Here is a 230,686-nt window from a genome sequence, read left to right as displayed (position 1 = left end):
CTGTCTGTTTCATGGTGACCGCATCCGGGATCTCTTTCTGAGTGCGGTTCACAATCACGCCCGCCACCATGCCGGCTCGCAGACCCTGGCTGGCGCACATGGTTAACAGTGTAGCGGATTCCATCTCATAGTTGAGAACGCCCATCTCCTGCCACTCTTTCATCGATCCCCTGAAGCGACTGACTACGCGGCCTGAGACGGTGTCGTAGCGCTCCTGACCCGGATAGAAGGTGTCAGAAGAGGCCGTGATGCCAATATGCGTTTTCGCGCCACAAGCTTCTGCGGCGGCAACCAGCGCGGTGGTGCAGGCGAAATCAGCCACTGCCGGAAACTCCATCGGCGCAAAATGCAGGCTGGCCCCGTCAAGGCGAACGGATGCGGTGGTCACCAGCACATCGCCGACATTGATATGCGGCTGGATAGCGCCCGTGGTACCGACACGCAGGAAGGTACGTACGCCAAGCTGTGCCAGCTCTTCGACCGCAATCGAGGTCGAAGGACCGCCAATGCCGGTTGAGCAGACCACGACCGGCTTACCATCAATTTTTGCCAGCCAGGAGGTAAATTCACGGTGTGAGGCGAGATGCGTGGCATCTTCCATCAGTCCGGCAATTTTCTTCACGCGCTCCGGATCGCCCGGCACAATCGCCAGGGTGGCGCCCTGCAGATCGGCTTTGGTCAGGCCAAGATGGAAAACGTCAGACTGTGTCATTTTCAGACTCCTGTTAAGGGAAGGTAGCGCGCCACTCTACGCCAGCACGCCCAATAAATATGTGACAACATTCACTTAAGAAAATGAAAGTTACATTTCCCGAAAGATAAATTGTGACAACAATCACACAATAGCATCTTCCTGGTGCGGATAGCTCTCGGTGGGGCTGTGTCAGGGTCTGCGCAATGTTAAAGAGAAGGATGATTTTATTCGCTGCTGATTCTGTGACCCGACACCTGGCGCATACGCTTTCCGGCCAGGCTATAGTTACGTGATTGCGCAAATGCTTGCACGGAGAGAATAATGAAACCCAGTGATAATATGGCACAAAAACCGGCGCCGGGCGGCTTTGCCCCTGCCGTGCAGCCCACCGCCTCCACCACCATCATTACCGACAGCCCGGCGATTCACGCGGGTGAAACCTCAGTGCCCAGCCAGGGCGAAAATATGCCGGCATTCTTTGCAAAACCCCAGTCAGCGGAAGGCCCGTGGCCAGTCGTACTGGTCGTGCAGGAGATCTTTGGTGTGCATGAACACATCCGGGATATCTGCCGCCGCCTGGCGCTGGAAGGCTATCTGGCGATTGCGCCTGAGCTCTATTTCCGCGAGGGCGATCCCGCTGAGTATAATGATATCCCGACGCTGTTCAGCGAGCTGGTCAGCAAAGTGCCTGACAGCCAGGTGCTGGCCGATCTCGATCATGCCGCCAACTGGGCCGCACGCAACGGCGGCGATATTCGTCGCATGGGCATCACCGGTTTTTGCTGGGGTGGCCGAATCAGCTGGCTCTACGCCGCGCATAACCCGCAACTGCGCGCCGCCGTGGCGTGGTATGGACGACTGACCGGTGAGCGTACGCTGAAGCAGCAGAAGCATCCTATTGATATTGCGGTCGACCTGAATGCGCCAGTATTAGGTTTGTATGGTGGCCAGGATGAGGGTATCCCGCTGGAGAGCGTCGAGCAGATGCGTCAGGCACTGCATGCCGCCAATGCAACCGCAGAGATCATCGTCTATCCCGAAGCGGGCCATGCCTTTAATGCTGACTATCGTGCAAGCTACCATGCTGAATCTGCCAATGATGGCTGGCAGCGGATGCTGGCCTGGTTCAGGCAGTATGGTGTTGCATCGTAGTAAATGAAAAAGGGGCGCGTCTGCGCCCCTGATTTTTTCGTCCACCAGACCCGATTCCCTACGCCGTTTCTCCACGCAATTTCTTCGCCGCCGTCACCATGTTCGCCAGCGCCTGACGCGTTTCCGTCCAGCCCCGTGTTTTCAAACCGCAGTCCGGGTTCACCCACAGACGCGCTTCCGGAATACGTTTCGCCGCCTTCAGCAACAGTTCTTCTATCCACTCCACGCTGGGGACGTTAGGCGAATGGATGTCGTAGACGCCGGGACCGATTTCATTCGGGTAGTCGAAGTTCTCAAACGCCTCCAGCAGGTCCATGTCAGATCGCGAGGTTTCGATGGTGATCACATCGGCATCCAGCGCCGCGATAGCATCCATAATGTCGTTAAATTCGCAGTAACACATATGGGTATGAATCTGGGTTTCATCCCGCGCCACCGCCGCATTCAGTCGGAAGGCCTCCACCGCCCAGTTCAGGTAGGCAGCCCATTCAGACTGGTGCAGTGGCAGACCTTCACGCAGCGCAGGCTCATCAATCTGGATAATCCCGATGCCCGCCTTCTCCAGGTCTTCGACTTCATCACGCAGCGCCAGCGCGATCTGTTTCGCGATGGTTTCGCGTGACACATCTTCACGCGGGAATGACCAGCAGAGGATGGTTACCGGACCGGTCAGCATCCCTTTTACCGGCTTGTTGGTCAGCGACTGGGCATATCTGGCCCACTCAACGGTGATCGCCTCCGGACGACTGACATCGCCAATAATGACAGGCGGTTTCACACAGCGTGAACCGTAGCTCTGAACCCAGCCATTCTGTGTGAAGACAAACCCCTCCAGATGTTCGCCGAAGTACTCAACCATGTCGTTACGTTCCGCTTCACCGTGCACCAGCACATCCAGCCCCAGCCGCTCCTGTTCGAGAATCGCCTGCTTAATGTGCTCCGCGATGCCGGTGCGGTAATGGTTACTGTCGAGCCGGCCCTGTTTAAAGTCGAGGCGCAGGCCGCGAATTTCAGTGGTCTGCGGAAAAGAGCCGATGGTGGTGGTAGGCCAGGCTGGCAGATTAAAACGCTGACGCTGCAGGACCGCCCGCACCGGATAAGCGCTCTGGCGTTCACTGTGCTGTGGGGTAATGGCCTTAATACGCTGGCCCACCGCCGCATTATGCACGCGGCGGGAGTGAGCACGGGCGTGTACCGGTGCGCTCCAGGCTTCCAGCGCCGTCGCATCGTTGTTGTTGAGTGCCTGACTCAGCAGCGAGAGCTCGGCACATTTCTGCAGCGCAAAGGCGAACCAGCTTTTGACTTCATCATCCAGACGGGTCTCGACGCTCAGGTCGATAGGGCTATGCAGCAGCGAGCAGGAGGAGCCGATCCACACCTGTTCACGCGCTCTGGTCAGCGGTTGCAAGCGGCTGAACCAGCGGCTCAGATCGGCGCGCCAGACGTTGCGTCCGTTGATCACGCCGAGCGACAGCAGCCAGCTGGCGGGCAGTTGCTGATTCAGTTGCTGAATATCATCACGACCATGGACCAGATCGACATGCAGCCCCTGCACCGGCAGCGCACGAATCACATCAATGTTCTGGCCGATGCTGTCAAAATAGGTGGTCAGCAGCAGTTTGCTGTGACCCTGCAGTGCGTCATACGCCGGCTGGAAGGCTTCGCGCCACGTCTGCGGCAACTCCAGTGCCAGAGCGGGTTCATCAATCTGTACCCATTCGATGCCGCGCTTAGCCAGTTCCGCCAGCACCTGCTGATAGACCGGCAGAATTCCCTCCAGCAGCGACAGACGTTCAAACGGCTCACCCTTCACTTTACCCAGCCACAGATACGTCACCGGCCCCAGCAGCACTGGCTTGATGTTGTGTCCCAGCGCCAGTGCCTCATCCACCTCATCCAGCAGCTGGGTCCAGGTCAGTTTAAACGTCTGCCCTTGGGTAAACTCCGGCACCATGTAGTGATAGTTGGTGTTAAACCATTTGGTCATTTCTGCCGCCGCCGCAGGCTCGCCGGTCGGCGCACGACCGCGTCCCAGGCGGAACAGGGTGTCGAGGTCCACAGTGCCTGCTTTGTTCTGATGACGCGCGGGCACGTTGCCCAGCATCAGGCTGGTGGTCAGCACATGGTCATACCAGGCGAAATCGCCGACCGGCAGCAGATCGACGCCCGCTTCTTTCTGTTGTTGCCAGTGTCGCGCACGCAGCTCACGGCCCGTCGCCAGTAACGCCTGCTGCGTGCTGTCGCCAGCCCAGTAACTCTCCAGCGCTTTTTTCAGTTCACGGCGCAGGCCAATACGGGGAAAGCCGAGGGTATGGTTCAGGATAGTCATATGCTGTTCTCCAGATAATCTTTCACTTTGGCTGAAATGGGCAGCCAAAGATGTTTAGCCGTCCAGATGTTTACACTGCTATACTCTGCGGGTACTGTATATTGCTCAAGCGCAATATGTTCATTTTCGATGTGAAGGACTCTCATGATCGAACTCAAGCACCTGCGGACGCTTCAGGCTCTGCGCAATACGGGCTCGCTGGCGGCGGCGGCGGCCCAGCTTCATCAGACGCAATCGGCGTTGTCTCATCAGTTCAGCGATCTGGAGCAGCGGCTGGGATTCCGCCTGTTCGTGCGTAAAAGTCAGCCGCTGCGCTTTACGCCGCAGGGCGATATTCTGCTGCAGCTGGCAGAGCAGGTGCTGCCGCAGATTCAGCAGGCATTGCAGGCCTGCCATGAGCCACATCAGACCACGCTGCGGGTGGCAATAGAGTGCCATAGCTGCATTCAGTGGCTGACCCCCGCGCTGGATAAATTCCGTCAGAGCTGGCCGCAGGTGGTGATGGATTTCAAATCGGGCGTGACCTTTGATCCTCAACCCGCCCTGCAACAGGGTGAGCTGGATGTGGTGCTGACCTCCGATATCCTGGCGCGCTCGGGTCTGTTCTACTCCCCGATGTTTGATTATGAAGTGCGGCTGGTGCTGGCAACGGATCACCCGCTGGCGCAGGTTGAGCAGATTTCGCCGGAAGATCTAGCCGATGAGGTGTTGATGATCTATCCGGTGCAGCGTCAGCGTCTGGATATCTGGCGTCACTTCCTGCAGCCCGCAGGCGTCAGTCCGGCACTGAAAAGTGTGGATAACACCCTGCTGATGATTCAGATGGTCTCGGCACGTATGGGGATTGCCGCGCTGCCGCACTGGGTGGTGGAGAGTTTTGAGAAGCAGGGTCTGGTGGTCACCCGCACGCTGGGCGATGGCCTGTGGAGCCGTCTTTATGCGGCCGTGCGCGAAGGGGAGCAACGTCAGCCGGTGCTGGAAGCGTTTATCCGCTTTGCCCGTCAGCACGCCTGTGAGCATCTGCCTTTTGTGCGCGACGCCGCGCTGCCCGGTGCGGTGTTGCAGCGATAATCTGGCGGGCACAAACCTGCGCGAAGGCGGGCAAAATCCCCTATAATGCGCAGCCTGTCGACTGACCACGAGAAGATTTCACCATGACTAACAATGATATTCTGCGCAGCGTGCGCTATATGCTCAACCTGAGCGATGCCAAAATGGTGGAGATTTTTGCGCTGGCGCAATGTGACGTGCCGCTGGCGGATATTCAGGCGTGGCTGAAAAAAGATGACGATGCTGCGTTCCGTCCCTGCCCCGATGTGCTGATGGGTTATTTCCTGAATGGCCTGATCTTCTACCGTCGCGGCAAAAGTGAAGATGCGCCCGCGCCGTCGATTGAGCGCAAGATGACCAATAACATCTTCATGAGAAAGCTGCGTATCGCTTTTGATCTGAAAACCACCGACATTCCTGATGTACTGAAACGCGTGAATTTTACCGTTTCACAGGCTGAGATTGGTGCGATTTTCCGCAAACCTGATCATAAGAACTATCGCGAATGCGGCGATCAGATTCTGCGTAACTTCCTGAAAGGGCTGGCGATGATTCAGCGTCCTAAGAGTGAAAAGCCTGCTTAACGTCTGTGGCTGATCGCTTCGGGTACCTGCGTGGTCAGAAGTGGCGCATCTGATCGCAAAGAAAGCCTGCATCCATGCAGCACGGCCTCGCCATCCCTGGCTCGGACGCTTTGCTCCTCAGTTGCGCCACCTCTTCCCTTAAGCTTCTTCATGGCTTTTTAATTAGCAACACCAGGCCAGCCCTGGGGAGTGAAAGCGGGTCATCGGTAGAGCCTTCGTCGCAGGGGAAAAAAGCGCCGGGAGCATTTCTGAACCATCCTGGAAGATTCCTTCGCGATCGCACACGCCAGCTCCATCGCGAATGCTCTACGTTTCAGCGCTCCATCCCCTCCTTCATATTCGCTCTGAGCCCTTGGTTCAACTGCGATGATGCTGTTAAGTCTCCAGGGCTGGCGCGTCTGAAGAGCGAAGCGTCCGGGCCAGGGATGGCCCGGCCGATCCACAGGGATGTGAGATTCCTTCGCGATCGGACGCGCCAGCCCGGGAGGCCGCACCCCTGTTGCAGCCCTGTTTATGATCGGTCACCGCGTCCCACCACCCAGCGCTTATGCACCCACAGCGAGGCGAGGATCACCAGCGCGCCCGCAATAAAGCTTGGCCAGTGCGGTTTCTCCTGCCAGATAGCCAGATTCACCAGCAGCCCGGCAGGAACGTGCATGTTATTCATAATGCCCAGCGTGCCGGCATCGACCTGGGTCGCACCATAATTCCACATAAAATAGCCGAGACCGGAAGCCGCAATGCCCAGCCAGACCAGAATGCCCCACTGCAATGAGGTGGTCGGCAACTTCTGCGGATTGCCCCAGGCACACCAGGCGATCACCGCAATCAACACCGCACCCAGATAGAACCAGGAGAAGGCCGTGTGCTGCGGCATCGGGCGGGTCTCCTGCAGACGCTTATAGCCCACCATTCCCGCCGCAAAGCAGATATTTGCCAGTTGCACTAACAGCAGACCAAACCAGAAATGATCGCTGACTTTGTCATAGCGAATAATGGCCGCACCTGCCACAGCCAGCAGTGCACTGAAGATATAGCCGATGCGCAGTGGACGACGGCTGATCAGATCGTAAATCAGCGTCACATAAAGCGGCGTCATCACCGTAAACAGCAGGAATTCCGACACGCTAAGGTAGAGATAGGCTTCGAAACTCAGCAGATACATCACGCCCAACTGCAGCATCCCGACCAGCATGTAAAGCAACAGCGTTGAAGGGCGATGACCACGCCAGCGCAGGAAAGGTAAAAATACCAGCGCAGCCAGCGCCAGTCGCATCAGTACAGAGAACCAACTGTCCACCTGCCCGGCAAGGTATTCGCCAATCAGACTGAACGAAAAGGCCCACAGAATGGTGGTAATAATCAATAAAAACACGGTGACGACCCCGAAATTAACAGGCCGTCAGTGTAAACAATGTGCTGCCATCAGGCTGTGAAATCTGGTTGACATCTGATTACAAACCAGGCGATCAGAATAGCCATCGGAAAGGGCTTTCGCTTACTGACATAACTGTCTGCATAAAGATCTTTCAGCCAGATAAAATGCGCGAAATGATCCATCGCATGATCACTTCCGCTCCAGAATGTAATAAAAGTGTAACAAATGTGTCATTCATCACAGTAACGTTGCGCAACTAACACTATTCTTTGCGCGAAATGGAACATTCTGCGTCCATTTTCTTCTGCTCTTTTCCTGCCCCAACCTGCTGGGAATTAAAAACCATAATGTGCCCTGGAGGGCCTCACTGATGCTGAGCATTTTTAAACCTGCACCACGTCAGCCGCAGGTGGCGGAGGATCACGTTGATCCGCTCTACCGTCGTCTGCGCTGGCAAATTTTCATCGGGATCTTCTTTGGTTACGCCGCCTACTATCTGGTCAGAAAAAACTTCGCACTCGCCATGCCCTACCTGGTAGAGCAGGGTTTTTCACGTGGCGATCTCGGTTTTGCCTTATCCGGCATATCCATCGCCTACGGCTTTTCAAAATTCATCATGGGATCGGTCTCTGACCGCTCAAACCCGCGCGTCTTCTTACCGGCAGGCCTGATTCTGGCTGCGACAGTGATGCTGATCATGGGATTCGTTCCCTGGGCCACCTCCAGCATTATGGTGATGTTCGTGCTGCTGTTTATCTGCGGCTGGTTCCAGGGCATGGGCTGGCCACCTTGTGGACGTACCATGGTTCACTGGTGGTCGCAGAAAGAGCGCGGCAGGATCGTTTCGGTCTGGAACTGCGCCCATAATGTCGGCGGCGGTATTCCGCCTCTGCTGTTCCTGCTCGGTATGGCGTGGTTCAACGACTGGAAAGCGGCACTCTATATGCCGGCGTTTGGCGCCATCGCCATTGCGATTCTGGCCTTTGCGCTGATGCGTGATACGCCGCAATCCTGTGGTCTGCCACCGATTGAAGAGTACAAAAACGACTATCCGCCCGACTATGATGCCAGCCACGAAGAGGAGCTGACGGCTAAACAGATCTTCATGAAATATGTGCTGCCGAACAAGCTGCTGTGGTACATCGCGCTGGCCAACGTGTTTGTTTATCTGCTGCGCTACGGCATTCTCGACTGGTCGCCGACCTATCTCAGAGAAGTAAAACACTTCACGCTGGATAAATCGTCGTGGGCTTACTTCCTGTATGAGTATGCGGGGATCCCCGGAACGCTGCTGTGCGGCTGGATGTCGGACAAAGTGTTCCGCGGTAATCGCGGTGCGACCGGGGTGTTCTTTATGACGCTGGTAACCATCGCGACCGTGATCTACTGGCTTAACCCGGCGGGCAATCCTGGCGTCGATATGGCCTGTATGATTGTGATTGGCTTCCTGATCTACGGTCCGGTGATGCTGATTGGTCTGCACGCGCTGGAGCTGGCCCCGAAAAAAGCGGCGGGGACAGCGGCGGGCTTCACCGGCCTGTTCGGCTATCTGGGTGGATCGGTGGCGGCCAGCGCCATTGTCGGTTACACCGTCGATTACTTCGGCTGGGACGGCGGCTTCATGGTGATGATTGCTGGCTGTGTGCTGGCGGTTATCCTGCTGTTACTGACCATGGTCAGCGAACACAAACACAAAAAGACCCCTGCCTGACGGCAATAAAAAAAGGGCCGGATATCCGGCCCTTTTTTTGCGCTGACGGCTTAAGCAAGATAGAGCGTGCGCAGCGTCTGCGGCACGGCATCATCGGCATTTGAACCGATCACATCCAGCTCCGGCAGCGTATCTTTCAACCGCTGATGGGCGTTCTGCATGATAAAGCCCTTACCCGCCATGCTCAGCATCTCCACATCGTTCATGCCGTCGCCAAAGGCGATACAGCTTTCCAGTGAATGGCCCAGCGTTTTCGCTACCGCTTCCAGCGCATGCCCTTTCGACACGCCGCCCGCCATCACTTCCAGACAGGTAGGCAGTGAGAAACTGACGTTAACCCGATCGCCCCAGCGCGCTTCAATCGCCTGTTCCATCGGGATCAGATGCTCGGGATTTTCGCAGGTGAAAAAGACCTTGCTGATATTATCGGTTGGCAGCAGACCCGGCTCATAGACCTGATAGTTGAACACCGACTCGCGGAAATAGTCCTGCTCAGCCGGGCTTGAGCGGCTGACAAACCACTCATCGTCGCGGTAAACGTGGGTCAGAATATCGCTGTGATGATATTGCAGGCCAAACAGATCGCTGGCGATATCCTCATCCAGATTATGACTGAACACCAGTTCGCCCTCTGCGTTGTGCACGCGCGCGCCGTTTGAGGTGATCATATAGGCCGGAATCGCCAGGCTGTCGCGCATCTGTCCGACATCGATATGATGACGGCCGGTGGCGAATATAAAGTGAATATCTTTCGCGACCAGCTGCTGCAGCGTTTCACGCGCAAAAGGGGTCAGACGATGTTCGGGAGAAAGCAGCGTGCCATCCAGATCGGATGCAACGATGTGATACATGAAAACCTCGGGTATCTGGTTCTGCCGGCCTTAACCGGTCGGATAAATAACGTCAGTGGTGCGAGGAAAAGAAGTCGACCACTGCATTGAGTGCTTCGGCGCGCATCTCATCCTTTTCAAACAGGATCTCATGACGCGCACCGTCGATCACCCGTGGCTTATTGCCCTCACACGGATGACCCGCCGCCGCCATCGCGGCACAAAAAAGGTCCTGCGAACGATTGTCGACCACCCGATCATCGCTGGCCTGTAACAGCAGCAGTGGCGTGGTGATCTTATCGACCTGACTGATGATGTTGCGACCTGCATGGATGCCTTCACGTACCCAATGGTAGGTTGGCCCGCCAACGCGAATCGCCGGATCGTCCGCATAAAAGCGCAGGTTTCGCCGGTAACGCTCGGTGCTGTGCGTCAGCCGGTTAATGCCAAACGGATGCGCACGCCAGCGGCCGGTGCCGAGCGCATAGCCATCGCGCATCGCCGGACGCTTCTCCGCCCAGTCCAGGATCCGATGGGCCAGAAAAGAGGGCAACGGTAAAGCAATGCCAAACATCGGCGCCACCAGCGCGACCGCATGAAACGCCTGCGGCTGACGCGCCAGAAACAGCGTTAAGATTGCGCCGCCCATGGAGTGAGCCAGCGCATAGCGCTGCTGGTAGTGACCGCTGATAATCTCTTTCAGATAGAGCGTTTCAAGGTCGTCGACATAATGGGTAAATTCCGCCACGTGACCGCGGTGTGAATCTTCCAGCAGGCGATCGGAACGCCCCTGACCGCGATGGTCAAGGATCACCACATCAAATCCGCAGTGAAACAGATCGTACGCCAGCTCAGGATATTTTATGTAACTCTCGATGCGTCCCGGCACAATCAGGATCACACGCTTGTGTTGCGGTGATGTGAAGCGGACGTAGCGCAGCGTCAGATTACCCACGCCGGTAAACTCAAGCTCTTCGCGGCTGTGCCAGAAATCGAGCAGTGGCCCGGTAGCGAAGGCAGCAAAGGCTTTTTCTCGTCGCAGCCAGCTGGCTTTGTGTTGATTCATTCGCCCTCCTGATGACCGGATAAAGAGTCCTGAATGCCATGCGCAGGCCGTAGCGCCGCGCTTATTTCTGGCGTATTGTGTCACAATTCCGCTACTAAAGAGAGCCTGACCCATGACCATCGAATGGTGGCTGACCTATCTGCTTACCACTACAATTCTCAGCCTGTCGCCCGGTTCCGGCGCAATCAACACCATGAGTACCGGTATCAGCCACGGCTATCGCGGCACGGTGGCCTCTATCTCCGGTTTGCAGGTCGGCCTGGCGCTGCATATCGTGCTGGTCGGCATCGGTCTGGGCGCGCTGTTTTCTCAGTCGCTGCTGGCGTTTGAGATTCTGAAATGGGCCGGTGCGGCCTATCTGGTCTGGCTGGGTATTCAGCAGTGGCGCTCAGCGGGTGGCATTGATCTGGATGCAGTCGCCAGAGCGATGCCGCGTCGTCGCCTGTTCAAACGCGCCGTGCTGGTTAACCTGACCAACCCGAAAAGTATCGTCTTTCTCGCCGCCCTGTTCCCGCAATTTATTCAGCCGCATCAGCCGCTATTTATGCAGTATCTGGTGCTGGGCGTCACCACCGTTGTGGTCGATATCATCGTGATGATTGGCTACGCCACGCTGGCAACGCGGATTGCGGGCTGGATTAAGGGACCAAAACAGATGAAGTTAATGAACCGCATTTTTGGCGGGCTGTTTATGGCGGTAGGCGCGCTGCTGGCCAGCGCCAGAAAAATCGCTTAACGTCTGACGCGCCGAATTCGGCGCGAAAGATTATCCCTTCTTCCCTGGCCCCGCTACGGCGCTGTCAGTGGAACCGCACGCAACACAATGATGCCCGGCTTCGAACGCATATATTCCCTGAACGGCGCATCGACAACTTTTCGATTAACGGCCAGCGAAGAGGCGTTCCTGAACCACAAGCGGCCATCATGCCGGACAGCAATCCCCACATGCGTAACATCCAGGCTCTGAGTGGTCGCGTAAACCCCCACGTAATCGCCGGTCTGAATCTGCTTCAGCACCTGCGGTGTGATCGCCCGGGCCGGAATGTAAGTGATACGACGTGCAATCACACCCAGACCGGGCACCTGTTCTGCTCCGCTGGCCTGACGATTCAGGTGCTTCACCGCCGTCACCGTATCCGGGCTAAGGGTGCGGGTTACGTCATCGGCATTGCGCGGGCTATCGGCAAACCAGTCGGAGAAAAAGTGGCGACGATTCCGGTAGCTGACCTCACCGCCAGCGTAGCGGGTCCGAATCAGGTTAGCCTCAAAGCTGGCGCGATCGTGGCTGCGGCTCAGCGCCTGCACGTAATCAAGCAGCGTGTAACAATCCACACCGTTGAAATTGATCACCAGCGCTTCCGGACGCGTGGGAGAACCGATCAGCGTATCCGCTTCATAGGGTGTTCCGAGAAACGTCGCAGAGATCCGGCTAATCCTTTCGCCCTGCGTCTGATCGACATCGGGCAGCGTCTGCATCAGGATCGAGGTAACCTCATCGGTCTGGCCCGGCTCTGGCGCAGGGTTGCGGGCGACATCAGGCGAGGCGCAGGCGCTGATACAGGCCGTCATCAACACCAGTAATATGAACTTCACTCTCATCATCCTCTCCATAAACGTTGCGCCTGCTTCCCGACTTTAATGGAGATATGGATATGAATGATTAATAAAGAGTGACGATTTATCTGCGGTTGCAACAGCAAAACTCCCTGAGCCCTGGAATGTGACATCCGTCACACAAGCGAACTCTCTGGAGGAAGCGACAGCAAGGGAGGTTTCTGCCGGAGGCGCAACGCGCACTCCGGCATAAGGGCTGAAACGGTGTTTAACGCGAAAGAATCAGGTGGATACCAAAACCGGCAAACAGTACGCCGGCCATGCCATCGACCCATTTCGCCAGTCGCTGATACTTAGCGCGGATCCACGGCAGCGCAAAAATCGCCGCCACCAGGGTAAACCAGGCAAAGGTTTCACCGACAATCAGCAGGAACAGACCCCAGCGCTCCGCCGAACCGACATCGTCGCCAACAAATAGCGAGAAGACGCTGCCGAAGTAGATAATGGCTTTAGGATTCGACAGATTCGTCAGCAGGCCTTTGAGAAAGCTCATGCCGCGTTTCGGCAACGCAACCACCGGCTCATCCTGCTGCGGCTGTTTGTGACGCTGACGTGCCGAGCACATCAGCTGCCAGCCCATCCACAACAGATAAAGTCCACCGCCGACCATGATGATCTGATGCAGCCAGGCCATTTTTTCCAGAATCAGATGCAGCCCCATCAGCGCCACACCCGCCCAGACCACAATGCCCAGCGTAATGCCCAGTACACCCATCATCGCCTCTTTGCGCGAGCGACTGGCGGCAGTCTGTGACACGAAAAAGAAATCGGGGCCGGGGCTCATCAGCGCCACCAGATGCACCAGCGCCACAGTGGCGAATAACATCAGCATAATCAGTGTCCTTTACTCTTCATCATCAAGATGCTCTTTGATCATCACCAGGAAAGGTTTGCCAAAGCGCTCCAGTTTGCGGTGACCCACGCCGTTGACGCTGAGCATCTCGGACGCGCTGACCGGCATCTGTTCTGCCATCTCTATCAGTGTGGCGTCATTGAACACCACGTAAGGCGGAATATTCTCTTCATCGGCGATCGCTTTTCGCAGCTTACGCAGCTTGGCGAACAGTTTGCGATCGTAGTTGCCACCGTGAAACTTCGCCGGACTGCTGCTTTTTGTTTTTGCGGTGATCAAACGCGGCACCGCCAGCATCAGTGGCACTTCACCGCGCAGCACCGGGCGCGCCGCTTCGGTGAGCTGCAGAGCCGAATGCATAGCGATGTTCTGCGTCACCAGCCCCAGATGGATTAGCTGACGTAACACGCTCACCCAGTGTTCGTGGCTCTGATCTTTGCCCAGTCCATAGACCGGCAGCTTGTCATGACCCTGCTCACGGATACGCTGATTGTTGGACCCGCGCAGCACCTCAACGATATAGCCCATACCAAAACGCTGACCCACGCGGTAGATACTGGAGAGGGCTTTTTGCGCTTCAACCAGGCCGTCATAACGTTTGGGTGGGTCGAGACAGATATCGCAGTTATCGCACGGCTGCTGGCGGCCCTCGCCAAAATAGTTCAGCAGCACCAGACGGCGGCAGGTCTGCGCTTCAGCAAACGCGCCCATGGCGTTGAGTTTGTGACGCTCAATATCCTGCAGCGGTCCGGGCACTTTCTCTTCCAGACATTTACGCAGCCAGGCCATATCGGCCGGGTCGTAAAGCATCATCGCTTCGGCAGGCAGACCATCACGTCCGGCCCGCCCGGTTTCCTGATAATAGGACTCGATGTTGCGCGGGATATCGAAGTGGACCACAAAACGGACGTTGGGCTTGTTGATGCCCATGCCAAAGGCCACCGTCGCCACCACGATTTGCAGATCGTCACGCTGAAACGCTTCCTGCACCCGGCCACGCTGTTCGCTGTCGATACCGGCGTGGTAGGCTCCAACGCTGAACCCCCGGCTTTGCAGTCGCGCGGCGGTGTCTTCCACCTTCGCCCGGCTGTTGCAGTAGATAATGCCGCACTTGCCGCGCTGATCCTGAACGTAACGCAGCAGCTGATCGGTGGGTTTAAATTTCTCCACCAGCGTGTAGCGAATATTGGGGCGGTCAAAGCTGCTGATCTGGATCAGCGGATCCTGCATATGCAGCAGGTTAACGATGTCGTTGCGGGTGGTTTCATCCGCGGTCGCGGTCAGCGCCATTACCGGTAATTCCGGGAAGCGCTGACGCATCTTGCCGAGTGCGCCATATTCCGGACGGAAATCGTGGCCCCACTGGGAAATACAGTGCGCTTCATCCACCGCCAGCATCGCCGGTTGCCAGTGCGCCAGACTGTCCAGGAAGTTATCCATCATCAGGCGTTCCGGGGCGATGTAGAGCAGCTTAACCCGACCGGTTCGGCAGTCGGCCATCACCGTCTGCTGCTGATCGCGCGTCATGGTGGAGTTGAGATACGCCGCCGCCACGCCGTTCGCCAGCAGCTGATCGACCTGATCTTTCATCAGCGAGATCAGCGGCGACACCACCAGCGTCAGCCCCTCGCGCACCAGCGCAGGGATCTGATAACAGAGCGATTTACCACCGCCGGTGGGCATCACCACCAGACAATCGCGCCCGCTCAGCGCCTCATTGATGATCGTCTGCTGACCGGGACGAAAATGCTGGTAGCCGAAGGTATCCTGCAATACCTGCTGCGCCAGCGCTTCCTGATTAAGAACTGCCGAGGTTGCCACGCGATTCCTGTCTTACGTTATGGATTAGAACAAGTCGTTAAGTGTTACACCCACACCCAGACGCGTCTGGCGATGGTTGTAATCGATCAGTGATTCACCGTAACCGCTAAACACCTGAGTATAGAAGCGAACGTGCTCAGTGATAGGGTAGCTCCAGCCCAGGGTCGCGCCGCCATAACCGCTGTTCCAGTTATAGTTGCCCTCTACGCTGAAGATATTGTCGCCGAGCTTATAGCCCAGACGGGTGCGGTAGTAACCCATATATTTGGTGATATCAGGATTATCATCGCTGTTCGCCCCTTCAGGGATGCGATACCAGGGTTTGATTTCCGCCAGGAAGTTACCATTCTCTGCCATCAGACGCGCATAGACGCGGTTCCAGCTGCGCGAGGTGGGATCGCTTCGTCCGTTGGATTGGTGATTCAGACCCACTTCGACATCACGCAGTGTCCAGCCCGCCAGCGAATAGTCGGTCGCCCAGCCCAGGAAAATCTGCGGCTCATAGTTGGTCTCACGGAATGGCGATGACTCAGCGCTATTCGACAGCTGCCACCAGGAACGCTGGGTGTAAGAGGCTGCCAGCACCGAGTTGTCGCCCAGAATACCGCGCCACAGCGGAAACGCCAGGCTGAGCTGGAATTTCACTTCATCTTTGCGGGCATTCTCTCCCCAGTTATAGGAGGAGATCGCCTCTTTATTGAGGTCGCTGGTATAGGTATAAAGCAGATAGTTGTTCTCGTAAGGATAGAGAACAAACGGGTTATCATGCTTCTCCAGCAGGTTAGCAATAATGCTGCCCTGAACCTGTGGCGCGTCATGAACCTCTTTAATATGGGCTTCATCCGCCTGCGCCAGCGCAGGAAATATCAACATTGCCGCCAGCAAGGCGCGATGCTTACGCATAAAATTCTCCGGTGAGCAGCTGCGTATCAAAGTAACTGAAAGGGTGTCGTAAAAAGCAGGCCATTCTACACGCAAATGGCAGTGAGCATGAGTGCTGATTTCTTAAACTGGAAACACCCTCGCAGGCGGCATAGAATACACAACTCATTCATATTCCGCGCCCCTCTGGCCCGATTTTTTCAGGACACATCATCATGTCATCACCCGTGCTGACACAGCAGGACGCTCGCCAGCTGGTCGGCGAAATTTTCGTTTATCACATGCCGTTTAATCAGGCGCTGGGCCTGGAACTGATGCGCCTTGACGCAGACTACGCAGAGATCAGCTTCAATAACAAAACCATGCTGGTGGGCAACCAGGCGCAGCAGATTCTGCACGGCGGCGTTATCGCGTCGGTACTGGATGTGGCGGCGGGCATGGTCTGCGTCAGTAATGCGTTAACCCGTCAGGAAAGCATCAGCGAAGCGGATCTGCGCCAGCGTCTGTCACGCATGGGCACCATTGATATGCGCGTCGACTATCTGCGTCCCGGACGCGGCGAACGCTTCACCGCCACCAGCAGCCTGCTGCGCGCCGGTAACAAAGTCGCCGTGGCGCGTGTGGAACTGCACAATCAACAGGGCGATTATATCGCCACGGCTACCGCCACCTATCTTATCGGCTAACCACGCCATTGAATGGAACGCATATGGATACGCAACAAACCCGCCAGGGCGTTGGCTTTGCACTGGGCGCTTACTTTATCTGGGGCATTGCGCCCGCTTATTTCAAACTGGTAAAGCAGGTTCCCGCCACGGAAATCATGACGCACCGGGTGATCTGGTCTGCACTGTTTATGCTGTTACTGATTACCCTGAGCCGCAGCTGGCCCGGCGTTCGCAGCGTGTTGCGCCAGCCTAAAAAAGTGCTGCTGCTGGCGCTGACGGCCGTGACTATCGGCGGCAACTGGCTGCTGTTTATCTGGGCAGTCAACAATCAGCATATGCTGGAAGCCAGCCTGGGCTACTTTATTAACCCGCTGATCAACGTGGTGTTCGGCATGCTGTTTTTGCGCGAACGGTTTCGCCGCTTGCAGTGGCTCGCCGTGCTGCTGGCCACCGTCGGCGTACTGGTGCAGCTGTGGCAGTTTGGCTCGTTACCGATTATCGCGCTGGGCCTGGCGCTGAGCTTCGCCCTGTATGGCCTGGTGCGCAAAAAGATTCAGGTCGATGCGCAGAGCGGCATGCTGATTGAAACTCTGTGGCTGTTTCCGCTGGCGGCGATTTACCTGTTTGGCTTTGCCGACAGCGCCACCAGCCACTTATCCGCCAACCCACTGAGTCTCAACCTGAAGCTGATAGCGGCGGGCATTGTGACCACCATTCCGCTGATGCTGTTTGCGGCAGCCTGCAGTCGTCTGCGACTTTCCACCGTAGGCTTCTTTCAGTATCTCGGCCCGACGCTGATGTTTGTGCTGGCGGTCGCGTTTTACGGTGAGACCATCACGCCAGACAAGATGGTGACCTTTGGCTTCATCTGGCTGGCGCTGCTGGTATTTGTCTGCGATGCGGTGGCGTTTTCATTCCGTTCCCGTTCGCGCATAGCGTGAAATAAAGCGCGCTAAAGCCGGGCCGGTCAGCAGGATGGTAAACAGACGCAACGTCTGCAACGCCATCACAAACGCCATGTTGACCTGGGTTCCTGCCGCAATGATCGCCACCGTGTCCAGCCCGCCTGGACTGGTGGCGAGATAGGCCGTCATCAGATCGATATCCAGCATTCGCGTCAGCATCCACGCCAGCCCGCCACACAACAGCATCAGCCCGAAGATCGAGGCCAGCATCTGCGGCAGCGTGCGCAGTGCCAGCAGAAAAATCGGGCGGGTGAAACGTAATCCCACGCTCCAGCCAATCAGTGCATAGGCCACGGCCAGCAGCCATTCCGGCACCTGTAACACCGCGATGTCGCTACTGTGCAGTGCCGCACCCGCCAGCGCAGGCAGCAGCAGCGCGCCAGAAGGAATGCGCAGTCGTGTGCCCAGCCACGCGCCTGTCAGCATCACCACCAGGGTGACAACAAAGCCATGATTCAGCGGTGGAAACCAGAGCAGCGAGACGCTGTGCGCCTCATCACCCAGCCCGATGCGCGCCACCAGTGCGGCCGCCGAGGCGACAAACAGCACCCGCAGATATTGCATAAATGCGACCAGCCGCACGTCAGCGCCAAAGTCACCCGCCATCGCCACCATGGCCGATGCACCGCCCGGCGACGATCCCCATGCGCCGGTCGGGCCAGGCAGATGACTGAAGCGCACCAGCAGAAAACCTGACAGGCCGCTGGCCGCCAGCGTCAGCAGCAGCACCGTCAGCACGATCGGCCAGTCCTGAATCAGCGGTGCCAGAATCGAAGGCGACAGACTCTGCGCAATCATGCAGCCCAGTACGGCCTGAGCGAGCAGGAACAGCCGTTTATCAATTCGCAGCGTGGCACCCGACAGCCCCATCACTACACCCACAATCATCGGTCCCAGTAACAGCGCAGCGGGCACATGAAAATAGTGCAGCACCGCGCCCAGCAATACCGAGATCAGCAGCAGCAGCGTCCACTGCGCGCGCAACGAAAAAGCGTCCATAAGAAGTTAATAATTTGTAAAAACAGGAGGGTAAGATTACGCAGAAATGGGGACAGGAGCCAGCAGAACGGGCCATCTCAGATGGCCCGTTCTTATTTTAAAGCCAGTTTTTACGCTTGAAATAGAGATAAGGCGCCAGTCCGGCCAGAATCATCAGGCCGATCGCGGCCGGATAACCGAAGCTCCACTTCAGTTCCGGCATAAACTCAAAGTTCATCCCATAGCTGGAGGCCACCAGCGTCGGCGGCAGAAACACCACGGAGACCACCGAGAAGATCTTGATGATGCGGTTCTGCTCGATGTTGATGAAACCCATCGCCGCCTGCATCAGGAAGTTGACCTTCTGGAACAGTGATTCGTTATGCGGCAGCAGCGATTCGATATCGCGCAGAATTTCACGCGCCTGCTCCAGCTGATTGCCCGGCAAACGTGCTTTGCGTACCAGGAAGTTCAGGGCGCGCTGGGTATCCATCAGACAGAGACGCACCTTCCAGCCGATATCTTCCAGTTCCGCTAATCGCGACAGCGCCTGATCGTACTCTTCGCCCTGCTGACCTTCCATGATCACCCGGCTGAGTTTCTCCAGTGCGCTGTAGATGTTCTCGATTTCGTCCGCCAGCTGTTCGATTTTGGTTTCAAACAGGTCGAGCAGCAGCTCAAAGGCATTGCCGTCGATCAGGGTCTGATTACGGGCGCGCATGCGATAGAGACGGAACGCAGGCAGCTCACGTTCGCGCAGCGTGTAGAGACGGCCTTCACGGATGGTGAACGCCACGGTGGAGTTACCGGCGTGATCGTCAGCGTCTTCATAGAAGAAGAAGGAGTGGATATGCAGACCATCTTCATCTTCGAAGAAGCGTGCCGAGGCCTCGATATCTTCCAGCTCAGGCCGTGTTGCCAGACTCTGGCCCAGCTCAGATTGCACGCGATCACGTTCGCCCTCTTCCGGCTCGATCAGATCGACCCAGACAGAGGTCGTCAGTTTGTCGTTTTCGTCTTCCAGCTCCAGTCGCGTCAGGCGGCTGTGATCCAGTTTAAATGCGCTCAGCATAGCAATACTCCCCATTGCAGACTAAATGGGACAAGGCAGTCCGCCGTTCCTCAACATGGAACGGGCAGCCTGAACACGGAAACAGAGTTTCAGAGATAAATCAGTGCTGACTCGCGACGGAATCAAAAAGGGAGGTCGCTGATAACCGCTAAGGCTACCCGCGTAAAGAGGTAGCCTTAGATGTTATTCCTGGAATCCAGGTCATTGAGCCAGCATCGACTGGGCGTGTCCAAGGCATTGTCCTCTCATGATAATAGTGGGCGCATGTTACGCTGAGACGAAAAAGCCGTCAACCGCACGCTAAAGCGTTTCAAGCTTCGCGTAAGCCGCCACCAGCCACTTGATTCCCTGTCCCTGAAACGCCACCTGAAGACGGCTATGCTCGCCGCTGCCTTCCAGATTAATGATGGTGCCTTCGCCAAATTTTGCGTGATGAACACGCTGCCCCAGCGCGAATCCACTGTCATTTTTGGTCACCGGGGCACCCATCCGCTGATGGTTTACCGGACGGCTGACGCTGGCGCGCAGACGCACTTCTTCTATGCACGCTTCGGGCAGTTCGCCGATAAAACGGGACGGCCGGTGATACACTTCCTTACCATAGAGTCGGCGGGTTTCGGCGTAGGTCAGCGTCAGCTTGAGCATCGCACGGGTCACGCCGACATAAGCCAGACGACGTTCCTCCTCCAGCCGGCCACCTTCATCCAGTGACATCTGGCTCGGGAACATGCCCTCTTCCATGCCGACGATAAACACCTGGCTGAACTCCAGCCCTTTTGCCGAGTGGAGCGTCATCAGCTGAACCGCATCCTGCCATTTGTCTGCCTGGCCTTCGCCCGCTTCCAGCGCGGCGTGGGATAAAAAGGCCTGCAGTGGCATCAGATCTTCATCTTCATCCTGATAGCTGAACTGCCGCGTAGCGGTCACCAGCTCCTCAAGGTTTTCGATACGCGCCTGGCCCTTCTCACCTTTTTCCTGCTCATACATCAGCCACAGGCCAGAGTCTTTGATAACCCGGTCGGTCTGAACATGCAGCGGTAACTCGGCGGTTTCGGTTGCCAGTGAATCAACCAGTTCACAGAAGCGTTGCAGCGCAGACGCGGCCCGGCCAGCCAGCGCACGGCTTTGCAGCAGTTCACGCGTTGCCTGCCACAGCGTCATCTGACGTTCACGGGCCGTCTGACGCACCACGTCGAGCGTGCGATCGCCCACGCCGCGCGTCGGGGTATTCACCACGCGTTCAAATGCCGCGTCGTCATTGCGGTTCGCCATCAGACGCAGATAGGAGAGCGCATCTTTGATCTCCTGACGTTCGAAGAAGCGCATGCCGCCATAAATACGGTACGGCATGCTGCTTTGCAGCAGCGCCTCTTCCAGCACACGCGACTGGGCGTTGCTGCGATAGAGAATGGCGCAGTCGTTGAGCGCGCCGCCGTTCTCCATCCAGACTTTGATGCGGTTGACCACGAAGCGTGCTTCATCCAGCTCGTTAAAGGCGCAGTAGATCGAGATCGGTTCGCCATCGCTGCCTTCGGTCCAGAGCTCTTTCCCCAGGCGACCATTGTTGTTAGCGATCAGGGCGTTGGCGGCTTTCAGGATGTTATTGGTTGAGCGATAGTTCTGCTCCAGACGGATCGTTTCCGCGCCGGGGAAATCCTGCAGAAAGCGCTGAATATTCTCGACCTGTGCGCCGCGCCAGCCGTAGATCGACTGGTCATCATCGCCCACGATGATCACCCGGCCGCTGTCGCCCGCCAGCATCCGAATCCAGGCATACTGAATGTTGTTGGTATCCTGGAACTCATCCACCAGCACGTTGGTAAAGCGTTCGCGGTAGTGATTAAGAATGTGTGGCTTGTTGAGCCATAATTCATGGGCGCGCAGCAACAGCTCGGCAAAGTCGACTAAACCGGCGCGATCACAGGCTTCCTGATAGGCCTGATAGATGCGCAGCCAGGTCTGCTCAATCGGATTACCGTAGCTTTCGATATGCTTTGGTCGCAGGCCTTCATCTTTTTTGCCATTGATGTACCACATGCCCTGACGCGCAGGCCACTGTTTGTCATCAAGGTTCATTGATTTGATCAGGCGCTTGAGCAGACGTAGCTGATCTTCGCTGTCGAGGATCTGAAAATCCTGTGGCAGACCGGCGTCAAGATGGTGGGCGCGCAGTAAGCGGTGCGCCAGACCGTGGAAGGTTCCGATCCACATTCCGCCCTGACTGGTGCCGATCAGATGCTCGATACGGTGACGCATCTCCGCTGCCGCTTTGTTGGTAAAGGTCACCGCCATAATCGAATAGGGCGAGCAGTTCTCCACCGACATCAGCCAGGCAATGCGATGCACCAGCACCCGCGTTTTACCACTGCCCGCGCCTGCCAGCACCAGCAGGTTACTGCGCGGTGCCGCAACGGCAGCGCGCTGATTGTCATTCAAACCATCGAGCAGTTCAGAAACGTCCATAAGCACCGATTACCAAAGAAAAAAACGCCGTCGTCACACTGATTATTCCGCCTGCCGTAAGGCATTATCGCTGCCAGTCAGGCGGCGCCACAGACGCCGGATAAGGGACGGCGGCAAAACAGAAAAGAGGAGACGACTGGATAAATTTACAGCCATTATAGCAGTGAGGTGAGTGATGCCAACCGCGAAATTTCGACATGCGGCAACAGGCGCGCATCCGGGATATGCATCAGGTTGCCCTGCCGGAGGTTAATCCAGCAGGCCTGCAGCCCGCAGCGCAGTGAGCCCGCCACGTCGGTGGTCAGGTCATCACCCACGTGCAGAATATGGTGTGGCGCGATATCAAGGCGTTGCGCGGCAAGCTGATACATATCCTGCCACGGCTTGGCGCGCCCGTCTGGCCCGGCCCGCAGCGTGAAGCGGAAGTATTCTGCAATGCCCATTTTTTCCGGGCAGGCGTTGCCGTTGGTGACCGCCACCAGCGGGATTTTCTCCGCCAGGGCTTTCAGCGTCTGGTGCGTCTCATCCGGCATCTCGACCTGACTCCGCCACTGATGGAAGACCGCCATCACTTCTGCCGCACCCGCGGAGGCTTCAGCGGCAGAGAGGCCGATATTCAGCATCGCCAGCTCAACCGAACGGCGTCGCCACTCCGAAACATCATGATAGATATCAGGTTCGCGCTGCAGCAGCTCATCGCGCAACTGCTGATAATCCTGCGGCGTGAAGTCACGCAGCGCCGGATGAAAAGCCTGCAATGCGGCATGGGACTCCAGGGTGGTACGACGGATGACCGGGTAGTTATCGTAGAGTGTGTCATCAAGGTCGAAGGTCATGGCTTTTATGGCCGACAGCGGACGATAAAACTTCATTCGTTCTTTCCTCGTTTGGCGCGGGGATGCGCAGCGTCATACACCGAAGCCAGATGCTGGAAATCGAGATGGGTATAGATCTGGGTCGTCGACAGGTTTGCATGGCCCAGCAACTCCTGCACGGCGCGCAGGTCACCACTGGATTCCAGCAGATGCGTGGCAAATGAGTGTCGTAGCTTATGCGGATGGATATGGCTGGCCACGCCCTGTCGGATGCCCCATTCGGCAAAGCGTTTCTGCACGTTGCGTGGCGAGATGCGGTTGCCGCGCGTCGAAAGAAACAGCGCATCATCCTGGCCGCCAAAGGTTTCACGCAGCGGCAGCCAGTGCTGGATCCAGGCGACCGCCGTGCGACCAATCGGTATCCGGCGCTCTTTGCTGCCCTTACCGACTACCCACACTTCGCCTGAATCGAGATCGACGTGGCGACAATCCATATTCACCAGTTCAGAGAGACGCAAACCGCCGCCATACATCACTTCCAGCATCGCCCGGTCGCGCACCGCCAGCGGATCGCTAAGGTCGATCTCCAGCAGCTGGTTTACTTCATCAACATCAATGTTTTTAGGCAGATGGCGCGCTTTACGCGGCGTCATCACCCCTTTGGCCGGGTTGGCAGAAAGCAAACCCTGGCTCACCTGCCAGTCGAGAAAACTGCGCAGGGCGGAGAGCCGCAGCGCGAGGCTGCTGGCGGCCAGTCCGGCGCGACGGCTGCGCGCCGCCATGCTGCGCACCTGTGCCGGTTCCAGCTGTGCCCAGCTGCTGAGCTTCATCTCATCAGCAATCGCCACCAGCGCGGCAAGCTGGCGCGCATAGCTGCTCTGGGTTAACGGACTGAGCTGGCGCTCCACTTTCAGGTAGCGCAGAAATCCGTCGACGGCCTCCTGCAGCGCGCTGCTCATGCGCGTTCAACCCAGCGGGAGAGCAGATCAGGCATCATCTGCGACAGATGCTGCAACAGCAGTGTCCCCATGCCCGATTGATAGTGCTGACTGTCACGACTGCTGAACACCAGCACGCCGAGATCGCCCTCCTCACCCATTAGCGACATGGCAACCGACCCAATCGCTTTGGCCTGCGGCAACAGCAGCAGCAGTTCCGGCCCATTAATGTTGCCAAGATAGTGATGCTGGTTACCGAAGCGCTGAATACGCAGCGGTTCAAACGCCTGACGCGAGAGGCTCAGCTGAAAGAAATCGGAGGGCGCGCCCAGCAGCCATTTATCACTGAACAGCCGCACATTGGCACCCGCCAGGCCCAGCTCACGCGCCCAGCGATGCAGACGGTTGAGCATATCCTGCAGCGAGTCAGCCGCGGCCAGATGGCTCTCCAGCGACAGCAGACGGTCAAACAGTTCGTGGTTAGCGCTGGCCTGCTCCATCAGCAGTGTGATCTCTTCTTCCAGCCGCTGAATATGGTTGCGTTGCCGCGCCATATGCCATTCGACCAGAGAGACGCTGCCACGCACCGGATGCGGCACGGCCATCTGTTCAACTGCACGGGCATTGCGGATAAAGAAATCGGGATTCTGCCGCAGATAATCACTGACGGCCTGATCGTCCAGCAGAACCGAACTGTCAGCCTGCTCTTCGATATTTTTCATAGATGAATAAACCCATCGTAGACGTGTGTCGCAGGCCCGGTCATATAGAGCGGCTGACCGGCGCCTTTCCAGGTGATGTGCAGCGTTCCGCCAGGCAGGTCGACACGCACTTTGGGTGCCAGAATGCCCTGCTGAATGCCACATGCAACGGCAGCACAGGCGCCGCTGCCGCACGCCTGCGTTTCACCCGCTCCGCGTTCGTAGACGCGCAGGCGGATATGTTCGGGATTGATGATCTCCATAAAACCGACATTGACGCGATCCGGGAAGCGTTCATGACTCTCCAGAATCGGACCCAGCAGTTCAACCTGCGCGGTTTTGACACTTTCGACCTGGATAACGCAGTGCGGGTTGCCCATCGACACCGCACCCAGCATCACCGTCTGTTCGGCCACGCGCAGCAGATAGAGATTTTCGGCTTTGTTGGCGCGGAACGGCACCTGCTGAGGCTCAAAGTTTGGCTCGCCCATGTTCACGCGCACCTGGTCGTCAGGCGTGACGGTCAACACCATGCGGCCATTCTGCGTACTGACCCGGATGTCACTTTTGTTGGTCAGCCCTTTCAGCTGAACAAAGCGGGCAAAGCAGCGCGCACCGTTGCCGCACTGTGCGACTTCACTGCCGTCGGCGTTGAAAATGCGATAGTGGAAATCAAGATCGGGATCGTAAGGCGGTTCAACAATCAGCAGTTGATCAAAACCGATCCCCAGATGACGATCGGCCAGCCGGCGGATCAATTCCGGCGAAAAGAAGACGTTTTGTGTCACCGCATCCACAACCATAAAATCGTTGCCGAGACCGTGCATTTTGGAGAACTGCATTTTTTGCTCCGCCGGATAAGCCATCAGATTAGTTCGCTTTTACGCCTGAATTGCCGGTAACCAGCCCGCCGACATCGGCTTTAGAGGCATCCGCTTTCTGGCGGTCGGTTGGGGCTTGTTGTTTCTTCGGCTGATCCTTCGGCGGGAAGTAGAGCGGTCCTTTCAGACCACAACCTGCAAGGCTGATTACTGCCAGTGTCATGGCCAACAGGCTTATTACTTTCTTCATTCTTTATGCTCTTCATGTCCTTTACCTGGATGCTTATCATCGCAGTTGAAGGTGGAAAAGCAACAGGAAATGCCCGCAAATAGCGTGAAGCGGGTGACAAGCCGGGAAGATAGCGGCCACCTGCAGAGCGCAGGCAGCCCGTCAGCATCAGTGCACCTGATAGCGTGGCTGATAGTCGCTGTTGTCGTTGTCAGGCTGCGAGGTACACAGCTGCGTCAGCGTCTGGCTACGGAACGGAATCACCTGGAATCGCTCACCGGTGTTCACAATCTGGTAGAACTGCGGCAGGTTGAAGTTGATAAAGCTCGAACCATAGGTAAAGCGATCGTGCGATGAGGAGTAGAACCGGCTGACATCGCGCACCAGCTCCTCTTTACTGCCTTCACAGTGATGATAGACCTCAACCCGATTGGTCTCATCGAGGATGTAGATATTGAAGCCGCGCTCATCAGTGGTGTTTTCAAAGAAGAACTGAATAATGCCTTCGCTGGCATACCCATTGACCACCGGTGGCAGCGGCGTCTGATTCGTTTCGACTTTGATCGACAGTCCGTGCAGCTTGTTGTTGGAGATCGCGCCATAAAACTCAACCGCGTTTTCCAGCTTCTGCACCGAAACGCTCATGCGTTCAAAGAACAGGCCCCACGTCTCGCCCGCCATACGCAGCGCTTTAAAGCGACCCGGCTCCTGACGTGTGCTGGAGAGGCGAAGCTCAATGCATTCTGAGACCAGCTGCTGTACCCGCGTCCGAATCAGACCGCGCAGATGCTGGCTGTAGCAGAACACTTCCACCGTATCGGGCGGTGCAGCATCCTGATGCATCTTGCCGAGAATGGTTTTCAGCCCTTCGATCATCGCCTGTTCGCCACTGAAGTGCAGCGTACGCACCTCATTCCAGGAGTTGCGATAGAGCAGATCGATGCTGCCAATCAGGCACTGCTGCTGCTGACCAAAACTAAAGACATCCAGCTTACGGAAGTCGAAGTGCACCACCTGATTGCGGAAGGCCGCCGTCGGATCGTGTTCAAGGTTAACAATAATCGCAAGGTGCCGGATTTCGCATGGACTATAGAGCGCTTTTGGCGTCGGCGAGGGCAGACGCAGCGGGAAGTGGCTGGAAACATCGTTAACCAGCTCCTGCAGACGCGCCAGATCGCAAACCTCATTGCCTTTAATATGCAGCCGGGTTTTACGGGTCAGCAGTCCATTGAACCACGCCCACGCCACCAGCTTGTTCAGGTAACGGTTATATTCCAGCGGCTGATGGCTGATAATCGAATCCATGTCCGGCGCCTGGTTATAGAGATACCAGCCGGAACGGTTGGCGCGGCCAGGCGGCACATGAATAAAGGTCAGATTGGGTTCGGAGAGATCGGGCGAAATCTGCGGATTCACCAGCGTCACTTTGCCCGGCAGCGCTTCAAACGCAGCATACAGTTTACGGGTCAACACACCGATATCCTGCGGGCTGGCGCTGACGCTTAAGTTATTGCGGCGGGCAAAGCGGATCAGGTTGCGATAACTCTGCATCATCGCATCCAGCAATTCATTGTGGGCTTCGCGCACCCGCTCGATTTTCCACTCAGCGCGATTATCCAGAATGGCAATCTTCTCTTCGTTCCAGCCCCACTCTTTGACCAGCTGCGATAAAATTTCGCGACGCCAGCCGGTGCGGTGCTGATGATCTTCGGTGCTGAGCTTTTCACACACTTTGAGGTAGAAACAGCGACGCACCAGGTCGAGACGCGGCTGATCGTCAACGCTGGTCAGATAGTGCGTGACGCGCTCCAGCATCATGCAGTAAGGATCAAGCCCGAAGCAGATGATTTCACCGTCATGCAGGCGCTGTTTAATATCCATCGCCAGCAGTTGCGTGTTCGGGTATTCCCAGCTGTAGGCTTCCAGCAGCAGCGTTTTCAGTACGGCTTTATACGGGGAGTCGATGCTTTTATAGAGCTGCCACAGGCTGGCGCCGAAATACTCTTCCGCCGACAGCGTGCCGAGGCCGCCAAGATCGAGCCACTCATTAGGGGTCAGCACGCCTTTGGCGTAGAGCGACATTACGTAGTCGTCGTAATTGTGCTCTTCTTCGCCCGGCACCATATTCCACAGGATGCGTTTACCCGCCATACGAACTGCCGTGCGGTAGAACTCATCCAGCAATAAAATGTGTTGTGTTGAACCGCAATCTTCACCACCCAGACTGCCGCTTTCGTTGTGGCGGAAGCGGTTCTCATCAATCAGAAAGAAACTCACCTCTACGCCCATCGAAACGCACCACTTCTGCAGCAGCGTACATTTGCGCTGCAGATTCAGACGCTCTTCATTATCAAGCCAGGATTGATGGCAGACCCAGATATCGAGATCCGAGACGCTGTTCTGGCCGACAGATGAGGTGCTGCCCATAGAATAGATCGCCGTAATCGGCATTTCGCCTTTCGGCGCATCGGCATGACGCAGATCGCTGTCGCCGGTGAGATCGGCCAGCAGCTGACGCTGATTTTCATCAGGCGTGAAGAAGCTGATGCCATGTGGAACGCTACCTTCAAGGTAACCCGGCATCTGCGGATGTTGATAATGTAATAAGGTTGGCAGCAGACTGTAGACGCGCTGAAAAGCGGGTCCCATAGCAGCCAGCGCACGATCAACGCGCAGCTGGTTGATTGCATCCAGTCTCTGTTTCAGTGTCTCAATGTAGAGGTACAAGACGTTTCGCCTGATTGTCCCAGTGTTTAAGCACCCTGTTTCCACACTCTGCCGCTTATAAAGTAAAAAAGTGGGCAGATAATTGCTGGAAACGTGATCAATCTAACACCCTGCAGATTGACCGTAAAGAAAGTTGCGCTACCTGACAGTTTAGCACGTTCTTACCAGCTTCCCGCCTTTTCAGCTCTGGTTCCCACGTTATGGCTTAATAAACCGGCCTGAAACCGCACGCAGGCCGTTTTCAATCCGTTGAAACTGACAGTCTTCACCCAGAGATGATAGGATATTCAGTGAACGATAAAAATGGTTAACAGCATGTTAGACAAAATTTTCAGAATTGCTACAAGACAAAGCCCGCTCGCATTATGGCAGGCACATTATGTACAGCAACGACTCATGAGTGCCCATCCGGGACTGCGCGTTGAGCTGGTGCCTATGGTCACGAAAGGTGACATCATCCTTGATACGCCGCTGGCAAAAGTGGGTGGCAAAGGGCTGTTTGTCAAAGAGCTTGAGCTGGCGATGCAGGATGGCCGTGCCGATATGGCGGTGCACTCGATGAAGGATGTGCCGGTCAATTTCCCGGAAGGTCTGGGCCTGGTAACCATCTGCGAGCGCGACGATCCGCGCGATGCGTTCGTTTCTCATCATTATGACTCCATCGACGCGCTGCCACAGGGTGCCATTGTCGGCACGTCCAGCCTGCGCCGTCAGTGCCAGATTAGTGCGCGCCGTCCGGACCTGGTGATCCGCTCGCTGCGGGGCAATGTCGGCACCCGCCTCGGCAAGCTTGATGCCGGAGAGTATGACGCGATTATTCTTGCTGTCGCCGGGCTGAAACGCCTGGGACTGGAAGATCGCATTCGTCAGGCGATGCCTGCCGAAGTTTCCCTGCCCGCCGTGGGTCAGGGTGCGGTCGGCATTGAATGCCGTCTGGACGACACCACCTTAATCAGCCTGTTGCAGGCGCTGAATCACGATGATACCGAAGTCTGTGTCCGAGCGGAGCGCGCCATGAATACCCGTTTAGAGGGTGGCTGCCAGGTGCCAATCGGCAGTTTCGCGGTGCTGGAAGGCGATGACCTCTGGCTGCGCGGCATGGTTGGCGCACCGGATGGCCGGGTCATGGTCAGCGGCGAACGTCGTGGTCCCCGCGCTCAGGCTGAACAGATGGGTATTTCACTGGCCGATGAACTGCTGAATGGCGGCGCGCGTGAAATCCTGAAAGAAGTTTACCAGGGGCAGCCGCCGGCATGACCATTCTGGTGACGCGCCCGGAACCCGCAGCGGCAGAGCTGGTGTCACGCCTGCATGCCCTTGGCAAACAGGCGTGGAGCCTGCCGCTGATTGAATTTGCGCCGGGCGCTGATCTCACCTCTCTGCCACAAAAGCTCGCCGCACTTCGCCCTGGCGACCTGGTTTTTATCCTTTCTCAGCAGGTTATACATTACGCACAACACACCGTCACAGCATGGCCCGCTGAGCTGGACTATTATGCAATTGGTCGCAGCACCGCCCTGGCGTTTCATACCGCCAGCGGACAGCAGGTAACCTGGCCTCATGCACATGAAACCAGTGAAGAATTGATCCAGCTGAATACCCTTCAGAAGGTTGCAGGTAAACGTGCGCTGATCCTGCGTGGCGATCCCGGACGCGAGTTGCTGGCTCAGACGTTAACCCGGCGAGGTGCTGAGGTGTCGTTTGCAGCCTGTTATCAGCGCTGCCAGAAGTATTATGATGGACCCGTTGAAGGACGCCGCTGGCGCGATCGCGGTGTCTCCGTGCTGGTGGTGACCAGCGGTGAAATGTTACAACAGCTTTTTTCGCTGTTCCCCGCAGTTGATCGCGAGGAATGGCTGCTCAACTGCCGACTGGTTGTCGTCAGTGAACGTTTGGCTACCTTGGCCGCAGGATTGGGTTGGCAGGATATTCAGGTAGCCGATGGTGCCGATAACGATGCGCTGCTGCGCGCGTTACGCTGAACTTTAACAATGGGATGTGCCACATATGACGGAACAAAAAGACTCCTCCGCCATGGTTGAAGAAACCACCCCAGCGGTCGACCGCTCTCCTTCCAGCAACAGCACACCACCGCGTAATGCGAAAAATGGTGGCATGGTGCTGGGTGCAGTTGCGATTGTGATTGCGCTGGCGATTGGTGCGGGTTTATACCTTAACGGGAAACATCAGGCTGATTTACAGGCACAAACCAATCAGAAGCTGAGCGAACAATTAAGCGCGTTGCAACAGCAGGCCAGCAGCGACAAACAGCAGCTGACTCAGCAACTGAGCGGCGCCGAAACCGCGTTGCAGACAGCCCAGACACAGCAGAACGCGTCAGCAAAAGAGCTGGAAACCCTGCGTGAAAAAGTGGCCGTGATTTCTGGCAACGACGTGCGCAGCTGGTTGCTGGCACAGGCGGACTATCTGGTGAAACTGGCTGGCCGCAAACTCTGGAGCGACCAGGATGTCACCACCGCCGCTGCTCTGCTGAAAAGCGCCGATGCCAGCCTGGCCGACATGAACGATCCCAGCGTCATGAATGTGCGTCGTGCGCTGACCCAGGATATCAGTAACCTCTCTTCGGTTACGCAGGTCGATTATGACGGCGTGATCCTCAAACTGAACCAGCTGTCGAACAACGTTGATAATCTGCGTCTGGCCGATAATGACAGCGATGATGCGCCGATGGACAGCGATGGCGGTGAACTGTCAGGTTCCGTGCGCGAATGGCGTCAGAATCTGGTGAAAAGCTGGCATAACTTTATGGATGATTTTATTACCATCCGCCGCCGCGATAACACCGCCCAGCCGCTGCTGGCACCTAATCAGGATGTTTACCTGCGTGAGAATATCCGCTCGCGTCTGCTGATTGCTGCTCAGGCGGTACCGCGTCATCAGGATGAGATTTATAAACAATCTATCGACACCGTGTCCGCGTGGGTTCGCGCCTGGTACGACACCAATGATGCCGCTACTAAAGCCCTCCTTGCCCAGCTGGATGAGCTGAGCCAGCAGAACATCAATATGGATCTGCCGGATAACCTGGAAAGTCAGCCATTGCTGGAACAGCTGATGCAGACCCGCGTCCGGAACCTGTTAGCGCAACCTTCTGCCGCTGCTAATCAGCAGGGAGGCTAAGCATGCTTAAGGTATTTATCCTCTTTATCCTGCTGATTGCTGGCGTAGTGCTGGGACCGATGATTGCCGGTCATCAGGGTTACGTGCTGATTCAGACCGATAACTGGAATATCGAAACCAGCGTCACCGGCCTGGTCATTATCCTCATCCTCAGCCTGCTGGTGATTCTGGCCGTGGAATGGCTGTTGCGCCGCGTGCTGCACACCGGCGCGCGTACCCGTGGCTGGTTTACCGGACGTAAACGCCGTCGCGCCCAGCGTCATACTCAGTCGGCGCTGATGAAGCTGGCAGAAGGCGATCACCGTCAGGTGGAAAAACTGCTTTCTAAAGATGCCGATCACGCTGATGTGCCGGTGGCGAACTACCTGCTGGCAGCAGAAGCTGCACAACAGCGTGGTGATGAAATCCGTGCCAATCAGCATCTTGAACGTGCTGCAGAGCTGTCGGAGAGCAACACCATTCCAGTAGAAATTGCCCGCGCACGTATTCAGCTGGCACGTAACGAAGATCATGCTGCGCGTCATAGCATTGACCGTCTGCTGGAAGTGGCACCGCGTCATCCTGAAGTGCTGCGCCTGGCCGAACAGGCGTATGTCCGTACTGGTGCCTGGAGTGCATTGCTGGATATTCTGCCCGCCATGCAGAAGGCGCAGGTTGGCGATGAGCTGCATCGCGATGCGTTACAGCAACAGGCCTGGCTGGGTCTGATGAATCAGGCGATGGCCGACCAGGGTAGCGATGGGCTGAAGCGCTGGTGGAACGATCTGAGCCGCAAAACCCGTCAGGAAACGACGCTGCAGGTGGCCATGGCGGATCATCTGATTGAATGCAACGATCACGACACCGCGCAATCGATCGTGCTGGAGGGCCTCAAGCGTCATTATGACGATCGTCTGGTGCTGCTGATGCCTCGCATCAAAAGTGGTAATCCGGAAGCGCTGGAGAAAGTATTGCGCCAGCAAATCAAACAACACGGCGCAACACCGCTGCTGCACAGTACGCTGGGGCAGTTGCTGATGCGTCATGGTGAATGGCAGCAGGCTGCTGAGGCACTGCAGCAGGCGCTGGCACAGCGTCCTGACGCGTTTGATTATGCATGGCTGGCGGATGTTTATGATCGTCTGCGTCGCCCGGAAGAAGCGGCGAAGATGCGTCGTGAAGGGTTGTTGCTCACACTGAAGAACAATCCCAACGCCTGATCCTCTTTTCATACCTGATAAAGCCGGGCTTGCCCGGCTTTTTTGTGCCCGCAATCTGCCAGCACGCTTTCGCAGGCAAAAAAAAACACCTGCCAGTGGCAGGTGCAAGATCAGGTCGGTAAGACAACCGGGAGGTACCTGACTCAACGTGGTGTCTGTTAACCCTGTAAGGCTTTCGCGATACAGGCAGGCAGACAACAGGTACCTAAAATTGGCTCTGCATCATTCCCAGGTTTATGTAGCATCAGCAGACATAAGAGGTGGAATGAGCATCTACAGCAGAAGTATTGCACAAGCCGTGCCAGGTTTATGATTATTTTTAAAATCACAATAAATCAGCAGGTTAAAGAATTAGCTCAAAGCTTCATTCAAGAGGCCTGTCGGGAAATGTCGGTATCCAGCGACAGCTGGCATTTTCTCTGTCTCTGAATGGAGACAGCAAGGTCAATCTCTCTGTGAACTCAACAATAACAATGACTTATTTGTCGGCAATTCACGACGCTGTTGCTCCTGCTTATATTGCGAAAGGAATCAAAGCCTAGTAACTCTGGTTGCAACGGATAAGCTCACACGCTGGCCGCTCTCACCGCTGTGCGGGCTAGGGTTTACAGCAATGAAGATGCTTAACGCGCAGGGAATACGGTCAGAGGAGGAAAGCGTCCCGCGCCAGGGACGGCGCGGGCCGAGCGGCCATGGATGGCATTAGCGCCTTTCCGATCTGACCGTATTCCCTTCGCAGGCTCGAACTCACCGCTACGTTGTTCCACAGCATGCGCCCCGGCTCAAACCTCCTTCGGAGGTCCTCATCCTCTTTTCTGCAGACGAAAAAAAACCTGTCTTTTCAGACAGGTTTCTAAAATGGTCGGCGAGAGAGGATTCGAACCTCCGACCCACTGGTCCCAAACCAGTTGCGCTACCAAGCTGCGCTACTCGCCGATTTTTTTAACTGTTTTGCCTGGTGCGAAGAGAGGGACTTGAACCCTCACGTCCGTTAAGACACTAACACCTGAAGCTAGCGCGTCTACCAATTCCGCCACCTTCGCGTTTCCCAGCAAAATCTGGGGTGGCTAATGGGACTCGAACCCACGACAACTGGAATCACAATCCAGGGCTCTACCAACTGAGCTATAGCCACCACAATACTTAATGTCACAAGTTAAAAACCTGCAGCATTTAAATCTCTACTGCCAACCGCGGTAAATCAACCACCGAAGCTCATGCGCACAAACGATATGGCGCGCCCGACAGGATTCGAACCTGAGACCTCTGCCTCCGGAGGGCAGCGCTCTATCCAGCTGAGCTACGGGCGCGTAGCGCCGTTGCGGATATGCATACTAGAGATAAGCGCCCATCGTGTCTAGTGCTTTTTAAATAAAAAGACGCGTTTGATTACGCTTTGTGCATTTTGTCGACAAATAGTGCATTTCCACTCTCACAACGCGTAAAAATGCGGCATTTATCAGCAATATCAGAGATCGCCACGCCAGTGATAGCGCAAATATTTAAGCAGTTTTAATTGCCGGCGCAGGCGGCCAGGCTGCCGAATCAGACGATAGAGCCACTCCAGCCCCAACCGCTGCCAGATCTCAGGCGCTCGCTTCACATGGCCGGTGAAAACATCGTACGTTCCACCCACGCCCATATAAAGCGCATCAGGCCAGTGCGCACGGCACGCCAGCATCAACAGCTCCTGACGGGGCGACCCCAGCGCTACAGTCACCAGCTTCGCGCCGCTGGCCGCAATCCGGGCAAAAAGCGCATCCTGATCGGCTGGCGCAAAATAGCCGTCCTGCGCCCCGACAATATTCACATTCCACTGACGACGTAGCTTATCGCAGGTTTCATCCAGCACCTGCTGACGACCGCCGATAAGAAACACAGGCGTCCCTTCCCGCCCGGCGCGTTCCATCAGCGCTTCCCATAAATCAGCACCCGCAATGCGCTGCACCGACGCGTGTGGATACTTTTTACGAATCGAGCGCACAATGCTGATACCATCGGCGTATGCATATTCCGCCTGCGCTAACAGCGTACGTAATCCCTCATCCCGCTCAGCGGTCAGGATCTTCTCCGCATTAATCGCCACTAAAATACCGCTGCGTACGCTCTGCGGCGGCATCAGAAAATTCACCGCCGACGGCATGTTTTCGAAGCCATACAACTCAACGCCACGGATCCGGTACTGCGGCGTCTCAGTTAACTTTGTCATATCTTCCGTCAATCCCAGAGGCTACTCAGAGCGGGCTGTGCAACACCCGCCTGCTGCGGTCGCGAATCAAACCTGCGCGATCCAGTAACCAGAAAAGTAATTTAGCCATGCCCAGACAGGCAGCAAAAATGATGCAGAAAAACACCACGCGTGAACCGAACGCATCAAGGCCTTCGCGTGCCAGCACGATCATGTTAAAGACCGCGCCAAAACAGAAGCTTTGCAGGATGGCGCCGGTGTAACGGTTGGTCTCAAGACAGCCACGCTGATAGATTGCATCAAAGGCTTTTATAATCATCCCTACCGCGACCGCACCGATCGGAATCGCCCAGACGCCGCCCATCACCACCAGCGACCCTATCAGCGTGGGTGAAATCGCCAGGCCAGAATGGTTGTTCAGCACTTCCCAGGTGAAGTAGTTAGCACTGTTTAACACTGCCAGCGGCCGATCCGGCCAGAGCCAGGTCGGAATGAAAACGTAGAAATCACGCCACAGCGGTGCCAGCCCCTGAAACTCAATTCTGGCGTAGTTATCCAGCAGCAAGGCGAGATTCTCCCACGGCGAGAAGGTATCACGCGTCAGATACAGAAAGGTATAGAACGCTTCATCGCCCATAACGTCGAGGTTATAGCGGCGCAGTGCCAGCCAGAACATTCCTGCAATCGCCAGCACGCCCGCCGTCGCCAGCATCCACAAAGTGATCCAGCCACGGGTAATCCCGATAAACAGGAACAGGGCAAACGCAATAATGATATTGGCTCGGGTACCGCCCACCAGCGCGTAGGTCAGTAAACCAAAGGCAACGGTCACCACCAGGAACAGCAGCCAGTTGCGGCGCGTCGGGCTCAAAAAGTAGGGGATCAGCATCGCCGGAATAAAGAAATAGAAGAAGCGCTTAAGCGCTACACCCGACACTTCACTGGAGAAAATCTGGTTATAGGCGGTCAGGCGGAACAGCAGAAAACCGTTATGAATGAAGAACACCGTCACCGTACCCAGCGCCACCAGCGCCAGGATCACGCAGGTCAGATGGGTTTCGACGCGATTCATCTGCAGCCAGGGCTTCACCGGAGACGCGCTGGCGGGTTTCAGCCGCACTTTATAGCTGACGTAATAAATGGCGTAAAAAGCCGTGGCCGACAGCAGCGCCTCCAGCAGGTTCTCAACCGGCACCACTTCAACATTAAAGCGAAACACCAGCACGGAGGTCAGCGGGAAGCCGAAGTAAAAGGTCAGTAAGAACAGCAGCGTGAAGAACAGATGAAAGTTAAAACGGACGCGCTTAAACTCCCGCCAGGTCAGGGTCAGGATAAAAACCAGCGACAGCAAATAGACCACCAGCAGGCCGCCAAACTGCATAAGACTCATGACAACTCCCCTTCGCTGAGCTGTAACGCGGCCCGCCAGCCCGCCAGATAACCCGGCGCAAAAAAGGCGATAGCCTGTTTATCACAGCTCATCAGCTGACGACGTGCCTCGGCGATCACCGCAGGCGACAGCGTATCTTCACTGAACAATACCGGAAGCTGCTGCTCTGCCACATCACGCCAGAATGGATTTTTGCGGGTCAGGACAAACGGCACGTTGGCCTGAATCAGCAGGCACAGTGTTCCCACCCCTTGCTGACGTTCAAACATAAAATAGCCGACATGGCAGCGCGCCAGCAGGGCTAAGTAATCATCAAACGCCAGGTTTTCACGCATCAGATTCACCTGCCCGTTCGGGAACAGCGCATCGGCAGCGGCCTGAATCTGGCTGATATAAGCCTCATTACCTGGCGGATAGCCCAAAGGGACCTCGATACGCACCTGCTCGCCAAACTGCGCGTGAATCGCTTTTAAGCCTTCGATATGCCGGTTACTCGGATCGCCCGAGTTGCCCAGCAACAGCGTAAAAGGCTCCGACGGGACAGATTCAACGGCTGCGGCGGGCATTCTGGTGGGAAAATAGAGCAGTGAACCGGGTACGCGCCGATGGCGCTGCTGATAGTGATGCAGGTCGCCCCGGGTCGCAAAAACCTGTGCAACCCGCCCCTGCGCTATCCGGCGGACCAGATAGAACAGACGGAACTTCAGGCTGCGCGAATCTTCATAAAGATCGGCACCCCAGACGTGCCAGAAGAGCTGTGAACGACGCAGCTTACCGCTGAGTAACGCCAGCCAGATCCACGGGTTAAACTGTCCGTGGCAGAAAAAACGCTGCTGACGATTTCTGGCCCGCTGCAGTACCGCCTGCGCCAGCGCTTTCTTGCTGGTAAAGCACTCGATCTGCAACGCACTGAACGGCGCCAGGCTCTCGGGCTGCTGCGTCACCACCATAAAATGGCGTGGCGCAGCCGCAGGCTGCTCAACGCTGAGTACGTCGTTGAAAAAGCGCAGCACCGTAAGATTGTGGTGGGGAATGTCCGATCCCAAAACGTGAATTAAAGTCATTTTTTCCGGCAGTAAACAATAAAAGCGCCACAACACAGGGCAAAGTAAGCCATATAGGTAAACATATAGGCCTGCGCCGCACCCGTCGCGCCATGTAACGGGATCAACCAGCGTGAAAACAGCGTCAGCAACAGGAACTGGCTGATCTCAGTCAGAACATAAAAGCGCAGCGAGGCTTTGGCGATAACCAGATATCCGAAAACATAGGCGCCGACCTTAAAAACATCGCCGCACAGCTGCCAGACAAAGAGATCGCGCATCCCGCGAAACGCTTCAGAGAACAGCAGGCTGATGGCGAAATCGCGCAGTACCCAGACACCCAGGCTGGCAACCGCTACGGCGGGCAGGACAAAGCGCAGTGCACGGCCAATCTCGCGCGCGATGTCACGTTTGTTATCCAGCCGCGCCAGCGTCGGCAGCAGCCAGACGCTAAACGTCGCGGTAATAAATTGCAGATAGGCATCGGAAATGCTGGTGACGCCCTGCCACAATCCGACCTGTGCCCAGCCCTGCTGCTCCGCCAGCAGATTACGCATCAGCACCCAGGCGACCGGCAGGGTCACGGCGGTGATCAGCGCCATCAGCGTATATTTTGCCAGATTACGGGCCAGCTCAGGATGCCATTGCGGTCGCAGCCAGCTAAGCGGCAGCGGCGCACGGCGTTTCAGCATCAGGAGTGCAGGCAGCAGCAGCAAAGCCGGTACCAGCGCCAGCCCGGTCAGCGCACCCTGATAGCCACCCAGCCACCAGCAGAGCAGATAGCCTGCCACGCCAATCAGGCTGCCGAGAATCAGCGCCAGCGCATTACCGCGCGCGTCGCGATAGCCCTTCAGCAGTGCAAGGGTAAAGTTGGCCCAGGCGATGCCGAGTTGAAGAAAGGCCACCACGCGGATGACGCCCTGATAGCGGTCGTGACCAAACAGCGCGATGCTGATGGGTGCCGCCGCCAGCAGAAACAGCAGCGCCAGCACACCGGAAAAGCCCAGCACCATGGTTGATGCCGTGCCCACCATCGCCCGCAACTGTTCGGGCTGCTGCTGATACTGCGCCACATAGGTGGTAACGCCATTAAAGATGCCTGCGCCCGCCAGCACGCCCAGCACGGTGATCAACTGACGGAAGTTCCCCGCCTGCCCGACACCCTCGGGTCCGAAGCTGACCGCCAGCAGTTTGACGACCAGCAGGCCGGCCACAATTTTTACCAGCGTGGACGATGCGGTCCACACTGAGGCTCTGGCTAATGACATCAGGAAAAGAAGCTCAGCAGTGAGCTGATAACCGTGCTCTGATTGTTATCCGACAGGTTATAAAACAGCGGCAGACGCAGCAGGCGTTCACTTTCCCGCGTGGTAAAGCGATCGTCGCCGACAAACTGCGAGAACCGCTCACCGGCGGGCGAACTGTGCAGCGGAATATAGTGAAACACCGTCAGTATCTCGGCTTCTTTCATCCAGTTTATCAGCGCCTGACGATCGTCCTGATCGCGCAGTTTGATGTAGAACATGTGCGCATTGTGTTCACAGCTGGCGGGGATCACCGGCAGACTGATGCGTCCCTGAGCCGCCAGCGGCTGCAGCGCATCGTAATAACGCTGCCAGATGCGTAACCGCTGCTGGTTGATACCTTCAGCGGCTTCCAGCTGCGCCCAGAGATAGGCTGCCTGCAGATCGGCCATCAGATAGCTCGATCCCATATCGCGCCACGTGTATTTATCGACCTGACCCCGGAAGAACTGGCTGCGATTGGTGCCTTTTTCCCGCACGATCTCGGCGCGCTCGACCAGGCTGGCGTCGTTAATGAGCGTCGCGCCACCTTCGCCGCCGGCGGTGTAGTTCTTGGTTTCGTGGAAACTGAAGCAGCCAATATGACCGATGGTGCCGAGCGCACGACCTTTGTAGCGTGACATCACGCCCTGCGCCGCATCTTCAATCACAAACAGCTTATGCTTTGCCGCCAGCGCCATAATGGTGTCCATTTCACAGGCCACGCCTGCGTAATGCACCGGCACAATGGCGCGGGTTTTTTCAGTGATGGCCGCTTCGATCAGCGTTTCATCAATGTTCATGGTGTCCGGGCGCACATCGACAAACACAATGCGGGCGCCGCGCAGCACAAAGGCGTTGGCGGTAGAGACAAAGGTGTAGCTCGGCATAATCACTTCATCGCCGGGCTGCAGATCGATTAACAGCGCCGCCATCTCCAGCGAAGCGGTACAGGAGGGGGTCAGCAGCACTTTTTTGCTGCCAAACCGCTGCTCCATCCACTGCTGACAGCGACGGGTAAATCCACCATCGCCGCACAGCTTGCCGCTGTTCATCGCCGACTGCATATACTCAATTTCTGTGCCCACAATCGGGGGCGCATTAAATGGAATCATGACCTTTCCTGTAAAACCAGTACGCGGTGCTGTCGAGCCGGGCACCGCTGCGTAAATAGAGGCGCATTGCCGTGAGATTGCTGAGCTGGGTAGCAACCCGAAGCTGAGCCAGCTGTCGTACCCGCGCCCAGTCTGCCGCCGCCAGCATCAGTCGCTGACCCAGCCCCTGGCCCTGCGCGTCGGGCAGTACGCCCAGCAGGCCAATGCGGGCATCGCCATCCACCGCGCGCAGCGAAACAAATCCCTGCAGCTGACCCGCGGCATCGCTTGCCACCAGACACTGATCGTCAAACGCCCCGCGTACCGCATTTTCAATCCACTGCGCATAAAAGCGTCCGCTGGCGTCCGGCGCATACCAGGGCGCGCGAAAACGACTCTGGCTGAAGAGCTGTGAGGCAGCATCGCGCAGTAGCGGGATCTGGGCTTCGCGCGCGATGCGAATTCCCGCCTGCCGTTCAGTCTGTTTCACCGCCAGCGTCAGATCTGCTTCGCCTTCTGCCAGCCGGAACTGATGCTGCTGCAGCGTATCAATCAGTGCCGTCTCGCTGGCAGCGACTTTTATCTGCATCAGCGCACAGGGATGACGCAGCGCCTGTTCCAGCGGGATGTCACCTTGCAGCTCCAGCCGCACGGTATCAACACCGAAGAATACACTCTCCCAGCTAAGGGGATTAATATTGACGTGGACGGGCATGTAATAAATCCAGCAGGTATTGGCCGTAGCCGGTTTTTGTCAGCGCTTCACCCGCGGCCCGCAGCTGGTCATCACTCAGCCAGCTGTTGCGCCAGGCAATCTCTTCCAGGCAGGCAATTTTAAAGCCCTGACGTTTTTCCACCGTCTGCACAAACATGCTGGCTTCCACCAGGCTGTCGTGCGTGCCGGTATCCAGCCAGGCAAAACCTCGTCCCAGCAGTTCGACCGTCAGCTCACCACGCTCCAGATACATCTGGTTAATGGCCGTGATTTCCAGCTCGCCCCGCGCTGAGGGTTTCACCTGTTTCGCGAATTCAATAACCTGATTGTCATAAAAATAGAGCCCGGTTACTGCCCAGCGCGATTTCGGCTGCTGTGGTTTCTCTTCAATCGAGATCGCCTTGAAGTTATCGTCAAACTCCACCACGCCGAAACGTTCCGGGTCCATGACCTGATAGCCGAACACCGTTGCGCCACGATTCTGTTCAACAACTTTGCGGAGCTTGGGGCTGAAGCCCTGGCCAAAATAGAGGTTATCACCCAGAACCAGGCAGCAATTATCCTCGCCGATAAAGGATTCGCCGATGATAAAGGCCTGCGCCAGCCCATCGGGACTTGGCTGCACCGCATAGCTGAGGCGTATCCCAAATTCACTGCCATCGCCCAGCAGCCGTTCAAACTGCGCCCGATCTTCCGGCGTGGTAATTAACAGGATGTCGCGAATACCCGCCAGCATCAGCACGGAGAGCGGATAGTAGATCATCGGTTTGTCGTAAACCGGCAGAAGTTGCTTTGATACTGCACGGGTTATCGGGTGTAACCGCGTGCCCGACCCTCCCGCTAAAATGATGCCTTTCATCGCTGCTCCTTACGCGGGTTTATTGCGATAAGCCAAGGCGTTCGCCCTGATAGCGGCCATCCAGAATAGCCTGCCACCAGGTGGGATTGGCCAGATACCATGCCACGGTTTTACGCATGCCGCTTTCAAAGGTTTCCTGAGGTACCCAGCCAAGTTCATGCGCGATTTTACTGGCATCAATGGCATAGCGCTGATCGTGACCGGGGCGGTCAGTGACATAGGTAATCAGGTCGCGGTAATGCGCCAGCCCGGCAGGTTTCTGCTCTGCGGCCAGCTCTTCAAGCAGGCTGCAGATAGTTTCAACCACCTCAATATTGCGTCGCTCGTTATGGCCGCCAATATTATAAGTTTCGCCTGGCTTGCCATGGCTGACCACCTGATAGAGTGCGCGGGCGTGATCTTCGACGTAGAGCCAGTCACGAATCTGCTGTCCGTTGCCGTAAACCGGTAAGGCTTTTCCGGCCAGCGCATTGATGATGGTCAGCGGGATCAGCTTCTCCGGGAAATGGCAGAGGCCGTAGTTATTTGAACAGTTGGTGACCAGCGTGGGCAGACCGTAAGTGCGCAGCCAGGCTCGCACTAAATGGTCGCTGCTGGCCTTGCTGGCGGCGTAAGGACTGCTTGGCGCATAGGGTGTGGTTTCGGTGAAGTAAGCCTGGCTGTCGTGCAGATCGCCAAAGACTTCATCTGTCGAGATATGGTGGAACAGAAAGGCGGTTTTGCGCGCGTTATCCAGGTTTTGCCAGTAAAAACGCGCGGCTTCCAGCAACTGATAAGTCCCGACAATATTGGTCTCGATAAAGGCTACCGGCCCGTCAATCGAACGATCCACATGGCTTTCAGCCGCAAGATGCATCACACAGTCTGGCTGATGACGGGTAAACACCTGATCAAGTGCCGGGCGATCGCAGATATCGACCTGCTCAAAATGAAAGCGGGGCGAGTCGGCAACGCTGGCGAGTGACGCCAGATTTCCGGCGTAGCTGAGTTTATCGACCACCACCACCTGATGTTCGGTTTCTGCGATCAGAAAGCGCACCAGTGCAGAACCGATAAACCCGGCACCGCCCGTGATCAGAAAACGCCTCATCGCCACACACCTTTGGTGTCGACAATCCAGTTCTGCTGAACGCTGGCGCCATCAATGGCGCGGAAGGCGCGGTGATCGACCAGCATCACCAGAATATCGGCCTGTTCCAGCGCCTGCCCGGCAGAGACCAGCACGGCTTTGTCGGCCAGTGCGTCAGCAAGCTGCTCAATATGGGGTTCAACCACCCAGGTGGTGCCGCTGTGCCACTCTGCAATTTTCTGTGCCACGCCCACCGCCGGGCTTTCGCGCAGGTCGTCAATATTGGGTTTAAAGGCCAGGCCAAAGCAGGCGATGGTGATATCGCTGGCGCGCTTGCCGGTCTGTGTCAGGCAGTCCGCCAGCGCGGTTTTCACCTGGTCCAGCACCCACTGAGGCTTGGCGTCATTGACCTCGCGCGCGGTGCGGATCAGGCGGGCTAATTCAGGATTCTGCGCCACGATGAACCAGGGATCGACGGCGATACAGTGACCGCCGACGCCTGGGCCCGGCTGCAGAATGTTGACGCGCGGATGGCGATTCGCCAGCGCAATCAGCTCCCAGACGTTAATCCCCTGATCGGCACAAATCAGCGACAGCTCATTGGCAAAGGCGATATTCACGTCACGGAAGCTGTTTTCTGTCAGCTTACACATCTCGGCGGTTCGGGCGTTGGTTTCAACGCATTCGCCTTTTAAAAACAGCCGATAAAGCTCGCTGGCGCGGGCGGAACAGGCTGGCGTCATGCCGCCAATCACCCGGTCGTTGTTAATCAGCTCAACCATCACCTGACCAGGCAGCACGCGCTCCGGACAGTAGGCCACAAAAATATCGGGCGTATCACCGTGCTGAGGAAAGCGCAGGTCGGGACGCGCCGCCGCCAGCCAGTCGGCCATCTGTTCGGTGCTGCCCACCGGTGAGGTCGACTCCAGAATCACCAGGTCGCCCTTTTTCAGTACCGGCGCAATCGACTCCGCCGCGGCTTTCACAAAGCGCAGATCGGGCTGATGCTCATCTTTAAAAGGGGTCGGTACGGCGATAAGAAAAGCGTCGGCGGCTTCCGGCTGCGTGGTGGCGCGCAGATCGCCACGCGTAACGGCCGCATGCACCACCTGATCTAAATCGGGTTCCACGATATGGATCGCGCCACGATTGATGGTTTCAACGGCGCGCGCGTTGATATCCACGCCCACCACTTTTTTTCCCTTTGAGGCAAAAACGGCTGCCGTCGGCAGCCCAATGTATCCCAGTCCAATCACGGAGATGGTTTCAAAACTCATAATTCGGCTCGGTTATCTTTTAAGGCTTGTAAAATACGACCACAGGCTTTGCCATCGCCATACGGATTATGGGCGTGGCTCATCGCCTGCCAGGCAGCGTCGTCAGTCAGCAAGCTGCTGACCTCCGCCACGATTCGGGCGATATCGGTCCCCACCAGTTTGACGGTGCCGGCGTCGACCGCTTCAGGCCGCTCGGTGGTGTCACGCATCACCAGCACCGGTTTACCCAGCGAAGGCGCTTCCTCCTGAATGCCACCGGAGTCAGTGAGGATGAGCCAGGCGCGGTTCATCAGCCAGACAAAAGGCAGATACTCCTGCGGTTCAATCAGAATGATATTCTCAATGCCGCTGAGAATCCGGTTTACCGGCTCGCTGACATTGGGATTAAGGTGCACCGGATAGACAATCTGCGCCTCGGGATGCTGGCGGGCAATCTGCGCCAGCGCGCTGCAGATACGTTCAAAGCCGCCACCAAAGCTTTCGCGACGATGTCCGGTGACCAGCACCAGTTTCTTATCCGGGTCGAGAAACGGATAGCGCGCCGCCAGTTGTGCATTCAGATTGCTGTCATCCAGCACCCTGTCGCGAACCCACAGCAGCGCATCAATGACCGTATTGCCGGTCACGATAATGCGCGCATCGGGCAGATTTTCCTGCAACAGATTCTGACGCGATCGGGAGGTGGGGGTAAAATGCAGATGGGCAAGATGACCGGTAAGTTTACGGTTACCCTCTTCCGGCCATGGCGAGGCGAGATCGCCGGTACGCAGACCGGCCTCCACATGCCCGACCGGAATCTGATGATAAAATGCCGCCAGGCTCGCCGCCAGTGTGGTGGTGGTGTCACCATGCACCAGCACGATGTCCGGTTTGAAGTCGAGCAGGACGGTTTTCATGCCCTCTAAAATGCGGCAGGTGATCTCGGTCAGCCCCTGCTCGGGACGCATAATATTGAGATCATAGTCCGGCTGCAGCTTGAACAGGCGCAGCACCTGATCGAGCATTTCGCGATGCTGTGCGGTGACGCACAGTCGCGATTCGAAAGCGGGATCCTGCGCCAGCGCCTGAACCAGCGGTGCCATTTTGATCGCTTCGGGACGAGTACCAAATACCGTCAGAACTTTCACACTGTTTCTCTCACTCATGCGTGTCTGACATCAGACGCGGACGACGTGCCAGCGCCACTCCCGCGCCTGTTAATGCCCCAATGGCACCCCACATAATCATCATGAACAGACGTCGCGGACTGTCACGTGATACCGGCTCTTCCGGCGTACGCAGATAACGGTAGGTCTGGAACTGGCTGTTCAGTTTTGGCCCGGTCTGCAGCGTGGTCAGCATTGCTCTGTTCTGATCATAGCTGATATCAAACTCCGGACCGGTAGCGCGCAGCGTATCCAGCTGTCCCTGTAAAACGGGCTGGCCCAGCAGGAACAGGTCGCTGTCTGCCAGATTTTCACCCGCTTCACGCGTCTGTTTCTCATTGATGCCCTGCTGGCTGGCGATCTTCAGCGCCTGCTCCAGCCGATGCTGCTGGCGCTGAAACACCGCATTAGCCACATCTTCCTGACGTTTCACCTGCGCCTGCAACTGGTCGGTACGCGCCCGCCAGGCACCTTTTAGCTCATCATTCAGATGACGCGCGGCGCGCTCACTGGCATAGGCGATGTACTGACGCAGCAGATTATTGGCGTCGCCAGCGGTTTCCGCTTTCAGTTTGACGTTATCGGGCAGGTTATGTGCCGCGTCAGCGGGCGTGAACAGGATATTGCCGATCATATCGTCGAGCAGCGCGGCATCATTATGCGCATTGCCGGTTTTACGACTCTTGTAATAATCCGTTTGCTGCCAGAACTCACGACGCGTGTCCCAGGAGGCAAGCTGCATGGTGAACTCCTGATAAACCTGATCCATCACCGTAGGTGAAGGTGCGGCCAGGGTTAAGGCGTTGTTGCGCACATCCAGATTGGTCAGGAATTGCTGCTGCGCATAGTAAGAACCCAGCATGTTCACCGTCGGACGATCGGTGATCGCCGTGGTGCTCCAGACCTGTTTCAGCAGCAGCGTGGCCAGCCAGGCGACCAGAGCAAACAGCAGCGCCAGCCCGATAATCCAGCGCTTGCCACGCCATAAACGGCAGCAAAAGCTGCGAATATCCAGTTCGTTGTCCACAACGTCAGAAGGCATGGCAGAGGTATCCTTTATCAGCTCTTTTCAGGGTAATTTGTTTTTTGCTTCGCGATGATGGCTCAGACGGCGCTTAATGCGGCGGACACGTCGCGCCACGCGCCACGCATGTTTGAGGCAGTAGCCGTAAACCATAAACGCGCCCAGGAATAGCAGCAGCATCACCCACTCCGGGATAAATGCCAGATATTCGCCCAGCACACCGATACCGGCGAGAATGGCCGCCGCAACGGTAATCAGCACAAAGGCCTGACGGGAGGTAAAGCCGGCACGCATAATCAGATGATGGATGTGCTGACGGTCAGCCGAGAACGGACTCATGCCTTTACGCAGGCGACGATACATAATCGCCACCATATCCATCAGAGGAATGGCAATAAGCCACAGTGCGGTAACGGGCGTGATGGGATGGCTCAGACCCTGCGTCGTTTCCAGCAGAATCCAGATAATGGTGAACCCGATCATGGTGCTGCCGGCATCGCCCATAAAGACTTTGAAGCGACGGCCAAGGAAGCCGAGGTTAAGCAGGATATAGGGCAGCGTGGCGGCAATCATCGCAAAACACCACATCGCGAGGCTGGTCTGGCCGTCGAAGTAGAGGATAATCCCCATGGCGGCAAAAGTGACCGAGGAGAGTCCGCCCAGCAGACCGTCGATCCCATCCACCATATTAAAGGCGTTTATCGCGGCCCAGACGGCAAACAGCGTCAGCACATAGCCGAAGGGCCCCACGATAAGCTCGAACGGGCCGACGATAAAGCCCAGGCTAAGCAGATAGAGTTTTGCGCCAAACATCATCACCAGTGCGACAATCGCCTGCACCACCGCGCGGATCTTGACGCTGATATCGAAACGGTCATCCAGTGCGCCAACCAGCACCAGAACACCGGCGCAGCCCAGATAGAGCAGCGCGTGAGGCAGATAGTAGTTGGTAATGGCAAACGTGAAGCAGATACCTGCGAACACAGAAATGCCGCCCACCAACGGAATCGCGCCATGATGGCGTTTACGTGAGTTAGGCTTATCAACTAAACCAATTTTTTTAGCTGCTTTTCGAGCAAAAAAGAGGAAAGCCAGGGAAAAGAGAAAAATTAAACCAAGCTCAGTACTCATAGTGAGTAAATTCACGTTAAACGCTCTCAGCTAACATCCCGCACAACAATACGCGAAAAAACGCGCCTATCGCTGTGTCGGATTCCGAATTCTGCATAAAGAGACAGACGAACGGTCAAAAGTTCGCCATCGCTACCACAGTCATTATAAATGCTCCTGCCAGTGTTCAATCCTATAGCTCACAAATGAAAAACGCCACGTTGAGACGTGGCGTGAGGTCGATTTTCTGCGCATCTGGACTAAAAAAGCCGAATCTGTGGTTCGGCCAGGCAGTATCGGATTAAGAACGCTTCATCATATCGAAGAATTCATCATTAGTTTTGGTCATCGCCAGCTTGTTGATGAGGAATTCCATTGCGTCGATTTCGCCCATTGGGTGAATAATCTTACGCAGGATCCACATCTTCTGCAGCTCTTCCTGAGAGGTGAGCAGCTCTTCTTTACGCGTACCAGAGCGGTTGTAATCAATCGCCGGGAAGACGCGTTTTTCAGCGATTTTACGGGCGAGATGCAGTTCCATGTTACCGGTACCTTTAAACTCTTCGTAAATCACTTCATCCATCTTCGAACCGGTATCAACCAGCGCGGTCGCGATGATGGTCAGGCTACCGCCCTCTTCCACGTTACGTGCAGCACCAAAGAAACGCTTTGGACGATGCAGGGCGTTGGCATCCACACCACCGGTCAGGACTTTACCTGAAGCAGGAACCACAGTGTTGTAAGCACGTGCCAGACGTGTAATGGAGTCGAGCAGGATGATGACATCTTTTTTGTGCTCAACCAGACGCTTGGCCTTCTCGATCACCATTTCAGCAACCTGAACGTGGCGTGAAGCTGGCTCATCGAAGGTTGAGGCGATAACTTCGCCTTTCACCAGACGCTGCATCTCGGTGACTTCTTCCGGGCGCTCATCGATCAGCAGTACCATCAGGGTACAGTCCGGATAGTTGTGCGCCAGGCTCTGCGCGATGTTCTGCAGCAGCATGGTTTTACCGGCTTTCGGTGGTGCAACAATCAGACCACGCTGGCCACGACCAATTGGCGATGCCAGATCCAGTACGCGAGCGGTTAAATCTTCCGTTGAGCCATTACCCCGCTCCATACGCAGACGTTTATTTGCGTGCAGCGGCGTGAGGTTTTCGAACAGAATCTTATTACGCGCATTTTCCGGCTTGTCGTAGTTAACTTCGTTAACTTTCAGCAGCGCAAAATAACGTTCACCCTCTTTCGGTGGACGGATTTTGCCAGAGATGGTGTCACCAGTGCGGAGGTTGAAGCGGCGGATTTGACTAGGGGAAACGTAGATATCATCAGGGCCGGCGAGGTAGGAGCTGTCTCCGGAACGGAGGAATCCAAATCCATCCTGAAGGATCTCCAGCACGCCATCACCGAAGATGTCTTCGCCGCTTTTCGCGTGCTGCTTCAGGATTGAAAAGATAATGTCCTGCTTGCGCATACGAGCCTGGTTTTCCAGTCCCATATTTTCGCCGAGAGTAACCAGCTCAGCAACCGGCGTATTCTTTAATTCGGTAAGATTCATAGTGATGGGTTCTTAAACTCGGGGTAATACTCGGAATGTTTGTCGTGAATGGTATGGCAACTAATCCATGCCGTTAATGGCTCTTTTCGGCTCTTCCTGACGATCATCGTATGGAATGGCGATCGGTATGCAGGGAGATGTCCGAATGTGATGCCAGAGTTGGAGCTAACCGTAAGATTGCTGAACCGTTCTATCTTTATAAGGTACAGGGCGACAGGGTTCAACAAGGGAAAACTTTTAGATGCTAACTACAAGGTAAGTTCGTAATGCAGTGCTGGTAAATTAGCACGCCTGAAAGCGAACGTCCAGCAGCAGGAGATAAATTCACCACTGCCGGACATTCAGCCCTGAATTACGCCAGATTGGCGTTCAGGAACTCTTTCAGCTGGCCTTTAGACAGCGCGCCCACTTTGGTCGCGGCGACTTCACCATTTTTAAACAGCAGCAGCGTCGGGATACCACGAATGCCATACTTCGGTGCCGTGCCTGGGTTATCATCAATATTCAGCTTAGCGATGGTCAGCTTGCCATCATACTCTTCTGCAACTTCATCAAGGATTGGCGCGATCATTTTGCAAGGACCGCACCATTCAGCCCAGAAATCTACCAGTGTAACGCCGTCGGCTTTCAGCACGTCGGTGTCGAAACTGTCATCAGTCAGATGAACGATTTTATCGCTGCTCATGTTTTACTCCACAAGATTATGCCTGGCGAATTGGCGTAAAATATACCAATGTTGGTTGACTTTATTTCATCGGATACGCTTTCGTAAAGCGATAGTAAGCTGATATTCTACCACACTATGAGCAAAACACACTTAACTGAACAGAAGTTTTCCGACTTCGCCCTGCACCCAAAAGTGGTGGAAGCCCTTGATACTAAAGGCTTTCAATACTGCACGCCGATTCAGGCGTTAGCTCTGCCTTTTACGCTTTCAGGGCGTGATGTTGCAGGCCAGGCGCAAACCGGTACCGGCAAAACGATGGCGTTTCTGACGTCAACGTTTCATCATCTTCTCTCTCATCCTGCGGCGGAAGGTCGTCAGGTTAACCAGCCACGGGCATTAATTCTTGCGCCGACGCGTGAACTTGCTGTGCAGATTCATGCAGATGCAGAACCCCTTACCGCCTCAACCGGCCTGAAACTGGGTCTCGCCTATGGCGGAGACGGTTATGACAAACAGCTGAAAGTGCTGGAGCAGGGCGTTGATATTCTGGTGGCTACCACCGGTCGCCTGATCGACTACGCGAAACAGAATCACGTCAACCTCGGTGCTATTCAGGTCATGGTGCTGGACGAAGCCGATCGCATGTTTGATCTCGGCTTTATTAAAGATATTCGCTGGCTGTTCCGTCGCATGCCGCCGGCGACTCAGCGTCTGAGCATGCTGTTCTCGGCGACCCTCTCCTACCGCGTCCGTGAACTGGCGTTTGAGCACATGAACAGTGCTGAATATGTGGAAGTGGAACCGGAACAGAAAACCGGCCATCGCATTCAGGAAGAGCTTTTCTATCCGTCTAACGAAGAGAAAATGCGCCTGTTGCAGACCCTGCTGGAAGAAGAGTGGCCCGATCGCGCCATTATTTTCGCCAACACCAAGCACCGCTGTGAAGATATCTGGGGCCACCTGGCTGCCGATGGACATCGTGTCGGCCTGCTGACCGGCGACGTTGCTCAGAAGAAGCGCCTGCGCATTCTGGATGACTTCACCAAAGGTGATGTGGATATTCTGGTCGCCACTGACGTGGCTGCTCGCGGTCTGCACATCCCGGCTGTTACCCACGTCTTTAACTACGATCTGCCAGACGACTGTGAAGATTACGTTCACCGTATTGGCCGTACCGGTCGTGCAGGCGCCAGCGGTCATTCAATCAGCCTGGCCTGTGAAGAATACGCGCTGAATCTGCCTTCGATTGAAGAGTACATCGGCCACAGCATCCCGGTCAGCAAGTACAGCAGCGAAGCGTTGTTAACGGATTTACCGCCGCCTAAGCGTCTGCAACGCAGCCGTTCCGGCAATGGCCCACGTCGCGGAGGGAATAACGCCAATCGTCGCGGTGCTCCACGCAACAACAACCGTAAACGTTCAGGTTAAGGCCACCATGCTAAGCGCATCGTCACTTTATGCAGCGATTGATTTAGGGTCTAACAGCTTTCATATGTTGGTGGTGCGCGAGGTCTCTGGCAGTATCCAGACCGTTGCAAAAATTAAGCGCAAGGTTCGCCTTGCTGCCGGTCTGGATAAAAATAACCTGTTGTCAGCCGACGCGATGTCGCGAGGCTGGCAATGCCTCAGACTGTTCTCTGAACAACTGCAGGATATTCCCCCCGATCAAATTCGCGTGGTGGCGACCGCCACGCTGCGTCTGGCTGCCAATGCGCAGACCTTCCTCGACACCGCCCAACAGATCCTTGGCTGTACCATCAACGTCATCAGCGGTGAAGAAGAGGCGCGCCTGATTTATCAGGGCGTGGCCCACACCACCGGCGGTTCCGACCAGCGTTTAGTGGTCGATATCGGCGGCGGCAGCACCGAGCTGGCCACTGGCGACGGATCGCATGCGTCGGTGTTGTTCAGTCTGTCGATGGGCTGTGTGACGTGGCTGGAGCGCTTCTTCAGCGATCGTCATCTGGCAAAAGAGAACTTTGACCAGGCCGAGCTGGCGGCGCGAGAAATGATCCAGCCTATTGCAGCGCAACTGCGTGAGCAGGGCTGGCAGGCCTGTGTTGGTGCCTCTGGCACGGTTCAGGCGCTGCAGGAGATCATGGTGGCGCAGGGGATGGATGAGCGCATCACGCTGAATAAGCTACAGCAGCTGAAGCAGCGCGCCATTCAGTGCGGCAAACTGGAAGAGCTGGAAATCGAAGGGCTGACGCTGGAGCGGGCGCTGGTGTTCCCCAGCGGCCTGTCGATTCTGATCGCCATCTTCCAGGAGCTCAGTATCGATAGCATGACGCTGGCGGGCGGCGCACTGCGCGAAGGACTGGTCTACGGCATGCTGCATCTGCCCATCGACCGGGATATCCGAACCCGCACGCTACACAACGTCCAGCGCCGTTTCAGCATTGATGTCGAGCAGGCGGATCGCGTGCGTCAGCTGGCGGAGAGCTTTTTCCGTCAGGTTTCCACGTTGTGGAAGCTGGATCAGCGCTGTCGTGAGTTGCTGCTCAGCGCCTGCGCGATCCACGAAATCGGCCTGAGCGTTGACTTCCGTCATGCGCCGCAGCATGCGGCGTATCTGGTGCGTCACCTCGATCTTCCTGGTTTCACACCGGCGCAGAAGAAGCTGCTGGCCTGTTTACTGCAAAACCAGAGCGGCAGCATCGATCTGGCTTTGCTGACGCAGCAGAACGCCCTGCCGCCGCGGCTGGCAGAACGGATGTGCCGTCTGCTGCGGCTGGCGATTATTTTCTCCACCCGCCGTCGCGATGACACCCTGCCTGCGGTGCGGCTACAGGCAGACGATGATGCCCTGCATCTGACCCTGCCCGCGGGCTGGCTGGAGGCCCATCCGTTGCGCAGTGAGCTGCTGGAGCAGGAAAGCCATTATCAGTCTTACGTCCACTGGTTATTAACCCTGTCGTAATTGCCGTCGCGTGAGGCGAATCTCCTTCGCCTCCTGCACTGGTTTAACTCTTTTTCGCCTTATCCAGCATCGCTCTCAGACCGGCCACCCGGCTCTGACCAGTTTTCATCCGCTCCTCCGCACTGACCACTTTGCGCTCAGTTTCCCATTGCAGATCGTCCTGCGGCAGTTCCAGCAGAAAACGGCTCGGCTCCGGCCGGATTAATTCGCCATATTGCCGGCGTTCGCGACACAGGGTAAAGGTCAGCTCTTTCTGCGCCCGTGTGATCCCCACGTAGGCCAGGCGACGCTCCTCTTCGATATTATTTTCATCGATACTGCTCTGATGCGGTAACAGCCCCTCCTCCATGCCCACCAGGAACACATAGGGGAACTCCAGCCCTTTGGAGGCGTGCAGCGTCATCAGCTGCACCTGATCCAGCTCTTCATCGCTTTCACCGCGCTCCATCATGTCGCGCAGGGTAAAGCGCGTCACCACCTGCGCCAGCGTCATCGGCTCATCGATATCGCTGCCCTCAAGCATTTCGGTCATCCACTGAAACAGCGTGTTGACGTTCTTCATCCGCATCTCTGCGGCTTTCGGGCTGCCGGAGGTTTCGAACAGCCAGCTTTCGTAGTCGATGCCGCGAATCAAATCACGCACTGCGTTTACCGGCTCACGTTCGGTCAGCTGGATAATCTCATTCAGCCAGTGGGTGAACCGCTGCAGGTGCTCCAGACCGCGGCCACTCAGCGTCTGCCCCAGACCGACATCAAAACTGGCGTTAAACAGGCTCTTGCTGCGCAGGTTGGCCCACTCACCGAGCTTCTGCAGCGTAGCCGGGCCAATCTCACGGCGCGGTGTATTGACGATGCGCAGAAACGCGCTGTCATCCTCAGGATTGGTCAGCACGCGCAGATAGGCGAGCAGATCTTTGATCTCGGGCCGTGAGAAGAACGAAGTACCGCCAGAGATGCGATAAGGGATGCGGTTCTGCATCAGAAACTTTTCAAAGGTTCGGGACTGATGGTTGCCACGATAAAGAATCGCGTAATCTTTGTACTGCGTCCGGTTGATAAAGTGATGCGCGATGAGCTCGCCAGTGACCCGCTCCGCTTCATGCTCTTCGCTGTTGGCAGTAAGCACCTTCAGCTCGCTGCCCTGCCCCAGCTCCGAAAAGAGCCGCTTCTCAAAGACGTGCGGGTTATTGGCAATCAGGATATTTGCCGCTTTCAGTATGCGCTGCGAAGAGCGGTAGTTCTGCTCCAGCTTCACCACCTCCAGCGCCGGGAAATCCTGATTCAGCAGCACCAGATTCTGCGGGCGTGCGCCGCGCCAGGAGTAGATAGACTGATCATCATCGCCCACCACCGTGAAGCGCGCCCGAGCGCCCACCAGCAGCTTAACCAGTTCATACTGGCTGGTGTTGGTATCCTGATACTCATCCACCAGCAGATAGCGGATACGCTGCTGCCAGCGTTCACGCACCTCCTGATTACGCTGCAGCAGCAGCGTCGGCAGCAGAATCAAATCGTCGAAATCGAGCACGTTGCACGACTTAAGATGCTGGCTGTAGAGGGCGTAGCAGTGAGCAAAAATATTATCCTGCTGTGATCGCGCCAGCGCGGCGGCGCCCTGCGGATCGATCAGATCATTTTTCCAGTTCGAGATGGTGGAGATGAGCTGCTGTAGCAGCGTCTTATCCTCTTCCAGCCACTCTTTTGTCAGCTCTTTCAGCAGGGCGAGCTGATCCTGATCGTCGAACAGCGAGAAGTTTGACTTCATGCCCAGCGCCGCGGTTTCGCGTTTGATGATCTCCAGCCCCAGCGTATGGAAGGTGGAGATGAGCAGACCGCGCGCCTCTTTGCGGCCCAGCGTCTGCGCCACACGCTCTTTCATTTCGCGCGAGGCTTTATTGGTAAAGGTCACCGCGGCGATGTGGCGCGCCTGATAGCCGCATTCACGGATCAGATGGGCGATTTTATTGGTAATCACGCGGGTTTTGCCCGATCCCGCGCCCGCCAGCACCAGACAGGGACCGGTAACAAATTCGACGGCACGTTGTTGGCTGGGGTTTAAACGCATAGGAGAAATCGCCTGATTGAATCAAAAGAAAGGGGTTTATACTGGGCGGCAATTATACACAACCGAGATACCAACATGGCGAAAACCGCGGCGGCTTTACACATCCTGGTCAAAGAGGAAGCGCAGGCAAAAGAGATTCTGGCGAAACTGGCGAAGGGTGGCAATTTCCAGCAGCTGGCAAAGAAGCACTCAACCTGTCCTTCCGGCCGGAATGGCGGCGATCTGGGCGAGTTCCGGCAGGGACAGATGGTGCCGGCCTTTGATAAAGCGGTCTTTACCTGCCCGCTGCTGACGCCTTACGGGCCGGTAAAGACCGGCTTTGGTTATCACATTATTAAAGTGCTCTATCGCAACTAGTTACTTCTTCTGCTTCATCTGCTGCAGGACGGTGCTGCACTGGTTGTCTTCGTTATCACTTGGAGAGATCAGTGCCAGCAGCGCCGCCGCCGGGCCCACTACTGCGCCCAATGCCACTGCAGCGGCACCACGTGCCAGCAGTGGCCCCGTTTTCACGCCCGCATCAGGATTTTTAAAGGTACCACGCACATAGAGCGGGGAGCGCAGCGTTACGATGCGGACGCCCTTACTCTCCGGATTCACCGACAGATCCAGCCGCTCACTGGCGAAGTTCGCGTTGCCTGACACATTGATAATCGCGTTCTCGGTATCAAACACAAACAGGTTAGGCGTCGCCACACCGTTCTGCAGTTTGAGATCGGTGGCGGCGCAGTTGATACGCACCTGGTCATCGCCAAACAGTTTGCCCACCACGTAGTTACCGACGTTGAGTCCGGCAATCTCCATCAGGCTGCGGCTGATCAGACCATCATTCATCAGCAGCTTAAGTTGCCCGTTGCTGGTCGCCAGCAGATCGGCTACGGAGTTACCGGTGCCAGTAAAGCTGGCATCGCCATTGAGCTGGCCACGGCTGTTCTTCATCGCCTCCACATTCGGGAAGAGCTGACGCAGCTGCAGCGTACGGACATGAAGATCAACCCGACCACGCATCGGCGAGTGATCGCCCTCCAGCCGGATAGTGCTGTTGAGATTGCCGCCCGCCACACCAAAGCGCAGCGGATCCAGCAGCAGATCACCGTTTTTCAGCTGTAAATGGGTATAGAGATCGCTTAACGGCAGTGAATTGCTGTGTTCGATCCGTTTGCCGCTGAACTTCACGTCGGCATCCATCACGTCCCAGTTTTTGGTTTCGAATTTATCGTGTGGTAGCACGCGGTCTGCGGGCTGATTCGATTTCTCCCCGCGCCGGGCTTTGGCCTGCGCCGTTTTTTCACTGCCTTTGCCAGAGTCGACCCCAATCAGCGGCCCCAGATCGGCCATGCGCAGTTGCTCAGAGGTCAGCTCGCCGCTGAGTGTCGGGCGGGGTTTGACCTGACTGTAGATCAGCGACCCATGAATATCGCTGTCGCCAATATGTCCGTTAAATTTCTCATAGCGGTAGACCGCGCCCTTTTCGCCGCTGAATTTAGCAATCAGATGGCCGTCGGTTTCATAAGGTGGCGTGTCAGGCAGCAGGACGCCGGTCAGGCCATAGAGATTGGCCAGCGTATCGCCCGAGAAGCGCAGTCGCACGTTAAGCCCGCCGAGGTTCATCGGATCCTGCAGACCGCCGGTCACCTGAACGCGGGTGGTGCCGTTGCGCAGATCGGCCTGAATCGGGAACGGGGTGTTCTGACTGCGCAGTGACAGCATGCCGCCAATCTTACCGTCGCCGCTGAGTGACTCATTGTTATAAGTGCCCTTCGCCTGCCAGCCAAAGACGAAGTCGCCTGCGCCCTTCTGCTGGTCATTGCCTCCGGCAATCTGCGTATACGGCACCGGTTTACCCAGCGGATTAACCTGCACCGTGACATCTGCGCGGTTAATGGCATCGCGATAACGAATCTGGCCCTGATCGAACAGAATATTATCCAGACGGAATGACCAGTCCGATGGCGCAGCACTCTTCTCATCCTTGCCGCTATTGGCAAGGGTAAAGGTCCAGTTGTTCTTTTTATCCGCGGTCTGGATCAGACGCGCATCCGGTCGCTGCAATTTAATCCACGGGATGAAAAGTTCTTTGTGCAGCAGCGACAGCGGTGACAATGTGGCATCGACCCGCTGCAGATGTACCATGGTGACGTCGGCAATGTCAGGCGGATTCCCCAGCATGATATCTTCCGCATGGATCTGCGGCCACGGCACCCAGCGCCGCCAGCCTGCTTCGTCGCGATTTCGTGCCCAGTCGATACCCAGATCCCCGCGTATCGCAAAGGGGCGGTTTAACTCGGTTGAAACTTTTTGATTGATGGTGGGCTTCAGGCGATTCCAGTCAAAGGTCGCGATGACGACGATAATCACCACGATCAACAACACCAGAATTCCTGCTACCCAGCTGACTATTTTCCCGGTACGCGACATTACGCTTTCTCCTTGCACATTCACGGTCTGCGTTAAAGATAGTCGAGACCGCGGGCAACAGCATCAGGGAAGCGGGAGAGTAAGATGATTCAATTCAGAAAAAGGGGTTTCTCAGCCATTTCGTTAGCATAAGCGGTAAAAAAAGCCGACATTCCCGGCATTTATCCCCGAGACCAGGGCTAATGGCCGCCTTTAAAGGTAAATTAAAACACTGTTTTAAAACTATTGACGTCTGCCATACCAGACGCGAGACTAAGGCGATATTTCACTACAGGTCTGAAACCATGACGCAGAAAAAAATCGCCATCATCGGCGAATGCATGATTGAGCTGTCCGAAAAGGGTGAGAACATTAAACGTGGCTTTGGCGGCGATACGCTCAATACGGCCGTTTATCTCGCCCGCCAGGTTGATGAGCAGCAGTTACGGGTCGATTATGTCACTGCGCTGGGTACGGATTCGTTCAGCGATCAAATGATCGCGGCCTGGCAGCAGGAGAGGGTCAATACTGACCTGATTCAGCGGCTCGATAATAAAATGCCGGGCCTGTATTTCATTGAAACCGATGCCGACGGTGAGCGCACCTTCTGGTACTGGCGCAGTGATGCCGCCGCGCGTTACTGGCTCGACAGTCCGCAATCAGCAGAGATAGCTGAGCAGCTGTCGCACTACGATTATCTCTACCTTAGCGGCATCAGCCTGGCGATTCTGCCGCCTGCCAGTCGTGAAAAGCTGATGGTGCTGCTGGCGCGCTGCCGGGCTAATGGCGGCAAGGTAATTTTCGATAACAACTACCGCCCGCGTTTATGGGCCGATCGGGCCAGCACGCAGGCCGCTTATCGCGCCATGCTCAACTGCACCGATATCGCCTTCCTGACACTGGATGATGAACATCTGCTCTGGGGCGAAGAGCCGCTGGATGATGTTATCGCGCGTACCCGTCGGGCGGGTGCCAGCGAAATCGTGATTAAGCGCGGTGCAGACTCCTGCCTGGTGGTCACCGGCGATGCGCCGCTGATTGATGTGCCTGCGGTACGTCTGGCGAAAGAGAAAGTGATCGATACCACCGCAGCCGGTGATTCGTTCAGTGCCGGTTATCTGGCTCGCCGTCTGACCGGCGCTTCTGCAGAGCTCGCCGCGCAGCGCGGACATCTGACTGCCAGCACCGTGATTCAGCATCGCGGCGCGATTATTCCGGCAGAGGCGATGCCTGACTGACAGAGCGCTAGCCAGTGTCGTTGATACAGGCACTGATCGTGCCGATGCCAGAAAATGCGCCCGAGGGCGCATTTTTTTAGGCTGCTGGTAACGTCTGGCTGCGTGACTGTAACCGATGCTATCCGTTCCCAGATGAGACTGGCACGTTAGCCCCTGCAGCGTGGCGGTGTGATCCTGACGCTAAAATCATTATGTCGCCTTAAGAACGCACAGCGTGATATCCGGTAAATTGCGGCTAATAAAGCGGGCCGTGCCAGCTATTTACCTTAAGCGGAAAAATTGTGGTTAATAACAGATCCCCTGCGGTCTCCCCCTTCAATCTCTCTTATAATTTATTGATTAAAATTAATAAGTTAAACAAACAGATCCACCACCAGGCATAGTCCGAATCTGGTCAGATCCCCCCTTTTCGGATGGACGACCGCCTGAAAAAAGACCATCTTTTAATCAAAAGACAGCAGGACGCTGTTCTCTCCGGCCGCGAACAAAACAATTAAAATATTCCCCGCATCAGGATCTATTTATGCACACAGAAATTATTAATATCTGGCCACACGGTGATGCGCCAGGCGCCAGCGATTCGCGCGCACAGCCGCAGATTGTCGACATGGCAAAAGAGTATGAGCCTTACGATCGGGCCGCTACCGGCGTGCGTTGCCCGGAGATGGCGATCTGGCATCCGGTCGAATCAAACGGGATTACCCTGCTGGTCGCACCGGGCGGAGGCTATCAGCGCGTGATGATCGATCGTGAAGGCAGCGCCCTGGCGACATTCTTTACCTCAATGGGTTACACCCTGGCGGTGATGACTTATCGCCTGCCCTATGATGGACATCACGAAGGGCCCGACGCGCCGCTGGCCGATGCTCAGCGCGCGGTACGCGTCCTGCGTGAACGGGCGCAGCGCGGCCTGAATGGTAAATATATCGTCATGATGGGCTTTTCGGCGGGTGGTCACGTGGCTGCCAGTCTGGGTACGCGTTTCGCAGAGAAACTCTATCCGGTGCAGGATGGCGCAGAAAACTTCTCGCCGCGTCCGGATGCGATGGTACTGGTCTATCCGGTAATCAGCATGCGGGACGGCATCGCCCATGAAGGAGCCAGAACCCGCCTGCTGGGTGCCTGGCCCGATCAGAAAACCATTGACGCTTATTCAATGGAAACCCGGGTTCATCCGCTGGTGCCGCCAACGCTGTTGATCCACGCAGCCGACGATGATGATGTATCAGTGAATCACAGCATGGCGTTTTTTGGCGCGCTGCGTGAGCATAAGGTCCCGGCAGAGGTGCATTTCTATCAGAAAGGCGGGCACGGATTTGGTATCCGCGGCGTGGCAGATTTGCCCCTCGCCAGCTGGCCGATGTTAGTGACCGAGTGGCTCAGGGCAAAAACCTGACTTTATGCGGCTGGCGGAACGTCTTTGACGTTGCTATCCGGCGGACTGGCTTCATTGCTGGTCGCCGGTGCCGCTGGTGGTGCCATCACTTTGTCCCAGTTGTTTTGCAGGCTCTTCACGTTGGTTTCCGCTTCGCCTTCCGGCTGAATCAGTACCATCATCAGTTCCTGCGTCAGCTGCTGACGCAGCTCCTGGTTTAACTGTTCGCGGGTCAGGCCGGCCAGGAAAGTCTGACGCAGCTTCTGATACTGCTCAGGTGCGATATCGACTACGGCGTTCTGCTGGGAGCGCAGGCGCTGGCTCATCAGCACATCCGTATCGGTGCGGGCATAGGTGGTAAACAGCTTGTTCAGCTCCAGCAGCTTCTGCGCCATCAGCGCATCAAACTCCTCCTGCGGCAAGCCTTTGTCACGCACGTTTGCCAGCTCACGCGCCACCAGATTCATATTCTGCGCCAGATTTTCGTTGCGTCCATCCAGGTTGATGGAGCACTGCGCACGCTGATAAAGCACACGGCAATCAAATCCCACCTGTATGCCCTGTGCCTTGCTGTCACTGAGCGCACGCTGGACATGCCAGAACAGCGCTTCACGTGCCAGATCGCCCTGCCAGTAACGCTGCAGATTCTGGGAGTCACGAATCGGTTGCCACGGCGTATCCCACACCAGCGAGAGGCGATCCTGCGTCATGTTGCTGCTGACCAGATTTACCGGCTCGTGCGGCAGCGGCGACAGGGTGGGCAGTGGCGCAGGCGTTTCACGTTTACCGGTTAACGCCGAGAAGGTTTTATTGATCTGCTCAGAGAGGTTGCGGCTGTCAACATTCCCCACCACGTAGAGCGTCATCGCATCCGGGGTGTACCACTGATGATAAAAATCATTGAGCTGGGTTAAATCAACCGGCGCGCGTGGTTGCGCTGCGGGGTCATGCGCCAGCAGCGCGGAGCCTTTCAGGCGGTAGCGCCACCAGACATCCTGGGTATCTTTCGGCCAGGTCGCCACCGGATCCGATGCCGCCAGCGCGGTATTGACCACCTGTTCGGTGATGGCCATATTGCCCGCCGTGGCCGCCAGCCAGTTCAGCGCTTCTTTCAGCAACTCGGGGCGGTTATTCGGCAGGCTCAGATTATATTGGGTGGAATCATAGGAGGTGATCACAGGTGGCAGCGGATGCTGAGGATCCATCGCCTGTTGCCATAGCGCGCGCTGCTGATGGTTATCAAGCGCGGTGTTGTGCACCATCGCCAGACGCGGCAGCAGATGGCTGAAGCCGGCCTGTTGCGCACTCTCTACCAGCGAGCCGGTATTCACCACCAGCCGCAGTTCAATACGGTCACTGGGGCGTTGCGGTGTGGCCAGTAACTGCCAGTTAAATCCATTATCCAGCTTGCCTTCCTGCCAGGCCGGATCCGGTTGCAGCGTTTCTGCCTGGAGACCAAAGCTGCTTGCCAGCACTAATCCACCAACCAAAAGCCGAATTCTGGTGCCCTGCATGTGAACCCCTACTCAAATAATTCAAATATCGTTATCACTGGCGCATATTGCCGCTGTTATTAACGAATCGGCTGGCGCCGAATCGCGCTGTTATCCAACAACAAAGTGTTTGACCACAGGAAGCTCAGGATGTCGCGTAACGAAGTGAAAAACGTCAAAAAAAACAAGTGGGGTTTATTATGCAAATGCCCGCTGTCAGGGCAAGCGACAGCGGGCATTTGTGGGGATTTAAGTGAAATTCAATGATTAAATTGAAGATTCAGACGCTTTATTCTCCTTATTCCGGCCTGCCAGCGTGTCGGTCAGCTGTTTATGATCCAGCTGATCGACCCACTTCGCCACCACCACAGTCGCCACACCGTTACCGATCAGGTTGGTCAGCGCACGGGCTTCGGACATAAAGCGGTCGATACCGAGAATGAGCGCCAGACCCGCCACCGGCAGATGTCCCACCGCAGAGAGCGTCGCCGCCAGCACGATAAATCCGCTCCCGGTTACCCCCGCCGCGCCTTTGGAGGAGAGCAGCAGCACCACCAGCAGCGTAATCTGATGGAAAATGTCCATGTGCGCATTGGTCGCCTGAGCGATAAATACTGCCGCCATGGTCAGGTAAATCGAGGTGCCGTCCAGGTTAAAGGAGTAACCGGTGGGGATCACCAGCCCTACTACCGATTTCTTGCAGCCCAGCTTCTCCATCTTATCCAGCATGCGCGGCAGCGCAGACTCGGAAGAGGAAGTGCCCAGCACAATCAGCAGCTCTTCTTTGATATAGGCGATAAACTTAAAGATGCTGAATCCGGCGAACAGGCGTGCAATCAGCCCCAGCACGATCACCACAAACAGAATACAGGTGATGTAGAAGCAGATAATCAGCTGGCCGAGCTGCACCAGTGAGCCCACGCCATACTTGCCGATAGTGAACGCCATCGCGCCAAATGCCCCTATCGGTGCCAGACGCATGATCATGTTGATGATGCCGAAAATCACTTTTGAGAAGCTTTCAATCACGTTGAAAATCAGCGTGCCGGTATTACCCAGACGATGCAGGGCAAAACCAAACAGAATGGCAAACAGCAGCACCTGCAGAATGTTGCCGCTGGCAAAGGCGCCAATTACGCTGTTGGGGATAATATCCAGCAGGAAAGCGACCACACCCTGCTGTTCTGCCTGCTGGGCGTACATCGCCACGGCTTTGGCATCCAGCGTGGCAGGATCAACGTTCATCCCGGCACCTGGCTGCACCACGTTCACCACGATCAGGCCGATAATCAGCGCGATGGTGCTGACAATTTCAAAATAGAGCAGCGCAACCGCGCCGGTCCGTCCTACCGCTTTCATGCTTTCCATGCCAGCGATGCCGGTCACCACGGTACAGAAAATCACCGGGGCGATAATCATCTTGATTAACTTAACAAAGGCATCTCCCAGCGGCTTCATCTGGGTCCCTAACTCCGGGTAAAAATGGCCTAACAAAACGCCGATGCCAATCGCCATCAGCACCTGGAAATAAAGGCTTTTAAAAAGTGAGGTTTTCATAAACAGGTGTCCACTAACGCCGTGAGGTGATGTTGTCGGATTCGTTATTGTGACTGGCGGGCAACAGAGGTGGCGCCTGACAGTAACCCGAAAATAACACTCTGTTTACGTGATTAATACAGGGTGACAAACGCCCAGGAAACCCGGGGATCGTAATTCTGAACTGAAACGCTTCAGCAGGGGGTTTTGTAACTAAAATTCTCGCAAAATCAATGAATCAGGCAATTATTGCAGTAGTGAGGAGTTTTCGATCCATGCCTGATTGAATCGGGTCAGAGGCAGCGCTTCAGCATACAGATAGCCCTGTCCGATAGAGATGCCGCGCGCCAGCAGCCAGTCACGTTGTTCCGCTGTCTCCACGCCTTCGGCAATCACCTCCAGATGGATAATCTCGGCGATGGCCGCCACGATGCAGACCATGGTGTCGTCATGCGGCAGCGCCGCCACGAAGCTGCGATCCATCTTCAGCTTGTTAACCGGCAACGCTTTCAGCTGATGGAGGTAGTTAAGGTTGGAGTAGCCCATGCCGAAATCGTCCAGAGCCACGGCCACGCCAGTCTGCTGCAACATCCGCAGCATCGATATCGCCTGTTCAGCATCATCAAGCTGAGCCGTCTCTGTCACTTCCAGCACGAAGGTGCCAGGTGCGATGCGGTGGCGCGTCAGCAGGGATTGCAGATGAGAGACCACGCCCGTGTCACGCAGTTGCACAGCGGAAATATTCACACTCAGCGGCAGCATAATGCCCTGTCGCTGCCAGCCTGCCAGAATGCGGCACGCCTCTTCAAACACCCAGCGGCCAATCGCGCTAATCACGCCAATCTCTTCGGCACTGGCAATAAACTCTTCGGTCAGACCGTAGCTGCCGTCGGGCTGGCGCATACGCAGCAGCGCTTCCGCGCCGACTAACGTGCCGGTGCGCATATCGACCTGCGGTTGCAGATAGAGGGCGAACTGCTCATTGTGCAACCCCTGCAGAATATCATGCTCCTGGGTCAGACGTTTTTGCGCGCGCTCGGTTAACGCGGCGTCAAAGAACAGGATCTGATTTTTGCCCTGATGACGGGCCGACATCATCGCTGAGGTCGCGCGGCCAAGCAGATCACTGGCGCTCAGCGGCTGATCATCGCGCAGCGCCAGACCAATGCTGACGTTAGGACGCAGCTGCAGCTGATAAAGGTTAACCGGCTGATTAAGGCGAATCATCAGGTTACGGGCCAGACGCAGGGCGCGGAACGGATTACTGGCGCGCTTCATTAACAGGACAAAGTCGCTGGTCCCGGTCTGCGCCAGCAGAGTATGGTCATCCAGCGTATTACGGATCTTCTCCACCAGCGTCAGCATCAGCGTATCGCGCTGCTCATCGCTTAATACGCCGTTGGCTTCCTGCAGGGTTTCAATGCGGATCACCATCAGCCCCAGCGGCTGTTCCGGACTGCTCATGAACTGCTCGACCAGCGCCAGAAACAGGGTACGGTTGGGCAGATCGGTCACGGGAAAATGGGTGGTCAGCCGGCTCATCTCATCATGTATCGACTCCAGCACCTGCTGATTGCGGTTGTAGCTGCGGATCAGCATGCCGATTTCATCATCGCGGTGGCTCTGCGGCAGTGACAGCTTATGCGTCAGAATCGACTGCGGCGGCAGCTCCTGCAGCTCCCGCGAGAGATTGCGCAGCGGATGCACCACCAGCCGGTTGATACACCAGCTGATCGCCACTGACAGGATCAGTGCCAGCAGCAGATAGGTGATAATCATGGTCGAGAGCGTGCTGAGAATAAACTGGTAGACGCGCGTCGAGTTAGCCTGCAGCACCAGATAGGCCAGCGGTTTCGGCATCCCGGTATTTTCCACTGAATAGAGCGGCAGGGTAATCTGCACCGGCAGCTCAAACAGTCGCGCCACCAGACGCGGCACCGGTTTCTCCGTTTCGAAGTCGGCATGCAGAGCCTGAAACGCATTCGGCAGCACCACATCGGCGCGCGATAAAATACCGGCAGGTTTCAGTGAATGGAGAATGCGTTCGGCCTGAGAAATATCGGCGCGCAGTACCGCTTCCGACAGCGGCTGGCGGACGGTGTGTGCGATATTCTCCATCTGCTGGGCGTAGTCAATCCTGCGCTGCTGCACAAAATGAAACAGTTGGATGACGATAAAGATGCTGATGGTGATAACCGCAACCAGCGAAACTGTCGCCATCTGCTTTATCGTAAGTGACCGGCTTACGCGCAAAAATATTCTCCTGACGATGAAAAAAGCCCAGATAGCAGACAGTACAATGCCGGCCAGTATATCCCATAAACTGACTTTTTTACCGTCTGAAAAGTCCGGCTTTTTCCCGGTCGGGATTATTTAAAATCCGCGTAAGGGGTCAGCGGCTGTGGCGGCATATCCAGATCCCCTTCCCAGCCTGCGGCAGAGTAACGCACGTAGATAAGCCCGTGGCTTGGGGTATAGTCTTTTGCCTGTTGAATATCGACGCCCACCCCGATAAACCAGTCGGGCGTGATACGACGTTCAACCACGCCCTGCAGCGTATACCCCGTGCCGCTGCCGGTGCTGCTGGCGGAAACGGGATTGCTGGCAAGGGTAAAGCCGGGATTGACCGGATAGCGCTGCTGCGCATCGGTTTTCGAATGTGACCAGGAAACCGAGCCGCCCAGGTCGAACGACCAGTTTTCTGTCCGCTGTCGCCAGGTGACCGGCACGGAAAAGGAGAGATACTGCTGCGGACTGTAGTAGCCGCCCTGACCGAAGGTGTAATCGCTGAGATCCTTCTGATAATGCCAGAGCATACTGTTAAGCCCGACGGTGGCCCGGCGATTATCGCTATTAATGAGCTTGTAGTAGTAGCCGGCCATTAAGCGCTCGCGACTGTTATCCGCAACGTTTTTACCGGTGATCTGATGCGCGCTGATGTCGCCCCAGACACCGTGTGCGCCGCCCTGATCGTAACTCAGCCCGATGCTGCCACCCGTTGCCACTACGCCGCCCCAGCTTTTTCCACCGTTGGCTGATGGATCGCGCGCGCCCGCGTAGGAAAGCAGCGAACTGGCGATCGGCCGTCGCGAGGCGGTCAGCGTCACGCCAAGATCCCTGACGTCAGTTTTCCAGCTCAGGCCGCCGGTCCAGTTGGTCACCTCAAAGCCCAGCGGCGTGGTACCCAGATCCGCTGACCAGCGATCATTATGCCAGCCGACGCCCAGCGCAGTGCCCTCGGCGCGCTGACTGGCATCGCGGCTGCATCCGCCGGAACTGGCGTCGTCGCAGCTACCAAACTGCTCGTCGAAGCTGCCGTTGCGGGTGGTAAAACTCCCTGCTGAGACGTCCACCCGGTCGAGCCGGAAAAAGCCGCGTCCGTCGGCAAACGGACTTTCCGCCTGCAGCATGGTGGTATGGGCAGTAAAGTCGGAGACCCCAGCCGTACCCTTATTACGCGAATAATCCTGCTGCACCGTCAGCGTGCTCTCACGCTGACGATAGAGATCTGCGGTGTCGCTGCGAATACTGCGCTTCAGCCAGTCATCCTGTTCCTGAGAGCGTGTCGCGCGGCTGATACTTTCGCCGCTGCCGATACCGCTGGCCGTCATCGCCTGACGATAATCCGCCAGCGCGATCTCTGGCTGCTGCTGCGCGCGCTCCAGCCGTGCCGCATCACGAAACACCAGTGCCTTATCCTGTGATGGCGGCAGTGACGCAGCGCGCTGCTTCAGGCTGGCAAAGCGCACGGCAGCCTGCGTGGTTTCGCCCACCGCCTGCCATGCCAGCGCGGCGCGGCGATCGGCATTAAGAGTGTTGGGCTGGGCTGGCTGCTGCTCAAGTGCCTGTCGTGCTTCGCTGTTGCGCTGGAGCGCGACCAGCGCTTCGATTCGTCCCAGCGCTGCGTCGCTGTTGTCAGCTTCACCTGACAGCACCTGCTGATAGATCTCCAGAGCCTGCTGTGCGTCCCCGCGAGCCAGCGCCCAGTCGGCCAGCGTCAGGTCGCGTCGGCTGGAAACCGGCTGCTGGTAAAGCAGCGTCACCGCTGCCCGCTCCTGCCCTGCCGCACGAAGCGCTTCGGCGCTGGCAAAAATTTTATCCTGCCCGAGCCGGTCAGCCAGCTCATGCATATTGCTGTTCCACTGCGTTTCAGGCAGGCGATGCAGCGTTGCCAGTGCGGCGTCATCATTATCCCGGCTGGAAAGGTAGAGCGCGGCGGCGTAGAGCGCGGTCGCATCGCCGGGATGCTGCTGTTGCAGCTTCGCGATCTGCGCATCCGCCTGTTGGATGGCCCCACCGTCGCGTAGCGCGCTCGCCAGCCGATAACTGAGCCAGACGTCATCCGGCTGCAGCGCCAGCGCCGCCCGATACTTCTCTGCCGCCTGCGGCCATTTATTCTGCCGGGCGAGCGCATCGGCCTCGGCGCGCAGGCTGTCACTGCGCAGCGCGCGCAACGTTCCCGCCATCTCGCGCTGCTGCCCGGCGGGTAGCGTACTGATAAACTGCATGACGCGGGCAGGCGACTCGGCCTGATAAAGCCCGGCCAGGCGACGCACGGTGGTGGTGTTGGTCGCGTCAAGCCGCAGCGCATGCTGCCAGAACAGTTCGGCACCTGCCGCATCTTTACGCGCCATCGCCACATCGCCCAGGCCAATCAGGGCATAGCTGTCGGTGCTATCAATTTTCTGTGCGGCGCGGTAAGCGCGTTCGGCCCCCTCAACGTCATGCTGCGCCAGCGCCTTGTCGCCCTGTTCGACCGCCAGCCAGTAACGGTTAGTCTGCAGCAGCGACTGCCATTTGCCGATCAACGTGCTCTGCTTGCCCGCTTCAACGGCGCGTTCCAGCCAGAGCACCGCCACGTCACGATGGCCGGCGCGTGCCTGAGTCTGCCCCATTGCACCCATCAATTCGGCGTCGTTGGGGTTATCCTTCAGTGCCCGGCTAAGCGCTGCCATCGCATTATTCACATCGCCCGCCTCGACCAGCGCCAGGCCACGCATCCGTTCGCGATAGGCGGGATCGGCGAGCTGCGCCTGCTGCTTCGCCAGCACATCCGCGCCCTGCTGGTGCGCGTCGCCGTCGGTAAAAACAGCCAGATAAGCCTTCAACTGCGCCACGCTGCTGTCGCTGACCGGCTGATCGTTGATCTGCTGCAGCCAGAGATCGGCGGCGGCGGCGCGTCCGCCGTTGCTATTTGCCAGCTTTTTCAACTGCGCTATCGCCTGCTCCGGCTGCTGTTGATCAAATGCCATGCGTGCAATTTGCAGCTCAACCCCGATATTGCCCGGGTAGCGCTGCTCCAGCGCCTGCAGCTGCTGGTAAGCGACGCTCTCCTGACCGGGAGTGCGTGCCAGCAGCCGCCAGTATTCCAGCGCCGTGTTCGCATCCGGAAAAACCCCTCCGAACAACGCGTCGTAAGCACTTTTCGCCTCCGACAGGCGCCCCGAGGTGGCGAGCAGGCGCGCCTGCTGCAGCTGCTGCCGCCCATCCGACGACATCAGCGTCAGGCCGACGGCTGATTCACGCGTCGCGGCGGAGTCGGGCGCAACCTTTTTCAGCTGCTCCAGCAGCATCTGCGCTTTAGGGATATCGCCCTGACGCAGCGCCAGCCGCAGGCGAGCCGCCAGCACCTGCGGATTATCGGGATCGATCTTCTCAAGCCGGTAGAGCGATTGCTGCACCAGATCGTATTTGTTGGTCGACTCGCCGGTGCGTACCTGTGACAGCAACCATTCGACCGGCGACACCTCCGGTCCGTCGACCGGTGCAGCCAGCCCCGGCAGCGCACTCAGTGCGCCGAGCAGCATGCCTGCCCGCAGCACCTGTGCGTTATTCATCTTCATCCAGTAAACGACGACGGGTAATAATTCGCATCAGACGCCAGGTCATCAGCGCAAACAGCACCACTACAAAGAGTGCGCAGAGTGCCAGCCAGAAGGGATGGACGGAGAGTAGCGACCAGAGACGCTCCCACCACGGCAGATGACCAACGTAGTAGCTCTCTCCCACGCGCAGACTGTTAACCCCTGACTCGCGGATCACCACGGTGGAGCCAGACATCGTTCCACGCTTGCCGCTGTCACCCATCGCCTCGTTGAGCAACTGCCAGCTGCGCGGCGCGCCATCGGCGAGCAACGCGACAACGCTGCGCTGATCGTAAAAAGGTGACTGGAAGCCAATCACCGTTGCCAGCGGGCCGCGGGAGCTGATAGTCGTCGTGCTTTCTGCCGCCTGCTCGCGCTGACTTTGCGGGTTCACCTCCGGAGTGATTTGTCGCACAGGCTCTTTCAGCCAGCTGGCGGTGGCGTCAACCAGCGCGGGGATCCGCTGGTCATCCTGAAGATCTTGGGGGATGACACCGATCATCAGCAGATCCACATCCTGCTTCTTCGCCGTGGCCCAGTCATCGGTCAACTGAACGCGCAGCGCCGGATAGCCGGTTTGCGCACCCATATTGCCCAACGTATTCAGCAGCGTGCTAACCTGCTCTGCATCGGGTTTTGGCGGCATCAGTACCAGGGTTTGCGCCAGATCGGCGTAGCGGCTGAACGGAAAGCCCGCATTCGCCCAGGCGCGCAGCGACGGCATTTCGATGTAGTGGCGATAGCCGGAAAAATCGATGCTGGAATTGTCGTCCACCACCACATGATGCGTAATCGGCGTTACAGTTTCGCAGCGTCCATCCGCGTTGCCGCTGATGGTGATGTTGGCGTAATCAAAATCGAAGCGCAGCTGATTCACCACCCCGAGGCGCAGCGCCGGAATCAGCAGCTCATGACTCTTGTCCAGCATTCCCTGAATCAGTGGAATATGCAGCAGCTGCTGACCCGTCGTATTTTTCGGCGGCAGCGGATAATCCTGAATGAACTGATTATTCAGGTTGACCGCCAGCCGTGAGCCATCCGACTGGAAAGGCGCGGTATAGCGATAGCTCAGATCCATGTCGATACCGCGCGCGCGAACCAGGAAGAGATCGGGCGGCAGATTGAGGGTCAGGCTGACGGGATTAGGCTGCACCCCATCAGACTGCAACTGATTCTCATATTGCGTCAGTTCGGCGAAAGTGGTGCGGCGATCGGTCCGCACCCAGTTAGGGGCGTCATAAGCCTGGCGCGGGGAGAGCAGCTTAACGCTGTCGATGGTTGAGGTATCGCCGCGCAGCAGCAGCTCACCCTGGGCGATACCCTGAACCGCCGTCAGCAGGTCCTCATCGTTGCGTCCCAGAATCAGCAGCATTTTTTCATACGGATTATCGGGCTGGCTGACAATCTCTACTGTGGGTTTTGTCACCGGCGGCAGATCTTTCAGGAAATCCGGGCGCGCATCGTTGGTGGCAAACACCACCGCATGCTGCTGTTGCGGCAGCTGGTTATACAGCACCGGGAAACGCTGCCCGCGCCAGCCCGTTTTGCTGCCAAACCAGGAAGCAAGAATGGCGGCAGCCCGCTGCTGCGTGACATCCGGCTGGGCGCTGAACACCATCGGCAGAGTCAGCGGTCGCGTATCCCGCGAATCAAAAAAGGGTTCCGGGAAGTGGGAGAGGTCATTTTTCAGCGGCAGTTTTTGCAGCGTCAGATCGATGCCGCTCTGTTTGCCGATATCCAGCCAGATTGCGCTATTGGCAGGATTTTCACAGACGTTGGCGTAGTGGCCCACCAGCTCGAAACGCACGCGGTTAAAGTCGGCAATGTAGCGCGGATCGATCGACAGCTGCGTCTGGATCTCTTTACCCAGCTGTTCCGGCGTCAGGGTAATCAGACCGACCAGCTCATCATTGAGATAAACCTTCAGCTGCGACAGCGTCGGCAGCAGTGCGGGCGAAGGCCGAAAGCTGAGGTTCAGCAACGCGCGCGTCACCACCTCATCGCTGCGCACACCGAACTCAATCTGTCCGGTAGTGCGGGTGCCACGCAGCGTCATGCTGCCAGGCGGCGGTGCCAGCTGGGCAAAGCTCAGCTGGCTGTTCCGCAGCGGTGCGCCGTTATCCTGCGGTAAAGATTGCACAGGCGTTACACCATTGATGTTTGCGGGCGTGTCCTCCTGCGCGGCGGCACAGCTTAACGTTGCACTGCCCAGCAGCAGAGCGGCAAACCACCTGTTTACTCTCGGTATCGTCATATCATCAACTCAATGCGTTTTTTGAAGCTGGCACACGTCCGATGCCTTGCGGCAACAGCGAAGCCAGCCAGCTCACCCCAACGGTAAGCAGGTTAAACAGCCGACGTAACTGCGGCGGGCCATATTCCGCCAGGCGCAGGTAACCTTTGAAACCGAGGATCATGATATCGGCGAGGCTCTGGACCGGTTTATCTTCCGGAAAACCGTCCTGCCACAGCGCCCAGGTATCGGCGCGGGCGAAGGTACACTGGATAAATTCAATATGCTGCTGAGTGGTCAGTTGATGGAGACGCACGCCAGCCCGGTGGCCAAAGACCCGCTGCACCTGGCACGGGAAGCTGAACTCCTGCTGTCCACGACGCAGCAGCAGCCACACTTTTTCATTCTCCCGCAGCGCATCCGGCTCGCGCATCTCCAGCCCGACGCCGCCGTCAGAGTAGTCACGCAGCGTACAGGGCAGCATATGACCATCTTCGCGTGCAATGGCGGCCGGCATGGCGATCTCCACCCTGTGCGCCTCACGGATCTGCCGTGCTTCAACCGAAACCGCTACCGCACCGCCAAGGATAATCATGTTGTAGAGCACCCAAATCAGGCTCACCCATACCGTCAGTACCTCATTGGCCGGACCGTGCTGCATGCGCCAGAACGCCATCAAAACCCCTGCGAGGTTGAGCAGCACCAGCAGCATATAGGGCTTGGTTATCACCCAGTCCAGATGCTCCTCCTCTACCAGCCCGCCTTTTGCGGTGACGTTAAACTTCCCTTTATGAGGATTGAACAGCGCCACGGTGGTAGGCCGGGCGATATACCAGGCCAGCACCGTCTCGTAGACCTCGCTCCAGAAAGAGTGTCGCCAGCGTCCCTGAATACGCGAGTTGGTGAGGCTGGTATGCAGCATATGGGGCAAAACATAAATGGCGATCGCCAGCGCAGGTGCGTAGATGATGTAGGCATGACAGAGCAGAAACGCCAGCGGTGCCAGCAGGAAGACCAGCCGCGGAATGCCAGAGAGAAAGTGCAGCATGGCGTTGGCATAACAGAGCCGCTGTACCCACTTCAGCCCCTTACCAAATAGCGGGTTATCAAGGCGGAAGATCTGCACCATACCGCGTGCCCAGCGGATACGCTGTCCGATATGCGCTGACAGACTTTCGGTCGCCAGTCCGGCCGCCTGAGGAATGCGGATGTAGGCCGAAGTGTAGCCGCGCCGGTGCAGCCGCAGCGAGGTATGGGCATCTTCGGTAACGGTTTCCACCGCAATACCGCCAATTTCATCCAGTGCGCTGCGGCGCAGCACGGCGCAGGAGCCGCAGAAAAAGGTGGCGTCCCAGGTATCATTACCGTCCTGCACCAGCCCATAAAAGAGCGAACCCTCATTGGGCGTACGACGAAACCGCCCGAGATTGCGCTCAAACGGATCGGGCGAGAAGAAGTGATGTGGCGTCTGCATCATCGCCAGCCGGGGATCTTTAATAAACCAGCCCATGGTCATCTGCAAAAAGGCGCGCGTCGGCACATGGTCACAGTCGAAAATCACCACAAATTCGCTGCGGCAGTACTTTTTCAGCGCGTGATTGATATTGCCGGCCTTGGCGTGCTCATGGGTGGGACGGACGACATAGTTGATACCCACGCTGGCGGCAAAGTCGCGGAATTCCGGCCGGTCGCCGTCGTCGAGCAGATAGATATTCAGGCGGTCTTTCGGCCAGTCGATGCCCATGGCAGCGTAGATGGTGGGTCTGACCACGCTGAGCGGTTCGTTGTAGGTTGGCACCAGCAGATCGATACCTGGCCACTGATCCCGATCGACAGGCATCGACACCGGCTGACGATTAAGCGGCCAGAGCGTCTGAAAATAGCCCAGCACCAGCACCACCCAGGCGTAGGTCTCTGCCGCAATAAGCAGCAGACCAAACACCAGACTCAGCGGATCGTCCCAGTTCAGCGTCGAGGTATAGCGCCACCAGAGGTAGCGGCACGATACGGTCAGCGACAGCACAATCAGCATCATGGTCGGGAAACGCCCCGGGACGCGTCGTACCAGCATCGCCAGACTCCAGAGCAGTACCACAAAGATAAACTGCGTCATCAGGCCAAACGGCTGGCTGATACAGAGCAGCGCCAGCAACGTGGCAAACAGGGCAGTGACGGCGAAGAGGCTGCGTCGCACCAGCGGCGACAGCCGCTTCAGCCACTGTTCGATGCGCACATCGATTCCCTGGGTCTGTGAGTGGGCAACGGCCTTGTCCAGCCAGCGGTAGCCATGGTGGCGCCAGCCAGACAGCGCACCGAGGCCACGGAAACCGCCGCGATCGCGATCGCTCTGCGGCAGGATCACCAAAAGCCACAGCGTCTGGATCAGATAACGCAGGATATCCAGCGGTCGTGGCCGCTCCGGCGAAATGTGCGGATAGAGCCGGCGGCGCTGCTGAATAATCCGCTGCCAGCCCGGCGTTTCGAAGCGAAGCAGCATCAGGCCCAGCACCGACCAGAACAGATGGAGCGCACTGGCGAAGCGGGACGCGCCATTGCCTCGCGCTGTGGTGTAGCCCCTGTGCAGCGATTGCCAGGCGGGCGCCGTTAACAGCCAGCACAACGGATTCAAGAGCTCACTCCATTCAGATTGAGCAGCAGCCAGCTTGCCAGCGTGATGATCTCTTCACTGACCAACGCATGTGGCCGGTATTCACCGACCGGCTGCTTCATCATCAGCGCTTCTGCCAGCGCCTCATCCCGGTGGATCAGCAGCGGTATCAGCGGATTCAGCGAGGCCATCCAGAGCTGATGCAGATCCTGCTGCAGACGACTGTTGGCATTAAACTGATTGATAATAAACCGGGTGCGCGCCGGAAACTGGCGCTGGCTAAGCCGTAAATGGCAATTCGCGTCTGGCTGAGTGACACACAACAGGCTGTCCAGCGTCGGATAGAGCGTTTCATGCCAGGGCAGGGTATCGGCAGGCAGATCGAAAATAATCCACTGATAGCGCGCCCGCAGGTCCGGTAATGCCTGGAGCAGCGGCGCGGCGATCGCCTCATTCTGTCTGGCAATAGTCAAAGCATGCTGATGGGACAGCACCCCGTGAGGCAGCAAATCAGGACCATCGGGATAGCGAAGCCCGCTGTGCTGCCAGTCACCGCCCTCACACAGTGCTTTCATCCAGCCATTATCCTGCTGAGCGGGCAGATTAAAATGCACGCCGAGCTGGCTGACCGGGGAGCCATCGATCAACAATACTCGTTCGCCGAGTGCCGCCAGCGCCCAGCCTAATCCGGCACAAAGAGAAGTCGTGCCGACGCCGCCCCGTACGCCCTGAAGCGCGATCTGTGGCATCAGCGATCGGTCTCAGACTGGCTGGCAAGGGTTTCCGCTAATAGCGGCCAGCGCGACACGATCGCTTTCAGGCGCTCTTCACGCGCAATGTCGACATAGCGGAAAGAGTGCAAAGAAAACGCATCGCGCAACGCGCTAATATCATCCTGACGATCGCCATCAGCGGCAACAGGGTTATAGAGATTGTGGTTTTTCATTACTGTTCGCCAAAAATAAAACAACGTCACACTCAGGATGACCGACTGCGCGTAAAGGAAAGTTGAAAAATATTTCCAGAAACGCGGCAATTGCAGAACAATGTGAGCCGGCCTGTGATTAGCAATGTTTAAATTTCTCAGGTTACATCCCGGCCTGTCTATAATAAGCTAGCCTGGACTGGAAAAATAACGAATTCAATATGAAAAATTCTTTTTCGCTGGGGCTGTTGCATGTTCAGCCTGAATTAACGGCATTGCAAACGCCTGGCTGTTATTGGGTGACCTGTCCGCGGCAGGATGACGCCCGCACTTTTATTCGACAGGTAATTTCACATCAGCAGGCCGTAACGCTGATCAGCGCTGACCAGCCGCCGCGTGATTTGCTGACGCCCGACCCACCTGGCGGACCCGATCGTATTCCGCTGTTTTCTCTTTCCAAAAGCAAAGGCAGTTTGTTGCAGCTGGAAAGTGATTTTCTGCGCACGCTCGGCAGTAAAAATGGGTTAGTGATATTTAATAGCAACGCAGCGCAATGGGATAAGCTTGATGACGCAGAATTATCCCGCTGGATAAAGGGCATGCGTCAGACGCTGCATAAAAGAAAGCTCACCCTTTTAATCGTGACCTCCGGCACCACAATAATAAATCTGAGTAATCATCTTCAGCGTTATTTTCGTCAGCTGGATGGCGTTGCGCATTTGAGCTTTCAGCAGGATAGCTGGCAGTATCGAATTAACTGGTGGTATGCCGCGGAACGCCTGCTTGCCGATCGGGCAATACGTCTGGGCTGTGAAAATGAACGCTTTTTTACCTTAAATGAAAAGCAGGAACCACTGAGCCTCAACGACGAGCAGCATTATCTTGCGGACAACATCGTGCTCGAGGGCGCGCCGCCGCTTTCACGCCAGTGGCAACTGTTCGAGGATAATGAGCAGGTCTGGTTGCGGGCGCAGCAGGCCAATGCCGCAACGGTGATTTTCAGCCTGACCCGCAGCGAATATATCAACGAACTGGCGAAGATGGTGCACAGCCTGCGTCGTACACGCGGCAACGGACTGAAAATTGTGGTGCGCGAGATGGGTGCAAGCCTGCGTTATAGCGACGAACGTCTGCTGCTGGCCTGCGGTGTAAACGCCATCGTCCCGACCAACGCCACAATGTCGCGCTTTCTGACCACGCTGGAGGGCCTTCAGGGACAGGTGTTTAACCGTCGCGTTCCCGCCAGTCTTGAGGCGTTAACCGCTTCGTTGCAGCCTCTGCATGAGAAAGGCTACCTGCGTCTCGATGCCTTCTGTCAGTCAGTCGGCCAGTTGATCAGCAATACCCTGCTGCCGGAAAATGATAAGGGCCTGCTGGTCGCGTTGCGGCCTGTGCCACAGCTTAAGCCTCAGCAAATCCTGACGCTCTGTAAACCGCGCCGCTTTGGCGACCTGGTCACGGTGCTGGAAGATCGTGTCATCCTTTTCCTCTCTTCCTGCCGCTATAACGACCTGGATAAGGCATTGAAATATATCTTTTCTCTGCCTCACGACGAGCTGTTTGCTAACCGGATGGTCTGGTTTGAGGATAATCAGATCCTCGCGGAAGTCAGCAATATTAAGAAACTGACGCCGATGGCAATTCAGGATCTGACCCCGATATCAGAGACGGCCCGCGCCGCCGTTGAGAGCCGGTCTGAAACACATGAACGCTCTGCACCGCAGCCCATCACTTTACTGCCGGAGAACAAAGCCTGATGAATCTGATGGACTGGGTACAAATTGCGCTACTTATTCTGGTTATCCTGCTGTTTTTAAAGCCGTTATATCAAAAATGGCTACCCCGTCGCTGGAACGGCATCATGAATCGTTTGTTGCCAGCGCGCGCGCTTAAATCGGAAGGTCACTGGCAGCGTCAATCCTCTGAAACGGATAGAAAAAATTAATGAATACTGATCAACCCGCGGCGGCCTCCTCTTCCCGCTTCTGGTCCTCCTGGCGCGGACTGGGCGGCTGGAATTTCTACTTTTTACTGAAATTCGGCCTGCTGTGGTATGGCTATCTCAATTTTCACGCCCTGAGCAATCTGGTGTTTCTCGCCTGGCTGCTTTTTCCGTTACCCTCGGCGCGCCTGCATCGCATCCGCCAGTTGATCTCGATTCCGGTTGGCATCGCGCTGTTCTGGCACGACACCTGGCTGCCAGGACTCAGCAGCATACTCAGCCAGGGCGATCAGCTGGCGGGCTTCTCTGCGGCCTATCTGCTCGACCTGGCCGATCGCTTTATTAACTGGCAAATGGTGGGAGCCGCCTTTGTGCTGCTGGTTCTCTATCTGTTTGTTTCACAATGGGTTCGCATCACTGTGCTGGTTTCGCTGATGCTGATCTGGCTTAACGTGCTGACGATTGCTGGCCCGGCGATGTCGCTGCTGCCGACCCGGACGGCTACGCCACAGGTCGTATTGAATCAGACACCCAGCGGCGGCCAGCCAGCCGCCACGCCGGATGGACTGGAGCAGTCTGCGCCGCCGACCAGCGCAAATCTCACCGCCTGGCTGAACCGCTTTCATGAAAGTGAACGCCAGCGCGTGACGCATTTTCCCGACAATCTGCCTGCCGATTCGCAGCCTTTCGACATCCTGGTGATCAATATCTGTTCGCTCGCCTGGTCTGATATGGATGCTTCTCAGCTGCGTAACCATCCGCTGTGGCAGCATTTCGACATCATGCTGAGCAATTACAACGCCGCAACCAGCTACAGCGGACCGGCGGGTATCCGACTGCTGCGTGCCAGTTGTGGCCAGACCTCGCATAGCGATCTCTATAAACCTGCCGATCCGCGTTGCTATCTGTTCGACAATCTGGCGAAGCTGGGCTTTAAAGAGCAGTTGATGATGGATCACACCGGCATATTCGGTAACTATCTGAAGGAGGTGCGCGAGGGCGGCGATATTCAGGCACCGCTGATGTCACAGGCGGGTATCGCACCAGAACTGACATCATTCGACGGCTCGCCGGTATTCAACGATGCGCAACTGATGCAGCGCTGGCTGGACGACCGCAGCAAAAGCAGCGATGCACGCAGCGCCACCTTCTACAATCTGATCCCGCTGCACGACGGCACCCGTGAACTCGGCAGCACCAAAACGGCACCGTGGAAACCGCGCGCGCAACTACTATTCGATCAGCTTGATGCCTTTATGACGCAGCTGGAGAAGTCGGGCCGCCGCGTCATGGTACTGGTAGTGCCCGAGCACGGTGCCGCGCTGCAGGGAGACAAAATGCAGATGTCCGGCTTGCGCGATATTCCCAGCCCGGATATTACTCACGTACCGGTAGGCATTAAGTTCGTCGGAATGAAGGCGCCGCATCAGGCTCAGCCATTGAACATTGATGCGCCGACCAGCCTGCTGGCCTTGTCAGAGATTGTGTCGCGCGTCGTAGATGGGCAGGTATTTAATGCCCCGAATGTGAATATGTCGGTACTGACTGACAAGCTACCACAGACGCCGGTGGTGTCGGAAAATGACGGTGCGGTGGTGATGATGTATCAGGGCAAACCCTGGATCAGGCTGAACGGCGGCGACTGGGTCGCCTATCCGCAGTAACGCGTGACCGCCGGGTTGCAGAGCCGTGACCCGGCAGTTAATGGCGGGTCAGGCGCGGCGCCTGCTCTCTGTTGAGCGCGTGGCTGTCGATGGCAGAATAGCGGCCAGTGCCGCCATTCTGCCAGTTATCAGCGCTTCTCCTGAAACGCCTGCCAGGTCAGCAACTGCAGACTGGCAGAAAAGTAGTTCTGATCCGCAGCCAGCTTATCGCTCAGATAGCCGGTTTCATTCAGCGTCAGGTCACGTACCGCCAGCAGCCCGCCCTCAAGATGGTAAGGTGCTGGGGCATTCGCCAGCACGTCGAACCAGGCGGGTGTCAGCATGCGGCTGTAACCCTGCCAGACGCGCTGAAACGGCACCAGTGCCAGACTGTGCGGGTCATACCACCAGATGTTCAGCGGCACGCGAATCGCGTCGTAACTGAAGCGGTTCGAGTAGCCGACGGCCGGGGCAACCGAACCGTCGGCATTCAGTGCGACCCAGTCCATTGGCAGCCCGGTTTTGCCAAAGCTCAGCTTACCCAGCAGATCAAAGCCATCGTTAATCAGCTTATCCCAGACCTGAAGATGGCTGTGTTCACCAAACTCGCGCCATGCCTGAAACAGGAAGTAAGAGGGATTGAGCACCACATAACTGACTTTGTTAAAGCCCTGCGCACCCGGCAACATCACGGTGTGGCCGCCAAAGCTCGTGACATCCAGCCTGATAATGGCGCGCTGAATACGGTCAGATTCCTGCTGGTAGCTCTCCACCTGCCATTTCTGTGCAGCACGCTGTAGTGCCCAGGCCAGCAACACATCGCCATCCGCGGCGTTATTCTTGTCGGCGACCGGGTTGTCACTGCCCGGCACGTAGCGCCAGTAAAAAAGCCCGGTCTGCGGATTACGCAGCTGGCTGCGCGTCCACTGCCACAACCGATCAAAGGTGGCGCGATCGTCGTTGGCCACCGCCAGCAACATGCCATAACCCTGGCCTTCGGTATGACTGACGTTGTTATTGGCGGTGTCAGTGATCCGCCCTTCTGAGGTCACAAAGCGACTTTTAAAAGTCTCCCAGCCGCTGGCACTCGCCTGCGCGCTGCAGGCCAGCAGTAAAACAGAGCAGAGCCAGACCCGCCAGAGTGGATTACGTTTCATTTCCGATCCTATTGATATCGATAGTGCAGCGTGCTGCCATCGTTGAGTTCAAGCGTAACCGGCACAATGCTGCTGCCGCCCTGGCCCTGCAACCAGCCCGAAAAAAGTCCGGCCATCACCGCACCAAACGCCGCCTGCCAGTCAGCCGGAGAGTGGATGTTGTCGCCTGCCGGTAAGGCGTGATACGCAATCAGCAGCGCCTTCTCTTCCGGCTGAAGCTGCACAAAGCCCCAGTTAAAACGCGCCAGTTGCAGATTGCACTCGCGCTCCAGATCCTGCACGGTACGCGACTCTGGCAAAGGATAGCGGGTCGCCAGTGATTCCCCCATCTTATAGAGAAAGGCTTCCGCCTCCTGATGACCGGCGTTGGCGATCATCCCGTCAATCAGCACGCTGACCAGGTCAAACCAGCCCGGCTGATACGGATGCGATACCCCCGAATGCTCACTCATTACTTCTCTCCGAACAGGTAACGGACATAGAGCTGCGCGCTGCTTTCGTTGTAGTCACCAAAGGTGTCATAACCCAGCTGGCCGCCAATCGTCACATCTTTATTGAGTTTGTAGTCCGCCCCGGCGTGCAGGTTGTAGCCGATGCCGTTTTTACTGCCGCCGGAGTAGTAAGCGTCTTTCACGCTGCCGCTGGCGGCAAGGGATTCCAGCTCTGACTGCAGGCTGGCATCCGCCGGGAAGTACGCGCTCTTATCCTGACTGTAGGTCTGATAACCGGCTGCACCGCCAATATTCACTTTCAGATCGTCAAACTTGCGTGAGAACTCTATCGGGAACGAGACCGACGCATAGTTCTGCGGGCTGAAGTAGCCGCCCTGACCGTAGCTGAAGTAGCTGAGGTTCTTTGAGAAGTCCATCCACGACAGGCTCATGCCCACTTTCAGCTCGCGATCCTCAGTGTGGAACGGACGGACGTAGGCGCCGGCTGTTGCCTGCAGGTTGTTGTTGCTGGCGACATTCTCGCCGAGATAGCTGTACGCGCCCGCACCAGCATAGAAGCCGGCATCGCCATTGTCGTAGCTTAACAGGGCGTTAGCGCCGTTTTTGGTGACGCGTCCCCAGCGTTTGCCGCTGGCTTTATCTTCTGCGCCGACGTAAGAGAGCAGGCTGTCGGTAATCGCGCGGCGTTCACCGGTCAGGATCAGCGTCAGGAAGTCGGTGAGTTTCGGTGACCACTGTACGCCCCCGACCAGAGTACTGAGATCCTGGCCCAGCGGCGTACTGCCGATATCCACTTTATAGCTGTCGCCCTTCAGCGCCAGATTTAGCTCCACGCCCGAGGCGGTTTGCGAATCGGTGGTGGCGTTCGGCAGGTCATTCACCGTCGCACCGCCTGCGGCGACCACTCTGCCCTGACTCAGCGCATTAGTGCCAAAACGGCGCCAGGCATCGGCTGCGCCACTACCCGCCGTAAGTGAGACCGGCGTGGCGGTAAAGTCGAGGCGCGCCGTTTCAAACGGCACGGTAGAGAAGGTCAGCGGCGCTTTGGCTTCCGTCAGCTTGCTCAGGCCCGACTCGCCATCACGCCCGCGCACCTGCACCATGCCCTGACTCCAGCTGCCGGTTTTTTCCTGCAGCGAATCCATCATGGTGTCGACGTCGTGCAGAATCTGTGACTGCCGGGAAACAGTTTCGCTGCCCGCGGCCGGTTCACCCTGCGTCTTCACGCCAGCGGCAACGCCCGCCGGTGCCGCCTGCCACGGCAGCACGGTGCCGTAGCTGGATGGTGAACGTCCCACCGGCGAAGTATCACGGTTGATAAACGGATTATCCGCCAGCGCCAGTCCGCCCACGGTCGGCACGCTGCCAGGCTGCGCGCCCTGCAGGCCAATCAGCTGACCGCGCGCTGAACGCAGATAAGCCATCGCCTGAGAATGCTCGCCATTGGCTTCCGCCACCCGCGCCAGCAGCAGCAGACGATCTGGTGTCTGAGTCGTACTGTTAAGGCCGCGACTCAGCTCATTAGCGCGCTGCACATTGTTCTGCGCCAGCGCGACGTTGATGGCCCCGACGCGCGCATCCTGCGTCGGCGTATCCTGGGTCATCAGGTAGTCATAGACCACGCCCGCATCCCGGTTCATCTTGCCGTCCTGGTAGAGACGGGCCATCGCGAACATCAGATCGCGGTTCTGCGGATCCTGCTGCAGTGCACCAATCAGCTTGTCATACGCCACCGCGTACTGACGCTGCTGCCGCAGACGATCCACTTCGTTAATCAGATAGCCATTGCGAATACCAGCCAGCTGCGTCGGCGTACTGCGCGCCTGCAGTTCCGGGTTGCTGAGGAAGCGCTGCGCCTCACTACCGAGGCCCGCCTGATTCAGTACCGTCATCTGCGCGGCATAATCGCCCGCATTGCCCTGCACGCCACGCTGCAGGTTAGTCCGCACCACCGAAACGGCGCTGGTGAGATCGCCCGCCTGCGCCAGCTTCTGCGCCAGGTTTCCGGCATCAACCGGGTTGGTGGGTGGATTAACCGTGAGCGCCTTCAGGGTATTGGCGGCGGCAGCCGTCGCGCCCTGCGCCAGATACTGGTCTGCCGTGCTCATCTGCAGATTGAAATTAACCCGCTGCGCCAGTTCACGCATCGCCGCCGTCTTCGCGTTAGCGGGAATACGCGACAGCAACGTGCTGGCCTGCTGCCAGCCGCCGCTTTCGCTGGCGTTAAGCGCACCGGCATACAGTTCGCTGGTGCTGGCCCCGTTGCGCATCACCGGCTGCATCACGTTAGCCGCCAGCAGCGTGTCGCCCTGCTGACGATAGAGCCGGGCTAAATCAAGCCGCAGCCAGCCATCCGTAGGATAGCGCTGAATACCCTGCTGCAGCGTCGCGATGGCAGCGGCATTGTTACCGGCCGCCAGTTGACGCTTCGCCTGCTGACGCAGCGCATCGGCTTCATTGGCCCGTGGCGTGACGCTCTGGCGAACGCTGTCCGGCAATGCACCCAGCAGCGTACTGGCTTCGGCACCCCGATTCTGCTGACGCAGAACGTAGAACAGCCCCTCTTTGGCGCTGCGGTTATCCGCATCGCTTTGCAGAATAGTGCGATAGAGTTGCTCCGCCTGCTGTGGCTGATTGGTGCGGCGCAGCACGTCGGCGCGGAACAGTCTGGCGGCCAGCCCTTTTTCGCCGTCAGCCTGCACCAGCGGTTCGCTTAATGTCAGCGCCTGCGCCGTGTCTCCGCTTTTCAGTGCCTGCTGGGCGCTGGCCAGCTGTGCATAAAAACGCGCATCGTCAGCCTGCTGCTGACGCGATGAACCCTGATCGCCGCCGAGCTGAGCAGACCGCTGCAGATAATCCGCCGCTTCCTGATAACGTCCGGCTCGCTGGGCCACATAGCCCATGCCCGCTAACGCATCGGCATCCTGCGGATTGGCGCCCAGTACTTTTTCAAAGCTGGACTGCGCACCGCCGACGTCACCGCTGTTGAGCGCGCTGAATCCGGCCCCTTTTTCTGCGCCGCCGACGTTTTTACGGTAGTAGTCGATGACGGCGGAGTCCTGCGGATGACGTTGCTGCCAGGTCTGATAGAGCGCCGCATCTGACGGCTGCGGACCGAGCCACAGCAGCGCCTGACGCAGCGATCGATCGGCATCCTGATTACCGCTCGCCAGCGAACTCAGCACCTCAATGCCTTCGCGACGGGTTGTTTCCTGATAGGTCAGCGCTTTACCCAGCGCCAGCCGTGCGCCGGTGTCCTGCGGATGCTGAGCCGCAAACTGGCGCAGTGCCTCAACCGCCTGCGGCAGCAGCGTACGGTCGCCCGCCATAGTGAGATAATATTCTGCCGCGACGCTGGGTGGTGGCGCATTGCCGCTGAAGGTGTTGCGCCAGGTCTGTAACGCCGCCGGAATATTGCCGCTGCGCGCCTGCTGACGCGCCAGCGCAAGCTGCGCCTGCGGAATGGTCTGCATCTGGCGCGCGTTATCCAGCTCGCCAAGATGCGGATCGTTGGGGGAGACCTGACTCAGACGGGCGCGATACTGCGCCGCCGCCGCAGTGTCGCCACCCTGCTGTGAATAGAGCGCCAGCAGGTAGAGCGCCTGAGTGTTGTTGGGTTCAACCATTAGCACCTTTTGCAGTGAGGCTGTCGCCAGGTCGTCATGCGCTTTCTGATGCCAGTAAGAGGCCTGATCGAACAGCGCCTGCAACGCCGGATTGGCGCTTTCCGCCGCCAGCAGCGGCTGTGACAGGGCCAGCGCACTGCCCAGCAGCAACGCCTTACGGATACCGGCACTTAACAGATTTTTTTTCATTATTATTATCCTTACTTCCTGCCGGAATCACGGTCCTGCTTTGGGTTCAGACGTCGCCAGGCGTGACGCTTCAGCATCACCCAGGCCGCACTGCCCACCAGCGCGGAGAGCAGCATCGCCGCCACCGCCAGCAGCACCGAGTGCTGGTTGGCATACCACACCACCATCATGTACCAGGGCAACTCACCGCTGGGAAACTGCGCGCCGACGCGGAAACTGCGAATGCCGTTTTCATCGGTAATAATCGCGGTATCGCCACGAATGCCGGCGTTAATCTGCGCTGAACTCAAATCGTTATGCAGTCGCAACAGCTGATCGTCGCTGGTTGCCACCGTCATCACCACCAGCCGATCGCGGTTCCATGGCGATCGGTAGCTGAGGAAGCCTCGCCACGCTTCGTTGGAGGAGAAGTAACGATCGGCATCCAGCTGCTGACGGCTCCAGTCACCGGTCAGCCAGCCGCGTAATTTTTCCAGCGTGTCAGGCTCTTTCACCCCAAAAGTGCTGCTGGTGGCGTCATAAGGGGAAGCCGCCAGCATCGCCTGATTAAAGGCGCTGTTGCCGGTGGTGCTCACCGCCAGCAGATCGCTCTGCTGTATGCGCGCCAGATGGGTTCCGCCAGTCGGCAGGCCAAACAGTACCTGATTCTGTGTCAGCGCCAGACCGGTGGCTTTACCAGCCCGCGCCGCCAGATCCAGCAGCGTTGACAGTTCAGCATCGCTGGGCGTTTCCGGCAGCAGCAGCGTGGTCTGGCTGAAATCGGCCAGACGTGAGAACGGGAAAGAGGCACCCACAAAGTAAGAGAGGTTCGGCAGCATGCTGAAGTGACGGGTATGGCTCAGATCGATCCATGAATCCTCTTCAATCCGGCTCTTGATGTTGTTGTTCAGTAACACACCGCAGGGCGCATCAGCCCGCGGTTTGATATTGAAGTAAAGCGCCAGCTGGTTATCGCCATAGATCAGGTAGGGTTCGAGATTAAGCTGATACTGCTCCTGACGCGCATCACCGCCCAGACGGTGCCAGGCGTTCTCCAGCAGGCCGACTTTGTTCACCGTCAGATTGCGCAGGAAAGTGCCGTTGAGCATGACGTTAAGGAAGGAATTATCCTCATCGATCCAGCTTTCGGACGGGAAGCGATAGTGCAGATTGACCGGCACTGTGTCGCCATCCCACAGGAACAAATCAGGCGCGGCGCGGAAGTTAACACGCAGCGCATCATGCCAGATGCCGCTACTGGTCAGACTCTGATCTTTACGCAGCAGTTCGCTCAGTCGTACCGGACGGTCAGTGTTAATCCAGCGCGGGGCATCGTAAGGTTTGCGGTTTGCAATAGTCTGTGCGGGGACCTGCAGATGACTCTCATCCGTCGTCAGTGGCTGCGTCGTCAGACGGTTCGCCGCCTGACGCAACTGGTCCTCATTGTTGCCACTGACCAGCAGCAATTTGTAAACCGGATTATTGGGATTATCCACCACCTGCAACATCGGACCGTTACTGGCCGGGAAAGTCAGGGTGCCGATCCGGTCACCAGGATGACCAAACAGGATGCCGTTGTGTTCCGGCAGTTCGCCGCGCACCACCGGGAAACGGATGCCGCGATAATCACTCTGAATGCCGAGCCAGGATGTCACCAGTGCCGCCGCGCTGACAGCATCGGCTGAAACATGACTGGCAAAGCCCACCGTCACGGTGGACGCCGTCATCCGCTGAGGATCCAGGAAGGGGCGCGGGAAATTACGCAGGCTGGTGCCGATATTGAGCTTCTGACCCTCAAGGTGCAGCGATGTGTTCGGCAGAATGGTGACCTGATACTGCTGTGCGCTCTCTCTTTCACACAGCAACTTGTCCGCATCATTGATTTTAAAACTCAGATTGTTCGCCGACACCACCATCGCCGCCGGAATATCCAGCTCATAGTCGCTGACATCGCTGTCCGTCGCACCCAGCGGCAGCGTGCCGAGCGGCTGACCATTCAGCATCAGTTGCAGCGACGTATTGCGTGCCGCCAGCGCAGCTGAGACGCGCAGCGTCAGATTAAGTCGCGCATTGGTGATGACTTCATCGCCGGGCAGGGTAAAGGTGATGCCCGACTGAAGCTGACCGCCGGTCAGCGTGATGCCGCGCGACTGGCCCATCTGGGCCACTGAAATAACACTACTGATCGGCTGATTGATGGCAGCCGCGATCGGCGGCTGCGCTTCTGCAACCGGTGCAGCTACCTGACCTGGCGCGTAGGGCAGCGCACTGGCGGCTGCTTCCAGCGCGGGATCGGCACTGCTCAGGCCCTGCGGCAGGGGCACCGCGGACAGCGCGCTGCTGTCCTGGGTTACCGCGCCGGTGGCGGCCATCGGCGCGGTGGTCTGGGCAGAAGCCGCCGCCTCACCGGTCGATGACGCTGTCTGAGGCGTTGAGGTCGCGTCACCGGTCACTGAAGATGGCTGAGTTTGTGATGTCGCCTCGCTACCTGGGGCGTAAGAGGCGTTCACCGGGGGTGCCATGGCATTGGGTGATGCACTCTGTGGCGCCGATGCCGGTGCAGATTCTGCGGACGGTGTCGCAGATGGCGCATTTGCCGCTGGTGACACTGACGGCATTGCAGACTCTCCACCGCTGATCGGGGCGGCTACCTGGTCTGAACCTGCCGTCTGGGTGGAACCATTATTCATGGGTGCCACAGATGCCGCATCGCTGACCGGATCCAGATTTGTCGCGGGTGCAATGACGGTGGCATCGGCAGGCTGCGTGGCGGAAGCAGCATCAGGCGGCGTCGGAGCCGGACTGTTTACCGGCGCACTGGCAGGCTGCGCGGTGGAAGCAGCATCAGACGGCGTCGGAGCTGAACTGTTTACCGGCGCAGCACTGCTGTTATCAGTAACAACCGGCGTTTCCGCGCCAGCGGGCGTCAGCCATAACGCTGCGGTCAGTGAACTGACCAGCAAAGTTTGCGTCAGGATCTTCATGCCGCCCCATCCTCTTTCGCCGCCGCGGCAACCGGGTCGACATTTTTACGTTTATCGTGGCGGCCTTTCCAGGTCAGCCAGAACAGCTCAAAGACGGTACGGATAATAGTGCCCAGCGAAATCAGCGGGTTGTCCTGCTTATACTCCGGCTGAATCCAGGCATCAGCACGAGCCAGCACCACACGGACCAGTTCGCGACGACGCGCCAGCGGCATCGCCTCAAAGCGCAGACGGATGCTCTCATCATCGCCGGAAATCTGACTGACCGGGATAGTGATCGCGCCGGATTTCAGCAGCAGATCAATCTCTTCAATCTCATCAGTTTCATGACGTCCATCGGGTGCATCAAGCTGCGCGCCGCCCATCGAAAGGTTGCTGGTCTGGGTGCGCGATGAAATGCCGCTGGCGTAATGAATAATCGCCGGGATTTGCACTTCAACACGGATGGTTTTACGCACCTGCTTGGTTTCGCGCGCCACGGCAATTGCCGCCATCAGAATGATCAGGCTGAAGATCGCCCAGCCGACGTTGAGCGCGATAACGTAAGGATCGACGCCAAAATAGTCATGCATCACGGCGCGCACCACGCCGGCTACAATGCCAATGCCCAGCAGCAGCGCCACAATCACATGCGGACGCACGATGTGGAAATCGAAGAAGCCCTGATCCAGCACGCCGCCTTTATCGGTCACGTTAAACTTGCCATGTTTTGGCGACAACAGGGTCAGAATGGTCGGGATCACCAGATGGAAGCACATCACCGTCTCATAAATTTCACCCCAGAAGGTGTAACGGAAACGGCCATTCATTCGTGAGTTAACGTAGAGCGACATCACCAGATGGGGCAGCACATAGGCAAAGATCAGCGAGGCCGATGAGTGAATAATATTCAGGTTAAACAGCAGGTAAGCCAGCGGTGCGGTCAGGAAGGCAACGCGTGGCAGGCCAAACTGGAAATGCAGCATGGCGTTGAGATAGCAAAGACGCTGCTGCCACTTCAGGCCACGGCCAAACAGCGGGTTATCGACGCGGAAAATCTGTGTCATGCCACGCGCCCAACGGGTACGCTGAATGATATGCAGGCCCAGACGTTCTGTTGCCAGACCGGCAGCCAGCGGGATCGACAAAAAGGCTGAGCCCCAGCCCAGTCGCTGCATTTTCAGGGCGGTGTGTGCATCTTCGGTCACGGTTTCAACGGCAAAACCGCCAATCTCTTCCAGCGCTGAACGACGGATCACCGCACAGGAGCCACAGAAGAAAGTGGCATTCCAGTTATCATTACCCTGCTGCACCGGGCCATAAAACAGCGAGCCTTCGTTTGGAATGCTGCGTGCGGCGCGCAGGTTACGCTCAAAGGGATCGGGAGAATAGAAGTAGTGCGGCGTCTGTAGCAGCGCCAGCTTCGGATCTTTCAGGAACGGTCCGACCGTCGCCTGCAGGAAGGTGCGCGTCGCCACGTGGTCGCAGTCGAAGATGCAAATCAGCTCACCTTTGGTGATTTTCATCGCATGGTTGAGGTTCCCGGCTTTGGCATGTTTATTGTCGTCACGGGTGATATAACCCACGCCGACATCCGCCGCAAAGCGGGCAAACTCGCTGCGCTTGCCATCATCCAGCAGATAGACCCTGATTTTGTCACGCGGGTAGTCGATACACTGCGCCGCGAGTACGGTGTCGCGCACCACATCAAGACTTTCATTGTAGGAAGGCACATAAATATCGACCGTCGGCCACAGGCTGGTGTCGTCCGGTAAGGGTTCAATCGTGCGTTTTAATGGCCAGGTGGTTTGCAGGAAGCCAAGAATTAAGATCAGCCAGACGTACAGCTCCGCCAGATATAAGCCAATGCCTAAGATAGCTTCAACTTCGGAATTAAAGTGCAGCGTCTCGGTGGTCCGCCACCAGATATAGCGGCTGGACATCAGCGCAGAGAGAACCACCATCACCACCGTTATTTTGCGGCTCTTGCTGAAACCCAATAAAAACATCATGCCGATGCTGATCAGACCAAAAATATACTGTTTCTGGCTGTCCATTGGCGTAATGATGATCACCGCCGCAACGGGTGCAAGCACCAGCAGCAGCAGGTAAAACCCGATTTTACTCATGATTCACCCTGAGAAGAGCTATGTAAGTCAGTCGCCTGGCGGAAGCCGACTAAAAGTGGTTTGTGCGGATGGGAGCCTGAACTTCGCCATTACCCACGGTGATATTCAGAATGCTGCTGACCCTTTTCGCGATCAGTTCAATATCAAATGCCGCTGCGGAGGCGGGACTGAAATCGTAAACAGACTGCTGCGAAGCATTGGCTTCACCCACACTTTCATCGCGGTGAACCACGCCCAGTAAATTATCGCCCAGGCGCTGCTGCATAAACGCGGTGACATCGCGATTGATATTCCGGCGGTTGTCACACTGGTTAAGGATAAAATAGTGACCCTGCTTATTATTGAGCGGCTTACCGATCATCCGGTTCTCTTCAATCTGCGGTAATAACGATACTGATGCGGTATCGGCTAACATCACCACTAAATGCATATCGGCCAGCGTCGTCATTGCTTTAAGGGCGGGGCCCGGGCCCGGCGGGAAATCAGCCACGATCACCAGACCGGGATAATTGAGCACCGTATCCAGACCGCGCTTAATAAAGTGGGGATCTTTCATCAGGTTCTCTTCGAACCGTTCGCGCTGCGGCTCCGTGACATCGCCATAGGGCAGCACAAAGATATTGCCGCCGGTGGTGAGGATCGACTGGCTCCAGTCCGCCTGCTCTTCTGAGCGCGCCACAAATCCGCGGCCATCATGAAGCGGCACGCCAAAGTGAAGACGCAGTGCATTCTGCACATCAAAATCAATCGCCAGAACTTTGCTACCGGAACGCGCCAGACTCCAGGCCAGATTCGCCGCCAGCGTGGTTTTCCCCACGCCCCCCTTCGGCGAGCACACACAAACTAATGGCATAGCGCAATCTTCTCCAGTAACGGTTTGAGTAAGGTTTCTTTCGGCAGATTAATCTCGCGCGAGCGGAACAGCGCACCAAATCGTCCTGGCTCAGAATGGGTGGCGGTAGGTGCGACGACGGGCTGAAGCTCAGCCACGGTGGCAGGCCGGACCGGCTCAGCACGCAGCGGGGTCGCAGGCTCAGCCACGGCCACTTTTTGCAGTGGCGGCGGTGGCGGAAAGAGTGATGAAGGGCCGCGTTCAGTCGTGCTGGTTGCTGGCAGGTTACTGCCTGACAGGCTATCGAGAATCGAGGTGCGAGCTGCCATTGCCGGTTGCGCAGTGAGTGCGGCATGTCGTGCCGGTGCCCCAGGCGGTGGAGCCGTAAACTCATCACCACGCAGCGGCTGAGGTTGCGGCAGGTCAATACGCTCGCCGCCGCCAAACGGTGTCTGATGTTCTTCTTTCGCCAGCTGGCGAATCAATGCCCATTTACTGTGTTCCGCCGCTTCCTGCGTCTGGCCAGACATATCTTTAAAGTCGATGTCGAGCGTTTGCGTTTTCTCTTTAAAACGCTGCAAATCATCGTAATTATTCTTCATTGGCCATGGCCTGCAACAAGGTGGGAATTTTCCTGGAATATAACACATCCCTTTAATATCAGTCAGAAAAACCTGATTACAAAAAAAGCAATTTCAATCAAATTGTTTAATCATAAAGATTCAATAGTGGCGGAAAAAAGCCTTTGCTGAGTCATTACCGCTGATAATTAATAAGTAATACTTAAGTTAAATTCATTAGCCCTGTTTTAATAATTTTTCAGAAAATACCGCTCTTACAACCTCTGGCACTGCCAGGCTGACTCCTGTAAACAGCGTTTCAAAGAGCGTTCAGGCTGCCGCAGGCGCAAAACAATCGCATTTCTGCCATAAGTGATTGAGGCTATTTATCTTTTTTCACTGCAAATATCGCCAGAAGGAAAACAGGTTAAGACTGATAACGGAAAAAGAGGAGGAATAACCAGAAAGTGCTCGCTGACCTGCCAGCAGTGCGGCTTGCAGCTGAGTTGAGATAAAAAAAGGCTCCAGAAAAGAGCCTTCGGCTGGGGAGTTAAGATCGCGAACAGGCTCAGAGGGCATACGCCTTACGCAAAGACGCAAAAGACGCCATCCCTGGCAGGCTCAGCGCGGGCGATTACGCACCTCATCCCTGAGGGGCGCCCGTAGCCGGGCCAACGCGTTGCGTTGTTCAAAAACGCTCCCGGCGTTTTTGTCCGGGGGGCGCAAAGTTTTGCTACAGGCCTGTGCTCCCATCGCTTTCAATTTTGTGCGGTCTGTAAACACCAGAATGCGCTGCCAATCCTCAGCTGACCTTTTCTGCCACGCCGACCGGTTGATTCTCATCCTGATCAACCGCGAAGCAGGCAATCTCCTGTCCGCCATAGTTTTTCAGCTTCGGCTGCAACTGCACGCAGGTGCCAAAACGTCGGTGGCAGCGCGCATTAAAGGCGCAGCCCGGCGGTGGATTGAGCGGGCTCGGCAGCTCGCCGGTCAGTTTAATGCGCTCACGACGGTCGTCTGGATTAAGCCGCGGCGTCGCTGACAGCAAAGCCTGAGTATAAGGATGGCGCGGGTTGGCAAAAATTGCCTCTTTGCTGCCCTTCTCAACGCACCGGCCGAGATACATCACCATCACCTCATCGGCAATGTGTTCCACCACCGACAGATCGTGCGAGATAAAGACATAAGAAAGCCCCATATCCTGCTGCAGATCCATCATCAGGTTAAGCACCTGGGCACGCACCGACACGTCGAGCGCCGAAACCGGCTCATCGGCAATCAGGACGTCCGGATCGAGCATCAGCCCACGCGCGATGGCGATACGCTGACGCTGCCCGCCTGAGAACATGTGCGGGTAGCGGTCGTAGTGCTCGGTTTTCAGGCCGACTTTTGCCATCATCTCCAGCGTCTTCTCGCGGCGTTCCGCGCGGGTCAGCTGGGTATTAATCACCAGCGGCTCTTCCAGAATCTGGCTTACTTTTTTGCGCGGATTGAGTGAGCCGTACGGGTTCTGGAACACGATCTGGATTTTCTGGCGACGCAGCTTCTGCGCCTGGGGATCATGTTTCAGCAGATCCTGACCGTGCCAGTAAAGCTGCCCTTCGGTCGGGGTTTCAATCATCGTCAGCAGGCGGCCCAGCGTGGATTTACCACAGCCTGACTCGCCTACCACCGCCAGCGTTTTGCCGCGTTCCAGATTAAAAGAGACGCCATCCAGCGCTTTGACCAGACGCTCCTGACCAAACAGCCCCTTCTTCACCGGGTAGTGCTTCTTCAGATCAATCGCCTGCAGCAGGAACTGATCTTTAGTGGTTTCATGACTCATAAGTTGGTCTCCCGGCATCGTCCAGCGGATAGTGACACTTGGACTGGCGTCCTGGAATGGTGCGCAGTTCAGGTTCTTCCTGACGACAAAGGTCAGTCGCATAGGGACAGCGTGGATTAAGCAGACAGCCAATCGGGCGGTCATACTTGCCCGGTACCACGCCAGGCAGCGAGGCCAGGCGTGCTTTATCGGCCGCGAACTCCGGTAGCGCACGCAGCAGCGCCTGCGTATAAGGATGGCGCGGCGCCTTAAAGATATCGGTCGCTTTACCGCTTTCCACCACCTGACCGGCATACATCACGATAATGTGGTGCGCCGCTTCTGCCACTAACGCCAGATCGTGAGTAATCAGGATCAGCGCCATGTTCTCCTGCCGCTGCAACTCCAGCAGCAGTTCGATGATCTGCGCCTGAATGGTCACGTCAAGCGCCGTGGTCGGCTCATCGGCGATTAACAGCTTAGGCCGACAGGCGATCGCCATGGCAATCATCACACGCTGGCTCATGCCGCCCGACAGCTGGTGCGGATAGACATCGAGCCGTGACGCAGGATCGGGAATACCGACCTGATTCAGCAGGTCGATCGCCCGCTGACGCCGGGTGCGTTTATTGCCACCCTGATGCACCTTGATCGCTTCCATGATCTGGAAACCTACGGTGTAGCAGGGATTCAGGCTGGTCATCGGGTCCTGAAAAATCATCGCCACTTCGGCACCCACCAGCTGGCGGCGCTCACGTTCGGAGATGTTCTGCAGGTCGCGCTGGTTGAACTCCAGCTTCTCAGCCATCACTTTGCCGGGGAAATCGATCAGCCCCATGATCGCCAGGGAACTCACCGATTTACCGGAGCCGGACTCGCCCACGATACCCACGACCTGGCCCTGCTCAACCTGATAACTGATGCGGTCAACCGCGCGGAACGGTGCTTTATCGTCGCCGAAATGCACCGATAGTTTGTCTACATTTAATAACGCCATCTCGGTGCCTCTTTACTGCTTGAGTTTCGGGTCGAGTGCATCACGCAAACCATCGCCCATCAGGTTAAATGCCAGCACGGTAAGCAGAATGACCAATCCAGGGAAGGTCACTACCCACCAGGCACTTTGCGCATACTGCAGGACGTCGGAGAGCATCGTGCCCCACTCCGGCGTTGGCGGTTGCGCACCCATACCGAGAAAGCCCAGCGCCGCCATATCGAGAATGGCGTTGGAGAAACCTAATGAAGCCTGCACGATCAGTGGTGCAAGGCAGTTAGGCAGAATATTCACAAACATCTGGCGCAGCATACCGGCGCCGGCCACGCCGGAGGCGGTCACATAGTCGCGGTTCACTTCCACCAGCACCGCCGCGCGGGTCAGACGGATATAGTGCGGCAGCGCCACAAAGGTCAGCGCGATGGAGGCGTTAACGATCGAAGGGCCAAAGATGGCGACCAGCACCAGCGCCAGCAGCAGACTGGGCAGCGCCAGCATGATATCGACCACACGCATGATGATGGCATCGACCACGCCGCCGAGATAACCGGCCAGCAGGCCAAATATCACGCCAAAAATCAGTGACAGCACCACCACCAGACAGCCCACCAGCAGCGACAGGCGCGCACCGTACATCAGACGCGACAGCACATCGCGGCCTACATCGTCGGTGCCCAGAATGTAGCTCCAGCTGCCGCCTTCCTGCCAGACCGGCGGATGCAGCAGCGCATCGCGGAACTGCTCAGCAGGGGCATGCGGGGCCAGCACATCGGCAAAAATGGCGCACAGCAATACAATGATGATGTAAACCAGGCCCACGACGGCGCCCTTGTTACGTTTAAAGTAGTGCCAGAATTCCTGAAACGGGGTCATCGGCTTGGGTGCAACGGTAACGCTGCCGGGATCAACAACAGACATGATGCCCCCTTATTTCTTATGACGTATGCGCGGGTTAACCACGCCATACAGCAGATCAACCAGCAGGTTGACCACAATAATCAGTACTGCTGTGAGCAGCACCCCGCCCTGCACTACCGGATAGTCACGGCGCTGCAACGCTTCAATCAGCCAGCGACCCAGGCCCGGCCACGAGAAGATGGTTTCGGTCAGAATCGCCCCGGCCAGCAAAGTGCCGACCTGCAGGCCGATCACCGTAACCACCGGCAGCATGGCGTTTCGCAGCGCATGCACTACGATCACGCGCATGCGCGTCAGGCCTTTGGCGCGCGCCGTACGGATGTAATCTTCACCCAGCACTTCGAGCATCGCCGATCGCGTCATTCGCACAATCACCGCCAGCGGAATGGTGCCGAGCACGATGGCAGGCAGAATCATGTGCATCACCGCATCGTGGAAGTCGCCCGGCTCACCCCAGAAGAAGGTATCGATCAGCATAAAGCCGGTCAGCGGCATGGTGTCATCCAGGAAGACGGTGTCGCCGACCCGCCCGGAAACCGGCGTCAGGTTGAGCTGTACCGAGACCAGCATGATCAGCATGATGCCCCACCAGAAGATCGGCATGGAGTAGCCGGTCAGTGAGATCCCCACGGCGGTGTGATCGAAAATCGACCCCCGCTTCACGGCGGCCATGACCCCAACCGGGATACCAATGGCCACGGCAAATATCATGGCGCAGATGCCGAGTTCCAGCGTCGCTTTGAAGCGCGGAACAAACTCATCCCAGACCGGGATGCGGCTCTTAAGTGAAATGCCCAGGTCACCATGTAATACGCCGTTAATGTAGTTCAGGTACTGTTTCCACAGCGGCTGATCCAGACCTAACAGCGCCATTAACTGTGCATGGCGTTCAGGAGAAATACCGCGTTCGCCCGCCATGATGAGTACCGGATCGCCGGGGATCATGTGAACAAATGCGAAGGTGAGTAATGTAATACCGATAAACGTTGGGATGACAAGGCCCAGACGTCGGAGTATGAACTGCAGCATAATCCGGGTTCTCTCTTGTCCGCGCGACCGTCGCCGCGAGGGTAGTTATTGCTTACATCTGACGATCGGGTAGGCCCGACCGCGACGCAGACAGGCTGCGCCTCTACCGTTTCCAGTAAAACAGGGAGATAAAGCCGGGGCGACGCGCAGCCGCCCCGGAAAAGGCGACAATTATTCTTTAATGTCTACCTGAGCAAAGTAGTGTCCGCCCAGCGGATCGACTTTGTACCCGGAGACTTTCTTGCTGACCGGTTCGTATACCGTTGAGTGCGCGATCATCAGCGCCGGTACCTGGTCATGCATCACAACCTGTGCCTGCTTGTAGTACTCGATGCGCTTCGCCTGATCGGCGGTGGCGCGAGCTGGCTGAATCTGATCCTCAAAGGATTTATCACACCAGCGCGAGTAGTTAGAGCCATCTTTTGCCGCTGAACAGCTGAACAGGGTGGCCAGGAAGTTATCCGGATCCCCATTGTCGCCGGTCCAGCCCATCATGACGGTCTGGTGCTCGCCTGCTTTGGCGCGCTTCAGATATTCGCCCCACTCGTAGGTGACGATTTTGGCTTTGACGCCAATCTTCGCCCAGTCGCTCTGGATCATCTCAGCCATGCGGCGCGCATTCGGGTTGTAAGGACGCTGAACCGGCATTGCCCACAGGTCGATTGAGAAGCCGTCTGCCATGCCCGCTTCTTTCAGCAGCGCTTTGGCTTTCTCAGGATCATAGGCGTAGTCTTTTACGTCGTCGTTATAGCCCCACATCGTTGGTGGGATCAGGTTTTTAGCAGGCTGACCTGCACCCTGATAAACGGCTTCGATAATCGCCTTTTTGTTGACCGCCATGGTCAGTGCCTGACGCACTTTCAGGTTATCCAGCGGTTTTTTCTCAACGTTGTACGACAGATAGCCGACGTTCAGGCCAGCCTGCTCATACAGGTTGATGTTTTTGTCCTGCTTCATACGCGCGATGTCAGCCGGGTTTGGATAGGGCATGACCTGACATTCGCCCTTCTGCAGCTTGGCGTAACGCACTGAAGCATCCGGGGTAATGGAGAAGACTAAGCGATCGATTTTCGGCTTGGTGCCCCAGTAATCCGGGTTAGCTTTGTAAAGGATGCGCGAATCTTTCTGGTACTGCAGCAGCTGGAACGGACCGGTACCGACCGGATTCAGGTCGACATTTTGCGGGGTGCCCGCTTTCAGCATGTTGTCAGCGTACTCTTTCGACAGAATCGAGGCGAAGTCCATGCCAAGGTCAGCAAGGAACGGCGATTCAGGACGCGTCAGCACAAAGCGCACGGTGTTCTCGTCCACTTTTTCAATTTTGCTGATCAGCTTCGGCATGTCCATGCCTTCGAAATATTCGTAGCTGCCGCCGGATACGCCGTGATAGGCGTTGTTTTTATCCAGCTGGCGTTCAAAGGTGAACACCACATCATCCGCATTGAAGTCGCGCGTCGGTTTGAAATCTTTGGTGGTCTGCCACTTCACGCCTTTGCGCAGGTGGAAGGTGTAAGTTTTACCGTCTTCACTGACATCCCACTTCTCTGCCAGCGCAGCGTGCAGTTCGGTGGTGCCAATAGTGAACTCAACCAGTCGGTTGTAGATCTGACGTGAGCTGGCATCGTAGGTGGTGCCCGAGGTGAACAACTGCGGGTTAAAGCCTTCCGGAGAACCTTCAGAACAGTAAACCAGGGTTTTTGCCTGAACACCGGCGGCGACAGTCATAGCAATCAGGCTCAGACCGACCTTCAGCATCCCGGATTTAGCCAGGGAGTTGATCATGCTTTTGCTCCATTGTGATGTGATGTTGTGTGTATTGCCCGACCTCTGATTTTTTTATGCGGTTCAGGCGTACCACCGAACAGGTGGTTAAAGCACGCTACGTTTTTTTTGTTTTTTCTTATGCAGATGGTGCATTCAGAAAATTCCGTAACTGCGCGTTTATTGACGCATCAATTTGTCAACAGTTGCAAAGAACGTCAATACAACGGTTACTTATTTACACAGAGTGTGAGGGATAGCATGCAACGGTAATAAAAACCCTTTCGGCCTAAAAGCCATACAATGCACAGCGCTGCTGGTCTGATTTCCGTGCATTGTGCTGGATGGTTGTTCTATCGCTAGTGATTCTCACCGCTAAAAAACTTAAAACTTTTACCGGCAAATGTTGAATAACTGAACGATTCACCGTGCGTTATGACGTTCATCCAGCGGAATATGCTGGTAAAGAAGCATAAGAAATCAGCATGTTGCCGCTTTCGGTCATAAGAAGAATGTGTCGCGAATTATGATCGCATCTCTTATATGGCAAGGCCTGCCAGCGGGTAAGTGATGATAACAACGGCTGGTAAACAGAATGCGCGGTGGATGGGGTTTACTGGAACTTTCTGGAAGATAGCGAAGATGGCAAGCGGGAGTGGCGTTAAGATCGAGATTGCTTTGGGAACACGGGCAGATCGGAAAGGCGCTTAAACCATCCCTGGACGCTCAGCGGTATTAATGTGAATGCTTAGCGGTCAGATCGAGACTGCTTCGGGAACACGGTCAGATCGGAAAGGCGCTTAAACCATCCATGGACGCTCGGCCCACGCCGTCCATGGCGTGGGACGCTTTCCTCCTCTGCCCGTGTTCCCTTCGCCTTGAGATTGTTCATTGCTGTCAGCGTCACTCGGGTTTGGATCTGTCAGTTGTCTGAGATGCTTCTGTAAGTACCTGATGCGTCTGCCAGACGTATGCTCCCTGAAGCCCGCTCAACGGTAAATCCGTACCTTTCATCCTCTTTCCTTCAGACGAAAAAAACCTGTCTTTTCAGACAGGTTTCTTAAATACGGTCGGCGAGAGAGGATGACTCTGCTCTGCGAGCAGCGCCCTTCGGGCCGTTGCTGAAGCAACGTTGTCTCGCTACGCTCGGCTCAAACCTCCTTCGGAGGTTCTCATCCTCTTTTCTTCAGACGAAAAAAAACCTGTCTTTTCAGACAGGTTTCTTAAATATGGTCGGCGAGAGAGGATTCGAACCTCCGACCCACTGGTCCCAAACCAGTTGCGCTACCAAGCTGCGCTACTCGCCGATGGGGGCGCATGTTACTGCTACCCCCGATCAGCGTCAACCGCTTTTTATGCTTTTGCCGCCAATCGCCTGGAAAGCACGCGGTTACCGGGAATCAGCCGCCTGCTTTACCCTTTTCGACCACTATTACAGCGGTTTAGCCTGACCATTACCCGGTGCCTGACACCAGTTGTTGGCCGGGTTAATACCGCCATCTGGCGAGGTGTAACCCAGACAACCCAGGATGGTATCGAACAGCTCAACGTGGCGATGGGTCCGGCCCACACGCTGCTGCGCCTGCAGACGCTCAAAGTTGCTGCGGTTCTGACTGTCTTCCAGATACTTATCTGACGCCCAGACCATCATCGGCACCCGGAACTGCTCAGGCGGAGCCATCTCACGCGGCGTGCCGTGCAGATGCATATTCTCGCTAATCGACTCACCATGGTCGGCGGCATAGAAGACAATCGCCTTCTTATCACGCAGCTGATCCAGCACGCTATCCAGCATGCTATCGACATACAGCACCGAGTTGTCATAAGCGTTGATCAACTGCGCTTTGCTGCAGGTCTCATCCACGCCCATACACTCCGGCTGATATTTCGCGAAGCTGCGCGGATAACGCTGTGAATAGAGGTAGTGCGAACCTTTGGTATGCAACACAATCAGATGCTTACCTTTCGGGAAACGATCCAGTGACGCTTTCATCTCCGGCACCAGCAGCATGTCATCCACCGCTTTGCCCTGATTACGCTTCTCTGAACCAATCTGCTCACGGAAGGCAAAATTGTTGGCATTGATGTTGTCGTAGAACCAGACTTCGCTCTGCATCGCAAACAGCTCAGAGGTGAAGCCCAGCTCTTTCATCACCGCAAACACATTCTGCTCTTTCAGCGTGCGGCCCGGATTATCCATAGTGCCGCCTTCGCGCACGAACATGCAGCGCAGTGACAGCTTGGTCGCGGTATCACAGGACTCGCCCCGGAATGCCACCAGGTTCTTCTCTTTCGACAGCTTCGGCGTAGTGTCACGCTCATAGCCCAGCATCCCCATGTGATCCCAGCGCGTGGTTTCGCCAATCACAAACACCACATAGGTATCATCAAGCCCGGCAGGCGCGACGTAGGTAAACTTCTTCGCCGGATCCAGCAGTTCCTGGCTGTTCAGCGACTCATCCACACGGGTCCAGGCAAACAGGCCCACAGCCGCCAGCCAGTTCGAAGGAAGATAAGAGTGCGCCACCACACCGCCGTAACTCGGCAGATCGATGTTGGTGATCTCTTCGTTATGCTTCTGCAGCTTGTCGAAAAAACGAATCGGCAGCCAGACCAGTGCCACGCAGAGCAGCATGATCAGGGTAGGTTTCAGGCGCTGTCCCGGCGTACGCAGCTGTTCATTCAGCGTCATGCTCAGCTTATTGCGCCAGATCATCAGCAGTGGCAGCGCGCTGACCAGCACCATCCACAGGATGAAATGGTAACCAATCACCTCTTTTGAGAGATCGGTGTCAGTCGTCATCACCGAAGCCACAATGCCGTAGCCAATCACCACGTTAAAAAACGCCATGTAATAGGCGGCGGCAACCGAAATCAGAACAATCAGCGTGGCCAGCACGCGATAAAACCACTTTCCTCCCAGCGATAGCAGACGCATCAGGAAGAAAGTCAGCACCACAATGGCCACTACCTCGGTGACGGCAGTCAGCCAGTTCGTAACCGTAGAGTGCCTGAGAAAACCGTCAAAACGACGATAGAAAATCGGCAAATTCAATAAGATACCGAGATAGAGCGCCAGCAAGAGCGATAACTTCTGCTGAGTCAGGGTTTTAATGTAATTCATGAAAAAAGGTGTTTCTCCGGTGTGAAGCGCTTGACCAAATCTTTTATGTGACTGCCGAAACGCGGCAGAGTTCGCTGAATAAGCGGACCGGACAAGATGAAGGAAAATTCTGAACGGATTTACAGGCTATAACGCGAGGTGGCTCAGTAAAACATGGTCGCGTTTGATAGACCAGAAAATAATCGTTGTCGACCTGATTAGCACATTTTTTGTACACATCGAACAGGAACGGCCGGGTGGGCTGTTGCAGACAGCAGCAGGAGAGTGAAAATGACAGAGGAAAAAAAGTGCGGGCCTGATAGTTTCAGGCCCGCAGCACGCTTAGCGAATAATGTTCAGCGTGACATCGATGTTGTTGCGGGTGGCGTTTGAGTAAGGACAAACGATGTGTGCCGCATCAACCAGCTTCTGCGCTTCTGCTTCATCCATCTCTGGCAGATGAATGTTCAGGGTCGCTTCAATACCAAAGCCATCAGGGATAGGGCCGATACCCACTTCACCTTCGATCCAGGCGTCTTTTGGCATGGTGATCTTGTCACGGCCCGCCACAAACTTCATCGCGCCCAGGAAGCAGGCAGAATAGCCCGCAGCAAACAGCTGCTCCGGGTTAGTCACTTCGCCGCCTGCACCGCCCATCTCTTTTGGCACGCCCAGTTTCACGTCCAGTACACCGTCAGAAGAGGTTGCACGACCATCACGACCACCGGTTGCTTTGGCTTTGGCGCGGTAAACCACTTGTTCTAAAGACATGACATTTCTCCGTTACGCTATTTAATCGCCCACTACTTATACAGCCGTAATCAGGCGGTGAGGTTTAACGGGTGCCGCGCACCCGTCAGCAATATTTATCGTGACTTATTCAGGTTATCTCGCAACCCATCCAGCTGTAATTTCAGCGCCAGCAAAGCGTCATCATCACAGGCTGTGGCACACTTGACCGCTTCAGGAATGGCTTCAGCCCTGGCCCGTAACGCCTGCCCGGCTTCGGTCAGCGTCACCGCAACCTGGCGTTCATCCTGACGGGTTCGCTGCCGGTTAATCAGGCCTGCACTTTCCAGTCGCTTCAGAAGTGGCGTTAATGTTGCCGAGTCTAAAAAAAGCTGCTCGCCAATCTCTGACACCGTGACATCATCTTTCTGCCACAACACCAGCATGACCAGATATTGAGGATAGGTGATGTCGAGCTGGCTCAGCAACTGACGATAGACTTTATTCATCGCCAGGTTGGCAGAATAAAGCGCAAAGCAGAGGTGCTGATCGACCAACAGTGGCATCGTTTTCACTTTTTTGTCATCTTGATCACAATTCATGGTTAATAATATAGATAGCGCGCTAGATAATTGCAAGCAAACTTTTTGTCAGGGGGAAAGGCATGCAGGATTCACTGGAAGAACAGGCGCGTCGCTTCGCCACCGAGGCACATGCCAGTGCCGGTCAGCGCCGCAAATATACCGATGAGCCTTATATTGTTCATCCGGCAGCGGTGGTGGAACTGGTGCGCAGCGTCAGCCATGACGACGCGTTGTTAGCGGCGGCCTGGCTGCACGATACCGTGGAAGATACCGCAACCACACAGAGCGATATCGAAACGCACTTTGGTACGCGCGTGGCAAGCCTGGTAGAGATGCTGACCAACAGCGCACCCGCTGGGGCAAAAAATCGGACGGCCCGTAAACTGGCGCACTTCCGCCATACAGCCAGCGCCAGTCCTGAGGCACAAACCATCAAACTGGCTGACATCATCGATAACACCCGCGCGATTGTGCGTTTTGATCCCGACTTTGCGCGGGTCTACCTGGTTGAAAAGCAGATACAGATTGAGTTGCTGAAGCAGGGAGATGCGCAGTTATGGCAGCAGGCTTCAATGATTATTGAAAGCGGACTCGCACAGTTGCGGGAGCCGCCCTATAGCGTGCCGGAGAGCTGGTTTGCCAGACAGGCGGCTAAATACAGCGAATTACGCTAATAAAAAACCCGCCAGCGGCGGGTTCTTTTCGTGATATCAGTTTATTCAAGCAACTGCCGTCCCAGATAGGGATTGGCATGTAATAACTTCATCAATTTCTGCGCCGTCGCGGAAGGACGGGTACGCCGGGCTTCCCAGCTTTTCACGGAAGAAACGCTCACGCCCATTACTTTTGCAAACTCATCAACCTGCATGCCGGTCATTTCACGCAGACGCTGCGGCTCTGGCTGGGCGGGTTGCTGACGCTGAATAAGTAACTCGGCGGCGCGATCATCACGTGTCAAAACAATCTGCTCAAGGCTGCTGAGCAATTCAAACATCGGGTCTTTTAATTCCATAGAGAACTCCTTAAAAACTCGCTATGAAGCACGTGAAAGTAGAGAGGTACGAGCCTGAAGTCAGGACTCTGAAACCGGGCCTGTTTCAGGCTGGATCCCGCAAGGGTTTATTTTTGTTATGAGAGAAACCATTACGGGACACAGCCTGCGGTGCACTGCTTTAAAGATGTCAGGTCAATGCAACAAATGCCGGGAGACTAAGTATGGATAGAGACCTGACTATTTGCCGCGCAATTTATAATTATTTTTTTAACTATGGTTTGCCGGAAAAGTTCCAGCGCCTCTAACCCGCTGAGGCAGTTGAGTTTTGTGCCTTCGGTGTGGGCAAAAAAATCAAATGGTGTTTGCTATTTATGTGGATGCCATCAAGCTTTTTGCTGGCATATTCTCATTTCTGTGAGGCAATACACCTCTTCAGGTAGTGAGTGCAAAATATACGCCAATGGTTTACTTCCTGAACACATATATTCACTGATCTTATTAAATTAAGAATAGTCCTGGTTGGGGCCTGAGGCCTGGCGCGCGGCGGCTCACAGTGCAGAGCGGGTAAATCTTTTATTCTTAACGGCGCTCTGTCGCCAGATTAATCAACAGTCATCTTAACGAAACGGCTGGCGCCTCATGCCGGTGCAGTTACCCGGCAACTATCGACCTGATGCGCGGTAAAAGTGCAGCCCCGTGATAACGCACTGACGACGGGCAAAACCCCTACCTGACCTCTGTAAGGAAAAGCGATGCGAGAAACAGATTTTAACGTCGGATACCCTTCTCATCGTGTACCGATGATGGGTCGTAATGCCGTCGCAACCTCTCAACCGCTGGCGGCGCAGGCGGGTTTACGGATGCTGCAACAGGGTGGAAACGCCGTGGATGCGGCTATCGCCACCGCCATCGCCTTAACCGTGCTGGAGCCAACCGGAAACGGCATCGGCAGCGATGCGTTTGCCATTGTCTGGGATGGCAGCGAGCTGCATGGGTTAAACGCCTCAGGCCGATCGCCAGCCGCGTGGCATCCCGAACGCTTTGCCGATTTTAGTGCGATGCCTGAAACCGGCTGGGAATCCGTCACCGTGCCAGGGGCCGTCTCGGCATGGGTCACACTGGCACAGCGCTTTGGTACCTTACCGCTGACCACCCTCGCACAACCGGCAATTGACTATGCGCGCGACGGCTTTCCGGTTTCACCGCTGATTGGTCAGCTGTGGCAGCGCGGCTATGACAAGCTGCGGGATCAACCTGGCTTTAGCGACTGCTTTGCGCCGCAGGGTCGTCCGCCGCGTGCTGGCGAGCTGTTCCGCAATCCGGCTCAGGCCCGCACCTTGCAGGAAATCGCTGAGACTCAGGGCGAAAGCTTTTACCGCGGCGCACTGGCGCAAAAGATGACAGCCTTCGCCCGTGAGCATGGCGCAGCCCTGACGCTGGAGGATTTGAAAAACCATCGTGCCGACTGGGTTACCCTGCTGTCGCGTCCGTTTGCCGGAGGATCGGTGCAGGAGCTGCCGCCGAATGGTCAGGGCATTGCGACCTTAATTGCACTTGGCATTCTGGAAGAGTGGGAAATCAACCGCTATGCACCGGATTCGCCGCAGTGGCTGCATCTCTCCATCGAGGCGATGAAACTGGCGCTGGTTGATCTGGACCGTTATGTCACCGATGAAGATCATCTCGAATTTCCGGCGGAACACCTGCTCAGCAACGACTATATTCGCCAGCGGGCAGCGTTAATTGATCCTGACAAGGCGGGAGATTTCCGCTTTGGATCACCGCAGCAGAGCGGCACAGTGTATGTCGCCGCCGGTGATGCCAGCGGCATGATGGTCTCATTCATTCAGTCTAACTACATGGGATTTGGTTCCGGCGTGGTGGTACCCGATACCGGCATCAGCCTGCAGAACCGGGGCGCGGGCTTTTCACTCGATCCAGACCATCCCAACGTCGTGGCGGGCGGTAAGCGGCCGTTTCATACCATCATTCCGGCCTTTGCGCGGGATCAGCAGGGCCAGCCGCTGATGGCGTTTGGCGTGATGGGTGGCCCGATGCAGGCGCAGGGACACCTCCAGCTGGCGCTGCGCATTATGCTGCACCAGCAGAATCCGCAGGCCGCGATTGATGCGCCGCGCTGGCGCGTGGTGCAGGGACGCGAGGTGGTATTTGAATCAACCCTCGATCGCAATACCCTGAGCACACTGCGCCGTATGGGCCACAACGTGGTACTGGAAGATCCCCTGAGTAATTACAATTTTGGTGGCGCGCAGGCGATAGTGCGCGATCCGCAGGGCTTCTACATTGCGGCCAGTGAGAGTCGCAAAGATGGTCAGGCGGTGGTGTTTTAAGGTCGCGGCAGTGAGCGTCAGACTGCTCAGCCCCTCCTTCATCTCTGCGCGCTGAAGCCTGCGATGGCAGGGAATGCAGCACGCCCTGAGGCGCAGGCGGTCCCATTCTGTAACCGGCGTTTCAGAAAGCATCTGTTTCACAGGTGGTTTCACGTTGTGCCGTGGCTCGGGTTTGTTCTATTCTTTAGGCCATTCCTACCTGGACATCTGACAGTATCACCGACAGGAGTTGACCCTATGGCTTCAGGACTTACACGCCTTATGGCACGTGGCGGCATTATGCTCGCTGGCGCGCTGATCGTGCTGCAACTCACCGCATGCGGTGATAAAGAAGGCGAGCAGCGCAAAGCATTTATCGATTTTCTCCAGAACACTGTGATGCGCAGCGGCGAGCATCTGCCCAGCCTCAGCGAAAACCAGAAGCAGAGCTTTGGCAACTTCGCCAGCGATTACGCCATTATGTATGGCTTCTCGCAGCAGGCGAACAAAGCGGTTGAACAGGGTATGCGTCCGGTGGTGGATGAGCTTTCTGCTATTCGCGTTCCGCAGGATTATCTCAGCCGTCGTGATTCCCTGCGTCAGGCGACCAGCGCACTGGTGATCGTCACCCAGCAGATTGAAAGCGCCAAAATGCAGGCGGACAGCAGCAAGGCGACCCTGAAACAGCCGGATGACCTGAAAAAAGTCTACGACACCGCCTATAACAAAGTGGTGACGGTGCCCGCCAATCAGCTGATTCCTCTGCTGCCAAAACTCCAGGCGCTGAGTCAGGGTGCAGTGCAGACCGGCGATTTCCTGCAAACGCAGGGAACCCGTGTCAGCTTCAATGATGGCGGCGTGCAGTTCCCGACTCAGGATCAGGCTTCGCAATATAACGCGCTGATGAGCACTTTATCCGCCAATTCGCAGGCGCTTCCTCAGGCACAGGCTGCCGTCCAGGGTGGTCTGCAGTAAACCCGCCTTACGGGCAGACGCTAATTGTCTGCCCGTTACACTTCCTTTTCTCTTCCCACCCAATCACCCGCTGAATGAAGTGTGATCTGGCGCATTTTCGACCAAAAATAGTTTGTGATCTAAGTCACAGATATATAACAAATCAACGTCAAACAAGTGTGATCCACCTCACAGATAACCGGCCACCCCGTCTAAAAATCAGCCAAATGAGCCTGAGCTACGCTTTAAAGTGTGATCAAAATCACGCTAATCACCCCTGCCACCACCCTTAATCAGTGATGTAGATCACACTTACCCCGCACGCTACGCAGCGTCAAATTCGCGTGATAGAGTCCGCGTGCATACAGTAATACCACCGGCTTTGGGTCGGGGTGGCTAAACAAAAACAAGCGCGCTCTCCTATTGCAGCGCGTCTCAATAAGGGGTGGGTTTATGTCCTCATCAGTGAAGGTCAAAGTACAAAGCTTTGGTCGCTTTCTGAGTAATATGGTGATGCCAAACATCGGGGCGTTTATCGCCTGGGGTATCATCACCGCACTGTTTATTCCAACTGGCTGGATCCCTAACGAAACGCTGGCCAAACTGGTTGGCCCGATGATCACCTACCTGCTGCCACTGCTGATCGGTTTCACCGGTGGGCGTCTGGTGGGCGGCGATCGCGGCGGCGTGGTCGGTGCCATTACCACCATGGGTGTGATTGTCGGTGCGGATATGCCGATGTTCCTCGGCGCAATGATTGCCGGTCCGCTGGGCGGCTGGGCAATCAAGTCGTTTGACCGGGCGATTGACGGCAAAATCAAAAGCGGCTTCGAGATGCTGGTCAACAACTTCTCGGCCGGTATTATCGGGATGATACTGGCACTGCTGGCGTTCCTGGCGATCGGTCCGCTGGTAGAAGGTCTGTCACACATTCTCGCCGCGGGCGTGAATCTGATGGTGCAGAACAACCTGCTGCCACTGACCTCGATCTTCGTCGAACCCGCGAAAATCCTGTTCCTGAACAACGCCATTAACCACGGTATCTTCTCGCCGCTTGGTATCCAGCAGGCTAGTGAAGCCGGCAAATCCATTTTCTTCCTGATCGAAGCCAACCCGGGTCCGGGTATGGGCGTGCTGATGGCCTATATGTTCTTTGGTCGTGGCAGTGCTAAACAGTCTGCGGGCGGTGCGGCAATCATCCACTTCCTTGGCGGCATCCATGAGATCTATTTCCCATATGTGCTGATGGCTCCTCGCCTGCTGCTGGCGGTTATCCTTGGCGGTATGACCGGCGTCTTCACGCTGACGGTGCTGAACGGTGGCCTGGTCTCTCCTGCCTCACCGGGTTCAATCCTGGCGGTACTGGCAATGACGCCAAAAGGGGCCTACTTCGCGAACATCGCCGCTATCGCTGCGGCCTTCGCCGTCTCCTTCGTGGTGTCCGCTATCCTGCTGAAAACCAGCAAAGTCAAAGAAGATGACGATATCGAAGCCGCGACCCAGCGCATGCATGAGATGAAAGCGCAGTCTAAAGGCCAGAGCGGCGCGGGTGCCCCAGTCGCCAGCGATGCCATGAGCGTTGAACTGCATCACGTGCGTAAAATCATCGTCGCCTGTGATGCCGGTATGGGTTCCAGCGCGATGGGTGCAGGCGTACTGCGTAAGAAAGTGCAGGACGCCGGGCTGAGCAATGTGTCGGTGACCAATACCGCGATCAACGCCCTGCCGGGTGATGTCGATCTGGTGATTACCCACCGTGACCTGACTGAGCGCGCCATCCGCCAGGCTCCGCATGCGCAGCATATCTCGCTGAACAACTTCCTCGACAGCGCGCTCTACAGCACCCTGACCGAGCGTCTGGTGGCGGCTAACCGTAGCGACGTGCATCGTCAAACGGTGAATACCGCGCTCTCTGACAGCTACGATGAAGGCAACGCACACCTGTTTAAACTGGGTGCGGATAACGTCTTCCTCGGCCTGACCGCCAGTAACAAAGAGCAGGCGATCCGCTTTGCGGGCGAACAGCTGGTGAAAGGCGGTTACGTTGAGCCTGAATACGTTGAGGCGATGCTGGCGCGTGAAAAACTGACGCCGACCTATCTCGGTGAGTCGATTGCCGTGCCGCACGGTACGGTCGAAGCGAAAGATCGCGTGCTGAAAACCGGCGTGGTGTTCTGTCAGTATCCGGCAGGCGTCCTGTTCGGTGAAGAGCCGGACGATGTGGCGCGCCTGGTGATTGGTATTGCTGCCCGTAACAACGAGCACATCCAGGTGATCACCAGCCTGACCAATGCGCTGGATGATGACAGCGTGATTGAGAAGCTGGCGAACACCACCAGCGTGCAGGAAGTGCTGGATCTGCTGTCAGGTAAGCCTGCAATCGCGTAATTTATAGCAATTATTTTCCCTGGGGCGGTCATGCCCGTCCCGATTTCCTGGGGCGGGTTTGCCCGCCCCATCGTCATTTGATATGGGTCAAAAATTATGAAAGCGTTACATTTCGGAGCAGGAAACATTGGTCGCGGCTTTATCGGCAAGTTACTGGCTGATGCAGGTATCGAACTGGTTTTTGCTGATGTGAATCAGACGGTGCTGGATGCACTGAACGCGCGTCATGAGTATCCCGTTCATGTGGTTGGCGAGCAGGCCAAAACAGAAACCGTTAAAGGCGTCAGCGCGGTAAACAGCACCAGCGATGAGATCATCACCCTGGTTTCTGAAGTCGATCTCGTTACCACCGCCGTGGGCCCGCAGATTCTGGAGCGTATTGCCGGCAGTGTGGCTAAAGGGCTGGCAAAACGCAGCGACAACGGCAATACCCGCCCGCTAAATATTATCGCCTGTGAGAATATGGTGCGCGGCACCAGCCAGCTGAAACAGCATGTGCTGAAGGCGCTGCCGGAGCAGTATCACGCCTGGCTGGAGCAGCATGTCGGCTTTGTGGATTCCGCTGTCGATCGCATCGTGCCACCGTCTGAAGCGGGCAGCACCGATCCGCTGGAAGTGACCGTTGAAACCTTCAGCGAATGGATCGTCGATAAAACTCAGTTTAAAGGCGACCTGCCTGCAATTCCGGGTATGGAACTGACCGATAACCTGATGGCATTTGTTGAGCGTAAACTCTTTACCCTGAACACCGGTCACGCGATTACCGCCTATCTTGGCCAGCTGGCCGGCCACCAGACCATTCGTGACGCCATCCTCGATGAAAAAATCCGGGCCGTGGTGAAAGGGGCGATGGAAGAGAGCGGTGCGGTGCTGATTAAGCGCTACGGTTTTGAGGCGGATAAACATGCGGCCTACATCCAGAAAATACTGGGCCGTTTTGAAAACCCCTATCTGAAAGATGATGTTGAGCGTGTGGGTCGTCAGCCGCTGCGTAAACTCAGCGCGGGCGATCGCCTGATCAAGCCGACGCTGGGCACGCTGGAGTATGGTTTACCGCACGCCAGCCTGGTGCAGGGCATTGCCGCCGCGATGCACTATCGCAGCGACCAGGACCCACAGGCGCAGGAGCTGGCCACGCTGCTGGCAGAAAAAGGCCCACAGGCGACGCTGGCTGAGGTTTCAGGGCTGGATGCTGACAGCGAAGTGGTGGCTTCGGTGGTGAGCGCCTGGCACGCTATGGCATAATGCGCGCGTGTTAGTGACGCAAGCCGGGCGCAGTTCGCCTGCGCCCAACGGCGGTATTGAACCCATGCAGGCAATAATGGAAGAGAAGCAGGCTTTTGAAAACCGGGTGCTTGAGCGCCTGAACGCCGGTCGTTCGGTGAGAAGCTTTCTGATCGCCGCCGTTGAGCTATTGGCTGAAGCCGTCAATCTGCTGGTGCTGCAGGTGTTCCGTAAAGATGACTACGCGGTGAAATATGCCGTAGAACCGCTGCTGCTGGGCGATGGTCCTTTGGGCGAACTCTCGGTTCGTCTGAAGCTGATTTACGGTCTTGGCGTTATCAGCCGGCACGAATATGAAGATGGTGAACTGCTGCTGGCGCTGCGCGAAGAGCTGAATCACGACAGCGGTGATTATCGTTTTACCGACGATGAGATCCTTGGCCCGTTTGGTGAACTGCACTGCGTCACCGCCTGGCCGCCCGCACCGGTGTTTCACACCGAAGATGCAGAGCTGCGCAGCATGCAGCAGCAGCGCTATCTGCAGATGGTGCGATCCACCATGGTCCTGTCGCTAACCGAGCTGATCGCCCGCATCAGTATGAAGCAGGCGTTTAAAAAGTCCGGCAGCTAATCCTGTCAGGCGCCATCACGGCGCCTTTTTCGTCTTAACCTGAGCGGGAATATGCGCCAGATTTGGTGTATCCTTGGCCTGTTTTCCTCAACGAGTTGTTGTCATGAAAGAGCAAGAAAAGAACGAAATCAAACTTCTCAGCGATAAGCTGGACGCATTGAACCGCAAAGAGCCGCAGTTACTGGAATCGGGTGATGTCGAGAAACTGGGCGCGTTGCTGAAAGAGAAAGAAGCGCTGGTCATTGAGATTGAGCGTCTGCGCGGTCAGCGGGTAGAAAAACTCAGTGCCGAGGCGCAGAAGCTGCAAAAAATGGGCTTCAGCCGCGAAATTACCAAGAAAGAGCAGGCAAATCTGGGCGCGCTGAAGAAAAGCGTGCGCGGCCTGGTCGTGGTGCATCCAATGACCGCGCTGGGACGTGAGATGGGGCTGACAGCAATGACCGGCTTCGCCAAAACCGCATTCTGACGGGTCGATCAGGCAGCAGCCTGATCGACATCGGCTTTGCGTTCGCCGGCGGCGGCATAGACCTGCTCCGCCAGCGCATCCAGCAATTCATAGCGGCGACGATACTCAGCCCGCTTCTTACTGGCAATCTCCTCCAGCGTTTTGCGCGGCAGGCTCAGCGGCAGGATAAACATCCCATCCCTGCGCGCCTCGCCACTCAGCGACAACCAGAATTCACTGTAGCTGGCAAAGAACTTATCCCCCTTGCTGTGGCGATAACGCAGGCTGCGGAAGACATGAGTCTCATCGCCTACCGCCAGAATATTCTCCACACCGCACTGCTTCGCCACAATAAATACCGCTTCCATTAACAGGCGTTTCGGAAAGAGACCCTGCGCCGCTTTGGTCGCCTCGCGGATCACCTCATTATTGATATGTTTTCGCGGACCCTGTAATCCGCCAATTAATAATGTGCGCTGGTTATTTTCATTGAGAATTGAAAATGAAAGTGAAGCAATAATTTCGTCGTTATAGCGTAATACCAGCGTCACTTCCCCTTCCCGATCGAAATAACCGGAACTGCAGGAAAGTAAAAAGGATTCGCCATTTTTACCGGTCAGCGTAGCCAGCGGATTATCCGTGGCGCTTTGCAGCAGCTGACGCAGCGCAGGGTTTTCCAGATTATTCATCAGACTGTAATGATCAAGTATCGCCTGCGCGCGCGCAGCAATGCTCAACCCTGAGCGCAGATAGGGCCGGTGCAGCTTGGCTGGCAGCAATCCCTGAGTACTCATCAACAGAGGGAGTTGCGGTAAATGCGACAGCTCATCCAGATAACGCAGCGTAGTCAGTGGCGATATTAAGCTTCTTAACACAAATTTCAGCCGGAAACGTTTACTTATCCAGAGTTTATTCGGAACGTATTTTCCGCTAATTAACTGAAAAAAAAGCGATGCAGAAGAATCGGTCGTAGTTTCATGAGTAGTTATAATTGACATAGTCATCGACACACAGTGAGCAGGAATGTCACTGAGCATAAGACAACGAGTATCAACGGCGTGTTAATGTGGCAGAAGGTTAAAAGCGCGGCGGTTAAAAAGCGAGATCCGTTTATTTTTGGTTTAATCTGGGACAACAGAATTTAAAGATAAAAAACCGGCGAAATAAATTCCACCGGTTTATCGTTATCACGTTAACACTGGGTTAACTTACTGGGCAGCTGCGAAGCGGGCTGCTGCTTCGTCCCAGTTGACCACGTTCCAGAATGCTTTGATGTAATCAGGACGTTTGTTCTGATACTTCAGGTAGTAGGCGTGTTCCCACACGTCCAGACCGATGATTGGGAAGCCAGAAACGCCAGCAACCGCTTCACCCATCAGCGGGTTGTCCTGGTTTGCGGTAGATACCACAGCCAGTTTGTCGCCTTTTTTAACCAGCCACGCCCAGCCTGAGCCGAAACGGGTCGCAGCCGCTTTCTCGAACTCTTCCTGGAATTTTTCCACGCTACCGAAATCTTTCTCGATAGCCGCTTTCAGGTCGCCCTGCAGCGTGGTGCCGGTTTTCAGGCCTTTCCAGAACAGGCTGTGGTTAGCGTGGCCGCCTGCGTTATTACGCAGTGGGCCTTTTTTGTCTGCTGGCAGCTGATCCAGTTTGGTGATCAGCTCTTCTACCGGCAGATTGGCAAATTCAGTGCCTTCCAGCGCCGCGTTAGCGTTGTTCACGTAGGTCTGGTGATGTTTGGTGTGATGGATTTCCATCGTCTGCTTGTCGAAATGCGGTTCCAGTGCGTCGTATGCGTAAGGCAGGGATGGCAGTGAATAACTCATGTTCTTCCTCTCCATTTAGTTTGAGCAGCACGACGAATTCGGGACGTGCCGCGTAAGCAGTCGAATCATTATAGTTAAATTCATGTAGCGTAAAAGGGTAATCAATGCCCTATTAACCATAAGGATTTGAGAAATCTGGCAAAAGCAACCCGTTGTTTTTACAGCATGCTGCTGCTGACTCCGCCTTTTCAGCTTTATCAGACAGGGAGAGCGAAGCACTCTGCCAGCACCACCAGCAGGCACTCATCCCGCCCGAACGCCGCATCTGCCCTGCCCTGCGCGTTACCTGCCCAGTTCGCGCAGCCCGCTGTCGAGCGCGCCGACCAGCCAGTCGATATCCCCTTCCTGGAACGCCAGTGGCGGACGCAGTTTCAGCACATTCCCATACGGGCCGGCGACCGAGGTCAGCACGCGATGTTCACGCAGCTTCTCGATTAAATCCAGCGCCAGCGTTTTGTCCGGCGTTTTGCTGTGACGATCGGTGACCAGCTCAAAACCGATAAACAGTCCGGCACCGCGCACATCCCCCACGCACTCATAGCGATCCATCAGGGTTCGCAGCTCCGCCAGCAGCTTCGCGCCGACCACGCGGCTGTGTTCCTGTAACCCCTCTTCGGTGATCACTTTCAGTACCGCCTGCGCCGCCGCCATCGCGACCGGATTACCACCAAAGGTATTGAAGTAGGGAATTGAGTCGCTGAAGGCGGCCAGCACTTCACTTTTTGCCAGCAGGCCGGAAACCGGAATGCCGTTGCCCATTGGCTTGCCGGTGGTAATGATGTCAGGCACCACATCGTGGCGGCCAAAGCCCCAGAACGCGTCGCCGGTACGGCCAAAACCAGGCTGCACTTCATCGGCAATAAAGATGCCGCCGTTGGCATGCACCACCTCGACCGCTTTTTTCAGGAAGCCGCGCGGATCGGGCAACACGCCGTCCGAGGAGAAGATTGAGTCCGCCAGGAAACCGGCAAATTTAATGCCGTGCGCCGCCATATCATCAATCTGCTGCTGAATCTGGTCAGCGAACCAGTCGCCCAGGTCAGGCGCGTCCACACGATACGCATCCGGTGGCATCACCAGCCGCGTGGTGGGCGCCAGCGGCTGTCCACTGCCCAGCGCCGGAGAAGCGCCGGATGTCAGCTCACTGGTGCCATGATAGGCCTCTTTACTGACAATAATCCCGCTGCCGCCGCTAAAGGCGCGCGCCACGCGAATCGCCAGGTCGTTAGCTTCCGATCCGGTGCACATATACATCGCGCGATCGATCGCCTCAGGCGTGGTCGCCAGCAGCGCTTCGCTGTAGTCCAGAATATTTTCATGCAGGTAACGGGTGTGGGTATTCAGCATTTTCATCTGCTGCGTCACCGCCTCAGTCACGGCCGGATGGCAGTGCCCGATGCTCGCCACGTTGTTGTAGACGTCGAGATATTTATCGCCCGCCGCATCCCACAGATATTGCCCTTCACCCCGCACCAGATGCACCGGTTTGCGATAGAACAGGCGATAAGATTCGCCAAGCACTTTGCTGCGTTTATCGGTCAGTTTGCGCGTCTCGCTGTCGAGCGCATCGGCATGTTCGGCGCGGAAACTGTTGGTATCCATAATGGTGGAACGCGTGGCCATAATGACTCCCGTTACAAGGATGAAGGAGGAAGAGCTGACGCCTTTATCATGCCTGCCTGAATCTAAAATGCAACCAAATACACAAATACAATAAAATACACATGACGCAGGCAGATCGCCGCGCTAAGCTTGCTCACTGATTCAGACGGAATCTTTCGCTTCACTGGCGTATCATCCGTGCTCTTTGCGCTTTAAAAGGAAACCTCTATGCTGCAGGAAACGCGCCTTCATCGCATCCGTGCCTTACTGACCCGGCTTAACCAGGTGAGTACCGAGCGCATTATCAGGGAGCTGGGGGTCTCACGCGAAACCGCGCGCCGCGATATCATTGAGCTGGAAGCGCTGGGTCTGGCACGCCGCGTTCACGGCGGGCTGGTGGCGATTGAAACGCGGGCTGAACCGCCGCTGACGGAACGCCGCAGTACCCAGACCCGGGAGAAGCGCGCCATCGCCCGCGCCGCTGCGCAGTTGCTGCAGCCCGGACAGACGCTGTTTCTGGATGCGGGCAGCACCACCACGCTGCTGGCAGAGGAGTTGCACGCCCTTTCCGGCCTGACGATTGTGACCAACAGCCTGCAGGCCGCGCTGGCGCTGAGCGCCGGAGAAGAAGATCAGCCGCTGAATAATCAGATTATTTTGCTGGGCGGGACGATGTCGGCGGGCGCACAACAGACGCGCGGCGAAATTACCGTGGGTGAGATTATCCGCTATCGCGCCGATGTGGCGCTGCTGTCGCCGGTTGGCATTGAGGCGGGTTGTGGTGCCAGCAGTTTTCATCCGCACGAAGCGGCCATCGCCAGGGCGATGGTGCAGCAATCCACTTCCTGCTATCTGCTGGCCGATCACACCAAACTGGGGGTAGTCAGCCGCACGGTTTACGCGCCGTCACCGGCGATCAACCTGCTGATTACGGATAGTGGCGGCGACAACAGTGCCGCCCTTGAGGCGTTGCAGCAGACGCTGCCAGAGGTGATGGTGGTTTAACGCAGCCGCTGAGGATGGCTGTAAACCGTAGCGCGTCCAGGTTTACTGAACCCGACCAGCGTCAGATTGCAGCGCTCAGCCACCTCAACCGCCAGGCGGGTCGCTGCCGAGACTGCGAACAGGATCTCAACCCCGCACATGGCGGACTTCTGCACCATTTCATAGCTGGCGCGGCTGGAGACCAGCACCGCGCCTGGCCCCCACTCAGCCTGGCTGCGATAGCCCAGCAGCTTATCCAGTGCCACATGGCGACCCACATCTTCACAGCCACCGGCCAGCTGACCATCAGGCTGGATCCACGCGGCAGCATGGGTGCAGCCGGTTTTCTGTCCGACCGGCTGATACGCTTTCAGCTGGCCCAGCGCCCGATCCAGCTGATCCAGCGCAAAGGTCTGGGTAAACGGCAGCGGAGAGAGCGGCTTGCCAATCTGGTCCAGCTGTTCAACGCCACACACGCCGCAGCCGGTACGGCCTGCCAGCGCACGACGCTGCTCTTTCAGCGCCATAAAACGGCGGCTGGAAAGCTCAATCTGAACCTCAATGCCGTGACAGCCCGGCACGATGTCCATGCCGAAAATGTCGCCTGGCGCGTCGATAATGCCCTCTGACAGCGAAAAACCCAGCGCAAACGCCTCCAGATCTTTGGGCGTGGTCATCATCACCACGTGAGAGATGCCGTTGTAAACCAGCGCCACCGGCACCTCGTCCGCCAGCCAGTCAGACTCTGCTGCGGTCAAATCGGCACGCTGCCATACCTGCGTTCTGCTGACGCCGGCCTCAATTGTTAAATCTTCGCCTGAGTCAGGCTGGATAGCTTTCAAAAAGTACGACCTGTTGTTAATAAATAATGAAATGCGACAGTCAGTGCGGCTGCATAACAGCGATCAGACGCAGACTAATTTTGCCTTCTGGCCCGATGTGGCGCAAATAAACAGCGGGGCAATTCATGCGGTTTTCTCACCGGGAAAGGCGCAGCCACGCCTGCTGGCGGGCAGAATGAGAATGGGTATCTTTCAGGCTTTAACATCGGTAAGCATAAAACAACAGTAATTATCTGCCGCTACGGGAAATCTGCTTGCGCCGGGGATCCGTTGCCGAGGATTTTTAACAAAATTTAGAAAAAGAATTACTAATGACTAACCTGTTGACCCTGGTCAACTTACAGGCAGATAGGGCTGCTATTTTGCAAGGCTTCGCAATGGAGCCAATAAAGAAGAACGATAAAATGCAAATTAACAGACGGAGTTTTTTCAAAATCTGTGCTGGCGGGTTGGCGGGCACCAGCGCGGCGTTACTCGGTTTTGCCCCCACCACAGCCTTAGCCAGCGTCAGAGAGTTCAAACTCATTCGCGCCAGAGAGACACGTAATAACTGCACCTACTGTTCAGTCGGCTGCGGCATGCTGATTTACAGCCTGGGTGATGGCGCTAAAAATGCCCGCGCCTCGATTTACCATATTGAAGGCGATCCTGACCATCCGGTCAGTCGTGGATCGCTCTGCCCCAAAGGCGCGGGCGTGCTCGACTTTATTCACAGTGAACAGCGCCTGAAATACCCGGAATACCGCGCGCCAGGCTCGGATAAATGGCAGCGCATCAGCTGGGATGAGGCATTTGACCGCATAGCCCGCCTGATGAAGCAGGATCGCGATGCCAATTTCCAGGCCACCAATGCCGCTGGCGTCACGGTAAACCGCTGGCCGACTACCGCCATGCTCTGCTCTTCCGCCGCCAGTAATGAAACCGGCCTGCTCGATCAGAAATTTGCCCGCTCGCTGGGTATTCTGGCGCTGGAAAATCAGGCGCGCCTGTGTCACGGCCCGACCGTGGCCGCGCTGGCCCCCAGCTTTGGTCGTGGTGCAATGACCAATAACTGGAACGACATCAAAAACGCCAATGTGGTGATGATCATGGGCGGCAACCCCGCCGAGGCGCATCCGGTTGGCTTTAAATGGGTGATTGAAGCCAAAACTCATAACAATGCGCAGGTCATCGTGGTCGATCCACGCTTTAACCGCTCTGCGGCGGTCGCCGATCTCTACGCGCCACTGCGTGCCGGCAGCGATGTGGTTTTCCTGATGGGGGTGATCAACTATCTGCTGCAACACAATCAGATTCAGCAGGAGTATGTTCGCGCCTTCACCAATGCCGCCCTGATTGTCAGCGAAGGCTTCAGCTTCAGCGACGGATTGTTCAGCGGTTACGATGCTGAAACCCGTCAGTACGATCGAACCAGCTGGCACTATGAGCTGGATGAAAACGGCCATGCGAAACGCGATGAGAGCTTCACTCACCCACGCTGCGTGCTGAATCTGCTGAAAACCCATGCCAGCCGTTACACCCCGGAAATGGTGACGCGCCTGTGCGGGACCTCGCAGGAATCCTTTATTGCGGTGTGCAGGCAGCTGGCCTCAACCTGTGTGCCGAATCGCACCGCGACTATTCTCTATGCGCTGGGCTGGACTCACCACACCAACGGTTCGCAGATTATCCGCACGGCGGCGATGATTCAGCTGCTGCTGGGTAATATCGGGATGCCAGGCGGCGGTATTAACGCGCTGCGCGGCCACTCCAATGTGCAGGGCTATACCGATCTCGGCCTGCTGGCGCAGAGTCTGCCGGGCTATCTGCCACTGCCCTCAGAGAAGATGACCACGCTGGCAACCTACCTGCAGCAGGCCACGCCGGTCGCGACACTGCCGGATCAGGTCAACTACTGGCAGAACACCGACAAATTTTTCGTCAGCCTGATGAAGAGTTTCTACGGCGATAAGGCCACAGCGGAAAACCAGTGGGGCTACGACTGGCTGCCGAAGTGGGATAAGAGCTACGACTGCATGGCGCAGGCGGAGATGATGGAACAGGGCGCGCTCAATGGTTGCCTGATTCAGGGCTTCAACCTGCTGGCCGCCTTCCCGGACAAAAATAAAGCGGTCCGGGCACTGTCCCGCCTCAAATATATGGTGGTGATCGATCCGCTTCGCACCGAAACCGCCAGCTTCTGGCAGCATCACGACGAGTTCAACGATGTCGATCCCTCGAAAATCCAGACCGAAGTGTTCCGTCTGCCCTCTTCCTGCTTCGCTGAAGAGTCGGGATCGGTGGCGAACTCGTCGCGCTGGCTGCAGTGGCACTGGGCGGCCGCGGAGCCGCCCGCTGAAGCGCTGCACGACGGTAAAATCCTCGGCAATCTGTTCATGCGTCTGCGCGCGCTCTATCGCCTGGAAGGCGGAGCAAACCCTGAACCGCTGATGGCAATGCGCTGGGACTACCGCGATCCGTCTAATCCTGAGCCGGAAGAGGTGGCGCAGGAGAACAACGGTCAGGCGCTGGCCGACATTTACGACGCCAGCGGCAAGCTGTTGCTGAAAAAAGGCCAGCAGCTCAACGGCTTCTCAGAGCTGCGTAACGACGGCACCACCGCCAGCGCCTGCTGGATCTACAGCGGCAGCTGGACGCCGGAAGGCAACCAGATGGCACGACGCGACAACGCCGACCCATCGGGGCTGGGCGCGGTCTCCGGCTGGGCCTGGGCGTGGCCGGCTAACCGCCGCATTCTCTACAACCGCGCCTCCGCGGATGCGCAGGGTAAAGCCTGGGATCCGAATCGCCGCCTGATTGAGTGGGATGGCACTCGCTGGCACGGCATTGACGTGCCGGATTATCCGGTAACGCTGTCGCCGCAGCAGCAGGCCGGTCCGTTTATCATGCAGCCCGATGGTCTTGGCCACCTGTTTGCGCTCGATAAGATGGCCGACGGCCCCTTCCCGGAACATTACGAACCGATGGAAAGCCCGCTCGCCGACAATCCTATGAATCCGCAGCAGCGTCATAGTCCGGTCGTTCGACTGTTCAGCAGCGACGCCGCGCAACTGGGCGAGGCCGCTGACTATCCCTGCGTCGCCACCACCTATTCCATCACCGAACTGTTCCGCCACTGGACCAAACATGCCCTGCTGAACGCGATTGCGCAGCCGGAGCAGTTTGTTGAAATCGGCGCCGAACTGGCAGAGGAGAAAGGCATCAAGGCCGGAGACAGCGTCAAGGTCTCGTCGCGCCGTGGCTATATCAAAGCCAAAGCGGTGGTAACACGTCGTCTGCAGCGTCTGATGATTGACGGCAAGCCGGTTGATACCGTGGGTATTCCCTGTCACTGGGGCTTTGAAGGCACCACGCGTAAAGGCTTCCTCGCCAATACGCTGACGCCGTCGGTTGGCGATGCCAACTCGCAGACCCCGGAGTACAAGGGATTTTTAGTGAAAGTGGAAAAAGCGTAACGGTAGATGACAATGGCTTATCAATCACAAGATATTATCCGTCGCTCAGCGACCAACGGCTTTACCCCACCGCCACAGGCGCGCGATCACCAGCGTGAAGTTGCGAAGCTCATTGACGTCACCACCTGTATTGGCTGCAAAGGCTGTCAGGTCGCCTGCTCCGAATGGAACGACATCCGCGATGAAGTCGGTCATAACATCGGGGTCTATGACAACCCTACCGATTTGACCGCCAAATCCTGGACGGTGATGCGCTTCTCGGAAGTTGAAGAGAACGGCAAGCTGGCCTGGCTGATTCGCAAAGATGGCTGCATGCACTGCGCCGATCCCGGCTGCCTGAAAGCCTGTCCGTCGGCAGGTGCCATTATTCAGTACGCCAACGGCATCGTCGATTTCCAGTCTGAGCAGTGTATCGGCTGCGGCTACTGCATTGCGGGTTGCCCGTTCAACGTGCCGCGGCTCAACAAAGAGGATAACCGCGCCTACAAATGCACCCTGTGCGTGGATCGCGTCAGCGTCGGCCAGGAGCCTGCCTGTGTGAAGACCTGTCCGACCGGCGCCATTCATTTCGGCAGCAAAAGCGACATGCTGACGCTGGCGGAGGAACGCGTGGCGGAGCTGAAGTCGCGCGGGTTTGCGCAGGCTGGCCTCTACAACCCGGAAGGCGTGGGCGGCACCCATGTAATGTATGTGCTGCATCATGCCGACAAGCCTCAGCTCTACCACGGTCTGCCTGCTAACCCGGGCATCAGCCCGACGGTGACCTTCTGGAAGGGGATCTGGAAACCGCTGGCGGCGGTGGGTTTTGCCGCTACGTTCGCCGCCTCTATTTTTCACTATGTTGGCGTTGGCCCGAATCGCGTCACTGAAGAGCACGACAACAACGACGATCACCCTGAGGAGCGCAAATAATGAAAAAGCCCGATCATCTGGTGCGTTACCGCGCACCCGAACGCATCAATCACTGGATTGTCGCGATTTGCTTTGTCATGGCCGCGTTAAGCGGATTAGGGTTTTTCTTTCCGTCGTTCAACTGGCTGATGCAGATATTTGGCACACCACAGCTGGCGCGTATTCTGCATCCTTTTGTCGGCGTGGTGATGTTCGTTGCTTTTATGCTGATGTTTTTGCGTTACTGGAAACACAACCTGATTAATCGCGATGACCTTTACTGGGCCAGAAACATTCACCGGATTGCGCTGAATGAAGAGGTGGGTGATACCGGTAAATATAACTTTGGTCAGAAGTGTGTGTTCTGGGCTGCTATTATCAGCTTAGTGTTGCTGCTTGCCAGTGGCATCGTGATCTGGCGACCTTACTTTGCCGATGCCTTCGCCATTCCGCTGATTCGTCTGGCGTTGGTGGTGCATTCGGTGTCAGCGGTGGCGCTGATCATCGTCATTATGGTGCACATTTATGCTGCGTTGTGGGTCAAAGGCACACTGACCGCGATGGTGGAAGGCTGGGTCAGCGCCGAATGGGCCAGGCAGCACCATCCTCGCTGGTATCGCGAGCAGCGTAATCCGCCAATAAAACAGGAAAAACGCCCCTGATGAGTATTCGCATAATCCCGCAAGATCAGCTGGAGAAAGGCGAAAAGACAACGGCGGAGATGATTCCGCCGTTACTTTTTCCACGGCTGAAAAATTTATACAGCCGTCGTGCTGCGCGACTGCGTGACCTGGCGGCGAAAAACCCACTCGGCGACTACCTGCGCTTTGCGGCGGTGATCGCTGAAGCGCAGGAGATTGTGCTGTATGACCATCCGCTGCACATCGACCTGCATGCCCGCCTGACGCAGAGCGCCAGCGAGGGTAAGCCGCCGCTGAATATTCATACCCTGCCGCGCGATCCCCACTGGCAGCGACTACTGCATTCACTGATTGCCGAGCTGAAGCCAGAGATGAGCGGTCAGGCACTGGCGGTGCTGGAGAATCTGGAGAAGGCGTCCGCCACCGAGCTGGAGACGCTGGCCAGCGCGCTGTTTACCGGCGAGTATGCGCTGGTCAGCAGCGACAAAGCACCCTTTATCTGGGCGGCGCTCTCGCTCTACTGGGCGCAGATGGCGGCCCTGATCCCAGGCAAAGCACGCGCTGAGATGGGCGATCAGCGCCAGTTCTGTCCGGTCTGCGCCAGTATGCCAGTCGCCAGCGTGGTGCATATGGGCAGTCATGAGGGCGCGCGCTATCTGCACTGTAATCTATGCGAAAGTGAATGGCATGTGGTGCGCAGCAAATGTACCCAGTGCGAACAGTCCCGTGATCTGCACTACTGGTCGATCGACAGCGAACGGGCGGCGGTGAAAGCAGAGAGCTGTGGCGACTGCGGCACTTACCTGAAGATGCTCTATCAGGAGAAAGATCCGGCCATTGAACCGGTGGCAGATGACCTGGCATCGCTGATACTGGATGCCAAAATGGAGCAGGAAGGCTTCGCACGCAGCAGTCTCAATCCCTTTATGTTTCCTGGCGAATAGTCACTGACTCTGGAGAACCCGATGAAACTGATTGGCAGCTATACCAGCCCGTTTGTGCGTAAGATTTCGATTATCATGCTGGAAAAAGGCATTACTTTTGAATTCGTTAACGCATCGCCTTACAGCGATGACAGCCACGTGCCGCACTACAATCCGCTGGGCAAAGTTCCGGCGCTGGTCGCTGACGATAAGCAAATCTGGTTCGATTCCAGCATCATTGCGGAGTTTCTGGAACTGCGTGGCGTGGAACCTGCTCTGCTGCCTGCCGATCCGCTTGAATCGCTTAACATCCGTCAGCTGGAGAAGCTGGCGGATGGCGTCAGCGATGCCGCGCTGGTGATCGTGCGCGAGCAGATGCGTCCGGGAAATTTGCAGTCGGAAGAGGTGCTGCTGCGCAATCGTGAAAAGATTCAGCGCAGCCTCGACATGCTGGAAGCGAAGGCGGCAGAGGGGAAATGGCTTAACAACGGCCAGCTCAATCTGGCGGATATCGCCACTGGTTGCATGATCGGCTACCTCAATTTCCGTCGCGTAGTGCCGAACTGGTGTGTCGAACGACCCGCGCTGGTGAAACTGGCGGAAACACTGTTTCAGCGTGAGAGCTTTGCGCGGACGACGCCGCCTGCGGCGTGATGGTGTGCTGAGCCAGAACCATTAAGAAGGACAATGGTGTCTGGCTCCATATCAAGGTAATGACTTCATTAAGAGCAGCAGAAATCTGGAGCCAGGCTATAGATCAGTAAAAGCCCACGAATATTAATTTTACTAGATTATCTTCATTCCTGCCTCTGGACTTTCCGCTCGGAAATTTTAACTATCACTCAGTTAACCCGGATTTATAAAAATAATAATTAATGCGTATAGTTGTTTTAAAACTAATCATAAATGAACTTATAATTTATAATGTAAGACCCTATTTTATTAGTATGAGCCGTCACCCATACTTTAGTCATACCTTGCTTCCTGTCATTGTATAAATTCGTACGATTTGTACAAAGTTGAAGCCATCTTTTTGTGTGAGCATCTTTAATCCACAAGCCAGCTTCACAATGGCTATATTTCCCAACTGCCGGACCTGGAAACGTAACCTCATATTCAGACTCATACTGAACAATGTTACCAGGAGCGATATAAACATAGACACTGTAACAATTTAGAATGCATATAAGACCAATAGAAAAGCCACATCCAAAAGCTTTCAGTACATAGATAGCTGATTCACCAACTGGTCTAAAATAAACAACTCGCCCCGAAAAAACAAGACCTACTATTGATGCAACAGTAATGTATGTTGTCCACTCGGGAACACTCTTCATTAATACAATACGACTTGCGACGCCAGTTGACCACATCAGATACCATAGCCATGCTGCGAATATGATGAAAAAAACGGAGAGTAATAAATAGCGTTTAACATTGCCTTTTTCATAGCCAGAAACAAAACGGCTTCCATGCATTTTAATCTTTCCTTATATAACACTAAAACTTATTTTAACTTCTGGTTGTTAGTGAGCTATCTTCTCATAAATATACTTTCAAACAATTTAATTTGCTAATGGAATTAGCGAAAACTCACTTTCACTTTGCTAGTTGACTATAGGTTTTAGAGCGTATTTTTATTATACTTCGTCACTGACACCGTCCGGTACGCCTGTCAGCGCCGAGTTGCAAGAAGCATAAGAGGTTACCGTACCCAGCAACGCGCCCCTATCGCCTGTACTTCCGAATAGTCTTCCGTCAGCTTATTTATCTGTGTTGCCAAGCAAACTGCATCCGTATCGCTTACCACCTGCGCCAGGTTCTTACCCGTCAGCCCCTTCACCGACACCGTCTGGCGGAAACACTGTTTCAGCGTGAAAGCTTTGCAAGGACGACGCCGCCTGCGGCGTGATGGTGTGCTGTAGATGGCAGGTGAAAAATTAAAAGGTGCGGTTTGGGGGCTAATTGTCTAATTCAGCTCTGAAGCGTGCCGTTCTGTCTGACGACGTTCTTATGCCTGACAATCTGATGCTGGATGAACAGGCTAACTATCTTTGATAGCGGCCTGATATTTTCCGGGATGTATGAAGTACTCGCAGGATGCAAACGCCATCTGTTTCGGCAACATAGATGATGATGAACGGAAAGCGTGGCACCACCAGTTTATATTGTTTTTCTGTGCCGACTTTTGTTCCGGCCCGCGGGTTTTCGCTAAGCAGACTGGCCATATGGGTAAACTTATCGTCTGTTGCACTGGCTACCAGCAGGCCAGCCTCACGATACAGATAACGAAATATCGTCTCCCTGTCTGCCTGCGCCTGTTTTTCCCATTGAACGGCTGATATCACAACGTTCCCCGCGCGGCCTGCGCTTTCAGTTCTTCCATGCGGGCATTCATTTCATCGTTACTGATGAACTCGCTATCACCGGCTTCATAACGACTGAATGCCGCCGTGATTTGCTCTTCCAGCCATGCATCATGTTGGCCATCCTGATATTGCCGCTCTTCAGCAGCCAGCTCTTCCGCTCGCTGACGCATAACCTCTGTCAGCGTCATCTTCTGGCGCTCTGCTGCCCGCATCGCCAGCCGTTTAACGTCCTCATCAATCCTGAAGTGGATAGTACTCATAACCTGACTCTCGCGTGGTGTCATTTGTGGTGTCATCATGCCTGTCATCCTTTTCCCTGTCATCATCATTTCACTCTTATGCGATGCCGGAAATCGCCATACCCATATAAACAAATGGCCGGCTGCAGATGCTGAAGAGAGTATTGGGAAGAGGATGTAAACGAAATAGTAAATGGAAAAAACAATCCGTTTTTCAGAGACGACTCGCAGTTTATTACTTAGCTTTCAGCGAGTTTACAAAGCGGGCGGTGTATATTTGAACAGGAGAAAACAGAAAAGGAAGAACGTAACGAGAGATTTTTAGCGCGAGCTGAAGGTGGTGGAACACCAACAGCCCGCTGACCACAACTAACTGAACTGGAGTTAATTATGGCTAGAGCTGATTCTACGTCAGAACCCGCTGTACCCCAAGCACGCAAAAGCATCGTTGGTTACCGCCCCAACGGTGGCAGACCGAATCCATTACCCCAACTGACCATTAAAGGACGATGGCTGGAACAGTGGGGATTTATTAAAGGACAGCCCGTAAATATCATCGCCGAACAGGGTCAGCTGATTATCCGCATCGCGCCCGTCAGGGAGGATGATTTATGAATATCGCCCTTATGCAAGGACCAGTCCCGGAGTTGAACATCACGGGCGGCCAGCTGGCCGCTCTCGGATTTAACACCGACACGCCGTTCCGGGTGACGCGCCACGATAACTCGCTGACAGTGGCTATCGTCACCAATGAAGCGGAGTGGAAAGAACTCTGTATAGCCTGTAGCGATCGTGGCTCGATTCTTCATGGGCGGACTGGGTGAGGGAGAACGGCGAGGTGATTATCGGCGGCGACTGGCTGACCGGCTTTGATATCACTGAGGCGGAACAGCTGGAGATTACCGCTGAACCCGGTGTGATTCGGTTGCAGCGGCGGTAAGCGGGGAGGATTTAGGGATTAAAAGCAAAATCCCGGTCTCACTGGCCGGGATTTAACGTTTAAGGCTGATAATCTTCATATTCCCAGGCAAATACGCGGGAGAGTTTATGCGCTATCTCCATCCAGTCTCTCCCTTCGCACTGGTCGATATAATCCGTAATGGTTTTGGTGATCTCATCCAGATCGTATTTACGCACCAGAAGCGTATGGCGCATCAATTCTGGTAGCCAGTGGTGTTTGCAGAGCCATTCTGGGGTACAGACATAAACCTCAAAATGATTTATTCCTTTTTCTTCTGATGGCCCTATACATAAATGGGCTAAAAATTGAAAACAATCATCTTCTTCAGGTTCATAACTTGATAAATCAAGCCAATCACAACCAATACTTCTCAGAGATGCTTTCATTTATTTTCCCCTTAAATATTCAAGTGACCGTTACCAGTTTTATCCATTTTTCCTGTTTCAATATTTTTTGTATAACTTTCAAAGTTAGCCTGAGTTACCGTTGGATTTAATGAATCCGGAGCATTTGGCTTTTCTTTAGGGGATCTATAAATTCTGGTTCCATCAGCACTGACTAATCCTGTGCCATCACTTGTTGGTCTGGCTCCGTCTCCCACCCAAATTTTACCCAGCCGATCAGCTTCCTCTTTAGTGCCAGTACCATAGTTCAGCTTCCCATTGTCACCTTTGACAACCGCCGCCAGTCTGGGATCCTGCTTCGCGATATTATTCAGATTTTGCTGGATCAGATCTTCTTTCAGTTTTGGATAGGTAGCTGAACTATAGGCCGATATTTCATCACTTGCTTTATTAATCAGCTTCGACGCTTCAGCCACGTCGCCTTTCTTCAGCGCCGTTTCTGCTGCCCTGATGACCTTGCCTGCCGCATCTCCCGCGCCAGGAATGGTACGAGGTTACCGCACCCAGCACCGCGTGCGCCATCAGGTTCGCCTGGATATTAACCTTACCGTTCGCGTCCGTCGTCAGCTCATGTATCTTTTCCGCCAGGTACGGTGCCGCCGCGCCGCTTATCGCCTGCGCAAGGTTCCCACCAGACAGCCCCGGTAACGTTCACGTTCGCCGCCCCCGGTCATCGAGCCGAACGTGAAGCTGCCGCCCGCGCTGGCGCTCTGCTGCTTACTGTCGTAGCGGTCGCTGTCTTCCTCCGAGGTCAGCGTCAGGTTGCGGCCCGCATCCACCTTCACGCTCGTCGACACGCTGATGCATTAGCCGCCTGAACTCATGCCGATGCTGATGGCCTACTACGCCTTACGCCCCATTCCGAACCTGCTGTACGCGAAAATCTGATCATTAAAGTTAAGAAAACGTCGGTTAATTGAGGTCTAGGTTCTAATTTATAAGTGTTGATATTTAATACCTTCGTCTTGTTCATATGATGACGACAAAGATTCCAACATGCTTATTTCATCTCCAACATTCATAATGAACAAGATTAATTCACCTTCAAAAACCAGCTTTACACCTATAAATGCATCCTCTAATGAAGAAAAAATTAAAAATACTTTTAAAAGTTTTTTTTCGATATAATTAACGAACGGATAAACGTGTGAAATATCAATGACCGTTTCTCTCCCATATTCGCCAAGATCATTTCCCTGGAGAGATACGTCTGTTAATTCAAGTGTCGAGCCATCCCTTCCACATTTAAAACTCTCCATCTCTTCAACTTCTGAAAAAACAAGCTGTAATTGCTGAGGGTGACTAAAATCATGAGTTTCAAGCGAATAAATCACCCCATTAACCCTTAGAAGCTTTCTTCCAACGACACTGCGAGCCCATTTTTGATATCCTCCCACAACATTAATCATTTCGGATCCCCCTTCAATGCATTTATTACAGATGTATTATTAATACCATCTTTAAGGATAGTGACGAAGCTACCATCTGGTTTGGTAACAACAACATTATTACCCTTGATCCTAAAAAATACATCTCCACGACTGGCCCCGATTCCAGTACCTTGCCCCGCAAATTTTCCAGCAATAACTTTATCCGGGTGAGAACCGATATCATTGATAATATCTAATACACGCTGTCTATCTGCTGCGTTCGATGCATTACCACCAAAATCTTCAGCGTGTTTTCCAAGCTTTTTACCTAGTTGTGCATTGTTAACTGAGAATGCAGCATTAGATCCAACTCCAGAGCTTGGTAAAGATATTTGGCCAGGACTCGGTAAATGCCCTGATATTTCATCGCTGGCCTTATTAATCAGCTTCGACGCTTCAGCCACGTCGCCTTTCTTCAGCGCCGTTTCTGCTGCCCTGATGACCTTGCCTGCCGCATCTCCCGCGCCAGGAATGATACCGATTGCAGCCACAAGGTAATCAAGCGCCGACTGCGCTTCCGCAAAGTTTTTGATATCACCCACAACAGGAACGAAGTCAGCACCCAGCGAAGCCATATCTTTCAGCGCTTCACGCCGCTCTTCATACATCTTCACCGAGCAGGCTTCGGCGCTCATGCCGCTGCAGTTTGCCTTCTTATAGCGTTCGTTTTCCGCCTCAACGTACTCACCGGCCTTCTGTTCCGGCGTTTTACCTTCAGACTGCGCCTGCGCAATATCACTCAGTGCGTTATTTTCCAGCGACGTTTTTCCCGCCTGAGCCCCCGCCACCGCATCCGCCGTGCTGTCACCCACAACGCCGCCCGCAAGACCCGCCGCCAGCGTACCCAGCGCGCTTATCGTCTGCCGCTGCTCCTCAGACAGGTCACTGCGCTTAACCCCCGGATACAGCTGCTGCGCGATGTACTCGCCCATCACCGCGCCCGAGGCTCCGGCCAGCGCAGCATTGCCCGCCGCGTACGAGGTTACCGCACCCAGCACCGCGTGCGCCATCAGGTTCGCCTGAACATTAACCTTACCGTTCGCGTCCGTCGTCAGTTCATGTATCTTTTCCGCCAGGTACGGTGCCGACGCGCCGCTTATCGCCTGCGCCAGGTTCCCGCCCGACAGACCCTGCACCGCCGCCGTCACCGCGCTGATGCCCTGCTGCAGCGACGAACCCGTGCCGAACGGCTTCATCGCCGTATCATAAGCCTGCTTCGCTATTTCATCTGCCGTCGGGTTCAGCTTCCCTTTTTTGACCAGCTCTTCCCTCGCAGCCGCCAGCGCCGCCGGGTCGGCCTTCGCCTTCATACCCGCTATCTGGCCCTGCGTCCGGGCGATATCTCCCGCCTGCGCGCCGATTTCCCCGATAAGCCGCGCCGCCTTCAGCCGGTTCTGCTCCTTCTCCTTGTCGAAGATGACGTCCAGCCCCGGATTGGCATTCGCCACGTCGCGGCTGAGGTCCGCCACGTCCTGCGTCTGCTGTTCCTTATCGCGGATAACGATGGTGCCCTCACTCACCGCCGCCTTCGTGGTGGAGTCCGCGCTGCCGCTGTCGTTCAGCCCCGCCAGCATGCCGTTCGCCATGTTCCCGGCGAACTGACCGCCCACGCTACCGCCCGTGCTCATGCCCGCACTCTGATGCTCCACCTCATATTCCGCGTGGTTCTCAATATTGCCGAAGCCCAGCGTGCCGGTGTCGAGCTTATTCAGGCTGGCATCTGCCGTACTCGCAATAACCGCGCCGTTCAGCTGCGTATGCTCACCCACCGTGACGTCAAAGCCGCCCTTGCCCGCAAAAATCCCGGTCTGCTCGGCCACGCTCTGCCAGGTGCTGTGCATCTTATCCCGGCTCACGTTCACGTTCGCCGACCCGGTCATTGAGCCGAAGGTGAAGCTGCCGCCCGCGCTGGCGCTCTGCTGCTTGCTGTCGTAGCGGTCGCTGTCCTGCTCTGAGGTCAGCGTCAGGTTGCGGCCCGCGTCCACCTTCACGCTCTCACCGTTTGCCTGCGCGCCCGTGAGCGTGATGTCGCGCCCGCTGGTCAGGCTGAGCCGGTTGCCCGCGTCCAGCGTGGTTTCGCTGTGCGTCAGCCCGTTGCCTTTTTCGCTGCCCTTCGCCGCGTTGATGCTCGCCGACACGCTGATGCCGTAGCCGCCTGAACCCACGCCGATGCCTACGCCGACGCTGCCGCCCTTGCTGCTGTTTTTCCCATCGGTGCTCTGCGTGTTCTGCGCCGACTGCAGCAGGATGTCCCGTGACGCATCAAGACCCAGGTCGCCGCCCGCCTTCAGCTGGCTGCCGGCGATGCTGATGTCGCCGCTCTGCGCCGTACCGTTTTTGCCGGTTGCCGTGACGGTCAGATTCCGGCCCGCCGTCAGCGTACTGCCCTTCGACTGACTGCTCTCGGTACGCGTTTCTCTTTTCGACGACTGACTGCCGTACGAGGCGCTGACGCCGATGGTGTTGGTCGAGCCCGCCTGATAGCCGTCCTGCCCCGGCTTCAGGTCGCCGGCGGCATTGTGTGCGTCCGCGGCGGCGGTGTTAAGCCCGTCCATCTGAGCTGCCTGCGCCGCCTGCACCCCGTTCAGCGCCGCCTGGGTGTTCTGCAGCGCGCTGACACGCCCGCCACCCGACTTCCTCGCCTGCTGCGCGCTGCTCACTGCCGTGTTGAGCGCGCTGCCTGCCGTGCCTGACAGGGCGATGCTCAGACCGCTCTGTTTCTGCTCGAAGGTTTCCTTACGGCTGCGTGAATCAAAGCCCGGGTCGATAGTTACGCTGTCGCCCGTCAGGTTCATGTCCTGACCTGCCACCAGGTCTGCGCCGCCGACGTGCAGCCGGTTGCCCGCCGTGATATCCACGCTGCCCTGGCTGCTGCCGATGGTGCTGACGCTCTGGCTCTGGGTGGTGCCTTTCTCATCAATTTCGTGCCGCGTGGACTGCTTGCCGATGGTGAAACCGATGCCACCGCTGCCCAGCAGCCCGCTTTTTTTCTTTTCTTTCAGCTGGTAGTGGCTGTCGGTCTCGGTTGCCGCGCCGATCTCCACGTCGCGTCCGGCCCGCAGACTGACGTCCTGGTCTGCGGCCACCGCCGAGCCGGTCACCGTCAGATCGCGCCCGGCAATGACCGTGACACTTTCGCCGCTCAGCAGGCTGCCGTTCTCGCGCGTGCTGCCGTCCTGCGTAATAGTGTGGCTGCTGCTCTTTTTCAGGAAGCCTTTTCTCTCAGAACGTTCTTCACTAAAGTCAAACGCCCGTTCGGTGGCGGTATTGAGGGTCACATCCTGTTTCGCCTGCAGTGCAACGGCCCCCAGCTCACTGTGCAGAGTGCTGGCCGTGGCGGTGATGCTGCCGTCCTGCGCTACCACCGTAACGCCATCACGTCCACTGAGTGTACTCCCCACCACGTTCTCACTCAGCATTTCCTCTGAGCGTTCACCTTTGGTTTTCCGGCCGCGACTTTTTTCTTCTGAGACGCGGTGCTCGCTGTCTGTCGTGTGGCTGAGGATGACATCCTTTTTCGCCTGCAGCGCAACAGCACCCTGTCCGCTGTGCAGCGTGCTGCCGGTGACCGTCACGTTACCCTCACGCCCGATGACCGTTACACCCTGTTCTCCGCTGAAGGTGCTTCCCATGCTGCCCTCGCGAATCGTCTCCTCGTCACGATGACTGCGGGTATTACCCAGCCGCCTGTTCTCGCTGTCCAGGTCCTGCGTGTGGGTACGCGCGTCCTTGATGGTAACGCTCTGCGCACTGACGCCGATGCGGCCCTGGGTACTGTCAACCTGCGCGCCTTCGGCCAGCAGGTTATTACCCGCCACCAGCGTCACACCCTGAGCGCCGCTCAGGGTGCTGAGCAAAAGACGATCTTCCGTGCGGCTGTTGCTGACCGATGAAGTCCGGCTGCCAGCCTCAAGATGGGTGGTATTGGTGGTGGTTTCAGCGCCGATGTGAATGTCGCCGCCAGCCTGAACCCGGGCAGAGCCGGAGGCGCTGGCCTGGCTACCGGTCAGCGTCAGGTCACGCCCGGCCGAGAGCAGAAGATTGCCACCGGCGTTAAGCTCGCTGCCCTGCGCCTGCTGCCACTCGCCGCTGACCTGCGCCATGCGCCTGCCCGCTTCTTCTATGCCGCTGCTGGTGCGGTTACCCATCGCCCCGGAGATCACGTTCAGGCTGCCGCTGTGACTGCTTTTCGCGGCACCGATCTCAAGGTTGTTGTGCGCGCTCAGACTGAGGTTATTGGTGGCATTGAGTTTCGCGCCCTGCAGCCGGATATCGGTGCCGCTGAGGCTGATATCCTCAGCACTCATCGTCGCCTGACGCAGGGCATTCTGCAGATCGGTGCTGATCGTCAGCGTCTCCGCCTTCACATCAATGCTGCCCGCCTTGATATCGCCGCCCAGGTGCTGAAACTGCCCGCTGTCGATGGAGAGCGCCTGATCCGCAAAGAGGTTACCGGCATTGGTCACGCTCTCTGCCGAGAGCTGCAGATTACCGCCGCCAATCACCGCGCCCGCGCCAGTCAGGCGCAGCGTGGTCTGTGCCAGATAAACTTTCGGCACCCACACAGTCTGAGGGCCGTCTGCCGTATCAACCGTTTCGCTGACCAGCCAGACGATATCCTGTTGCAGCGCCGCAATCTGTTGCGGCGTCAACGCCACGCCCGGCACCAGATGGAAATCCTGCGCCACTTTAGAGCCGTTGTTCATTAGCTCCTGATACTGCGCCATCGCATCCCAGCCGTTAACGGAAGGCCTGCCGGTCAGTTTCAGGACCTGCTCGCGAACCAGACGCTGCTCATAAAAACCGTCGCCCAGGCGTTTATGCACCTGTGACGGATCGTAACCCACCCGTTCAAGCAGATAGTCGCTGCTGATAAATTTGCTCTGGCTGGTAAAACGCTCGTCAGTCACGATCAGATACGGGCTGCCCGCCGCGGTATGCTGGCTGAACAGACCATTATTGGTGATGGTTGTGGCGACTTTCTCCAGCTGTTGTAGCGCCGTCAGGGCCAGTTCAGCCGGTAACAGTGGGCGACCCGATGTGTTATTACCCGTCGTAAGTTCTGTGTCGCCGTCATGGCGGGCGACCCCGTCCACGGCAAATGCCAGTGGGTTACGTTCATACTCAGCGCGCTCAGCGTCCACTGCCTGCAGCGCCGCTTCAAGCTGGCTTATCTGCGCCTGATTAACGGTGGTAGTGCTGATGCTGGCCCCGTTAATGCTGACGTTGCCGTTGCCGCTAATGATGCCGTCAACGGTCGCCAGGGCGGTGGTCTCATCGGAATTGAAGGTCGGATACCAGTGGTGGGTATCTTTATCCATATGATCGACAATCACTTCCTGGCGTCGCTCATTGACCGAGTAACCCCGGTTATCAATGCTGCCACCGCCATCCAGTGTCAGATTGCCGTTAGCCGTGATCACGCTGGCATCGTTGAATAACGCTCCGGTGATGCGCAGGATCATGTTGCCGCCCGCCAGAATACGGGCGCCAATGCCTTCGCTGACCAGCTTGTCACGCTTGACGGTGCCGGTTGCAGTTCGTTCACGGAAGTTGTTGTAATCAGTGACGAACGGCGCATTGTCGATATCGATATGCTGTTCAGGATCCCACTGCTCAAGGCGCCCACGGTTGTATTCGCGCCATACCGTGTTCTGATAGGGAGTTGGTACGTTATTTTGCCGGAATCCGCGAGTTTCATAGAACGTCATGGCATACGTGCCATCGGCGCTGGGGTTCAGCGCCAGATAGTTAACCCAAAGATCGGTCAGCACGCCCTGATTGTTCATGACCCGTACCTGAGCGCGTTTGCCCACAGCGTCAATTGCCAGCAGGGTGCCGTAAGGATTGCTCTGCGCCGCGGCCTCATCCTGGAAAGTCAGTTGCTGAGTCGTTGACGCCATGGTGCTGAGATCCGTGCTCACTGCTGAGCCGTAAGATCGCCAGTAGTAGTTATAACGATGCCACTTGTAGTCGCTGGTCTCAGCCTCACGCTCTATCACCAGCCCTTCGCGCAGGTTGTCGAGCCGCCGCGCTTCCAGCGTCATATCACCGTCCGCTTCAATAAAGCTCGCCCGGTTCTCGATCAGGTCATCGCTATGCAATGACAGGCGATTGCCGCTATAGAGCAGCGCGCCATCTGTGTTGCTCAGCCGCTCACGGGCCTGCAGGGTCAGGTTTTGAGTTGCCGCGATGACCGCAGGCTGTCCATGGTTGTCGATCACCCGGGAACGCACGGTGACTTCATCACCTATCAACGCGGCACGGTTATCCAGCGAGTCGACATTCAGCGTCAGGTCGTCGGCTTCAAGACGCCCGCTGTTCAGCAGCGCACCGGTCGTGAGCTGAACTGTTTTGCCCCCCAGCATCGCCGGGTTGGTTATGCCTGCCGCATTCAGCACCAGATTACCCGGCAGCAGCCAGTCCACCAGGTTAGTAAACGCCCCGCTCAGAGAGACAGTCACCGTGCCGTTACTGCTGATGGTTTCGTCCGCCTGGCGGGTGTAGTCCTGTTGCGCGCTCAGCCTCAGAGCTTGCAGGCCCAGCAGCGTGCCGCCCTGATTATCGAAAGAGTGTGCATGGATGTTTAATGCGCCAGCACTCTCCAGCCGTCCGCTCTGATTGAGCAGCACCAGCGTTGAATCAGTCGGTGAGAGATCACCATTGAGGGTGAGATCGCCATTCGCCAGCACCCGTCCCTGACGGTTGTCCAGCTGTGCAACACCGCGCAGCATGAGCGTTCCGGCGCTCTGCAGCCGTCCGGCGCTGTTATCGATATCACGTGCAGTAATGTCGCTGTAGGTGGTGCCGAGTAACAGACCGCCGTCGCGGTTGATAAGGCGATCGGCCTGCAGTGAGAGCCCCGCCTGACTGCTGATCACACCCTGGGTACTGTTATCGATCGCCGTGGCGTTCAGCACAAGATCCTGGGTGGCGACAAGCTGGCCGCCCTGATTGTTCAGTTGTGCGGCTTCAAGGGCCAGCGCCGCGCCGCTGTGGACTTTGCCCTGCTGGTTGTTGAGCGTGCCGACGTGATAACTTCCCGCGCCCTGGCTAATCAGTGTGCCGCTGGCATTCTCCAGCTGCCCGGTGGTCAGATTAATCGCTTCACGGCTGCTGAACACGCCCTGACGGTTGTTGATCGCTGCGGCATTGATCTGCTGCCCGCCATTACTGCGTACCGCGCCGCCCTTGTTATCAAACTGCCCTGACAGCTGAAGTGTCAGCTGTTGCTGGCTGTCGATATTGCCGCCTGTGTTGTTCAGCGTCTGCGCATCCAGCTGGAACGCTTCGCCGCTCTGGATCTTACCGGCCTGGTTATGCACATCCCCGGCCAGATTCAGCTTCAACTGCCGCTGACTGTAGAGCAGACCGCCCTGGGTGTTATCGAGTCGCGCAGCGGTAATAGTCAGCCCCTCACCAGCCAGCCACTGGCCATCCGCATTGTTAATGTTACCGGTGCGGCTGCCTTCGGTCTGACCCTGAACGGTAAGCTGCTGCTGAGCAGAGACTTTACCGGCCAGGTTGTTGATATCCTGCGCAATGCGTAACGCCATGCCAGCAGCCGATTGCAACACGCCGCTGGCGTTACTAAGCCAGTTCGCCGAGAGTTCAGCCTGCTGCTGACTTTGTACGCTGCCCGCCGTGTTATCGAAACCGGCAGTCGTGGCAGTCCAGCTTCCCTGGCTGCCCATCCAGCCCTGCGTATTGCTCATCTCCTGCGCCTGAAGCGTCTGGCTTAACCGGCTGAAGATGCGGCCATTGCTGTTATCCAGACGACCAGCAACCTGCATATCCAGCGTATCCAGCGCATTGATCGCGCCCTGAGCATTCAACAGATTTGCGGCGCTGGCCTGCGTGCGGCCATTACCGGTCAGGGTGCCACCCTGATTGTCCCAGTCGCCCGCCAGGTTCAGCGTCAGTGCCTGCTGGCTGAGAATCTGCCCTGACTGGCGATTGTTCAGTGCGCCGCCCTGCAGCAGCAGATCGCCGCCGCTTTGCAGCGATCCGCCATCGTTATCAAATAGCGTCGCTGCGGTGCCATGGACCGCGAGGGCATTTTTCGCCGTGAGTTTGCCGCTCTGGTTGAGGATATCGCCACGGCTGGTCAGCTCCAGATCACCGCCAGACTGCAACCGGCCGCTGGCGTTATTGAGCTGATCTGTCGTCGCCGTGACTCGCTCACCGCCCTGTGCCGTTCCGTCGCGGTTCTGCCAGAGTCCGCCGCTGTTGAGTGAGAGATGATGACCCGCTTCGATCCAGCCATCGCTGTTATCCAGGCCCTGTAGTGTCGTCAGATCGAGATCGCGCTGGCTGACGATCTCGCCCTGCACATTATTCAGATGCTGTGCGGTCAGCGACAGCTGACCGCCGTTCAGGGTGCCAGCGTGATTATCGAGATCACCGCCCGCGCTGAGCGTCAGCGCATCACCGGCCAGCAGCTTACCCTGACTGTTGTTAACTGCGTCGCGGGCATTAATAACCAGCGCGGCCTGGGTTTTAACGGTGCCACCCTGGTTAGTCAGGCTGCCTGTCTCAAGCGTCAGATCGCCGTTGTTACCCAGCTCACCCGCGGTATTGTCGAGCAGACCGTCAATCCGCCATTTTTGGGCGGCGTTGTCGAGTGCGACCATGCGTCCACGCTGGTTATTGAGCGAGGCGGCCCGGAAGCTGAGTTGCCGGCTCTCAATCGCTCCGTCGCTGTTATCCAGCCCACCACTCAGGGTGAAGCGGCTTTCGCCACTTCCGGTCTGCGACCATCCGGCCTGCTGGCTGAACAGGCTGCGTCCATCGATCTGCCAGCGCCCGGCGCTAATCTGCGCCTGCTGCGCCTCGATATCACCTGCCGTGTTAATCACCAGCTCCGTGCCATTGATCACCGCCTGCCGCACGGCAACTCCACCCTCCTGAGCCGTCAGCGTTGCGCGGCTGGCGGCGACCTGAGCGCCACTGAGATCGACCCGGCGTCCGCGCGCGCTGACCTCTTTTTTGCTCAGCAGGCTGCCGCTGGCCCGAATGGTATCCTGGCTCTCCAGTTGCAGATTAGCTTCCTGCACAACCTGGCTACTGGCATCGCTGCCTGCCAGCAGGTGTCCGCTGCTCTGGATGCTGCGGGCCGCCGTCAGCCGCACATCACCTGCCGCCGCCAGGGTGCCGGACTGAGTGATTCCGCCTTCGCGGCTCCGGACCGTCAGCTGACCGCCACTGTGGAGCTTGCCCTGATAATCGATATCCTCTCTGGCCGCAAGACTGATGTCGCCTCCGGCCTGCGTCACGCCATCCTGCGCCGCCGACTGCCAGACAAGCTTACCTTCGCTGCTCACCACCAGCGTTTTGCCCGCCTGCACCTGAGCGTTCTGATTTCGCACGCCGACGCCCGCTTCAGTGCCTATCATGCGGATCTGGCCGCTGTACATGCCGCCCATCTGCCCCATGTCGATCGCCAGTTCAGGTCTGGCGCTGCCGTCATCAGCCAGCGGTGTGACCGTCTGTGCGTCTGCGCTTACGCGATTGCGACCGGCCACCACCGCCAGCTCTTTTTTGGCCCAGACGCCCGCATTGATCTCCACCGCGCGGGCCAGTATGTCAACATACTCAGTATCATGACGGGGATCGCCGTTGAGTCCGCCGCCTTCAATGCGCACCACGCCGCGTTCGACCTGATAACCCGCCAGACTGCCGTCAGCGTTGAGCTGTGGTTTGCCGGTGGTCAGCGTCATCCGTCCGGCGTTGATGGTGCCGCATCCGTTACAGACAATCCCGGCCGGGTTGGCAACGATCACCTGCGCCCGTCCGCCCGCCACTTCCATATAACCGCGCAGCTGGCTGGGATTATTGCTGTTTACTTCGTTGATGATTACCCGTGCCGCTGGGGTGTCTGGGTTGAGATTCGGGTTGCCCTGAATCATTCCGGCCAGTTGTGTTGAGGTCATCACTGCGGAGTTATTCAGGATGGCGCCGTTCTGCGCGACATCGAATTGCTGATACTGGTTATGCGAGATACCCGCCTGATTGGGGGCGGTGATATTAACCTGCGGAAGCCCATTCTGGGTGGCGATGACGTCCGGCCGCTGTCCTGGCGTAGCATTGCTATCCGCCACAATGCCGTTCGCCATTGCAGGCCCGGCAAACAGGGCCATTCCCAGCAGCCACGCCGCGCGGCGTAAAGTGACCCAGAGACGCGGCGTGCCGTTGCCACGGCTCTGACCGGGCTCCGTGCTGCAACTGCGGGCAAGTTCTGACACCACCCGGAGTTCCCCATGGGTGCGGCTGAAGATAATGCGATAGCAATGTTTATTCATGGGTCACATCCATGTGAAAGTCACTCAGTTCAGATAGCGGGATCGCCCGCTTTGGTGGTCAGATTTCCAGGTTAACGCTGAAACCCGCCGTCGCGCCTGATGTATGAAATCCCGCGGGTTTATAGAGCGGAATGCCCGCAAACAGGTCGTAGCTGAAGCGCCCCCAGAGCGCGCCGCGTACGCCTATTGCACTGCCTGCCAGTTGATGTCCGACCAGGTCGCGAGTCGCAGGTCCGCTTACCCGGCCATAATCGGCAGCCAGATAGAGCTCATGTCCGCGCGAGAAAAGATTCCAGCCAATTTCGTTGCGCCACAGCAGTCCTTTTTCCCCCGACAACATCTGTTCACCGTCGAAGCCGCGTACCGTATAACGGCCGGCAATCGCCATGCGCTCCTGTGGCGTCAGGGCATTCGGACTCCATTGGCCCCGCACACTGCTGTAGACCCGCCAGGGCTGCTCGCCCACAGCGAAAGGATGGTTGATGCCGAGGTCGCCCAGCAATATGCCGGTACGCGCGCTGCCCTGATGACGCGACTCTTCTGGTGCAGGAAGCGCATTAAACGCACCAGTACCGCGCCGCCAGGCGATACTGGCGTCCAGCGTGCTGCTGCCCAGATAGCTATGCTGATTCAGGCCCAGTTCCCAGCCCGCGGTGCGCCGCTTTTGCTGCACAATGTCGATATCGTTGACGGCGTTGGTGGAGTGTTTGCGGTAGCCACGCAGATTAAGCGTGGTTTTGTTCGACTGATCGCGGTAGAGCAACCGGGAGACCGTGAGCTGGAAATTATCGCTCTTGCCGCTGTAGCGCAGCACCTCATTGGCATTGGGGATGTTCTGGTGATAGGTGTAGTCGTTGTAGTTGGCGGAAACGGCCCAGTAGCCTATCGGGAAAAAGTAATTCAGGGTGTGCGAGCGGTTACCGAACGGCCCATGCTCAAACAGATTTTTGCCAATATTGGCGTAAAACAGATCGTTCTGCGCAAAGGGCGCATCCACTGCGAGGGTGGCGGAACCGAGGTAGCGCCCGGTACTTCTGGAGCCGCTGTCATCCAGTCCCAGACTGAGCCGCACCGGTCTGCCTTCGCGCCAGTTGACCTGCAGATCGCTGGTGGCTTCCTGCTCGCCCGGCACGATTTTAATGTCGGCACTGGCACTGGGCACCCGCTTGAAGTTTTCCAGCCCCTGCTCAATATCCCGCAGATTTAATATCTCGCCCGATGACGCCGGAATCGCATTCCACAGCCGTCCACGCCAGAAAACCGGTTCATCAAAACGGATCCTGCTGATACGGCCCGGCTGTAACGTCAGCGTTAATACGACTTTAGTCAGATCCTGCTCCTGTGCCATGACGCGGGTGGTGACATAGCCTTTGGCGAGAATTGCATTCTGCACTTTGTTAATGACCAGCACGATGCCCTGTCCGCCCAGGCAGCGGCCGGTGGCATCCGCGGCGGCGTCGAGCGCCCACTGAAAACGGCTGGCTTCGTCGCCAGTCAGGGCGATCTGATTGATGGTAAAGCAGGGTTGCTCACCGGCAGGATAACCGGGCAGACGACTATCAGGACGGGGAAGATGTTCATTCGCCTGCGGCGCATTCTGCTGTTGCAGCACGCGCTCGCGCGTCTGCTGACGCAGTTGCTCGCGGGCATCAATCGCCTGGCCTTCTTCGCGGGGATTATCGGCTGGCGGGGCTGCCATCAGCGGGGAAGCAGAGCAGAGCAGCGCGCCTGCCACCATGGCGAGCAGACGCACTGGCGGATGACAGAGCGATAAACAAATCCTTTTCATGAAAATTCCATTTCACTAAATGTAACCGGGTGTAAATTCTGGCGAATTATCCATCAGGAAAGGGGAAAAAAAAGAGGGCTGGCTATTTTTAGGGCGGTTTCTTAACCACCGGATTGATGAAAAACTTTAGAGTATGACCGGAGAAAAATTAACAAGTAACCTTTTGATATATAGACATAATATTTATAATCTGGCGCATCGAAACAGCCGATTCCTGATGACCGGCAATGGCTGTTTAAGCACTTTAGCGTATTCATTTGCACCCTAAAAAATGGCCGCTATAGCGGTCACACTCAGGTATGAGTTGAAAACATCAGGCCAAAAAATCCCATAAAAAAAGGGACGATTGCTCGTCCCTTTTTCGCACAACAAATAGCATTACTGCAGCAGCGAGATATCCGCGACCTGCAGGAACAGCTCACGCAGTTTTGACAGCAGCGTCAGGCGATTAACCCGCACCGCCTGATCGTCGGCGTTAACCATCACTTTATCGAAGAAGTTGTCTACCGCAGTACGCAGCTGTGCCAGTTCGACCAGCGCATCCTGATAACGACCTTCAGCGAAGTAAGGCTGCAGCTTGCTGCTCAGCGCAGTGACAAAGGTCGCCAGCTGGATCTCTTCGTTCTCTTTCAGCAGCGACGCCTGCACGCTCTCATTCAGCGTTTCAGTCGATTTTGCCAGAATGTTAGAGACGCGCTTGTTCGCCGCCGCCAGTGCTGCGGCTGCTTCCAGCGTACGGAAGTGCGACACCGCTTTCATGCGTGCATCAAAGTCAGCCGGACGGGTCGGACGACGCGCCAGAACCGCCTGCAGCGTGTCGATGCTGTGACCCTCTTCCTGATACCAGGCGCGGAAGCGACCCAGCATAAAGTCGATCACATCATCCACCACGCGGGCGTTGCTCAGCTTGCTGCCATACAGGCGCACCGCTTCTTCGGTCAGAGTCTGCAGGTCGAGCGGCAGGTTCTTCTCAACGATGATACGCAGCACGCCCAGCGCCGCACGACGCAGTGCGAACGGGTCTTTGTCGCCTTTTGGATGCTGACCAATGCCGAAAATACCGGCCAGCGTATCCATTTTATCGGCAATCGCCAGTGCACAGGCGACAGGGCTGGACGGCAGATCGTCACCGGCAAAGCGCGGCTGATACTGCTCATTCAGCGCCACCGCCACATCTTCGGCTTCGCCGTCGTGACGCGCGTAGTGCATGCCCATCACGCCCTGGGTGTCGGTGAACTCGAAGACCATGTTGGTCATCAGGTCACACTTCGACAGCAGGCCCGCGCGGGTGGCGTGATTCACATCTGCGCCAATTTCACCGGCAATCCAGCCCGCGAGGGCCTGAATGCGATCGGTTTTATCGCGCAGCGTGCCCAGCTCTTTCTGGAACAGCACCGTCTCCAGACGCGGCAGGTGATCTTCCAGACGCTTTTTGCGGTCAGTATTAAAGAAGAACTCCGCATCGGCCAGGCGTGGACGTACCACTTTTTCGTTGCCGGAGATAATCTGGCGCGGATCGCTGGATTCGATGTTGGTGACGAAAATGAAGTTCGGCATCAGGTTGCCGTCATTGTCATACACCGGGAAATACTTCTGATCGCCTTTCATGGTGTAGACCAGCGCTTCCGCAGGTACCTTGAGGAATTTCTCTTCAAAGGTCGCGGTCAGGACCACCGGCCACTCCACCAGCGATGTCACCTCTTCCAGCAGGCTGTCGCTGATATCAGCGTTGCCGCCTAAACGGCGTGCTGCTGCTTCAGCATCGGCTTTAATCATCGCTTTGCGGACCTGATAGTCGGCAATGACCTGGCCGCGTTTTTCCAGCACATCAGGGTACTGATCGGCGTTGTCGAGCGTGATTTCGCTTTCACCCATAAAGCGGTGACCACGAATAACCCGATCTGACTTAATGCCCAGAATGGTGCCTGGGATCAGCTCATCGCCCAGCAGCATCGTCACGGTGTGAACCGGACGAACGAACTGCACATCGCTGTTGCCCCAGCGCATCAGTTTTGGCACCGGCAGCTTGCTGAGCGCGGTAGCGATCATTGCGGGCAGCAGCGCCTGGGCCGCTTCGCCTTTGACCTGAGCGCGATAAACCAGCCATTCGCCTTTATCGGTGGCGAGACGTTCAGCCTGATCGACGGTAATGCCGTTGCCACGCGCCCAGCCTTCAGCGGCTTTGGTCGCGTTGCCGTCAGCGTCAAACGCAGCAGAGATCGCCGGTCCGCGCTTCTCTACTTCCCGATCGGGTTGTGAGGCGCTCAGGTTTGCGACTTTCAGCGCCAGACGACGCGGCGCAGCAAACCAGCTGACCTCGCCGTGGCTCAGGTTAGCGGCATCCAGTTCAGCAGTTACCTGCGCGGCAAAGGCTTCTGCCAGGCTGCGCAGGGCTTTTGGTGGCAGCTCTTCGGTGCCGATCTCCACCAGGAAGGTTTGTTCAGTCATGGCTGCCTCTTACTTTTTGTTATTGCACATCGGGAAGCCCATTGCCTCGCGAGAGGCGTAGTAAGCTTCAGCCACGGCTTTGGTCAGGGTACGAATGCGCAGAATATAGCGCTGACGCTCTGTTACCGAGATCGCTTTGCGGGCATCCAGCAGGTTGAAGCTGTGTGCCGCTTTCAGAATGCGTTCGTAGGCGGGCAGTGGCAGCGGTTTTTCCAGCGCCAGCAGATGCTGCGCCTCTTTCTCATACTGCTCGAAGCAGGTAAAGAGGAAATCAACGTCAGCGTATTCGAAGTTATAGGTGGATTGCTCCACTTCGTTCTGATGGAACACGTCGCCGTAGGTGGTTTTGCCCAGCGGACCGTCGCTCCACACCAGATCGTAAACGCTGTCGACGCCCTGGATGTACATCGCCAGACGCTCCAGACCGTAGGTAATCTCGCCGGTCACCGGCTTACACTCCAGGCCGCCAACCTGCTGGAAGTAGGTGAACTGCGTCACTTCCATGCCGTTGAGCCACACTTCCCAGCCGAGTCCCCAGGCACCCAGCGTCGGGTTTTCCCAGTTATCTTCCACGAAGCGAATGTCATGCACCGTCGGGTCCATACCCAGCTCTTTCAGCGAGCCAAGATAGAGCTCCTGAATGTTATCCGGTGAGGGTTTGATGATCACCTGGAACTGGTAATAGTGTTGCAGGCGGTTCGGGTTTTCACCGTAGCGGCCATCGGTAGGACGGCGTGATGGCTGCACGTAAGCGGCGGCGATCGGCTCCGGGCCGAGTGCGCGCAGGCAGGTCATCGGGTGTGAAGTGCCAGCGCCCACTTCCATGTCCAGCGGTTGGACAATGGTGCAGCCCTGACGCGCCCAGTAATCCTGCAAGGTCAGGATCAGCCCCTGAAAGGTTTTGGTATCAAACTTTTGCATGTTGAGTGTGCACGCGCTTCGGTTAGATTAAAAAAAGAGGCCGACAGTATACCCTTTGACCGCGCGATGTGCAGCCGTAAATCCCAGGCGCTACCGGCGCGTTTTCGCGGTGATTCAGTGCGCTGGCATACAGATGGCTCCGAATCCTGCTGGCAGCAGTTGTTGCTCTGGTCGCATTTGGCTACCCTTTTGCGCACGGACGCTATGCGCAAGAGGATGCCATGCCGCAGAAGATTTACTGGATCGATAATTTACGCGCGGTTGCCTGCCTGATGGTGATCGTGATTCACACCACCACCTGGTATATCACCGGGCCGATGGCGGTGACTGGCATCACCTGGGATGCGGCTAATCTGCTGAACTCAGCATCACGCGTCTGTGTTCCGCTGTTCTTTATGATCTCCGGCTATCTGTTTTTCGGCGAACGCAGCGCCCAGCCGCGCCATATGCTCCGGCTGGTGCTCTGTCTGCTGTTCTACAGCGCGGTATCGCTGGCCTATATCACCTGGCTGACCCCTATCAGCGAAGGGCGATCAATCCTGAAGATGCTGCAGAAGCCGGTGTTTTATCACCTGTGGTTCTTCTTTGCGCTGATCGGCATCTATCTGCTGTCACCCCTGATCCAGGTAAAAACCGTGCAGGCGCGCTACGTGGCGCTGCTGGTGCTGGTGCTGGCGGTGCTCGCCAACCCCAATACGGTCAGCCAGTCGCTGGGGCCGTTTCACTTTCTGCCGGTTAATCTCTATGTCAGCGGTGACAGTATCTACTACCTGCTCTATGCGCTGCTGGGACGGGCTATCGGCACGATGGAAACGACCCGGCGCGGCCTGACGCCGCTGGCTGCCGGGCTGTTTATCGCCTGTGTGATTGGCATTACGTTAGGGACGAAACAGGCGCTGATCGTCAACGGGGCGTTTAATGACACCTGGTATCTCTACTGCGGACCGCTGGTGTTTATCGCCGCGATCAGCCTGCTGATCGTGTTTAAAAACAGCCTGAACCAGCGCACGCTGCCGGGTTTAACGGTGATTGCACGCTATTCACTGCCGATCTACGGCTTTCATGCGCTGTTCATTCACTACCTGCGAACGCATCATTACGATGATATGTCGCGTCCGTGGCTCGACCTGCCCTGGGTGTTCGGGCTGACACTGGGCGGCAGCCTGTTGCTGGGGATGGCGCTGAAACGCGTCGATACCCGTCACTTTGTCAGCTGATCGGCTTCGCGCTGGCGGGCGCGCCGTAGCTGGCGCGCCGATGAAAACCCCGCCGCCAGCGCCGCTTTTTCGGCAGATTCACCCTGCTGCTGACGCTGGCGTGCCACGCCAACCCGCAGCTGCTCATGGTATTCACGCACGCTAATCCCCAGATGCTGGCGAAACAGCCGCGCCAGATGGCGGCTGCTGACATGCGTGCGTCCAGCCAGCTCGGTCAGGGTCCAGCCGTGCTCAGGATGGGCAATCATCAGATCCTGCGCCCGATGAATGGCCGGATGCATGTGGTTGCGGTAACGCAGCCACGGCGAAAGTTGCGGATCGTCACCGGCACGGCGGAACCAGACCACCATCTCCCGCGCTACCGCCAGCGCGGTTTGCGTATCGCAGAGCTGATTAATCAGATGCAGCGCCAGATCGATTCCCGCCGTGATGCCTGCGCTGGTCCAGATATTCTCATGCCCGACAAACACCCGGTTCTCCTGCACCCGTGCGCGCGGGGCCGCGGCTTTCAGGCGGGCAATTACATCGTGATGGGTGGTGCAGAGCACGTCATCCAGCATGCCTGCCTGCGCCGCCAGCAGCGCACCCGAGCAGACGCAGACCAGCATAAAGGTCTGCGCGCACAGCGCGGCGTGCTGGCGCATCAGCCAGTCGCGAGCCTCTCCGGCCTGCGGCGTGGCGTAACAGACCTGCGAATCATAGACGCCAGGCACCACCAGCAGACTCCCGGCGGGCAACTGTTCAGGTAACGGTTCGATGCCGCCAATGGTCATGCCGGTGGAGCAGACCACCTCCGGCTGCGGGCCGATGTAGCGCAGCGTAAAGTGTTCGCCCGCCAGCTTCAGCGTCTCGGCCGGGCCGGTGAGATCCAGCGCCATCACGCCGGGCAGGGTTAAAAACCAGACGGTGTGTGTCATGCTGGCCCGCGCTACACCAGATCCCAGCCACGGGCGCGCCACAGCGCAGGCAGTTGCGCCATATCGTCGAAGCGCGTCACCAGCGGATGATCCAGTTCAGGGTTGTGCGGGTCAGCGCAGTAGTAGTAGACCGGAATGCCAGCGGCGATACCGGCGCGGGCGCCCGCTTCGGAGTCATCCACCAGAATGCAGCGCTCAATCGGCACCTGCATCTGTTCCGCAGCGTGGTACATCAGTTCCGGATCGGGCTTCCAGTGCAGAATGTCATAGCCGCTGTAGAGGTGCTCCGCAAACAGCGGCAGCATGCCGGTTAAGCCCAGCGAGTGCTGCATCTTTTTTACCGTCCCGTTTGAAACCACGCACATCGGCACCTTGATCTGCTCAACCAGCGCTTTCGCGCCCGGGATGGGCTGCAGTTGCTGATCAAACAGCCGCGCGACCTCTGCGCGATAAGCAGTCTCCACCTCTTCCATCGGCAGCGTCACCTGATGCGCGTCGCCGACGTCACGAATAATGTCGTAGAGTTTGACGCCCTTATACTTTTCAAACATCTGCTGCAGCGACAGTTCCAGGCCGTAACGGGCAAAGGTGTTGACGTAGGCCTGGGTACAGAGCAACTCACTGTCCACCAGCGTGCCATCGCAATCAAAAAAGACGCATTCTACTGACATCAGACTCTATCCTTCGATTCAGGGGTGTGCTCCACACTCTACCGCACTCAGCGCAGATTGCGAGACTGGCAATCGGTTGCGAAAAATCATTGTATTGCCCCGGTAAAATCGCCAGGATACGCGCCGATGATTTTTTCTTCTGGATGGATGGCATGAGCAAGCAAGGCGTTTTGCAGCGCATCTTCAGGCTGCAGGAACATGGCACCACGGTGCGCACCGAAGTGATCGCGGGTATCACCACCTTTCTGACGATGGTCTACATCGTCTTCGTCAATCCGCAGATCCTCGGCGTCGCCGGCATGGATACCCAGGCGGTGTTTGTGACCACCTGTCTGATTGCCGCTTTCGGCAGCATTCTGATGGGACTGTTTGCCAATCTGCCGGTGGCGCTGGCGCCCGCAATGGGGCTGAACGCCTTTTTCGCCTTTGTGGTGGTCGGGGCGATGGGCTATTCGTGGCAGGTGGGTATGGGCGCGATCTTCTGGGGTGCGGTCGGCCTGCTGATCCTGACGCTGCTGCGGGTTCGCTACTGGATGATTGCCAATATCCCGCTGAGCCTGCGCGTCGGCATTACCGCCGGTATCGGCCTGTTTATCGCCATGATGGGGCTGAAGAATGCCGGTATTATCGTGCCGAATCCCGATACCCTGGTGGCCGTGGGGAACCTGACCTCGCACAGCGTACTGCTGGGCGCGCTGGGCTTCTTTATCATCGCTATTCTGGCATCACGCAATATCCACGCGGCGGTGCTGATCTCGATGGTGGTTACTACCGCTATCGGCTGGATGCTGGGTGACGTGAAGTTTGTCGGCCTGTTCTCTGCGCCGCCTTCCATTACTTCTGTGGTCGGCCAGGTGGATATCAAAGGCGCCTTCAACATCGGCATGGCAGGCGTGATCTTCTCCTTTATGCTGGTCAATCTGTTCGACTCCTCCGGCACGCTGATCGGCGTCACCGATAAAGCGGGACTGACCGACGAAACCGGCACTTTCCCGCGCATGCAGCAGGCGCTCTATGTCGACAGCATCAGTTCAGTGAGTGGCGCGCTGGCAGGTACCTCATCCGTGACCGCCTATATCGAAAGCACCTCGGGCGTGGCGATTGGTGGCCGTACCGGCCTGATGGCCGTGGTCACCGGCCTGCTGTTCCTGCTGGTGACCTTCCTGTCACCGCTGGCCGCGATGGTGCCGTCTTACGCCGCTGCGGGCGCGCTGATTTACGTTGGGGTATTAATGACTGCCAGCCTGTCGCGCGTACGCTGGGATGATTTGACCGAAGCCGTTCCGGCGTTTGTGACCGCCGCCATGATGCCCTTTAGTTTTTCCATCACCGAAGGCATTGCGCTGGGATTCATCGCTTACTGCGTCATGAAGCTGGGTACTGGCCGCTGGCGTGAAATCAGCCCCTGCGTAGTGATTGTTGCTCTGCTGTTTGTGCTGAAGATTGTTTTTGTAGACGCGCACTAAGCGCATTCAGGGCCGCAACCTCTGGGTTGCGGCTTTTTACATTTCTGGATGCAGGCTGCGCTCGCTGGGCAGGCTGGTCAGCCGCAGAGCATGAGGCCCGATGTTGGGCTTACCCATCTCTATTTCGCGTAATGCGTGCCACTGAAAGGCGTTATCCATCTCCCACAGATGCAGACGCTGAGTCGCAGACGACAGCGCACACGACCAGACCAGCATAGGCTCCGCATCACACACCACCTGAATATCGGGATAGAGTGAAGATCGCAGCCGACCCGCACCGGGCAACAGGCGCAGCGAATCCAGTCCCCGATCGCCCTCTCCCGTCAGCTTGAGAATGCTCTGGCGTAATGTCCAGATCTGCGTCACCGCCTCCATGGCATCCTGCTGGGCATTGATCCAGGCGATCTCGCCCGAGGTTAATCCCTGAATCAGCTGCTCCTGAGTCTGACGGCTTCTGGCATGCACAATCTCCATATCCAGACCGGCACGTCCACCTTCTTCGGCCAACAGCACACCCACCGTATTGCCCGCATAGGCGATGCTGAAATCGGGCAGATCGCTGTCAGCAAAAACGGGGCGTCCGTTGCTCTGGATAAGCAGGCGCGGCAGTTCACCAATGCCATAAACCCGTAGCATCAGTTGTGCCAGCAGGGTACGGGCGGCAAGAAATCGCCCACGGCGTTTGTCAGCAAACTGCTGTGCCGTGTCGGTGATAGCCTGGGGAATGCGTAAATCATTAGCCGGGAAGCCGGGATCGCCCGTCCAGCGTACAAAATGACCAGCCATCTGTCGCTCCGTGAAAATGGTCAGATAATCATCAGAAGCATTGTAGGAATTTTCTTACCTTAATGCACCTGACAACGCACAGATTGGGGTAAATTCGGAATAGGATGAGCAGAGTCGCGAGGGAGAGCTAACCGGACAGAAGCGTCACGATGCCCATCTTCAACAGCTTAAAGGAATTATTGCCGCTGCCTGTCAGCACAGAATAACAGGAGGGTCAGCCATGTTGCTGGACGAAATGGTGAAACGAGAGCGCAGCCTGCACAGTGCCAGGCGACGGGAACTGGCGTGGCTGGAGCAGATACTCCATCCTGACTTTTGTGAGATAACCCCTTCAGGACGCTTTGTGACTCGCGCGCAGACCATCGCGGCGCTGATAAAAGAAGATGCGATGCCCGATATGCTTAGTAGTAACTTTCAGCTGGTGAGCACGGGCGAGAGGAGTCTGATACTGCACTACCAGATCTGTGATGCCGATGGCAGTCGGGCCGCACTGCGCGCCTCACACTGGCTGTGCGAGGGTCAGAACTGGCGAATGGTGTTTCATCAGGGGACGCCTGCAGAAAATGCTGCGCCGCTGTGACACGCTGTTTATAAGGTCATCCGCGTCGCGATTCGACTCGCGACGCGGGCAGCATCAGGCGAAACGGCTCGCCTGCTCAAAGCTCAGTCGCGGCAGGCGCGGATGCAGTTTTGATGCATCACCGTAGCCGAGGTTAATCAGCAGGTTAACCTGATACTGACCGTCGGGGAAAAAGGCGTCATTGACTTTGGCCGGATCAAACCCGGACATCGGACCGGCATCCAGACCCAGCGAACGCGCCGCCAGAATCAGGTAGCCCGCCTGCAGGCTGCTGTTACGGAAAGCGGTCTCTTTTGCCGCTTCCGGGCTGCCGGTAAACCAGCTGCGCGCATCAGCATGGGGGAACAGGGCGGGCAGCTGCTCATAGAACTCGCGGTCCCAGGCCACAATCACCGTGACCGGCGCGCTCATGGTTTTTTCCAGATTGCCGGAAGAGAGTGCCGGTTTCAGCTTCTCTTTGCCTTCCGCCGAGGTCACGAAAACAAATCGCGCAGGCGAGCAGTTCGCCGAGGTCGGGCCCAGTGCCGTTAAAGCATAGAGCTGCTCCAGCAGGGCGTTATCGACGGGCTTAGCCTGCCAGTAACTGTGGGTGCGGGCGTCATTAAACAGCGTGTCCAGTGCGGCAGTGTCGAGCGGTGTACTCATGCAACTCTCCTGTTTCAGGCGAAAAAGTTCGCCCAACGGTGTTCACGTAGTGGGTTTGCGTCCGGTCCGGCGCGGCGACGGATTGCGGGGATCACTCACCGCAATCCGTCGCCGCACGTCAGATCGGCGCTTCAACCGTTATACGGCAATGCCGTGCCGCCGCAAAATAACATATCAGCAAGAATCAACGCAGAGGCGGGAATAACAGGGGAGCAGCGTGGCAGGAAATCTGGCCTGACAGCAGGACGCTATCAGGCCAGCACGGTTATTTACCGATACAGAAGCTGGAGAAGATGCGACCCAGCAGATCGTCAGAAGTGAACTCGCCGGTGATCTCGCTTAACGCCTGCTGGGCAAGACGTAACTCTTCCGCCAGTAGCTCACCGGCCCAGGCACCGAGCAGCTGCGCTTTACCCTGCTGTAAGTGCGTTGCCGCCAGCTCCAGCGCCTGCAGATGACGGCGACGCGCCAGGAAGCCGCCTTCCATATTGCCGGCGAAGCCCATGCTCTGCTTCAGGTGATCGCGCAGCTCGTCCACGCCCGCGCTGGTGCGTGCCGACAGGCGAATCAGTGAGTGACCATTTACTTCTGTCAGACCGAGAGACTCACCGGTGACATCCGCCTTGTTGCGGACCACGGTAATCGGCAGTTCGGGCGGCAGACGGGAGACGAAATCGGGCCAGATCGCCGCCGCTTCGGTGGCATCGGTCGTCGTGCCGTCCACCATAAACAGCACGCGATCAGCCTGTTCGATCTCCTGCCAGGCGCGCTCAATCCCGATGCGCTCCACTTCGTCGCTGGCTTCACGCAGACCGGCGGTGTCGATGATATGCAGCGGCATGCCATCAATATGAATATGCTCACGCAGTACGTCACGGGTGGTGCCTGCGATGTCCGTGACGATGGCGGCGTCACGGCCCGCCAGCGCATTCAGCAGGCTCGATTTGCCCGCATTAGGCCGGCCCGCAATCACCACTTTCATCCCTTCACGCAGCAGGCTGCCCTGACGTGCTTCGGCACGGACGGCATCCAGGTCGCCGATCACCGTATTCAGCTGTGCTTCGATTCTGCCGTCAGAGAGGAAATCGATCTCCTCATCCGGGAAGTCGATAGCGGCTTCGACATAGATCCGCAGGTGAGTGAGTGCTTCCACAAGATGATTGATACGGGTGGAGAAAACGCCCTGCAGGGAGTTCACTGCCGAACGCGCCGCCTGCTCAGAGCTGGCATCAATCAGGTCAGCAATCGCTTCGGCCTGCGCCAGATCGAGCTTGTCATTCAGAAACGCACGCTCTGAAAACTCACCCGGCTGAGCGATACGCACGCCAGGCAGCGCCACGATGCGCTTCAGCAGCAGGTCCAGGATCACCGGGCCGCCGTGGCCCTGCAGCTCCAGCACATCTTCACCAGTAAAGGAGTTAGGACCAGGAAACCACAGCGCAATGCCCTGATCCAGCACGCGGCCATCGCTATCGGTGAACGGCAGATAATCGGCGTAACGCGGCTTAGGCAGTTTGCCCAGCAGCTGGCGGGCGACCTCTGCCGCCTGGGCGCCAGAGACGCGCAGAATGCCTACGCCGCCGCGTCCGGGCGGCGTCGCCTGGGCAACAATGGTATCGCTGTGGCTCATAAATTTTCTCTCGCTACAAAAAACACAGGCGGTCGCTTTGACCGCCTGAGAATAGACTATTTTAGGGCGGGATTGCTCCCGCTCTGGATCGCTTACGCTTTCTTCTTGTCGCGGCTATGCAGACCACGTTTTTCCAGGCCGCGATAAATCAGCTGCTGCTGGAGAATGGTGACCAGGTTGCTGACGATGTAGTACAGCACCAGACCTGACGGGAACCACAGGAAGAACACGGTGAAAATCACCGGCATGTACGTCATGATCTTCTGCTGCATCGGATCGGTCACGGTGGTCGGTGACATCTTCTGAATGAAGAACATGGTGATGCCCATCAGAATCGGCAGGATGTAGTACGGGTCCTGCGCTGACAGGTCATGGATCCACAGAATAAATGGCGCATGACGCAGTTCAACCGAGCCTGACAGCATGTAGTAAAGCGCCAGGAAGATTGGCATCTGAATCACCAGCGGCAGACAGCCACCCAGCGGATTCACTTTCTCTGCTTTATACAGCGCCATCATTTCCTGGCTCTGCTTCTGCTTGTCATCCCCCAGACGCTCACGCATCGCCTGAATTTTCGGCTGCAGCATGCGCATCTTCGCCATCGAGGTGTACTGCGCTTTGGTCAGCGGGTACATGATGCCGCGCACGATGAAGGTGATCACGATAATGGAGAAGCCCCAGTTACCGATGAAGCTGTGAATAAATTTCAGCAGTTTGAACAGCGGCTGAGAGATAAACCACAACCAGCCGTAATCTACGGTCAGATCAAGGTGCGGCGCAATCGCTGCCATCTTGTCCTGAATTTCCGGGCCGACCCACAGCGTTGCACCCAGATTCTGCTGTGCGCCCGCGGCAATGGTGACCGGTGCAGATTTATAGCCAATCGCCGCCACGCCATTACCCAGGTTGCTGGTGTAAAGGGTGTTGGTGCCTTCAGTACGCGGAACCCATGCTGTTGCAAAGTACTGCTGCAGCATCGCAACCCAGCCATTGCTGGTGGTGGCGTTCAGGTTCTCGTTATCCGCGATGGTGTCGAATTTATACTTCTCATATTTCGACTCGCTGGTGGAGTAGGCCGCGCCACGGAAGGTGTGCAGAGCAAAGTTGTTGCTGCCGGTATCACGATGCTTAGGCAGATCGATGGTCTGCTTCAGCTGGCCAAACAGCGACACTTCCAGCGGCTGCTGGGTGGTGTTGTTGACATGATAATCGACATTAACGGCATATTCGCCACGCTTGAAGATGAAGGTTTTGGTGTAAACCACGCCATTTTCAGCGGTGTAGGTCATCGGCACACGCAGTTCGGACTGGCCATCAGCCATCTCGAAGTGATCCTGCGCAGCGTTGAACAGCGGACGCGCGCCGTTGTTCGGGTTATCCGGGCCATTACGACCGGTCAAACCACTCTGTGCCTGATAAAGGAACGCTGGCGTTGTTTCAAGCAGCTGGAACGGCTGGTTAGAACCCAGTTTGTCCGGGAAAGTCAGCAGCTGTGCTTGTTCAACATCACCGCCTCGGGTGTTGATATTCAATGACAGGACATCAGTCTTAACGGTGATCGTCTGGCCCTGACCGCTGGCCGGTACACCCTGACTGGCGGTATCACCCGCTACGCTGTTTGTGCCTTGTGTGGTCTGCGTCTGCTGTGGCTGCGGAGCGTGGTCCGTCTGCCAGGCTTGCCAGATCATAAAGGTCACGAACAGAAAAGCGATGAGAAAGAGATTGCGTTGCGAATCCATCGTTAATGTTCTCTGGTATCAAAGGTTTTTGGCGGCACAGGATCGTCACCACCCGGGTTCAAGGGGTGGCATTTTAATACGCGTTTTAATGTCAACCAACTGCCTTTTATCAGGCCGAACCTGCGTAATGCCTCAATTCCGTAATGAGAGCAGGTCGGGTGAAACCGACAGTGTGGTCCCAGTAATGGACTGATGCCGCGTTGATAGACGCGTATCAGGACGATCAGGAGCCGCGCGCCAGGCGACAGTGACGACGCCATAATTTCTCCAACGCTTCCGCCAGCATACGGTTATCCAGATCGGCAACCCCCTTCTTCGCGACCACCACGAAGTCCATCGACGGCAGTTCATGTTGACGCAGACGAAAGCTTTCGCGGGTCAATCGCTTGATCCGGTTGCGTTCATGAGCGCGTTTCACATGTTTTTTAGCGACGGTGAGACCGATGCGGGGATGCCCCAGCGCGTTAAGGCGGCCGAGAATAGTAATTTGCGGCGTGCCAGCCCGTTGTGGCTGCTGGAAGACGAAAGTGAAATGAGTGGGAGTTAACAAACGTAACTCCCTGGGAAATGCGAGCTTACCCATCAGGGCTTGCTTTATTACTTAGAAACGGTCAGACGAGAACGGCCTTTAGCACGACGACGTGCCAGAACCTGACGACCATTTTTTGTTGCCATACGAGCACGGAAACCGTGTGAACGGTTGCGCTTCAGTACGGACGGTTGAAAAGTGCGTTTCATGGCGGTTTCTACCTAAACTTGAAAATTTTCACTGGGTGACGCGTTTCGGGCCAGAAAATCGACCTACGCCTCAATGTGTCTTTAATAAAGAGGCGGGATTGTAATAATTGTACAGTCCCGAGTCAATTTACTTCGCGTGTCATAGTGCCTGAAAACCCGCATACAGCCCGCAGAGTCCCGACTTTGCGCCTGATGGCTCAATGTCGGGTGGAGAATTATACGGGCTCCGCACTAAAGCGCAAGGATCGCACGGGATCTTATTGCGATCGGCTTGCCGGATCCTGGGGATAAAATGAGATGTCGCCCGAAATTTTAATGGATTGCGCCAGATCCCTGCTGGTTTTTCCCGCAACTGGCGTAAACTTCTTTGCGCGCCTCTGGCCTGTGGATAAAAAGGATCAAAACTGTGTAGAAAGGGAAGATCTCTGCCTCGCTTTGCGCTATGATCCGCCCTTCCGCTGACGATCCTCCGGTGATTGCAGGACGGAAAACCGCTGATAGCGGTCGCAGGCGCTTTCTTAGCGTCTGTGTCAAAAATGAACGTTTCTTAGAGTAACGCCTACTATTCTTTTCGAATTTGTACGAGTGGAGTCCGCCGTGTCACTTACGCTTTGGCAACAGTGTCTTGCCCGTTTGCAGGATGAGCTTCCTGCCACCGAATTCAGCATGTGGATCCGTCCACTGCAGGCTGAGTTAAACGACAATACGCTTGCCTTGTATGCTCCAAATCGCTTCGTACTCGACTGGGTTCGGGACAAATACCTTAATAGTATCAATGCACTGCTGAATGAATTCTGCGGTCCAAACGTGCCCACGCTGCGTTTTGAAGTGGGAACGCGCCCGGTTCAGCAGCAGGCGGCAGCGGTCAGCCAGCCTGTAATGGCCAGCGTCAGCGCGCCCGTGATGCCCGTACAGAGCCATATTCGTCCGGCCCCGACGCAGATCATGCGTCCCAGCTGGGATAATGTCCCGGCTCCGGCCGACGTCACCTATCGCTCAAATGTGAACAACCGTCATAACTTCGATAACTTCGTCGAGGGTAAATCTAACCAGCTGGCGCGCGCGGCGGCACGTCAGGTGGCGGATAATCCAGGCGGCGCTTACAACCCGCTGTTTCTGTATGGCGGCACCGGTCTCGGTAAAACGCACCTGTTGCATGCGGTGGGCAACGGCATCATTGCCCGAAAACCCAATGCAAAAGTGGTTTATATGCACTCCGAGCGCTTCGTGCAGGACATGGTTAAAGCACTACAGAACAATGCGATTGAAGAGTTCAAACGCTACTACCGTTCGGTAGATGCGCTGCTGATCGATGACATTCAGTTCTTTGCTAATAAAGAGCGATCGCAGGAAGAGTTCTTCCACACCTTTAATGCCTTATTAGAGGGCAACCAGCAGATCATCCTCACCTCGGATCGCTATCCAAAAGAGATCAACGGGGTGGAAGATCGTCTTAAATCACGTTTCGGCTGGGGTTTAACGGTGGCGATCGAGCCGCCTGAGCTGGAAACGCGTGTGGCGATCCTGATGAAAAAAGCGGATGAGAACGACATCCGTCTGCCTGGTGAAGTCGCCTTCTTTATTGCCAAGCGGTTACGCTCTAACGTGCGTGAGCTGGAAGGCGCGCTGAATCGCGTGATCGCCAATGCCAACTTTACTGGCCGGGCGATTACCATCGACTTCGTGCGCGAAGCGCTGCGCGATCTGCTGGCGCTGCAGGAAAAGCTGGTCACCATCGATAATATTCAGAAGACCGTGGCTGAGTACTACAAAATTAAGGTGGCGGATCTGCTTTCCAAGCGCCGTTCGCGCTCGGTGGCACGTCCACGCCAGATGGCGATGGCGATGGCGAAAGAGTTAACCAACCATAGCTTGCCAGAAATTGGCGATGCTTTTGGGGGGCGCGACCATACAACGGTGCTTCATGCCTGCCGCAAGATTGAGCAGCTGCGTGAAGAGAGCCACGATATCAAAGAAGATTTCTCTAATCTCATCAGAACATTATCTTCCTGACGCTATGAAATTTATTGTTGAACGTGAGCAGTTGCTGAAGCCGCTGCAACAAGTAAGTGGCCCCCTGGGTGGTCGTCCGACGCTGCCGATCCTTGGAAACCTGCTGCTGCAGGTAACTGAAGGTTCGCTGTTGCTGACCGGTACCGATCTGGAAATGGAGATGGTCGCACGCGTGGCGCTGACTCAGGCACATGAGCCTGGATCCACCACCGTTCCGGCGCGTAAATTCCTCGATATCTGTCGCGGATTGCCGGATGGCGCAGAAATTACTCTGGCACTGGAAGGCGATCGCATGCTGGTGCGCTCTGGCCGCAGCCGTTTTTCGCTGTCGACCCTGCCCGCCAGTGACTTCCCGAATCTTGACGACTGGCAGAGTGAGGTTGAATTCACCCTGCCACAGGCAACGCTGAAACGGCTGATTGAAGCGACTCAGTTTTCGATGGCGCATCAGGATGTGCGTTACTACCTCAACGGCATGATGTTTGAAACCGAAGGGGAAGAGCTGCGCACCGTGGCCACTGACGGTCACCGTCTGGCTGTCTGCTCCATGCCGATTGGTCAGGCGCTGCCGAGTCATTCGGTGATTGTGCCGCGCAAAGGCGTGATTGAACTGCTGCGTCTGCTGGATGGCGGCGATACTCCGCTGCAGGTTCAGATTGGCGGCAGCAATATCCGTGCGCATGTCGGCGACTACATCTTTACCTCTAAGCTGGTTGATGGTCGTTTCCCCGATTATCGTCGCGTATTGCCGAAGAATCCGGACAAAGCGCTGGAAGCGGGCTGCGATCTGCTCAAACAGGCCTTTGCCCGCGCCGCTATCCTCTCTAACGAGAAGTTCCGCGGTGTTCGCCTCTATATCACCGAAAATCAGCTGAAGATCACCGCCAATAATCCTGAACAGGAAGAAGCGGAAGAGATGCTGGATGTCAGCTACAACGGTACTGAACTGGAGATTGGCTTCAACGTCAGTTACGTGCTGGATGTGCTGAACGCGCTGAAGTGCGAAAACGTCCGTCTGCTGCTGACCGATTCAGTGTCGAGCGTGCAGATTGAGGATGTGGCGAGTCCGGCAGCGGCCTATGTCGTCATGCCCATGCGCTTGTAGAATATATCGGCCTGGCTTACTTGCCATTCTGATTCCGGGCAGTGCTCGCCCCTGGTCACATACTTCAGTATGCTCCCAGGGCCTGCGCGCTGGCCGGAACCAGACTGGCGGCGACGCCGACGGCCAGGTGACTGAGGTATCGGGCAAACCTGCTTTGCCGTTGATGCCCTGGATCGCCAGGCCCAAAATTTTATTGCCCTTCACGCTGGACTGATTCATGGCTTTAACCCGCCTTCTTATCAAAGATTTTCGTAATATTGAGCAGGCTGACCTGCAGCTGGCACCCGGCTTTAATTTCCTGGTTGGTGCCAACGGCAGTGGTAAAACCAGCGTTTTAGAAGCGATTCATACTCTGGGGCATGGCCGTTCGTTTCGCAGCCTGCAGGCGGGACGCGTGATTCGTCACGATGAGGCGGCGTTTGTGCTGCACGGGCGTCTGGAAAACAAAGAGCGGGAAATTTCAGTCGGGCTGACCAAAAACCGTGCAGGTGACAGCAAAGTGCGCATTGATGGCAGCGATGGTCACAAGGTCGCGGAGCTGGCGCAGCTGTTGCCGATGCAGTTAATCACCCCTGAAGGCTTTAGTTTGCTGAATGGCGGCCCCAAATATCGCAGAGCCTATGTCGACTGGGGCTGCTTCCATAACACCCCCGGCTTTTTTAACGCCTGGAACAACATGCGCCGCCTGCTTAAACAGCGGAACGCGGCGCTGCGCCAGGTCTCACGTTACAGCCAGATTCGTCCCTGGGATCAGGAGCTGGTTCCGCTGGCTGAACAGATCAGCCAGTGGCGGGCGGAATACAGTGCGGCGATTTCCGCGGAGATCACCGCCACCTGTGGCCAGTTTCTGCCGGAATTTGAGCTGCGCTTCTCATTCCAGCGTGGCTGGGATAAAGAGAGCGATTACGCCGAACTGCTGGAACGTAACTTCGAGCGCGATCGCGCACTGACCTATACCGCCAGCGGCCCCCATAAAGCGGATTTTCGTATTCGGGCTGAAGGGACGCCGGTAGAAGATTTACTCTCACGCGGGCAGTTAAAACTGCTGATGTGTGCATTGCGTCTGGCACAGGGCGAGTTCCTGACAAGCCAGAGCGGACGCCGCTGTATTTATCTTATTGATGACTTTGCTTCTGAGCTGGATGAGAGCCGCCGACGCCTGTTGGCGGAACGGTTAAAAGCCACTCAGGCTCAGGTGTTTGTCAGCGCAATTTCTGCCGGACATGTAATCGACATGACCGACGAAAAGGGCAAGATGTTCCGCGTGGAACAGGGTAAAATAGCGGTTCAACCTGAAGATTAAAATGAGCGAGAAACGTTGATGTCGAATTCTTATGACTCCTCAAGTATTAAAGTCCTGAAAGGACTTGATGCGGTACGCAAACGCCCGGGCATGTATATCGGCGATACCGATGACGGTACCGGTCTGCATCACATGGTATTCGAGGTCGTGGATAACGCAATCGACGAAGCGCTCGCTGGTCACTGTAGTGACATTGTGGTCACCATCCATGCCGATAACTCCGTATCGGTGCAGGATGATGGACGCGGCATTCCTACCGGTATTCACGAAGAAGAGGGCATTTCTGCCGCTGAAGTGATCATGACCGTGCTGCATGCTGGCGGTAAGTTCGATGATAACTCCTATAAAGTCTCCGGCGGCCTGCACGGCGTGGGCGTCTCCGTGGTTAACGCCCTGTCGCAGAAGCTGGAGCTGACCATTCGTCGCGAAGGCAAAGTGCATCAGCAGATTTACGTCCATGGCGTACCGCAGGCACCACTGGCGGTGACGGGTGAGACCGACATTACAGGGACCCGTGTGCGTTTCTGGCCGAGCCACGAAACCTTTACCAACGTGCGCGATTTTGAGTATGACATCCTGGCGAAACGCCTGCGTGAACTCTCATTCCTGAACTCCGGCGTGTCGATTCGTCTGGATGATAAGCGTGATGGTAAAAGTGATCACTTCCACTATGAAGGCGGCATCCGGGCGTTTGTTGAGTACCTAAACAAAAACAAAACCCCGATTCATCCTACCGTGTTCTATTTCTCTACCGAGAAAGATGGCATTGGTGTGGAAGTGGCGCTGCAGTGGAACGACGGCTTCCAGGAAAATATCTACTGCTTTACCAACAACATCCCACAGCGCGACGGCGGTACACACCTCGCCGGTTTCCGTTCAGCGATGACCCGTACCCTGAATGCCTACATGGAAAAAGAGGGTTACAGCAAGAAGGCCAAAGTCAGCGCCACCGGTGATGATGCCCGTGAAGGTCTGATCGCTGTGGTTTCGGTGAAAGTGCCGGATCCTAAATTCTCCTCGCAGACCAAAGATAAACTGGTCTCCTCCGAGGTGAAAACAGCGGTTGAGCAGCAGATGAATGAACTGCTGGCTGAATACCTGCTGGAAAACCCATCAGACGCCAAAATTGTAGTCGGCAAAATCATCGACGCTGCCCGTGCCCGTGAAGCGGCACGCCGCGCCCGTGAAATGACCCGCCGTAAAGGCGCGCTGGATCTGGCGGGTCTGCCAGGCAAACTGGCAGATTGCCAGGAGCGCGACCCGGCGCTGTCTGAAATCTACCTGGTGGAGGGTGACTCCGCAGGCGGCTCGGCCAAACAGGGCCGTAACCGTAAAAACCAGGCGATTCTGCCGCTGAAAGGTAAGATTCTTAACGTTGAAAAAGCGCGTTTCGATAAGATGCTCGCCTCCCAGGAAGTGGCCACGCTGATCACCGCGCTGGGCTGCGGTATTGGTCGCGACGAGTACAACCCGGACAAGCTGCGCTATCACAGCATCATCATCATGACCGATGCCGACGTCGATGGTTCGCACATCCGTACCCTGCTGCTGACCTTCTTCTATCGTCAGATGCCTGAAATCATTGAGCGCGGCCACGTTTATATCGCCCAGCCGCCACTCTACAAAGTGAAGAAAGGCAAGCAGGAGCAGTACATCAAAGATGACGAGGCGATGGATCAATACCAGATCGCTATCGCGCTTGATGGCGCGACGCTGCACACCAATGCCAGCGCGCCGGCGCTGGGCGGTGAGCCGCTGGAGACGCTGGTCACTGACTTCAACAGCACCCAGAAGATGATCAAGCGTATGGAGCGCCGTTATCCGATGGCCATGCTGCGTGCGATGATTTATCACGACACGCTGAGCGACCTGACCAGCGAAGCAGAGGTTACAACCTGGCTGAATGGTCTGGTGAGCTATCTGACTGAACGCGAAGCGCACGGCAGCACCTATCTGGCACAGGTGCGTGAAAACCGCGAATCAAACCTGTTCGAGCCGGTACTGCGCGTCCGTACCCACGGTGTAGATACTGACTATCCGCTGGATGCTGATTTCATTCAGGGTCCTGAGTATCGCAAAATCTGCGCCCTGGGCAGCAAACTGCGTGGTCTGCTGGAAGAAGATGCTTACATCGAACGTGGCGAGCGTCGTCAGCCAGTGGCAAGCTTCGAACAGGCGATTGAGTGGCTGATTAAAGAGTCGCGTCGCGGCCTCTCGGTCCAGCGCTACAAAGGTCTGGGCGAGATGAACCCGGAGCAGCTGTGGGAAACCACCATGGATCCAGACAGCCGTCGTATGCTGCGCGTCACCATTAAAGATGCGATTGGCGCTGATCAGCTGTTCACTACCCTGATGGGCGATGCGGTTGAACCGCGCCGCGCCTTCATCGAAGAAAATGCGCTGAAAGCCGCCAATATCGATATTTAACCGGCATCAGAGATGAAAGGCCATCACCCAGGTGATGGCCTTTTTTTTGTGCCGTCCGGGCGGAAAACCCGCCAGGGCGTGCCTTCCTGCCCGTATGCTGCGATCCCGATCACGTTTTAACCCGGTCAGCTCCCTTACTCTTGCCCCTCTTTGCGCATTTACCGCGCACTATTCCACACAGGGAGTTACACCATGATTGTTTGCGATCGTCACGACTGGGACAGAGAACGTCACGCCTTTCATCCGGTAGTCGATCAGGCGATAAGCTGGATTGCCAGCACAGATTTCAGCCAGCTGGAAACCGGCAAATATGAGATCCTGCCCGACAACAAAATGTTCTGTCTGGTGCAGGAGATGATGACCGAACCGGCCAGCGCACGCAAAGCGGAGTCCCACTTCAACTACATCGATATTCAGTATCTGCTGACAGGCACCGAAAATATTGGCGTGGCCCGCGCCCATCCCGACCAGCACATCACCGAAGATTTTGCCCAGCAGCGTGACGTCGTTTTTTATCAGAAAATATTGAATGAGTCAGTGATTACGCTGATGCCCGGCATGTTCGCGCTCTTTTTCCCGCACGATATCCATCGTCCCTGCTGCGCCCCTGGCGAACCCGCAACAATCCGAAAAGCCGTGATTAAAATCCACCGCGATCTCTTTACCGCCTGAACCTGGTGGTCAGCTGGCCGTTCTCGCCTGCCATGAAACTGGTCAATGTGCGCTGAATCGCGCTAGCATTGAACAAAACCCAGACGCTACGAGGACTCTATGGCTATTAAATTGATCGCTATCGACATGGATGGCACCCTGCTCAACCCGCAACATGAGATCACACCGGCGGTGAAATCCGCCCTGGATCGCGCCCGTCAGCAAGGGGTGTCGATTGTTCTGACCACCGGCCGGCCGTTTGTGGGTATCCAGCGCTATCTCATGGAACTGGATATGCAGACGCCCGGCCAGTACGCGATCAGCAACAACGGTGCGCTGGTTCATCAGGCCGAAGATGGTGAGTGCGTGGCGGAAGTGACGCTGACCTTTGACGACTACCTCTACATTGAGAACCTGGCACGTGAGCTTGGCGTACATTTCCAGGCATTCGACAAAACCCATCTCTATACCCCTAACAAAGACATCAGCGAATACACCATCCATGAAGCGAGCCTGACCGGCATTCCGGTGCGCTACCGCGCGGTGGAGGAGATGGATCGTGCCATGCGCTTCCCGAAACTGATGATGATCGACCGGCCCGCTCTTCTCGACGCGGCGATTGCCCGCCTGCCCGGGCATGCTCAGCAGACCTACACCATCCTGAAGAGCGCGCCTTATTACCTCGAAATCCTCGATCGTCGGGTGAATAAAGGCCAGGGCGTCAAAATGCTGGCTGAGAAGCTCGGCCTGAAGCAGGAAGAAGTGATGGCGATTGGCGATCAGGAGAATGACCTGGCGATGATCGAATACGCAGGAACGGGAGTCGCAATGGGGAATGCCATTGACTCTGTTAAGAAAATTGCTCAGTTCATCACCAAAACCAATATGGAGGATGGCGTCGCGCATGCCATCGAAGAGTTAGTGCTGTAACGGCCCGTTCTCTGCCGGGCCGCTTCGGCCCGGATCCCCTAACCCGGCAAAAATGCTGCACCGCAAAACAGAATCGCGTAATTTGTCGGGCAACTCTTTCTCCGTGGGTTTCATCATGTCAGAAAAACAGATCACCTTTGCTGCCCGTCAGCATCAGCTCACCAATATTAATGTCTGGACTGCCGACAGCCAGTGGCTGGCGTTTGACGTTCGTCCATCGGGCGCGTCGTTTACCAGCCAGACCATTGAGCGGGTCAATGTGATGACCGGTGAGGTGGAGGTGCTCTATCAGGCCCGGCATGGTGCTCACGTCGGCGTCGTCACGGTCAGTCCCGATCTGCCACCGCGCTACGTCTGCATTCATGGCCCGGAACATCCCGATGCCAGCTGGCAGTATGACTTCCACCACCGGCGCGGGGTGATCGTTCAGAACGGTGCAGCGGTGAATCTGGATGCCTGCGATATCACGCCGCCGTTTACCCCTGGCGCGCTGCGTGGCGGCTCGCATGTACATGTCTTCAGTCCCGATGGTTCTCGCCTGAGCTTTACCTACAATGACCACGTGATGCACGAACTGGATAGCCGGCTCGATCTGCGCAACGTCGGCATCGCGGTGCCCCTTTGCGCGGTAACGCCTGAAAAGCAGCATCCGCGCGAATATGACGGCACCTTTTTTTGCCTGCTGGTAAGCCAGACGCATGCGGAACCGCTGCCAGGCAGTGACCAGATTAATCGTGCCTGTGAGGAGTGCTGGGTCGGTGAGCGTGGCTACCAGAAGCCGGACGGCAGCTGGCAGCGCTGGGCGATCGCCTTTATTGGCGACACGCTGACGGCGCAGGGCGAAAAACGGCCTGAAGTTTTTATTGTTGATCTGCCTGATGCGCTGGAGGATTACGCACGCGCCGGAGAGATGCTGCTGGAGGGCAGCAGCCAGCAGTTACCTGCGCCACCGGCTGGCGTGCAGCAGCGTCGCCTGACGCACAGCCGTGGTGTGGCTATGCAACCTCGCCACTGGCTGCGCGCCGCACCGGATGGCAGCCAGATAGCGTTTCTGATGGCGGATGCCGCAGAGGTGATCCAGCTCTGGACGGTGTCCCCCAACGGCGGCGAACCGCGTCAGATCACCCGACTCAGCCACAGCATTCAGTCCGCCTTTAGCTGGCATCCTGACGGCCAGGCGATCGCTTTTATCTGCGATAACAGCGTGATGCGATGTGACGTTGAGAGCGGCGCGTGTCAGCGTCTGACCCGCAGAACGGAAGAGGCGCCATCAGGTGACGCGGTGGTCTGGTCACCTGATGGTACACAGATTGCTTATATGCGTGAGGTGAATGGCTGGCGGCAACTCTTTACGGTTGCGGCAGTGACCGCATAGGAGGCATAGGCTGCGCCTGCGCCAGGCTTTCCTGCGTATGCGCCAGCCTTTCGCTCTGCAGGATGCGTTCACGTGGAGAGTCGAGAGATTTATCTTTGTCGCTGCGGTAGTAGTCCCACGGCAGCAGCAGCGTATCCAGCACAGCAGAGAAAGGAAGATCGATTAACGCCAGCGGCTTCAGCGCCCAGCTGGTATCACCATCGGACAGCATATCAGCGCTGGCACGGGTGCCTGGATAGTAGCCCTGACTCGCACCTGTGTGAGACATCACGCTGGAACAGCCGGTTGTTGCCATTGCGCAGCACACCACTCCAGCCAGAGGTAAGGTCTTCATCAATTTCATCATCATCATCCCTTCAGTCATGGCATAAGCCTGGCTGAGTTTGCTTGCCAGACAACGTCAACACTCTGGGGCGAAGTCCGTCTGGGTCTGGCAAATGTAGTCCTGAGTGTATGTCATTTCCTCAAATTGGCGAAAAAAATTGCATTTCACCCTCTTGAAAATGGTCTTGTGGCACCCATTTTTAGTTTACGGACGCACTCACCGTTGCCGCAAGGGACAGTGGGGTGCCGTATCCAGCCTGTCCAGTAGTGGAAGGTTGCCAAAACTTGCTGAAATTCAGGAGTCTTAATATGCGTAATTTTGATCTCACCCCACTTTATCGCTCTGCTATCGGTTTTGATCGCCTGTTTAACCTGCTCGAATCTAATCAGAATCAGAGCAATGGCGGCTATCCTCCCTATAACGTTGAACTGGTCGATGAAAATCACTATCGCATTACTATTGCGGTGGCCGGTTTTGCTCAGAGCGAACTGGATATCACGGCGCACGATAACGTGCTGATCGTGCGGGGTGCCCATCCTGAAGAGCAGACCGAGCGTAAATACCTGTATCAGGGTATCGCCGAGCGTAACTTCGAGCGTAAATTCCAGCTCGCCGACCACATTGTGGTGCGCGATGCCCGTCTCGAAAATGGTCTGCTGAGCATCGATCTTGAACGACTGGTGCCGGAAGAGGCGAAACCACGCCGTATTGAGATTCTGAAGTAACCATGACAAACGCCGCGTTAGCGGCGTTTTTTTTGCCCTTATATCTGAAGGCAGACTTGTCCTTACGGCTGCGTTCGCATCGCTAAGCGCTGACCCAGCACGCCACCAAACACGTTGACCAGCAGCCCCAGTATAATCACCACCGCACCCAGCATCTGCTGCCCGGAGAGATGCTCATCCAGCACCAGCGCGGCGGTAATAATCCCCACCACCGGCACCAGCAGCGACAGCGGCGCGACGCGCCAGGTTTCGTAGCGACTCAGCAGATTCCCCCAGATAGCGTAACCCACAATGGTGGCGAAAAATGCCAGATAGAACAGCGCCAGCACGGTCTGCAGGCCGATATGCAGCAGGCTGTAAACGATGGCGGCCTGACCATCAAACAGCAGCGAACAGGCAAAGAAAGGAACGATCGGCACCAGCGCACTCCAGACCACCAGTGACATGATCGGCACGCTGCGGTTCCGCATAATAATCTTATTGGTGATATTACCCAGTCCCCAGGAGAGCGCCGCCGACAGCGTCAGCATCATGGTGGTCAGCGTAATACCGGCGCTGGTCTGCCCTTCCATGCCTGCCGTCGCCAGCAAAAACATCCCCAGCGTAGCGATGATAATCCCGACAATATGATTCCAGCGCAGCCTCTCCGCCAGCAACAGCGCGCCCAGCAACAGGGTAAAGAATGCCTGCGCCTGCAGCACCAGCGAGGCCAGACCGGCAGGCATGCCGAGCTTGATCGCCAGGAACAGAAAGGCGAACTGACCAAAACTGATGGTCATGCCATAAACCACCAGCCAGCGCAGCGGAATCGGCGGGCGACGCACAAAGAAAATGGCGGGAAAGGCGACCAGGGTAAAACGCAGCCCGGCGAGCAAAAAAGGCGGCATACCCTGCAGCCCCAGCTTGATCACCACAAAATTGACGCCCCACGCCACCACCACGCACAGCGCTAACAGCATATCTTTTACCGACATCAGAAACTCCTTGTCCTGCCGTCAGGCGGTGACCGCAATCGGGGTCGCGATATCGGCACAGCAGCCTTCACCCACGATGCGAAAATAATCATCTACAGCCAGCGCGATCGACTTATCCAGCTCGCCCGCGTTAAACCATAACGTTCCGACCTGTTGCAGCCGGGTATCCACCCGCAGCGCCAGCCGGTCATCAAAACTAAACGGCGGTACCGCGCCCATCACACAGCCCGTCAGCGCCTGCGCCAGCTCCGGAGCAGCAAAAGAGGATTTTTTGCCGCCGATGGCGCGCGCCGCACTTTTGAAATTGATCCGGCAGTCGCCCGGCACTATCGCCAGCAGCTGACGCGATGGCGCACCGTCCGGCATGCTGACCTCCAGCACCATCGCTTTGGCCGCCTGGCCCAGCAGGTTACCGCGTATCTGGCTGATCTGTTCGGTCTGCCCTATCGCCTCATGTTCCACCACGCGGTAGCTGGCCTGCTGCTGATCCAGCAGCGCAGTAATTTTTTCAAACGTCGTCATTCCCTTCTCCTGTTCTGGCACAGCCCGGCTTAGCTCCAGGCGATAGCGTGTTTCATTTTTTTATCGGTCAGCCCGAAAAAGAAACCCATGGTGATACGGGTATCGCCTTCGACCCGATCGATCTCATGATAAAACGCAGGATTAAACAGATAGATATCGCCACTGCGTGGTGAAAATTCGCAGATCTCACTGTTTTCAATCACCCCACTGCGATAACCCAGCTCCCCGGCAGTTTTGAACTGCTCATCCTCTGGCGACCACTTTTTGTTGTAGATACGCAGTGCTCCGCCCGCGTTGCACTCCTGCAGGCAGACCACGCAGCTGAGCTGATGCAGGATTTGCGTCACCACTAGCGAAGTCTCTGCGGCGTCGCGCACGATATTGTCGTTATGCAGCGGGTTCGCGACGCCATTGGCATGAAAGCGCACGATAGAACCGGCATAGTCTCCACAACCCGGTTCGTGGGCGATGCGTAAACTTTCCAGCCGCAGCGCATGCTGAACCCAGCGGTAAATCTGTTCGCGCAGCGTATTCAGTGAGGGCGGCAACGCCGGCTGGATATCGCGCAGCTCGGTAAAATAGTTATCGGGAGCCGCAGTATGACGCGCCAGATAGGGGCCGAGCGTGGTCAGCGCGCCATTGGGATAGTGGGAGACACGGATCTTTTCCCGGCAGCTCTGCAGGTCGGTCACCACCGCTTCCCGCACCTCTGGCGTCAGGAAATTACGCAACACCAGCAGCGGCACCCGTGCGGTAACGATGTCATCCAGCCAGGTCGATTCCACAAACATGTTGGGATTAATCACGCGGAACTGATTGAAAATTGCCATGTTTATCACTCCCTAAACGGTATTTCATAGAGTTCATGATTGTTCATTCGCCGCCAGTTGCCAGCGCTGCCTGGTATTGCCACGGGTTCAGAGGCGATCAGCGTGCAACCATCCTGTTGCTGAAAATGCATCGTAAAATAGTCGGGCCAGGGCGTGTCGTGCGGATACCACTGCCACGCCCAGGCTTTGTCACGGGTGACGAAAATGGCATTCCCTGCGCTGCCGCCCGGCTCTACCTGCGCCATCTTTGCGCGCAGATAGTCGCGGGTGAAATCGGCAGGCGTGGTCTGATCCACCAGATAACGCAGATACTCTTCTGAATCGAAGCGCGATTCGGCCAGACCGAGCTGGCGGTAAATCGTCGGCAGAAAGCCGTTATGCATCATGTACCACTGATGTCCGGCGCTGTTGCGCCACAGCGGATGAGAAAACGCCAGTCCCTGATTTTTACTCAGCGTGGCGTGCCGCACATGCACCGCCAGAAACCGGCTGCGCAGCCGATCCACATCGATACCGGGCAGCGCTTCTGCGAACGCGCCGGTGCCGTGCAGGGTACGAATCTCACCCTCTTCGAACCACAGACAGCCCCAGCCGTTAGGGTGTGATTTGATCGGGCCATCGTGTTCGGCGCTTTCACCGCAGCTCATGGCGCGCGCCGCCTCCAGAATCTCTGCGCTGTCGAACCGGCCATGCGCCAGAATCATCCTGCACATACTTTATCTCTCCCGGCCGCCACCGGCTGCGCGGCAATCACCTGCTGAAAAGTGGTCATAATCGGCTCACGCGCTGTGGCCGTCAGGCTGAAAGTGGCCAGAATGCCCGCGTGACGCGTCAGGTCGGCATAGAGCGATGAGCGTGACGAAACCTGTAACGCAGGCAATCTGAGTGGCGGTAACAACGCGCCCTGCTGATGCTGATCGATCCAGCGTTCGGCAGCCTGCAGCTGCGCCGGTTGCCGCAACCGCAGCTGGCCGACCGCACCGGGTGTGGTGAAGGCAAAGACAGGTAACGCGCCGCCCGCTTCTAACCGGAAGGTGACTTCCGCCCAGTTGATGCCAGTCGCCTCCTGCACCAGCGTCGCCACGCCCATGCCGGAGAGCCGGAACCCCATCTCCAGGAAATGCGGCACGCCGTTGACCACAATAAAATCGATATGAAATGCACCCTGACGATAGCCAAAGGTTTCGCAACAGAAGGTCATCAGGCTGCTGAACGAGACCGGCAGGGCCGCTGCCGCCATCGCCACATGCCCCGACTCATAAAAGCTGACGCAGCCCTCAGCATCCCGGTGCTGCTCAATCACCTTCTGGCAGCAGGTCAGCGCCTGGGGATGTCCCTGATGCACTACGCCCTGTAATGAAAACTCATCGCCGATCAGCGCGCTTTCCACAATAAAGCCGCTGAAGCCGCGTCCGCCGTAGTTCATGGTCTGCACCAGCTGTTTCACTACGCTATGCAGCTGATCGGCATGCTCAATCAGCCAGATACCCAGGCCGCCGCCGCCATCCACCGGCTTCACGACGCAGGGATAGATCAGCGCCTGTCCGGCATCCAGAATGCTGAGCGGCGAGGCGAAAAAGCGGAACTCCGGCTGCGGGAAGCGCGGCCAGGCTTTTTTTAGCGCCATGCGCTGCGCATATTTATCCAGCGGAATAAAGGCGGCGGGCGCATCCGGCCCGGCCAGCATCTCGCGCAGTCGTCCGGCGCTGGCGTTGTAGGCTTCAAAGCCCGCCAGCACCACCAGCGGATGCGCCAGTAAACCGGCGTGCAGATAGGCCTGCATCACCTCCCAGGGATTCTCGGGTCGATCGAGGCGAATGATCAGATCAAATGGCAGAGCCAGGCTTAACGACTGGTAATCGACGAAATCACCCATTTCAGCCAGCACGGTAAAATAGCCGTCGCGCTTCGCCACCGCGCAGTAAGGATTTTGCCCGTCGCGGGTGGCGCCAATTTGCAGAAAAATCTTTTTCATCGCCTCGCCTTACCGGGTTATCGCCCGGAAATGATTTCTGTCACGATGTCATTGAGCACACCGTTATTGACCTGAATCACCGCTTTGTGGGGATCAAAACGCAGCACGCGCGATAGCGGATCGGCGCTTTTGCCCTCCAGCAGCGAACTGACCGGCTTGCTCTGCCAGCAGTGCCGCATCTGCGTCAGCGTCATGCCGGAGAGCCGGGTTAACTGCTGTGCCAGCGCGCGATCTTCACTGCGTTGCTCAAGCAGATCGCGGATGGCCGCCTCATCCAGCGTAATCTGCTGCTGCATCAGCCAGTGTCCGAGCTGCTCTCCCTGCGCCAGGAACGGGGAGTAGATCATGCAGATCAGCTGATCTTCACTGAGGTCAAACGCCTGTATGGCGAAGTCCGCCGCGCGCTGCCGCTGCCGCTGGATCGCAGCGTCATCCTGATAGCGTGCCGCCATCTCATCGATTAGCGCGGGCGGAAAATCTTTCTTCACCATCAGTCCCAGCGCAAAGCGCACATATTCGCGGATCCCTTCGGCATAGTGGCGCTGCAGCAGCGTTTCTGCCCGCAATCCGCGCAGGTGTGCCATCAGCGTCGGATTACCGCAGTCGGATTCGGAGAAGCTGAACATCAGCGCATCAAAACGGAAGCGCATAAATTCGCTGAGCAGTGCCCAGTGCGCGCCCGCTTCATAGGCGGTGTCCTGATAGATGTTGAAGAACAGTGGATTGCGCGCCAGCTGGTGGGTGATGCGGTGCGCAGGCGTCAGCTGCTCGGCGCCATAAACATCGCTGAAGTAGCGCTCTGCCACGCCATCCAGCGTCTGCAGAAACCCACTGAAGCCCCTGCTTTTGTCCACCACCGGCGCATCAAACAGCCGTGAGAGGTGCCGCGCCCAGGCGACATAGGCGGCCTGCTCCTGTGGCGAGTCGCCGGTAACAATCAGATCCACGCCACCGTTGTAGTCTGCCGCCAGGCCAAAGGAGTTCACCATGCTGAGATTACAGGCGTTGCAGAAGGTCGAGCGCGCGTCGGCGCGAAACCGGTGGCCATTCATCAGCACGTCATTGCGGTTCTGCTGCCGCACGCTGTCCGGCATCGGCAGGTCGCGGTCAAACGGCCGGATCAGCAGGCCATCCACCACCAGACACTCCACCCGCTCATCATCATGCATCGCCAGCGACTGATAAACGCGGTGGATATTCTCCATTACGCTCTGATTCATCGCCGCATGGCGATTGGTGCTGATCCGCAGATGAAAGGTGCTGCCCTGCTGCTGCCAGATCAGTCCCTGAATGTAACGCACGTAAGCCACCATGTAGCTGCTGTCTTTTCCCCCGCCATAGGCGAGCAGCACACGGTTATTCTCCAGCTGCTGCTGATCCGGCAACGCTGCCAGCAGGCGAAGAGAGCAGCGCTGAGCAGACTCAATGATGGCGGGTGACAGATACGCTTCCATCTCCTTCATCATGGCGGGCAGATTATTCATTTCTCACGTTTTCCTCAGGTGAACAGAATCACTTTATGGTCTGAAGCCCGGGGCTGACGGGGTCGCCGGGCCGTTTAGCGTTATGAATAATTAAGAGATGCAGCCTAAAGTACTTTGAATGTACTCTGTTGAATATGCACAGATCAGCGCGATATGGGGTGGAACAGATGGCCGATATTATCGGGGAACAGGAGAGTCAGAGCAGTCGTTACCGCCAGATCGCAGAACAGATCAAGCAGGCCATTCATGCCGGTTCGCTGGCACCTGACAGCCGTCTGCCGTCGGTGCGCACGCTGGCGACGCAGTACAATGTCAGCCTTACCACCGCCCTGAAGACACTGCGCACGCTGGAAGATGAGCGCTACGCCGTTGCCCGCCCCAAATCGGGCTTTTTTGTTGCCCCGCAGCGGCCCTCTTCGCGTCAGCTGCCCGCCGTCAGTGAACAGCCGCGCGCCATCGCGCCGCTTGATGAGCAGACAGAACTCCATCTGGCGATGCTTGGCTCAGACTGCCGGGTGCGTCTCGATCTGGCCAACGGTGACAGCGCACTCTATCCGGTCAAGCGCATCGGCCTGCTGATGCGTCAGATGGGCTACAGCAAACCGGCCCTGCTCGGGAATACGGTGAAGGGCACCGGCTATGCGCCGCTGAAAACAGAGATTGCCCGCCGGGCAGTGGGTTACGGCTGCAATATCAGCGCTGACGATATTCTGATCACCAACGGCTGCATTGAGGCGATCTCGCTGTCGCTGCGCGCCACGACCCAGCCGGGCGATGTGGTCGCCGTGGAATCACCCTGCTATTTCGTGCTGCTGCAGATGCTGCATAACCTCAATTTACGGGTGATTGAAGTGGAAGCCGGGCCGGAAGGATATGTCGATGTCGCGAAGCTCACCGGGCTGTTTCAGCGCAAGGCGGTGCGGGTCTTTCTCACCCTGTGCAACGTCAACAATCCGCTGGGAAAAAGCATTCCCAACGAGCATAAGGCCTATATTGCGCGGCAGGCGGATGAAAACGACGTGGTGATTATTGAGGATGATATTTTTGGCGATACTGCCTTTGGTGAACGCCGCCCTTTCCCGATGCGCGCCTTCAGCCCCAACGCCATTCTCTGCAGCGGCTTCTCTAAAACCGTGGCGCCAGGCATTCGTATCGGCTGGGTTCACAGCGTCAACTACATGCGCAAAATCGCCTCACTGAAATATACCTCAACCATGGGCACCTCGGTGCTGTCGCAGGCGGCGGTGGCGGAACTGCTGCGCAGCGGCGGCTATGATGCTCATCTGCGTAAGCTGCGGCGTGAGCTGGCACGACAAATCCGTGAAATGCGTCAGTCGGTGCTGCGGGAATTTCCGGCGGGAACCCGGGTGTCCGATCCGGAAGGAGGCTATGTGCTCTGGGTTGAGATGCCCCGACAGGCGCTGAACGTGCGCGAGCTGTTTCTGAAAGCGCGCAACGCGGGCATCGGCATTGCGCCGGGCCACATTTTTGCCACCGACCAGCGCTACGATCACTGTTTCCGGCTGAATGCCGGTTTTGGCTGGAATGCAGAGGTGGAACAGGCGATTCAGCAGCTGGCACAGTGGTGCCAGCTGTCGTTAACCGATTCGCAGGATTAGCTGTCGCGCCAGGCGTTCTCAACCTCTTCCGCCAGAATCTGCACCGCCCGCTCAATGTTCTCTGCATCCGGCACGTAATTCATCCGCATACATTGATGGGTGTGCGGCCACGCCTGCTCCAGTCCCGGGAAGAAGAAGTGGCCCGGCACCATCAGCACGCCGCGCGCTTTCAGCCGCTGATAAAGCAATTCGGTGGTGATCGGCAGATCGCGGAACCAGAGCCAGAGGAAAATCGCCCCTTCCGGCTTGTGGATCAGGCAGCGGTCTTCCGGCAGATAGCGCCGCAGGATCGCAATGGTCTGCTGCACCTTCTGCTGATAGAACGGCTTAATCACCTCTTCGGAGAGCCGCAACAGATCGCCGCGACGGATCATCTCATTGGCAATGGCCGGACCGATACTGCCGGGCGCCAGACTGATGATGCCGTTCATATTGCTCAGCGCGGTGATGGTCTTCTCGTCAGCGATAATGATGCCGCAACGCGCACCCGGCAGGCCGAGCTTCGACAGACTCATGCAGAGAATGATGTTGGGGTTCCACAGCGGGCGCACCTCGCTGAAGATGATGCCGGGGAACGGCACGCCATAGGCATTGTCGATCAGCAGCGGCACGTCATGCTGCTGTGCCAGCGCATCGAGCTGCATCAGTTCATCATCGGTGATCACGTTGCCGGTGGGGTTGGTCGGGCGCGATACGCAGATCAGCCCGACCTCTTCATTCATCGGCAGATGCTCAAAATCGACATGATATTTAAACTGACCTTCAGGCAGCAGCTCAATGTTCGGCTTCGCCGACACAAACAGCCCCTCTTCCAGGCCGGCATCCGCATAGCCAAGATACTCAGGCGCCAGCGGGAACAGCACCCGCTTTTTGCTGCCATCGGCCCGACGACCGGCGAACAGATTGAACAGATAGAAGAAGGCGCTCTGGCTGCCGTTAGTCAGCGCAATGTTCTGTGCGGTGATGGGCCAGCCAAGCTGATCGCTCAGCAGTCCGGCCAGCGACGCCAGCAGCGTCGCTTTTCCGCGCGGGCCGTCGTAATTGCACAGCGCCTCGCTGAGTTTGCCTTCCTCATGCATCTGCTGCAGCAGTTGCTGAAAGTAGTCGTTCATGGCCGGGATCTGCGCCGGATTACCGCCGCCCAGCATGATGGTGCCGGGCGTTCGCAGGCCCGCGCCCATATCTTCCATCAGACGTGAGATGCCGGAATGTTGGGTAAATTTGTCGCCGAACTGAGAAAAAGACATAGCGGTTAAATATTTGTGATAGCGAATCGGGGGTCCACCATAACGCCCGCCATGGGCGGGCGCAATGGAAAGGCGAGGGGATTACTTCAGCGCCTGCGGGTTCACGCAGTTTTTCTCGACGCTTCCGCCGAGTGCAGCGAGGAGATTCTCTACCGCATCCTGCATCATGCCGTAGCGGGTTTCATGGGTGGCAGAACCGATATGCGGCAGCGTCACCACATTGGGCAGCGACAGCAGCGGAGAGTCGGCAGAGACTGGCTCCTGCTCAAACACATCCAGCCCGGCGGCATGCAGTTTGCCCGCCTGCAACGCGGCGATCAGCGCATTCTCATCCACCACCGGCCCGCGACCGGCGTTGATCAGCACCGCATCCGGCTTCATCAGTTCAAGCTCGGCGGCACCGATCAGATGGTGCGTCTCTTCAGTCAGCGGCAAACTGATGCAGACGAAATCACTCTGCTTCAGCAGCGCCTCCCGTTCACAGCGCTGTGCGCCAAAGCGCGACTGCGCCTCTTCATGCTCGCGGCGGGCGTTGTAGAGGATTTTCATACCGAAGCCAAAGTGGGCGCGCTGCGCCAGCGCCATCCCGATACGTCCCATGCCGAGAATACCCAGCGTTTTATGATGCACGTCGATGCCGAACTGCGCCGGACCGATGCTCTTCTGCCAGTTGCCCGCTTTGACCCAGGCATCCAGTTCCGGCACCCGACGCGCGGTGCTCAGTACCAGCGCCATCATGGTGTCCGCCACGGTTTCGGTCAGCACGGTGGGCGTGTGCATCAGCACCACGTGACGCTGATTCAGCGCTTCTACATCAAAATTGTCATAGCCTACAGAGACGCTGGAGCAGACGCGCAGATTGGGCATCTTCGCCAGCAGCTCACCATTCACTTTACCGCCCGATCCCAGCAGACCTTCTGCCTGTTGGAACGCCGCAGCATGTTCCTGCTGGCTTTCCGGCGAGAGATCGCTGATTTCCGTCACGTCACACTGTTCAGCCAGGCGAGCATAGAGATCATCGGGCAGTTTTTTATAGAGAATTACAGCGGGTTTCATTCGGTGGCTCCCGGTCAATAAGTAGCGGGCGGCTTGCAGGCCGCCCGGAGAAATAGAGGCTAACGTTTACGCTTTCAGGCGGGTTTCGCACCCTGCAGCGGCGGCGCTTTGTTCTGCGCCGGTTTCACAATCAGCGTCAGCCACACCGAAACCAGCAGGGCCGATCCCATAAAGATGTAGGACGCGGACGGGCTGCCGGTGGCTCCATTAAGATAGCCGACAATCCATGAACCGATAAACGACCCCAGCGCACCCATACTGTTAATCAGCGCCATTGCGCCACCGGCGACATTGCGTGGCAGCATCTCAGGAATAATGGCGAAGAACGGTCCGTAAGGCGCATACATCGCGGCACCGGCAATCACTAACAGGGTGTAGGACATCCAGAAATTGTTCGATCCCACTAGATAAGAGCCCAGGAACGCCAGCGCGCCCACCAGCAGTAGCGGCCAGACGAACAGCTTACGGTTCTGGGTTTTATCCGACGCCCAGGAGACCACCACCATCGCAATGGTCGCCGCCAGATAAGGCACCGCAGAGAGCCAGCCCGCCTCTACCATACCCATCTGCGTGCCGTTACGCAGAATCGACGGCAGCCACAGCACAAAGCCATAGACGCCGATGCTCCAGGCAAAATATTGCAGGCAGAGAATGATCACGTTGCGGTTGCGGAACGCTTCGCTGTAGTTGCGCACCGCTTTAATATTTTCCTGCTCTTTCTGCAGTTCAGCCTGCAATGCCGCTTTCTCGGCATCGCTCATCCAGCGCGCCTGCGCCGGCTTATCCTGCACCAGGAACCACCAGGCGATCGCCCAGACCACCGCCGGAATCCCTTCGAAGATAAACATCTCACGCCAGCCAAACGATTCGATCAGATAGCCTGACACGACCGACATCCACAACACCGTGACCGGATTACCCAGGATCAGGAAGGTATTGGCGCGTGAACGTTCCGACTTGGTAAACCAGTTGCTGATGTAGATCAGCATCGCGGGCATCACCGCGGCTTCCACCACGCCCAGAATAAAGCGAATGGCCGCCAGCATCGGAATGTTGCTGACCACGCCGGTCAGTGAGGCACAGCCGCCCCACAGGATCAGGCACCAGAAGATCAGTTTCTTGACGCTGCGGCGTTCGGCGTAAATTGCACCCGGGATCTGGAAAAAGAAGTAACCCAGGAAGAACAGCGCACCCAGCAGCGAGGACATACCTTTGGTGATGCCGAGATCGTCATTAATCCCGGCAGCAGAAGCGAAGCTAAAATTTGCACGATCGAGATACGCCAGGCTGTAGGTGATAAACACGATGGGCATGATGAACCACCAGCGTTTTGGCGCGATTGTCTGCTTTTTCATCGGGAACTCCTGTGACTGTAGAGGGGCGCGAACTACACGTCGCCCAGTTGCTGACGCGTCGGCAGACCTTCGCTGTCACCAATGACCTGAATCGCCATCGAACCAATTTTGTTGCCGCGACGAATCGCCTGCGGCAGCGACTGACCTTCCAGCAGGGCGCTGATGACGCCAACGGCAAAGCCGTCTCCGGCGCCTACGGTATCCACCACGTTGTCGACTTTTATCGCCTCAACCTGGCCCTGCTCGCCCTGCGCCGTTTTATACCAGGCACCGTCACAACCGGTTTTAATCACGACTGCTTTCACGCCCTTATCGAGATAGAAATCCGCGATCGCTTCTGGCTGACGATAGCCGGTCAGAATCAGCCCCTCTTTTTCGCCCGGCAGTACCCAGTCGGCATACTCCGCCAGCAGATTGAGCTGCTTACGCATCTCCTCTTCGCTGCGCCACAGTACCGGCCGCAGGTTAGGGTCAAACGAGATAGTTTTACCGCGCGCACGCATCTCTTTGGCGGTGTGCTTCAGCAACTCCAGCGAACTCTCTGACAGCGCCGCCGCCACACCGCTCAGGTGCAGATGTCGCGCCGAACCAAAATAGTCCACGTCAAAATCGTCGACCGACAGATGGCTGGCCGCCGAGCCTTTACGAAAATATTCCACCAGTGGATCAGAGCCGTCATCGACTTTGGACTTGAGCTGAAAACCGGTGGGATAGCGCTTATCGACCGTCACCCGGGCGTGGTCGATACCCTCTTTTTCCAGCTGCTGGCAGATAAACCGGCCAAAAGCGTCATCGCCAATACGACTGACCCAGCCCACTTTCAGGCCAAGACGAGCCAGGCCGGTCGCCACATTGAGTTCAGCGCCCGCCGCGCGTTTAACAAAGGTCTCTGCTGCGGCCAGGTCGCCGGTTTCACGGGCGATGAACATCGCCATCGCTTCACCGATAGTGACAACATCAAGCGGACCGTTGTGATGCATAGTGTGATGCGTGGTCATCTTCACTCCTTACACGTTACGCAGCAGCGACACGTAGTGGCGTGTCACCGCAGTCAGATCGTCGCCTTCCAGCGGAAATTCAATACCGCGCGGTGCCTGTGCGGGCAACTGTTGCAGCAGTGTGCGCCAGTGGTCATCAGCCTCATCCAGCGCAATCGCGCGGTAGCTATCCTGGTGCGCCACGGCGGCTTTGACATGCACATAGCCCACCTGCGCAGCCAGCTGCTGCGCCGCCTGATCGGCATCCTCACCGGTCCAGCACCAGTTACCCATATCAAAGGTCATGCTGATCGGAAGATCCGCTTCCCTGACCGCCGTGAAAAAGGCGACTGACGGAGCCAGTCGGCCATGCTCAGTCTGGTCATTTTCCACCGTCAGCTGAAACGGCAGATCTGCCAGCAGCGCCTGCAACGCTTCGCGAGGCAGCGCACCAGTGAACTCTCCCAGCGCCACTTTCAGCCGCTGAGCGTTTAACTGGCGTGCTTCTTCAACGTAGTGGGTTATACGGGGATTGATTTCGCCGCCGTCACAAAACAGCGTATCGGGCACCGAATAGCTGCTGTGCAGCTGATGCTGCGCCACCGCCCGGGCCAGTGCCGGCAGATCGGCCAGTGCCGCGTCATCAAGCAGTTCGCGGCGGATTTCGACCCCGTCTGCGCCCGCCTGCTGGATAATCGGCAGCAGCGCACGCTGACCGCCGAGAGCGGCGATCTGTGCGTGGCCATATGCGGCGGTCACCACGATGATGTCAGGTTTCATGTTCTACTCCATGGCAGGGTTCTGCCCATAACGAATACAAAAACCCTAAATGGAACCGGTTCCAAAGCAAAGCAGCAAACTGTGAAATTATGATCGTGCTCACGAAGCGAGCACGTAAACGGAAGGTTAAATCTGAAATTCAGTTAAGAGGCTGGCTGGAGCCGCGAACGATAAGTTCGCCAGAGAAGACCTGCTCGGCAACCGGCAATCCGCTGCCTTCGATGCGCGTAATCAGTCGTTCCAGCGCACTGTAGCCAATCTGCCAGGTGGGCTGTTTCAGCGTGGTGATACCGACACCGGCCAGCGCCGCCCACTCCAGTTCGTCAAAACCGAGCAGGCCGATATCGCGGCCCCAGTGCAGATTGAGTCTTTGTAGCGATCGCGCTACCTGCAGGGTCAGCGCCCCGTTGGCGACCATCACTGCGCAACGTTTGCCGGTGTGACGCTGATGAAAGGCCAGCAGCGCCTGATCCAGCGCGGCGGGCTGATGCAGCGCCACTTCCGTATTCTCATGCTCAACCTGCGGATGCTCTGCCAATAGCTGGCGGAAGGCCTGCAGGCGCTCACGGCGCGTGTTGACGCTGCCCAGCGGCTCGCTAAGAAACAGCAGCGCATCATAGCCATTGTCGACCAGATGCCGCGTTGCCGTTTCAGCTGCCTCGGCGTTATTCAGGCCCACCACATCGCAGGGAAAATCGGGGATTTTACGGTCAATCAGCACCATCGGCAGCAGGGATTGTTGCAGATGGTTCAGCACCTCTTCGCGCATCCCGACTGCGTTTACCACAATGCCCTCAACCTGATAGCTGCTCAGCAATTGCAGATAGTGCTGCTCCAGATCCACTTCGTTATTGGTGTTACACATCAGCAGCGTGAAGCCCTGCTCGCGGCAGGCAGCTTCAATACCGCTCATGACATCAACAGAATAGGGATTGGTGATATCGGCGATAATCAGCCCGATCAGGCGGGTACGTCCGCGCTTCAGGCCGCGCGCCATCTGACTCGGGCGATAGCTGAGATCAGCAATAGCCTGTTCGATCCGCGCTTTCAGACCGGCAGAGAGCAGATGCAGTTCACCATTGAGATAGCGTGAAACGCTGGTTTTACCGGTTCGTGCCGCGTGAGCAACATCGCTGATGGTGGCGCGAGGCGGCCTGATTTTCATGAGATATCCTGCGTAATAAGAAACCCGGCAGAGACTAGCACAAGCAAAGCCCGGCGCAAAAAGCGCTACGCCGGTAATTGCAGCCAGGGTTGCCACAGAGTCTGTAACGTCTCCGGCGGTGCGCCATCAATCAGCCGGATGACCATTTCAGCCACCTGTTCACCGGCCTGATGCGGCGTCGCCTGACGAATGGCGACAATGGGATGATCGAGAATCGCATCTCGCGGCAATCCTTCCCAGCCCGCCAGCAGAATGGCACCCTCGCCCGCTGCACGCCCGGCCAGTTGCAGCGCCAGAGCCGCCCCTTCAGCCAGCGCAGCGCAGTCGGTGATGATCACTTCCGGTACTGGCCCCTCTGCCAGCCACTCCCGGGTTTGCTGATAGCCGGCGCGACGCGACGGCGCCACCGCCGCCATCGCATAAGGCGTAACCTCCCCCAGCGCCGTCAGATAACCCTGACGCCGGTCACGCACCCGCGTACTGTTTTCATTGCTGCCAAGCCAGGCTATCCGCTGCCGTCCCTGCGCCAGCGACCAGCCCACCGCCAGCTGTGAACCGGCAAGGTGATCAACATCAAACCACGCATAGGTCGATGGCAGATCGCTGCGGCCCAGCGCCAGAAAACGAAAATTGGTCTGGAGCAGAGCATGAAGCCGACTGTCTTCTGGCGTAGTGTGGCCGACGATCAGGGCATCAACGGCGCCACTGCGCAGCAGGCGTGTCAGCGTCGCCTGACTTTGCTGCTTATCCGCCAGCAACAGCAGGTTAATGTCATAACGGGCAAGGTGATGCTCCAGCGCCAGCAGCATGTCGCTGAAGTCGCTGCCATTCAGGGGAGAGGCACCGATCGGGTAGACGAACCCCACCGCGTTAGCACGGCCGGTTTTCAGACGCCGGGCCGCCGCATTAGGCCGGTAGCCACGCCGCTGCGCTTCCTCTTCGATGCGTTTACGCGTCTCCTGAGCGACATCCTGATAACCGTTGAGGGCGCGGCTGACGGTCGTTACGGAAAGACCTAAAACCGCAGCGATGGCTTTAAGAGACATGGGAAGGCGTCCATTGATCAATTTTTGATCAGGCTACCATAAAGCCTCTGCTGGCTCTATTCGCAGAAACATTACTGATACTTTTAACGCGATGCTTTACAGAAAAAAGGCGCCCCCGGGCGGGGGCGACCGCGTTTATCCCAGCGGGCTGAGCGTGATCTCAACACGACGATTTTGCGCTTTGCCTGCTTCGGTGCTGTTGCTGGCAACCGGGTTATCCGGGCCTGCACCTTGGGTGCGCAGGCGATCGCTGGCAACACCCTGCACGATCAACGCGCTGGCGACGCTTTCAGCACGCTGCTGTGACAGACGCATGTTCAGCGCGCGGGTGCCGGTGCTGTCGGTATAACCCACTACGTTTACCGCAGTTTTCGGATACTCTTTCAGCACCATTGAAACACCTGTCAGGGTGTTCGCGCCGGCAGGTTTCAGATTGCTGCTGCTGGAGTCGAAGGTGACATTGTTTGGCATATTCAGGACGATGTTATCGCCATTACGGGTCACGCTGACGCCCGTACCGCGCATCTTGTCGCGCAGTTTCGCTTCCTGCACATCCATGTAGTAGCCCACGCCACCGCCCAGTGCGGCTCCGCCTGCAGCACCAATCAGCGCACCTTTACGGCGATCTTTCTTCGACGAGGAGAGTACGCCGACACCGGCACCCACTAACGCACCCAGGCCTGCGCCCACACCTGACTTACCCGCCTGAGATTCGCCGGTGTAAGGATTGGTGGTACAACCTGGCAGGGCCAGACTGCCGCTTAATAACAAGGTGATGGCGATTAATTTCTTCTGCATTTTTGTTCCCTTACATTCGACACACAGGGGAAAACCTTTCCCATAAGTGGCACGATTATGCCGCCTGGTGGCCGGGAATGTAGTGAGGAAAAATCCTGATTTAGCGGGAATTACGCCTTTTGGTTGTCAGGATGGCAAAAACAGTTGCTCTGATGATCGTTTATCAGCCCGCAGGCCTGCATAAAGGAGTAGCAGATTGTGGGGCCGATGAATTTGAAACCACGCTGCTTTAGCGCCTTCGAGAGCGCAATGGCCTGCTCTGAGGTAGTGGGAGCCTGGCTATAGTCAGGATAATGGTGAACGATTTGCACGTTATCGACAAATTGCCAGACGAAGTGGCTGAAATCCTCCCCTTGCGCTTCCATCTGGAGATAAGCACGGGCGTTGACGATAATCGCCGCGATTTTACCGGCGTGGCGGATAATACCGCTGTTGAGCATCAGCGTGTCGATCTCTGCCGCATCCATCAACGCTATGGCCTGCGGATCAAACTGGTGAAACGCCGCCCGATAGTTTTCCCGCTTTTTCAGCACGGTAATCCAGGATAACCCCGCCTGCTGTCCTTCCAGACAGAGCATCTCAAACAGCGCACGCTTGTCTCTCTGTGCCACACCCCACTCCCTGTCGTGATAAGCCAGATAGAGGGGATCCTGCGTTACCCAACCACATCGTTGCATCGCTTTGTTCCTTTATAACAAGAATATTTTAGCGGTCCGCTTGATCTTAGAATTAATCGGTTGATAGTTAAACGATCACCGGTTAAATAACAGAGACGGGCCGAAATTTAATTTAAACGCCGGATAATAACTTCAGCCTTGCCTGGAGAAGCGATGTTGCCGAGAAGCGGTTGGAAAGGTCTGCGGATCTGCTGTGCTGTATGGCTGTTAATCTTAACGCAACCGACTTTTGCGCGCGGCGGCATCTCTGCGCCTCAACATCCCGACTTTCTGCCCGACTACGATACGATTCTGGCGGAGAAGATCGCCCTGACGCCACTCGCCTTCAGCGATGAGAGCCGCGCCCTGTTTGAAGCCGCCATCAACTCTCCCACCGCGTCACCCATCGCCGTCCACAGTGAAACCGGCAGCGTAGGCACCACCCCGCTGGGAAAACGCTATCGGGCTGGGGTTGACCTGCCCATTGCCCCGTCATTTACCACCGGGCCGGTGGCGCAGTATGCCGTTGATCCGCAGCAGATGAACTGTCTGCAATGTGACTACAGCGATCAGCAGAGTCGTGAGCAGAGCGCCAGCGTCGGCTGGCGCATCGATTCGCAGCAGGGATGGATATCGCCCTGGGCGCAGCTGAGTTATCACTATCTGCTGGCAGACACGCCGCAGAATCCCCGGCGTGAGGCGACGAACGGCACCGATCAGTCCGAAGGCATCGATCTGAGCATCGGTGCACAAGTGCCTCTGAACGATAATCTGGCGGCTTTCGCCGCGTTTTCACAAAGCGAAGCGCTGAATAACCAGGAGCAGCAACTTTATACCTTTGGCTTCAGCGCCAGCTTCTGATCGGGGCATGAAAAGAGAAAGGGAATCGGGCGTTTAAAATATAATGAGTCCGCTAATCATTATACTGGTAACACTATGCGCAACGATTTGACAATTATTGGCCGTGAAATGACGGTCTTCATACTGGCAGCACTCTTTCTCGCTCTGATGATATTGCCCATCTATATTGATGTGGCCTGGATGAATGATGCGCTGCACGAAACCTCTTTTACTGAAACCACCCAGGAAATCATGCTGGCGGTGATTGCCGCCCTGTTCTTTATTGCGGCCCAGCGCCGTCCGGCTCAGCGCGGCGCGCTGACCTTAGTGGCGGGCTTCTATAGCTGTATGCTGATCCGTGAGCTCGACTTTGTGTTTGATGCCATCCAGCATGGCAGCTGGATCTGGTTCGCCCTGGCGGTGACGGCCGGTTGTCTGGCCGTCGCGCTGCGGACGCCGAAAAAAACCCTGCATGCGCTGGCCAGGCTGCTGCAGCACCGCAGCTGGCCGGTGATGGCCTCCGGCTTTTTAGTGGTGCTGGTCTTCTCACGACTGTTTGGTATTCATGCGTTGTGGCAGCACCTGATGCTGGGCGATTACAACCGCGTGGTGAAAAACATGGCCGAAGAGGGTACCGAACTGCTGGGTTACGGCCTGTGCTGGCTGGCCTCGGTTCGCTATCTATGGCAGACCCGTCCGGCCGTCAGCGTGCACGCCACCGAATCTGCACCGGCCCGTCACGCCACTTCTCCGGTCACCTCGCACTGATCCGCACTCTTGCTTTTTAAGCGATCCGCATCATTAAAAAAGGTACAATAAACACTTCTGCGTCGGCGACGGGTTCCCGGCGCAAGGTGTTCGTTAACCTCAGGTCTTTTCATGTCAGCTAAAATCTTAACTTCAACGCTCATTGGCCTGGATGCCTTCCGACAGGATCCGCTGACTGCCCTGCAGCAGGCGGAAAAGGGCACGCTGGCGGTGTTAGATAATTATGCGCCGGTGATGTACGCCATCACACCTAAGCGTCTGGCTGAGCTGCTGGCGCTGGAAGCCGCCGCCCGGCAGCCGAATGATGTGGCGCTGGATGACAGCCTGTATGACGATTCCCCCGCCGCGATCCATACGCCGGCAGGTAAGTTCGCCATGTATCAGGGCTGGCAGCCGGATGCCGACTTTACGCGCCAGGCCGCGATCTGGGGTGTGTCGCTGGGCGAACCGGTGACCCCCAGCGAGCTGGCGGCCTTTGTGGCTTACTGGCAGGCGGAAGGCCGGATGTTCCATCATGTACAGTGGCAACAGAAACTGGCACGCAGCATTCAGATGAACCGTGCCGCAAACGGCGGGCAACCGAAGCGTGATATCACGCAGTTGCCCGATCCTGACCGTACCATTCCCGATGGTTTCCGAGGTGAATGATGAAAACGCCAAACGATCTCTTTAACCGTCTGAAAAAAATGATGCCCGCAGGCACACGTCCTAAATTTGCCAATGGCGAAGAGCTGCTGGCGTGGAATCAGGAGCAGGGTCGCCTGCGATCAGAGGCGATTGTGCGTGAGAATCGCGCAATGAAAATGCAGCGCGTAATGGGCCGTTCCGGCATTCGAGAGCTGCATATGAACTGCTCATTTGATAATTACCGGGTAGAGAATGAGGGACAGCGCAAGGCGCTGGAACTGGCGCGTCAGTATGCCGCTGAATTTGATGGCAGCATCGCCAGTTTTGTCTTTTCAGGCCGTCCCGGCACCGGTAAAAACCATCTGGCCGCCGCGATTGGCAACGACCTGATCCTGCGCGGTAAAAGCGTGCTGATCGTGACGGTTGCTGATTTGATGTCGAGCATGAAGGGCACCTTCAGCGGCAGCAGCGGCATTACCGAAGAGCGGCTGATTCAGGATCTCAGCAGTGTTGATCTGCTGGTGATTGATGAGATCGGTATGCAGAGCGAATCGCGCTACGAAAAAGTGATTATCAACCAGATTGTCGATCGCCGATCCTCCTCGAAACGCCCGACCGGCATGTTATCCAACCTCGACCATGCGGGCATGAATACGCTGCTGGGCGAACGTGTCATGGACCGTATGCGCCTCGGCAACAGCCTGTGGGTGCGCTTCGACTGGGAAAGCTATCGCAGTCGGGTACGCGGCGACGAATATTAAACAGTGACCCGGCAGCGCCGGGTCACTGCGCTCATCGGGCCTGAAGCCCCTCTTTATAACGACGAGCTATACCGCCTTTGCCCTTCCGCCCATGCCCGGCGCAGCCGGACGCGCTGAGTCAGGATCATTCCGACGTCCGGCCACTGGTGCAGCAGAAAACCCGGCATTAATCCCACGATCTGATCGCGGTCACGATCTTAGCCACAGGCGATCGGGTTGTGTGAAACCGCCCGCAAAAGTGTGGGATGTGGAATACGTATGGGCTGATACACTCAATTCTTACTCCTCTGTTGAGTGAACCCGTAATGAAAACGAACGGCAAAGGCCCTGCACTACTGCGACTGAATAACCAGAAACGGGTGATGACTCAGCTGCGTAAGCTGCGCGTGACGTCGCGTCAGGATCTGGCGGAGGCGCTGACACTCAGCAAAAACACCGTCTCCTTAATCATTGATGACCTGCTGGAGCAGGGCCTGATAGAGGAGCTGGGGCCGGTCAGCGTCGCTTCCGCCGGACGGCCTAAAATCGGGATTACCCTGCGGCCGGAAAAACTCAAGAGCGCAGGCATCATGGTGGAACGCAACGTCATCCACTGGCGGGTCTGCGACTATTTTTCACAGGTGCTGGCTGAAAAGACGCTGCGCACCGATACCAGTAACCCGACCCGACTGCTGGCTGAGCTGGCGATGCTGTGCCGGGAACTGATGAAAAGCTATCCTGATTTGCTCGGCATTGGCCTGGGTTTTCCCGGTATCGTCGATCCCCGGCGCGGCTGGATGCATATTTCATTGCCCCTCGAATGGCAGGATGTTGACCTGCTGGGCGCGCTGAGTAAGCACGTCAGTCTCCCCATCCGCATTATGAATAATGTCAAAGCCGCTGCGCTGCTGGCGGTACAGCTACGTGGATTATCTGTGGAGAGCGGTCACTTTTATCTGCGTATTTCCGAGGGAATTGGCGGCGCACTGGTACAGCATGGCGAAGTATTTACCGGGCACAGCTGGACGGCGGGCGAGGCGGGACATCTGGTTGTCCAGCCCGACGGCCCGCGTTGCAGCTGTGGCCGCCGCGGTTGCCTGGAAGCGCTGGTCAGCCAGCCTGCGGTTAAACAGCAGCTGGCGCAGCGTCAGCCTGGCCTGAGCTGGCAGAACCGCGACAGCGCGCCACGGGTGGTGGATGAGGTGATGGCGCAGGCGGGTGGCTATCTGGGTGCGGCGCTGAGTCAGATTATGCTGCTGCTCAATCCCGCCACCATCATCATTGATTGTCCGTGGAACGCCAGTGAGGTCTTCTGCAAGGCGGTGCGCACTACCGCACACGGCAACGCGCTGGCCTTTACCGCCGCACATACCCTGCTGCACTTTCCTGAGCAACGGATCGATCCGGCCAACGGGCTGGCGCTGGCGGTGCTGGAGCAGAGTGAGCAGCGGATGATCTAGTGGCTCAAGCCGCCCTGATTCATCCGGTATCCATCCACCTCAGACTGAACGCTTCCTGCTACAACACATTCTCCCCAAAATGCTGGCGATACTCTTTCGGCGTGGTGTCGTAGCTTTTGCGGAAGACCGAATAGAAGTATTGCAGCGAAGGATAGCCGCACATCTGCGAGATCTCGTTGATGTTGAGCGATGAAGAGGCCAGCAGTTCGCGCGCTTTTTCCAGTTTTTCACGGTGGATCATCGCATGGAGGGTGTCGCCGGTCTCATCCCGAAAGCGTTTTTCCAGATTAGAGCGCGATAGCCCGACTGCATCCAGCACCTGCTCCACTTTGATCCCCTTACAGGCGTTGAAGCGGATGTAGTGCATCGCCTGAATCACCGCCGGATCGCGCAGCGAGCGGAAGTCGGTAGAGCGCCGGGCGATGACTTTCACCGGCGGCACCAGAATGCGCTGAAGCGGTAAGGGCTGCTTATCCAGCAGCCGATGCAGCAGTTTGGCCGCCTGATAGCCCATCTGTCGCGAGCCCTGCGCCACGGACGAGAGCGCCACGCGTGACAGATAGCGGGTCAGCTCCTCATTATCAATCCCGATCACCGTAAGCTTCTCCGGCACCGGTATTTTCAGGTGTTCGCACGCCTGCAGCAGGTGTCGCGCCCGTGAATCCGTGACGGCGATAATGCCGGTTTGCGGCGGCAGCGTCTGCAGCCAGTCGGCGAGACGGTTCTGGGCGTGCTGCCAGTTTTCCGGCGCGGTTTCCATGCCCTGGTAGACCACGCCCTGATAGCGCTCACGTCCCACCAGCTGGCGAAACGCCTGTTCACGCTCCTGTGCCCAGCGCTTGCCGCTGGAGGCCGGTAAACCATAAAAGGCAAAGCGATTAATGCCCTTCTCTTTCAGATGCAGAAAGGCTTTCTCCACCAGCGCGGCGTTGTCAGTCGCGATGTAGTGCACCGGCGGATAATCCTCCTGCCGATGATAAGAGCCGCCAACGCCGACAATCGGCACGGAAACATTCGACAGCAGGGTTTCGATAGAGCGATCGTCGTAATCGGCGATCACCCCATCGCCCAGCCACTCCCGGATGTTGTCGATGCGGCAGCGGAAATCTTCTTCGATGAAGATATCCCAGTCAGTCTGCGACGCCTGCAGATACTCACCGACGCCCTCCACAACCTGACGGTCATACACTTTGTTGGCGTTAAACAGCAGGGTAATGCGATAGCGTTTCTCATGCATGATGGCGCGTTCCCTTAAATCCTCAGCGCATTGCATAACACGGCTGAAAGGGGCAAAAAAATTGTTTGCGCCACAATGTGATCGCCCGCGCGATTACACCCGACGCCGCGTTGCCGTATCCATCCACACCGCCAGCAGCAGAATCGCGCCTTTGACGATGTACTGCCAGAAAGTCGGCACATCCATCATGCTCATGCCGTTATCCAGCGAGGCCATAATAAAGGCTCCCATTACCGCGCCCGCAACCGAACCCACGCCACCCGCCAGGCTGGTGCCGCCGATGACACAGGCGGCGATAGCGTCGAGTTCCGCAATATTACCCGCCGACGGCGAACCTGCGCCCAGCCGTGAACTGAGGATCAGCCCGGCAATCGCCACCATCACACCGTTGATGGCAAACACCGCCAGCTTGGTACGCGCCACGTTAATGCCAGACAGGCGCGCAGCATCAATGTTGCCGCCGATGGCGTAGATACGACGGCCAAACGCGGTGCGGGTTGCCATAAACATGCCCGCCAGCAACAGCACGGCCAGCAGTAACACCGGGGTCGGCACGCCGCGATAGTCGTTGAGCAACCAGATGGCACCCAGCACTAAGATGGCGGTGATCGCCTGACGTCCGATGGTGCCGCTGGCTGCGCCCTGCGCCAGTCCGAGCTGCTGACGACGCAGCCGCAGCCGCCACTGCCACAACATAAACAACGCCAGACCGGCAAAGCCAAAGCCGAAACCGACGCCGCCCGGCAGATAACTCTGACCAATCTGCGACATGCCCGGCGTGATCGGCGCAACCGTAGTGCCATCGGTAATCCCGACCAGAACACCGCGGAAAGCCAGCATCCCCGCCAGCGTCACAATAAACGAAGGCACTTTACGGTAGGCCACCCACCAGCCATTCCACGTGCCAAGCAGTAATCCCATCACCAGCGTCACCACAATGGTCAGCGGCAGCGGCCAGCCGAGCCAGACGTCAAATATCGCCGCCGCGCCACCCAGCAGGCCCATCATGGAACCTACTGACAGGTCGATCTCCGCCGATATAATCACGAACACCATACCCACGGCCAGAATGCCGGTGATGGCGGTCTGACGCAGCAGGTTGGAGACGTTACGCGCGCTGAGCCACGCGCCGTCTGTGGTCCAGGTAAAGAACAATGCAATCAGCACAATTGCGCCCAGCATCACCAGAACCTGCAAATTAGGCAGTGTGAACCTGCCCGGTGACGGTTTGCCCGGCGTGCCGGAGAGGCGGCTTTGGGTACTTTCACTTTTAAGCATAATGTTCACTCCGCAGGGCAGCTTCCATCACCTGCTCCTGAGTCAGGTTATCGTTAATCAAATCGGCTTTGATCTGCCCTTCATGCATCACCAGCACCCGATCGCTCAGGCCCAGCACTTCCGGAAGCTCAGAGGAAATCACAATCACCGCGATACCCTGCTGAACCAGCGCATTGATCAGCAGGTAGATCTCCTGACGTGCGCCCACATCAATGCCGCGCGTCGGTTCATCGAGGATTAGGATTTTTGGATTGAGCAGCAGACATTTCGCCAGAATCGCTTTCTGCTGGTTGCCGCCGCTTAAACGGCCAATCGGCAGTTCTGATGAGGAGGTTTTCACCCGCAGCCGACCGATCGCGTCATTGATCGCCTGCTGCTCCTGCGCTTCATCCAGCGTTGAGAGTCGGTGGCTGAACTGGTCCAGCGCCGCCAGGGTAATATTTTTGCCCACCGCCATCAGCGGCACGATGCCATCTTTTTTACGATCTTCCGGCACCATCGCGATGCCGTGCGCAATGGCGGCGCGGCAATCGGTGATGTTGACCTGTTTGCCATTGATCCAGATATCGCCCTGCCAGCGCCCCGGCCAGACGCCAAACAGACATTGGACTGTCTCAGTCCTGCCCGCGCCCACCAGCCCGGCGATGCCGAGGATTTCACCGCGTCTGAGCGAGAACGAGACATTGTTAACGCGGCGGATGTGGCGGTTAACCGGATGCCAGGCGGTGAGGTTTTCAACTTTCAGTATCACGTCGCCAATCTGATGCGGCGCGTGGGGATAGAGCGCGGTCAGCTCGCGTCCCACCATCATGGTGATGATGTCATCTTCGCTCAGGCCCGCTGCCGGACGGGTAGCAATATGCTGGCCGTCACGAATCACGCAGATGGTATCGGAGATCGCCTTAACCTCATTCAGCTTGTGCGAGATGTAGATGCAGGCAATGCCGTGTTCACGCAGATTGCGGATGATGCCGAGCAGCACGTCCGTTTCCTGCTCCGTCAGGGAAGAGGTCGGCTCATCCAGAATCAGCAGCCGGACCTGTTTGTTAAGGGCGCGGGCAATCTCCACCAGTTGCTGCTGCCCAAGGCCTAACTCACCGACCCGGGTGGCGGGAGAAACGTTCAGCCCGACCCGCGCCAGCAGTTGCTGGCAGCGCAGGGTCATGGTTTCATCATCCACCATGCCGAAACGGCTCAGTTCGGCACCGAGGAAAATGTTCTCCATCACCGTCAGTTGCCGCACCAGCGCCAGCTCCTGATGAATAATCACAATGCCTTTACGCTCGGTATCGCGAATGGTCTGCGCCTGAATGTCGTCGCCAGAGAAGTGAATCTGCCCTTCAAAATCGCCGTGCGGATAGAGTCCGCACAGGATTTTCATCAGCGTCGATTTGCCTGATCCATTCTCACCACACAGCGACATCACTTCGCCCGCCTCAAGTTGCAGGCTGACATCATTCAGCGCCTTCACGGCACCGAAACGCTTGGTGATATTTTTCATTTCCAGCAGCATCGACTGTTCTCCCTCACGCTATGCGCAGTCAGAGTTCGCTCTGTTTGTGGAAACCGTCTTTCACCACGGTGCTTTCAATATTGTCTTTGTTGACCGGAATCGGCTTCAGCAGCCGTGACGGAACCTCTTTCAGACCATTGTTAAGCGTGCTGTTGCTGGCAGGTGTTTTGCCCTCGCCCAGTTCGACGGCAATTTTCGCCGCTTCGGTGGCGAGCTCGGTGATCGGTTTGTAAACCGTCATGGTCTGGGTGCCCGCTTTGATACGCTTAATGGCTGCCAGATCGGCATCCTGACCGGAGATCGCCACTTTTCCTGCCAGCCCCTGCGCGCTCAGCGCCTGAATCGCGCCGCCTGCGGTGGCATCGTTAGAGGCCACCACCGCATCGATATGGTTGCCGTTGGCGGTCAGGGCATTTTCCATAATTTTCAGGGCATTTTCCGGCAGCCAGGCATCGACCCACTGGTCGCCAACAATTTTAATGCTGCCGTTATCAATATAGGGTTTTAACACCTTCATCTGTCCGGCACGAAACAGGCGTGCGTTATTATCCACAGGCGATCCGCCCATTAAAAAATAGTTGCCCTTAGGCACCTGTTTCACAATGCTCTCGGCCTGAAGCTCGCCCACTTTTTCATTATCGAAAGAGATATAAAAGTCGATATCGGCATTATTTATCATTCGGTCATACGCCAGCACTTTAATGCCTTCCCGTTTCGCTTCAGCGACAACATTACTCAATACCTGACCGTTGTAGGGAATAATCACCAGCACATCGACACCGCGATTGATCATATTTTCAATCTGCGACATCTGTGTCTCTTCGTTGCCGTTGGCTGACTGAACAAACACCTTCGCGCCCAGCGTCTCAGCCTGTTTTACGAAAATGTCGCGGTCTTTCTGCCAGCGTTCGAGTCGCAAATCGTCAATCGCCATGCCGATCTTCACTTCTTTTGCCACGCTGGTCTGGCTGAACAGCGCCAGCGCCGCACAGGCGGCGAGCAGTGCATGTTTCATCTTCATTGTGATCATCCTGTAGGTTGAGGCTATTGTCGTTTCAGGCCTATAAACCAGGCGGATGAATTGTTGCCCTTATTTTCCTGTTACAGCAATTACTGATTTTTATCCGGCTATTACGTTTTTTGGTTTATTTCATTTTTTATGAGCGCGATCGAGGTTTCATCTTTTTCGGACAAGAGAGCGATAATGATAAACCACCCCGTAAATAACATTATTTTGCGAGCCAGCGCACAAATAATAATTATCTGACACCCGTAGTGAAATATCGTAATTGTGATGAGACAGCAGCCAATATCAAATATTGCTTCAACGCAGGCCATTCGGGTACTGATGCTAAGGAGCAAACCATGCACGCTTATTTCGATCAGATCGATCGGGTTCGTTATGAAGGCACCCAGTCGACTCATCCTCTCGCTTTCCGCCACTACAATCCCGATGAGGTGATCCTCGGCAAGACCATGGCGGAGCATCTGCGCTTTGCCGCCTGTTACTGGCACACCTTCTGCTGGAATGGCGCGGATATGTTTGGTGTCGGCGCTTTTGATCGTCCGTGGCAGAAAAGCGGAGATGCGCTGCAGCAGGCAAAACTGAAAGCGGATGTGGCCTTTGAGTTTTTCCACAAGCTGAATGTGCCGTGGTACTGCTTCCATGACGTTGATGTGTCACCAGAAGGCGATTCGCTGCACAGCTACAAAGAGAATTTTGCCGCCATGACCGATAAACTGCTGGAGAAACAGCAGGAGACCGGCGTGAAACTGCTGTGGGGCACGGCCAACTGCTTTACCCATCCGCGCTACGGAGCCGGGGCTGCTACCAATCCCGATCCTGAAGTCTTTGCCTGGGCAGCGACGCAGGTCTGCAGCGCCATGCAGGCGACCAAAACCCTGGGCGGCGAAAACTATGTGTTGTGGGGCGGACGCGAAGGATACGAAACCCTGCTCAATACCGATCTGCGCCAGGAGCGCGAGCAGATTGGTCGCTTTATGCAGATGGTGGTCGAGCACAAACACAAAATTGGCTTCCAGGGAACGCTGCTGATCGAACCGAAACCGCAGGAGCCGACCAAACATCAGTATGACTATGATGTCGCGACGGTTTATGGCTTCCTGAAACAGTTCGGTCTGGAGAAAGAGATCAAGGTTAACGTTGAGGCGAATCACGCCACGCTGGCGGGTCACTCTTTCCATCATGAAATTGCGACGGCCATTGCGCTGGGCATTTTTGGTTCAGTGGATGCCAACCGCGGCGATCCGCAGTGCGGCTGGGATACCGATCAGTTCCCGGTCAGCGTTGAAGAGAATGCGCTGGTGATGTACGAAATCCTCAAGGCGGGCGGCTTTACCACTGGCGGCTTAAACTTTGATGCCAAAGTGCGTCGTCAGAGCACTGATAAATATGATCTCTTTTACGGTCATATTGGCGCGATGGATACCATGGCGCTGGCGCTGAAAGTCGCCGCTCGCATGATCAGCGACGGTGAACTCGATAAGCGTGTGGCACAGCGCTACAGCGGCTGGAATGGTGAGTTCGGCCAGCAAATTTTGAAAGGCGAGTTTTCACTGGAGGCGCTGGCGGCGCATGCTCAGCAGCAGCAGCTCAATCCGCAGCATCAGAGCGGACGTCAGGAGCAGCTGGAAAATCTGGTAAATCACTACCTGTTTGATTTCTAACCCCTCAGGAGCAGAGCATGTTTATCGGGATCGATTTAGGCACCTCTGGCGTCAAAGTGGTGCTGATGGATGCACAAGGCAATGTGATGGCGACGGAAACAGCGCCGCTGCAGGTTTCGCGTCCGCAGCCATTGTGGAGCGAGCAGGATCCCGAAAGCTGGTGGCAGGCGCTGGATTTGGCCATGCAGGCGCTGAGCGCGCAGCAGGATCTGCGCGCGGTGCAGGCCATCGGGCTGAGCGGACAGATGCATGGTGCAACGCTGCTCAACAGTGCAAACCAGGTATTACGACCGGCCATGCTCTGGAATGATGGGCGCAGCGAGGCGCAGTGCCGTGAGCTGGAACAGAAGGTGCCGGATTCGCGGGCGATCACCGGCAACCTGATGATGCCCGGCTTCACGGCTCCCAAGCTGCTGTGGGTTCAGCAATATGAACCGGCAATATTCAATCAGATCGCTCACGTGCTGTTGCCCAAAGATTACCTGCGCTGGCGATTGAGTGGCGACTTCGCCACCGATATGTCAGATGCAGCAGGCACGATGTGGCTGGATGTGGCGCGGCGTGACTGGAGCGATGCGATGCTGCGCGCCTGCGACCTCAGCCGCGATCAGATGCCGCAACTCTATGAGGGCAATGCCCTGACCGGCACCTTACATGCCGAACTGGCCACACGCTGGAAGATGAACGCCGTGCCGCTGGCGGCGGGCGGTGGCGACAATGCTGCGGGTGCGATTGGTGTCGGCATGACCGAACCGGGCCAGGGCATGCTGTCGCTGGGTACGTCGGGCGTCTACTTCGTGGTGAGCGACGGCTATCTCAGCAATCCGCAGCGCGCGGTACACAGCTTCTGTCATGCGTTACCCCAGCGCTGGCATCTGATGTCGGTGATGCTCAGCGCAGCCTCCTGTCTGGACTGGGCAGCGACGCTGACCGGTTGCAGAGATGTTCCTGAGCTGCTGGCTGAAGCTGAACGCGCACGCGATGACCTGCCCGGGCTGTGGTTTCTGCCCTATCTTTCCGGTGAGCGCACGCCGCACAATAACCCGAATGCCCGCGGTGCTTTCTTTGGCTTTACCCACCAGCATGGCCGTCCCGAGCTGGCGAGATCGGTGCTGGAAGGCGTAGGGTTTGCGCTGGCGGAGGGCATGGACGCGCTGCACGACTGTGGCGTTCAGCCAAAGAGCATTATGTTGATCGGCGGCGGCGCACGCAGTGCACTGTGGCGTCAGATGCTGGCAGACATCAGCGGCCAGACGCTGGATTACTGCCATGGCGGGGAGGTTGGCCCGGCGCTGGGGGCCGCCAGGCTGGCACAGCAGGCGCTGGATGCAGAGGTCACCGTGCCGACGCCGGTTCTGGTGCAGCGACACCAGCCGGATCCGGCCCGGGTAGCGCACTACCAGCCACGTCGTGAGACCTTTGCGACGCTGTATCAACAGCTCCTGCCGCTGATGAAGTAAACCTGTGAGAACGCTCCGCCTGTTATGGATTTAAATCGCCTGTTAACGGATCCCCCTGCCATGTAATGCCAGGGGGGTAATGAAGGCAGAACAGGTGATCGTGAGCCATATTACTGACCCGGAATGGCCGGGATGACACTTACCCAGCCATACCATCACGGTAGCATCAGCCAATCGCGCCCAGCGTATCTTCCTGACCCTGTTTCTTCGGCAGCAGGAACAGCGTCGCCGCAATATCCAGCAGATAAATCAGCGCCAGCAGGGTAATCGCCGCCGTAAACGAGAACTGGCTCGCCAGCAGACCAATCACCACCGGGCCGAAGCCGCCCACACCACGACCAAGGTTGAACAGGACGTTTTGCGCGGTGGCACGCACCTGCGGCGGGAAAGTATCGGAAATCAGCGCGCCATAACCGCCAATCATGCCGTTAACAAACATCCCCATGATCGCGCCGGTAAATAACATGATGTTCGGGTCGCGCAGCTGAGCATAAACCACCACCATCACTACTGCGCCAAACTGATAGAGCAGGAAGATTTTCCAGCGTGCGAAGCGGTCGGCCAGTACGCCAAACAGCCAGATGCCAAAGGTCATCCCGACCACGGTCACCGCGGTCCAGAGGCCCGACTTCGTCAGGCTGAAGCCAAAGCTGGAGGAGAGGTAACTCGGCATCCAGATCATCAGCCCGTAGTAACCAAAGTTCTGTACTGAACAGAGGATAAAAATGCCCAGGCTGGCTTTGGCGGTGGCGCGATCGCGCACCAGCAGTTTCAGGCGCGCCGGAAAAGAGAGTGACGGCACATGTTTAACCTGCCGTTGATACGCCTCCGGTTCACCCATGCCGCGACGAATGGCAAACGAGACCAGCGCAGGCAACAAGCCGACCAGAAACATGCCGCGCCAGCCGATGATAGTCAGCAGCGGCGGTGTGATAAAGGCCGCCATCAGCACCCCGAGTTGCCAGCCGATGCCAACCCACGCTGATGCGCGATTACGCTTCTCCGCAGGCCAGGCTTCGGCAATCAGCGCCATGCCGATACCAAATTCGCCACCCAGACCGACACCCGCCAGCGTTCGCCAGGCGAGCAGATCCCAGTAGCCCTGCGCCACCGCGCACAGCCCGGTAAAGACCGAAAAGACCAGAATCGTGACGGTGAGCATGCGGATGCGACCATAGCGGTCGCTGAGATGACCAAATACGATGCCACCGATAACCGCGCCGATCAGCGTCCAGGTCACCAGCGATCCCGCCTGTGATGGGTTGAGCGCCAGCGAAACACTGATAGCCGGCAGCATAAAGCCGAGTATCAGCAGGTCAAATCCATCCATGGCATAACCGCTGACCGCAGCCAGCATCGCTTTGCCTGGCGTTACGCCGGGCTTAGATTGGGGAGAAGGGGACATCGTTGCGCACCTCATAAAGAAAAGTGCCGCAATTATAGAGAGAGTTCAGGATGTGACCAATTGAAAAGGCTTATCCCTGCGCCGATCAGGCGCAGGAAGAAGATTTATCAGGAAGGTCTGTTGCTGCCGTCATCGCCCGACAGTAATTCATCGAGCCGGTCACCGCCAACGTGACGGAAATCCTGACCTTTGACGAAATAGAAGATGATTTCGCAGATATTCTGGCAACGATCGCCGATACGCTCAATGGCGCGGGCACAGAACAGCGCCGTCAGCACGCTGGGAATGGTGCGCGGATCTTCCATCATGTAGGTCATCAGCTGGCGCACAATGCCTTCGTACTCTTTATCCACCTTTTTATCTTCACGGTAGATAGTGATCGCTTCATTGAGATCCATGCGTGCAAAAGCGTCCAGCACATCATGCAGCATCTGTACGGTGTGACGACCCAGCGACTCAAGGCTGACCAGCAGCGGCAAATGCTGCTGACCAAACTTCTCCAGCGCCGTGCGGCTGATCTTCTCCGCCACGTCGCCAATCCGTTCCAGCTCAGAAATGGCTTTGATGATCGCCATCACCAGTCGCAAATCGATCGCGGTTGGCTGACGTTTGGCGATGATGCGCACGCAGGCTTCATCAATCTCCACTTCCATCATATTGACCTTCTGGTCACCGTCGATCACCCGCTGCGCCAGTTCGCCATCCAGATTATGCATGGCGGTAATCGCATCGGTCAGCTGCTGCTCGACCATACCGCCCATGATCATCACCTGGGTACGGATATGCTCCAGCTCGGCATTGAACTGACCGGATATGTGCTTATTCAGATTAAGATTATCCATGTCGATCTCCTGTCAGATCAGCCGTAGCGGCCAGTTATATAATCTTCGGTTTGCTTCTGGGCGGGTTTAGTGAACAGCGTGTCGGTATCGCTGAACTCAATCAGTTCGCCCAGATACATGAAAGCCGTATGGTCAGAGCAGCGTGCAGCCTGTTGCATGTTGTGCGTCACGATCACCACGGTGTAATCCTGTTTCAGCTCGGTGATCAGCTCCTCAATACGGCCAGTAGAGATAGGATCAAGCGCAGAGCAGGGCTCATCCAGCAGTAAGACTTCCGGGCGAATCGCGATACCGCGGGCAATGCACAGACGCTGCTGCTGGCCGCCGGAGAGACTGTAACCGCTCTGATGCAGCTTGTCTTTGGTTTCATTCCACAGCGCGGCTTTGGTCAGCGCCCACTGTACGCGCGCATCCATATCTGCACGCGACAGCTTTTCAAACAGGCGAACACCAAAGGCGATGTTGTCATAGATCGACATCGGGAACGGCGTAGGCTTCTGAAACACCATGCCGACCCGGGCGCGCAGCAGCGAAATATCCTGCTGAGTCGCCAGAATGTTTTCGCCATCCAGCAGAATGTCCCCTTCAGCCCGCTGATCAGGATAGAGCGAGTACATTTTGTTGAAGGTCCGCAGCAGGGTCGACTTACCACAGCCCGATGGCCCGATAAACGCAGTCACCTGATTCTTAGCGATATCCAGATTGATGTTCTTCAGCGCATGATATTTGCCGTAATAGAAGTTCAGATTACGGACCTGAATTTTATCGGCTGATGCTGTCGCGATACTCATAATTCATCTCTCTTATACGGCGCCGCACAGGGCCGCGCCGGAAATTAACCGTGTTTACCTTTGGCGAAAATCACCCGCGCCACGATGTTCAGCACCAGCACGCAGAGGGTAATAATCAGCACACCCGCCCAGGCCAGGCTCTGCCATTCTGCGAACGGGCTCATGGCGAACTTAAAGATGGTGACCGGCAGGTTCGCCAGCGGCTGCATCATGTCGGTGCTCCAGAACTGGTTCGAGAGCGCCGTGAACAGCAGCGGTGCCGTTTCACCTGCAATGCGGGCAATCGCCAGCAGCACACCCGTGATGATGCCGGAGACCGACGCTTTCAGGGTGATAGACGCGATCATCTTCCACTTGGGCGTACCCAGCGCGTAAGCCGCTTCACGCATGCTGTCTGGCACCAGTCGCATCATGTTTTCGGTGGTACGAATCACAATCGGCACCTGCAGCAGCGCCAGCGCAATCACCCCGGCCCAGCCGGAGAAGTGCTGCATCTGCGACACCACAAGGGTGTAGACGAACAGGCCGACCACAATCGAGGGTGCCGAAAGCAGAATGTCGTTAATAAAGCGGATCACTTCTGCCAGTGGCGACTTGCGCCCATATTCCGCCAGATAGATACCCGCCATGATGCCCAGCGGTGTGCCGAAGAAGGTAGACCAGAAAATCAGTAATCCGCTGCCTGCCAGGGCGTTAGCCAGCCCGCCGCCCGCGGTATTGGGTGGTGGCGTTGATTCGGTGAACAGGGACCAGGAGAGCCCATCCACGCCGCGCGATACGGTGGTGAACAGGATCCACACCAGCCAGAACAGACCAAAAGCCATGGTCAGCAGCGACAGCGTCAGCGCAATTTTATTTTTAGTGCTGCGCCAGGACTGCATTTTACGGCGTGATGCGTCCAGTTCGGCGCGCGCCTGAATTTCAATTGTGGTCATGAGTGCGCTCCTTCACTTTTCGCCAGCCGCATAATCATCAGCTTTGAAATCGCCAGCACGATAAAGGTAATCACAAACAGGATCAGTCCCAGCTCCATCAGCGCGGCGACGTGCACGCCCGATTCCGCTTCAGCGAACTCGTTGGCCAGCGCCGAGGTGATGCTGTTACCCGGCATAAACAGCGACGGGCTGTCGAGCTGGTAGGTGTTGCCGATAATAAAAGTCACCGCCATGGTTTCACCCAGCGCACGACCCAGTCCGAGCATCACACCGCCAATCACGCCATTTTTGGTAAAGGGCAGTACGATGCGCCAGATCACTTCCCAGGTGGTGCAGCCGATGCCGTAGGCTGACTCTTTCATCATCACCGGGGTCTGCTCAAAGACGTCGCGCATGACCGAGGCGATGTAAGGGATGATCATGATGGCCAGAATCACACCCGCCGCGAGGATGCCGATACCGAAAGCGGGGCCGGAGAAAAGCTCGCCGACAATCGGAATGCCCGATATCACGTCATTGACCGGTGTCTGGAAGTATTCGGCAAACAGCGGCGCGAAAACAAACAGACCCCACATGCCATAAACAATACTGGGAATGGCCGCCAGCAGCTCAATGGCGGTGCCCAGCGGGCGACGCAGCCAGCCTGGCGCGAGTTCGGTCAGGAACAGCGCGATACCAAAACTCACCGGTACTGCGATAATCAGGGCAATAATGGAGGTCACAAGGGTGCCGTAGATCGGTACCAGTGCACCAAATTGTTCGTTGGGCGCATCCCAGGTTTTGGTCCACAAAAAGGCGAAACCAAACTTCTGGATGCTGGGCCACGAGGAGATGATCAGGGAGACAATAATGCCGCCCATCAGTAACAGGACAATCAGCGCAGCCAGCCTGACCAGCGCGCCAAAAATTCTGTCACCTTGTTTGCCTGGGGCTTTGAATGCCGGCTTCGTTGCAGCCATAGAAGTCTCAGTCTTCAGAAGTTATCAGGACGGCATGACGCCGCCCGTTGAGTCTGACCGGACTGCTGTCCGGTCAGGGTCGGTCAATTACTGATAAAGCGCTTTACCAGAACTGTCTTTGATGTTGGCTTTCCAGGCGGCGCGAATCTGTTCAGTCACGCTCTCTGGCAGCGCAGCATAATCCAGCGCTGTGGCGGTTTTGCTGCCGCTTTTGTAAGCCCAGTCGAAGAATTTCAGTACTTCAGCACCCTTGGCCGCATTAGCCTGATCTTTGTAGATCAGAATAAAGGTGGTTGACGAGATTGGCCAGGCATCAGCGCCCTTCTGGAAGGTCAGATCCTGCGCGAACGATTTGCTCCAGTCAGCGCCTTTCGCGGCATTACTGAAGCTGGTTTCGCTTGGGGCGACCGCTTTGCCATCGGCATCGATCAGTTTGGTGTAGGTCAGGTTGTTCTGTTTAGCGTAGGCGTACTCCACGTAGCCGATTGAACCCGGCAGACGCTGAACAAACGCGGCGACGCCGTCGTTGCCTTTGCCGCCCAGACCGACCGGCCAGTTGACGGTGTTACCTTTACCAATTTTGCTGTTCCAGTCCGGGTTCACTTTCGCCAGATAGCTGGTGAAGACGAACGAGGTGCCTGAACCGTCAGCGCGACGTACCACGTTGATGTTGGTCTCTGGCAGTTTCACGCCTGGGTTAAGTTTGGCAATCGCCGGGTCGTTCCACTTTTTGATGGTGCCGAGGTAGATATCACCGACGGTTTTGCCATCCAGCGTCAGCTGACCTGACTTGATACCCGGCAGGTTAACCGCCAGTACCACGCCACCGATCACGGTAGGGAACTGGAACAGGCCATTTTTCTGCAGATCTTCATCTTTCATTGGCGCATCGGACGCACCGAAATCGACGGTTTTAGCGATGATCTGTTTCACGCCGCCAGATGAACCGATACCCTGGTAGTTAACTTTGCTACCGGTGGCTTTTTGATATTCTGCTGCCCACTTGGCATAAACCGGCGCCGGGAACGTCCCGCCTGCGCCAGTGAGATCGGTTGCCGCAAAAGCAGATACCGCGCTTACGGCGAAGGTGGTGGCGAGGATTCGGGCTACGGTGCTACGCATCAGTGTCATATTCCCTCCAGGGGAGAAAAGTCAGGCTTGGGGTCGTTTTAGTAAGAATCTGTGATTGCTGCAGGAGGGAAAATAGGACAGTTTGATGACAGTGAAATGTACGAAATATGACAGTTATATGACAGAGGGCCAGAGCAAAGTGGGCCCGCGACGGGGCCCACCCGGTTATTCCACAGTAACCGATTTTGCCAGGTTACGTGGCTGATCGACGTCGGTCCCTTTGATCAGGGCGACGTGATAGGAGAGTAACTGTAGCGGCACCGTGTAGAAGATGGGCGCAATGACCTCTTCGACATGCGGCAACGGGATAATCTTCATGCCGTCACTGTCGCTGAAGCCCGCATCCTGATCGGCAAAAACATAAAGCAGGCCACCGCGTGCGCGTACCTCTTCGATGTTGGATTTGAGCTTCTCCAGCAGTTCGTTGTTAGGTGCCACCACGATCACCGGCATGTCCGCATCAATCAGCGCCAGCGGGCCATGTTTCAGCTCGCCTGCGGCGTAGGCTTCCGCATGAATGTAGGAGATCTCCTTGAGCTTCAGCGCCCCTTCCATGGCAATCGGATATTGATCGCCACGACCCAGGAACAGTGCGTGATGCTTGTCAGAGAAGCCTTCTGCCAGATTTTCAATCAGCTTATCCTGCGCCAGCATCTGCTCAATCCGGTTCGGCAACGCCTGCAGTGCATGAACGATCTCATGTTCAGTCTCGGCTGACATCCCTTTCAGACGGCCCAGTTTCGCCACCAGCATCAGCAGCACCGCTAACTGGGTGGTGAACGCTTTGGTAGAGGCGACGCCGATTTCGGTGCCCGCTTTGGTCATCAGCGCCAGGTCAGATTCCCGCACCAGTGACGAACCGGCTACGTTGCAGACCGCCAGCGATCCCAGGTAGCCCAGCTCTTTAGAGAGACGCAGCGCCGCCAGGGTATCTGCCGTTTCACCCGACTGCGACAGGGTGATCAGCAGGCTGTTTTTGCGAACAGCTGATTTGCGGTAGCGGAACTCCGAGGCAATCTCGACATCACAGGGCAGGTTTGCCAGCGACTCAAACCAGTAGCGTGACACCATGCCGGAGTTGTAGGAGGTGCCACAGGCGATAATCTGGATATGCTCAACCTGGCTCAGCAGCGCTTCTGCGCCCGCGCCCAGTTCGCTGAGATCAACCTGACCCTGGCTGAACCGACCGCTCAGGGTGCTTTTCAGCGCCATGGGCTGTTCGTAGATCTCTTTCTGCATGTAGTGACGGTAAATGCCTTTGTCACCGGCGTCATATTGCAGGTTCGACTCGATCTCGGCACGGGTCACGGTGTTGCCTTCACGGTCGATCACCGTGACATCGCGACGGCTGATCTCGGCGATATCACCCTCTTCCAGATAGATGAACCGACGGGTCACTGGCAGCAGGGCCAGCTGATCCGAGGCGATAAAGTTTTCGCCCATGCCACGACCAATCACCAGCGGGCTGCCGGAACGGGCCGCCACCAGCAGTGACGGATCGCGGCTGTCCATGATCACCATGCCATAGGCACCGCGCAGCTGCGGAATCACACGCAGTACGACTTCACGCAGCGAACCGCCCTGCTTCTGCTCCCAGTGAACCAGATGCGCCACCACTTCGGTGTCCGTTTCAGAGGCAAAGACGTAACCGCGCGCGATCAGTTCAGCGCGCAATGGCTCATGATTTTCAATGATGCCGTTGTGCACGATGATGATGTGCTCTGAGACGTGCGGATGCGCGTTCGCTTCCGACGGCTCGCCATGGGTTGCCCAGCGCGTGTGCGCGATGCCGGTGCCACCAATCAGCGGTTGCTGCTCAGCGGCTTCCGCCAGTTTCTGCACTTTTCCTAAACGCCGCAGGCGCGTGACGTGCCCCTGACGATCGACCACGGCCAGACCGGCCGAATCATATCCGCGATATTCAAGACGACGCAGACCTTCCAGCAGAATCTCTGCGATATCACGTTGCGCTACTGCACCAACAATTCCACACATAATGATGTTTTCCTGACTACATGGCTTTTCGCCACTTCTGTTGTCATGCGACCTGATATCCGGCTTTGCCGGTTCCCCGAGCCTTGTAGAGAGTGGGGATTATAGTTTTGGCACTGCACTGCACTGCATCGGCCCGCATTAAAGCGGGCCGTTAAAATTTATTTTTTCTTCACCGGACGCTGCCAGTCCGCTTTGTGATTCTGCTCTTTACGGTTATAGACCAGACCGGCCTGGGTCACATCTTTCATGATGGTCGTGCCCGCCGCAATGGTGGTCCCTGCCGCGATGCTGACCGGCGCCACCAGCTGGGTATCTGACCCCACAAATACGTCATCGCCAATTACGGTTTTGAATTTGTTCGCACCGTCGTAGTTGCAGGTAATGGTGCCTGCACCGATATTTACGTTGTCGCCAATCTCCGCATCACCGAGATAGGAGAGATGCCCCGCTTTCGATCCCCTGCCCAGACGCGCTTTCTTCATTTCGACGAAGTTGCCCACGTGGGCGGCATCGGCCAGTTCGCTGCCAGGACGCAGACGGGCAAAAGGTCCGACGGTGCAGGCAGTGGCGAGATTCGCATCCTCGATCACCGAATAGGGGCTGATTTCACAGTCATCGCCAATCACGCTGTTTTTGATAATGCAGCCCGCGCCGATTCTGACGCGTGCGCCCAGCGTGACCTGGCCTTCAATAATGACGTTGGTGTCAATTTCAACATCCCGCCCGTGCGTCAGCGTCCCGCGCAGGTCAAAACGGGCCGGATCTCGCAGCATCACGCCAGCCAGCAGCAGCTTTTCCGCCTGTTCAGCCTGGTAAGTGCGCTCTAATGTCGCCAGCTGTAGCCGGTTATTGACGCCATCGGTTTCACTGATGCGTGCCGGATGAACCGCGTTGATCACCCGACCTTCCTGATGCGCCAGCGCGATAATATCGGTGATGTAATACTCACCCTGCGCATTATTGTTGGTGAGCTGCGCCAGCCAGCGTTTTAAATCGCCGCCGTTGGCGATCAGAATGCCGGTGTTGATCTCTTTAATGGTGAGCTGCGCCGGGCTGGCATCTTTCTGTTCGATAATGCCGGTGATGGTGTCGTTCTCACGCACAATGCGGCCATAACCGGTTGGGTCGTCCAGTACCACGGTAAGTAAGCCAATGCCGCCCTGCGGTTTAGCTTCGCGCAGTCGCTGTAGTGTCGCCTGAGAGATCAGCGGCACGTCGCCGTAAAGCATCATGATATCTTCATCATCAGCGAATGCGGGCGCTGCCTGCTGCATCGCATGGCCAGTGCCGAGCTGCTCGGCCTGCAGTTCCCAGTTGAGCGAGCTGTCAGTGAGGGTCGCCTTCAGGCGATCGCCGCCGTGACCATAAACCAGATGGACCTGCTGTGCGCCCAGCCCTTTAGCCGCGTCAATCACATGCTGAACCATGGGTTTGCCTGCCAGCGTATGCAGAACTTTAGGCAGATCGGAATACATACGGGTGCCCTTGCCAGCAGCAAGGATCACCACACTCATCGCACTGTTAGACATAACTATCCTGAGTGAATTTTTACGGGTGAAAGTAAAACGGTTTGGGATTGAGATTACTACATTTTTCTCAGGCCGAAATTAGGCGGACAGGCAGATCAGGCGCAGCAGACAAAAAAAATGCCAGCCCGAGGGCTGGCATTTCATGACGCATAAAGCTGGATTACATCGCTTTTTTGGTCAGTTCGATCACGCGCAGTTTAGCAATGGCTTTCGCCAGCTCGGCAGAGGCCTGAGCATAGTCCACGTCGCCGTGGCTGCTGTTCATATGGTCTTCTGCTTTGCGTTTTGCTTCCAGAGCGCGTGCTTCATCCAGATCGGTACCGCGGATAGCGGTATCGGCCAGAACGGTGCTGCTGCCCGGTTGCACTTCCAGCACGCCGCCAGAGAGGTAGATAAACTCCTCTTCGCCGTGCTGTTTCACGATACGGATCATTCCAGGCTTAATGGCAGTCAGCAGCGGCGCATGGCCAGGGAAAATCCCCAGTTCACCTTCGCTACCTGACACCTGAATTTTCTGTACCAGACCAGAGAACAACTGCTCCTCTGCGCTGACCACATCCAGGTGATAAGTCATAGCCATAATCTTCCTCCCGGGAAGCCGTTATTATAGTTTCTTCGCTTTTTCCACGGCTTCTTCGATGGCGCCAACCATGTAGAAGGCCTGCTCTGGCAGGTGGTCAAACTCACCTTCCATGATGCCTTTAAAGCCACGGATAGTGTCTTTCAGCGTCACGTATTTGCCCGGTGAACCGGTGAATACTTCTGCAACGAAGAACGGCTGAGACAGGAAGCGCTGAATCTTACGCGCACGTGCCACCAGCAATTTGTCTTCTTCAGACAGCTCATCCATACCGAGGATGGCGATGATGTCTTTCAGTTCCTGATAACGCTGCAGCAGTGACTGAACGCCACGTGCAACATCATAGTGCTCCTGACCGACAACCAGCGGATCCAGCTGACGGCTGGTAGAGTCCAGCGGGTCAACGGCCGGGTAGATACCCAGAGAGGCGATCTGACGGCTCAGCGTTACCGTTGAGTCTAAGTGCGCAAAGGTAGTTGCTGGTGATGGGTCAGTCAGGTCATCCGCAGGGACGTAAACGGCCTGTACGGAGGTGATTGAACCGGTCTTGGTGGAGGTAATACGCTCCTGCAACACACCCATCTCTTCTGCCAGCGTTGGCTGGTAACCTACCGCAGATGGCATACGACCCAGCAGTGCAGAAACTTCTGTACCGGCCAGGGTATAACGGTAGATGTTATCGATGAACAGCAGAACGTCGCGACCTTCATCACGGAATTTTTCCGCCATGGTCAGACCGGTCAGTGCTACGCGCAGACGGTTACCCGGCGGCTCGTTCATCTGGCCATAGACCAGTGCAACTTTATCGATAACGTTAGAGTCAGTCATTTCGTGGTAGAAGTCGTTACCCTCACGAGTACGCTCACCCACACCGGCAAACACTGAGTAACCTGAGTGTTCAGCCGCGATGTTACGGATCAGTTCCATCATGTTGACGGTTTTACCTACACCCGCACCACCGAACAGACCGACTTTACCGCCTTTAGCAAACGGACACATCAGGTCGATAACCTTGATGCCGGTTTCCAGCAGTTCCTGCGAGTTAGACTGATCTTCATAAGAAGGGGCTGCGCGGTGAATAGAGGCGATCTCTACTGCGCTGCCATCTTCTTCTTTCAGCTCGCCTTTCATATCGATTGGCTCGCCGAGAACGTTCATGATACGGCCCAGGGTCGCTTTACCGACGGGTACCTGAATCGGTTTCTGCAGGTCGTTGACGCTCAGACCACGCTTCAGGCCGTCAGACGTACCCATTGCGATGGTACGTACTACGCCGCCGCCGAGCTGCTGCTGAACTTCCAGCACCAGACGCGCATCACCATTCATAACCTCGAGGGCGCTGTACACTTGCGGTACCGCGTCCTGAGGGAATTCGACGTCAACAACGGCGCCGATAATCTGGACAATCTTTCCAGTTGCCATCTTGAATCCTCTACCTAATTCCAAACCTGGTTAAACCGCGGAGGCTCCACCGACAATCTCGGTAAGTTCCTGGGTGATGCTGGCCTGACGAGCTTTGTTGTACACCAACTGCAGCTCTTTGATCAGATTTCCGCCGTTATCGGTTGCGGCTTTCATCGCTACCATACGTGCGGCCTGCTCACTGGCCAGATTTTCCACCACACCCTGATAAACCTGCGATTCGACATAACGACGCAGCAGGGTATCCAGCAGCGCTTTCGGATCGGGTTCATACAGGTAATCCCAGGTCTTCGCCTTCATCTCTTCTTCACCTTCCGCTGGCGGTAACGGCAGCAGTTGGGTGATGGTCGGAGTCTGAGACATGGTGTTATTGAATTTGTTATTGACGATCATCAGCTTGTCGATGCGGCCTTCATCATAAGCCTGCAACATCACTTTTACCGGGCCAATCAGGTCAGACAGGGTAGGTTTATCACCCATGCCACTGACTTGCGCCACAATGTTGCCACCCACAGCATTAAAGAATGACGCCCCTTTTGAACCGATAATCGACAGATCGCTCTGCACGCCTTTATCGGACCAGGACTTCATATCCGCCAGTAACTTTTTGAACAGGTTAATGTTCAAACCACCACAAAGCCCGCGGTCAGTTGAAACGACCAGGTAGCCGACGCGCTTGACGTCGCGCTCTTCCAGGTAAGGGTGCTTGTATTCCAGATTACCCAACGCAAGGTGACCAATCACTTTGCGCATGGTTTCTGCATACGGACGGCTGGCCGCCATGCGTTCCTGCGTTTTACGCATCTTGGAGGCGGCGACCATTTCCATCGCTTTGGTGATCTTCTGCGTGTTTTTCACGCTTCCAATCTTGCTTCGTATCTCTTTTGCGCCGGCCATTAGCTTCTCCTCAAAGCCTTGCGGCCTGCCTTTTCAGACAAGCCGCCAGACATTACCAGGACTGGGTTGCTTTAAACGTCTCGACCAGGCCTTTCAGCTTGGCTTCGATATCGTTATTAAAGTTGCCCGACTGGTTGATTTCAGCCATCAGCTCAGCGTGGTCGCGATCGGCGAAGGCCAGCAGTGCAGCTTCGAAGCTGCCAATTTTTGCCAGTTCAACGTCGTTCAGATAGCCACGCTCTGCAGCGAACAGAACCAGACCCTGCTGTGCGACAGACATCGGCGCATACTGTTTCTGCTTCAGCAGCTCGGTCACTTTCTGACCGTGGCTCAGCTGTTTGCGGGTTGCATCATCCAGATCAGAGGCGAACTGCGAGAATGCCGCCAGTTCACGATACTGTGCCAGCGCGGTACGGATACCACCGGACAGTTTCTTGATGATCTTGGTCTGTGCAGCACCACCTACGCGGGATACCGAAATACCTGGGTTAACGGCCGGACGAATACCGGAGTTGAACAGGTTCGATTCCAGGAAGATCTGACCATCAGTAATCGAGATTACGTTGGTCGGAACGAACGCAGAAACGTCGCCCGCCTGGGTTTCGATGATCGGCAGCGCGGTCAGTGAACCGGTTTTACCTGTCACTGCGCCATTGGTGAAACGCTCTACATAATCAGCGCTTACGCGTGATGCACGTTCCAGCAGACGGGAGTGGAGATAGAACACGTCGCCAGGGAATGCTTCACGACCTGGTGGACGGCGCAGCAGCAGAGAAATCTGACGGTACGCGACAGCCTGCTTAGAAAGGTCATCGTAAACGATCAGCGCGTCTTCACCACGGTCACGGAAGTATTCGCCCATCGCACAGCCTGCGTACGGAGAGAGATACTGCAGTGCAGCAGATTCAGAAGCAGACGCCACAACAACGATGGTGTTCTGCAGTGCGCCATGCTCTTCCAGCTTACGAACCACGTTAGAGATGGTTGAGGCTTTCTGACCAATCGCAACGTAGACACACTTGATGCCTGAGTCGCGCTGGTTGATGATCGCATCGATCGCCATTGCGGTTTTACCGGTCTGACGGTCACCGATGATCAGCTCACGCTGGCCACGGCCGATTGGAATCATCGCATCGACCGACTTATAACCGGTCTGAACCGGCTGGTCGACTGACTGACGGTCGATAACGCCAGGTGCAATGACTTCAACCGGTGAGAAACCGTCGTTGTCGATTGCGCCTTTACCGTCGATAGGAGCACCCAGGGTGTTCACTACGCGGCCCAGCAGGCCACGGCCTACCGGTACTTCAAGAATACGGCCAGTACACTTAACCTTCATGCCTTCGGCGAGGTCAGCGTAAGGGCCCATCACCACTGCACCAACCGAGTCACGCTCGAGGTTCAGGGCGATAGCGTAACGGTTGCCCGGCAGGGCAATCATCTCACCCTGCATGACATCGGCCAGGCCGTGTACGCGGATGATACCGTCACTTACAGAAACAATCGTACCTTCGTTGTGAGCTTCACTCACGACATTGAACTGAGCAATGCGCTGCTTGATCAGTTCGCTGATTTCGGTGGAATTCAGTTGCATATGCTCCAGTCCCCTTAAGACTGCAAGACGTCAGCCAGACGGTCAAGACGGCCGCGTACGCTGCCATCAATAACCAGATCACCCGAACGGATGATCACGCCTGCCATCACAGACTTATCAATTTTGCAATTCAGCTTAACTTTGCGTGACAGACGTTTTTCCATCGCGGCGCTGATTTTATTCAGCTGGTCGTCACTCAGCGTACTGGCGGAGATAACATCAACTTCAGCGGTGGCTTCATGAGCGTCACGCAGTTCGATGTATTGGGCCAGTACAGCCGGAAGCGCTGTCAAACGTCCGTTTTCCGCCATCACCTTAATCAGGTTCTGCGCGGGTTCATCCAGTTGATCACCACAGACTGCGTTAAACGACGCTGCCAGCGCTTCGGGTGCTAATGCACCTGAGAGAAGATCAGCCATCTGTTCATTGCGAGCCACTTCTGCGGCAAACGCCAGCATCTGTTGCCAGCGTTCAATACTTTGATGCTCAACAGCAAAGTCAAAAGCTGCTTTGGCGTAGGGGCGAGCTACAGTAATCAGATCAGACATCAGCCCCTCCCTCCTTACAGTTCAGCGACCAGTTTATCAACGATGTCGCTGTTAGCAGCTTCATCCACGGAGCGTTCGATGATCTTCTCGGCGCCAGCCATAGCCAGCAACGCGACCTGCTTACGCAGTTCTTCACGCGCACGTTTGCGTTCAGCGTCAATTTCAGCCTGCGCTTGTGTCACGATGCGATTACGTTCGTTTTCAGCTTCGGTTTTGGCTTCGTCCAGAATCTGCGCGCGACGCTTGTTCGCTTGCTCGATAATGACCTGAGCGTCTTCTTTGGCTTTTTTCAGCTGGTCGGTCGCATTAGCCTGCGCGAGATCCAAATCTTTCTTTGCACGTTCAGCAGAAGCAAGGCCTTCAGCAATTTCTTTCTGGCGCTTTTCGATAGCAGCCATGAGCGGCGGCCATACGTACTTCATGCAGAACGCGACAAACAGGATGAACGCGATAGCCTGGCCGAGGATTGTTGCATTAATGTTCACAGCACAATGCCTCTAGATTGAGTATTTAACTTTTCTGCCGTTATCAACGATAAGCGGCAGAATCCGTTCACCCTTGCACATTGTGCGCTGAGTGAACACAGGGCTTTAGGCGACAGCAAACATCACGTACAGACCCAGACCAACAGCGATCATCGGGATTGCATCCACCAGACCCATTACAACAAAGAACTGCGTACGCAGCAGAGGAATCAGGTCAGGCTGACGAGCAGCGCCTTCCAGGAATTTTCCTCCGAGGATGCCGATACCGATCGCAGCACCGATTGCCGCCAGGCCCATCATCACAGCGGCAGCCATGTACAGCAGATCCATATTCAGGTTTTCCATGACAGTCTCCAGTTTGTTTCAGTTAAATGCTCCCTTCATCTTCCGGGCTTCAGCGGTGTGCGCTGCAACCCGAAATCAAGAGGGAAAGTAGTGTTGAGAAAAAAATCAATGTTCTTCAGATGCCATCGACAGATAGACAATCGTGAGGACCATGAAAATGAAAGCCTGTAGCGAAATGATCAGGATGTGGAAAATGGCCCACGGCACATTCAGCACCCACTGCGACCACCACGGCAACAGACCGGCAATAAGGATAAAGATCAGTTCACCCGCATACATGTTACCGAACAGTCGTAAACCCAGTGATACAGGCTTAGACAGCAGGCTCACACCTTCCAGAATCAGGTTGATCGGGATGAAGATCGGGTGGTTAAAAGGCTGCAGCGTCAGCTCTTTAGTGAAGCCGCCAATGCCTTTCATTTTGATGCTGTAGAACAGAATCAAAATAAATACGCCCAACGCCATAGATAGCGTGATGTTCACGTCTGCAGACGGTACGACGCGCAGCGCCGGTAACCCCAATACGTGCTCGCCAATATATGGCAGCAAGTCGATTGGCAGCAGATCCATGAAGTTCATCAGGAAGACCCAGACAAAGATTGTCAGAGCCAGCGGGGCGATAAGTTTGCTCTTACCGTGATACATGTCGCGCACGTTACTATCGACGAAACCGACAACCAGTTCGATAGCCGCCTGCATTTTCCCTGGCACACCGCTGGTGGCAGATTTTGCCACGCTACGGAACAACACCAGGAAGATGATTCCCAGCACCATAGAGAAAAACATGGAATCGATATTTAATACCCAGAACGTCGCGGGAGCGTCGTGCGGATTCACTATCTCGAAGGTACGCAGGTCCAACTGAAGATGAGTCAGGTGGTGACCAATGTACTCTTGCGGAGTAGAGATTTCTCCTGCAGCCATGATGCCTCTTACCCTTTGTTGTTAATTACCGCCGGTGCCAGCATTTGTACCACCAGCACCGATAACCAGGTTATTCCGACCGGCCAGAAAACCGCTCCGAATAGACCCAACGCCACAATGAGCAAAATGATGGTCGCAAACACTTTGGCTATTTCACCCAAAGCGAAGCTCCACGCGACTCGCCCCGAAGCTGGGGTTTGCCCCTGCAGGCGCCAGGCTAAAAACAAAAACAATACGTTTGGCAGCCAGGCTGCCGCACCGCCAGCAAGAGCAGAGAGACCCCAGATGACATCTTTAAGAGCAAAGAGTGCACCGATGATGACTATCGTCACCAGCTGAATCATCAGCACCGTTCGGGCGTATTTTACACTGTAAAGAGACACTGACATGACGCTGATACTCTCCTGCCCCGTTAGGGGTATGTCGCGTGTCGTATAAGACTGCCTTTGCGCAGTTGAGTCAAGCAGCAAAAGCCGTGCAAATTATACGGGCCGCACCTGCGATTTCAATCGGTAAGTAGCGAAAAGGTGAACAATTATTTAAATTTCTTTCCGGAGGGCTATTTTTCCAAAGATTACCCTGCAGAGATTCACCCTAATCTGACTGAAAATTCTCTCGCAACTTGCTTTTAAAGCGTGCTTTAGATCACATAATAAGCACTTTCACTACACTGAGTTTTATCTTCGCGCTATTTAAGAACAATCTGTATTACAAATTAACTCAATAAAATCAAAGTATTGAAATTATAAAAATGCATCTGCAAGACTATTTTCACAGAAAACACGCTATTGACATCGAACTGTGCTTAAGAATCGTGTAATTGATATTACGCACGCAAAGTTATTACCGCGATATATTTTCTGCCGTGACTACTTTTATTCAGCGACCCGCCTATACAAGTGATATTTCTGATAACTGAATGTGAATTAAACGTTAAATGTAACAGAGCTTTTCGGATAATTTCCGTCAGCGTTTTAACCTTCGGTCAGCCAGGGCTTAATCAAAATCTTTTATTGATAGCGCATCATCTGCACTTTTTTCATCCCTTAACTGACGAAAAAAGCTGGCTGATAAACGCTAAATATCTGCCAGTTGAAAGCCTACTGGTGACGAAGAATGACCAGATGGCGGTCACCTTCCAGCTGCGGTACCTGCAGCTTAATCACCGCGTCAGAGACATAGCCTGCCGGTAACTCCGCAATTTCGTCGTCCGGGCGCACGCCTTTCAGCGCGAAGAAGCGCCCTTCTCTTCCCGGCAGATGATGACACCAGTTCACCATGTCGGTCAGCGAGGCAAATGCACGACTGATGACGCCATCAAAGGGCGGCTCAGCCGGGAACGCCTCAACCCGGCTCTGCACCGGAGTAATGTTAGTGAGTCCTAACTCATGCTGAACCTGACGCAGGAACCGCACCCGCTTGCCCAGGCTGTCGAGCAACGTAAAGTGCGCATCAGGCATCACGATAGCCAGCGGAATGCCAGGCAGTCCAGGTCCGGTTCCCACATCAATGAAACGTGAGCCTTGCAGATGCGGCGCCACCACGATGCTGTCGAGGATATGGCGTACCAGCATCTGTTGCGGATCGCGCACTGATGTCAGATTGTAGGCTTTGTTCCACTTATCCAGCAGGCCGACATAGGCAACCAGCTGCTGTTTTTGTTGATCGGAGAGGGAAATACCGGCTGCCTGTAGCAGCGACGTGAGTGTGTTGATCACAGCATAAGTCCATTCAGCGGGGGCGAGTCTCCTCGCCCCGTTTTCAGATCAGGCGCTTTTACGCAGCAGACCCTGTTTTTTCAGATAGATAAGCAGAATTGAGATGGCCGCCGGCGTAATACCGGAGATACGCGTCGCCTGACCAATCGAACTCGGTTTGTGATCGTTCAGCTTGGCGATCACCTCATTAGAGAGGCCGTTCACCTGGCGATAGTCGAGCTCCACCGGTAACAGTGTGTTCTCGTTACGCAGCTGGCGATCGATCTCTTCCTGCTGACGGGCGATATAACCTTCATATTTAACCTGAATCTCAACCTGCTCAGCGGCCTGCTCATCAGCCAGTGCCGGACCAAAGGCATCCAGCGTCATCAGCTTCAGATAGGTCAGCTCAGGACGGCGCAGCAGATCTTCGCCGCTCGCTTCTTTGGTCAGCGGCGCGCTGAGTACCGTATTCACTTCCGTCACGTGCTCTGACTTCGGATGGACCCAGATATCGCGCAGACGCTGACGCTCCTGTTCAATCGCTTCCAGCTTCTGATTGAAACGCGCCCAGCGCGCATCATCCACCAGACCCAGTTCACGACCGGTTTCGGTCAGACGCAGATCGGCATTGTCTTCGCGCAGCATCAGACGATATTCAGCACGGGAGGTAAACATCCGGTACGGCTCTTTGGTACCGAGCGTGCAGAGGTCATCAACCAGTACGCCCAGATAAGCCTGGTCACGACGTGGTGCCCAGCCCTCTTTGTCCGCAGACTGACGGGCGGCGTTCAGCCCCGCCAGCATCCCCTGCGCAGCGGCTTCTTCGTAACCGGTTGTGCCGTTGATCTGGCCGGCAAAGAACAGGCCGTGAATAAATTTGCTCTCCAGCGTCAGTTTGAGATCGCGTGGATCGAAGAAGTCATACTCGATGGCATAGCCCGGACGCACGATCTTCGCATTCTCCATGCCCTGCATGGAACGAACGATCTGAATCTGCACGTCAAATGGCAGACTGGTTGAGATGCCATTCGGGTAGATCTCATTGCTGGTCAGCCCTTCCGGCTCCAGGAAGATCTGATGCGAGTCACGATCGGCAAAGCGCATCACTTTGTCTTCGATCGACGGGCAGTAGCGTGGACCGATCCCCTCGATGATCCCGGCGTACATCGGGCTGCGATCCAGATTATTGCGGATCACCTCATGGGTTTTCTCATTGGTGTGAGTGATCCAGCACGGTACCTGCTGTGGATGCTGAGACGCATTGCCCATAAACGAGAACACCGGCATCGGGTTATCGCCGTGCTGCGGGCTGAGCACTGAAAAATCGATGGTGCGCGCATCGATACGCGGTGGCGTACCAGTCTTGAGGCGGTCTACCCGCAGCGGCAGCGCACGCAGTCGTTTTGCCAGCGGAATGGACGGGGGATCACCTGCGCGACCGCCACTGTAATTATCTAGACCGATATGAATTTTGCCGTCAAGGAACGTGCCGACGGTGAGGACGACGGTTTTCGCGCGGAACTTCAGTCCCATCTGGGTGACTGCACCCACCACACGATCGTTTTCCACAATAAGATCGTCGACCGCCTGCTGGAAGATCATCAGATTGGGCTGGTTCTCCAGTGCCGTACGCACTGCCTGGCGATAGAGCACGCGATCCGCCTGAGCACGGGTTGCCCGCACTGCCGGACCTTTGCTGGCGTTTAGTATCCTAAACTGGATACCCGCCTGGTCAATCGCACTGGCCATCAGACCACCCAGGGCATCCACTTCCTTCACCAAATGTCCTTTGCCAATCCCACCAATCGCCGGGTTACAGGACATTTGTCCAAGCGTATCAATGTTATGGGTGAGTAACAGGGTTTGCTGACCCATTCGGGCTGCCGCCATTGCGGCTTCGGTGCCCGCATGACCACCACCAATTACGATGACGTCAAAAGGATCCTGATAAAACATGAAGTGGTACCTCGGTTGATGAACTTGCAGGATCGTCGTCCTGGGGCGTGGATTCTACTCAAATTCCGTCTGGGGTGAAAGCCGCGGGATCGTCCGGTTTTAAAAGAAAGGATCTTAGATCTGTATATGATCTTTCTGTTAGATCTCTTATTAGGATCCCGCTTTTCTGTGGATATGTGCCAGAACCACAGCAGAAACAACAGGATGAAGAGGATCACTACCTGTTAGTGATCGGTGATCCTGATCCGTATAAGCTGGGATCAAAATGGCATGTTATCCACAGCTCAAAATTCATTCTACGGTTGTTCTTTGGATAACTACCGGTTATACGCAGTAAAAGAGGGTAGTTATCCACAAAATAAACGAGCGGAAAAGGATAAAATCAGCATCTTCCACTGGGGATCGTCACTATTTCGCGATCCCCAGCCCCCTTCAGATCGCCTTTTTCCAGCTTTCCAGCCAGGCTTCCGCGGGATCTTCAGGGATCTCATGCTCCAGCACATCAATCTCCAGACGATCGCCGATCTGGCGGGCACCCTGAGCAATTAACAGGGCCTCAATCTGGCGGATCGCGCCACAAAAGAGATCATATTCATGATTGCCGAGTCCGATGGCACCAAACCGGACCTGCGAGAGATCGGGCTGGCTTTCCGTGATGGCTTCGAACAGCGGCAGCAGGTTATCGGGAATATCGCCTGCACCGTGAGTTGAACAGACCACCAGCCAGATACCCTCATGTGGCACTTCATCCAGCTCCGGGCCATGCAGCATCTGCGTTGAGAAGCCCGCTTCCTGTAATTTTTCTTCCAGATGTTCAGCCACATACTCTGCGCTACCCAGAGTACTGCCACTGATTAAGGTAATATCGGCCATCTTGCTCTCCCGGACATTAAGGCGAGCATTGTACGCTGTGATCAAGCGGTGATCCACCTGTGGACAACAGGGTTAATAGATTATGAGAAGCGAACGCAGCCGTTGCCAGCCGCCACATTCGTCAGGGATAAGATTATGCACAAGGCGGAGAAGGATCAGGGCTTGATAGTGCGCATGATCGGGTTTTGCAGCGAGATCAGCGTTTCCGTCGACTGAATTTCATCTATGGTCTGGATCTTGTTGATCAGCACCTGTTGCAGGGCATCAATGGATCGGCACATCACCTTAATAAAGATGCTGTAGTGGCCGGTGGTGTACCAGGCTTCAACCACTTCATCCAGCGCATCCAGTTTGCTCAGCGCCGCCGGATAGTCACGCGCGCTCTTAAGGATGATGCCGATAAAACAGCAGACATCAAACCCCAGCTGGCGCGGATCGATATCAACCCGGGTGCCCAGGATAATGCCCGCCTGCTTCATCTTCTCCACGCGGACATGAATGGTGCCGGGGCTGACGTTAAACTGTTTTGCCAGCTCGGCGTAAGCAGTGCGCGCATTGTCGAGCAGGGCATTCAGAATGCCGCGATCCAGGTTATCGAGCTGCAGATGTTCGGCCATGGCCATCCTCGTTATTGGTCTGCTTAAGTAAACAAGGATGAATGTGCAGCAAAATAGTGGTTCAGGCAACTCCCGGCAGCGACGGGCGTCGCTGCCGGTTCACTTAGCGTTTGCGCCAGACGGTGACCTGCGCCAGCGTGTGCTGGAACTTGCGGGCCGTTTCGCGGATCACAAACGGTTTATCCTGCGGTTCATCGACCAGGTCGAAGTCGGCCGCCAGCAGACGTTGCAGTGCCTGCAGCGTCGTCAGTGCCTCACCGTTTTCACGCACGCCGCCCAGCCAGTTCTCCTTCGGCGTGAAATCCTCCAGCCAGGTATAGGGCGATGAGAGCACCAGAATACCGCCCTGACGCAGCATCGGTGTGACATCCCGCAGGAAGCGTGCGGGCTGACGCAGGCGATCGATCAGGTTGGATGCAAGTACCAGATCGTAACGGGCGGGTTGCGGCTTAAGGTTACAGGCGTCGCCCTGAACAAACTGAATCCGCTGCGCCAGTTCGCTCTCCAGCGCGAAATCTTTCAGGCGAACCTGGCGATACTCCACCAGATCGCCTTCCTGTGGCAGGAGATAACGGAAGTCTTCGCCGCTGGCCAGCTGAAGCGCCACATCGATGAAGCGCGCCGAGTAGTCCATGCCGGTGACACGTTCAAAGTGGCGGGCCAGTTCAAAACTGGCGCGTCCGGTGGCACAGCCGATATCCAGTGCCTCGCCGCGTGCTGTGGTGTAGTTCAGCGCCAGGTTTACCAGGCTTTCGGCATAGTTATCCACGCCGAAATAGCGCGGGCCATACTGGAAGTCGAGGTATTGCGACACCATGGCGTCAGATTCATACGGGTTCAGCGCCATGGTTTCCTGATGGCTGGAAACCACGTAGCGGAAACCGGCATGCTGGAAGAAGTGGCGGCGGAACGCATAGCGTGCCGATTTCAGCGCTTCGTTGCCGGTCGATATCCAGCTACCGCCTTTGATCAGCGAATGTTTGCCATCAAAGGTCGGGGTAGAGAAATCATCGTAAAGCGGGTGGACTTTAAAATCTTCAAAGCCGTTGGTCGGCGTGGTCGTCCACTGCCAGACGTTACCGACGATATCGAAGAAGTCGCCCTGGGCGAAGAGATCGACCGGTGAAGAGGAAGCCCAGTATGCAAGGTTAATGTTGCCCGGTGCCCGATCCCAATCCGGCTGATCGCCCGCGACCTGTTCGCGCAGCTGAGCCCACTCCGCTTCACTGGGGAGCTGAACACTCATTCCGGTCTGATCCGCTTTCCAGCGGCAGAAGGCCGCCGCTTCCAGCTGGTTAACCTCGGCTGGCCAGTCCCACGGCATCGCGACTTCTTCACACATCAGACGCAGTTTTAGCTGATCGGGCATCGCAGGCGTGCCGACCCAGAAGGTGGGCATCTCCGCTTTTGCAAACTGACACCAACCCCAGCCTTCGTCATCCCACCAGCGAGCGTCCTGATAACCCCCCGCCTCAACGAACGCCAGGAATTCCGCGTTGCTGACCAGCATTTTGCTCGCCCTGAACGGCTGCAGCGCGATCTGCTGGCGGCCATATTCGACATCCCAGCCATAGGTATCGTCGGTTTTACCCAGCGTGACGGTGCCGCCGGGCATCGGCAGCAGGGTATTGGCCGGAACAGCCTCGCGCTGGTGGCGCGCCATCGGGCAGACCGGCCACGCGGGCTGGGGTTTCACCCACCCGACCGGTAACTGGCGTATCAGTACGCTGGACGTTTCCAGATGAATACGCTCATGCTCAATGCCCATCAGGATCACCCAGGCCGGACTCTCCCAGGTGATCGGCAGAGTCAGCGGCAGGGTCTGGATCAGATCGCTGACCAGCGCTTTAACGCGCCCGCGGTATTCGCGGACTTCTTCGACAGTGGGCCAGTCATAGTGGCTGTCGTTGAGATCGTCCCAGCTCATCTCATCCACACCAATCGCCATCATCGCTTCGATACGATCGTCCAGACGCGCGTCGATAAGGCGTCCGGCCATCAGCTTATTAATGTAGAAGGTAGCGGTGTGGCCAAAATAGAAGATTAAAGGATGGCGCAGCGGAATGGCTTTGGTAAACCAGGCCTGGGAATCGGCCAGACAGGTAAACAGACTTTCATACTGTTCCCAGGTCTGGTGGAAATAGGCCAGCAATTCGGCACGTTTTTGTTCAATGTTATGGCCGGAGAGCAGTAGCGTTCGCGTCGGCGCAGGCAGATCGCGATGAGGTTGAGCAAGCGTCACAGGAAGCTCCAGATTGCTGAGTAAGTGAAACGGTAATTTACTATAGCAAATATGCATTTCTGCCCGATGACTTAACGCCGCCAGTGACGCAGCAGACGGCTTTTCATGCCGGTATCGAAACGCCAGATATGGTCGAAGATGCGCAGAATGCCTGGTTTCCCGTGGGCCGACATAGCCACGGCGTGAAAACGTTGCTGATTATTTCGCTGACGCGTTTTAATGGTCCCGATCACCTCTTCCGGCAGACGCTGGGCAATAAAATCGGAGACGATCACCGCATCGGCTTCCTGCCACAGGACGCCTTCCATTCGGGTCACAACGGAAGAGAGGCAGGCTGCCAGATCGGTGCCGCCGCGAAAGCGCTGACTGAGAAAGCGAATCGCCTGTTCCAGCCCGTCATCACCGGTCAGTTCGTAGCCGATCACCTCGTGCGCAAACAGCATGATGTAGCAGCGACGGCGATCGGCCAGCGCGACTTTCAGCAGCGCCAGACAAAACGCTTTGGCGCAGCGCTCATTGAAGCCACCCATCGAACCCGAGGTATCGACGCAGACGATGAAAGGCCCGCGTGGCTGCTCTTCATGCTGCTGGTGGCTGGCCGGACGCATCGTGACCTTTTCATGCCAGGCATCGCCCTGCAGCTTGTAGGTCAGCAGCCGTTTCTCTACCAGCCGCCGGTAAAACTCCAGCTCCAGCTCACTGATACTCAGCGCAGCTAACTCCGGCGGCAGCAGACGCAGCACGTCATCGCTCTGGTGAATGCCGCTGACCTCCTCCGGCACGGCCGCAGGTTCCTGCACCATATGGTGAAAGGCCTCCATAGGGGCATCCTGCGACGGCACCGATTTTGCCTCGCGGCTGCGACCCAGCTGCTGGGCCAGTTTCAGCAACTCCGGCTGCTGCGCCAGAAAGTCGCCATATTGCAGCATCAGCTGATAGTCGCCAGGCTGCAGTGACGCTTTGCTCATGTCCCACAGCCGGCCAGCGGCGGCTTCGTCATCGTCGCCAAGAATCGGTGCCAGCTGACCGCTCAGCGCCATACGCTGCTGCAGTTCCGCCAGCAGGCGTTCGCGCTGCTGTTCCAGCAACGTCTGATTCAGCGTCAGGGTCTGTAAGGTCAGGCTCAGCCGCCAGCGCTGTAGAAAAAGCTGGTGCTGCGCGCTGCTGAGATGGCTGATATCGGTGTGCTGCAGCAGCCGGTTGGCTTCATCCAGAAAAGGGGAAGGCAGGCTTTCAAGCGCCTGAAGCGTGGCATTCAGCTGGTGGCTGAATTCACGATCGCTGAGGAGTTGTACCCGCTGGAACAGCTGAAACTCTTCGGCCAGCGTGGCCGGAACCGGCGTGGCTTTGAGCTCAGCGTTGATCTCCGCTCGCCAGCGTGGCACATCGCGCAACAGTGCTTTTTTCAGCCCGGGAAACTTTTCAAAAAACAGCGCCAGCTGTGGAGACGCCAGCAGGGCAATAATCAGCTCTTCAATCAGTTCGGTTTCACCCACGGAGAGCAGTGTGCTGAGCGTCTCCAGTGGGATCATTTACGCGCCTGTTTCAACTGTTCCGCCACATCCTGCAGGCTGGTTTCAACCCGCGCCAGCCAGTCATCACTGATAAACAGGCAGCGCTGGTGCTGGCTGAACAGATGACGCTGCGACCGCAGTTCACTCTCCAGTGCATCCAGCGCTTCGGTGATCTCTCCGGGCAGCGGCTCGCTGTTGCTGACGCCAGGCAGTGTCAGACGCGACGATTGCAGGCTGACATCACGGATAGCCAGGCAGTGCTGTGCATCCACCTGTAAATCCAGACTCTGCGCAAAGCCAATTCCATTGAGCTTGCCGCGAACCTCGCCCCCTTTCTGCAGCCACTGGTTCAGTGCATCACGCGCGATCACCAGATGTGTCACCTGCATGTCATGCAGCATCAGCGGCTTTTGCAGCATCAGCGTCAGTTGCTCATCAGTGAAGCTTTCCGGCAGATCGTAATGGGGTTTGCGACTGAACATCCCACTGTGTTTTTCCAGGGTGATCGCCTGTGCGATGCTCTGTTGCTGCTGCAGAGCCATGCGACGCGCTTTTATCTGATGCAGTTTCAGCAGCATCGGCTGCTGCTGCCAGGCGTGCTGTGTCATCAGCTGATCGATTTCGCGCTCCAGCAGCTGCATGGACGCGACGTCGTGCCAGAGGCAATCTTTCAGCAGGATCAGGTCTATCGGCGCAATGGCGCTGCGGCCACTGTAAAAGGCGCTGGCCTGCAGCAGATGAATAGCTTTTTTCCAGCGACGATCGGAAATATAGGGCGCAGCGGGCTGGCTTTCCAGTTGCTGGCGCAGCTGATAAATCAGCTCGAACACCGCATCCGGGAGGCTGACCTGACTGATGCCGAGCTGCCACTGCGCATACTCCTCATCACTGATGCGCAGGGATTCCGCGACCGGATTGGTGTGCTCATCCTGCTGATGGGTCAGCATGCTGCGAAAGTTCTGCTTCTCATGCACATTATCCAGCCACAGGCGGATTAGCATCCGGTCATAGAGCGCTTCAAGGCCGCTGTCCGCTTCCGGCATTTCATTGGAGGCGGTGACCAGCAGACGCATCGGAATGGCCTCTTCGCTGTCGCCATTGCGGAAGCGGCGTTCGTTGATAGCGGTCAGCAGGGTATTCAGAATCGCCGGGCCGGCTTTCCAGATCTCATCCAGAAAAACAATCTCCGCGTCGGGCAGATAACCTTTAGTGAGGCGCTGATAGCGCCCTTCATCCTTCAGTGCCTGAATAGATAGCGGGCCAAACACCTCTTCCGGTGTGGAGAAACGGGTCATCAGATATTCAAAGGCGCGGGCGTGCTGAAAGGCATATTTCAGGCGGCGGGCAATCAGGCTCTTGGCGATGCCGGGCGGTCCCAGCAGGAATACGCTTTCACCGCTCAGCGCTGCCAGCAGGCAAAGGCGGATGGCATGATGTCGCTCATACAATCCTTTTTCTAACGCATTGCTAAGGCGAGAAATTCTTTCTGCCAAAAGATGGGGTTGAGCCATAATCACTTCAATGTCCTTACGATCGTCGGGCCGCCGCGCTTCAGCAAGCGCCTTACTCTATAGATCATCATGCGTGAAAGCGTTGATAGCTGTCAGCTTTTTTGTTTCATAAGGTTTGCCTGCTTTGAAAGCGGCGCTGATTAACGCTTTAATGCCTGAAACCACCCCGTTACCCTGGCAGACAGGCGAAGCGGGTATAGGAATTTTCGGCAAACCGTGCATACTGTGCGCTTTTTGATGGCCTGAGCGAGGGGTTGTTGCGCCTCTTAGACTCCAACAAAAGATAACTCTATGAGCTCGGATAATAAGCAGTCACTTCGCGGATTAACGCTGGCCGCTATTGGTGTTGTTTACGGGGATATCGGCACCAGTCCGCTGTATACCTTGCGTGAATGTCTCTCCGGACAGTTCGGCTTCGGCGTTGAGCGGGAAGCGGTGTTTGGCTTTTTGTCGCTGATTTTCTGGCTGCTGGTGCTGGTGGTATCACTGAAGTACATCAGTTATGTGATGCGCGCCGACAATGCCGGTGAAGGCGGTATTCTGACACTGATGTCGCTGGCGGGCCGCCATACGGGTGCACGCGCCACGGCAGTGCTGGTGATCATGGGCCTGATTGGCGGCAGCTTCTTCTATGGGGAAGTGGTGATCACGCCGGCCATTTCGGTGATGTCAGCCATTGAAGGCCTGGAGATTGCCGCGCCGTCGCTGGATCCCTTTATTGTGCCGATGTCGATTGCGGTGCTGACGCTGCTGTTTGCGATTCAGAAACATGGCACCGGCATGGTGGGCAAACTCTTCGCGCCGGTGATGCTGGTGTGGTTCCTGGTGCTGGCGATCCTGGGGGTCAGCGGCATCATGAAAAACCCGGAAGTGCTGCATGCGCTGAATCCCGCCTATGCGGTCGAGTTCTTCCTGCACTATAAATCTGTCTCATTCTTCGCGCTTGGCGCGGTGGTGCTGGCGATTACCGGGGTTGAAGCGCTGTATGCCGATATGGGTCACTTCGGTAAAGTGCCGATCCGACTGGCCTGGTTTTCGGTGGTGTTGCCGTCGCTGGTCCTGAACTACTTTGGTCAGGGCGCGCTGTTACTCAGCGATCCCAAAGCGATTAAAAACCCCTTCTTCCTGCTGGCGCCGGACTGGGCGCTGATCCCGATGCTGATTCTGGCGACGCTGGCCACGGTGATTGCCTCGCAGGCGGTGATCTCCGGCGTCTTCTCGCTGACGCGTCAGGCGGTGCGACTGGGTTATCTGCCGGGGATGCGTATCATCCACACCTCTGAGCGCGAATCGGGCCAGATCTATATTCCGGTGATTAACTGGGTACTCTACTTCGCCGTGCTGATTGTGATTATCAGCTTTGAGCATTCAAGTAATCTGGCCGCGGCCTACGGTATCGCCGTCACCGGCACCATGGTGCTGACCGCGATGCTCTCCTGTACCGTGGCGGTTAAAAACTGGCACTGGAATAAGCTGGCGGTTGCCGTCATCCTGGTACTGATGCTCTGTATCGATGTGCCGCTGTTTACCGCCAACCTGGTGAAAATCTTCTCCGGTGGCTGGCTGCCGCTCTGTCTCGGCCTGGTGATGTTTATCATTATGACGACGTGGAAAAGCGAACGTTTCCGCCTGCTGCGCCGCATGCACGAGCATGGCAACTCCCTGGAGGCGATGATCGCGTCACTGGAGAAATCGCCGCCGGTTCGCGTGCCGGGCACGGCGGTCTATATGTCGCGTGCGCTGAATGTGATTCCGTTTGCCATGCTGCATAACCTCAAACACAACAAAGTGTTGCATGAGCGGGTGGTGCTGCTGACGTTGCGGACAGAAGATGCGCCTTACGTGCACAACGTGCGTCGCGTGACGATTGAGCAGCTGTCGCCCACCTTCTGGCGGGTGGTGGCCAGCTACGGCTGGCGCGAAACGCCAAACGTCGAGGAGATTTTCCACCGCTGCGGGCTGGAAGGGCTCAACTGCCGCATGATGGAGACATCGTTCTTCATGTCGCATGAGTCGCTGATTATCGGCAAACGGCCGTGGTATCTGCGCCTGCGTGGCAAACTCTTCCTGGCGCTGCAGCGCAATGCGCTCCGTGCGCCAGACCAGTTTGAGATCCCGCCAAACCGGGTGATTGAGCTGGGCACCCAGGTCGAGATTTAATCTGCAGCGCCCGCCTTACGGGGCGGGCGCTGACCAGCGCAGCATAACGCATAATCCGCCGCCCGAGCGCTGGCTGAAGCTGACCTGCATCCCGTGCAACTGGGCGATATTGCGGACTATCGATAATCCCAGCCCGCTTCCGCTTTTCTCCTGACCTGGCGGTCGCCAGAAACGTTCACCAAGCCGTTGCAGATCGGCTGCACTCAGACCTTCGCCGTTATCCTCTACCGACAGGCTATTCGCCTGAAGCCGCACATCAACTTCGCTGCCCGCTGGCGTATAGCGAATGGCATTATCCAGCAGATTACGCACCAGCAGTGACAGTAACAGCGGATGCCCCTGAATCTGCGGATCGGCGTCAGCATGCAGCCGCAGCGTGACACCCGTTTTATCCGCCAGCGGCAGCTGTGCAGCCAGCGTCTCCTGGACCGTGCGTTTCAGCGCCACCGTTTCGAAGGCGCTGCGTGCATCATCAGCTTCAACCCGTGAGAGCGTCAGCAGCTGATCCACCAGCCGGGTTGCGCGGATAATGCCGGCATCCAGTTGCTGCAGCGCATGGCTTCGCATCACTTCATCATCCGCAGTCAGCTGGATCACCTCGCTTTGCACCTGCAGCGCCGCCAGCGGACTGCGCAGCTCATGTGCGGCATCAGAGGTAAAGCGCCGTTCACGCTGCATCATTGCGCTGATGCGGCTGAACAGACCATTGAGCGCGACCATCAGCGGTTGCACCTCTTTCGGCACGCGGTCTGCCTGCAGCGGCGTATCATCATCGGGTGCGCGCTGCGCCAGCTGCTGTGCCAGCGTCTTCAGGGGGCGCAGTTCAGACCAGACCAGACCGATCAGCAGCAGCAACATAAAGGGCAGCGCGATCAGCCAGGGCAGCATGCTGGCTTTCATCAGATCCCGCGTCATGTCGTCACGGTATTCGGACTCCTGACCCACCACCACCCGGAACTGCTGGTCGGGCGTAGTCAGCCAGACAAACCGCCAGCGATCGTCATCATTGGTGAGCTGACCCTCATGAAATCCCTGATACTCCGCCTCAAACGGCAGGTAGCGGCCATTGTCACCATCATTCATCACCTGCCGGCCGTCGCGCGTGAAGACGGCAAAGGCCAGGGCGTCGTCATCCTGATCGCCGCGATGGTGGCGCAGTATCTCTTTGGTTTTAGGCAGAGTGGCGTTGTCCAGCGAGGAGAAATCCAGCGTCAGCAGACGCTTGGCCAGCAGCATCTGCTGGGTATCGAAGAGCTCATCAAGGGTTTCACGTGTCTGATGCCAGGCACTCAGGCTGGCGCTGGCCCAGCAGATCCCGAGCAGCAGCACAAAACCGATACCCAGCCGCAGAAACAGGCTCATTGATCGCATTCAGCCGCTCCCAGGGTATAACCGACGCCGTGCAGCGTGCGGATAAACTGGCTGCCCAGTTTTTTACGCAGATGATGAATGTGAACCTCTACCGCATTGCTGGAGACATCGGCGTCCCAGTTGTAGAGCTTCTCTTCCAGCTGGCTGCGTGTCAGCACCCGGCCCGGGTTTCGCATAAACAGTTCCAGCAGCGCCAGTTCACGGCTTTTCAGCGCAATCGCCTCACCTTCGCGCATCACACTATGGCTGCCGGGGATCAGCACCACATTACCGTGCCGGAGTTCGGGCTGCAGCTGGCCATGACGGCGGCGGATCAGCGCCTGTAAGCGAGCAGCTACTTCGGTTAAGGCAAAAGGTTTACACAGATAGTCGTCGGCGCCCAGCTGCAGGCCTTCGACCCGCTGATCGAGCGCATCGCGTGCGGTCAGTATCAATACCGGTACATCTTTGCCCTGCTGTCGCCACTGCCGCAGAATATCGAGCCCATCCCGCTCGGGCAGTGAGAGATCCAGGATCACCGCATCCCAGGGCGCGGCCTCCAGCGCGTTAAAGCCCGCCTCACCAGAGGTAAACCAGTCAACGCTGAAGCCCAGTTTACTCAGCCCCGCCTTGATACCGTCGCCAATTAAACGATCATCTTCAATCAGTAAAATACGCATCACGTCTCCCTGTTCCGATAGCGCTTTATACGAAGCAACTTCCTGCTTGTACAGCTGATTTCGGCGAAAATAGCTTATTTTTGCCTCTTAAGAAGCTGTTAAGAACTTTATGGTCAACTAAGCTCAACAAGACGAACCACATCATGGAAAAGAGGTGACAAAATGAAAAAGCACGCTGCAATTCTGGCCGTCGTAATGCTGGCTTCCGCCCCGGTTTTCGCTGCACAGCAGGGTGGATTTGTTGATCCCAGTGCGCCAGCCGCACAGACGCAGGCAGCAGCCGGTCAGGGTGGTTTCAGTGCCGATCACACCAGTGTGGTGACCGTAAAGCAGGCTGAAGAGATGAAAGATGACAGCTGGGTCACCGTGCGCGGTAAGCTGGAGAAACAGATCGGCAACGAAGATTATCTGTTCCGCGACCAGACCGGCACCATGAAAGTCGAAATCGACCACAAGCACTGGAACGGCCAGACTATCTCACCTAAAGACAACGTCGAGCTGACGGGTGAACTGGATAAAGATTTCAACAGCATTGAGATGGACGTTAAGCAGGTTAAGAAACTGCCTTAATCCTCTCCTCCGGGGCCGCGTTCGCGGCCCTTTTTTCAGCCCGTCCCCCGACTTAATACAAATTTCTCCCCGCGTGAGCGAAACGTTTCGATAGCGATCACAGATTTCTTCTTTGCCGGTTGAGTTGATGGCGGCTTTTCATACACTCCTGACAGCGAAACGTTTCGCTGTGGAGTGAAAAGATGAAAAAAGGTCGCTTGTTAAACGCTGAACTCTCTCATGTGATTGCCCGCCTGGGACACACGGATACGCTGACGATTGCTGATGCAGGCTTGCCGATTCCGGCCGGACCGCAGCGCATCGATTTAGCGCTCACGCCGGGTACGCCCGATTTTATGCAGGTGGTTAATGCTGTCGCACTGGAGATGCAGGTAGAGAGCGCCCTGATTGCGGAAGAGATTAAGCAGCATAATCCGCCACTTCATAGCGCGCTTGTCGCCGTGCTCGAAGCCTTGCAACAGCACCAGGGGAATATCATCACCATCAGCTACACCAGTCATGAACAATTCAAACAACAAACGCAGCGTAGTCAGGCGGTCATTCGCAGCGGAGAGTGCTCTCCGTTTGCGAATGTCATCCTCAGCGCCGGTGTGACCTTCTGAGGCCGCTATGCAACCTTTACTGCAACTCGACGGCATTGAAAAATCCTTTCCGGGTGTGAAAGCCCTCAAGGGGGCGTCGCTGAATGTCCGGGCAGGACGCGTGATGGCGCTGGTGGGCGAGAACGGCGCAGGCAAGTCCACCATGATGAAAGTGCTGACCGGCATCTATCAATATGATGCCGGTACGCTGCGCTGGCTGGGCAAAGAGACCCGTTTCAGCGGGCCGAAAGCGTCTCAGGAAGCGGGTATTGGCATCATTCATCAGGAACTGAACCTGATCCCTCAATTAACCGTGGCGGAGAATATTTTTCTCGGCCGCGAATATGTCAGCCGTTTTGGCCGTATCCAGTGGCCGCGCATGTATGCCGAAGCTGATGCGCTGCTTAAACGGCTTAATCTGCGCTTCAGCAGCCACAAGCTGGTGGGGGATTTGTCGATTGGCGATCAGCAGATGGTCGAAATCGCCAAAGTCCTGAGCTTTGAGTCGCAGGTGATCATCATGGATGAGCCGACCGATGCGCTGACTGATACCGAAACGCTGTCGCTGTTCCGGGTGATCAACGAACTGAAAGCGCAGGGCTGCGGCATCGTCTATATCTCGCATCGCATGAAAGAGATCTTTGAGATCTGCGATGACGTCACGGTGTTCCGCGACGGTCAGTTTATTGCTGAACGCCCGGTCAGCGAGCTGACTGAAGAGAGCCTGATCGAGATGATGGTCGGCCGTAAGCTGGAAGATCAATATCCCCATATTGATCAGGCACCAGGCGACGTGCGGCTGAAAGTGGAAAACGTCAGCGGACCGGGCGTGGATAACGTCAGTTTCAGCCTGCGCAAAGGTGAAATCCTCGGCGTGTCTGGCTTGATGGGCGCGGGCCGTACCGAACTGATGAAGGTGCTTTACGGCGCCCTGCCGCGTCGCGAAGGCACACTGTGGCTCAATGGTCGGGAAGTGGTGACGCGCTCACCGCAGGATGGGCTGGCTAACGGCATCGTCTATATCTCCGAAGATCGTAAGCGCGATGGCCTGGTGCTGGGCATGTCAGTAAAAGAGAACATGTCGCTGACAGCGTTAGGCTATTTCAGTCACGGCAGCGGCACGCTGAAACATGCGGCAGAGCAGCTGGCCGTGGGCGACTTTATCCGGCTGTTTAACGTTAAAACGCCTTCAATGGAGCAGCCCATTGGTCTGCTTTCGGGCGGCAACCAGCAGAAAGTGGCGATTGCCCGCGGGCTGATGACCCGGCCTAACGTACTGATTCTGGATGAACCGACACGCGGTGTGGATGTCGGCGCGAAGAAAGAGATCTATCAACTGATTAACCAGTTTAAAGCCGAAGGGCTGAGCATCATTCTGGTCTCCTCGGAAATGCCGGAAGTGCTGGGCATGAGCGATCGGATTCTGGTGATGCATGAAGGCCGTATCAGCGGCGAATTTACCCGAGAAGAAGCCACTCAGGAGAGCCTGATGGCCGCCGCCGTAGGCAAGCAACACAGCGAGGATTTAGTGGTATGACGACTCAAACTTTACCTGCCAGCCGTCGCTGGTTTAGCAAAAGCTGGCTACTGGAACAGAAGTCGCTGATTGCGCTGATGGTGCTGATCGCCGTGGTGGCCAGCCAGAGCCCGAACTTCTTTACCGTGGCGAACCTGTTCAACATTCTGCAGCAGACCTCGGTTAACGCCATTATGGCGGTCGGGATGACGCTGGTGATCCTGACTTCTGGTATCGACCTCTCTGTAGGATCGCTGCTGGCCCTGACTGGCGCGGTGGGTGCATCGCTGGTGGGTATGGAGGTCAATGCCCTGGTCGCGGTGGCGGCGTCGCTGGCGCTGGGAGCGGCAATCGGTGCCCTGACCGGCACCATTGTGGCGCGCGGCAAAGTGCAGGCGTTTATCGCCACGCTGGTCATGATGCTGCTGCTGCGTGGTGTCACCATGGTCTACACCGATGGCAGTCCGGTAAACACGGGTTTTAATGCCAATGCCGATCTGCTGGGCTGGTTTGGTATTGGTCGTCCGCTGGGTATCCCTGCGCCGGTCTGGCTGATGGCGCTGGTCTTTATTGCTGCCTGGTACATGCTGCAGCACACCCGTCTTGGTCGCTATATCTATGCGCTTGGCGGTAATGAAGCGGCAACGCGTCTCTCCGGCATCAATGTGAATCGCGTCAAAATCATCGTCTATTCACTGAGTGGCATGCTGGCGGCGCTGGCAGGCACCATTGAAGTGGCGCGCCTTTCTTCGGCACAGCCGACAGCGGGTACCGGCTATGAGCTGGATGCGATTGCTGCGGTCGTGCTGGGCGGAACCAGCCTGGCAGGCGGTAAGGGCCGTATTTTCGGCACCCTGATTGGCGCGCTGATTCTCGGCTTCCTGAACAACGGCCTGAACCTGATGGGCGTCTCTTCGTACTACCAGATGATCGTTAAGGCGGTAGTAATCCTGCTGGCGGTGCTGGTAGATAATAAAAGCAGTAAATAACTCTGACCTTACACAGGATGACATGATGAAAAAGTTAACCGCACTGGCCGTGATCCTTGGCGCAACGCTCAGTACCAGCGCTATGGCCAAAGATACTATCGCGCTGGTGGTTTCAACCCTGAATAACCCGTTCTTTGTTTCGCTGAAAGAGGGTGCGCAGAAAGAAGCGGACAAGCTGGGCTACAACCTGGTGGTGCTGGATTCACAGAACAACCCGGCGAAAGAGCTGGCTAACGTGCAGGATCTGACTGTTCGCGGCACCAAATTGCTGCTCATCAACCCAACCGACTCTGATGCTGTGGGCAATGCGGTGAAGATGGCTAACCAGGCGAACATTCCGGTTATCACGCTGGATCGCGTTGCGGCACAGGGCACCGTTGTCAGCCACGTCGCCTCCGATAACCGTTTCGGCGGTAAAATGGCCGGCGACTTCATCGCCAAAAAAGTCGGCGAAAGCGCCAAAATTATTGAACTGCAGGGCATTGCCGGGACTTCTGCCGCCCGTGAGCGTGGCGAAGGCTTCAAACAGGCCGCTGATGCGCATAAATTCCAGATCCTCGCCAGCCAGCCTGCCGATTTTGACCGTACCAAAGGTCTGAACGTCATGCAGAACCTGCTTCAGGCACACCCGGACGTTCAGGCCGTATTCGCTCAGAACGACGAAATGGCACTGGGTGCACTGCGTGCGCTGCAGACCGCCGGTAAAACTGGTGTGATCGTCGTTGGTTTTGACGGTACTGCTGATGGCGTTAAAGCGGTAGAAGGTGGCAAACTGTCCGCGACCGTGGCACAGATGCCAGACAAAATTGGCATGATCGGCGTAGATACCGCTGATAAAGTGCTGAAGGGTGAAAAAGTGAAGGCGATCAATCCGGTCGACCTGAAGCTGGTCACTCAATAACTCAAAGAAAAGCAGGGCACTGCGCCACCCTCCTGGTGGCGCACTTATTCCGGACTCCCCTAATGAGCAAAAACGCAAAACTGGCCGTTCTTGGCAGCATTAACGCTGACCACATCCTTAATCTGGCGCACTTTCCTCGTCCCGGTGAAACGGTGATCGGGCAGAATTATCAGATTGCGTTTGGCGGTAAGGGTGCGAATCAGGCTGTCGCCGCCGGTCGTGCTGGTGCCGATATCGCATTTATCGCCTGTGTGGGCGCTGACGACATTGGTGAACGTGTTCGTCAGCAACTGGCCCAGGACAATATTGATACCACGCCAGTCGAAGTGGTCGAGGGTGAGTCAACCGGCGTGGCGATGATTTTCGTCAATGCTGACGGTGAGAACAACATCGGCATCTACTCCGGTGCAAACGCGGCGTTAACACCCGCCTGCGTGACACGCCATCAGCAGGTTATCGCCGACGCCGATGCACTATTAATGCAGCTGGAATCACCGCTGGAAAGTGTGCTGGCCGCCGCGACGCTTGCCCGACAGCATCAGACGCAGGTTATTCTCAATCCTGCACCCGCCACCCAGCTCTCAGATGAACTGCTGGCGTTGATCGACATTATTACCCCGAATGAAACCGAAGCCGAGAGTCTGACCGGCATTGCGGTCAGCAACGATGAAGATGCCGCCCGCGCTGCGGCAGTACTGCACGCGAAAGGCATCGGCACGGTTCTGATTACTCTGGGTCGCCGCGGTGTCTGGCTGAGCGAGCAGGGAGAAGGTCAGCGTATTGCTGGCTTCAGTGTTAAAGCTATCGACACCATCGCGGCGGGCGACACCTTTAATGGCGCCTTTATTACCGCGCGGCTGGAGCAGAAAACGATGTATGACGCGGTGCGGTTTGCCCATGCCGCCGCTGCTATCGCCGTTACCCGCTCGGGTGCGCAGCCCTCCGTGCCGTGGCGCGCGGAGATCGATGAATTTTTGCAGCAGCAGGGCTAAGCATTTGAGCACCATGAAAGATGTCGCTCGCCTGGCAGGCGTCTCTACCTCCACTGTCTCGCACGTTATCAATAACAATCGCTTTGTTAGTGAAGGCGTGCGCGAAAAAGTTGAGCAGGCCATCCGCCATCTGAATTACGCCCCCTCTGCGCTGGCGCGCAGTCTGAAAATCAATCAGACGCACACGATCGGTATGCTGCTGACCACCAGTAGTAACCCATTTTATGCCGAAGTGGTGCGGGGTGTGGAGGAGAGCTGCTATCAGCGTGGCTACAGCCTGATTCTCTGTAACACGGCAGGTGATGAAGAGCGGATGAACCGCAGCCTGGAAACGCTGATGCAGAAGCGCGTCGACGGTTTATTGATCATGTGTACGGAAAGTCACCTGCCCTCGGCCGACATTCTGAACCGTTATCCCTCTATACCTGCCGTTATGATGGACTGGGCGCCGTTTGAAGGCCGTGGTGACATTATTCAGGATAACGCGCTGCTGGGCGGGGAGCTGGCGACTCAGCATCTTATCGACAGTGGTTATACCCGCATCGCCTGTATCGCCGGTCCACAGGATAAAACCCCGGCTCGTATGCGCCTGGAAGGTTATCGCAACGCCATGACAAAGAGTGGCCTGGCGATTCTGCCCGGCTATGTGGTGAATGGTGACTTTGAATTCCAGGGAGGCTACAACGGGATGGTCGAACTGCTGGCGCTGGAAACGCCGCCGGAAGCGGTTTTCACCAGCAACGATGCCATGGCGGTGGGCGTTTATCACGCACTCTATCAGGCCGGCCTGCAGGTTCCGCAGCAGATGGCGGTAATGGGATATGACGATATCGAACTGGCGCGCTATCTCACTCCGCCACTGAGTACCATTCATCAACCGAAAGATGCGCTGGGTGAACTGGCGATAGACACCCTGCTCCATCGTCTCAGCAATCCCGACGCCAGTCAGCAAACGCTGGTGCTGACGCCGGAACTGGTGGTGCGTGGATCGGTTTAGCGCTTTTTCTTTTTGTCGCGATTACTGATCAGATTACGGCCATCGCCGTTTTTCAGCAGCATAAAGGTCAGCGCCGACAGTACTGTTACCACGCCCATGGTCATAAACGTGGCGTGGAACTGTGAAATGGTGCTGGTTTCAAACTCCTGGTAGAAGCGCAGCACCGCGGCGCTGACGGCCACACCAAAACTGATCGCTAGCTGCTGAGTCACGGCCAGCACGCTGTTACCGCCGCTGGCGTTATCATCATTCAGATCGGCCAGGGTGATGGTATTCATGGCGGTAAACTGCGTAGACATGGCCATGCCGAGAATAAACAGCGGAAGTAAGAGCACAATGATGCTTTCAGCGGGCGACTGCAGAGAGAAGCTGGCGATCAGAATGCCAATAATGGCGGTAATGCCAACCAGCAGGCGGCGGTAACCCAGCCAGCGCAGCAGTTGCGTCACCGTCGACTTCGCCAGTATTGAACCAATGGCGATAGGTGCCATCATGCAGCCCGCGATAATCGCTGAATAGCCAAAGCCGACCTGCAACATGAGCGGCATCAAAAAGGGCACACAACCGGTGCCAAGACGTGACGCGATGTTGCCACCGATGCCCACTGAGAACGTCCGGGTTTTAAACATCGGCAGATTGATCAGTGGCGAAGGGTGATTTCGGGCATGCACTATATAAAGAAGCAAAAGCACAATCCCGCTGAGTAATATCCCGCCCGCCAGCCAGGCGGAAACAATCCGCTCGCCAAACAGCTCAATCCCAATCGAGATCATCACCAGTCCAGCCCCGAACAATAAGAAGCCGAAAAAGTCGAAGCGGCGCTTCGGCGTGGTGAAGTCCGGCATATATTTGCGTGCGTAGATAATGCCGAGAATGCCAATCGGGATATTAATCAGGAAAATCCAGTGCCAGGTCGCGTAGGTCACCAGCACGCCGCCCAGCATTGGCCCCAGTATCGGGCCAACTAATCCCGGCATGGTGACAAAGTTGAGCACCGGCAACAGCTCACTGCGCGGATAGGCGCGTAACAGCGCCAGTCGCGCGACCGGCATCATCATTGCGCCACCGACGCCCTGTATGATGCGCGAGATGACCAGTACCTGGAGTGTGGGAGAAAGTGCACAAGCGAGCGAGCCCAGGGTGAACAGCGAAACGGCAACGATAAATACCTTGCGCGTGCCGTAGCGATCGGCTAGCCAGCCGCTGACCGGAATCAACATAGCGACAGTCAGGGTGTAACTGATGACGGCGGATTGCATGGCCAGAGGAGAACGGTCGAGGCTGGTGGCGATAGCGGGCAGGGCAGTATTCAGTATGGTGGCGTCGAGTGACTGCATGAAAAAGGCCATGGCAGCTATCCATGGCAAACCAGCCATGCTGCGCGCGGATTTTATCATTGAGTATCCTTCCTGGGGTTATCCTGCGAGAAGAAGCAAAATAATAGCACCCGCATTAAGCAACGGCAGGTCTCTTTACAACGTTTAATGGCGATTTTTGTGCGTTATTCCGTCATGAAACGTCTCTTTTTAAGCCGTTCGTTTAAAAAAGATGCGCTCAGCAAATTAATTCAAAGAAACGCTTGTCAGCCCGCGGAAACTCCCTATAATGCGCCTCCATCGACACGGAACACCGGCAACGGGAAGCGGGTTGAGAGGCACAGGAGACTGCGCC

The 230,686-nt window shown here is 56.6% G+C and carries 191 protein-coding genes, 5 tRNA genes and 1 other RNA gene (1 of these 197 cut by a window edge); 61 read left to right on the top strand and 136 right to left on the bottom strand.

What is annotated here, in order from left to right:
• Positions 1-712: the 5' portion of a uridine phosphorylase gene (gene udp / locus HFD94_RS15615; protein ID WP_010257266.1), read on the bottom strand. It extends 50 nt beyond the left edge of the window; 712 of the gene's 762 nt are visible here — the first part of the coding sequence; it begins with the start codon at positions 710-712; its stop codon lies off the left edge, out of view.
• Between the two features lie 303 nt (positions 713-1,015).
• On the opposite strand from udp, the gene HFD94_RS15610 reads away from it, so the two are divergent.
• Positions 1,016-1,846 carry a dienelactone hydrolase family protein gene (locus tag HFD94_RS15610; RefSeq protein ID WP_167433280.1) on the top strand — a complete coding sequence of 277 codons (831 nt, stop codon included), beginning with the start codon at positions 1,016-1,018 and terminating at the stop codon, positions 1,844-1,846.
• A gap of 58 nt (positions 1,847-1,904) precedes the next feature.
• Here the strand turns inward: HFD94_RS15610 and metE are convergent, their stop codons facing one another.
• Positions 1,905-4,175 carry a 5-methyltetrahydropteroyltriglutamate--homocysteine S-methyltransferase gene (gene metE / locus HFD94_RS15605; RefSeq protein ID WP_167433279.1) on the bottom strand — a complete coding sequence of 757 codons (2,271 nt, stop codon included), beginning with the start codon at positions 4,173-4,175 and terminating at the stop codon, positions 1,905-1,907.
• Between the two features lie 144 nt (positions 4,176-4,319).
• Between metE and metR the strand changes: the two genes are divergently transcribed.
• Both metR and HFD94_RS15595 read left to right on the top strand, forming a co-directional pair.
• The gene (gene metR / locus HFD94_RS15600; protein WP_003854400.1) at positions 4,320-5,246 is read left to right on the top strand and encodes an HTH-type transcriptional regulator MetR; all 927 of its coding nucleotides are present in this window, start codon (positions 4,320-4,322) and stop codon (positions 5,244-5,246) included.
• An 83-nt stretch (positions 5,247-5,329) separates the two neighbouring features.
• On the top strand, positions 5,330-5,809 hold the full coding sequence (locus HFD94_RS15595; protein WP_010257278.1) for a DUF1456 family protein: 480 nt from the start codon (positions 5,330-5,332) through the stop codon (positions 5,807-5,809).
• Positions 5,810-6,320: 511 nt separating this feature from the next.
• Here the strand turns inward: HFD94_RS15595 and HFD94_RS15590 are convergent.
• Positions 6,321-7,184 carry a carboxylate/amino acid/amine transporter gene (locus HFD94_RS15590; RefSeq protein WP_033773271.1) on the bottom strand — a complete coding sequence of 288 codons (864 nt, stop codon included), beginning with the start codon at positions 7,182-7,184 and terminating at the stop codon, positions 6,321-6,323.
• A gap of 373 nt (positions 7,185-7,557) precedes the next feature.
• Between HFD94_RS15590 and glpT the strand changes: the two genes are divergently transcribed.
• On the top strand, positions 7,558-8,898 hold the full coding sequence (glpT, locus tag HFD94_RS15585) for a glycerol-3-phosphate transporter (protein ID WP_010257284.1): 1,341 nt from the start codon (positions 7,558-7,560) through the stop codon (positions 8,896-8,898).
• A gap of 50 nt (positions 8,899-8,948) precedes the next feature.
• Here the strand turns inward: glpT and yigL are convergent, their stop codons facing one another.
• On the bottom strand, positions 8,949-9,749 hold the full coding sequence (gene yigL / locus HFD94_RS15580) for a sugar/pyridoxal phosphate phosphatase YigL (RefSeq protein ID WP_010257286.1): 801 nt from the start codon (positions 9,747-9,749) through the stop codon (positions 8,949-8,951).
• 52 nt (positions 9,750-9,801) lie between these two features.
• Positions 9,802-10,794, bottom strand: coding sequence for a lysophospholipase L2 (gene pldB, locus HFD94_RS15575; protein WP_010257288.1), 993 nt, complete (start codon positions 10,792-10,794; stop codon positions 9,802-9,804).
• A gap of 112 nt (positions 10,795-10,906) precedes the next feature.
• Here pldB and rhtB point away from each other — a divergent pair, with 112 nt between their 5' ends.
• Complete coding sequence (gene rhtB, locus HFD94_RS15570) at positions 10,907-11,530, top strand: homoserine/homoserine lactone efflux protein (protein WP_010257290.1); 624 nt, start codon at positions 10,907-10,909, stop codon at positions 11,528-11,530.
• Positions 11,531-11,583: 53 nt separating this feature from the next.
• On the opposite strand, the gene HFD94_RS15565 is transcribed toward rhtB, so the two are convergent.
• From HFD94_RS15565 to pldA, 4 genes are all read right to left on the bottom strand, one after another.
• On the bottom strand, positions 11,584-12,393 hold the full coding sequence (locus tag HFD94_RS15565) for a DUF1460 domain-containing protein (RefSeq protein ID WP_029519696.1): 810 nt from the start codon (positions 12,391-12,393) through the stop codon (positions 11,584-11,586).
• A gap of 223 nt (positions 12,394-12,616) precedes the next feature.
• Complete coding sequence (rhtC, locus tag HFD94_RS15560; RefSeq protein ID WP_010257296.1) at positions 12,617-13,240, bottom strand: threonine export protein RhtC; 624 nt, start codon at positions 13,238-13,240, stop codon at positions 12,617-12,619.
• Between the two features lie 12 nt (positions 13,241-13,252).
• The gene (gene recQ / locus HFD94_RS15555; protein WP_167433278.1) at positions 13,253-15,082 is read right to left on the bottom strand and encodes an ATP-dependent DNA helicase RecQ; all 1,830 of its coding nucleotides are present in this window, start codon (positions 15,080-15,082) and stop codon (positions 13,253-13,255) included.
• Between the two features lie 24 nt (positions 15,083-15,106).
• The gene (gene pldA / locus HFD94_RS15550; protein WP_010257301.1) at positions 15,107-15,985 is read right to left on the bottom strand and encodes a phospholipase A; all 879 of its coding nucleotides are present in this window, start codon (positions 15,983-15,985) and stop codon (positions 15,107-15,109) included.
• A gap of 194 nt (positions 15,986-16,179) precedes the next feature.
• On the opposite strand from pldA, the gene HFD94_RS15545 reads away from it, so the two are divergent.
• Together HFD94_RS15545 and rarD are read left to right on the top strand one after the other, a co-directional pair.
• Positions 16,180-16,650, top strand: coding sequence for a thioesterase family protein (locus HFD94_RS15545; RefSeq protein ID WP_010257304.1), 471 nt, complete (start codon positions 16,180-16,182; stop codon positions 16,648-16,650).
• 23 nt (positions 16,651-16,673) lie between these two features.
• A complete protein-coding gene (gene rarD / locus HFD94_RS15540; RefSeq protein WP_010257306.1) occupies positions 16,674-17,573 on the top strand; it encodes an EamA family transporter RarD in 900 nt (299 codons plus the stop codon).
• Here the strand turns inward: rarD and HFD94_RS15535 are convergent.
• The 10 genes from HFD94_RS15535 to HFD94_RS15495 all read right to left on the bottom strand — a co-directional run bounded on the left by HFD94_RS15535 (position 17,544) and on the right by HFD94_RS15495 (position 28,341).
• Positions 17,544-18,596, bottom strand: coding sequence for an AbrB family transcriptional regulator (locus HFD94_RS15535; protein WP_045140893.1), 1,053 nt, complete (start codon positions 18,594-18,596; stop codon positions 17,544-17,546). The genes rarD and HFD94_RS15535 overlap by 30 nt on opposite strands.
• Before the next feature lie 97 nt (positions 18,597-18,693).
• Positions 18,694-19,647: a magnesium/cobalt transporter CorA gene (gene corA, locus HFD94_RS15530; protein ID WP_003854370.1), complete on the bottom strand. Its 954-nt coding sequence runs from the start codon at positions 19,645-19,647 to the stop codon at positions 18,694-18,696.
• A gap of 176 nt (positions 19,648-19,823) precedes the next feature.
• Positions 19,824-19,880: a YsgD/CorL family protein gene (ysgD, locus tag HFD94_RS23180; protein WP_353748370.1), complete on the bottom strand. Its 57-nt coding sequence runs from the start codon at positions 19,878-19,880 to the stop codon at positions 19,824-19,826.
• A 67-nt stretch (positions 19,881-19,947) separates the two neighbouring features.
• Positions 19,948-22,110: a DNA helicase II gene (gene uvrD / locus HFD94_RS15525; protein WP_010257313.1), complete on the bottom strand. Its 2,163-nt coding sequence runs from the start codon at positions 22,108-22,110 to the stop codon at positions 19,948-19,950.
• Between the two features lie 155 nt (positions 22,111-22,265).
• A complete protein-coding gene (yigB, locus tag HFD94_RS15520; RefSeq protein ID WP_033785783.1) occupies positions 22,266-22,982 on the bottom strand; it encodes a 5-amino-6-(5-phospho-D-ribitylamino)uracil phosphatase YigB in 717 nt (238 codons plus the stop codon).
• Entirely contained in the window at positions 22,979-23,884 is a 906-nt protein-coding gene (xerC, locus tag HFD94_RS15515) for a tyrosine recombinase XerC (protein WP_010671674.1), read from the bottom strand. Before xerC ends, yigB begins: the two co-directional genes overlap by 4 nt.
• Entirely contained in the window at positions 23,881-24,585 is a 705-nt protein-coding gene (locus tag HFD94_RS15510; RefSeq protein ID WP_010257324.1) for a DUF484 domain-containing protein, read from the bottom strand. Before HFD94_RS15510 ends, xerC begins: the two co-directional genes overlap by 4 nt.
• Complete coding sequence (gene dapF / locus HFD94_RS15505) at positions 24,582-25,406, bottom strand: diaminopimelate epimerase (RefSeq protein ID WP_010257326.1); 825 nt, start codon at positions 25,404-25,406, stop codon at positions 24,582-24,584. The genes HFD94_RS15510 and dapF overlap by 4 nt, the downstream gene beginning before the upstream one ends.
• 28 nt (positions 25,407-25,434) lie before the next feature.
• Entirely contained in the window at positions 25,435-25,635 is a 201-nt protein-coding gene (locus tag HFD94_RS15500) for a lipoprotein (RefSeq protein ID WP_010257328.1), read from the bottom strand.
• Between the two features lie 147 nt (positions 25,636-25,782).
• Positions 25,783-28,341 carry a class I adenylate cyclase gene (locus HFD94_RS15495; protein WP_010257330.1) on the bottom strand — a complete coding sequence of 853 codons (2,559 nt, stop codon included), beginning with the start codon at positions 28,339-28,341 and terminating at the stop codon, positions 25,783-25,785.
• A gap of 315 nt (positions 28,342-28,656) precedes the next feature.
• Between HFD94_RS15495 and hemC the strand changes: the two genes are divergently transcribed.
• Genes hemC through hemY form a run of 4 tightly spaced genes read left to right on the top strand, consistent with a single transcriptional unit; the run spans position 28,657 to position 32,681 of the window.
• Positions 28,657-29,598, top strand: coding sequence for a hydroxymethylbilane synthase (gene hemC, locus HFD94_RS15490; RefSeq protein ID WP_033773337.1), 942 nt, complete (start codon positions 28,657-28,659; stop codon positions 29,596-29,598).
• Positions 29,595-30,323 (top strand): uroporphyrinogen-III synthase, encoded by a 729-nt coding sequence (gene hemD / locus HFD94_RS15485; protein WP_010257334.1) that lies wholly within the window; start codon positions 29,595-29,597, stop codon positions 30,321-30,323. The genes hemC and hemD overlap by 4 nt, the downstream gene beginning before the upstream one ends.
• 25 nt (positions 30,324-30,348) lie before the next feature.
• Complete coding sequence (hemX, locus tag HFD94_RS15480; RefSeq protein ID WP_167433277.1) at positions 30,349-31,482, top strand: uroporphyrinogen-III C-methyltransferase; 1,134 nt, start codon at positions 30,349-30,351, stop codon at positions 31,480-31,482.
• 2 nt (positions 31,483-31,484) lie between these two features.
• Entirely contained in the window at positions 31,485-32,681 is a 1,197-nt protein-coding gene (gene hemY / locus HFD94_RS15475) for a protoheme IX biogenesis protein HemY (protein WP_010257339.1), read from the top strand.
• Positions 32,682-33,540: 859 nt separating this feature from the next.
• Here hemY and HFD94_RS15470 read toward each other — a convergent pair.
• The 18 genes from HFD94_RS15470 to trxA form a co-directional block, all read right to left on the bottom strand.
• Positions 33,541-33,617 (bottom strand) — tRNA-Pro (locus tag HFD94_RS15470).
• A gap of 20 nt (positions 33,618-33,637) precedes the next feature.
• A tRNA-Leu gene (locus tag HFD94_RS15465) sits at positions 33,638-33,724 on the bottom strand.
• Between the two features lie 16 nt (positions 33,725-33,740).
• Positions 33,741-33,816 (bottom strand) — tRNA-His (locus HFD94_RS15460).
• 98 nt (positions 33,817-33,914) lie between these two features.
• Positions 33,915-33,991 (bottom strand) — tRNA-Arg (locus tag HFD94_RS15455).
• A gap of 158 nt (positions 33,992-34,149) precedes the next feature.
• The gene (gene wecG / locus HFD94_RS15450; protein WP_031292610.1) at positions 34,150-34,890 is read right to left on the bottom strand and encodes a lipopolysaccharide N-acetylmannosaminouronosyltransferase; all 741 of its coding nucleotides are present in this window, start codon (positions 34,888-34,890) and stop codon (positions 34,150-34,152) included.
• A gap of 25 nt (positions 34,891-34,915) precedes the next feature.
• A complete protein-coding gene (gene wzyE, locus HFD94_RS15445; protein WP_010257343.1) occupies positions 34,916-36,259 on the bottom strand; it encodes an ECA oligosaccharide polymerase in 1,344 nt (447 codons plus the stop codon).
• A complete protein-coding gene (locus HFD94_RS15440; protein ID WP_062759457.1) occupies positions 36,256-37,323 on the bottom strand; it encodes a TDP-N-acetylfucosamine:lipid II N-acetylfucosaminyltransferase in 1,068 nt (355 codons plus the stop codon). The genes wzyE and HFD94_RS15440 overlap by 4 nt, the downstream gene beginning before the upstream one ends.
• A complete protein-coding gene (gene wzxE, locus HFD94_RS15435) occupies positions 37,320-38,570 on the bottom strand; it encodes a lipid III flippase WzxE (RefSeq protein WP_010257347.1) in 1,251 nt (416 codons plus the stop codon). Before wzxE ends, HFD94_RS15440 begins: the two co-directional genes overlap by 4 nt.
• Entirely contained in the window at positions 38,570-39,700 is a 1,131-nt protein-coding gene (gene rffA, locus HFD94_RS15430; protein WP_010257349.1) for a dTDP-4-amino-4,6-dideoxygalactose transaminase, read from the bottom strand. Before rffA ends, wzxE begins: the two co-directional genes overlap by 1 nt.
• Entirely contained in the window at positions 39,687-40,394 is a 708-nt protein-coding gene (gene rffC / locus HFD94_RS15425) for a dTDP-4-amino-4,6-dideoxy-D-galactose acyltransferase (RefSeq protein ID WP_167433276.1), read from the bottom strand. Before rffC ends, rffA begins: the two co-directional genes overlap by 14 nt.
• The gene (gene rfbA, locus HFD94_RS15420; protein ID WP_010257356.1) at positions 40,372-41,253 is read right to left on the bottom strand and encodes a glucose-1-phosphate thymidylyltransferase RfbA; all 882 of its coding nucleotides are present in this window, start codon (positions 41,251-41,253) and stop codon (positions 40,372-40,374) included. The genes rffC and rfbA overlap by 23 nt, the downstream gene beginning before the upstream one ends.
• 19 nt (positions 41,254-41,272) lie before the next feature.
• Positions 41,273-42,343 (bottom strand): dTDP-glucose 4,6-dehydratase, encoded by a 1,071-nt coding sequence (gene rfbB, locus HFD94_RS15415; RefSeq protein WP_167433275.1) that lies wholly within the window; start codon positions 42,341-42,343, stop codon positions 41,273-41,275.
• Complete coding sequence (gene wecC / locus HFD94_RS15410) at positions 42,340-43,599, bottom strand: UDP-N-acetyl-D-mannosamine dehydrogenase (protein WP_010257361.1); 1,260 nt, start codon at positions 43,597-43,599, stop codon at positions 42,340-42,342. The genes rfbB and wecC overlap by 4 nt, the downstream gene beginning before the upstream one ends.
• The gene (wecB, locus tag HFD94_RS15405; RefSeq protein WP_010257363.1) at positions 43,596-44,726 is read right to left on the bottom strand and encodes a non-hydrolyzing UDP-N-acetylglucosamine 2-epimerase; all 1,131 of its coding nucleotides are present in this window, start codon (positions 44,724-44,726) and stop codon (positions 43,596-43,598) included. The genes wecC and wecB overlap by 4 nt, the downstream gene beginning before the upstream one ends.
• Positions 44,727-44,736: 10 nt before the next feature.
• Positions 44,737-45,786, bottom strand: a complete 1,050-nt coding sequence (gene wzzE, locus HFD94_RS15400; protein WP_010257365.1) for an ECA polysaccharide chain length modulation protein — start codon at positions 45,784-45,786, stop codon at positions 44,737-44,739.
• A 27-nt stretch (positions 45,787-45,813) separates the two neighbouring features.
• On the bottom strand, positions 45,814-46,899 hold the full coding sequence (gene wecA, locus HFD94_RS15395) for a UDP-N-acetylglucosamine--undecaprenyl-phosphate N-acetylglucosaminephosphotransferase (protein WP_022624853.1): 1,086 nt from the start codon (positions 46,897-46,899) through the stop codon (positions 45,814-45,816).
• 280 nt (positions 46,900-47,179) lie between these two features.
• The gene (rho, locus tag HFD94_RS15390) at positions 47,180-48,439 is read right to left on the bottom strand and encodes a transcription termination factor Rho (protein WP_010257369.1); all 1,260 of its coding nucleotides are present in this window, start codon (positions 48,437-48,439) and stop codon (positions 47,180-47,182) included.
• A gap of 352 nt (positions 48,440-48,791) precedes the next feature.
• Positions 48,792-49,124, bottom strand: a complete 333-nt coding sequence (gene trxA / locus HFD94_RS15385) for a thioredoxin TrxA (protein WP_003851963.1) — start codon at positions 49,122-49,124, stop codon at positions 48,792-48,794.
• 117 nt (positions 49,125-49,241) lie between these two features.
• On the opposite strand from trxA, the gene rhlB reads away from it, so the two are divergent.
• Both rhlB and gppA read left to right on the top strand, forming a co-directional pair.
• Positions 49,242-50,534 carry an ATP-dependent RNA helicase RhlB gene (rhlB, locus tag HFD94_RS15380; RefSeq protein ID WP_022624852.1) on the top strand — a complete coding sequence of 431 codons (1,293 nt, stop codon included), beginning with the start codon at positions 49,242-49,244 and terminating at the stop codon, positions 50,532-50,534.
• Positions 50,535-50,541: 7 nt separating this feature from the next.
• Positions 50,542-52,026, top strand: coding sequence for a guanosine-5'-triphosphate,3'-diphosphate diphosphatase (gppA, locus tag HFD94_RS15375; RefSeq protein WP_010671664.1), 1,485 nt, complete (start codon positions 50,542-50,544; stop codon positions 52,024-52,026).
• Positions 52,027-52,069: 43 nt separating this feature from the next.
• Here gppA and rep read toward each other — a convergent pair whose 3' ends face one another.
• Complete coding sequence (gene rep / locus HFD94_RS15370; RefSeq protein WP_010257384.1) at positions 52,070-54,091, bottom strand: DNA helicase Rep; 2,022 nt, start codon at positions 54,089-54,091, stop codon at positions 52,070-52,072.
• A gap of 75 nt (positions 54,092-54,166) precedes the next feature.
• Here rep and ppiC point away from each other — a divergent pair, with 75 nt between their 5' ends.
• On the top strand, positions 54,167-54,448 hold the full coding sequence (ppiC, locus tag HFD94_RS15365; RefSeq protein ID WP_010671663.1) for a peptidylprolyl isomerase PpiC: 282 nt from the start codon (positions 54,167-54,169) through the stop codon (positions 54,446-54,448).
• Here the strand turns inward: ppiC and HFD94_RS15360 are convergent, their stop codons facing one another.
• Positions 54,449-56,509 (bottom strand): AsmA family protein, encoded by a 2,061-nt coding sequence (locus tag HFD94_RS15360; protein ID WP_167433274.1) that lies wholly within the window; start codon positions 56,507-56,509, stop codon positions 54,449-54,451.
• Between the two features lie 284 nt (positions 56,510-56,793).
• Here HFD94_RS15360 and HFD94_RS15355 point away from each other — a divergent pair, with 284 nt between their 5' ends.
• Both HFD94_RS15355 and HFD94_RS15350 read left to right on the top strand, forming a co-directional pair.
• Positions 56,794-57,726, top strand: a complete 933-nt coding sequence (locus HFD94_RS15355; RefSeq protein WP_167430488.1) for a sugar kinase — start codon at positions 56,794-56,796, stop codon at positions 57,724-57,726.
• A 523-nt stretch (positions 57,727-58,249) separates the two neighbouring features.
• Positions 58,250-59,122 (top strand): alpha/beta hydrolase, encoded by an 873-nt coding sequence (locus HFD94_RS15350; RefSeq protein WP_010671660.1) that lies wholly within the window; start codon positions 58,250-58,252, stop codon positions 59,120-59,122.
• Between the two features lie 2 nt (positions 59,123-59,124).
• Here HFD94_RS15350 and HFD94_RS15345 read toward each other — a convergent pair whose 3' ends face one another.
• From HFD94_RS15345 to bcsR, 8 genes are all read right to left on the bottom strand, one after another.
• Positions 59,125-60,615: a pitrilysin family protein gene (locus HFD94_RS15345; protein WP_010257399.1), complete on the bottom strand. Its 1,491-nt coding sequence runs from the start codon at positions 60,613-60,615 to the stop codon at positions 59,125-59,127.
• A 246-nt stretch (positions 60,616-60,861) separates the two neighbouring features.
• Positions 60,862-62,151, bottom strand: coding sequence for a dicarboxylate/amino acid:cation symporter (locus tag HFD94_RS15340; protein ID WP_031590319.1), 1,290 nt, complete (start codon positions 62,149-62,151; stop codon positions 60,862-60,864).
• Positions 62,152-62,376: 225 nt separating this feature from the next.
• On the bottom strand, positions 62,377-64,383 hold the full coding sequence (hmsP, locus tag HFD94_RS15335; RefSeq protein WP_167433273.1) for a biofilm formation regulator HmsP: 2,007 nt from the start codon (positions 64,381-64,383) through the stop codon (positions 62,377-62,379).
• Between the two features lie 116 nt (positions 64,384-64,499).
• Complete coding sequence (gene bcsC / locus HFD94_RS15330) at positions 64,500-67,967, bottom strand: cellulose synthase complex outer membrane protein BcsC (protein ID WP_167433272.1); 3,468 nt, start codon at positions 67,965-67,967, stop codon at positions 64,500-64,502.
• Entirely contained in the window at positions 67,960-70,248 is a 2,289-nt protein-coding gene (bcsB, locus tag HFD94_RS15325; protein ID WP_167433271.1) for a cellulose biosynthesis cyclic di-GMP-binding regulatory protein BcsB, read from the bottom strand. The genes bcsC and bcsB (HFD94_RS15325) overlap by 8 nt, the downstream gene beginning before the upstream one ends.
• Positions 70,249-70,252: 4 nt before the next feature.
• On the bottom strand, positions 70,253-72,856 hold the full coding sequence (bcsA, locus tag HFD94_RS15320; RefSeq protein WP_167433270.1) for a UDP-forming cellulose synthase catalytic subunit: 2,604 nt from the start codon (positions 72,854-72,856) through the stop codon (positions 70,253-70,255).
• A complete protein-coding gene (gene bcsQ / locus HFD94_RS15315; protein WP_010257415.1) occupies positions 72,853-73,584 on the bottom strand; it encodes a cellulose biosynthesis protein BcsQ in 732 nt (243 codons plus the stop codon). The genes bcsA (HFD94_RS15320) and bcsQ (HFD94_RS15315) overlap by 4 nt, the downstream gene beginning before the upstream one ends.
• Positions 73,584-73,781: a cellulose biosynthesis protein BcsR gene (gene bcsR, locus HFD94_RS15310; RefSeq protein WP_010257416.1), complete on the bottom strand. Its 198-nt coding sequence runs from the start codon at positions 73,779-73,781 to the stop codon at positions 73,584-73,586. Before bcsR ends, bcsQ (HFD94_RS15315) begins: the two co-directional genes overlap by 1 nt.
• A gap of 200 nt (positions 73,782-73,981) precedes the next feature.
• On the opposite strand from bcsR, the gene bcsE reads away from it, so the two are divergent.
• The 3 genes from bcsE to bcsG are packed head-to-tail and all read left to right on the top strand — an operon-like array spanning position 73,982 to position 77,366.
• Positions 73,982-75,517 (top strand): cellulose biosynthesis protein BcsE, encoded by a 1,536-nt coding sequence (gene bcsE, locus HFD94_RS15305; RefSeq protein ID WP_167433269.1) that lies wholly within the window; start codon positions 73,982-73,984, stop codon positions 75,515-75,517.
• The gene (gene bcsF, locus HFD94_RS15300; RefSeq protein WP_010257418.1) at positions 75,517-75,705 is read left to right on the top strand and encodes a cellulose biosynthesis protein BcsF; all 189 of its coding nucleotides are present in this window, start codon (positions 75,517-75,519) and stop codon (positions 75,703-75,705) included. Before bcsE ends, bcsF begins: the two co-directional genes overlap by 1 nt.
• Positions 75,705-77,366 (top strand): cellulose biosynthesis protein BcsG, encoded by a 1,662-nt coding sequence (gene bcsG, locus HFD94_RS15295; protein WP_167433268.1) that lies wholly within the window; start codon positions 75,705-75,707, stop codon positions 77,364-77,366. Before bcsF ends, bcsG begins: the two co-directional genes overlap by 1 nt.
• A gap of 128 nt (positions 77,367-77,494) precedes the next feature.
• Here the strand turns inward: bcsG and HFD94_RS15290 are convergent, their stop codons facing one another.
• From HFD94_RS15290 to HFD94_RS15210, 17 genes are all read right to left on the bottom strand, one after another.
• Positions 77,495-78,502, bottom strand: coding sequence for a glycosyl hydrolase family 8 (locus tag HFD94_RS15290; protein WP_010671652.1), 1,008 nt, complete (start codon positions 78,500-78,502; stop codon positions 77,495-77,497).
• An 8-nt stretch (positions 78,503-78,510) separates the two neighbouring features.
• The gene (gene bcsD / locus HFD94_RS15285; RefSeq protein WP_022624841.1) at positions 78,511-78,954 is read right to left on the bottom strand and encodes a cellulose biosynthesis protein BcsD; all 444 of its coding nucleotides are present in this window, start codon (positions 78,952-78,954) and stop codon (positions 78,511-78,513) included.
• A complete protein-coding gene (locus tag HFD94_RS15280; RefSeq protein WP_167433267.1) occupies positions 78,954-82,769 on the bottom strand; it encodes a cellulose biosynthesis protein BcsC in 3,816 nt (1,271 codons plus the stop codon). Before HFD94_RS15280 ends, bcsD begins: the two co-directional genes overlap by 1 nt.
• An 11-nt stretch (positions 82,770-82,780) precedes the next feature.
• Entirely contained in the window at positions 82,781-85,732 is a 2,952-nt protein-coding gene (gene bcsB, locus HFD94_RS15275; protein WP_167433266.1) for a cellulose biosynthesis cyclic di-GMP-binding regulatory protein BcsB, read from the bottom strand.
• The gene (gene bcsA / locus HFD94_RS15270; RefSeq protein ID WP_010671648.1) at positions 85,729-87,840 is read right to left on the bottom strand and encodes a UDP-forming cellulose synthase catalytic subunit; all 2,112 of its coding nucleotides are present in this window, start codon (positions 87,838-87,840) and stop codon (positions 85,729-85,731) included. The genes bcsB (HFD94_RS15275) and bcsA (HFD94_RS15270) overlap by 4 nt, the downstream gene beginning before the upstream one ends.
• A gap of 49 nt (positions 87,841-87,889) precedes the next feature.
• A complete protein-coding gene (gene bcsQ / locus HFD94_RS15265) occupies positions 87,890-88,693 on the bottom strand; it encodes a cellulose biosynthesis protein BcsQ (RefSeq protein WP_022624838.1) in 804 nt (267 codons plus the stop codon).
• Positions 88,684-89,274 (bottom strand): cellulose biosynthesis protein BcsO, encoded by a 591-nt coding sequence (bcsO, locus tag HFD94_RS15260; RefSeq protein ID WP_060681435.1) that lies wholly within the window; start codon positions 89,272-89,274, stop codon positions 88,684-88,686. The genes bcsQ (HFD94_RS15265) and bcsO overlap by 10 nt, the downstream gene beginning before the upstream one ends.
• Before the next feature lie 760 nt (positions 89,275-90,034).
• Complete coding sequence (gene dppF / locus HFD94_RS15255) at positions 90,035-91,057, bottom strand: dipeptide ABC transporter ATP-binding subunit DppF (RefSeq protein WP_010671644.1); 1,023 nt, start codon at positions 91,055-91,057, stop codon at positions 90,035-90,037.
• The gene (gene dppD, locus HFD94_RS15250; protein WP_010257423.1) at positions 91,047-92,033 is read right to left on the bottom strand and encodes a dipeptide ABC transporter ATP-binding protein; all 987 of its coding nucleotides are present in this window, start codon (positions 92,031-92,033) and stop codon (positions 91,047-91,049) included. The genes dppF and dppD overlap by 11 nt, the downstream gene beginning before the upstream one ends.
• 12 nt (positions 92,034-92,045) lie before the next feature.
• Positions 92,046-92,948 carry a dipeptide ABC transporter permease DppC gene (gene dppC / locus HFD94_RS15245; protein WP_010671643.1) on the bottom strand — a complete coding sequence of 301 codons (903 nt, stop codon included), beginning with the start codon at positions 92,946-92,948 and terminating at the stop codon, positions 92,046-92,048.
• Positions 92,949-92,957: 9 nt separating this feature from the next.
• Positions 92,958-93,977, bottom strand: a complete 1,020-nt coding sequence (gene dppB / locus HFD94_RS15240; RefSeq protein WP_010257427.1) for a dipeptide ABC transporter permease DppB — start codon at positions 93,975-93,977, stop codon at positions 92,958-92,960.
• Between the two features lie 171 nt (positions 93,978-94,148).
• Entirely contained in the window at positions 94,149-95,759 is a 1,611-nt protein-coding gene (dppA, locus tag HFD94_RS15235) for a dipeptide ABC transporter periplasmic-binding protein DppA (RefSeq protein ID WP_010671642.1), read from the bottom strand.
• Between the two features lie 1,046 nt (positions 95,760-96,805).
• Positions 96,806-96,935: non-coding RNA, RtT sRNA (locus tag HFD94_RS15230), on the bottom strand.
• A gap of 33 nt (positions 96,936-96,968) precedes the next feature.
• A tRNA-Pro gene (locus tag HFD94_RS15225) sits at positions 96,969-97,045 on the bottom strand.
• 125 nt (positions 97,046-97,170) lie between these two features.
• A complete protein-coding gene (eptB, locus tag HFD94_RS15220) occupies positions 97,171-98,862 on the bottom strand; it encodes a kdo(2)-lipid A phosphoethanolamine 7''-transferase (RefSeq protein WP_010257429.1) in 1,692 nt (563 codons plus the stop codon).
• Between the two features lie 321 nt (positions 98,863-99,183).
• Positions 99,184-99,612, bottom strand: a complete 429-nt coding sequence (locus HFD94_RS15215; RefSeq protein WP_010257431.1) for an organic hydroperoxide resistance protein — start codon at positions 99,610-99,612, stop codon at positions 99,184-99,186.
• A gap of 95 nt (positions 99,613-99,707) precedes the next feature.
• Positions 99,708-100,172, bottom strand: a complete 465-nt coding sequence (locus HFD94_RS15210) for a MarR family winged helix-turn-helix transcriptional regulator (RefSeq protein ID WP_010671641.1) — start codon at positions 100,170-100,172, stop codon at positions 99,708-99,710.
• 62 nt (positions 100,173-100,234) lie between these two features.
• Here HFD94_RS15210 and HFD94_RS15205 point away from each other — a divergent pair, with 62 nt between their 5' ends.
• A complete protein-coding gene (locus tag HFD94_RS15205) occupies positions 100,235-100,828 on the top strand; it encodes an HD domain-containing protein (protein WP_010257434.1) in 594 nt (197 codons plus the stop codon).
• Between the two features lie 41 nt (positions 100,829-100,869).
• Here the strand turns inward: HFD94_RS15205 and HFD94_RS15200 are convergent, their stop codons facing one another.
• On the bottom strand, positions 100,870-101,166 hold the full coding sequence (locus HFD94_RS15200; protein ID WP_010257438.1) for an HTH-type transcriptional regulator: 297 nt from the start codon (positions 101,164-101,166) through the stop codon (positions 100,870-100,872).
• A 734-nt stretch (positions 101,167-101,900) separates the two neighbouring features.
• On the opposite strand from HFD94_RS15200, the gene HFD94_RS15195 reads away from it, so the two are divergent.
• From HFD94_RS15195 to HFD94_RS15170, 6 genes are all read left to right on the top strand, one after another.
• Entirely contained in the window at positions 101,901-103,499 is a 1,599-nt protein-coding gene (locus HFD94_RS15195) for a gamma-glutamyltransferase family protein (RefSeq protein WP_010671640.1), read from the top strand.
• Between the two features lie 237 nt (positions 103,500-103,736).
• A complete protein-coding gene (locus tag HFD94_RS15190; RefSeq protein ID WP_010671639.1) occupies positions 103,737-104,453 on the top strand; it encodes a DUF3053 domain-containing protein in 717 nt (238 codons plus the stop codon).
• Positions 104,454-104,885: 432 nt separating this feature from the next.
• Positions 104,886-106,820, top strand: coding sequence for a PTS mannitol transporter subunit IICBA (locus tag HFD94_RS15185; protein WP_010257448.1), 1,935 nt, complete (start codon positions 104,886-104,888; stop codon positions 106,818-106,820).
• Positions 106,821-106,916: 96 nt separating this feature from the next.
• Positions 106,917-108,065 (top strand): mannitol-1-phosphate 5-dehydrogenase, encoded by a 1,149-nt coding sequence (gene mtlD, locus HFD94_RS15180; RefSeq protein ID WP_010257450.1) that lies wholly within the window; start codon positions 106,917-106,919, stop codon positions 108,063-108,065.
• A 64-nt stretch (positions 108,066-108,129) separates the two neighbouring features.
• A complete protein-coding gene (gene mtlR, locus HFD94_RS15175) occupies positions 108,130-108,675 on the top strand; it encodes a mannitol operon repressor MtlR (RefSeq protein ID WP_171820345.1) in 546 nt (181 codons plus the stop codon).
• Between the two features lie 103 nt (positions 108,676-108,778).
• Positions 108,779-109,141 carry a YibL family ribosome-associated protein gene (locus HFD94_RS15170; RefSeq protein WP_003848030.1) on the top strand — a complete coding sequence of 121 codons (363 nt, stop codon included), beginning with the start codon at positions 108,779-108,781 and terminating at the stop codon, positions 109,139-109,141.
• Between the two features lie 8 nt (positions 109,142-109,149).
• Here HFD94_RS15170 and HFD94_RS15165 read toward each other — a convergent pair whose 3' ends face one another.
• The 3 genes from HFD94_RS15165 to HFD94_RS15155 all read right to left on the bottom strand — a co-directional run bounded on the left by HFD94_RS15165 (position 109,150) and on the right by HFD94_RS15155 (position 112,569).
• Positions 109,150-110,118 carry a VirK/YbjX family protein gene (locus tag HFD94_RS15165; protein WP_167433265.1) on the bottom strand — a complete coding sequence of 323 codons (969 nt, stop codon included), beginning with the start codon at positions 110,116-110,118 and terminating at the stop codon, positions 109,150-109,152.
• 210 nt (positions 110,119-110,328) lie between these two features.
• Positions 110,329-110,946, bottom strand: a complete 618-nt coding sequence (sodA, locus tag HFD94_RS15160) for a superoxide dismutase [Mn] (RefSeq protein WP_008926407.1) — start codon at positions 110,944-110,946, stop codon at positions 110,329-110,331.
• A 282-nt stretch (positions 110,947-111,228) separates the two neighbouring features.
• The gene (locus HFD94_RS15155) at positions 111,229-112,569 is read right to left on the bottom strand and encodes an aspartate aminotransferase family protein (protein WP_022624829.1); all 1,341 of its coding nucleotides are present in this window, start codon (positions 112,567-112,569) and stop codon (positions 111,229-111,231) included.
• A gap of 207 nt (positions 112,570-112,776) precedes the next feature.
• Between HFD94_RS15155 and HFD94_RS15150 the strand changes: the two genes are divergently transcribed.
• Positions 112,777-113,553 (top strand): DeoR/GlpR family DNA-binding transcription regulator, encoded by a 777-nt coding sequence (locus HFD94_RS15150; RefSeq protein WP_010257462.1) that lies wholly within the window; start codon positions 112,777-112,779, stop codon positions 113,551-113,553.
• Here the strand turns inward: HFD94_RS15150 and fdhD are convergent.
• Complete coding sequence (gene fdhD, locus HFD94_RS15145; protein ID WP_033785824.1) at positions 113,550-114,374, bottom strand: formate dehydrogenase accessory sulfurtransferase FdhD; 825 nt, start codon at positions 114,372-114,374, stop codon at positions 113,550-113,552. The two genes, HFD94_RS15150 and fdhD, sit on opposite strands and share 4 nt — an antisense overlap.
• A 404-nt stretch (positions 114,375-114,778) precedes the next feature.
• Here fdhD and fdnG point away from each other — a divergent pair, with 404 nt between their 5' ends.
• Genes fdnG through HFD94_RS15120 form a run of 5 tightly spaced genes read left to right on the top strand, consistent with a single transcriptional unit; the run spans position 114,779 to position 120,938 of the window.
• Positions 114,779-117,829 (top strand): formate dehydrogenase-N subunit alpha, encoded by a 3,051-nt coding sequence (fdnG, locus tag HFD94_RS15140; RefSeq protein WP_167433264.1) that lies wholly within the window; start codon positions 114,779-114,781, stop codon positions 117,827-117,829.
• 12 nt (positions 117,830-117,841) lie between these two features.
• Positions 117,842-118,741: a formate dehydrogenase subunit beta gene (fdxH, locus tag HFD94_RS15135; protein ID WP_167433263.1), complete on the top strand. Its 900-nt coding sequence runs from the start codon at positions 117,842-117,844 to the stop codon at positions 118,739-118,741.
• The gene (fdoI, locus tag HFD94_RS15130) at positions 118,741-119,382 is read left to right on the top strand and encodes a formate dehydrogenase cytochrome b556 subunit (protein WP_010257478.1); all 642 of its coding nucleotides are present in this window, start codon (positions 118,741-118,743) and stop codon (positions 119,380-119,382) included. Before fdxH ends, fdoI begins: the two co-directional genes overlap by 1 nt.
• Positions 119,382-120,305 (top strand): formate dehydrogenase accessory protein FdhE, encoded by a 924-nt coding sequence (gene fdhE, locus HFD94_RS15125; RefSeq protein ID WP_052270951.1) that lies wholly within the window; start codon positions 119,382-119,384, stop codon positions 120,303-120,305. Before fdoI ends, fdhE begins: the two co-directional genes overlap by 1 nt.
• 21 nt (positions 120,306-120,326) lie before the next feature.
• Positions 120,327-120,938 (top strand): glutathione S-transferase, encoded by a 612-nt coding sequence (locus HFD94_RS15120; protein ID WP_022624824.1) that lies wholly within the window; start codon positions 120,327-120,329, stop codon positions 120,936-120,938.
• A gap of 242 nt (positions 120,939-121,180) precedes the next feature.
• On the opposite strand, the gene HFD94_RS15115 is transcribed toward HFD94_RS15120, so the two are convergent.
• The 3 genes from HFD94_RS15115 to HFD94_RS15105 form a co-directional block, all read right to left on the bottom strand.
• Positions 121,181-121,762 (bottom strand): hypothetical protein, encoded by a 582-nt coding sequence (locus HFD94_RS15115; protein WP_167433262.1) that lies wholly within the window; start codon positions 121,760-121,762, stop codon positions 121,181-121,183.
• 570 nt (positions 121,763-122,332) lie between these two features.
• Positions 122,333-122,632 (bottom strand): type II toxin-antitoxin system RelE/ParE family toxin, encoded by a 300-nt coding sequence (locus tag HFD94_RS15110; RefSeq protein WP_010671632.1) that lies wholly within the window; start codon positions 122,630-122,632, stop codon positions 122,333-122,335.
• Positions 122,629-122,913 (bottom strand): DNA-damage-inducible protein J, encoded by a 285-nt coding sequence (locus tag HFD94_RS15105; protein ID WP_010671631.1) that lies wholly within the window; start codon positions 122,911-122,913, stop codon positions 122,629-122,631. Before HFD94_RS15105 ends, HFD94_RS15110 begins: the two co-directional genes overlap by 4 nt.
• A gap of 369 nt (positions 122,914-123,282) precedes the next feature.
• Between HFD94_RS15105 and HFD94_RS15100 the strand changes: the two genes are divergently transcribed.
• On the top strand, positions 123,283-123,507 hold the full coding sequence (locus HFD94_RS15100) for a SymE family type I addiction module toxin (protein ID WP_033767623.1): 225 nt from the start codon (positions 123,283-123,285) through the stop codon (positions 123,505-123,507).
• Positions 123,508-123,518: 11 nt separating this feature from the next.
• Complete coding sequence (locus HFD94_RS22895; protein ID WP_181955367.1) at positions 123,519-123,716, top strand: hypothetical protein; 198 nt, start codon at positions 123,519-123,521, stop codon at positions 123,714-123,716.
• A 175-nt stretch (positions 123,717-123,891) separates the two neighbouring features.
• Here HFD94_RS22895 and HFD94_RS15090 read toward each other — a convergent pair whose 3' ends face one another.
• From HFD94_RS15090 to glyQ, 8 genes are all read right to left on the bottom strand, one after another.
• Positions 123,892-124,239: an immunity 8 family protein gene (locus tag HFD94_RS15090; RefSeq protein WP_031593501.1), complete on the bottom strand. Its 348-nt coding sequence runs from the start codon at positions 124,237-124,239 to the stop codon at positions 123,892-123,894.
• 11 nt (positions 124,240-124,250) lie between these two features.
• Positions 124,251-124,673 carry a filamentous hemagglutinin gene (locus HFD94_RS15085; protein WP_122889814.1) on the bottom strand — a complete coding sequence of 141 codons (423 nt, stop codon included), beginning with the start codon at positions 124,671-124,673 and terminating at the stop codon, positions 124,251-124,253.
• Positions 124,674-124,865: 192 nt separating this feature from the next.
• Positions 124,866-125,054 carry a hypothetical protein gene (locus HFD94_RS15080; RefSeq protein WP_073832249.1) on the bottom strand — a complete coding sequence of 63 codons (189 nt, stop codon included), beginning with the start codon at positions 125,052-125,054 and terminating at the stop codon, positions 124,866-124,868.
• Positions 125,055-125,192: 138 nt separating this feature from the next.
• On the bottom strand, positions 125,193-125,666 hold the full coding sequence (locus HFD94_RS15075) for a hypothetical protein (RefSeq protein WP_122889786.1): 474 nt from the start codon (positions 125,664-125,666) through the stop codon (positions 125,193-125,195).
• Entirely contained in the window at positions 125,663-135,988 is a 10,326-nt protein-coding gene (locus tag HFD94_RS15070; protein WP_167433261.1) for a hemagglutinin repeat-containing protein, read from the bottom strand. The genes HFD94_RS15075 and HFD94_RS15070 overlap by 4 nt, the downstream gene beginning before the upstream one ends.
• Positions 135,989-136,046: 58 nt before the next feature.
• Positions 136,047-137,777, bottom strand: a complete 1,731-nt coding sequence (locus tag HFD94_RS15065) for a ShlB/FhaC/HecB family hemolysin secretion/activation protein (protein WP_167433260.1) — start codon at positions 137,775-137,777, stop codon at positions 136,047-136,049.
• Between the two features lie 378 nt (positions 137,778-138,155).
• Positions 138,156-140,225 (bottom strand): glycine--tRNA ligase subunit beta, encoded by a 2,070-nt coding sequence (glyS, locus tag HFD94_RS15060; RefSeq protein WP_010258943.1) that lies wholly within the window; start codon positions 140,223-140,225, stop codon positions 138,156-138,158.
• A gap of 9 nt (positions 140,226-140,234) precedes the next feature.
• A complete protein-coding gene (glyQ, locus tag HFD94_RS15055) occupies positions 140,235-141,146 on the bottom strand; it encodes a glycine--tRNA ligase subunit alpha (protein ID WP_003849680.1) in 912 nt (303 codons plus the stop codon).
• Between the two features lie 221 nt (positions 141,147-141,367).
• Between glyQ and HFD94_RS15050 the strand changes: the two genes are divergently transcribed.
• On the top strand, positions 141,368-142,363 hold the full coding sequence (locus tag HFD94_RS15050) for an acyltransferase (protein WP_010671618.1): 996 nt from the start codon (positions 141,368-141,370) through the stop codon (positions 142,361-142,363).
• On the opposite strand, the gene HFD94_RS15045 is transcribed toward HFD94_RS15050, so the two are convergent.
• Positions 142,348-143,280 carry a GlxA family transcriptional regulator gene (locus HFD94_RS15045; protein WP_122889784.1) on the bottom strand — a complete coding sequence of 311 codons (933 nt, stop codon included), beginning with the start codon at positions 143,278-143,280 and terminating at the stop codon, positions 142,348-142,350. The two genes, HFD94_RS15050 and HFD94_RS15045, sit on opposite strands and share 16 nt — an antisense overlap.
• An 11-nt stretch (positions 143,281-143,291) precedes the next feature.
• Positions 143,292-143,951, bottom strand: coding sequence for a 6-phosphogluconate phosphatase (gene yieH / locus HFD94_RS15040; RefSeq protein WP_010258939.1), 660 nt, complete (start codon positions 143,949-143,951; stop codon positions 143,292-143,294).
• Between the two features lie 152 nt (positions 143,952-144,103).
• On the opposite strand from yieH, the gene HFD94_RS15035 reads away from it, so the two are divergent.
• On the top strand, positions 144,104-145,417 hold the full coding sequence (locus tag HFD94_RS15035; protein ID WP_010258938.1) for an NCS2 family permease: 1,314 nt from the start codon (positions 144,104-144,106) through the stop codon (positions 145,415-145,417).
• Between the two features lie 36 nt (positions 145,418-145,453).
• Here HFD94_RS15035 and HFD94_RS15030 read toward each other — a convergent pair whose 3' ends face one another.
• Positions 145,454-146,203, bottom strand: a complete 750-nt coding sequence (locus HFD94_RS15030; RefSeq protein ID WP_010258937.1) for a 4'-phosphopantetheinyl transferase superfamily protein — start codon at positions 146,201-146,203, stop codon at positions 145,454-145,456.
• Between the two features lie 220 nt (positions 146,204-146,423).
• On the opposite strand from HFD94_RS15030, the gene HFD94_RS15025 reads away from it, so the two are divergent.
• Positions 146,424-146,783, top strand: coding sequence for a DUF4440 domain-containing protein (locus HFD94_RS15025; protein WP_167433259.1), 360 nt, complete (start codon positions 146,424-146,426; stop codon positions 146,781-146,783).
• A gap of 54 nt (positions 146,784-146,837) precedes the next feature.
• Here the strand turns inward: HFD94_RS15025 and HFD94_RS15020 are convergent, their stop codons facing one another.
• The 6 genes from HFD94_RS15020 to rpmH all read right to left on the bottom strand — a co-directional run bounded on the left by HFD94_RS15020 (position 146,838) and on the right by rpmH (position 151,535).
• A complete protein-coding gene (locus HFD94_RS15020) occupies positions 146,838-147,428 on the bottom strand; it encodes a malonic semialdehyde reductase (RefSeq protein ID WP_010258936.1) in 591 nt (196 codons plus the stop codon).
• A gap of 265 nt (positions 147,429-147,693) precedes the next feature.
• Entirely contained in the window at positions 147,694-149,058 is a 1,365-nt protein-coding gene (gene mnmE / locus HFD94_RS15015) for a tRNA uridine-5-carboxymethylaminomethyl(34) synthesis GTPase MnmE (protein ID WP_010258935.1), read from the bottom strand.
• A gap of 92 nt (positions 149,059-149,150) precedes the next feature.
• A complete protein-coding gene (yidC, locus tag HFD94_RS15010) occupies positions 149,151-150,797 on the bottom strand; it encodes a membrane protein insertase YidC (RefSeq protein ID WP_010258933.1) in 1,647 nt (548 codons plus the stop codon).
• A 2-nt stretch (positions 150,798-150,799) separates the two neighbouring features.
• The gene (gene yidD, locus HFD94_RS15005) at positions 150,800-151,057 is read right to left on the bottom strand and encodes a membrane protein insertion efficiency factor YidD (RefSeq protein ID WP_008926397.1); all 258 of its coding nucleotides are present in this window, start codon (positions 151,055-151,057) and stop codon (positions 150,800-150,802) included.
• Positions 151,021-151,380 carry a ribonuclease P protein component gene (gene rnpA / locus HFD94_RS15000; protein WP_008926396.1) on the bottom strand — a complete coding sequence of 120 codons (360 nt, stop codon included), beginning with the start codon at positions 151,378-151,380 and terminating at the stop codon, positions 151,021-151,023. Before rnpA ends, yidD begins: the two co-directional genes overlap by 37 nt.
• A 14-nt stretch (positions 151,381-151,394) precedes the next feature.
• The gene (gene rpmH, locus HFD94_RS14995) at positions 151,395-151,535 is read right to left on the bottom strand and encodes a 50S ribosomal protein L34 (RefSeq protein ID WP_003849659.1); all 141 of its coding nucleotides are present in this window, start codon (positions 151,533-151,535) and stop codon (positions 151,395-151,397) included.
• A 597-nt stretch (positions 151,536-152,132) separates the two neighbouring features.
• Here rpmH and dnaA point away from each other — a divergent pair.
• The 7 genes from dnaA (at position 152,133) to HFD94_RS14960 (ending at position 161,339) form a co-directional block, all read left to right on the top strand.
• Positions 152,133-153,548 (top strand): chromosomal replication initiator protein DnaA, encoded by a 1,416-nt coding sequence (dnaA, locus tag HFD94_RS14990; protein ID WP_010671615.1) that lies wholly within the window; start codon positions 152,133-152,135, stop codon positions 153,546-153,548.
• Positions 153,549-153,552: 4 nt separating this feature from the next.
• Positions 153,553-154,653 carry a DNA polymerase III subunit beta gene (dnaN, locus tag HFD94_RS14985; RefSeq protein WP_010258930.1) on the top strand — a complete coding sequence of 367 codons (1,101 nt, stop codon included), beginning with the start codon at positions 153,553-153,555 and terminating at the stop codon, positions 154,651-154,653.
• Positions 154,654-154,870: 217 nt separating this feature from the next.
• A complete protein-coding gene (recF, locus tag HFD94_RS14980; RefSeq protein WP_010258927.1) occupies positions 154,871-155,956 on the top strand; it encodes a DNA replication/repair protein RecF in 1,086 nt (361 codons plus the stop codon).
• A gap of 18 nt (positions 155,957-155,974) precedes the next feature.
• Complete coding sequence (gyrB, locus tag HFD94_RS14975) at positions 155,975-158,383, top strand: DNA topoisomerase (ATP-hydrolyzing) subunit B (protein ID WP_010258926.1); 2,409 nt, start codon at positions 155,975-155,977, stop codon at positions 158,381-158,383.
• 192 nt (positions 158,384-158,575) lie between these two features.
• Entirely contained in the window at positions 158,576-159,055 is a 480-nt protein-coding gene (locus HFD94_RS14970) for a YhcH/YjgK/YiaL family protein (RefSeq protein WP_010671614.1), read from the top strand.
• A gap of 99 nt (positions 159,056-159,154) precedes the next feature.
• Positions 159,155-159,964 (top strand): sugar-phosphatase, encoded by an 810-nt coding sequence (yidA, locus tag HFD94_RS14965; protein WP_010258924.1) that lies wholly within the window; start codon positions 159,155-159,157, stop codon positions 159,962-159,964.
• Positions 159,965-160,079: 115 nt separating this feature from the next.
• Positions 160,080-161,339, top strand: coding sequence for a DUF3748 domain-containing protein (locus tag HFD94_RS14960; RefSeq protein ID WP_167433258.1), 1,260 nt, complete (start codon positions 160,080-160,082; stop codon positions 161,337-161,339).
• On the opposite strand, the gene HFD94_RS14955 is transcribed toward HFD94_RS14960, so the two are convergent.
• Positions 161,314-161,682, bottom strand: coding sequence for a YceK/YidQ family lipoprotein (locus HFD94_RS14955; RefSeq protein ID WP_223564587.1), 369 nt, complete (start codon positions 161,680-161,682; stop codon positions 161,314-161,316). The two genes, HFD94_RS14960 and HFD94_RS14955, sit on opposite strands and share 26 nt — an antisense overlap.
• Positions 161,683-161,972: 290 nt before the next feature.
• Between HFD94_RS14955 and ibpA the strand changes: the two genes are divergently transcribed.
• Positions 161,973-162,389, top strand: coding sequence for a small heat shock chaperone IbpA (gene ibpA / locus HFD94_RS14950; RefSeq protein ID WP_010258920.1), 417 nt, complete (start codon positions 161,973-161,975; stop codon positions 162,387-162,389).
• Between the two features lie 62 nt (positions 162,390-162,451).
• Here ibpA and HFD94_RS14945 read toward each other — a convergent pair whose 3' ends face one another.
• Genes HFD94_RS14945 through HFD94_RS14920 form a run of 6 tightly spaced genes read right to left on the bottom strand, consistent with a single transcriptional unit; the run spans position 162,452 to position 168,174 of the window.
• The gene (locus HFD94_RS14945) at positions 162,452-163,363 is read right to left on the bottom strand and encodes an EamA family transporter (RefSeq protein WP_167433257.1); all 912 of its coding nucleotides are present in this window, start codon (positions 163,361-163,363) and stop codon (positions 162,452-162,454) included.
• A 21-nt stretch (positions 163,364-163,384) separates the two neighbouring features.
• Positions 163,385-163,885, bottom strand: coding sequence for a YbaK/EbsC family protein (locus HFD94_RS14940; protein WP_010258916.1), 501 nt, complete (start codon positions 163,883-163,885; stop codon positions 163,385-163,387).
• Between the two features lie 29 nt (positions 163,886-163,914).
• Positions 163,915-164,715 carry a hypothetical protein gene (locus HFD94_RS14935; RefSeq protein WP_010671609.1) on the bottom strand — a complete coding sequence of 267 codons (801 nt, stop codon included), beginning with the start codon at positions 164,713-164,715 and terminating at the stop codon, positions 163,915-163,917.
• 5 nt (positions 164,716-164,720) lie between these two features.
• Positions 164,721-165,428 carry a class II glutamine amidotransferase gene (locus HFD94_RS14930; protein WP_062759433.1) on the bottom strand — a complete coding sequence of 236 codons (708 nt, stop codon included), beginning with the start codon at positions 165,426-165,428 and terminating at the stop codon, positions 164,721-164,723.
• Positions 165,416-166,690, bottom strand: a complete 1,275-nt coding sequence (locus HFD94_RS14925; protein WP_010671607.1) for an acetyl-CoA carboxylase biotin carboxylase subunit family protein — start codon at positions 166,688-166,690, stop codon at positions 165,416-165,418. The genes HFD94_RS14930 and HFD94_RS14925 overlap by 13 nt, the downstream gene beginning before the upstream one ends.
• Positions 166,691-166,707: 17 nt before the next feature.
• Positions 166,708-168,174 (bottom strand): hypothetical protein, encoded by a 1,467-nt coding sequence (locus HFD94_RS14920; RefSeq protein ID WP_010258913.1) that lies wholly within the window; start codon positions 168,172-168,174, stop codon positions 166,708-166,710.
• A gap of 167 nt (positions 168,175-168,341) precedes the next feature.
• On the opposite strand from HFD94_RS14920, the gene HFD94_RS14915 reads away from it, so the two are divergent.
• On the top strand, positions 168,342-169,793 hold the full coding sequence (locus HFD94_RS14915; protein WP_010671605.1) for a PLP-dependent aminotransferase family protein: 1,452 nt from the start codon (positions 168,342-168,344) through the stop codon (positions 169,791-169,793).
• On the opposite strand, the gene HFD94_RS14910 is transcribed toward HFD94_RS14915, so the two are convergent.
• The 9 genes from HFD94_RS14910 to HFD94_RS14870 form a co-directional block, all read right to left on the bottom strand.
• Positions 169,790-171,040 carry a valine--pyruvate transaminase gene (locus HFD94_RS14910; protein ID WP_010671604.1) on the bottom strand — a complete coding sequence of 417 codons (1,251 nt, stop codon included), beginning with the start codon at positions 171,038-171,040 and terminating at the stop codon, positions 169,790-169,792. The genes HFD94_RS14915 and HFD94_RS14910 overlap by 4 nt on opposite strands.
• 81 nt (positions 171,041-171,121) lie before the next feature.
• Complete coding sequence (gene ghrB, locus HFD94_RS14905; RefSeq protein WP_033759344.1) at positions 171,122-172,096, bottom strand: glyoxylate/hydroxypyruvate reductase GhrB; 975 nt, start codon at positions 172,094-172,096, stop codon at positions 171,122-171,124.
• Positions 172,097-172,170: 74 nt separating this feature from the next.
• A complete protein-coding gene (locus HFD94_RS14900; protein ID WP_010258909.1) occupies positions 172,171-173,451 on the bottom strand; it encodes an MFS transporter in 1,281 nt (426 codons plus the stop codon).
• 32 nt (positions 173,452-173,483) lie between these two features.
• Positions 173,484-174,449: a sugar kinase gene (locus HFD94_RS14895; protein WP_167433256.1), complete on the bottom strand. Its 966-nt coding sequence runs from the start codon at positions 174,447-174,449 to the stop codon at positions 173,484-173,486.
• A 9-nt stretch (positions 174,450-174,458) separates the two neighbouring features.
• Positions 174,459-175,208, bottom strand: coding sequence for a hypothetical protein (locus HFD94_RS14890; RefSeq protein WP_010258907.1), 750 nt, complete (start codon positions 175,206-175,208; stop codon positions 174,459-174,461).
• A gap of 139 nt (positions 175,209-175,347) precedes the next feature.
• On the bottom strand, positions 175,348-176,373 hold the full coding sequence (locus HFD94_RS14885) for a LacI family DNA-binding transcriptional regulator (protein WP_010258906.1): 1,026 nt from the start codon (positions 176,371-176,373) through the stop codon (positions 175,348-175,350).
• A gap of 65 nt (positions 176,374-176,438) precedes the next feature.
• Positions 176,439-177,419 (bottom strand): LacI family DNA-binding transcriptional regulator, encoded by a 981-nt coding sequence (locus tag HFD94_RS14880; protein WP_061703506.1) that lies wholly within the window; start codon positions 177,417-177,419, stop codon positions 176,439-176,441.
• A gap of 135 nt (positions 177,420-177,554) precedes the next feature.
• Entirely contained in the window at positions 177,555-178,217 is a 663-nt protein-coding gene (locus HFD94_RS14875; RefSeq protein WP_010258904.1) for an OmpA family lipoprotein, read from the bottom strand.
• Positions 178,218-178,327: 110 nt separating this feature from the next.
• Complete coding sequence (locus HFD94_RS14870; protein WP_163640902.1) at positions 178,328-178,894, bottom strand: DNA-3-methyladenine glycosylase I; 567 nt, start codon at positions 178,892-178,894, stop codon at positions 178,328-178,330.
• Positions 178,895-179,047: 153 nt separating this feature from the next.
• Between HFD94_RS14870 and HFD94_RS14865 the strand changes: the two genes are divergently transcribed.
• The 5 genes from HFD94_RS14865 to HFD94_RS14845 all read left to right on the top strand — a co-directional run bounded on the left by HFD94_RS14865 (position 179,048) and on the right by HFD94_RS14845 (position 183,308).
• On the top strand, positions 179,048-179,734 hold the full coding sequence (locus HFD94_RS14865) for an autotransporter (RefSeq protein WP_010258902.1): 687 nt from the start codon (positions 179,048-179,050) through the stop codon (positions 179,732-179,734).
• 75 nt (positions 179,735-179,809) lie between these two features.
• Positions 179,810-180,481: a hypothetical protein gene (locus HFD94_RS14860; protein WP_167433255.1), complete on the top strand. Its 672-nt coding sequence runs from the start codon at positions 179,810-179,812 to the stop codon at positions 180,479-180,481.
• Between the two features lie 111 nt (positions 180,482-180,592).
• Positions 180,593-181,129 carry a primosomal protein DnaT gene (gene dnaT, locus HFD94_RS14855; RefSeq protein WP_010258900.1) on the top strand — a complete coding sequence of 179 codons (537 nt, stop codon included), beginning with the start codon at positions 180,593-180,595 and terminating at the stop codon, positions 181,127-181,129.
• Positions 181,129-181,869, top strand: a complete 741-nt coding sequence (gene dnaC, locus HFD94_RS14850; protein WP_010258898.1) for a DNA replication protein DnaC — start codon at positions 181,129-181,131, stop codon at positions 181,867-181,869. The genes dnaT and dnaC overlap by 1 nt, the downstream gene beginning before the upstream one ends.
• A 305-nt stretch (positions 181,870-182,174) precedes the next feature.
• Positions 182,175-183,308 carry an ROK family transcriptional regulator gene (locus HFD94_RS14845; RefSeq protein ID WP_022624794.1) on the top strand — a complete coding sequence of 378 codons (1,134 nt, stop codon included), beginning with the start codon at positions 182,175-182,177 and terminating at the stop codon, positions 183,306-183,308.
• A 58-nt stretch (positions 183,309-183,366) separates the two neighbouring features.
• Here the strand turns inward: HFD94_RS14845 and xylR are convergent, their stop codons facing one another.
• The 4 genes from xylR to xylF form a co-directional block, all read right to left on the bottom strand.
• Positions 183,367-184,545: a D-xylose utilization transcriptional activator XylR gene (gene xylR / locus HFD94_RS14840; RefSeq protein ID WP_010258893.1), complete on the bottom strand. Its 1,179-nt coding sequence runs from the start codon at positions 184,543-184,545 to the stop codon at positions 183,367-183,369.
• A gap of 93 nt (positions 184,546-184,638) precedes the next feature.
• Positions 184,639-185,823, bottom strand: a complete 1,185-nt coding sequence (gene xylH, locus HFD94_RS14835) for a xylose ABC transporter permease XylH (RefSeq protein ID WP_033773189.1) — start codon at positions 185,821-185,823, stop codon at positions 184,639-184,641.
• Positions 185,816-187,336: a xylose ABC transporter ATP-binding protein gene (locus HFD94_RS14830; RefSeq protein ID WP_010258889.1), complete on the bottom strand. Its 1,521-nt coding sequence runs from the start codon at positions 187,334-187,336 to the stop codon at positions 185,816-185,818. The genes xylH and HFD94_RS14830 overlap by 8 nt, the downstream gene beginning before the upstream one ends.
• Positions 187,337-187,364: 28 nt before the next feature.
• Complete coding sequence (gene xylF, locus HFD94_RS14825; RefSeq protein WP_010258888.1) at positions 187,365-188,357, bottom strand: D-xylose ABC transporter substrate-binding protein; 993 nt, start codon at positions 188,355-188,357, stop codon at positions 187,365-187,367.
• Between the two features lie 344 nt (positions 188,358-188,701).
• Here xylF and xylA point away from each other — a divergent pair, with 344 nt between their 5' ends.
• Together xylA and xylB are read left to right on the top strand one after the other, a co-directional pair.
• Entirely contained in the window at positions 188,702-190,024 is a 1,323-nt protein-coding gene (gene xylA, locus HFD94_RS14820) for a xylose isomerase (protein WP_003849568.1), read from the top strand.
• A gap of 17 nt (positions 190,025-190,041) precedes the next feature.
• The gene (gene xylB / locus HFD94_RS14815; protein ID WP_122889775.1) at positions 190,042-191,484 is read left to right on the top strand and encodes a xylulokinase; all 1,443 of its coding nucleotides are present in this window, start codon (positions 190,042-190,044) and stop codon (positions 191,482-191,484) included.
• Between the two features lie 166 nt (positions 191,485-191,650).
• Here the strand turns inward: xylB and HFD94_RS14810 are convergent, their stop codons facing one another.
• From HFD94_RS14810 to ravA, 24 genes are all read right to left on the bottom strand, one after another.
• A complete protein-coding gene (locus HFD94_RS14810; RefSeq protein WP_010258883.1) occupies positions 191,651-192,889 on the bottom strand; it encodes an MFS transporter in 1,239 nt (412 codons plus the stop codon).
• 107 nt (positions 192,890-192,996) lie between these two features.
• The gene (gene phoU / locus HFD94_RS14805) at positions 192,997-193,731 is read right to left on the bottom strand and encodes a phosphate signaling complex protein PhoU (protein WP_010258881.1); all 735 of its coding nucleotides are present in this window, start codon (positions 193,729-193,731) and stop codon (positions 192,997-192,999) included.
• Positions 193,732-193,748: 17 nt separating this feature from the next.
• Complete coding sequence (gene pstB, locus HFD94_RS14800; RefSeq protein ID WP_010672189.1) at positions 193,749-194,522, bottom strand: phosphate ABC transporter ATP-binding protein PstB; 774 nt, start codon at positions 194,520-194,522, stop codon at positions 193,749-193,751.
• A 44-nt stretch (positions 194,523-194,566) separates the two neighbouring features.
• A complete protein-coding gene (gene pstA, locus HFD94_RS14795; RefSeq protein WP_010258878.1) occupies positions 194,567-195,457 on the bottom strand; it encodes a phosphate ABC transporter permease PstA in 891 nt (296 codons plus the stop codon).
• The gene (pstC, locus tag HFD94_RS14790) at positions 195,454-196,416 is read right to left on the bottom strand and encodes a phosphate ABC transporter permease PstC (RefSeq protein WP_122889774.1); all 963 of its coding nucleotides are present in this window, start codon (positions 196,414-196,416) and stop codon (positions 195,454-195,456) included. The genes pstA and pstC overlap by 4 nt, the downstream gene beginning before the upstream one ends.
• An 87-nt stretch (positions 196,417-196,503) precedes the next feature.
• Positions 196,504-197,547: a phosphate ABC transporter substrate-binding protein PstS gene (pstS, locus tag HFD94_RS14785; protein WP_010258875.1), complete on the bottom strand. Its 1,044-nt coding sequence runs from the start codon at positions 197,545-197,547 to the stop codon at positions 196,504-196,506.
• A gap of 165 nt (positions 197,548-197,712) precedes the next feature.
• Positions 197,713-199,542: a glutamine--fructose-6-phosphate transaminase (isomerizing) gene (gene glmS / locus HFD94_RS14780; protein ID WP_010672188.1), complete on the bottom strand. Its 1,830-nt coding sequence runs from the start codon at positions 199,540-199,542 to the stop codon at positions 197,713-197,715.
• A 158-nt stretch (positions 199,543-199,700) separates the two neighbouring features.
• On the bottom strand, positions 199,701-201,071 hold the full coding sequence (gene glmU, locus HFD94_RS14775) for a bifunctional UDP-N-acetylglucosamine diphosphorylase/glucosamine-1-phosphate N-acetyltransferase GlmU (RefSeq protein ID WP_167433254.1): 1,371 nt from the start codon (positions 201,069-201,071) through the stop codon (positions 199,701-199,703).
• Positions 201,072-201,231: 160 nt separating this feature from the next.
• The gene (locus tag HFD94_RS14770; RefSeq protein ID WP_010258871.1) at positions 201,232-201,651 is read right to left on the bottom strand and encodes a F0F1 ATP synthase subunit epsilon; all 420 of its coding nucleotides are present in this window, start codon (positions 201,649-201,651) and stop codon (positions 201,232-201,234) included.
• Between the two features lie 24 nt (positions 201,652-201,675).
• Entirely contained in the window at positions 201,676-203,073 is a 1,398-nt protein-coding gene (gene atpD, locus HFD94_RS14765) for a F0F1 ATP synthase subunit beta (protein WP_010258870.1), read from the bottom strand.
• 30 nt (positions 203,074-203,103) lie between these two features.
• Positions 203,104-203,970, bottom strand: a complete 867-nt coding sequence (atpG, locus tag HFD94_RS14760) for a F0F1 ATP synthase subunit gamma (RefSeq protein WP_010258869.1) — start codon at positions 203,968-203,970, stop codon at positions 203,104-203,106.
• Between the two features lie 52 nt (positions 203,971-204,022).
• On the bottom strand, positions 204,023-205,564 hold the full coding sequence (atpA, locus tag HFD94_RS14755) for a F0F1 ATP synthase subunit alpha (protein ID WP_010258868.1): 1,542 nt from the start codon (positions 205,562-205,564) through the stop codon (positions 204,023-204,025).
• A 14-nt stretch (positions 205,565-205,578) separates the two neighbouring features.
• Entirely contained in the window at positions 205,579-206,112 is a 534-nt protein-coding gene (gene atpH / locus HFD94_RS14750) for a F0F1 ATP synthase subunit delta (RefSeq protein ID WP_003849530.1), read from the bottom strand.
• Positions 206,113-206,126: 14 nt separating this feature from the next.
• A complete protein-coding gene (atpF, locus tag HFD94_RS14745) occupies positions 206,127-206,597 on the bottom strand; it encodes a F0F1 ATP synthase subunit B (protein ID WP_003849528.1) in 471 nt (156 codons plus the stop codon).
• A 105-nt stretch (positions 206,598-206,702) separates the two neighbouring features.
• A complete protein-coding gene (atpE, locus tag HFD94_RS14740) occupies positions 206,703-206,942 on the bottom strand; it encodes a F0F1 ATP synthase subunit C (RefSeq protein ID WP_003849523.1) in 240 nt (79 codons plus the stop codon).
• Positions 206,943-207,047: 105 nt separating this feature from the next.
• Positions 207,048-207,866, bottom strand: a complete 819-nt coding sequence (gene atpB / locus HFD94_RS14735) for a F0F1 ATP synthase subunit A (RefSeq protein ID WP_010258863.1) — start codon at positions 207,864-207,866, stop codon at positions 207,048-207,050.
• A gap of 8 nt (positions 207,867-207,874) precedes the next feature.
• The gene (atpI, locus tag HFD94_RS14730; RefSeq protein ID WP_010258861.1) at positions 207,875-208,255 is read right to left on the bottom strand and encodes a F0F1 ATP synthase subunit I; all 381 of its coding nucleotides are present in this window, start codon (positions 208,253-208,255) and stop codon (positions 207,875-207,877) included.
• A gap of 711 nt (positions 208,256-208,966) precedes the next feature.
• Positions 208,967-209,584, bottom strand: a complete 618-nt coding sequence (rsmG, locus tag HFD94_RS14725) for a 16S rRNA (guanine(527)-N(7))-methyltransferase RsmG (RefSeq protein ID WP_010258859.1) — start codon at positions 209,582-209,584, stop codon at positions 208,967-208,969.
• A 48-nt stretch (positions 209,585-209,632) separates the two neighbouring features.
• A complete protein-coding gene (mnmG, locus tag HFD94_RS14720) occupies positions 209,633-211,522 on the bottom strand; it encodes a tRNA uridine-5-carboxymethylaminomethyl(34) synthesis enzyme MnmG (RefSeq protein ID WP_064703217.1) in 1,890 nt (629 codons plus the stop codon).
• A gap of 432 nt (positions 211,523-211,954) precedes the next feature.
• Entirely contained in the window at positions 211,955-212,395 is a 441-nt protein-coding gene (mioC, locus tag HFD94_RS14715) for an FMN-binding protein MioC (protein WP_010258855.1), read from the bottom strand.
• Between the two features lie 155 nt (positions 212,396-212,550).
• Positions 212,551-213,012 carry a transcriptional regulator AsnC gene (asnC, locus tag HFD94_RS14710; RefSeq protein ID WP_003849496.1) on the bottom strand — a complete coding sequence of 154 codons (462 nt, stop codon included), beginning with the start codon at positions 213,010-213,012 and terminating at the stop codon, positions 212,551-212,553.
• A 103-nt stretch (positions 213,013-213,115) separates the two neighbouring features.
• Positions 213,116-215,254: a 5-histidylcysteine sulfoxide synthase gene (gene ovoA / locus HFD94_RS14705; RefSeq protein ID WP_122889772.1), complete on the bottom strand. Its 2,139-nt coding sequence runs from the start codon at positions 215,252-215,254 to the stop codon at positions 213,116-213,118.
• A gap of 71 nt (positions 215,255-215,325) precedes the next feature.
• Positions 215,326-216,786 carry an ATPase RavA stimulator ViaA gene (viaA, locus tag HFD94_RS14700; protein WP_010672185.1) on the bottom strand — a complete coding sequence of 487 codons (1,461 nt, stop codon included), beginning with the start codon at positions 216,784-216,786 and terminating at the stop codon, positions 215,326-215,328.
• Positions 216,783-218,279, bottom strand: coding sequence for an ATPase RavA (ravA, locus tag HFD94_RS14695; RefSeq protein ID WP_010258850.1), 1,497 nt, complete (start codon positions 218,277-218,279; stop codon positions 216,783-216,785). The genes viaA and ravA overlap by 4 nt, the downstream gene beginning before the upstream one ends.
• 291 nt (positions 218,280-218,570) lie before the next feature.
• Here ravA and kup point away from each other — a divergent pair, with 291 nt between their 5' ends.
• Positions 218,571-220,439 carry a low affinity potassium transporter Kup gene (gene kup / locus HFD94_RS14690; protein WP_010258849.1) on the top strand — a complete coding sequence of 623 codons (1,869 nt, stop codon included), beginning with the start codon at positions 218,571-218,573 and terminating at the stop codon, positions 220,437-220,439.
• A 15-nt stretch (positions 220,440-220,454) separates the two neighbouring features.
• Here the strand turns inward: kup and qseC are convergent, their stop codons facing one another.
• Both qseC and qseB read right to left on the bottom strand, forming a co-directional pair.
• Positions 220,455-221,810, bottom strand: coding sequence for a quorum sensing histidine kinase QseC (gene qseC, locus HFD94_RS14685; RefSeq protein WP_081114160.1), 1,356 nt, complete (start codon positions 221,808-221,810; stop codon positions 220,455-220,457).
• Entirely contained in the window at positions 221,798-222,469 is a 672-nt protein-coding gene (gene qseB / locus HFD94_RS14680; RefSeq protein ID WP_010258847.1) for a quorum sensing response regulator transcription factor QseB, read from the bottom strand. Before qseB ends, qseC begins: the two co-directional genes overlap by 13 nt.
• 162 nt (positions 222,470-222,631) lie before the next feature.
• Here qseB and HFD94_RS14675 point away from each other — a divergent pair, with 162 nt between their 5' ends.
• The 7 genes from HFD94_RS14675 to rbsR all read left to right on the top strand — a co-directional run bounded on the left by HFD94_RS14675 (position 222,632) and on the right by rbsR (position 229,015).
• Positions 222,632-223,039, top strand: coding sequence for a YgiW/YdeI family stress tolerance OB fold protein (locus tag HFD94_RS14675; protein WP_010258845.1), 408 nt, complete (start codon positions 222,632-222,634; stop codon positions 223,037-223,039).
• Between the two features lie 182 nt (positions 223,040-223,221).
• Positions 223,222-223,641: a D-ribose pyranase gene (rbsD, locus tag HFD94_RS14670; RefSeq protein WP_050679987.1), complete on the top strand. Its 420-nt coding sequence runs from the start codon at positions 223,222-223,224 to the stop codon at positions 223,639-223,641.
• Between the two features lie 7 nt (positions 223,642-223,648).
• The gene (gene rbsA / locus HFD94_RS14665; protein WP_083070461.1) at positions 223,649-225,157 is read left to right on the top strand and encodes a ribose ABC transporter ATP-binding protein RbsA; all 1,509 of its coding nucleotides are present in this window, start codon (positions 223,649-223,651) and stop codon (positions 225,155-225,157) included.
• Positions 225,154-226,125, top strand: a complete 972-nt coding sequence (gene rbsC, locus HFD94_RS14660; RefSeq protein ID WP_010258841.1) for a ribose ABC transporter permease — start codon at positions 225,154-225,156, stop codon at positions 226,123-226,125. The genes rbsA and rbsC overlap by 4 nt, the downstream gene beginning before the upstream one ends.
• A gap of 25 nt (positions 226,126-226,150) precedes the next feature.
• Positions 226,151-227,026: a ribose ABC transporter substrate-binding protein RbsB gene (gene rbsB / locus HFD94_RS14655; protein ID WP_052270980.1), complete on the top strand. Its 876-nt coding sequence runs from the start codon at positions 226,151-226,153 to the stop codon at positions 227,024-227,026.
• Positions 227,027-227,088: 62 nt separating this feature from the next.
• Positions 227,089-228,018 (top strand): ribokinase, encoded by a 930-nt coding sequence (rbsK, locus tag HFD94_RS14650; RefSeq protein ID WP_167433253.1) that lies wholly within the window; start codon positions 227,089-227,091, stop codon positions 228,016-228,018.
• 13 nt (positions 228,019-228,031) lie between these two features.
• The gene (rbsR, locus tag HFD94_RS14645) at positions 228,032-229,015 is read left to right on the top strand and encodes a ribose operon transcriptional repressor RbsR (RefSeq protein WP_033744275.1); all 984 of its coding nucleotides are present in this window, start codon (positions 228,032-228,034) and stop codon (positions 229,013-229,015) included.
• On the opposite strand, the gene mdtD is transcribed toward rbsR, so the two are convergent.
• Positions 229,012-230,412 carry a multidrug transporter subunit MdtD gene (gene mdtD, locus HFD94_RS14640; RefSeq protein ID WP_010258829.1) on the bottom strand — a complete coding sequence of 467 codons (1,401 nt, stop codon included), beginning with the start codon at positions 230,410-230,412 and terminating at the stop codon, positions 229,012-229,014. The two genes, rbsR and mdtD, sit on opposite strands and share 4 nt — an antisense overlap.
• Positions 230,413-230,686 lie beyond the last annotated feature (274 nt).

Origin of the sequence: Pantoea sp. EKM20T (assembly GCF_011800485.1) — a bacterium.
GTDB lineage: Bacteria > Pseudomonadota > Gammaproteobacteria > Enterobacterales > Enterobacteriaceae > Pantoea > Pantoea agglomerans.
Note: the sequence above shows the minus strand (reverse complement) of the source record. Positions and strands in the feature narration are given on the sequence as shown.

Excerpts from the sequence above, each read along its gene's own strand:
- HFD94_RS15610 (WP_167433280.1), top strand. The coding sequence starts at position 1,016 with ATGAAACCCAGTGATAATATGGCACAAAAACCGGCGCCGGGCGGCTTT.
- metE (WP_167433279.1), bottom strand. The coding sequence starts at position 4,175 with ATGACTATCCTGAACCATACCCTCGGCTTTCCCCGTATTGGCCTGCGC.
- metR (WP_003854400.1), top strand. The coding sequence starts at position 4,320 with ATGATCGAACTCAAGCACCTGCGGACGCTTCAGGCTCTGCGCAATACG.
- HFD94_RS15595 (WP_010257278.1), top strand. The coding sequence starts at position 5,330 with ATGACTAACAATGATATTCTGCGCAGCGTGCGCTATATGCTCAACCTG.
- glpT (WP_010257284.1), top strand. The coding sequence starts at position 7,558 with ATGCTGAGCATTTTTAAACCTGCACCACGTCAGCCGCAGGTGGCGGAG.
- yigL (WP_010257286.1), bottom strand. The coding sequence starts at position 9,749 with ATGTATCACATCGTTGCATCCGATCTGGATGGCACGCTGCTTTCTCCC.
- pldB (WP_010257288.1), bottom strand. The coding sequence starts at position 10,794 with ATGAATCAACACAAAGCCAGCTGGCTGCGACGAGAAAAAGCCTTTGCT.
- rhtB (WP_010257290.1), top strand. The coding sequence starts at position 10,907 with ATGACCATCGAATGGTGGCTGACCTATCTGCTTACCACTACAATTCTC.
- HFD94_RS15565 (WP_029519696.1), bottom strand. The coding sequence starts at position 12,393 with ATGAGAGTGAAGTTCATATTACTGGTGTTGATGACGGCCTGTATCAGC.
- rhtC (WP_010257296.1), bottom strand. The coding sequence starts at position 13,240 with ATGCTGATGTTATTCGCCACTGTGGCGCTGGTGCATCTGGTGGCGCTG.
- pldA (WP_010257301.1), bottom strand. The coding sequence starts at position 15,985 with ATGCGTAAGCATCGCGCCTTGCTGGCGGCAATGTTGATATTTCCTGCG.
- HFD94_RS15545 (WP_010257304.1), top strand. The coding sequence starts at position 16,180 with ATGTCATCACCCGTGCTGACACAGCAGGACGCTCGCCAGCTGGTCGGC.
- rarD (WP_010257306.1), top strand. The coding sequence starts at position 16,674 with ATGGATACGCAACAAACCCGCCAGGGCGTTGGCTTTGCACTGGGCGCT.
- HFD94_RS15535 (WP_045140893.1), bottom strand. The coding sequence starts at position 18,596 with ATGGACGCTTTTTCGTTGCGCGCGCAGTGGACGCTGCTGCTGCTGATC.
- corA (WP_003854370.1), bottom strand. The coding sequence starts at position 19,647 with ATGCTGAGCGCATTTAAACTGGATCACAGCCGCCTGACGCGACTGGAG.
- uvrD (WP_010257313.1), bottom strand. The coding sequence starts at position 22,110 with ATGGACGTTTCTGAACTGCTCGATGGTTTGAATGACAATCAGCGCGCT.
- yigB (WP_033785783.1), bottom strand. The coding sequence starts at position 22,982 with ATGAAGTTTTATCGTCCGCTGTCGGCCATAAAAGCCATGACCTTCGAC.
- xerC (WP_010671674.1), bottom strand. The coding sequence starts at position 23,884 with ATGAGCAGCGCGCTGCAGGAGGCCGTCGACGGATTTCTGCGCTACCTG.
- HFD94_RS15510 (WP_010257324.1), bottom strand. The coding sequence starts at position 24,585 with ATGAAAAATATCGAAGAGCAGGCTGACAGTTCGGTTCTGCTGGACGAT.
- dapF (WP_010257326.1), bottom strand. The coding sequence starts at position 25,406 with ATGCAGTTCTCCAAAATGCACGGTCTCGGCAACGATTTTATGGTTGTG.
- HFD94_RS15500 (WP_010257328.1), bottom strand. The coding sequence starts at position 25,635 with ATGAAGAAAGTAATAAGCCTGTTGGCCATGACACTGGCAGTAATCAGC.
- hemC (WP_033773337.1), top strand. The coding sequence starts at position 28,657 with ATGTTAGACAAAATTTTCAGAATTGCTACAAGACAAAGCCCGCTCGCA.
- hemD (WP_010257334.1), top strand. The coding sequence starts at position 29,595 with ATGACCATTCTGGTGACGCGCCCGGAACCCGCAGCGGCAGAGCTGGTG.
- hemX (WP_167433277.1), top strand. The coding sequence starts at position 30,349 with ATGACGGAACAAAAAGACTCCTCCGCCATGGTTGAAGAAACCACCCCA.
- hemY (WP_010257339.1), top strand. The coding sequence starts at position 31,485 with ATGCTTAAGGTATTTATCCTCTTTATCCTGCTGATTGCTGGCGTAGTG.
- wecG (WP_031292610.1), bottom strand. The coding sequence starts at position 34,890 with ATGACAAAGTTAACTGAGACGCCGCAGTACCGGATCCGTGGCGTTGAG.
- wzyE (WP_010257343.1), bottom strand. The coding sequence starts at position 36,259 with ATGAGTCTTATGCAGTTTGGCGGCCTGCTGGTGGTCTATTTGCTGTCG.
- HFD94_RS15440 (WP_062759457.1), bottom strand. The coding sequence starts at position 37,323 with ATGACTTTAATTCACGTTTTGGGATCGGACATTCCCCACCACAATCTT.
- wzxE (WP_010257347.1), bottom strand. The coding sequence starts at position 38,570 with ATGTCATTAGCCAGAGCCTCAGTGTGGACCGCATCGTCCACGCTGGTA.
- rffA (WP_010257349.1), bottom strand. The coding sequence starts at position 39,700 with ATGATTCCATTTAATGCGCCCCCGATTGTGGGCACAGAAATTGAGTAT.
- rffC (WP_167433276.1), bottom strand. The coding sequence starts at position 40,394 with ATGCCCGTCCACGTCAATATTAATCCCCTTAGCTGGGAGAGTGTATTC.
- rfbA (WP_010257356.1), bottom strand. The coding sequence starts at position 41,253 with ATGAAAGGCATCATTTTAGCGGGAGGGTCGGGCACGCGGTTACACCCG.
- rfbB (WP_167433275.1), bottom strand. The coding sequence starts at position 42,343 with ATGAGGCGTTTTCTGATCACGGGCGGTGCCGGGTTTATCGGTTCTGCA.
- wecC (WP_010257361.1), bottom strand. The coding sequence starts at position 43,599 with ATGAGTTTTGAAACCATCTCCGTGATTGGACTGGGATACATTGGGCTG.
- wzzE (WP_010257365.1), bottom strand. The coding sequence starts at position 45,786 with ATGCCTTCTGACGTTGTGGACAACGAACTGGATATTCGCAGCTTTTGC.
- wecA (WP_022624853.1), bottom strand. The coding sequence starts at position 46,899 with ATGAGTACTGAGCTTGGTTTAATTTTTCTCTTTTCCCTGGCTTTCCTC.
- rho (WP_010257369.1), bottom strand. The coding sequence starts at position 48,439 with ATGAATCTTACCGAATTAAAGAATACGCCGGTTGCTGAGCTGGTTACT.
- trxA (WP_003851963.1), bottom strand. The coding sequence starts at position 49,124 with ATGAGCAGCGATAAAATCGTTCATCTGACTGATGACAGTTTCGACACC.
- rhlB (WP_022624852.1), top strand. The coding sequence starts at position 49,242 with ATGAGCAAAACACACTTAACTGAACAGAAGTTTTCCGACTTCGCCCTG.
- gppA (WP_010671664.1), top strand. The coding sequence starts at position 50,542 with ATGCTAAGCGCATCGTCACTTTATGCAGCGATTGATTTAGGGTCTAAC.
- rep (WP_010257384.1), bottom strand. The coding sequence starts at position 54,091 with ATGCGTTTAAACCCCAGCCAACAACGTGCCGTCGAATTTGTTACCGGT.
- ppiC (WP_010671663.1), top strand. The coding sequence starts at position 54,167 with ATGGCGAAAACCGCGGCGGCTTTACACATCCTGGTCAAAGAGGAAGCG.
- HFD94_RS15360 (WP_167433274.1), bottom strand. The coding sequence starts at position 56,509 with ATGTCGCGTACCGGGAAAATAGTCAGCTGGGTAGCAGGAATTCTGGTG.
- HFD94_RS15355 (WP_167430488.1), top strand. The coding sequence starts at position 56,794 with ATGACGCAGAAAAAAATCGCCATCATCGGCGAATGCATGATTGAGCTG.
- HFD94_RS15350 (WP_010671660.1), top strand. The coding sequence starts at position 58,250 with ATGCACACAGAAATTATTAATATCTGGCCACACGGTGATGCGCCAGGC.
- HFD94_RS15345 (WP_010257399.1), bottom strand. The coding sequence starts at position 60,615 with ATGCAGGGCACCAGAATTCGGCTTTTGGTTGGTGGATTAGTGCTGGCA.
- HFD94_RS15340 (WP_031590319.1), bottom strand. The coding sequence starts at position 62,151 with ATGAAAACCTCACTTTTTAAAAGCCTTTATTTCCAGGTGCTGATGGCG.
- bcsC (WP_167433272.1), bottom strand. The coding sequence starts at position 67,967 with ATGAATAACGCACAGGTGCTGCGGGCAGGCATGCTGCTCGGCGCACTG.
- bcsB (WP_167433271.1), bottom strand. The coding sequence starts at position 70,248 with ATGACGATACCGAGAGTAAACAGGTGGTTTGCCGCTCTGCTGCTGGGC.
- bcsQ (WP_010257415.1), bottom strand. The coding sequence starts at position 73,584 with ATGCCACAGATCGCGCTTCAGGGCGTACGGGGCGGCGTCGGCACGACT.
- bcsR (WP_010257416.1), bottom strand. The coding sequence starts at position 73,781 with ATGAAAAACCACAATCTCTATAACCCTGTTGCCGCTGATGGCGATCGT.
- bcsE (WP_167433269.1), top strand. The coding sequence starts at position 73,982 with ATGAAAAATTCTTTTTCGCTGGGGCTGTTGCATGTTCAGCCTGAATTA.
- bcsF (WP_010257418.1), top strand. The coding sequence starts at position 75,517 with ATGAATCTGATGGACTGGGTACAAATTGCGCTACTTATTCTGGTTATC.
- bcsG (WP_167433268.1), top strand. The coding sequence starts at position 75,705 with ATGAATACTGATCAACCCGCGGCGGCCTCCTCTTCCCGCTTCTGGTCC.
- HFD94_RS15290 (WP_010671652.1), bottom strand. The coding sequence starts at position 78,502 with ATGAAACGTAATCCACTCTGGCGGGTCTGGCTCTGCTCTGTTTTACTG.
- bcsD (WP_022624841.1), bottom strand. The coding sequence starts at position 78,954 with ATGAGTGAGCATTCGGGGGTATCGCATCCGTATCAGCCGGGCTGGTTT.
- HFD94_RS15280 (WP_167433267.1), bottom strand. The coding sequence starts at position 82,769 with ATGAAAAAAAATCTGTTAAGTGCCGGTATCCGTAAGGCGTTGCTGCTG.
- bcsB (WP_167433266.1), bottom strand. The coding sequence starts at position 85,732 with ATGAAGATCCTGACGCAAACTTTGCTGGTCAGTTCACTGACCGCAGCG.
- bcsA (WP_010671648.1), bottom strand. The coding sequence starts at position 87,840 with ATGAGTAAAATCGGGTTTTACCTGCTGCTGCTGGTGCTTGCACCCGTT.
- bcsQ (WP_022624838.1), bottom strand. The coding sequence starts at position 88,693 with ATGCCATTAGTTTGTGTGTGCTCGCCGAAGGGGGGCGTGGGGAAAACC.
- bcsO (WP_060681435.1), bottom strand. The coding sequence starts at position 89,274 with ATGAAGAATAATTACGATGATTTGCAGCGTTTTAAAGAGAAAACGCAA.
- dppF (WP_010671644.1), bottom strand. The coding sequence starts at position 91,057 with ATGAGTCATGAAACCACTAAAGATCAGTTCCTGCTGCAGGCGATTGAT.
- dppD (WP_010257423.1), bottom strand. The coding sequence starts at position 92,033 with ATGGCGTTATTAAATGTAGACAAACTATCGGTGCATTTCGGCGACGAT.
- dppC (WP_010671643.1), bottom strand. The coding sequence starts at position 92,948 with ATGTCTGTTGTTGATCCCGGCAGCGTTACCGTTGCACCCAAGCCGATG.
- dppB (WP_010257427.1), bottom strand. The coding sequence starts at position 93,977 with ATGCTGCAGTTCATACTCCGACGTCTGGGCCTTGTCATCCCAACGTTT.
- dppA (WP_010671642.1), bottom strand. The coding sequence starts at position 95,759 with ATGATCAACTCCCTGGCTAAATCCGGGATGCTGAAGGTCGGTCTGAGC.
- eptB (WP_010257429.1), bottom strand. The coding sequence starts at position 98,862 with ATGAATTACATTAAAACCCTGACTCAGCAGAAGTTATCGCTCTTGCTG.
- HFD94_RS15215 (WP_010257431.1), bottom strand. The coding sequence starts at position 99,612 with ATGTCTTTAGAACAAGTGGTTTACCGCGCCAAAGCCAAAGCAACCGGT.
- HFD94_RS15210 (WP_010671641.1), bottom strand. The coding sequence starts at position 100,172 with ATGAATTGTGATCAAGATGACAAAAAAGTGAAAACGATGCCACTGTTG.
- HFD94_RS15205 (WP_010257434.1), top strand. The coding sequence starts at position 100,235 with ATGCAGGATTCACTGGAAGAACAGGCGCGTCGCTTCGCCACCGAGGCA.
- HFD94_RS15200 (WP_010257438.1), bottom strand. The coding sequence starts at position 101,166 with ATGGAATTAAAAGACCCGATGTTTGAATTGCTCAGCAGCCTTGAGCAG.
- HFD94_RS15195 (WP_010671640.1), top strand. The coding sequence starts at position 101,901 with ATGCGAGAAACAGATTTTAACGTCGGATACCCTTCTCATCGTGTACCG.
- HFD94_RS15190 (WP_010671639.1), top strand. The coding sequence starts at position 103,737 with ATGGCTTCAGGACTTACACGCCTTATGGCACGTGGCGGCATTATGCTC.
- HFD94_RS15185 (WP_010257448.1), top strand. The coding sequence starts at position 104,886 with ATGTCCTCATCAGTGAAGGTCAAAGTACAAAGCTTTGGTCGCTTTCTG.
- mtlD (WP_010257450.1), top strand. The coding sequence starts at position 106,917 with ATGAAAGCGTTACATTTCGGAGCAGGAAACATTGGTCGCGGCTTTATC.
- mtlR (WP_171820345.1), top strand. The coding sequence starts at position 108,130 with ATGCAGGCAATAATGGAAGAGAAGCAGGCTTTTGAAAACCGGGTGCTT.
- HFD94_RS15170 (WP_003848030.1), top strand. The coding sequence starts at position 108,779 with ATGAAAGAGCAAGAAAAGAACGAAATCAAACTTCTCAGCGATAAGCTG.
- HFD94_RS15165 (WP_167433265.1), bottom strand. The coding sequence starts at position 110,118 with ATGTCAATTATAACTACTCATGAAACTACGACCGATTCTTCTGCATCG.
- sodA (WP_008926407.1), bottom strand. The coding sequence starts at position 110,946 with ATGAGTTATTCACTGCCATCCCTGCCTTACGCATACGACGCACTGGAA.
- HFD94_RS15155 (WP_022624829.1), bottom strand. The coding sequence starts at position 112,569 with ATGGCCACGCGTTCCACCATTATGGATACCAACAGTTTCCGCGCCGAA.
- HFD94_RS15150 (WP_010257462.1), top strand. The coding sequence starts at position 112,777 with ATGCTGCAGGAAACGCGCCTTCATCGCATCCGTGCCTTACTGACCCGG.
- fdnG (WP_167433264.1), top strand. The coding sequence starts at position 114,779 with ATGCAAATTAACAGACGGAGTTTTTTCAAAATCTGTGCTGGCGGGTTG.
- fdxH (WP_167433263.1), top strand. The coding sequence starts at position 117,842 with ATGGCTTATCAATCACAAGATATTATCCGTCGCTCAGCGACCAACGGC.
- fdoI (WP_010257478.1), top strand. The coding sequence starts at position 118,741 with ATGAAAAAGCCCGATCATCTGGTGCGTTACCGCGCACCCGAACGCATC.
- fdhE (WP_052270951.1), top strand. The coding sequence starts at position 119,382 with ATGAGTATTCGCATAATCCCGCAAGATCAGCTGGAGAAAGGCGAAAAG.
- HFD94_RS15120 (WP_022624824.1), top strand. The coding sequence starts at position 120,327 with ATGAAACTGATTGGCAGCTATACCAGCCCGTTTGTGCGTAAGATTTCG.
- HFD94_RS15115 (WP_167433262.1), bottom strand. The coding sequence starts at position 121,762 with ATGCATGGAAGCCGTTTTGTTTCTGGCTATGAAAAAGGCAATGTTAAA.
- HFD94_RS15105 (WP_010671631.1), bottom strand. The coding sequence starts at position 122,913 with ATGAGTACTATCCACTTCAGGATTGATGAGGACGTTAAACGGCTGGCG.
- HFD94_RS15100 (WP_033767623.1), top strand. The coding sequence starts at position 123,283 with ATGGCTAGAGCTGATTCTACGTCAGAACCCGCTGTACCCCAAGCACGC.
- HFD94_RS22895 (WP_181955367.1), top strand. The coding sequence starts at position 123,519 with ATGCAAGGACCAGTCCCGGAGTTGAACATCACGGGCGGCCAGCTGGCC.
- HFD94_RS15090 (WP_031593501.1), bottom strand. The coding sequence starts at position 124,239 with ATGAAAGCATCTCTGAGAAGTATTGGTTGTGATTGGCTTGATTTATCA.
- HFD94_RS15075 (WP_122889786.1), bottom strand. The coding sequence starts at position 125,666 with ATGATTAATGTTGTGGGAGGATATCAAAAATGGGCTCGCAGTGTCGTT.
- HFD94_RS15070 (WP_167433261.1), bottom strand. The coding sequence starts at position 135,988 with ATGAATAAACATTGCTATCGCATTATCTTCAGCCGCACCCATGGGGAA.
- HFD94_RS15065 (WP_167433260.1), bottom strand. The coding sequence starts at position 137,777 with ATGAAAAGGATTTGTTTATCGCTCTGTCATCCGCCAGTGCGTCTGCTC.
- glyS (WP_010258943.1), bottom strand. The coding sequence starts at position 140,225 with ATGACTGAACAAACCTTCCTGGTGGAGATCGGCACCGAAGAGCTGCCA.
- glyQ (WP_003849680.1), bottom strand. The coding sequence starts at position 141,146 with ATGCAAAAGTTTGATACCAAAACCTTTCAGGGGCTGATCCTGACCTTG.
- HFD94_RS15050 (WP_010671618.1), top strand. The coding sequence starts at position 141,368 with ATGCCGCAGAAGATTTACTGGATCGATAATTTACGCGCGGTTGCCTGC.
- HFD94_RS15045 (WP_122889784.1), bottom strand. The coding sequence starts at position 143,280 with ATGACACACACCGTCTGGTTTTTAACCCTGCCCGGCGTGATGGCGCTG.
- yieH (WP_010258939.1), bottom strand. The coding sequence starts at position 143,951 with ATGTCAGTAGAATGCGTCTTTTTTGATTGCGATGGCACGCTGGTGGAC.
- HFD94_RS15035 (WP_010258938.1), top strand. The coding sequence starts at position 144,104 with ATGAGCAAGCAAGGCGTTTTGCAGCGCATCTTCAGGCTGCAGGAACAT.
- HFD94_RS15030 (WP_010258937.1), bottom strand. The coding sequence starts at position 146,203 with ATGGCTGGTCATTTTGTACGCTGGACGGGCGATCCCGGCTTCCCGGCT.
- HFD94_RS15025 (WP_167433259.1), top strand. The coding sequence starts at position 146,424 with ATGTTGCTGGACGAAATGGTGAAACGAGAGCGCAGCCTGCACAGTGCC.
- HFD94_RS15020 (WP_010258936.1), bottom strand. The coding sequence starts at position 147,428 with ATGAGTACACCGCTCGACACTGCCGCACTGGACACGCTGTTTAATGAC.
- mnmE (WP_010258935.1), bottom strand. The coding sequence starts at position 149,058 with ATGAGCCACAGCGATACCATTGTTGCCCAGGCGACGCCGCCCGGACGC.
- yidC (WP_010258933.1), bottom strand. The coding sequence starts at position 150,797 with ATGGATTCGCAACGCAATCTCTTTCTCATCGCTTTTCTGTTCGTGACC.
- yidD (WP_008926397.1), bottom strand. The coding sequence starts at position 151,057 with ATGGCGTCGTCACTGTCGCCTGGCGCGCGGCTCCTGATCGTCCTGATA.
- rnpA (WP_008926396.1), bottom strand. The coding sequence starts at position 151,380 with ATGGGTAAGCTCGCATTTCCCAGGGAGTTACGTTTGTTAACTCCCACT.
- rpmH (WP_003849659.1), bottom strand. The coding sequence starts at position 151,535 with ATGAAACGCACTTTTCAACCGTCCGTACTGAAGCGCAACCGTTCACAC.
- dnaN (WP_010258930.1), top strand. The coding sequence starts at position 153,553 with ATGAAATTTATTGTTGAACGTGAGCAGTTGCTGAAGCCGCTGCAACAA.
- recF (WP_010258927.1), top strand. The coding sequence starts at position 154,871 with ATGGCTTTAACCCGCCTTCTTATCAAAGATTTTCGTAATATTGAGCAG.
- gyrB (WP_010258926.1), top strand. The coding sequence starts at position 155,975 with ATGTCGAATTCTTATGACTCCTCAAGTATTAAAGTCCTGAAAGGACTT.
- HFD94_RS14970 (WP_010671614.1), top strand. The coding sequence starts at position 158,576 with ATGATTGTTTGCGATCGTCACGACTGGGACAGAGAACGTCACGCCTTT.
- yidA (WP_010258924.1), top strand. The coding sequence starts at position 159,155 with ATGGCTATTAAATTGATCGCTATCGACATGGATGGCACCCTGCTCAAC.
- HFD94_RS14960 (WP_167433258.1), top strand. The coding sequence starts at position 160,080 with ATGTCAGAAAAACAGATCACCTTTGCTGCCCGTCAGCATCAGCTCACC.
- HFD94_RS14955 (WP_223564587.1), bottom strand. The coding sequence starts at position 161,682 with ATGAAATTGATGAAGACCTTACCTCTGGCTGGAGTGGTGTGCTGCGCA.
- ibpA (WP_010258920.1), top strand. The coding sequence starts at position 161,973 with ATGCGTAATTTTGATCTCACCCCACTTTATCGCTCTGCTATCGGTTTT.
- HFD94_RS14945 (WP_167433257.1), bottom strand. The coding sequence starts at position 163,363 with ATGTCGGTAAAAGATATGCTGTTAGCGCTGTGCGTGGTGGTGGCGTGG.
- HFD94_RS14940 (WP_010258916.1), bottom strand. The coding sequence starts at position 163,885 with ATGACGACGTTTGAAAAAATTACTGCGCTGCTGGATCAGCAGCAGGCC.
- HFD94_RS14935 (WP_010671609.1), bottom strand. The coding sequence starts at position 164,715 with ATGGCAATTTTCAATCAGTTCCGCGTGATTAATCCCAACATGTTTGTG.
- HFD94_RS14930 (WP_062759433.1), bottom strand. The coding sequence starts at position 165,428 with ATGTGCAGGATGATTCTGGCGCATGGCCGGTTCGACAGCGCAGAGATT.
- HFD94_RS14925 (WP_010671607.1), bottom strand. The coding sequence starts at position 166,690 with ATGAAAAAGATTTTTCTGCAAATTGGCGCCACCCGCGACGGGCAAAAT.
- HFD94_RS14920 (WP_010258913.1), bottom strand. The coding sequence starts at position 168,174 with ATGAATAATCTGCCCGCCATGATGAAGGAGATGGAAGCGTATCTGTCA.
- HFD94_RS14915 (WP_010671605.1), top strand. The coding sequence starts at position 168,342 with ATGGCCGATATTATCGGGGAACAGGAGAGTCAGAGCAGTCGTTACCGC.
- HFD94_RS14910 (WP_010671604.1), bottom strand. The coding sequence starts at position 171,040 with ATGTCTTTTTCTCAGTTCGGCGACAAATTTACCCAACATTCCGGCATC.
- ghrB (WP_033759344.1), bottom strand. The coding sequence starts at position 172,096 with ATGAAACCCGCTGTAATTCTCTATAAAAAACTGCCCGATGATCTCTAT.
- HFD94_RS14900 (WP_010258909.1), bottom strand. The coding sequence starts at position 173,451 with ATGAAAAAGCAGACAATCGCGCCAAAACGCTGGTGGTTCATCATGCCC.
- HFD94_RS14895 (WP_167433256.1), bottom strand. The coding sequence starts at position 174,449 with ATGACCACGCATCACACTATGCATCACAACGGTCCGCTTGATGTTGTC.
- HFD94_RS14890 (WP_010258907.1), bottom strand. The coding sequence starts at position 175,208 with ATGAAACCTGACATCATCGTGGTGACCGCCGCATATGGCCACGCACAG.
- HFD94_RS14885 (WP_010258906.1), bottom strand. The coding sequence starts at position 176,373 with ATGAAAATCAGGCCGCCTCGCGCCACCATCAGCGATGTTGCTCACGCG.
- HFD94_RS14880 (WP_061703506.1), bottom strand. The coding sequence starts at position 177,419 with ATGTCTCTTAAAGCCATCGCTGCGGTTTTAGGTCTTTCCGTAACGACC.
- HFD94_RS14875 (WP_010258904.1), bottom strand. The coding sequence starts at position 178,217 with ATGCAGAAGAAATTAATCGCCATCACCTTGTTATTAAGCGGCAGTCTG.
- HFD94_RS14870 (WP_163640902.1), bottom strand. The coding sequence starts at position 178,894 with ATGCAACGATGTGGTTGGGTAACGCAGGATCCCCTCTATCTGGCTTAT.
- HFD94_RS14865 (WP_010258902.1), top strand. The coding sequence starts at position 179,048 with ATGTTGCCGAGAAGCGGTTGGAAAGGTCTGCGGATCTGCTGTGCTGTA.
- HFD94_RS14860 (WP_167433255.1), top strand. The coding sequence starts at position 179,810 with ATGCGCAACGATTTGACAATTATTGGCCGTGAAATGACGGTCTTCATA.
- dnaT (WP_010258900.1), top strand. The coding sequence starts at position 180,593 with ATGTCAGCTAAAATCTTAACTTCAACGCTCATTGGCCTGGATGCCTTC.
- dnaC (WP_010258898.1), top strand. The coding sequence starts at position 181,129 with ATGAAAACGCCAAACGATCTCTTTAACCGTCTGAAAAAAATGATGCCC.
- HFD94_RS14845 (WP_022624794.1), top strand. The coding sequence starts at position 182,175 with ATGAAAACGAACGGCAAAGGCCCTGCACTACTGCGACTGAATAACCAG.
- xylR (WP_010258893.1), bottom strand. The coding sequence starts at position 184,545 with ATGCATGAGAAACGCTATCGCATTACCCTGCTGTTTAACGCCAACAAA.
- xylH (WP_033773189.1), bottom strand. The coding sequence starts at position 185,823 with ATGCTTAAAAGTGAAAGTACCCAAAGCCGCCTCTCCGGCACGCCGGGC.
- HFD94_RS14830 (WP_010258889.1), bottom strand. The coding sequence starts at position 187,336 with ATGCTGCTGGAAATGAAAAATATCACCAAGCGTTTCGGTGCCGTGAAG.
- xylF (WP_010258888.1), bottom strand. The coding sequence starts at position 188,357 with ATGAAGATGAAACATGCACTGCTCGCCGCCTGTGCGGCGCTGGCGCTG.
- xylA (WP_003849568.1), top strand. The coding sequence starts at position 188,702 with ATGCACGCTTATTTCGATCAGATCGATCGGGTTCGTTATGAAGGCACC.
- xylB (WP_122889775.1), top strand. The coding sequence starts at position 190,042 with ATGTTTATCGGGATCGATTTAGGCACCTCTGGCGTCAAAGTGGTGCTG.
- HFD94_RS14810 (WP_010258883.1), bottom strand. The coding sequence starts at position 192,889 with ATGTCCCCTTCTCCCCAATCTAAGCCCGGCGTAACGCCAGGCAAAGCG.
- phoU (WP_010258881.1), bottom strand. The coding sequence starts at position 193,731 with ATGGATAATCTTAATCTGAATAAGCACATATCCGGTCAGTTCAATGCC.
- pstB (WP_010672189.1), bottom strand. The coding sequence starts at position 194,522 with ATGAGTATCGCGACAGCATCAGCCGATAAAATTCAGGTCCGTAATCTG.
- pstA (WP_010258878.1), bottom strand. The coding sequence starts at position 195,457 with ATGACCACAATTGAAATTCAGGCGCGCGCCGAACTGGACGCATCACGC.
- pstC (WP_122889774.1), bottom strand. The coding sequence starts at position 196,416 with ATGGCTGCAACGAAGCCGGCATTCAAAGCCCCAGGCAAACAAGGTGAC.
- pstS (WP_010258875.1), bottom strand. The coding sequence starts at position 197,547 with ATGACACTGATGCGTAGCACCGTAGCCCGAATCCTCGCCACCACCTTC.
- glmS (WP_010672188.1), bottom strand. The coding sequence starts at position 199,542 with ATGTGTGGAATTGTTGGTGCAGTAGCGCAACGTGATATCGCAGAGATT.
- glmU (WP_167433254.1), bottom strand. The coding sequence starts at position 201,071 with ATGTCTAACAGTGCGATGAGTGTGGTGATCCTTGCTGCTGGCAAGGGC.
- HFD94_RS14770 (WP_010258871.1), bottom strand. The coding sequence starts at position 201,651 with ATGGCTATGACTTATCACCTGGATGTGGTCAGCGCAGAGGAGCAGTTG.
- atpD (WP_010258870.1), bottom strand. The coding sequence starts at position 203,073 with ATGGCAACTGGAAAGATTGTCCAGATTATCGGCGCCGTTGTTGACGTC.
- atpG (WP_010258869.1), bottom strand. The coding sequence starts at position 203,970 with ATGGCCGGCGCAAAAGAGATACGAAGCAAGATTGGAAGCGTGAAAAAC.
- atpA (WP_010258868.1), bottom strand. The coding sequence starts at position 205,564 with ATGCAACTGAATTCCACCGAAATCAGCGAACTGATCAAGCAGCGCATT.
- atpH (WP_003849530.1), bottom strand. The coding sequence starts at position 206,112 with ATGTCTGATCTGATTACTGTAGCTCGCCCCTACGCCAAAGCAGCTTTT.
- atpE (WP_003849523.1), bottom strand. The coding sequence starts at position 206,942 with ATGGAAAACCTGAATATGGATCTGCTGTACATGGCTGCCGCTGTGATG.
- atpB (WP_010258863.1), bottom strand. The coding sequence starts at position 207,866 with ATGGCTGCAGGAGAAATCTCTACTCCGCAAGAGTACATTGGTCACCAC.
- atpI (WP_010258861.1), bottom strand. The coding sequence starts at position 208,255 with ATGTCAGTGTCTCTTTACAGTGTAAAATACGCCCGAACGGTGCTGATG.
- mnmG (WP_064703217.1), bottom strand. The coding sequence starts at position 211,522 with ATGTTTTATCAGGATCCTTTTGACGTCATCGTAATTGGTGGTGGTCAT.
- mioC (WP_010258855.1), bottom strand. The coding sequence starts at position 212,395 with ATGGCCGATATTACCTTAATCAGTGGCAGTACTCTGGGTAGCGCAGAG.
- asnC (WP_003849496.1), bottom strand. The coding sequence starts at position 213,012 with ATGGCCGAACATCTGCAGCTCGATAACCTGGATCGCGGCATTCTGAAT.
- viaA (WP_010672185.1), bottom strand. The coding sequence starts at position 216,786 with ATGATCCCACTGGAGACGCTCAGCACACTGCTCTCCGTGGGTGAAACC.
- ravA (WP_010258850.1), bottom strand. The coding sequence starts at position 218,279 with ATGGCTCAACCCCATCTTTTGGCAGAAAGAATTTCTCGCCTTAGCAAT.
- kup (WP_010258849.1), top strand. The coding sequence starts at position 218,571 with ATGAGCTCGGATAATAAGCAGTCACTTCGCGGATTAACGCTGGCCGCT.
- qseC (WP_081114160.1), bottom strand. The coding sequence starts at position 221,810 with ATGCGATCAATGAGCCTGTTTCTGCGGCTGGGTATCGGTTTTGTGCTG.
- qseB (WP_010258847.1), bottom strand. The coding sequence starts at position 222,469 with ATGCGTATTTTACTGATTGAAGATGATCGTTTAATTGGCGACGGTATC.
- HFD94_RS14675 (WP_010258845.1), top strand. The coding sequence starts at position 222,632 with ATGAAAAAGCACGCTGCAATTCTGGCCGTCGTAATGCTGGCTTCCGCC.
- rbsD (WP_050679987.1), top strand. The coding sequence starts at position 223,222 with ATGAAAAAAGGTCGCTTGTTAAACGCTGAACTCTCTCATGTGATTGCC.
- rbsA (WP_083070461.1), top strand. The coding sequence starts at position 223,649 with ATGCAACCTTTACTGCAACTCGACGGCATTGAAAAATCCTTTCCGGGT.
- rbsC (WP_010258841.1), top strand. The coding sequence starts at position 225,154 with ATGACGACTCAAACTTTACCTGCCAGCCGTCGCTGGTTTAGCAAAAGC.
- rbsB (WP_052270980.1), top strand. The coding sequence starts at position 226,151 with ATGAAAAAGTTAACCGCACTGGCCGTGATCCTTGGCGCAACGCTCAGT.
- rbsK (WP_167433253.1), top strand. The coding sequence starts at position 227,089 with ATGAGCAAAAACGCAAAACTGGCCGTTCTTGGCAGCATTAACGCTGAC.
- rbsR (WP_033744275.1), top strand. The coding sequence starts at position 228,032 with ATGAAAGATGTCGCTCGCCTGGCAGGCGTCTCTACCTCCACTGTCTCG.
- mdtD (WP_010258829.1), bottom strand. The coding sequence starts at position 230,412 with ATGATAAAATCCGCGCGCAGCATGGCTGGTTTGCCATGGATAGCTGCC.